The following is a 222493-nucleotide window of genomic DNA, read 5'->3' as shown; positions in this document are numbered from 1 at the left end:
GATCCCGGGATCGTGAGGGTTGAAATCAGTCCACGCTTCGGAGTGTGCCGAAACGAGCGTTTTGGCTCGGCTCACCAACTCCTCGTGGGTCACCTCATCGAGCTGTGGAACGTCGATACTCATCGCTCATCACCGACCTGAACGCTGATCTCGTGGGAACCAGTACAGACCAACCCGTCGACTGGTAGCTGCATCGAGGACAAACCCCGCCTCAGCTGAACCGTGTCGTCGCCGATCTGCACCGTTGTCGACAGCTCCGTGACTGTATCCACGCCCGGAACCGAGTTGAGAAGCGACGCCAGCGAATCAGCCGTCGGTGGCTCGCCGAACTCCCAGCCGGTACCCTCCGATCCACCCGTGATCGGATGGAGATGCGCCGCGAGTGTCGATTCGATCTCGGTTTTGAGTCCGGAGATGCTCGTGACGCCGGTCGACTGCACGGTTGCGTCGACCGAGACTGGCGTATAGCTCGGACCACGGACGGTGATCTGGGATCTCTCGCCGTCGGTCAGTCTCGCCGGAGCCGCCTCGCTGACCGCGTGCTGGACTCGCCCTTCGAGTTCGGTCGACGGTCTGGGCCGCTCGTGGTCCGTATCGGGGACGATCAGCAACGTGATCCCCGGCGAACGGTCTCCGTCGGAGCCTAGCTGCGGTTTGCATTCGACAGCAGCAAGCTTCCGGACGGCCGTGGCCGCGACCTGCTCGAAATCCGCAGCCGTAACTGCCTTCCCCCGCGTCCGAATCTCACCTGCCACCCGCGATGCGACCGCGTCCATCGACTCGCCACCAGCACCACCGTCGGCCGGAAACGGGTTGTCGACCGACTCGACCAGCGAGATTGGGGTTTTAAGATGTGTTACCGCGCCGGCCTCGACGTTGCCGCCCTCACCACCGCCGGTAGTGTACGTCACGCGAACCGGGTTCCCTCGCGGCGGGATCCGTCCACTGTTGCCGTCACCGAACCGAATCGTTCCCGCCGACCGGTCGCAACGATAGATCCGATTCTCGCCGCCAACACCGACAAACTCCGCAACGGGCGTCCATCTGACCCAAAAGGACTCGATATTGCCGTGGTCGTCGGTAACGATCTCGACGCGGTCGGTCGTCTTACGCAGGTCAGCCCGTTCGGCCGTCGACAGCGAGTCGGCCTCATCAACCCAAACCTCACAATCGAGCAGCGGGCCATGGGCACACGTGAATGCCTGATTGGCCGAGCCATCGCTTGTGCCGAGCGTTTCGTCCTCGACCGTACGAGCATTGTCAGCCCACTGCGTGTTCAGGTACAGCCCCTCGACGACCGGTGGCTGTGCGGTCGGCTCGGCCGGACTGTCGACCGCAGGCTGTGTCGGCTGTGAGTTGGTTCCCTCGTCGGCTACAAACGAATCCTCAGTTACGACCGCACGAAGCCAGTGACAGTGGGTCCCGAACCGTTCGTGTGAGGTCGTCGACTCGGGAAGCTGCAGCGAGACGATGCCGCGTTCGGTCACCCCACTGGTTCCGTCGTCGACCGGGAGCCGCGACCAGCTATCGGTTTCGGGATCAGTGCAGTACTCCCACTGCACGCCGGGGTCGAACCCCTGCGGATGGGTCGTCTCCGCAAGCGCGGCAAAGAGTGGAATCGGCCCGTTCCGCAACGTAGCATCGAAGCCGAGATACAGTGTCTGGTGTGCGTCCGGAAGCCGTTTGAACGGCCGATATCCGCCCGCCTCGGCCACTGGTTCACACATACCGTTGTTTTCGGTCACGACATGCGCAAACGGCGAGTCAGTGTGTTCGTACTGCAACGAGATGCTACCGTACTGCGGCGACGCCGGTAGTTGGGCTGTGTCAGTGTCGTGATCAGGTAGCCCAACCGCTGGCTGCCCGTAACTCCCACCGACGAGTCGACCGCGAATCCAGCGGGCTTCGTGACCCGACACCGCCGTCTCGGCGATATCGTCGGGAACCGTGAACTGTACGTCACCAGCCGCTTGGAGGTTGTTGGTGTCGTCGGATCGAACAGCCAACCCTGCCCAACCGGTGCCGTTCCAGTACTCCCACGAGACCTCGGGTGGACCACTGAGTGCGCCAAAATCGACATCTGTCGGGCTCTGCGTACCGGTGCTAGCATCGTCCGAACCGTCAGTAGTCGACGCCGACTCGCTGGCCGTGTCCGTCGATGGCTCGAACGTGAGCGTGACGAGACCACCGAGTTTAGTGAGGGCCTCGGACGCAGCGAGATACAGTGTCGACGAGGGCTGTGGCTGGCGTCCGAACGGTCGTATCTCTCCGTCTCCATCGAGATCAAGCGGAACGTCGTTTGCGAATGCTGCATCGGGAGTAAGCCGGTCGGTTTCGGTCGACTGGCCGACCGTCGCACGAACCGACTCGATCTCAGTCGTGAAACAAGCCGATGCTGGCTCGTCGAGCCGACACCGAATCCACCGGCTTTCGATCCCTCCAACCGTTGTTTCGACCAGTTCAGCCGGTAGCTGGAGCCGAACTGAATGCTCCTCGTCGGTCGACGGCGTGGGCGTCGACTGTTGGTCCACTGGGTAGCTGAGACCGTCATCGGTTCCGATTCCCGACCCGGCGTCGCCTGCCGGAACGCTGTGCCACCCCTCTGTCCCCTCGTCGTCACCACCGTAATACTCCCAGACACACCCCTTATCGAGTGCAGAGGCGTCGACCGATCCCTGAAACTCGATCTCGATTACCGAGCCAGGATCAACTCTGAGAAGCGAGCTATCGCCGAGATAGATCGCGTGCTGTTGGCGGTTCTCACCCGCAAACAGCTGTTGGGAGTCACCGTCAGTCAGCGGCTCGTGTGAGAGGAGTCGGTCGGTCGTGGGGTCGACCGCGTAGCTCTCGGTGAGCGAGGCGGGCGTCGCCTCGAACCCTCGGCCCTGTGGAATCTCGAAGGGTTCGGTCTCACCGTCGCTCGATTCGGCAACGACCTGCGTTCCACCCGGAACGGGCACGTTGCGGTCAAGGTCGGTCGAAACCGAAACGGACAGCGGAAGCCGGGCGGCCTGCGGCGGCTGTGACTCCGCGCCGAGAGTATCGAGAAACGCCGCACGCTGCTTTGTCGGGAGTCGGTTGAGCTGCCCGATGAGATCCGTTCCGAACTCCGAGCCGACCCGGAGCAACACGCTCGCCATATCCTCGGAACTCGATTCCCAGCCGTCGACGTACTGGTCGGCCCGCTCGGTGAATTCGGCCAACAGCTCTTCTTGACTCCGGTCGTCGAGCGTCGGAGGCTGGCTCATCCGTCACCCTCCGTCAGGTAGAACGGATACACCATATTCGAGAGGCTGTTGGTGGTTCTGACGTGGTAGTCAATCTCAATCAACACCTTGTTCGGCTGCTGATCGTCGGTCCGGGCGTCGACCGACTCGATATCGATTCGGGGTTCCCACCGGACCAACGCTTCTTGGACGCTGCGTTCGATCATGTTGAGCGTCGCGGGGTTGGCGGCCGAAAACAGGTGTTTGTGGATGTCACAGCCGAACTCCGGCCGCATCAGGCGCTCGCCTTTCGCGGTCCCGAGGATGATCCGAATCGATTCACGGATGTCGGTCTCAGCTGACGAGGCCGCGACATCGCCACGATGGTCGGTGTCGACCGGAAAGCTCCAGCCGGTTCCCAAAAACTCCTCACTCATCGAAATCACCCAATGTGGACCGACGGACAGCCCGAGGCAATCGTGTTCGGCGGGCCGTTTTCGATCACCTTGTCGCCGAGCCGGGTCGCGGGCAGCTTGTTGATAAACACCGAACTACTACCCTTCAGAACCGATCCGCCGACGTGCGGAACCACCCCACTCGTCAGCGGACAGGTGTGGTGATCCAACACCCGCCACGCTGGTTTCTTGCCGATCATCACGTTCGTGCTACACTTTCCAACGAGTGGTGTCCCGTGTGCAGTCGCATCGCCGAGTCGTGCTGCCGGATTCATGTTAGTTAAGAAAAATCATCTTCCCTTTGATATTTAAAATCGCGCCTGCCTCGATGGCCATCGCCATCGTACTGTTTATATCGAGTTTCCCGTTGCTCGACAGGCTCGCCTTCGACTTGCTGGAGAGATCCAGTGACTGTGTGGCCCCGATGTCGACGTTCTTGTCGCCACGAAGTTTGATCGTCTTCGCCGACAGTTCAAGCGTGTCTCCAGCCTCGATAGAGACGGTATCCGACGACGAATCAAGCCGGATACGATTCGTTCCGGATTTGTCGCGTATGTCGACCTTTTCTTTCCCGTCCGCATCGTCGAGCGTGATCGTGTGGCCAGCCTTTGTTTCGATCTTCAGGTGGCCGCCATCGTCGGAGTTGTCATCAAACTGGACGCGATGCCCTTGTCGGGAGACGATCTCACGGATATCGTTGTTCCCGTCGCTGTTTTTCTGTGGCGGTTTGCGGTTGCCGTTCCACAGCGACCCAATGACGAACGGCTGGTGGACGTCGCCGCCCGCGAAGGCGACCAGAACCTCGTCGTCGATCTCCGGCAGGAAGTACGAGCCGTACTGTTTGCCGCTCATTTGGGTCGCAATCCGGGCCCAGTAGCTTTCGTCGTCGGCCTCGCGCCACGGGAACCGAAGTTTCACGCGGCCCAGATCCTTGGGGTCCTCGTTGTCGGTGACGATGCCGATTCGGACTCCGTTGATCCCGTCTCGGTTCTTGGTCGACCGGTCGAAGATGTCGGCGTGATCCATCAGGCCACCTCCATTGCCTCGAAGGTCGTCCGATAGCCGGAGCCTCCCATCCGATGGGTCGCGTTGGTAACGTAGTAGTCGCCGGAAAATCGGCCACCCAACTCTTCGAGCGTGACGACCGCTCCGGCCCGAATTTGTGGGTTGCCGTCGGCTTCCCCGTGGCCATCGATTCGGCCGTCAGCGTGTCGACTGTGCTTCTTGTCCGCGATCTGTTTGGCTTCGTTTCGTGACATAACTGGCACTCTGAATACTTCGGTGTGGTCTGCGGATGTGCTGCCTGCGGTTGCGACGATCTCTTCGGCGGCTTCGGCGTCCCACGACCGAACCTCGACACGATGATTGGATTTGGTGTCGGTAATCTCGGCATAGAAGTCGTGCAACGCCTCGCCGTACCAGAGTTCGGCCACTGGTTTGCTGTCGCTGCCACGGCCCGTCTGTGGCCGAAACCGGACCGTGTCGCGCTCCGCAAAGAAGGCAAAGCCATAGTGGTCGGCCAGTGCCTCAAGAAATCGGTAGTCACTCTGATTGTCTTGGATCAGTTTGACGCGCTTGATATCCGCATCCTGCACGTCGACAGTCCCGAACGGGTACGACGAGAGAATATCTTTGACGGCCTTGCCGACGGTCGCCCCCTCCCACGACCGGGAGTTCGTGCCGTTCATCAACCCCTTGAGGAGACCGAACCCGCTGATAGTGACAACCGGCCCTTTCTCGACAGTGAACTCCGAGTGAATCGAGCGAATAGAGCCGGTCAGCAGCGATGTGAGCGTCCCATCGCCGCCGTACCCCATTGCGATCTCGACATCGGTACCGATCTCAAACGTGCTCCAGTCGAGCCCGCTGAACTCGCCCAACTCCTCGTCGAAGGGGTAGTTGAGCGTGAACGAAAACCGGTCGGCACCGGAGAGCGTGGTTTCGACGACCAGATCGGCGATCCGCCCGCCCGGCTCCTGAAACGTTGTCGAACCGATGTCGACGGTAAATCGCGGCGAGTATCTGGGTTGGAGGTTGGGGCTCATCGTTACAGTGGAGGCAATTCGAGCGTGTCACCGGCGCTGAGCTGCCGGGGGTTTTGTACGTCGTTTTTGTCGGCTATCGTCCGCCAGTGGCTCGAATCGCCGTACTCCTCGGCGGCGATCAGCCAGAGTGTATCGCCCTCGGCGACCGTCCACCGCTTGGTTTTGTCGGTCGACTCCGGCGAGACCTTGGATTTGTGGTAGTCCGCTGTCTTGTACTCGGTGAACTGCAACGAGACGCGTGCACGGATCGGGACGCCGCTCGGCAGGAACTTGGTGAACCGCTTTTCGGCGTGTTCGACCATGGCGGTGAAATCGATTCCCTCGCCCCAGACGAACCGACAGACCGGCGGCGCGTGGAGTTCGCCGTCGACCGCCAGCAGTGTGTCGATCATGTCGGTGTACTGTTTCCGAACGTCGACCGCCTGCTGGTTCGGATCGGAGCCGTCGAGTTCGTCGGTGGTGTCGAAAAACAGCTCCATAGATAATGTCTCAGCATTGCCGTCGACGAACTGCATAATTGAGGCCCCTGAGCCGGTGGCTTTCAGTTCGCCGTAGTTGACGCTCTTGCCGACGGTGTACTCCGAGGGGTTGAACTTGCAGTCGATTGTCTTGCCCTCCTTTTTGCCGTTGAGGATGAGTATCTGTGCCGTTTCGAGTTTGCCGCTGTGTGTGCCTGACATTTAGAATCCCGTCCGTTCGCGTTCGATCCGTAGTTTGCGTTCGAGCCGACGATACAACGTCTCGACTACGCGGTCGACGTCGGCATCGTAGGCCAGTGACTCCGCGCCGAGCGACCCGTCGAGACCGCTCCGGTCCGACTGCCGGTCAGTGTCCTGTCGATGGTGGTGGCGTCGATTCGGGGTCTGGTCCGTCTTCGATTTGGGCTGATGGTCGGGCCGGTCGACCGAATTGAATGGCTCCGACTCAGCCATCGTCTCATCGCGCCGCGTCGACGCTGGCTGTGGGTCAGCCCGACCAGCCACACCGCCACCAGCCGAGGACCGCTCGGGTCGCTGTCGGGGAGAGTCGACACGACGCTTGGCACTGTCGCCCGCGTCGGCGTCACCATCGTGAGCCGTCTGTCTCGATGACTGTTTGAACGTCATCTGGGGTCGACCATCGGTTGTGTTCGATTTTGCGCCTCTCGTGGCAGTCCCCGAGCGCGCTGGGACCATCTTCGGAGCCATCGAGTCGATTGCCGTTTCTGACTCCGTTTCGCCGGGTCGGGTCGCGGTGGCGGCCGTGGACTGCTGGGAGTGCTGGGAGTTTCGGCCACTGTGGGCCGTCCAGTCGACACCACCAGAAACGGTGGCTGTGGTCCCGCCAGCACGGTGTCGACGGTCGTCATCTTGGTCGGCGACTCTCGGGTGGCTGTCCATCGCAGCCACTGACAGCACAGTCGCATCATAGCTAGTCGACATCCGTGTCCGGTCGACGGACCGCTCGTGGATCGAACCGGCCGTGTCACCGCCGGACATCGCTCCCGCCGTCGATTGTCGATGGTGTCGGAGCCCGACAGTCGACTCCGGCTGGGCTTCACCACGGTGTGTCTCGACCGCAGCCGGCCCAGTAGCTGCGTTGGGTGTTGATTGCTGGTGTCGATCCAGTGAGACGGCGTCGGAACGGGGAGCCGTCGACAGCGTACTCGGTGGGTGTTGCCCTCGCAGTCGACCGGTGTCGGCGAGTCGATCCCACGATACGACGCCCTCGGCAGATCGCGAGGCGAGACCTGCTGGCAATGAAAGCTGGGGCAGTGGTCTGGGCTCAGTCGACTGCCGGGTGGCAGCGGCACCCTGTGAGGAGTCTGCTCGGGTGATCGCCGGTGACGCGGCTCCAATTCTGCGTGGCGTGCGATCCGAAGGTCGAAAACGTTCGGACTGTTCGCTGTGTGCCTTCGACGTATCGGCTTTCGATGGCCAGTACTCGCTCGGTGTCGCAATCGAGCCAGTCCGGACCGGAGCCATCGCCGACTCGACAACGACCGGTGTCGACTGAAGCGGAGTCAGTCGGTGGTGGGGTTCCCGATCCTTAGATGCTGATTCAGGCGAGCCAGACCCAACGGAACGAGATCTAACTCGCTTGAGTTCAGTGGACGACTGCCGTGGCCGCCGCTGGGTCGCGTGGTCGGTGGTGTCCCGTAGACGAGGGCCATTGGAAACTGTTCGACTTGGGAAGACAGTAGCAAGGGCTGGGTGAGACTGCCCACGACTGGCATCGTCGGCCGATCCGAGACTCGTCTCAATGGATCGGTACGTCCCGACGGCAGTCGACCGGATGGCACGTGGAGTCGTATTCGTGGGAGGGGTAATAGTCGCATACGCTGTCTGAGGTGCCGCGTGCGCGCTCGGAGATGATTCTAGAGAACCGGATGAGAATCCTGTAGAACCGGATATGAAGCTGCGTCGACCATCGGATGCCGACTGGCTCCGGTCGGTGGTCGCGATGGCCAATCCGACCGTCTCTGGCTGCTGGCGAGCGTCAGCCGCATTCGGAAGGTTTCGATCAGGCGTCGACACCGATGAGCGATGAGAGAGCGCCGAGGTGTGCCGGTCGACAGTTCGACCGGCGACCGAGGCAGTCGACAGCCGAGAGACGGCGGTCTGTCGTGGCTGTGTGAGTGACGCCCAGCCACCGACCGAATCGACAGCCGGGCGTCGACCGGTTGCTTCCGGTAACAGCGTCGGCGTTCGAGTTTGTCCCGTTCGTGACTGTCGACGGGAGACTGGGTGGCTGGCTGACTGGCCGCCATTCGTCGGGGCTAGCCGGCGGTCATTCCTCGGAGTCGCCCCACGGTCGACCGTCACAGCCATCGAGGTGCCGGGAGCAGCGCCGGATACCTGTGTCCGTGCTAATGCCGTCTCAGAAGTTGACCGCCGGTGGTCCTGCCGAGAGTGCTGTTCGGTCAACGTACCGCGGCCAGCCGAACCGGTCGACTGTGTGTTCCGAGCGCCAGCCATGCCTCGGGATCGATTCCCCGACTGGACTGGCATCGGCGACTGGGACTGCAGCCGTCGGTGGCCGACAACCGACCGTCGACGGCTCGTCGAGAACAACTCACGTACAGCGGTTTGATCGTTGGAGGTCGCAGCCCTCGCCGAAAGCCGTTGCCGTGGTTTGTGGCGGCTGGTGTGCTGTCGAGTCGGCGACCGGCTGGTCGTGGGTCCACCGGTGACGGTCGACGGCGGCTGAGAGCGTGCCTGATGACTAGCTTGAGTGGCTGACTGTGTCGGTTGCAGTCGACGCTCGGGACCCGAAACTGCGCTGCGAGCACTGGGTAGAGTCCGAAAGACGCGTGCGTTCGACTCGACAGCGTCGCTGGAGAGTCCGGACCCGGAAGGAGGCCTGTCGAACTGAGAGCGCTGAAGGGTCGATGGTGTCGACGCAACCGAACTGCCGGAATGAATGAACGGCCGCAGTATCGAGATGTCTGCAGTCGAAGGCTGTCGCTGGGACTGCCTCTGTTGACCAGGTGATTGGATCAGTCGACCCGATGATGGCCGCCGCCCGGACTGCTGTGCAGTGGTGAATGGGCGGTCGTAGTGTCCACGACCTGCTGTGGCGGTCGGTGTCGCCTCCTTCGGCTCTACATCAGTTGTCTCTCCAGCAACAGTCACGCCCACGCGCTCCGAACGGGGTTTCGGTCTCCGAGCCGACGGTACCGAGAACATTGCTCCACTACCACTCGGTGGTGTGGTACCGTCAAGTGGGTCGACAGCAGCCAGTCGGTGTCGGGAGGGTGCCCGGCTACGGTGGGTACTGTCGGGCTGTGTAGCCAGTGAATCAGTACTCCGTGGCCACGAGACACGTCTTGTCGTCGGAGTCTGCGAACGGTCGACTGCCGATAGCTGGTTGACCGACTGCGGGGGTGTCGTGTCGGGGGGTGTAGGCCGACCAGCCGCCGTCGACGTTCGCCGGGAGGGTAGCCGTCTCCGTGAGGGAGCCGACTGGGAGCTGTCGACAGATCGGTGGGTGTCGACAGATAGCCGTCCCGACGAGTCGACGGGGGACCGATCTGGTGTCGGAGTGTGCGGCTGCCAGACTGTCTCAGCCGTCGACAGTCCCGGAGGATCGGGCAGTGACACACGCCGAGACGGCTTGGCGTCATTGACAGACGCATGGATGGTCGGATCAGAAGCAGAGTAGCCATCTGATACCGTAGCCGACTCCACTGTCGACGCAGAGAGACGGCGCGAGCGGTCATGCTCGGCCGAATAAGACTGTAGTTCCGCCAGTGGCCGACGGGACCGAATCAACGGTCGGGGGACGTGTGAGTGTTCTGTGGGGCCGGCGTCCGCAGGAGTGGCCACCTGTCGACGCGAACCCGTAACCGACACCAGCGTTCGCGGATCATGACTGGCAGCGATGGGTGAGACAGAGTGCGCAGTTGTGTCGGCCGGTAATCGGTGGCGAAGATCAGTCGACGGACCGGACTGTGTGCTGCGAGTGGTCAGATTAGGATCACTGGCCATCGAGATCGGCGTCTCGTGGTCGACCGGCGACCCAGATATGTCGGGGGGAACTGGCGACCCAGCCGCCTGCAGTGAGCCATTCGTAGGATGAGGTCCATCTGCAGGACGTGGGACATCTACAGGACGTGGGACAGCTGCGGGATGATCGAGTGGCGAGTCCGGGTCGGTTGCGTCGACACCGAACGTATGGTCACGAAACGTGAGCCGTGCTGGGCTGTCGTAGCGAGCGATATTGAGGCCGAGCAGCCCGGCGAACAGGCCACCATTGCCGAGGCGTCCAGCAGTCGGCTCCATTCCGTCGACCGTTATCAACCCGAGATTCGAGTCAAAATCAATCCCAGTCGTGATGGTCTCGATACCGCCAGTCCCGCGATCAGACTCCCCGAGAGTGTCACTGACGGACTCGGTGACCGCAATCTCCCGAACTTGTGGTTCAAGGGCTCCGTCATCCCACCGGCTGCCGTTCATAGTCGACCACCGACAGAGATCGGACTAACAAGGGCTGGAGGCAATCCGAGGGCTGTCGACCGAGTGCCGGTCCAGTACATCGTCTTGGTAGCTTTGGCCGACATCTCACGTTTAAAATTTCGTATCGGTTGAGGTCGACTATCGCTCGGGCGTGCGGTCGACTGTCGTCTCGCGATCAGTGACCGGCGTTACCTCCTCACGCTGCCGGGAGTCAATGAGTACCGGGCCGACGTGGTAGACCGCCGATGGCTGGAAGGCGGCCTCGGGGACCGTCGACCAAAGCCCAGTGAGTTCGTCGACCGAGGTACTGACCAGCGAGATCTGCAGGTCGACGTCCGGATCGAGGGAGCCGGTGAGCTGATCGTCGCTCAGGACGGCGTTGTCGTGGAACGTCTGCATCGCCAGCCCCAACACGCGCTGCTGTTCGACTGTCGCGGCTGTCTCGTCGTCACTCCCACCACCGGGGTAGGCAGTCACCAGATAGTAGAGATCAAGCGCGAGCGGCGGCTCCTGGGAGACAGTTGGATCGCCTGCCGCGTGGGCCAAATCAGTATTTTTCATCGAGGCGTTCTCTTCGATCCGATACAGCGACACCGAAAGCCGTGTCTCGGATTCCTCGTCGACTGCGTCGGGCGCAACCAGCGAAACCGACTCACCGCCCATCGAAAACACGTCATCGCGGGCGGCAAACTGGTCACGAAGCAGTGCAACCAGTGTCTCGCTTACGTCCGCAATCGCGGTGTATGTGGCCATAAGTATCACCTACCGTGCGGACCCTGTTGGACAGTCGACTGGAAAGGACGATGCGACTCTCAGAGCCTGCCCATACCCAGTAATATGTGTACAGTTCACAGTGATTGAACGGAACTCTCGCAAATAAGACCTTTCATCGATACAGTATTTTAAATGTGATAACCAGTCCAGAACAGCACAAATGGTCGTCAAACGTGTTCGAAAGGCAGGCAAAAAGTACGCCGCACAGTACCTCCGGCTCACGGTTGTGTCGGTCGTTGTCGCAGCAGTTGTGACAGCTGTTGTCGGAGCGGTCGGGACCCCACGTCGACTCTCATTGCTGCCAGAACGGCTCGGTCCGCCGTTTGTGGGTGTTTTCCTCCAAACGTTCGTCGTCTGTTTCGTGGTTGGGTTGGTGGGACGCCTCCTCAACCAACACAGCAGTGACATCACACAGTTCTGTAGCGACCGCGTCGACCCGCTGGTCGAGCGATGGAACGGGCTTGCCCGACGCGCGCGAGCGATCATCACTGGTGTGCTGACCGCAGCTATCGTCGGTGGTATCACCGCAACCGTGGGCATCGTCTACGCAGTCCCAATATCGCTGATCGTAGGCGTCAGCCTCGCTACGTGGCCGGTCAGTACCTACTGGGTGTTGCGACAGCCGCACCCAACCGAAGTATCATCGACCGCCGAGGAGTCGATTGCCGTTCGAAGTGGGTATGCCGAACTCCGCCGGTTGGAGACACGGACGCTTGCCTCACTGGTCGGCTTCGTGATCGGTGCGGCCACCGGCGGTGGACTCTGGTTTCTGGGCGTCGACACGGCAGCGTTGGTGATCGTCGCCGGGCTGGTCTGGCTCGTCGGGACAGTCATCGTCTACAACCGATACGAGACGGGACTGACGCGGCGAACGGAGCTTGCTATCGTCGGGACCACAACCACGGACGACGAGATCGAATTGGCGATCAAAAACGGCGGGAGCGAGACCGTTGGGCTGACGAACGCAACGATCACCGACACAACACGGACGCGCTATCGGCTCGGACCCCACCTCACGCTACAGCCGGGCGCGACGACCACGGTAACCGTTCCGTCGACGTTCACGCTGTCGCCAACGACTGCCGAGCGAACGCTCCCGCTGGGCTACACACTCGACCGGAGCCAGGAGACGCCGATTATCTACGCCCGAACCGGCTCAGTATTCGAACTCCAACACGACGGAGTCGACGAGAACCCGGCATGGACTGGCGGTGAGAGCTACAGTTCACAGTCGACACCGATTTCGGAGGCCGCACATAGTCAGGATTAACAGCATATTCGGGTTGTTTCGGAGCAGAGCTTAGTAATCGTTATACGGCGGCTGTTCGTTTGCTGACTTATGCAACGACGCGCTGTGGCAGTGTATGTCGCGTTCTTTTTAGTGATCGCGGCAGCGTCATACACGCTTCTCGCGACGGCCGAAGAGCCAACGATAACACTCGAAGACCCCGAGTACGAGCTTGCGCAGGGTGAGACGTTCACCGTCGGGGGCCAACAGTACACCGTAACCACCATCGAGGAGAGTGATGGAGCCGGTTCGGGAACCATCGAATGGACCGAATCCGATGTCGAGATGACAGAGACATGGGCCAACGAGGATACCGTCGAAATCGATGGCACCGAGTGGCAGGTGCTGATCGAGGGTGAGAATGCGACCGCATTCACCTTCCAAGAGGTCCAAGACCGGCAGGCAATCCTCGAAAACGATCCAGATGCAGCGAATGAAACTCAAGAGATCGACGGACAAGAGTACGTCGTCATCCAATCCGGTGGCGGACAGGAACTCGTCCCGGCCGAAGAGTACTTCGCCGCGCCAGCAACACAGAGCTTCAGTGTCGGCGATCAGTTCGCCTATAACAATCAGACGGTGACTGTCGACGAGATCACGGCCGACGGTGTCACCGTTGGCTGGACCGAAGACCAGACCAACACGCAGGACCTCTCCAACGAAGGGACCGCTGAACTCGCAGACAGCACCGAGTATCTCGTCTTGTTCCCCGACAGCAGTACGGTGCAGCTGACGTCGGATATGACGAGCTACAATGCTCAAGTCGAAGCCCAAAACCAGTTCAGCGAGCGAACGTCTGGCTTCCGATGGGTGACGTTCACCTCGTTGCTGTTTGTCTTCTCGTTGATCGCCTTCGCCTTCCTGCCGTCACGGTACTAACGCCGTACCCGGCTGCGGTACCATTCGGCACGCTTTCTGTTACTCACAGCTCCGATACTGCACCGAGCGCCTCGCGCCAGTCGACGCCGACCGGCTCGTGGTCGACGGTGTAGCACATTGCATCTCGGTCGACGCCAGCAACTCTGAACAGTTGGATCGGTCTTTCCTGTTTCGTCATCACCGCAAAGTCGTAGTTGTCGGCCTCGTACTCGATTGATTTGCCCTCGGCTTGTCGCTCCGCAACAAAGGTTTCGTGGGCGGTGAGACGCTCAGCAACGAGGCGGTCAGTGAGGTCTCCAATAGCGTCGACGCGCTTTCGAAACTCGGTTTCGAAGCCCGGATCGAGTTCCTTGCCGACCGAGTTTCGCCCGGCGGCCATCGCAGCGAGTGTCGTCGTGCCGGTTCCCCAAAACGGATCAAAAACGGTGTCGCCGTACACCGAATACATGTTGATAAGTCGGTAGGGAATGGCTACTGGGTAGGCTGCCGACCGCTCGCGGTCTTCGGTCCCAGTAAGCTGTTGGTGTCGACCAGTAATATCAGTCCAGAGGTCGCTGAACCACTGATTGCGTTCCTCCCAGAAGTAGGCGGCCGTATACCGCCGGTCGGCTTTCGGTTCGAAATAGCGACTGTTGGGCCCGTTGCGGAACACGAGCACGTGTTCGTGTTCCAGCGTGGCGTAGGCGTTGGGCGGTAACATTCCCGAACCCATGAATTTGGCCGCGCTGTTGGTCGGCTTGCGCCAGAGGATCGATGGCAGTGGCTCGAAGCCGAGTTCGTCGAACGCCGAGACGATGCGGCCGTGGTTCTGATAGCGGCGAAACGAACCGTCGACGCTCCGTGTGGCGTCGCCGACGTTGATACAAGCGATACCGCCGTCGACGAGAACCTCACCGAGCACCTCCCAAACCGAATCCAGTGCCGTATGCATAGCTTCAAACGCTGCCCGATCACGGCCAGCGGCGAGATGGCCTTCGATATCGGAATCCAGCGAAATAAACAGATCGTCCCACATCTCGATCATCGGATACGGCGGTGAGGTGACCACGAGGTCGACCGAGTTCGAATCAAGCCGCTCGAGCGAGCGGGAATCACCGATATGGACGCGGTGGTCCGTCTCCATTGACAGTAGCTATCCTGCACCGAGTAAAACCCCTTGCCACTGTCTCTCACTCTATGATAATTAAAGATCCATACAAAACCAAACCGACACAAAACAGTATCGTTACGAGCCGAAGCCGCTGGCGTCTTTCTCTTCGAGCATTCGCTCGGCTTCGTCGACCGATTCGGCCTGCTCGCCGTTGTATCCCACATCCCGTGACCGGCGCTCAAAGGCGTTGACGACCACTTGGGTCGTGTCGTCGTCGACGCGGACTGTCCGATTTATTCCCATTTCTTTGAGTTTGGGATTCGAACCGGAGGAAGACGGTCGGCCTCGCTACGCTCGGCCGCTGCGACTTCCAAGGTTCGATCCCTGTTTCGTTGCTACTCACGTTGTTCGTAGACAACGGGCACGATGGGATTCGAACCCATGACCGTCGGATTAGAAGTCCGACGCTCTATCCAAGCTGAGCTACGTGCCCTCATCGAATGGTCGACCAATCGCGTACAAAGCCGTTTGGGTTCGGGGCCGGGCGGCGAACAGCACATGTAAGTCAGTCTGTCGACTATCGCGGTCTAATGAGAGTAGTTGGAACTGTCGGGCTGCCCGGAAGCGGGAAGGGGGAACTGGCGGCGGTTGCCCGCGAGGAGGGACTTTCGGTCGTAACGATGGGTGATGTCATCCGACAGGCCTGCCGTGACCGTGGCCGCGATCCGTCGACCGACCACGGCACGGTCGCCAAAGCACTCCGTGAGGAACACGGCCCGGCAGCGATAGCCGAACGCTCGCTCCCGCTGGTCCGAGATGCCGTCGAGGAGACTGACACCGACACCGTCCTCGTCGACGGGCTCCGGTCGATGGTCGAAGTCGACGCCTTTCGAGACGCATTCGGCGACGAGTTCCGGATCGTGAGCATCGAGGCCCCGTTCGACCTCCGTGCCGAGCGACTCGCCGAGCGAGGCCGAGATGGCTCCGACAGCGACCTAGAACAGCTCCGAGCCCGTGACCAGCGAGAACTCGACTTTGGGATGGGTGAGGTGATGGATGCCGCCGACTACCGCATCGACAACACCGACTCGCTCGATGCGTTCCGAACCACTGCGCGCGAACTCCTTGTCGAGTCGACGAGCGAGCCACCTGCTGACGCCGAGTCAACCCAATGATCTACAGTATCGACGTCCGAATCGAAGTGCCAGTAGAGCCAACCGAAGTCACTGATCGTGTCGAGGATGCGGTTAGCACCGTCTTTCCAAATGCCGAGTTCACACACGAACCGGGAAAACTCGTCGCCGAGACACACACGCTCGACCCGTTTTCGGATGTCCTCCACGAACAGGAGATCCTCGATACGGCCCGCCGAGAGTTCTTCAATCACGCCGATGAGGACGGGTTTTCGTTCGCCCTGAAAAAGCAGGCGGCGTTCCAAGGCGTCGTCAACTTCTCGGTCGGCAACCCCGACGAACTCGGCGATATCGAGGTCGACGTCCGGGTTCGCGAACCGGATGTCGAAGCGATTATCGACGCAATCGCCCCACCAACCGAAGACGGAACCCCCGTCGACCCCGAATCGCGCTGAAGGGTGTCACACAGGAGCCGAGTGCGCGCGAGACCAGTCGAGGGTCCGTCCAGTCGGGAAACCGACATCGACCAATCTAAGCGGCGGTAAACAGCAGCTACTAGCACAAGTCCAACCCAATTCTATAATGGCTTTAGAGAGCAGTATAAAATTTCTAACCATATCTAAAGACGTTGTAAAAGGTTAGAGTAGTACCCATTTTACCGATGAAGAGTGTAAATCGACGCCAATGCTCGACCTATTATATGAGCATCTGGCTGCATGATGTAATCAGACGGTGACCAACAGATGAAGAACCTCACACCAACCCATGGACAGAACACGAGCGTCGAAGCAGACTCGGTTACAGATGCCGCGCGACGGGGAACGCTTGCGCTCGAAGCATCGATCAGAGGGGTGAGCTTCTGGGCGGCGATCCTGCTGCCGCTGGTCTACCTGCCACTCCTGTCCGGTGGTCTCGAACCACAGACCGGCTACATCGTCATTGGCCTGCTCGCGCTGAATCTGATCGCACTGTTCGTTGGACACAGCCACACCCACAACTAACAATGAGTGTCACACCACAATCCGTTTCCGAAGCGTCGACCAGCGACTCCAAACCGAAAGACGAGCGACTTGCCGACTACCTTCGCGCACGCGTCGAAGATGGCGAGATGTACTTCAAAAGCAAGTTCATCGCCGACGACGTTGGCCTCTCGTCGAAGGAAATCGGCGCGTTGATCGTCAAACTCCAGGAGTCAGTCGACGACCTGTCGATTGAACGCTGGTCCTACACCGGTGCGACCACGTGGCGCGTCGAGCAGACCAACTAACGCGGCGTCACCGTCTATCACCACCACTCCTTTGACCCAACTGCTCAGAGCGCCAGCAGTGTGACGACTGTCAGTGAAATAAAAACGATCTTGAGCACCGTGTTGACGACGATTACTTTCGTCCCGAACTCCGCACCCCAGATCCCGTACTGAAACGGGATCGAACGTTTGAACGTCGACACCGCAAAGGAAACAATACCACCGAGCAGGAGCGTTGCCACCGCTTGCTTCGGTGTGAACACCTCACCGAGCAGCGGGGCAATCGTCGCAGCACCCGCCGTCGTATCGAACGTGTATATCGCGATGACGGGAACCGCAGCCGCTGGCAGCCCGACGAGTGTCGTCAGCGGATCGGCCGAGCCAGTGATCGACGTCAGATCATACTGGGTGACGATCAGCGTCACGATAGTGTAGACGACGAGCAGTCGAGGGACGAGACGACGAAGCGTCGGTCGGGTGCGATCCCACGCAGAACGCAGTCGGTGGCGAACAGTCTCCTCTTCGGTGTCGAGTTCGTCCGGATCGAGCTGGGCAGCAATGTCGACGTTCTCCTCGGAGAGTAGTAATGCACCGGCAATGATGCCGACGATACTGATTGCGAGTGCGATCAGTGCCCGTGAGGCGACATACAGGATGCCCACGTAGAGTCCTAAAATCGGAATAAGGACGGGAATATAGTAGGTAAAGACGTGCTGGGCGAAGCCAAAGAACGTGTTCATGACGACCGCGATCAGCGTCGCCCGGTCGTCTAGGAAGCCGGATTCCCGGAGATCAGCCAACATTGCGTACCCCGCGGTGGTCGACACAGTTGTGGTCAAAATTGCGGTCCCGACCTCGTCGGGGAGGTTTGCAGGACCAGTTAGAAACCGCGAGAGCCCGGCAATCTTCTGGACAAGCCCAAACGCAACCGCCACGTTGGCGATGTAGACAGCAACCGAAATCAACACTGAAATGCGAACAACTCGCGGCACCACCTCGATGAGTGATTCGCTGACCGACTGGAGAAGATACAGAGACTGCACACGCCCAGTCCGAACGGGATAATCAAAGGGCCGTCGGTCCGTCGACCAGCAAGCAACTCCGCAACACACCAGCTTTTCGAGCACCGGGAGAGTGGTCGACACATGACAGAACTCACCGTCGAAACGGACGCCAAAACGACGAGTGTAGATATCACAGACCGCGTGGCCGAGACCATACCAGCCGACGTCGACGGTGTGTGTACCGTCTTCGTCCGGCATACGACTGCTGGCGTGATCGTCAACGAAAACGAGCGTCGACTGCGTGAGGACCTCGCCAACGCTCTCGAAGCCCTCGTCCCCGACGAAGGATGGTCCCACGATGCTCTCGATGGCAATGCCGACAGCCACGTGAGGGCGATGCTACTCGGCGAGCACGTCACGGTCCCGGTCCAAAACGGCAAGCTTGGGTTGGGCCGATGGCAGTCGATCCTGTTCATGGAGTGTGACGGCCCGCGAACGCGAACCGTCGACGTCGTTGTCCACTGAGTAGCCACTGACTACCATCCGAAGACCGACGGATCAGGCGATAGTTTTTATTTGTCGACGGATATTCTCAGGGAGATGACTGTCCTGTTGACGAACGATGACGGAATCGAGAGCCCCGGGCTCGAAGCGCTTTATAAGGGACTGTCGACGGTGACCGATGTCGTTGTTGTTGCCCCCGAAACGGATCAGAGTGGGGTTGGACGCGCCCGGTCTGGGATGGGTGATGACCGGCCGAACAGTGTCGAGATTACCGACCACGAGTGGGGATACGTCGTCGACGGGACACCCGCCGACTGTACGGCGGTTGGGCTGCGTGGGATTCCGGAGGCCGAGTCGGTCGACCTCATCGTCTCGGGCTGCAATCACGGGCCGAACGTCGGCAGCTACCTGATGGGTCACTCCGGTACTATCGGCGCGGTCGTCGAGGGTGTGTTTCTCGGCGTCCCGGGCATCGCAGTGTCGGCCTACGATTCCGAGACGTACTACCCCGGTGACGATGGATTCGAACCTGCGGGCGAGGTGATGGCCACGGTCGTGGAGTCAGTGCTCAACAGTCAGCTGTTTGATGACGATACAGATCTGCTCAACGTCAATATACCCTCGCGGACGCCGAATCGAATGCGACTGACGACGCCGCTGGCTGATTACGAGACGGATATAAAACCAAACGGTAGCACCAACGAGTTCGACAGCAGCTACTGGGCCGCACGACCGATTGCGGGCGATGGATGGGAGCCAGCGTTGGTCGACTATCATGGGGTCTATCCCGAGGGCAGCGACCGCGCGGCCGTGGTCGACGGAGAAGTGAGCATCACGCCGTTTCAAGCCCCACAGACCGTCGTCGAGCCACACCCACAACTCAGCGAGTTAGCCGAGAAATACAACCGCACAGCAACAGAAGCCGAACCGTAGGAACCGGCTACCGTGCTGTAAAGAGCGTCTATCGTTACAGCGAGCCGCCGGGACCGCCAAGGCCACCGAGACCGCCGCCACCGCCGCCGCCGTCGCCCTGCTGCATCTTTTTCATCATCCGCTGCATGTCGCCGTCGCCCATCCCCTGGAACTGCTGGATGGTCTGGCGCATCATCTTGTGCTGTTCGAGGAGTTCCTGGACCGACTCCTCGTCGGTCCCCGAGCCGCGGGCGATCCGTTCGACCTGCGAGGCACCGATTGCGCGGGGCTCTTCGAGTTCGGCGTCGGTCATCGATTCCATGATGATATCGAACTTCCGCATCCGGTTTTGGGTGACATCCATCGCATCGTCGGGGAGCTGATCCATCATCCCGCCGCCCATCCCCGGAATCATGTCCATCACCTGATCGAGCGGGCCCATCTTGTTCATCGCGTCCATCTGTTTCTGCATATCGTTGAGGGTGAACTCCCCCTCAAGCATCTGTTCGGGGTCCCAGTCGTCGTCTTCGGCCTGAGTCTCCTCCATCGCCCGCTCGACGCGCTCGGCGAGCTGTTTGAGGTCGCCCATGCCAAGCAGCCGGGAGATGAAGCTGTTGGGCTCGAAGCGCTCGATATCCTGCACCGTTTCACCGGTCCCGAGGAACGCAATCGAGGAGTCCGTTTCGTTGACTGCGGTCAGTGCACCGCCACCTTTCGCCGTCCCGTCGAGTTTCGTGATGACGACGCCTTCGACGCCGACAGCCTCCTCGAACCGCTGGGCCTGCTCTTTGGCCCCTTGGCCGATTGCGGCATCGAGCACCAGTAGGCTTCGATCAGGGTCGGCCGTCGACTCAATCTCCTCGATTTCGTCGATCAGGTCGTCTTCGAGTGCGTGTCGACCCGCCGTGTCGACGATGTGAACCTCGGCGTCGCTGGTGGCTTCCATCCCCTCGCGGGCGATCTTGACGGGGTCTGACTCGTCGGGATCGCCGTAAAAGTCGACCTCGGCGTTCTCACACATCTGTTTGGCCTGATCGTACGCGCCGGGACGGAAGGTGTCAGTCTGGATGACCGCGGGACGGAGTCCCTTCTTCGAGAACCACCACGCCATCTTGGCGGCGGTGGTCGTTTTCCCCGACCCCTGAAGCCCGGCGAGCATGATCGTCTGTGATTCGAGTGGGAGTTCAGTGGAGTCGCCGACGAGTTCGACGAGCTCCTCGTAGACGATTTTGAGGACGTGGTCGCGGGCGCTTGTGCCACCCGGTGGCTCCTCGTTGAGAGCACGCGTTTTGATGCTGTCCGACAGCGCCATCACGAGGTCGACGTCGACGTCGGCCTGCAGCAGCGACCGCTGGATCTGCTTGACGACCGCCTGGACGTCGTCTTCGTCGAGACGTGACTTGCCGCGGAGGTCGTCGAGTGTTCCCCGAAGGGAACTCCCGAGATCATCGAGTACCATTTGACGGATGTAGGAACCCCAACCGGTAAAGCATTGTTCGTCCGCCGCGTGGCACAACCGGTTCGGATATACTTCCACGGCAGCCGCCCCGGCAAATATATGTCATATATTCTTAAATTATCGGAGGTATTACTATTCCCGGTCTTATCAGTACTGACAATGGAAAGTCGAGATCTGTCTCTGTTTATTGGGCAGACGGAGATGGGTTCTCAGATCGAGTCCGCCTTGGGCAACCATCGGCTCATTATAAAAGAGACGACGACAGCAGGTGTGGAATATCTCGTCGACGAGACGGAGCCAAACTGTGTGGTTACCGATCATAATCCACCCGCACAGGACTGTTTTGAGCTTCTCGACACAGTTGCTCCCGAGATGCCGGTCATCGTCGCGCCGACTGACGGCAGTAGTAGTCTGGCGACGCGGGCACTCAGAGCAGGAGCCAAGACGTATCTCGATCCGACGACGCTGGAAAACGGAGCGGCGGCTATCGCAGCCGAGATCGTGGGTGTTGAACATCCAGCCGAGACCAGCCATGACGAGGCCAAGGCGCGGATCGAAGAGTTTTCGAGTCTCGTGTCCCACGAACTCCGTAGCCCCATTCAGAAGGCCACCTCCGGGATCGACCTCGCCAAAACACAGTGTGAGAGTCGCTATCTCGACGAAGTCAGCGAGACACTTGACCGGATGGACGAGCTCATCGACAACCTCCTCGGCCTCATGGACACTGAGGGAAACACAATCGACATGGAGCCAGTCGACCTGTCGGCGGTTATCGAGGCGGCATGGCCTGACGACACGGCCGCAACACTGGACGTCGACACCGAACTCCCGAGCATCGAAGCCGAACGATCTCGGCTCCAACAGCTGTTCGAGAACCTCTTTCGCAATGCCGTCGAGCATGGTGGCGAGGCGATCACCGTTCGGGTCGGCGTGATCGAACCAGCCGATGGGTCTACCTCGTCGACCGAGTCGATTGGTCTCTACATCGACGACGATGGTCCCGGTATCGAGCCTGATCGCCGCGAAACCGTCTTCGAGTACGGCTACACCAACTCAGAGAACGGCACTGGTCTCGGATTGGCTATCGTCTCCGAAATCGTCGACACCTTCGGCTGGGAAATAACCGTCACTGAGAGTGCCCGCGGTGGGGCACGGTTCGAGATATACCAACTAAATATGATTTAAACAAAAGTATTTTTACTGGCGGTGAACAGTAGTAGTTATGATTGATACGAGCGAGAAGACCGTCCTCATCGTCGACGACGAGGAGATGGTCGCCGAGTCCTACGAGCTGTATTTACAAGATGACTACGAGACCATCGTCGAGCTGAGCGGCGGGGCAGCGCTGATGGAACTCGATCAGCGTGAAGTCGACCTCGTGTTGGTCGACCGCCGGATGCCGGGGATGTCGGGCGATGTCGTCATCGACCACATCGACCAGTGGGAGATGGATTTTCAGGTTATTATGGTGACCGCAGTCGACCCCGACATCGACATCATCGATATGCCCTGTGACGGCTATCTCACCAAGCCAGTTTCCGAAGACGAGCTGTTGGACGCCGTCAACCGGGCGTTCCAGATCGACTACTACGAGGACCTCATCGCGGAGTACAACCAGCTCTCCGAGAAATACGAAGTGCTCACCTCCCAGTTTTCATCGAGAAAACTGGCAAACAAGGACCGGTTTGCCGATCTCGAAGCACGGATGGAGGAGATGGAAACCGAAATCGCCGAGACGGCCGAAGGGTTTTCCGACAGTAAACTCAGCGACGCGTTCCGTCGACTCCACTAACGACGAACCCGCTCAGAATTGTTCTCGCACGTAGGTTTGAATACGCCGGACGCGGTCAGGATCGTACGTCCAGAGCCCCCGCCACACGTTCGGCCCCGTTTCCTCGGCGACAAGTGCGATATGATCCGCTGGTGAGTCGGCAGGTGGGACAAACACCACAAACCAGAGTCGACGAAGCTCCGCCGAATCATTGGCATGGACAGTGACGCCGAGTGTGTCGACGACAGTCGGATCGTCCCGGAGTCCGTACACGTGGGTCTCAACGTCGGAGTCGGCCAGCCACTCATAGACGCGCTTGGTTCCATACTCGTCGTCGAGACGGGACAACAGTTGAAAGGAGGCATCGAACTCCCCAGCACCCTCCGAGAGTGCCTGAAACTCGATGAACCGAGAGATAACGACCAACAGCAGTTTCTCCTTGTTGGAGTCCGGATAGCCGCGGACCGTGAATTCAATGTCGTTGAGTCCGGTCAACACATCCGGGAACGAGCCGGTCTCGATCTGCTTGGTCCCCGTTTTATATCGGTCGGTGTTGATCAACAGAAACGCACGTTTGAGTTCTGCCCACGACGATGTGGCAACGACCTCCCCATCGTCGACGAGACAGACGAGATTGTCCTCTCCATCCGGAAGCTGTCGTTCAGCGACGGTGACTGACTCTGCATCGAAGACACGGTCTAACAACGAAATCTGTGGCTTGGCTGCTGTATCAGTCAGGTTCATTAGTAATAACGTCTTCTCGGAGCCGTCGACCTCCTCGATCACGTCAGCTAACTCGTCCACCAGTACCCGTCCCCATTACCGACACGCAACTCATTCTATCTACTTAACCAACTGGTCGGCATGGAGGTGTCTGCTGTTGGCGGTAACATCTCGAACTCCGAGTCGCTACTCATTACGACAGCATCGAACGCGAGCCCGATAAGAGCCGGTCGATTTCGCGGGCGTCGTACCGTCCCGCGAGTTACTCCTCGCCGAGCAGCTGGTCGACGAGCTCCTCGGGCACGAAGGGTTCGATGTCGTCATACCCCTGACCGGTGCCGAGGAACAAGATCGGCTTGCCGGTCACATACGAGATCGAGATCGCCGCCCCACCTGAGGAGTCGGCATCGGCCTTCGTCAGCACCGTGCCGTCAACCGTCGCGGCGTCGTCGAACTCCTGGGCGCGCATCACGGCGTCCTGTCCGGCGACCGCCTCGTCGACGAACAGCGTCAGATCGGGATCGACGACGCGGTGGATCTTGGCCAACTGCGACATCAGGTCGTCGCTGGTGTGGAGTCGACCCGCGGTATCACCGAGCACGACATCGATATCGTGGGCCTCGGCGTACTCGACGCCGTCGTAAATGACGGCCGCGGGGTCACCACCCTGTTCGTGGGAGATGAGCTTGCGGTCGAGATTGTCGGCGTGTTTCTGGAGCTGTTCGTTCGCCCCGGCGCGGTAGGTGTCACCGTTGGCCAAAACGGACGAATAGCCCCGGTCGGCAAGATACTCCGAGAGTTTGGCAATCGACGTTGTCTTGCCGACACCGTTGACACCGGTGAAGACGATGGTAACGGGTTTGTCGGCCTCGGCGAGCCGCTTTTCGAAGTCGAACTGCCCGACGCTGATCACGTCGACCAAGGCGTCATGAAGTGCGAGTTCGACGAGTTCGGCGGTCGTGTCGACCTGTTTGCGGGTCTCGCCGATCATCTTCTCGCGGACGGTTTCGAGGATCTCCTCGGCGACACTCATTTCGACGTCGCTTTCGAGGAGTGCCATCTCGAGTTCCCAGAGCGGATCTTCGAGGTCTTCTTCCTCGATGATGATCTTCCCTGTCGCGAACGCCGCCGCGCGCTTGAGTCTGCCGGGACCTGACGATTCGTCTTCGTCGTCGGTCTCCTCAGCAGTCTCAGTCGACTCGGTACTGTCGGAAGCTCCGGAGTCGGTGGTGTCGACCTGTTCTGTCGTCTCCGCGGTGGCTGTACCGTCGGTTGACGATGTGTCTGTGGGCGATTCCTGCTCCGGTGTCGACTGAGTGTCGGGGGAGGCCGACTCGGCGTTCGAGGCAGCGGCCTCGCTGTCCGAGGCAGCGGCCTCGCTGTCGGTCTCTTCAACGTCTTCCGCCTCGGCCTTCTCCTCGGCGGTTTCTTCGACGTCGTTCCGGAACTTGCTCAGTTTGTCTTTGAGTCCATCGAACACGGCTGGAAAGAATTTCTAGGTCGGTCGGCGCGTTATTCGCCGTCTTCTTCGCCCTGCATCGCCTGCATCTGCTGCATCTGCTGTTGCTGCATGCGCTGCTGGATTGCCTGGGCCTGCTCTTCGAGTTCACCGCTTTCCTCTTCGAGATCGTCGATCTCGCTTTCGACGTCGTCGATCTGGTCGTCGAGGGCATCCTGTTTGAGTCGGAGCGAGTCGATTGCGGTGTCCTGGTCCTGCTCGGCCGCGTAGCCGCCGCCGAGGCTCACGATGACCTCGTCGATGTCTTGGACCTCTGCGCGCAGGTAGGCGTCGCCGCCGAGCGGCACCTGCACCATCGAGCCACTGTCGAGGGTTTCGAGGGCTTCGACTGCCTCGTCGATCTCTCCGCGTTCGGTGGTGAGCTCGTCGATCTCTTCGTTGAGTTCGGCGATCTCTGCATCGAGTGCTTCGAGCTGCTGTTGGAGCTGCTGGAGCTGCTGGCCGCCGCCGCCACTGCTTGCGCCGCCGCCCATCATGCTGCGACAACCTCCTCAATCGTGACCTGTGTGCGTTTGAGACCGTGCTCGCTCCCGAACTGGGAGAGAATGTGCTCGCGTGCGACGTTCTCGTTGACCGCTTCGATATCCTTTGAGAAAGATCTCGGGCCATCTCGGCCGTCGAACTGACCACTAATAGTGAACTGACTCATACCCAAAGGGTCGGGTAGCGACCCGGAAGTATCTTCCTACTCAGGGATGGCGTGAGAGCCATCCGCGCGATAACTGAATGACGGGACATAGGCCACAGAGAAAGCCTCGAAGCGGGAAATAGCCCAAAAGAACGTCGACCGGACGCTGACTCAGTCGAGGAAGCCGAGCGTGTCTTCGATCCGACCCAACTCCGGCCCGGTCGTGTCCTCGCCGACGAGATAGCTCTCGTCGTTGGCCACCAGTCCCGAACCGAGGAGGGGCGTTCCGTAGTTGATCGTCCCGAGATCCGCATACACGTCGAGATGGTCCTCCAGCGTTTCGAGTTCGTCCTCGCTGGCCTTGGGATGACAGAGCACGCCAGTGTTGTTGACAACCGCCGCGGTGCCGACCGTGTCGACACCGCCGAGATCGCCGCGTAGTACAGGCACATCAAGTGCCTCCTTGACCGCTGTGACGGCCTCGCGTGTGAGATCAGGGTGGACATACGCACCGTAATCGTTCGCGAGGACGACGTTCCCGGCGGCGTTGATTTTGCCGGGGAGTTCGACGACCGGTTTGTCGACGGCAGACTCGATGCGTTCGGTCTCTCGGTCAGTGATGTGACCCGAGACCAACATGCCGTTTTCGTTGCCGACCGCCAGCGAGCCAACCGTACCGGAGCCGCCGACCGTAGTTGGCACTGCTGCGACGCCAAGCTCGTCGGCCATCGATTCGGCTAGCTCGTCGTCGACGTCGTGGCGGACCAGTAGACAGTCCGGCGTTGCGCGGGCGAAAACACCGACGTACGAGGAGCCAGCGACTGAAGTGCGAAGCACGTGTTAGGCGACTTCGGCTTCGACGATGGCTTCGTCGTCTTCGACGAAGCGAGCTGCGCGCACACGGAGCTTCGACGGCGGGTTCTGTCGACCGTTTTCCCAGACCTTCTCGTTGATCGAGGGGTCGAGACGGACCTCGTCGCCCTCGACGTTGAAGTGCTGCGAAAGGTGGTCGCGGATGATTTTCATCGCTCGGTCGGCACGCTCTTGGACGGCGACCTTGCGGACGTCACGGAGCGGAATCGTTACGACGCGTTCTTCGAAATCACTCGTACTCATTGTTATTCGTCAGTGTTACTGCGCCGCCAGTTGCGTCGTTTCGGGTTTCGTGAGACCTGCATATCCGTCTTCATCATGACCCACATTGGGACACGCGTGTTCTGATTTTCGAGTTTCGCCAGCCGCTTTTTCTGTGCTTTCGATTTCTTACCCATAGTAGCATATTCTCCTGCCCCACCGCTTAAAATCCTGTCCATCCCGTACGGGAGTCAGCGGCTTAGAACTTCTCTAACAGTGATTCGTAAAACGTCGCGTCGGTCGCCTCCCCCGCGAGCTTCTCGACAATCAACTCCGGCGTCGACCGCGCCAGGTGATTCTTTACTGGCGACCGGTTGACCTGTAGCTTGCCGTCGACCAGTCCAGTCGCCTGAATCCCGTCGACCGCGACATCGACAGCCGACGCCTCCCGAATCTCGTCGGCAAGGTGAGAGACGAAGACGGCGGTCGCACCCTGTGTGTCCAGTGCTTCCAAAATCCCAGCAATGATCTTCGCGCTCGCGCCGGGTTCGGTAATCGACTCCAACTCGTCGACCAGAACGAGCCGCCCATCGGCCCCCGAAATCAGGTCACCGAACTCCTTGAGCGTGCTCTCGAAGGCCCCCGCATCCAGCGTGCCCTGCGATTTGGCGTAGTAGTGCAGTTCGGTAAACCGCTGGAGCCGGACCGATTCGGCGGGCACTGGCAGTCCCATGTGAGCCAAAATCACGATCAGCCCAACGAGATCCAGCAGTGACGTCTTTCCGCCGGAGTTGACACCAGAGAGGAGTGTAACGCCTTCGACTCCGTAGTCGACTGGGTCGACGTCTTCGAACTCGACATCCAACAGCGGCGACCGACCAGCCCTGATCTCGAAACCGGTCTCGGGGTCGTCGAACGCCGGCATCACGCAGTCGAAATCCCGCCCGAAGCGAGCAATAGCGAGTTCCACGTCGAGTTCGAGGGCGTTTCGAACCAGTTGGTCGACCGGCCCTCGAAGGTCGGCGAGATCAGCGGCCAACTCCGTTTTTAACGAGGTTGCCCGGCGGTCACGGGCGGCGGTGAGTTCATTTTTAAGCCGACCGACAGCGTCCTCGCGTCGATTGATCGGGAAGGTCGGATCGCCATCGAAAATTCGGTCGGCGAGTTCAGCTTCTTCGGGCGCAAGCGAGAGACTCTCGGTGAGATGAGTTCGGGACTTTTTAACTGCGGTTTCGAAATCCTCGTCGAGTTCGCGGGCCAGAAGCGAGTCGACGCGCGCGCCCTGTTCGACCAGCGAGAGGAAGTCTTGGCCCTCGATGGTGACGTTTCGCTCCTTGATCGCATCCCGGAGATAGTCGTTGGCGACCGATTCGGCGGTGCCGACCGCCGCATCTAGATCGTCGACAGCGACTTCGAGCCGCCGAAGTTCGTCGTCACCGACGATGGTACCGTCGTCGTCGACACGCGAGAGGCCGTCTTCGAGTGCGTCGAGATCACACGGCGGCTCCAGTCCGGCCAGTCGATGAACCTCGGCGGCAGCCATGATTCGGTCGCGATTCGTCGCAAACACCGACAGCAGGCGTTCGGGGACGACTGTCTCGGGTTTGTCGAGGGCGTCGGGCAGAATCCGAACGTCGCCGTCGATATCGATCCCGGCGAACGACTCGTCGAGGACGAAGACGGTGGCATACGAGCGGGCCAGTTCGTCGATGTCTCGGGCGTCGTCGACGACTTCGGCCGATAGCTCCGGCATCTTACTCTTGGCTTTGGCGTACTGTTCGGCGTCGGCGGTCGCCAAACAGCGGTCCCGAACGCGGAGTCCCGAGGGCGATTCGAGTGGTTCGACGCCGCCGAGAGCGTCGAGGACAGCTGTGTCTGGCTCGTGAGAGAGGGCGCGGTCGACCAACTCGCGGACCTCGTTGATACGGGACTGCCGGGGGCTGGGATACAGCGTTTCGAGTCGTTTTGTAGCGTACGTGGTTACGGCGCGTTCTTGGAGGAGCGAGAGGGCATCGTCGTACAGTGACTTGGAGCGATCAGTTGCCAGAAAGCCGCCGGGATCGTCGTGACGGCGCTGGATCGCGCCGCGAGCGATAGCCGCGGCCCGCCCGTCGGTGACGCCGGGAGCCGCCGCAATCGTCAGCACGTCACCCGTTTCGAGGGCGGTCTCGGGGTCGTCGAGCTCCGCGAGTGCGGCGGCTGTCTTCTGGCCAACACCCGGAATCGCTTCGAACTCCATCGCCTGCGGGTCTCTCGGGGAGTGACTAAAGGATGCGGGTCAGCGACAGAAAGGGGGGGGGAGTGACGCCCGCCCCACGGGCGTCGTAGACTGTTTGCTGTCCGACGTTGCCGTATTGACCGCCGCATATCGACGGTCTATCGGGAACCGTCTACAGCAGACCGTCTCTGCACTGAACACTGAGCCGGAGCAGGGTAGCAACGGCAGCGAGGGCCAATCCGGTGTCGACACTGCCGGAGGGAGCGTCGACACATGACACGACAGCATAGTGGTCCACAACGGGCCAGCAGTCGTGTTGCTGTGGTGTCACTACCCGAATCAAAAGACGGAACGTGATACTATGAGCATTGTGGCCGTCTGCTAACTAAACAGGCAGTGAACAACGGTCTTTTGACCGGGCAGGCCATTCGGTGGCCAATGACTCCAACGGAGAAAGCCGCGGCCCTGCGGGCAGACCTCGCCGACTGCGACGGCGTCCTCATCGCGTTTTCGGGTGGCGTCGACTCGGCGGTCGTCGCGGCGCTCGCCCACGAGGCCCTCGGCGAGCAGGCAGTCGCCTGTACGGCGAAAAGTGAAACGCTGCCCGCGGCCGAACTTGATGCCGCAACCAGTGTGGCCGAGGAAATCGGGATTCGCCACGAGTTGGTGGAGTTCTCAGAACTCGACAACCCCGATTTCGTCGACAACAGCGGCGACCGCTGTTACCACTGCCGGACGATGCGGCTCGGCAAGATGTACGACACCGCGCGTCGACTCGGGATCGAAACCGTCTGCGATGGGACCAACGCCTCCGACCCCGGCGAGGGCCACCGCCCCGGCCTGCAAGCGGTCGAAGAGCTTTCGGTTCGCTCGCCGCTGTTGGACCACGAGATTACGAAAGCCGAGGTCCGAGAGATTGCCGAAGACCGGGGGCTGTCAGTCGCCGACAAGCCGTCGATGGCCTGTCTCTCTTCGCGGATTCCGACCGGGTTGGAAGTCACCGAAGAGAAACTCACCAGAGTCGAAAAGGCCGAACGACTGCTGCGAACGTGGGGGTTCGACCAGTTCCGCGTCCGGGACCACGACGGGTTGGCCCGAATCGAAGTCGCTCCCGATGAACTCGATGCAGCGCTCGATCCCGAGTTCGCACAGGCGGCCAGAGATCACCTCTCGGATCTCGGGTTCGATCACGTAACACTGGATCTGCACGGCTACCAAACCGGCAGCGTCAGTCCCGCAAACAAGAGCGATGACACCGAGACAGAAGACGTGTTTTCCCAGCAGTATCCGTCGAGCTAATCACAGCGGTTCGGCGTCGAGATGGTCGGTGTCGTTTTCGACAACCACGTCGACCCCGGATTCCGAAACGACCAGTTCGTTGATCGCACAGTTGCCCTGTTCCTGATCGAGAATCGTCGCCTCGATATTGAGTCCACGCGCCCAGCCGAGAACCAAGTACAGCGGCCCGCCATGGGTGACGACGACAGCAGTTTCGTCAGGGCCAAGCTCCTCGCGGAGTGTCGCAAACGCCCCGAGGACGCGCTCGCGTTGGTCGACCAGACTCTCGCCGCCCTCGGGTCGGGCTTCGGCGGCCGTGTACCCCACCTCGCTGAGTGTGAACTCCGGGTGACCCAAAAACAGTTCGCCGTAGTCGAGTCCCTGTAGCACACCGAAATTCCGCTCCCGCCAGCGACGGTCCGGCGTGTGTTCACAGTCGACAGCCCGACCGATGGGACGAGCGGTTTCGAGGGTGCGTCGGAGATCCGAGCAGATGAGTCGGTCGACGTCGTAGCGCTTGGCGAGCGCCGCGGCCAGCCGCTCGGCCTGCTCGTGACCGTGGTCAGTGAGGGCGACCGGAGCCCACCCTTGGACCCGCCGGTCGCGGTTCCACTGCGTCTCGCCGTGTCGAACCAACACGATCCGCGCCATACGAACTCCTTTCGGGCGGCGGTCGTAACGCTTGCCTTCCCGGCCCACCGAGAGCCCACATGGCGATTCCAGTCGCGGTGAAGATCTATTCGCGGGCCGACTGCCATCTCTGCGAAGAGGCGAAGTCGACAATCGAACGGGTCGCAGAGGAAGTCGACACCCACGTCACAATCGAGGAGGTCGACGTCGACACCGACGAAACGCTCCGGGCGGAGTACGGCGACCGGGTTCCCTACGTCTTCGTCGATGGGTGGCCCGCGTTCAAATACGAGGTCGACGAGGCCGAACTCCGAACCCAACTCGAAAACGCCTAACAGAGCCGAGATATTACCAACTACGTTCAGTAGGTTGTTGTTACGAAACCAGTTTGCTACCGACCGGCGCGCAGTGCCACTGTTAGCGTGCGGAACCGTCTCTCCGAGAGCGATCCTCTCGAAGCAGTGAGTCGACTGTCGAAGCCTCGAAAGCAGGCGGTAACAAAGACACCTGCTATGCGATAGTGCATAAACGAGCATGGTAACGACACAACAACAGTCGGTTGGGGAGTATCAGGTTCGTCCCTACCGACCAACAGACCGAGACCGGTTTCTCTCCTTATACGAGACGGTTTGGGGTCGACGGAAATCCGTAGACTGGTTCAACTGGCGGTTCGAAGCCAACCCCTACCGGGACGGTGTCCAGATGACCGTTGTCGAATCCGATGGCGAACTCGTCGGAGCCGAGCCACTACTTCCGTATCGGCTTCGTATCGGCGAGACCGTCCACGACGTCTTCCAGCCCGTCGACTGGATCGTCCACCCTGACCACCGACGGCAGGGGCTATTCACCCGGATGACCAAAGCCACACTCGACCGCCACCTCACGGACGTCTCGCTGTTTTTCAATTTCCCGAACGAGCAACTGCGTCCCGGACTCGAACAGTTCGACTGGGAGACGGTCGGATCGGTTGCCTGTCGCTACCGGGTGCAAAATCCACGAGCGTTCGTCGACAGAACGAACGCCGACCACTCGGCAATCGTCGCGCTGGCCGCTCGGGTTGGCACACCGGTTTGCGGTGTCGGACTCAACGCACTCGACTGGCTCGCATCCGCTCCGGAGGAGATCACCATCGAGCGCTCGTCCGGCGTTCGGATCGATGCGATTCACGATCTCTATTCGTCGACGCGGCCGACCGGGACTCACGTCGTCCGTGATCGACCCTTCCTAAAGTGGCGGTTCGCCAACCCCAACTGGGAGACGACGAGCTACGTCGCTGTCGACGACGGCGAGACAGTCGGGAGCCTCATCGCCGCCACCGAACAGACCGATGAGGCGCGAATCTGCTATCTCTTCGATCTCCAGCCCATGCAGACGGCGGCTACACGACCGGCGGCCGTCGAGGCGCTCCTCGGGGCGCTGCTGGAGGACACCACCGACGTCGACCTCATACGAGCGCCGACAGACTACTATCCGGGGCTGTTCCGTCGGTATGGGTTCTGTCGTGACGATGCGTTTCCGGTGTCGACTGCCTCGACACGAACGACACACGCCATTCGAACGCCGGAGACGTCCGGGACGTCGACTGTACCGGCGGATCAGCAATCGCGGCTCTCAGCGGAGCGACTCACCGATCCGGACCATTGGCAACTCACGCTGGCGGATCTCGATATCGAGTAACGATTATAACTGGGACCGAAACGGTGCAAAGCGCTCAGTTCCCGGTCCAGCGACGGATTGCGAGCGTCCCCTCGAACAGCACCACCATCGTCAGCGTGACGATGATCGGAGCCATCCCGGTCGGATCGGGGCTGAAGATAAACGCAATCCCGAGGAACGATCCCCAGAAGATGAGTCGCTTGGCTTCGAGCCACTCGCGGGTGACGATCCCCATCATGATCGCCAGCATGATGAACAGCGGAATCTGGAAAATGAGCGCCATCCACCCCATCATGATCAATATGAGATTGAACGTTTCTTGCAGCCCGAAGGCGACGACTGCCGCATCCTCGGTGTACTCCGAAAAGTAGGCGAAGATGAACGGCAGGATAAGGAAGTGGGCGAACAGCACGCCGAAAATACCGAGGACGAGACTCGTCGGCACCGAGGAGAGATAGTAGCGACGCTCCTGTGGATACAGTCCGGGACGCATGAACCGATACGTCTGGTAGACGAACACCGGCAACCCAATCAGAATACCAGCAAGCCCGGCGACTTTCAGCTTCGTGAGGATGAACTCCAATGGGCCGTACAGTCGGGGGCGGTTGGTGGCGGCCTCCGGAATGTGGGAGGCCCACAGGAAGTTGATCGTCTCTCCAGCAAACGGATAGACGAGGATCGTGACGATCCCGGCGACCAGAAAAACGACGCCGAGTCGACGCATCATCTCCTCGATGTGGTCTGCAAGCGGCATCTCCTGATCCGACTGTGGACCGTCGCCGACCATCCCATCGTCGACGACCGACGTGTCGGGCTGGTCGAGTTCGTCGGCCGGGAGTCCGGATTGGGTCGTACCGCCATCGGTCGTCGTATCGTCGGCGGGGTCGGCGGGGTCGGCGGAGTCGGCAGTCGTGCTGTCGACCGAGTCGGTACTCGCGTCGACCGGAGCGTCGGACGCATCGCTGTCGACGGGCGGGTCGGCCACCGCGTCGCTCGCGGTCTCGTCGGTATCACCAGCGTCCGGTTGCTCGGCCATTCAGTTACATTACACCCCCGGGTCATTATAGGCCTTTTCTGATTCATCCCGGCTGGTCGACCACACATCGCATAGTGGGAGCAAAATCGGGTCGACGGCCCGTAGCCGAGAGAAAAAGTTGATAACAGCGAGTCGGCTTGTTACAGCCATGTCTAGCGCGCTCGATGCGGACACCAGGCAGGCGCTTGGTGAGACGACAGCCACCGCTCGTGCGATGCTACGGGCCGCCCAGAAAGACCTCCAGAAGGTCTTTATCGTCTTTCTGATCGGCTTCCTCGGCACGTTCTACGCTCTCCGGCTCTACATCTGGGACTTCCTTCGAAACGTCACCGAGTCCCGAATGCGTGCGGACGTCGGCGAGAGCTTCGAGATCATCGCACAGACGCCGTTCGACGTGATCCTCCTCCAAGCAAAAATCGGTCTTATTATCGGTATTCTCTTCGCAGTGCCGGCATTTCTCTATTTTGCACGCGATGCACTCAGACAGCGCGGCTGGTGGCTCCAAACGCCTGTCGCCCGATGGAAACTCGTCCTCATTGGGCTATTTGCAGCAGCCCTATTTACCGGCGGCGCAGCCTACGGCTACGCGGTCTTCTTCCCCGTCATGTTCGGCTTTCTGGCTGGCTTCGGCTTCGATGCCGGACTGAACCCAAGCTACTCAATCGTGCTGTGGACGGAGTTCATCGTCCTCCTGACGATTTCGTTCGGTCTGGCCGCCCAAATGCCGCTGGCGATCACCGGCCTCTCGTATGCCGAAATCATCCCCTACGAGACGTTCCGTGACAAGTGGCGGTACGCCGTCCTCGGGATGTTCGTCTTCGGTGCGGTCTTCTCGCCGCCGGACCCCTTCACCCAGATCATGTGGGCAGCGCCGCTGATCGTTCTCTATGGGTTGAGTCTCTATCTGGCGAAAATCGTCGTGACCGCTCGCCGCGGGAGCGAACAGATCGAAATCCGTGGGACGGCCAGTCGACACTGGAACGTGCTCGCCGGACTCCTACTCGGTGGCTTCGGCTTCGTGTACGCCTTCTACGAGTACGGTGGCGTCGACGCGGTCAACAGCCTGTTGAGTCTACAACTGGCCATCGGGCCATGGACAATTGCCAGTAGCTACCGACTCCAGCCAGCCGGTGCGGCTCTGGGTGTGACCCCAAACGTGGCACTCGGTCTCTACGGTGGAATTTTGGGCCTCGCGCTCGCGCTGCTGGGACTGGCCTACTTCGTCTACACCGAACTCGACCCCGACCAGATAGAGTCCAATATGGGCGATCCGACTGCAATCGATCTCTCGGCGCTGGATGCCGAGGGAATCCGTGCCGCACCGCCCGAAGCGTTCGTCGACCTCGACGAAGACGAAGCGATGGCGATGGCCAGCCAAGCACTGGAGGCCGATAATCCAGAGAAGGCACGGGCAATCGTCGACCGGTTCGACGACACCGAAGCCGAACGCGAGGCCGCCGAGGAGGCCGCACAAGCCCAGGAAGGTGACCTCGGCGACCGCGCCGAACGGGCTGGTGACTCCTTCCTCGACGAACTCACCGATGGCGAGCAGGATACCGACGATATCGGTGGCTACTACACCGATATCATGTTTATTCTCGACAGTCTCCGCTCGCGATCCTTCGGACTCGTACTGACGTTTCTGATCGCCATGGTCGGGACGTTCATGGCGTTCTACCTCGGTGGACTAGGTGTCATCCGGGAGAACTTCCTGAGTCGGATGCCGCCGCAGTTGGTCGACGAGGCCTCCCTCGAAATTATCACACTCCACCCGGTCGAGGCCGTGCTGTTCATCGTCAAGGTGTCTGTGCTGGTCGGTGTGCTGGCAGTGTTGCCGATGGTGGGCTACTACACGTGGCCCGCGCTCAAACAGCTCGGTGCTGTCAGAGGGAACCAGTGGGTCGTCTTCCTGTGGACTGGCTCGCTCAGCGCCGGACTGTTCGGTGGCCTCGCGCTGGGCTACTTCTACATCGCCCCGGCGGTGATCTCCTATCTCGTCGCCGACGCCACCGCCGCGAACATGCTGATCACCTACCGAGTCAACGACTTCTTTTGGCTCATCATCTTCACCACGGCCGGGATCGGACTGCTCGCCGATATCCCTATTTTGATGATCCTGCTCAACAAGGCGGGCGTCCCCTACGGGGCGATGCGGGGACGCTGGCGCGAGGTAACGGTCGCACTGCTGACGGTCGGCGCGCTGTTCACGCCCGCCGACATTATAACCATGTTCCTCGTCACGGTGCCGCTGATGGTCGCCTACGGTGTCGGACTGGCTGTGTTGTTCGTGATCACCGCAGGCGGTCGACGGGATCTCGCACCGCCAGCCGAGATCGTCTCGTGACTACTGAATCCATCTCCGCATCGAACGAGGCAGTTCACCTGAGCGTCGACAGACAGTATATATAACTAGTCGCCGTCGGAAACTCAGGCCAACCCGATGGTCACTGACTCGCTGCCGCTTGTCGGCGCTGGAATCGCGCTCCTGCTCTGTATAAGTGCCTTCTTTTCGGCCAGCGAGATTGCAGTCTTCTCGCTGGAACGACACCGAATTACGGCACTCCGGGATGGGGGCGACAAACGCGGAGCCATCCTTGCACGCCTCCGTGATGACCCCCACCGACTACTAGTAACGATCCTCGTCGGCAACAACGTCGTCAACATTTCGATGGCGAGCATTGCCACTGTCGCCGTCGTCTCAGTTTTCGGTGCAGGAATCGGTGTCACGATTGCCACAGTTGTCATGAGCATCCTCATTCTGCTCATCGGCGAGATCGCGCCCAAATCCTACGGCGTTGCCAACGCCGAACGCACCGCACTCAGATTCGCCCGACCGCTGTCGATGCTTCAGCGCCTCCTCTATCCAATTGTCGTCGTCTTCGAGTGGATCTCCACGCGGATCAACGTCCTCACCGGTTCGGAGACGGTCGACCGGCCGGAACTCACCCGCGCCGAACTGGAGCGACTCGTCGCAACCGGCGAACAGGTCGGTGCTATCGGCCCTTCGGAGCGAGAGATGGTCGAAGGCATCTTCGAACTCGAATCCACGACCGCACGCGAAGTGATGGTCCCCCGTCCGAACGTCACCGCCGTCGACCGAACGACTCCACTTACAGATATCGTCGGGCTCTGTGCCGAGGAACGACTGACTCGGGTGCCAGTCTACGAGGGAAGCCTCGACGACGTCGTCGGTATCGTCGACATCCGAGACGCCGAACGCGCGCTCCGAGAGGGACTCACGCTTGCTGACGTGATGTCACCAGCACTGATCGTCCCCGACACCCAGCGGATCGACACCCTCCTTGCGGAGATGCAGGCCCAACGGCAGCCGCTCGTGGTTGTCGTCGACGAGTACGGGGAGATGGAGGGTGTAGTCACTATCGAGGACATCCTCGAACAGATCGTCGGCGAAATCGTCGAGGTCGGCGAAGAACGAGTCATCCGCACGACAGCCGACGGCCTCGTCGTCAACGGCGAAGTCACTGTTGGCGAACTCAACGACCTCCTCGGCGTCGACCTCCCGCGTCACGGTGCCTACGAAACGGTCGCCGGACTCGTCAACACTCAGCTCGGTCGACTGGGCGAGACGGGCGATCTCGTCGAGTTCGATACAGTTGGGATCACGATCACTGTCGAAGCCGTCGAACGGAACCGAATTCGACGAGTTACCGTTCGGCGAGTCGACGAGGAGACGGTCGACGACACTCCATAACGAACAGAGACACTAGAATACAAAAAGAAGCCACGGGCCGGATTCGAACCTCGGTCGCAGCAAGCTGCTCCCTGCTTCAAATCCGTATGGCTTCCGCTCCTCACCTTCGTTCGTCGCAGGAAGCCAAGGGCCGGATTCGAACCGGCGGGGGTTCCGCTCTGCAGGCGGATGCGTTCGGCCAGACTCTGCCACCTTGGCGCGTCCGGAATTACTTCTGAGACGTGCTTAAGCCTAGCGGTCTCGGGCCATTCGTCGACCAGCAGCATTCAAGCAAGTCGACCCGAACCGTCTACTCCGTGACTGATCAGATATTCGAATCGAGGGTCCAGTCGAACGTCCTGCAGGTACGCTCGCCGACGACCGACTGGCTGTCGACTGGATTCGATGGCGGCCACCACCAGGCCGACGTCGCCTACAACATCACCGTCCCGGCAGGGTGGACGGAGACGGAAATCACAGAGTACGTCGACCGCCGAAAAGCCGACGCGGGGTTCGACACGGCAGGTCCGGCGCTATTGACAGGCGTCGACCAACGACACGCCCGGCGGGCCGTGCTTGATCCTGTCGAGGTGATCGTCACCGCTGGTGTCTCAAACCCTGCGACACTCCCACCTGGATCTGCCAGCGAGACAACCGCCGACACAGCCACTCCGTTCCAACCGGGAACGATCAACATCATCTCCGGGACAACGCGGGCACTCCCCGACGGCGCGCTCGCCAATCTCGTTGCGGTCGTCACTGAAGCCAAAACTGCGACGTTACTCCGCCTGACTGGCTTTTCGGGAACGACGAGCGATGCTGTGATCGTCGGGACGGATCAAACTGGAGAACAAGCACAGTTTTCGGGATCGTCGACGCCTGTGGGGCGTGCAGCTCGTGGTTGCGTTCGGGATGCACTTACGGCGGCGCTTGAGAGTCGGTATGAGACTGACGCGATGCCAAAATCGGTCGACGACGCCGACTACGGTTCTGCAACCACCGTGGAAGCAACGGTATCGAGACTCTAGGCAGGGAGGTCGACTACATACCAGCTCGATACTGCACAGCGCGGCTGCTCTGGGCTCCAATATGAATTGGAGAGCAACAGCGGAGATCGCTGTCGCTCTATAAATACAAAAAGCCCCGAGCAACAGCAGTGCTGTCGCTCGAAGGCTAATGAATGAGGGGTGATTCCGGCCGAATCACCGAATATGAATAGGGGCGGCGAACCACGACTCCCAGAGGGTCTCCCACTCCAGTACTGCGCGGAACGCAGACGAGCTTAACTTCCGTGTTCGGGATGGGTACGGGTGGAACCTCGTCGCTATGGCCGCCGTAAGGCTGATCAACGGAATCGAACCGTTGTAAATCCAAATCAGTCAGTACGGTATGTACTAATTCGTGTGTAGTGTGCAATCCAGTAAGCGCCTGGACCCAATACGATGGGTCAGTGCAGTATGATTATGGCTTGGTCTGTTAGTTTTCGTGGGCTCAACACCTCGTTGCCTCGGTGCGCACACCCCGAATCTATCGAACTCATCTTCTATGAGTGACCTCTGTGGTATTTCTTTTTCATGTGGGTTTCGAGCTTAGATGCGTTCAGCTCTTACCCCGTGGCACGTAGTTACTCGGCAACTGCCCTGACGGACAACCGATACACCAGTGGTGCCCAATCGTAGTTCCTCTCGTACTATACGATCGTTCACGTCAAATACCGTAACACCCCCAATAGATAGCAGCCGACCTGTCTCACGACGGTCTAAACCCAGCTCACGACCTCCTTTAATAGGCGAACAACCTCACCCTTGCCCGCTTCTGCACGGGCAGGATGGAGGGAACCGACATCGAGGTAGCAAGCCACTCGGTCGATATGTGCTCTTGCGAGTGACGACTCTGTTATCCCTAAGGTAGCTTTTCTGTCATCTACGGGCCCCATCAATGGGCCTCGTAGGTTCGCTAGACCACGCTTTCGCGTCAGCGACACTCGTTGGGAATGTCACTGTCAGACTTCCGTATGCTCTTGCGCTCTTCCTCGGGTCTCCGACCCGAGTGAGGAAATCTTGGGGCGCGCTCGATATCTTTTCGAGCGCGTACCGCCCCAGTCAAACTGCCCAGCTACCGGTGTCCTCCTCCCGGAGTGAGAGTCGCAGTCACCATCGGGTAGTATTTCAATGATGTCTCGGTGGCCCGCTGGCGCGGGTACCTGTGTAATGACTCCTACCTATGCTGCACAATGGCGACCACGTCTCAGCGACAGCTTGCAGTAAAGCTCTATAGGGTCTTCGCTTCCCCTTGGGGGTCTCCAGACTCCGCACTGGAACGTACAGTTCACCGGGTCCAGCGTTGGGACAGTGAAGCTCTCGTTGATCCATTCATGCAAGTCGCTACTGAAGCGACAAGGTACTACGCTACCTTAAGAGGGTCATAGTTACCCCCGCCGTTGACGGGTCCTTCGTCCTCTTGTACGAGGTGTTCAGATACCCGCACTGGGCAGGATTCAGTGACTGTACGAGTCCTTGCGGATTTGCAGTCACCTGTGTTGTTATTAGACAGTCGGAGCTTCCGAGATATTGCAACCTGCTCCATTCCGGAGCAGGCATCCCTTCTTGCGAACGTACGGGACTAACTTGCCGAATTCCCTAACGCCGGTTATCCCGACAGACCTTGGCTTTCGCTGCCAGAGCACCTGTGTCGGATCTTGGTACGGACATCACACTTGCCTTTTCACGGGCCCTAGGTACCAACGAATTTCTCTATCTCGAGATTCGTCCGCTTCGTGCCGTTACGGCTTCCACGGAGTTCCTCGATTCGACCGGGCGACTGCCCGGCTCGTTGTTTCCCAAGGCGTTGGCGTTGAATGGTGACGGTACTGGAATATTAACCAGTTTCCCTGTTGTCTATTTCGAATTACGGATAGACTTAGGACCGACTAACCCTCAGCTGATTGACAGTGCTGAGGAACCCTTGCTCATAAGGTCGTCGAGGTTCTCACCCGACTATAGCTGCTACTGTGACCAGAATTTTCGTTTCTGAACGGTCCACGCGAGCTCTCGCCCGAGCTTCCACCCGATCAGAACGCCGACCTACGTGGTCATCCCTAACGGGATGCTGCTGGGTCTCGGAAATGGATTTGAGCCCCGATCATTTTGGGCGCCTCGAACCTCGGCCGGTAAGCTGTTACGCTTTTCTTAGAGGGTTGCTGCTTCTAAGCTCACCTCCCGGCTGTTTAGGGCTCGAGACCACCTTCGATCGCACTTAATCCATATTTGGGGTCCTTAACCTAGCTCTGGGTTGTCTCCCTTACGGTGCACAAGATTACCCCGCACACCGGACTCCCAATGTCTACAACGTTCGTAAGTTCGGAGTTTGACAACAAAGCCGACTCCTCTCGGAGGCGGGATTTGTAATCGGTCGCTCTACCTCACGAACTATCTCGATTGAGGTCATGCTTCGACATGTTTCGGTCGGAACCAGCTGTTGCCGAGTTCGATGGGCCTTTCACCCCTATACGTAGGTCACGAGAGGGTATTGTAAGACACCAACTCTAACGGGCCTCCACGTGCCTTTCGGTACGCTTCACCCTGCCCACGCATAGATCACTCGGTTTCGGGTCGTATCCCTGCGACTCCCCGCCCTGAAGGACGGCGGCCCTGGCCTCAAAGAGGCTGCGGCCATGTCGCTTTCGCTACGTCTACTCTGATACACAGATTAGACTCGCCGGAGAGATACACTCTCTGGTTCGTTTTTCAAAACGTACGACGCAATATCGGCTTCTCTGTCGTCTTACTGTATCCTCGCGGATGGGTCATTAAGACAGAGACCTTGTATACCACGTCGTTCTATCGCCAACTGATTTCAGGCTCTATTGCACAATCCTTTGTGGAGTGCTTTTCAGCGTTCGCTCACGCTACTTTTTCGCTATCGGTCTCGAGGAGTGTTTAGTCTTCCCGGGGGATGCCCGGGGATTTTTCACGAGGGATATCCGACCCACGCTACTCTGGATCTGACGCACGACGTACTGATTTCTGATACGGGGTTGTCACCCTGTATCACGCTCCGTTCCAGAAGACTTCTCAGAAAGTTTCGGTCGATGAGTGTCAGTCCGTACACCACATGTCCCGTAAGGGATTCGGTTTGGACTGTGTCGTGTTTACTCGCCGTTACTAACGACATCGCAGTTGCGTTCTTTTCCTGTCGGTACTAAGATGTTTCAGTTCCCGACGTTCCCTATTGCGCAAGGCAATTGTTGAGAGGGATTCCCATTCGGAGATCCTACGTTCTTTGCTTCCATGCAGCTCCCGTAGGCTTATCGCAGCTTGGCACGTCCTTCGTCGGCTCTCGAGCCGAGCCATTCACCAGCTGGCACAGTAGCCAGTTGATTGAGACGAACTGAATCGTCTCATGGTTGAGACAATCTCCAAAGGAGATTGCCTCGTGATGAGACAGTCTAAGACTGTCTCGAAGATCGAGACACACGACGTGTCTCGAATGTATGTTCACTGTACCCGGTGAGACCACAATGGTCTCTAACGTACTGGGTCCAGTGGACGCCTGGATTGCACGTACACACGATATCATCACACACCGAGGTGGTACGCCGGTGTGTTCTACCCTTCCCATCCACGCTTACGCGGGACGGTGCATCGGTTTCTGCGTATTACACCCGAATGCCGTCACCCGTATAAGGGGCACGGTTCATGGATGCGCAACGATGGACTCAGTGGGATTCGAACCCACGGCATCCTCCTTGCAAAGGAGGCACTCTGCCGCTGAGCTATGAGCCCAACTCGGTCGGCAAAGCCGACCGAGTCGAGATGAAATGTTAGCCTTGGTAGTTCGAAGGTGCCCGATGGCACGGAAACGCCGAGTGGAATCGCGTTGACTCAGAGAGAGTCAACGTCGGACCGCAGATGAGTATGAACGGTGAGTCTGCCCGAAGTGGGCAGATCTCGATCTGTAGGAGGTGATCCAGCCGCAGATTCCCCTACGGCTACCTTGTTACGACTTAAGCCCCCTTGCGAAGCCCAGATTCGACCACGGGAACGTGGCCTCATCCGGACCTCACTCGGGTGCTTTGACGGGCGGTGTGTGCAAGGAGCAGGGACGTATTCACCGCGCTCTAATGAAACGCGATTACTACCGAATCCAGCTTCATGCGGACGAGTTTCAGTCCGCAATCCGAACTACGACCAGGTTTCTGAGATTACCGTCCTCTCTCGAGGTTGGAACCCATTGTCCTGACCATTGTAGCCCGCGTGTTGCCCAGCCCATTCGGGGCATACTGACCTACCGTTGCCCATTCCTTCCTCCGCTTTAGCAGCGGCAGTCTCCCTAATGTACCCACCCGGCCGGGGCCGGTGCTGGCAATTAAGGACGTGGGTCTCGCTCGTTGCCTGACTTAACAGGACGCCTCACGGTACGAGCTGACGGCGGCCATGCACCTCCTCTCATCGACTCGAGCAGATGTCGTCAACATGACTGTCATTATCGATGTCGGGGCTGGTGAGATGTCCGGCGTTGAGTCCAATTAAACCGCAGGCTCCTCCGGTTGTAGTGCTCCCCCGCCAATTCCTTTAAGTTTCATCCTTGCGGACGTACTTCCCAGGCGGCTCGTTTAGCGGCTTCCCTACGACACAGCACCCACTCGTAGTGGGTGCCACATCTAACGAGCATCGTTTACAGCTAGGACTACCCGGGTATCTAATCCGGTTCGAGACCCTAGCTTTCGTCCCTCACTGTCGAATCCGTCTTCTCAGAGTGCTTTCGCCATCGGTGGTCCGTCCGGGATTACAGGATTTCACTCCTACCCCGGACGTACCCTCTGAGCCTTCCGGTTCCAAGCCAGACAGTTTTCGCCGGACGCCCACCTGTTGGGCAGGTGGATTTCCCGACGAACTTGGCTGGCCAGCTACGGACGCTTTAGGCCCAATAATATTGGACATCACTCGAGCTGCCGGTATTACCGCGGCGGCTGGCACCGGTCTTGCCCAGCTCTTATTCGTTGACCTCCTTACAGTCAACAAAAGCGAAGGCTAGTATGCCTTCGCACTTGGGATTCCCCTATCGCACTTCCGTGCAGTGTAAAGGTTTCGCGCCTGCTGCGCCCCGTAGGGCCCGGAATCTTGTCTCAGATTCCGTCTCCGGGCTCTGACTCTCATCACCCGTACCAATTATTGGCACGGTGGGCCGTTACCCCACCGTCTACCTAATCGGCCGCAGCCGCATCCTTCAGCGTCTCAACGTTTGGAGTATGCTGCATTCCAGCGTGCATACCGTATCCATCATTAGCCTCAGTTTCCCGAGGTTATTATGGTCTGAAGGGTAGCTTGGCCACGTGTTACTGAGCTATTCGCCACGAATCTAAGTTCGTACGACTAGCATGGCTAAATCGAATCCCAATAGCAATGTCCTCCGGCAGGATCAACCGGAATGTGTCCAACTGTCTCGAAGAGACAGTTGGGGGTTGGCGGGAACAATTTCCTTGAAGGGAAATTGGTCACCAAAATGTGTCTCATTGCATGGTCCGAGTTCGGCATCCTCCGAGCAATCGGGTGACACCGAACTACCAAGGCTAACGTCGGATCCCATCTGTACGGCGTACCGCAGGGGCGGGATCCCCATTTCTTCGGATTAGATCGAAGGTGAGTCACGGGTATAAACCCGTCGAACTCGACCTAGGTTCGGGCGATCCGAACTAGCTTCGATCCGCTCCACGAGTGCCGGCCGAATTGAACGGCCTTGCAATCTCGTATGTTGTCTGTTGCATTCCATCCGAATGCCCTTATACACTTAAGGGCATTGTTTCGAGATGGCCGCCGTCGGGCGATTCCGACGCCGGGTGTCAGTCGGGGTGACCCGACCGACCTTCGCATTACAACGAATGCCGGTCGAATACTTAACCCCGTCGAACCAAAGTCGCCACGTCATGCGGTTTCATGCCGTGTGGATGCGATTGCGTACCATATCGGTCGACAACTAATCGATATCCGTCGACCAAACACGCAGTGCATTACTCACAGCTACACACGAAGTTCAGGACTGCAAAATGTAGCGCGGCAGGAGATCGAGCGGTCATCCCTTGCTTTTACAGCCGGTCCCGTCGGGTGAATAGCCGCGCACGTGAGACTCACCCCGAGGGAAACTAAACAGTATCGCTGTCGACACGCCCAAAAGAATCAGTCAGAACTGGCCGCAGTCACTCCTCGAGATGTTCGATCCCTTGTTTGGAGACGTTGGCCTCTGTGATCTCTTCGGGCATCCAGTCGGGCTTGTTGTCGGGTGCCTCCTCGTTCCATGCCCAGCCCTCATAGATGTGAACCTTGTCTGTACCTTTCTCGCGGAGCTCTAAGTCGACAGGGTCGGCTGCATCCTCCGATGGAGCCGGTTCAAGCCGCCGTGCGGCCTTCAGTGCAGCCTGTCGTGGTGTGTTTCCGGAAAACACACTTTCTTCGTCCCCGTCATCCTGTCGTAGTGCAAAATTGCGTTTACCATCTTCACGTACCATGGTTTTACTCACCATGCCAACCGAAGACATAGTTGAATATAAATATATCGGGGAAATGAGTACTCTTCGGCCAAACTTTTAAATACAATCATGCCGCCGCCGGTTGATTTTGGGTCGGTCCATGCTCGCTGATGGGGGTTTTCGCGGCTGATCGACGTACCGCGCGGTATCGAACCCTAAGAATCGGTAAACAACACTTATGTATTCGGTGTGGCGAAGTGGAGACAGACACCCGCGATGGTTCGCAAAAAAAAGCTTAGCCCGAGTGGCGCGAAAGACGAAGACGGCGAGTATCACAACGTCCACGTCAATCTCCACGAGGACGAACTCGCAGTCGCTGGGATGGATATTGGCGACGAGGTATTCGTCCGCGTGCGTGATGGGAAGATAATCATCCAGAAAGCGGATGCCGAGGACGTCGAACACGATTTCTAACGCTTCCATCGAACCGCGGCTTCGGGAGGTTAATTGCGGTGGACTTGTTGACACCATCTAATGCGTCCCTACAGTCTTGCAAAGCCAGTTTTGTTTTCCCTACCGCCGGAGACAGCCCACCGCACGGTCCACACCGGGCTCCGATCGGTCCAACAAACACCGATTGTCGACCTCCTGCGTCGACGGTATACAGTCACTAACCCCAGACTAGAGACCACTGTGTTCGGACTCGACTTTCCAAATCCAGTTGGTGTCGCGGCCGGCTTCGACAAGAACGCCGAGATCCCCCGAGTCCTAGAAGCCCTCGGCTTCGGCCACGTCGAAATCGGCGGCGTTACCGCTGAGCGCCAGCCGGGCAACCCCAGACCGCGGATGTTCCGCCTGCCAGAGGACGAGGCACTCATCAACCGGATGGGGTTCAACAACGAGGGTGCCGACCGAATCGGTCGACGGCTCGACAGCGAGCCACAGCCAGAGGTCCCGCTCGGTATCAACATCGGGAAATCGAAGTCGACTCCGTTGGAAGAGGCGGCCGACGACTATCTCTACACGTACGAGCGCGTGGCTGACGCGGGCGACTACTTCGCAGTCAACGTCTCGAGTCCCAACACCCCTGGTCTTCGATCGCTCCAGAACCGTGAGTCCTTGGAGGCGATTCTTGGGACACTGAAAGACGCCGGTGCCCAGCCACTTTTGGTGAAGCTATCGCCGGATCTCCCCGAGCCAGCCATCGAAGACGCACTTGCAGTCGTCGACGAACTGGAGTTGGATGGCGTGATTGCGACGAATACGACGACAAGTCGACCCGACTCCCTCAAGAATCCCAACAAAGCCGAGTCGGGTGGCCTCTCCGGCAAGCCGATTGAGGGCGAGGCAACCGAGTTAATCCGGTTTATCGCCGAACGGACCGATACCCCAATCATCGGTGTCGGTGGGGTCAGTGATGCAGAGGGAGCCTACGCCAAGATTCGGGCGGGCGCGAGTATCGTTCAGCTGTATACGGCTCTCGTCTTCGAGGGGCCATCCATCGCGCGGGATATTAATGAGGGCCTACTGGAGCTGTTGGACCGGGATGGGTTCGACTCGATTGATGAGGCAGTCGGTGTCGACGTAGAGTAGCAGGCATAGTAGACGTAGCAGGCGACTACTAAAAAGAAAGCCAGCGCGGTTCGCTATTCTTCGGAGACGATGACGATGGTATCGCCAGCTTCGAGCATCTCACCCTCACCGACGTACTGGCGTTCGCGGTGGACCTCGAAGAAGTCAGCGCCGAGTTCCTCGCCAGCAACGTGGAGTTCGTCGTTAGTGAGTTCGTAGTCGCCGGATTCGATTCCGTCTTCGAGATCAGGCACCTGCGAGCCGTACTCCGGCCCGACCTTCGAGTAGTCGAGTTTGATCTCGGTAATCACGGATTCGATCTCGGGTTCAGCGTCGAGTACAGTGAGATTGTCGACGTGCATCACACCGCGGATGTCGTCTTCGAACCCTTCGATTGGACCGTAGACGTCGACTGCTGCCAACTCGGCGTTGAGCGGGAGCTGACGGTCACTTTTGTACTTCCGGAGCGCGCTGACGACCGACATGGCGGCGTTGCCACCTTCGCGGTCGGCCTCGATGCCGAGCGGTTCTGGCCACGCCGAGAGATGGACGCTTCCGTCGTCGTACATATCCTGATATAGTTCCTCAGTAACGTGGGACAGCTGTGGGGCAAACAGTTTGAGGAACCGCTTGTGGGCGGTTCGGAGCGTGTAGGCCGCCGAGGGGTCCTCACCCTCGTCGAGTCGCTGTTTGGCGATTTCGAGGTAGTCATCACAGAAGGTTCCCCAGAAGAAGCTCCGCAGGCCGTCGCGGGCCTTCGAGAACTCACGGGAGTCGAGATAGTCGGCGGTTTGCTGGATTGTCGCATCGAGCTCGGCCAGCAGCCAGCGGTCGATCCCGGTAAGTTCGTCGGGTTGGTCGACCATCTCGGGCGCAAGCGATTCGACGAGCTTCGAGGCGTTCCAGAGCTTCCGGATCAGCTTCTCGCCCGCGCGGAGGCCCTTTTCCTGATACGGCAGGTCGTCACCAATCGCGCTTCCGGCGGCCCAGAATCGGGCAGCGTCGACCGGGTATTCGTCGAGAACAGCGTCGGGGTCGACGACGTTCCCCTTCGATTTGGACATCTTTTCGCGGTTCTCGTCGAGCACCATTCCGTTGATCATCGTCGAGTCGAACGGCACCTCGTCGGTGTGTTCGTAGCATTTGATCACGGTGTGGAACAGCCAGAAGGAGATGATGTCGTGGCCCTGTGGCCGGAGATCCATCGGGTAGATCTCAGGGCGTTCCATCGTGAACTCCTCGTTTGCTTCGTCCCAGTCCCACCCGGCGTTAATAAGCGGGGTGAGGGAGGAAGTCGCCCACGTGTCAAGGACGTCGTCTTCGGCGACGAAGTCACTGCTGCCACACTCGGGACAGGCGTCGACCGGTGGCTCGTCGGCCAGTGGGTCGACTGGGAGATCGGCCTTGTCGGCGAAGATTTCGTGATCGCAGTCCCCACAGTACCAGACGGGGAACGGAATCCCCGAGGATCGCTGCCGGGAGATACACCAGTCCCACTCTAGACCGTCGATCCAGTGTTTGTACCGCGTGAACATTTTGTCCGGGAACCACTCCATTTCTCGCCCGGCCTCAAGGTACTCCTCGCGTTTGTCGAGGACACTGACGTACCACTGCTCGGTGACGCGGTACTCAACAGGGACATCGTCGCGCTCGTGGACCTGTACGACGTGGTTGATGGCGCGTCGGTCGCGGAGTCGACCTGCCGCGTCGATATCCTCAACGATGGCCTCGCGGGCCTCGTGGGTGCTCATCCCTTCGTAGTCGCCTGCGAGGTCGGTCATCGTTCCCGACTCGTCGATGGCAACGCGGAGGTCCAGATCGTGGGCCTGATACCATTCGATGTCAGTCTGGTCGCCGAACGTACAGCACATCACGACGCCGGTTCCCTTCTCCATGTCGACCCGCTCGTCCTCGTAGATCGGGACCTCGTGGCCGAAGACGGGCACCTTCGCAGTGCCGCCGACGAGATGGGCGTTGCGGTCGTCGTCGGGGTGGACGAACATCGAGACACAGGCTGGGATCAGTTCCGGCCGCGTGGTCGAGATGACGATGTCGTCGCCCGGCTCGGTTGCGGTGTCGTACTCGTAGTCTTCGTCGTGGGCTTGGTCGCTAGGTTCGCCGCCGCTTTCGACGAGTTCGAAGGCGATGTCGTTGAAGTACGAATCCTCCTCGTGGTCTTCGGTTTCGACCTGTGAGATGGCGGTTTCACACTCCGGACACCAGATCGCGGGAGCCTTCTGACGGTATTCGCGGCCCTTCTCGTAGAGATCGAGGAACGAAAGCTGCGAGATACGCTGGACCTCCGGAGAGATCGTCTGGTAGGTGTTGTTCCAGTCGATGGAGATCCCCATCGCCTGCATCTTCTCGGTGAAACTGGCCTCGTACTCCGCACAGACGGCGCGACATTTCTGCTGGAACTCGTGGCGGTCGAACTCTTGGTGCCGAATGTCGAGTTCGGATTCGGTGAGTCGCTCGGAGGCGATCCCGTTGTCGTCGTAGCCGAAGGGGTAGTAGACGTCGTTGCCCTGCATGCGCTCGAAGCGGGCGACGATATCCTGCAGGATCGTCCCGTAGACGTGACCCCAGTGGAGGTTTCCGGAGACCGTCGGCGGCGGCGTGTCGACGGAGAACGTGGTGTTTGGATCGGTCGACTCTGCGGGATAGGCGTAGGTTTCGTTGTCGACCCACTGCTGTTGCCACTTGGGCTCGACAGCGTCTGGATCGTACTCTCCACTGGGCATTAGTCGGCGAAAGACGCTGGGGGGACTAATGTTAATCGGCTCGGAGCGACAACCGGAGCTTACAGCGAGACGGCACAATAAATATCAATTCTGAAAACCGGTCCAGATCACTTATTTAAAAGGAGCAATGTAAGAAACGTAGTGTTCGAAGCAGTCCCATGGCCGGCGATTGGATCGTTTTTTGCCGGACTCGTTTCGGTGTTGTTCCTCGGCTACCTGTGGCCATACCGCGAGGAGCGCGGAGCGACGTTTTTCATGGGCGTCATCGGCTCCGTGACGCTCTGGACGGTCTCCTACGGCGTGGCCTTACTGGTGTTCGATCCCACGCTACGATTTCTCTTCGAGATCCCGATCTGGCTGGGGACCAATTTCACCGCCGTGTTTTTCCTAGCGTTCGCCCTCGAATACACGGGTCGAACCCAGCTCGTCCGGTCGTGGATGATGGCCGGACTCGTTGCCATCCAGCTCCTGTCGACGGGATTGATAGCGACGAACCCACGCCACGGGCTGGTCTGGAGCGAGTACCGCGTCGAAGAGGTCGCGGGAGTCGCTGGGGTAGCGGTGACGAACGAGCCACTGCTGTATATCGTCCTGCTGGTGACAATGATGATGACGGCCGCCGGGATCGTCCTGTTGGCCGATGCGTTTGCGAGCTACGGCCCGCTGTATCGCTACCAAACGCTGGCAATTGGGCTGTCGCCGGTCCCCGTTATAGTCGGGAGCCTCCCGTGGATCCTCCAGATCGGTCCCGTGCCGCAGCTCAACTTTGCACCCCTGCTGTTTCCGCTCCACCTCGCCCTCGACATGTACGCCTTTTTCCGACGAAACATGTTCGAACTCACACCGGCTGCACGGCGGGCTGGCGATCAGACCGCCATCGACGACCTCGGGATCGGCGTACTGATCGTCGACGACGACAAGCATATTATCAATATAAATCAGAAGGCCGGAGACATACTCGGCCAAGAGCGGACCGCGATTCTCGGCAGCCCGCTCGACTCGGTGTGGGCCGAGATCGACCTCACGCGTGAGAGCCAGCGGATTCGACAGCCCGCTGACCGTCGACAGCGAGAGTATGCGGTGTCGGTGTCGACGATTTCTGACTCCGGCGGTACGGAGGTCGGCCATACGGTGACCCTTCAAGATATCACGGCGGAACGACAGCGCGAACAGCGGCTTGCGGTCCTCAACCGTGTCCTACGACACAACCTCAGAAACGACCTCAACGTCGCCAGCGGCTATCTCGATATCGTCAGCGAGCAGAGCAACGACGAGCAGGTGAAAGATATGTTGAGTGTCGCATCGAGAAACGTCGACGACGTCCTCGCCCTTGGCGAGAAAGCCAGAGCAGTCGAACGAACACTCGACTCGAAAGAGCTGGGAACCGAACCAGTGGCGGTCAAACCACTGCTCGACGAGATCACGGCCACACTCACCGACGAATACGGCGGAACAGTCGACAACCGAGTACCCGAGGAGCTTCGGATCGAGACCAACCCACAGCTGCTGAAAAGTCTGTTTACGAACCTCATCGAGAACGCACTCGAACACAGCACGAAAAACAAACCAGCAGTCACCATCGACGTGGTCGTCGACCGGGCTGTCGCGCGGTTCGATATCCGAGACAACGGACCAGGGATTCCGACCCATGAACTCGACGTAATCAGTCAGGGCAAAGAGACCGATCTTGAACACGGCAGTGGGATCGGCCTCTGGCTCGTCACATGGGCCAGTACGGCACTCGATGGATCGGTGTCCTTCGAGACCGGAGAGGATGGGACGACAGTGACGGTGACACTGCCGAACGTCGTCGATCAGTCAGCCAACGGCGAGGCGAAGGCGAGCGAGGAACAGCCACCCGCAGCGACCGACTAGCGGTTGGTTTCGAGACAGCTGTTGGTGTACAGAGCAGTCGTGTCGAGTTCTGCGGCTGGGATCAGGTTGCCGTCGACAGTGGTGAGTATCTCGTTTTCGGCAAGCCAGTCGACGAAGGCCAGCGTCTGTTCGTAGTCGTCTTCAGCCGGTGAGTGGATCGAAAGGTCGACGTCCCGATCCGCATAGTACCCCTTCGCTTGAGCGACGTAGAATCCCGTGTGGTTCGTGTTCGGTGTCCAGTCGAGAGCGAGGTCGATAGTCGACATTCAGTGGTGGTGTCAGTTGGAGGTCAAAAAACAGTACTGATCAGTCGACCGTTACTCGTCTCGGAGGGTGCCACCGATCACCAGCGCTGCGCCGATGATGACGAGGTTCTTGATAATGTACTGTCCCTCGACGGTGAGGCCATATGGGAACGTGGTGAAGACAACCTCGGGAAGCAGAACGATGGGGAGGAACGTCCCCGGCAGTTGGACGAAAAGCAGGACGATCCCGAGGCGGATCAGTGGGCGGTAGAGCAGACAGAGCCCGATCACAACCTCCCAGACGCCGAGGACAGGGACGAACAGCGCGGGGTCGACAACGTAGACGGTCGCCGCAACGAGTTCGCCCGCTGGGCTGATACCGAAGATCTTGAGCGCGCCGAACCAGATGAAGATGACCGCGATTGCCACCCGCAGGATGGGGACGCCCCAGCGTTCCATTTCGGCGGTGATCGCGTCGTCGACGGTTTCGAGCCGTGAGCGAACGGTTCGGGCCTCTTTGAGAATGGTCTGTGTGGACATTGAAACACCGAGACAGCGGGTCGACTGCCTCACCGAGTATAGGTGACGGCCGATGAAGTCTGTTCTCCTCGGTGACATGAAAACGTCGCTATCCGGTAGTGGCCCCGTAGACACTGGCTACGGACGAGTAGTCGACAACTACTGGTCGGATGGCCCGGCTTCAAGCAGGGCCTCGTAGACCGGCCACGAGGAGTCGCCGTCAGGTGGCTGTGTCGACTCCCCATCGCGGACGACACCGGAGCCAGCCTCGACCTGACCGATCACTGCGGCCGTCGTCCCTCGGTCTCGGAGCGTACGCAGGACCTCGGCTGAGGAATCAGGGTCGACGGCAATCAAAAGCGAGCCGGAACTCGTCGCAATCCATGGGTCCATCCCGAGTGTCTCACAAAGCGCGAGCACGTCGGGATCAGTCGGCACGCGGTCGGAGTCGACGCGTAACTCGACACCTGCGCCACTGGCCACCTCGTGGAGCGCACCGAGCAGCCCGCCCTCGGTCACGTCGTGCATCGCAGTCACGCCACCGGCGTCGGCCACAGCGAGGGCGTCACGGACGCCATCGAGATCATCAAGTCGGCTGGCAACGCGAGCCAGCAGTGCGTCGTCGCAGTCGATCTGGTCGGGAAACAGTGAGGCAAGCAGTGCGGTGGATTCGACCGCGGGGCCGGTCGTGAGAATCAGGTCGTCACCCGGAGTTGCACCGTCGGGGCGGATGATGTCGTCGTGGTCGCCGACAGCCAGCGCAGTTGCAGCGCCGACCCACGGGAACGAACAGCCGGCATATCGGGCGGTGTGGCCCGTAACGATGTCGACGCCGAGATCGGCACACTCGTCGTGGATGGCTCCCCAGAAGATCGCAAACTCCTCGTCGCTGAGTTCGGGTGGGAGCGTGAAGCCGATGGCGAGATGCGAGGGTGAGAGGCCCGAGACCGCGACATCTGCGAGGATAATCCGGATGGCGAACCGGCCAGCACGCTCGAAACCGAGTTCGGGCAGAATCGAGACCGGATCGGTAGCGATGGCGAGGGCGGTGCCATCGATGTCGATTACGCCGAAGTCGACGCCGTGTTTGGGGCCGACCGAGACATCCGACCGGTTGGCACCGAGCCGTGGGGCGATCTGTGAGCGGAAGAACTCTCGGCTTATTTTTCCCGTCGACGGCATATGTCGGTAACAGGAAAGCGGTTGGTTTGGATGCGTCGACAGCGTTGCAGACGGTCGAACCGTCGAACAGGATCAGTCGCCCGTGTCGGGTAGATCGAGTTCACTGAACAGACGCGCCGTCACGACACGGTCGACGATCTCCAGCAACTGCTTGTCGTCGGTGGTGTAGTCCGCAAAGATCCCCAGCGGGATCTCACCGCCCGCAACGTCGTTGTGTCCGCCGGCGCTTCCCACGTCGTCGAAGGCCTCCCTGAGCACGTTGCCGACGTGAACCCGTGGATCGGGCGACCGGGCACTGAGGTGGATCGAGTCGTGGATGATGCCGAAGACGATCACCGTTTCGACGCCCTCCAGCGTGGCGAGATAGTCAGCGGCCTGCGGGACCGCATCCCGTTCGGTCGTCCGGCCGACGTGAGAGACGAGCACCGCCGATTTCGTCGACCGGTTGCTGATCGCTGTCGCAATCGCATCGAGGGTCGCCCCTGAAACCGAAGGCGTCGACAGCGTCTGGAGCAGATCAGCGTCCGCGTAGTCGGTGAGATAGCCCGCCGCGTCGTACTCCGCACTGGTCGCCCCACGGAGGAAGTTGAGCGTCTCACGCCGGATCGCAAACAGCAGTGCAGTCCCAAGCATGGCGTCGGGTTCGATATCAAGGGTTCGAATGTACTGGGTGAGGATCGTCGCCGCCGCGCCGATCTCTTCGCGGTGGTCGACGAACCGAGCCTCAATGTTCTCGGCCGGATGATGGTCGATCACGATATCGATAGGCGTCCCTTCGGGAACGCGGTTGTTCGCACCGGGTATCGAGTGGTCGACGAACGCGACAAGCGAGTCCGGCTGGCGGTCGGTGAGCGTATTGGGATCGAACGGTTTGAGATCGATATCGAGCAGCGTGACGAACGCCCGGTTCTGTTGGTGGGAGATGTCGCCGCTGTAGAGGATCTCCCGCTCGTTGATCCCGGCATCGGCAGCAATCTGGCCCAACGCAAGCGCGCTTGCCAGACAGTCCGGATCGGGGTTGTTGTGACAGACGATGTGGAGTTCGCGGCCCTCGGCGAGGAGATCGTAGAGGTCGTGGGCAGCACTCATTACTCGATAGATGGTTGCCACGTACTTAGGCGTACGTCGCATTCAGTCGACAGAAACGCTGAGTCGCTACTCGGAGAGCGCGTCAAGTCGGAGTTCGAACGCCGCGACCGGCAGTTCGAGATCGTGGTCGACCAAGACTTGTGGGTGAATCTCGCCAATGACACCCACTGTCTCGCCGTCGATCACGACATCGGCAACGCGACCCGGGATGAAGCTCGGATGCTCGGTCGCCGGGGTTTCGAGGTCGACGTCGAAGTCCTCACAGAGCGCGGCAAGTCGCGCTTTGGCGTCCTCGTAGGTCGCGTCGTGGCGGGCCACGACCGCGCCAACCGAGCGCCATTCGGCGACATTGGTGTTTTCGGTCTCGTCGACTTCCGCGGCCAGCCCAATCTCGGCCAACTCCTGCGGATAGGCTCGATGCGTATTGTTTTCCAGCACCATCAGCAGCGACGGTAGCACCCAGCTTCGGAGCTGTGTGTAGTCCTCACTGTACGGACCAGTGATCTCGACTGGCTCACCTGCACCGACAATATCGGTGCCGGGTTCGATGTTGAGTCGGTCGTAGTTGGCTTCCCCGGAGATCATATGGAAGTTCAACAGGTCCTCGAAGCCCAGTCCAACGAGACTCGCGCGGGTGGCGTCTTCGAGGCGGGTGCGCTCGTGTCGACCACCCACGGTCCCGACGTCGGGATAGTGTGGCTCCAGTTCGTTGAAGCCGTAGGCCCGACCGAGGTCATCAATCAGATCCATCGGATGCAGTACATCCACCCTGTTGGGTGGGATTTCGACCTCGTATATCGTCTCCTTAGCGTCGACGGATTCGTCGACCGACGCCGAGAGTCCAGCGCGCTCGAAGAGATCCAAGACGGTCGACCGGTCGAGATCAATCCCGAGAACCGTCTCGATACGGTCGTGGCTGAGGCTCTTGGTCCGGACTTCGAAATCAGGTCGGACGAGGGTTTGGCCGTAGTTGTCATCAGCCGCAGCCGCGCTGGCGTACTCGATGTCGACTTCTTCGATGGTGCCACCACGCGCCGACAGCGCATAGCAGATGATGTTGCAGATGTGGTCGATGGTCCACTGATCGGTCCCGGTGAGTTCGATGAGGAGATCGCGGGATTCGGGTTCGACCTCGGTTCGTTTGCCGTTGATTACTGGCGGGAACGAAAACAGGCCGAGTTGGTCGTAGATGGCGGGATACTGCTCGAAGCCATCCAAGAGGTCGGCGTATTTTTTGCCGGTCTCGTGGGATGCGAGCACTTCGGTGGGCGTCATCTCGGCGTCGGATTCGAGCGGGACGAAGCTGTCGCCCTCGGGGTCAATGCCTTTGTATGTGATCGAGGGACCCCCCTCGTCGTCATCGTAGGACTGGCCCTTGACCATCGTCAAGTCGTGAATTCCGATTGCGGCCTTGGCTCGCTTGCGACCCATCGTCGCATGGAGTTTTTCCTGCAACTGGATCAGCGAGTCGAGGGCGTCTTCGGTCAGGTTCACGTCCCGGACGACCGCACCGGTGACGTACGGTCGACCATCGGGGACGCTCTCTTCGACGTGGAACGTCCAGTCGGGGTCGTTCGTGTTGGGGACATACAGGCCGCGGTCGTCGCCGTACTGGTAGCGAAGCGACCGGGCGACGCCTTCGACCGAGAGGCGATCGAGGCGGTCGGGCGCGAATTCGAGTTGCATGAATCCCTCCTCGGTCTCGCCTTCGTATTCGAGGCCGAGATTGAACAGGTCATCTTTGAGTTCTTCGTCGGATTTCTCGTCGTGGCCAGTCAACTTGCGGAGTTCGTCAGGGTCGACGTCGACTACAGGCATTAGTAAACCACCTCCGTCTCTCGCAGCAGTTCAAGATCACACAGCGTCCCGTGAACATCGCGGATGTCTTCGAAGCCATACATAAGCATCAAGAGTCGTTCGAGGGCGAGCCCCCACGCCATCACATCACACTCGATTCCGAGCGGTTCGAGCACTTCAGGGCGGAACATCCCGGAGTTGCCGATCTCGACGAGTTCGCCCGTGGTCGGGTGGGTGCCGAACAGTTCGAAGGATGGCTCCGTGTATGGATTGTAGTGGGGTTTGAACTGAATATCCGTAATCCCGAACTGCTTGTAAAACTCCTCGAAGGTGCCCATCAGGTCCCGAACAGAGAGATCCTCGGCCATCACCCAGCCCTCAATCTGGAAGAATTCGAGCAGGTGAGTCGGATCGAGCGTGTCGTTGCGGTAGACCTTCTCGACCGAGAAATACCGCTGCGGTGGGTCGATGTCCGCACCCGCAAAGCCGGAGAGATACCGCATTGATAAGGAGGTCGTGTGACCCCGGAGGGCAACAGCTTCAGCAAAGTCACGGCTCCAGGGTGAATGATAGCCCTCACCATCGTCGCCGACACCGTTGCGATGGGCCGACTCGACGCGGTCGACCAACTGGTCGGGGAGATCCTGAATCCCCGGCACGTCGAGGGCGAACCGATCCCAATGCGTGCGCGCGGGGTGATCTTGTGGCATGAATAGACAGTCGTTGATCCAGAAGTCGGCGTCAGCATGGGGACCGTCCATCTCTTTGAAGCCCATCCCAACCAGTACGTCCTTGACGCGGTCAGACGTCTGCCGGAGGATGTGCTTGCGACCACCCTCAACGCGTGGTGCGTCAGCTTCCACATTGTACTCGGTGAACTCGACATCTTCCCACTCGCCGCTGGTCAGCATTTCGGGGGTGAGTGCGTCGACCGTTTCGGCGACCTCGATGCCTGCTTCGAGAGCGGCTGTGCCCTCGTCGGTCGGCTGGATCGTGCGAACCGTACGCTCGCTCTGGACGATCAGTTCACGGCGTTCGAGTTGATCGAGGAGATCAGTATCGTCGACAGAGTCGCCTGCGGCCAGCGATTCGAGGGCAGCCTGTTCGGGGTCGACGTCGGGGTCGGCATCCGGGTCGGCGGTGACGTCGCCCGAATCAATCACGCCGTAGCCTTTGCGCGCGAAGTTCGACAGCGCGATGTCGACCTGCGGGCCGCCGAGGCCCGATGCGCCGATGAGTTGGCCCATCGACACCGGTTCGTCGTCGGCCCCGGCGTCGATTGCAGCACGGTAGAGCCGAATCTCAGGGAGGCCGTCATCGAGATACTCGTGAGCCTCGTCGGTGAGTTCGGCGTCGGTGTCGGTCGTCTCTTCGACAGAGACGAGTCCCTCGTCGCGGAGGTCGAAGGCCGCACCGGTGACGGAAGCAGACTTGAGTCCTGTTTCGTCGGCCAGCCGGTCGACGGTCGGTTCGTCGGTCGTGTTCGCGGCGTCCAACACCGCGAGTTGAGAGTCCGGGAGTCGCATCGCTTGTTGGAGGGAATGAGAAGGGTCGACAGTTAGCGTTTGCGAAGACGGGAGCAACTGACGAGACTCGAGATGCGTCAGTCGTTCGCGTCGACGTCTTTTATAATAGTCGCCGGATTGCCGCCAACGACAACGCCCTTAGGAACGTCTTCAGTGACGACCGTACCGGAGGCGATCACGGAGCCATCACCGACGGTCACGCCGGGATTGATCGTGGCGTTGCCACCGATCCAGACGTCATCACCGATGGAGACTGGCTTGCCGTACTCTAAGCCCCCGGCCCGCTCGTCGGGATCGAGTGGATGGGTCGCAGTGTAGATGTGGACGCTCGGCCCGAGTTTGCAGTTTCGGCCGATCTCGACGGGACAGACATCCAAGATGACACAGTCGAAATTGGCGTAGAACCCTTCGTCGACGTGGATATTGTCGCCGTAATCACAGCGAAACGGTGGCTCGACGGTACAACTCTCGCCGAGCGAGCCGAACAATGATTCGAGCAGGTCCTGTCGGCGTGACGCCTCATCAGTCGACGTTTGATTGTAGCGCCTCGTCAGGTCCCGAGCCGCCGTGCGGTCGGCCACGAGTTCGGGAGCAGTGGGATCGTACAGCGCCCCGCTGCGCATCGCTTGTTTTTCACTGGTCACAGCAGACACCATTCGCGATCCGTATTTATATATAGTCGACAGAGAGCGGACGCGAATACGGGAGCAGGTGGCCACCACTGAAAGTTGACCGATAGAGTTAATCAACTTGATTGATGCAGTACACATGTGGACTGTGATAACGAGACACATCCTACTGACAGTCCCCCGGATGAGACGATTCTCCACCTTCTCGAAGAGCACAAAGCCTTGCCAACCGACCGTATTGCCGCCGAGATCGAAGAAAGCATTGCGACCATTCGAGACCGCCTCAAGATGATGGCGGAAGTCGGCTTGATCGAGCGCCGCGAGACGGCCAACGGTGACGTGTGGCTGATCTGGTAGTCGACGCGAGCCTCAGGAACTCGGTGTGTCGAACACGCGATAGATCCATGGTGTGTACGCCATCCGCTTGTGCATGGGCCACTGGATGAGTGATCGAGGCATCACACTGAGTGGAAGCAGTATAAAAAGCCAGATCGATGGCAGTCCTCGTGTCAGCACCCACGTGAAAACAAAAAGGCCGGTTGCACACTCTGCGGCCGATAACACACAGTAGAGCGTCCACAGTCGACCGGCTTCGGACCGTTGTTCTGCAACGTAGATTCGGTAGCCAACCGGGATACTCAGTAACCCAGTCACTGAGAGCAGTGCCGAAAGCACGAGCGTGGCTGGTTCGTACATACCAATGGGTTAAATTACGCCAGTAAAAGTAAGTTCACTGTATTGAAATGAGGCAGTCTGTGAACTGCCAGCCAGAGACGCCGCAGTGGCGGTCGACGAGGATGGAGAACTGACCCTCAGTGCGAGCCGCCGGGACCCTTGCGGTCCGATTCGAGTTCGATATCGCACTCCGCGAGCAGTTCTTTGGCCTCCTCGCGTTTCTCCTGATGATCTGCGAGGAACTCCTTCATTAGCTCCGCAGCCTGTTCTTTGCAGTCACCGCAAAGTCGCTCGCCGCCGACACACTCGTCGTAGACCGTCTTCGCAAACTCGTCGTCGTCCTGGGCCAGCAGGTAGGCATACAGTTCGTACACCGGACAGTCGTCAGCCTCGCCGCCGAGTTCGCGCTGTTTTTCGGCAGTATCTCGACCACCCGTGGTCGCGGATTTGACCTTGTCGTAGCCGTCTTCAGGGTCATCAAGCAGGCTGATGTGGCTGGCCGGAATCGACGACGACATTTTGCCACCGGTGAGGCCGGTCATAAACCGATGGTATATCGAGGACGGCTGGATGAAGCCGTAGCCGCCTGCGTCGACTTCCACGTCCCGAGCCAGTGTTTCGGCCTCCTCGATGTCGAGATCAAAGCTGTCGATATGGCCCTCGTACACCCGTTTTTCGCCCTCGATGGCCTCGATCATCGCCTCGAAGGCCTCGTCGGGACCGTGGCGGTGGAAGAACCGAACCCGTGGCCGAACCGGCTCCATGCCTGCCTCGGAGAGTTTGTCAACGGCCGAGGTGCGGGCCGCGGTGAGTTCGGCGTCGACCTCGTGATTGTCGAGCCAGTCGGCGGCGTCCTCGCAGCGAACCATCTCGTCGTTGGCCAGCTTCTCGCTCAGCACATCGTAGGCTCGGCCAACCAACTCCCGTTCGGTAGCGTCGACCTCGAAACTGGCGTAGGCCTCGGTGACCTTGAAAAATCGCATCCGAACGGCCAGATCGCGGGCAAGCCGGACGTGGGGGTCTTGGTCAGGACCAACCGGAATAACGGTTGGTTTCGGACCGTCGACCAACTGCGGGTAGAGCATGTCGGCCATCTGGGTGACGACGCTCTGCATGTGTGAGATACTGGTTTCGCCGTCGAAACCGTAAATCGAACCGAATTCGGCGAACCGGGCATTCGAGCCGAGTTCGAACGCGAGGTCCTGAAGCTCGCGGTTCTGGGACTGTCGGTAGAGCGTTCCGTCCTCGGCGTCGAAGCCGAGGGCGATCAGGCTCAACAGATAGCTCTCGGCATGCTCATCTATTTCGTCCCAACTCATTCCACGGGCCGAGTGGGCTTCGAGATCAGCGATCAGGCCATAGGCGTCGGCTCCCTGCTGTTGATGCCAAATAATCTCGTCGAAGACGAGTTTGTGGCCGATGTGGGGGTCGCCGGTTGGCATGAACCCCGAGAGGACGGCGGCATCATCGCCGTTTTCGAGGGCCTCGGCAACCGGGCTGTAGTCACGGTGGCCGAAGATGACTCCCCGACGCATCAGATAGTGGGGGTTGGGGACGTCGCCGAGCAAAGAGTCAAACTCCTCGATACCGAATTCCTCGAACAGTTTGCGGTAGTCGGCAATTGTCGACGATCCCCACGGGTCGATGGTGGTTTCGTCGACGCCGCCGTCGGTCAGCGGCGCGGCTCGGCGCTCTGTGCCACCATCGTGGTCTGTCCCTCTGGGGGGTGTATCCTCGTCTGTCATGGCGTAAGTCGGCTCACGGTGAGCCAGTCTATCTCTCCTTTCGCTCCGGTCAGCGCAAAAACCATTCGTTTCCTGACCCCACCGGCGAGTCGTACATCCAGCGATAGCTCGCGGGGATCGAACGCGTGGTCTGGCTCAACGACCCGAACGAGATGTTCGGAGTGGGGCAACTCGTCGACCGACTCGACGGTGTTGTAGGTCCGGAAATCCGCACCGAACTTGTACCCTGTTTTGGGGACGACCTGCTGGCTACGGAGGGCGCGATAAACCGCCAGCCGGCGGTCGAATCGCTCGCCCTCGACAGCCCGGCCACGCTCGCGGATCGCCTCGGTTGCGGAGTCGTCGACGCTGTCGACGTCGGTGAGTTCGAGGTGGCCCTCAGCCGCAAGACCAGCAGCCTCGACCAGCGAGAGTTGGACTGCGGAGTCGACGATTGCCTCCCGTGCGGTCAACGGCTGGCCGTAGAACCCGTGGTCGTAGAACCCATCCGGAGCATCCCAGACGACGACTCGGTCGTCGATGAGCGAGCCAGTGAGTGAGTCGGGCAGCTGGTAGGTGGTTCCGCCGTCAAAGTCGGGGCTTTCAGTTTCGAGATAGGAGATTTCGCTTTCCTCGTCGACAATAGCGAATGTCACCCCACCCATATCGCTGGCGGGAATTGAAGCGCGCTCGCCGACGACCACGATTCGGTGGGCCGGTTCGCCGTCACCGGGTTTAGTACCACGAGGGTAGACCGTGAGATCGGTCCACTCGTTGCCGTCCTCGCCGGGCCACCCATCGCGGGCGGGCGAGAGATAGAAGCCTCGGTCACGGAGTTCGGCGTACACCAGAAATCGGAGCGCAAAGCGGTCGGCAGTCGACGCAGAGGCAACAAAGAACGCCTGAAAGTCGAGATGGTCGCCGCTGCCGTCGTGGTCGACAATACGGTCGAGGTCGCCGCGAAACAGCAGATGGGCGGCCTCAACACGGGAGACACGGATTTCATTGCCGCCGTTGGGAGTGCCGTAGCCGCGGGCGTCGTAGAACTGCTGGCGGGCGTTGCCGCCGATCTCGACGACGCCGTCGCGGAGCTGTCCGTTCATACTGCTATCGGCGGCTGGCTGGGCAAAAGGAACTGCGATTCGACTGTCGAGGCGACCTCACTCCGATTGAGCGAGATCCACCGTCTCAGTCCGCTCGGAGGGTGACAACGAACCCACAGTCTGGGTCGGTCGACGGTTGCTGGTAGTCCGTCGACGAACGAAGCCGACGATCAGGGCCCCCGAGAGGACGAGGCCACCCGCGGTTCCGAAGGCGACGAGGTAGCTCTCGGCGGCGAGCCAGCCGCCGAGGATGCTGCCGACACCGCCGGCCAGCGCACCGAGAGCGGCGTACATGCCGTGTGCCTCACCACGAATTGCGGTGGGCGAGAGTTGGGTAACGAGCGTCCCGGCAGTCACGGCAATGACGGCCCATGTCACCCCGATCAGCGCGAAGACGACCGCGGCGAGACCGGATCCGACCGCGGTGATGCCAAGTGCGAGACAGACAACTGCGACCAGCGGAAACGCAAGGCTACGAGCCGATAAGCCGACGATCTGGAGCAGTTCGGCATCCCATTTTCTCGCTAAGCTGCCGGTGACACCGAAACAAACGGCCGCAGCGATGCTACTGACCAGATAGAGGACGAAGATCCCGTCCGAGCCGAATCCGGTCTCAGTTAAAAAGGCAGGTAGCGGCGCGAAGAAGGCCGAAAACCCCGCAAAACAGAGGAAGATAGCGAGGAAGTAGAGTGCGAGCGTGGGCGTAAATCGGTCGACGAACTGACGGGGGTGGAGCCCACGGAAGTCGGCCCGCCCGACCGTAACCGGAAACGTGACCGTGCGAACGCTGAACCGGTCTGATCGCCGGAGCGCCCGCCGGAGTCGGTCCCCGGAGACCGTCGACCCAAGCCGCGTCGTCGGATCCGGAGGCAGGGTCCGACTCCCGAACAGCAACCCAACTGCGGCACAGGCCGCCAACGGAACGAATAGTGTCCGGATCACCAGATCTGCAGGGAGCAATCGCGCGCCGAGGGCGGTCCACAGCGCCCCAACCAGCAGGCCGATGGCCCAGCCGACGCCCTGATACTTGTTGAGGAGCGCAATCTGGTCGCTCCAGTCGGATTCAGGAACGTCAGCGACTGCCAGCAGGGTCACGACTGGCGTGGCCGCGGCGAACGCAAACCAGATCACGCCGTTTGCGATGATCACTGGTATGAGGCTCCCAAGGAATGGAATCACGGCGATGGCGGCGGTAATAAGGGCGAGCGCGGCGAGAACGAGCGTTCGGCGTTTGCCGGTTTTGTCGGCAATTCGGCCGAATACGAGCGCACCGGGGACGCCGACGAAGGCGGCGACTGCTGCAAGCAGGCCGAGCACAACAGGTCCGCCACCGAGGTCGACGAGATACAATGGAACGACAAGCGACGCGCCGCCGAGCGCAATCGAGCCGAGCCCCCAGCCATACAGCCAGCGTTCGGACATGATTCCCTTTGTAGACGGTTCGCTGATAGTATCTCCGATCAGTGACGCTTGGCGTTACGCGAAGTAGTCCCGAAGCACACAGCCAAGCCAACCGAGACCAAAATCAGCGCCAACAGCGCACCGAAGCCAGAGAAGAACGCCGACAGCGGTTCCTCGAAGACCTCGCCCATCGGGCAGATCCAGTAGCACTTTGCAACCAGGTAACGATACGAACCTATATACGAGTCGCGTCGTGTGAGTACGTATGGCTGAGCAGAACATGTCGACGAGAAATGAGGCCGACGACACACCGTGTTCGGTGATCGAATCACTCGAACAGATCGGCTCCCAGTGGCGGCTGGCGGTCCTCTACGACCTCCAAGACGGCGAAAAGCGATTTAACGAACTCAAACGGTCGACCGACGCCAACTCCCGAACGCTCTCGCGCGTGCTAGATGATCTCCAAGAGACGGGCTACGTCGCCCGCCGCTTCGAGGAGGACAAACCGATTGCAACCTACTACTCGCTGACCCAGAAAGGTGAATCGCTGTGTCCGGTGTTCGACGAAATCAAACAGTGGTCCGAAGAGTGGCTGTAACGCGAGACTAACTGCTCGGAAACACTATTCGTGTCTCGTACAGTTCAGAGAAAGTAGTATCACTTCCACGGGATCTCGACTGCAAAAAGGTGTTGTTCCGCTTATAAATAGCCGTACGTATGCGGTATTCTATATTATCGACACAGTTCGGTTAGAACCCCTGAAAACGGCGCACGGGAGGTGTTTCAGCCGAGCAGGAAGCGGAGTGTCGGGACCCGCTCGATTAGGGGTTGGCCGTCGACCTCGATCTGTTCGATGTAGGCGTCAGCCCCGAGGATTCGACCCGCGCCCAGCGCGGCGACCGTCAGGAAGACCGCGGCGTAGATGAGCGTCGAGTCGAACAGTGCCAGCAGGTCGCCGCTCCAGCCGCCGAGGTAGAACGCGATCATCTGCAGCGTGCCACCGAATGCGGCGAGGCGAACGAAGCCGCCGGCGATCAGCGCGACGCCGATGAGTACCTGCGTCGTCGGGACGACGACGTTGACGACCTCCATCAGCGCCGGGATCTCGGCCATCGCGGCGTAGATCCCGCTAACCGGGCTGGCGGCGTCGACGTTGGCGAGGTAGCCCGCCGCGTCGAACGGCCACTCGCTGAGCTTGCCGAGCCCCGCAAACAGGATCATTCCGCCGATCAGCACCCGCAGACCGACGACGAACAGCCCCGAGCGGTCGTGGGCCGCGTCGACCGTGAGTTCGCCGACGTTACCGTCAAATCGGGTGGTGGTTTCAGTTGTCATAGTGTGCTGCCTCCACCTGAATAGATGCGTGATACCCACATATACTCACAGCCGGATTCCCAGTTCATGGGAAACGTAGCCTCGCAGCGTCGGTGAGACAGCCGAGGGATGGGTTTTTGCACCGCGGGGTCGGCCATCCGGTATGCAAGCAGCGAGATTCCACGGTCCAGGAGATATTCGTGTCGAGTCGACGCCGAAACCCGAACTCGACTCCTCAAAGGGGGCGATCATCCGGGTCACACACACCGCCATCTGCGGCTCGGACCTCTGGTTTTATCGCGGCGAGAGCGACCGCGACGTGCCCTCTAATGTCGGCCACGAGCCGATGGGTATCGTCGAGGAAGTCGGCGAGGACGTCGTCTCGGTCGACCGCGGTGATCGTGTCTTTGCGCCCTTCTTCATCAGCTGTGGCCGGTGTGAGTACTGCCGAAAGGGACTCCACACCTCTTGTGTTAATAACGATAGCTGGAGCGGCCCAAACGGCGGCGCTCAGGGCGAGTACGTCCGGTGTCCGGAAGCCGACGGCACCCTCCTTCGCGTGCCCGACCGCCACGCCGACGACGAGGACACCCTGCGGTCGCTGCTGCCGCTAACTGACGTGATGGCAACCGGCCACCACGCCGCAGTCTCTGCTGGCGTCGACACAGGGTCAACCTGCGCGGTCGTCGGCGACGGTGCAGTTGGGCTCTGTGGCGTCCTTGCAGCCCAGCGACTCGGAGCCGAACGAATCATCGCTATCGGTCACCACGAGGACCGACTCGAAATCGCCGACGAGTTCGGCGCGACTGATCTCGTCAGCGAGCGCGGCGAGGCCGCAGTCCAGAGAGTCAACGAACTCACCAATGGCGGCGTCAACCACGTCTTGGAGTGTGTCGGCGCAACCTCCTCGATGGAAACCGCCCATCAGGTCTGTCGACCCGGCGGTACCGTGGGCTACGTCGGTGTGCCACATGGGATGGGCGACGGACTCGATCTATCGCCCTTCTTCCGCGGCAATATCACCCTCAACGGCGGCGTCGCACCGGTTCGAGCCTACGCCGAGGAGTTGATGGCCGACGTGCTGCAGGGAACGCTCGACCCCTCGCCAATCTTTACGAAAACCGTCGACCTCGACGGTGTGCCCGAGGGGTACGAAGCGATGGACTCTCGTGAGGCGGTCAAAGTGCTCGTCACACTCTGAGGCAAGCGGGAGACACCTGACAGCCCAACACCGTTTTCGATGCTGCCGGTTTAGCGTGTGTGGTAGTCACAGACAGCGGCAAGGGTGTATTCTTGCGGAATCGGTTAGCCGGTTGGGGCCCTATCCGAGACGATGACTGATTCAACTGACCACCACCACGAACAGGTCGACACGACAGTCGCCGAGCGGGACGACTGGGCGCGTCGACGGCGAAAGGGAATCCCAACCGGCGAAAACCTGCTTGTCATCGCCTGCATGGACGAACGGATTCCGGTCGAAGAGGTCCTCGGACTCGAACTCGGCGACGCCCAGATATTCCGGAACGCCGGTGGGAAAGTCACCGACGACGTGATCCGCTCGGCGGCGCTCACGACGAACTTCTTCGATACCGACGAGATCATCGTCATCAACCATACCGACTGTGGGATGATGAGCGCAGCCGACGAGGACATCCACGACGGGTTGGAAGCCCAAGTAGGCGATCTCGATTCGGTCGACCTCGATCCGTCGCTCCCGGAGTTGTCCATCGGCGATGCCGATCTCATGGACTGGGTGAAGATGACCGACGACATCGACGAGGCTTGTGCCGCTCAGATCGAGTACCTTCGTCAGTCGGAATTTATCCCGGACGACACAACGATCTCCGGCTACGTGTACGAGGTCGAGTCGGGGACCCTCCGACAGCCACACGGTCGAATCGCCGAGGAGATCAGCGAACGCCAAGCCTGAGGCTCAAGTAGCCCCTAGATCGGCTTCAGTATCCTCTCGTTTTTCAACCGATTTCGGACTGCTCGATAGTTACGGCGACGGTGATTCGGACTCCGGCATGGCCTCGCAGCCGCCATCTAGACATCGCTCGCCGGAGGCCGTGCGGAACCGTGGCAACCCGCACTCACAGTCGTCGACCACGAGCCCTGACGGGAACGAAAATGAGGTCTCACAGTTCGGATAGCCGTCACAACCGAGGAAGATCCGCCCATCCGGGCTGCGAACTTTGAGCGACGAGCCACAGTCGGGACAGTCCCACTCCTCGTCGAACCGCTCGTGGACCGCGGTCGACAGCGACTCGCAGCCGTAGTCGACACACAGCTCAAACGAGTCGCCGCGGTCGACGCGCATCTGCGGGAGGCCACAGTCAGCACACGATGAGTCCAGAACTGTCGCGCCGGTGGGAATCCCATAGCGGTCCTCGCAGTCGAGACACCGGATCTCTCCACGAGTTCGAACCAGCGGCCCCTCACAGTCCGGACAGGTGCCGACCGGAACGCCGGCCTCCGAAACCGCAACCGACTGGAGACCAGTCGCCGAGTTGGAGGTGACCAACAGCTCTTGACTATCGGCGTGAGCACGCAAACTGAATCCTTCACCGTCGTGTTCGATTGTGACATCATCCGGGCGAGTGAGCCACGCGACCGGTTGGTAGCCATCGGCGTCGTGAACGAGCACAGTTCGGTCGGGCTTGACCAGAATGACGACGTGGCCGCGCTGGATGCGGTCTCGGGTTCCTTCGAAGCGAACGGTACAGTCTCCGGCGAGTATCCGTGTCTTCTCGGACATACGCCGCGTAGCTGCCTTTTCAGTTCTAAATGTACGTGCGAGATTCTTTAGGCGAAGACACCGACCAAGGCGTATGGTCGACACCGAAGCCGATAGTGTGGTTACTGGCCCCGAGGAGCTACGCGAGGCGACCCTCTCGCGGGCCGGATAGCGGCTCAATCGAGCCGACCAGACGAACTCGCGACTCGGCTCGGCGTAGAATACGACGCCATATTCGTTGCAAACAGAAATTACTGATTCTCGAAGTAGTTGACCCCAAGCTAGTTTACTCACGGCGGTCGACGGGATGATATGGCAGACAGTACCGACAGCAGCCGGGCAGTCTTCTTCGACATGGACGGCGTCATCGTCGACTCCGAGCGTTACTGGCGGACCGAGCAGCCAGACCACATTTTTCCGGCGACACTCGACGGCGAGCATCCGGATCTCGACGAGACGACCGGGATGAACTACCGGGAGATCTACGACTATCTCGACGAACACTACGAGACGAAAATCAGCAAGGACGAATACATCGACATCTTCGATGCGACCGCTCGCGAGATCTACAGCGAGCGGGTCAGTCTCCTCGATGGCTTCCACGACCTCGTTTCGGACCTCCAAGAAGCGGGCGTCCCGGTCGCTATCGTTACCTCCGCGCCGCCGGCATGGCACGGGATCGTCACCGAGCAGTTCGATATCACGGTCGACGAAACACTCAGCGCCGAGGATATCGACGGCGATGGCAAGCCTGCGCCGGACATCTACGAGTACGCCGCCAGAATGGTCGACCGCGATCCGGGAGAGTGTCTCGTGATCGAGGACTCGAAAAACGGCGTCGAGGCCGGAAAGAACGCGGGCATGACGGTGATCGCCTACCGGAGCGGGCCGAACGACGACACCGACCTCTCGGCGGCCGATGTCATCGTCGAGAGCGCCGACGAACTGCGGGCGGAGATTCGCTCGTGGGTCGACGGCTGACCGAACGGACACTGAACACGAACGGACACATGACATCACGTCAGTAGTCGACGGATACGCCTGTTAGTCGACCACTACTGACCGACTTGCCCGGACTGGTGGCAGTGGGAGATCGGGGAACGTCACCTCAACAATGAATTCGAGATCCTCGGCGGCTCCGAAGACACCAACCGGGACCGCTGTCGAATCCGCTAGATAACACCGTTTTTGGTTCATTTCGACACCGTTGACCGTGACCCTGATTCCGGCAGTCGCACTTCCAGCAGTCGTGCGAATCGTCACCTCACACATCTCGTTTTCGCCGCGGGCGATTGAGTCGGGGAACTCGCCCCAGTCGACGGTGATCTGTGGAAGATTGCCAGCAGCCTCAACGATGCGCTCGGCGACCCCGGCGGTGATTCCCGCGCGAGTGAGTTCGTCGACACCGGCCTCGATGATCTTGCCGGGAGTGGTCAATTCACCCTGCGCGAGCGTTTCGGCACGGGTCGCGCCGACGCCGTCGATAGCGGTGAGCGCGACCGCCTCCCGGGAGACGCCGTGTTCGACGCGGGCCTCAATCCGGCAGATCAGATTCGCAGCCCGCGGACCAGCGAAGCGGTCGGCGAACTCATGGAGTGCCGCCAACAGTCGAAGTGCGTTCTGCCGAATGACCCATGCATCGCTCCGCAGTTCCGAGGGTGTCTTGCCGTCCATCGCCGCAGTGAGGATGGCAAACACCTTCCGGTGACCGTCTTCGAGATTCGTGTCGGTCCCCCGAAGCACTTGGTCGATAGCGTCGGTTTCGGCCTGTCGGGCCGAGACGCTGTCGAACTCGTCGGCGCTGGCGACGGCTTCGAGCACGCTGTCGACGGTGAGTCGCTCCCGGTCGGCAAGCGCCGCAAACCGGGCAGCGGTTCCGAGTCGGAGATAGTATTTCGAGGTCAACGTGCCAAGGCCGGTCGCCTCGACACCCAGCTCGTCGTCGGTCTCAACGAAGCCGCGGTCGACGAGCGTCTGAAGCGTCGACCGAACGCGCTCACGGAGCCCATCCAGTCCGTACTCGGCTGGCTTCGACTGGGCCCGCTGATAATAAAAGGTGGTTTCGAGCCACCCCATCACGTCGTCGAGATCTTTGATCGTCCCCATCGCGATCTCGGCGTTGAGATGCGAATCGAGATCCTCGGCCAGTCGGGACTCGATATCCTTGCCCTCGCGGAGCAGTCGACGGTACTTGTCGGCGTCAGCGTGGTCACAGACGACCCAGCCGTAGCCCACGTCGTCATATCCCGGCCGCCCGGCCCGGCCGAGCATCTGGAGGATGTCCAGCGGGCTGATGTCGACCTCGCCCTCCAGTGGATCGTGGTATTTCGTGTCCCGAATAACGACACAGCGAGCGGGAAGGTTGACACCCCACGCGAGCGTGGAGGTCGAAAACAGCAGTTGGATCTTGCCCTCTTTGAACCACTGTTCGACCCGGTTGCGGTCATCTTTGGCGAGCCCAGCGTGGTGGAACGCAACCCCATCGGGGACACCCTTGCGGAGATTGTCGTTGCTTAGTTCTGTGGCATCATTGTGGAAATCGTAGTCGCCGCGGGCACCCATTGGGATGTCGCGTTCGGCGATTTCGTCGCGGGCTTTGGCCGCCGCGCGCATGGCATCCTGTCGGGAGGAGACGAAGACAAGCGCCTGACCGTCCTCGCGGATGTGTGGCTCGGCAATGTCGAGAGCAGCGTAGAGGCGACGGTATTTGTCGGCGAAGGCGTTGTCGCCGTGGCTGTAGGTCCGAACGTCGGAGTGGAGGTCGACCGGTCGGTAGTCGTCACCGAACTCGAAGGTAGAGTCCGGCGGCGCATCGAGCCAGCCAGCCACGTCGTCGATGTTCGGCATCGTCGCAGACAGCGCGACGATGCGGGGGTCACAGAGTCGACGGAGTCGTGAGACGGTGGCTTCGAGGACGCCGCCACGACCATCCGAATCCAGCAGGTGGACCTCGTCGACGATGACGCAGTCGACGCCCGTAATGAAGGAGTAGCGCGGCGAATCGTGTTTTCGGGTCGCCGAATCGGTTTTTTCGGGCGTCATCACCAGAATATCGGCGCGTTCGGCGCGGCGGGGGTTGAGATCCCGCTCGCCGGTGACGACGTACACCGAGTAACCCAACTCTTCGAACCGGTCCCACTCGTCTTCTTTTTCGTTCGTGAGCGCGCGCATGGGCGCGATGAACAGTGCGGTGCCGCCATCCCGCAAGGTGCGGCAGATAGCGAGTTCGGCGAGGGCGGTTTTGCCGGAGGCGGTCGGCGCGCTGGCGACGACGTTGTCGGAGCCATCGAGGATAGCCGGGAGGGCCTCCCGCTGCATGCGGTTGAACTCCTCGAAACCGAACGCCTTGGCGAAATCGGGGACTGCATCGGCGACCTTCACGTCGACTCACCGGCAGTGGGCCTCATTGGTCTGTGAGGGGGGACGCGGAATCAAAGGCGTTTCCTTCCAGAACTGAACGACTGATCCGCACGCTTTTGCTGACGGGGACAGAAACAGAACTATGGCACGCAGTCGACGAAAGCCCGACTGGCTCAAGATGCGACCGCCGTCGGGCCAGCGGTTCGCCGACATCAAGTCGACGCTGCGGGACCGAAACCTCCACACGGTCTGCGAAGAGGCCAACTGCCCGAATCTCGGTGACTGTTGGTCGGGACGGGATGGCCCCGGCACAGCGACGTTCATGTTGATGGGCGACCGCTGTTCGCGCGGCTGTAACTTTTGTGACGTCGAAACCGGCGGCATGGAACCGCTCGACCCCGACGAACCGACCAACGTCGCCGAGGCCGTCGCCGAAATCGGCCTTGATTATGTCGTTCTTACCTCCGTCGACCGCGACGACCTGCCGGATCAGGGGGCCGGTCACTTCGCCCAAACTATCCGCGAGATCAAAGATCGGGACCCCTCGATTCTGGTCGAAGTGCTGATTCCGGATTTTCAGGGCGAACCCGATTTGGTTCGCAAGATCATCCACGCTGAGCCGGATGTGATCGCTCACAACATCGAGACCGTCGACCGCCTCCAGTGGCCCGTGCGTGACCGCCGGGCGAACTACGACCAGAGTTTGGACGTGCTTCGGCAGGTCGACCGTGAGTCCGATATTTATACCAAAACGAGTCTCATGCTCGGCGTCGGCGAGTACGACCACGAGATCTATCAGACGCTGTCGGATCTCCGCAACGTGAACGTCGACATCGTCACTCTCGGCCAGTACCTCCAACCCTCGCGATCCCATCTCGACGTGTTTGAGTATGTGCACCCTGACGCATTTGATACGTGGCAGACAGTGGCTGAAGACGAGTTAGGATTTCTCTACTGTGCCTCGGGCCCGATGGTTCGGTCGTCGTACAAGGCGGGTGAGCTGTTTGTGGACGCACTGTTGCGTGACGGCCAGAGCGTCGACGAGGCCAGAGCGACCGCAGCGGCCGCGGAATAGATACTGCAACTCGGGTGGGTTCATCGGGAGCCTGCTCGCGCCAAGCATCTTTGTCCACCGAGCCGAGTTGGTCATTGAAACGGACGGTCCGAGCGGTGACACAGTAAAATCAAGAGCCGCATGGCGATTTGTCAGAGCCACTAACTTCTATTGTTCTGCCGGCGTTGGGGATGGGGATTTGACTCTGTGATTGCGTCCCCGATTCGGGCACCAGCCTCGCCAATGAGGGCGGAGAGTGCAAATCCGAAGACACCGATGCAGAAGGCAATGAATACGGTCATGATCGTGCCGGCAGCGGTAAACCACGCAGGGCCGGATAGTCCGGAAGTGGCAGTGAGCATCTGCCCGAGTATCCAAACGACTGGCACCGATCCAATAAGCCCTGTCAAGGCTCCCGTTCCCTTACCGGAGCCGTACTGCCGTTTCGAGAGGAATCCCACGACGATTCCGATGAAGAATACTGCTCCGAGAGACAGACTCGGTTTGGAGTCTCCGTAGCTCAGTGCAACAAAGATTGCTGCTAAGACACCGCCAGGGAGACTATATTTCCAGTTTTCTGTAACAGATAATATGTCTCTTTTTTGTCTTTCCACACCCATATGTATGTATTCCGTCAATAATAAATCTTTTCAGGATGGTTAGACTTCTTCTGTCTCCCCTTATCGCCTCAAAACGGGGCTGTTTGAACAATCAAATCATATTCGGCTGCACTACGTTTGTCTACAGTCGTTCATATCAAAATAGCCTGATGAGTTTAAAATCGACAAGTAATGAAACTTCAATTAGGAGCCCACAGCAGGAACGAACTGGCCCGTTTCTCGGTAGATACCACCGACCAGCACGACCGCCGCGACCAGCGGGAGTGCGGCACAGACGAGGTAGATCGGAACGAATCCGACCGTATCGACCAGCGGTAGCGTCACGACCGGTCCCAGTCCACCACCGACATCCCCGAAGACGTTGTTCGTCCCCACGGCCCGACCCATCTGATCGGTTGGCGTTAGATCCGCCAGCAGTGCCATCAGTGGCCCGCTCGTCCCGCCCTGTCCGGCCCCGATGGCGAGGCAGGCGACTGCCAAGGAGAGCGTCGACTCCGCGAGCGCCAACAGCAGGAAGCCGACAGCAGTCGTCACCAGAAAGCCAAGGAGAATCGGCACCCGTGACCCTCGACGATCACTGACGTAGCCGCCGGTAAACATGAACAGCCCCGCCGACAGCACGGTGATCGCCATGAAGATGCCCGACGAGCCCTGCGCGCCGAGGCCGAACACGAAGACGTCGATGGCTGGCAGGAAGAGCACGAGTGTGGCGAACAGCGCGCCGATGTAGACGAACAGCACGACGAAGTTCGTCACGCCCACCGTGAGCGTCGGGAGCGCGGTGTGGATATCCCACGGCGAAACAGACGACCCCTCGACCGAGTCGACGTGGGTCTCGGGGATAATGAAATACGACAGCAGGGTCGCGCCGAAGGCAAACGCGGTCGCCAGCCCGAAGGCGGCCATCGTCCCGGCGAGTTCGCTGACGACACCGCCGAGGACCACGCCGGTCGGAAAGCCAAAGAGGACCCCACCCCGAACGAGTCCCATGTTTGCCCCGCGGGAGCCGCTGTCGCTGAGGTCGGCAGCGATGGTGTAGGCAGTCGCAAAGACGAGCGCGCTGCCGATTCCCCAGCCGATTCGGGCGACGAGGAACCACGCCGCGGGCAGCGGCGCGACCAAAGCGACGAGGTAGCCAACGGTGCCGACGCTCTGGATACCCATTCCGACAACGAACGGCGTTCGCGTCCCGATCCGGTCGACCAGACTCCCAGCGGGGGCGTTGGCGACCAGTCGGGAAAACCGGTTGGCGCTCAGGATTACCCCGACCACGAACGGCGAGATGCCGAGGAGCGCACCGAGGTTCGGCAGGATCGGGAACACCACCCCACCGCCGAAACCGATAAAGAAGGTGCTGGCGATCACCGCGAGGATGACCGGCGACTGAGCGGCGATTAATCGGCGGCAGCGGTCGACCGCCCGGCGAACGGTCTCACCCACCGATGACCACCCGGCGGCAGCGCCCGAACCGGTGGGGTACTGGACGACCGTCCCGCAAACGGGATCGAACCCGCCGTGCTGGAAACATATCAGCACAATGCAGGTGACGGATTTAGGGCTGTATATCCGCGACACCGGCTGAAGCGAACCTCCCACTCCGGATTCTATTGAGTGGCATATAGTTCACAATAACCGTATAAAAGCGGTAATAGCGGAACGGAGTCTATGCACCGCACTATATTTCTATTATAAATCGATTTAATAAAGTCTGCAGCAGATACAGTCGATGACGAGTGACGGAGAGCGTCTGTCCGAGATCGTAACGCGCCGCAAATTCATGGTCGCCTCGGGTGCTGCAGGGATCGCCGGCCTCGCGGGCTGTGCGGGTGGGGAGGGCTCCAACACCGCAGACGGCAGCGAAGGCGGCGACAGCGAGCCGCTGACCGCCGACGGCTCCTCGACGGTCTACCCGATTACGAGTCGGGCCGGATCGCTCTGGAACGGCAACGCCCCAGCCTCCGACGAGGAGTACTGGGGTCCAAGCCAGTATGGGATCGACACCGACCAGAACATGGCCGACTACTGGGCGGGTCTCTACGGCTTCGAACCCAGCGGCGAGGAGGGCACCCCGCCGTTCTTTACCTCAATCGGCCTCAACCACACCGGTGTCGGCCTCGAAAAGCTCGAAAACGGGCAGGTCGACATCGGCGACGCCAGCGCCCCGGTCAGCGCGGAGTTCCCCGACCGCAGCGAGGAGGAACTCTCATCGTTTACCGACCACGTCGTTGCGATTGACGCCCAGCCTGTCATCGTCAGCCAAGAGATCTATGAAGCCGGTGTCACCGAACTGACGCTCATGGATATCCAGGATATCTACCAAGGCCGAGTCACCAACTGGTCGGAGCTCGGCGGTCCCGACCGGGAGATTCAGGCCATCGGCCGCGCCGAAGGCTCCGGAACTGATACCTCCTTCCGCGCCAACGTGCTGGGCGACCCTGATGCCTCGATGAGCGGCGTCGACAGCCGTCGTGGCCAGAACCAGCAGGTCAAAACCGATATCGACAACGCCGACAACGCGATTGCCTACATCGCCCTGGCGTTCGTCGACGACTCGACGCCCGCCCTCAACCTCGAAATTGACGGCACGCTCTTCGAGTACCCCGACGACTTCGGGACGCTCGACTATCCGCTGTCGCGTGCGCTTCACACCTACACGTGGGACGGCACTTCGGACAAGGAGGCGGCGTTCATCCGGATGCTGCTGAGCGACTACGGCCAGCAGATGTTCGTCGAAACCGCCAACTACCTGCCGCTGGTCGACGAGCGACGCCAAGAAGAGATCGACAAACTCCCAGAGCCGTCGAACTGAGCGTTGCTGCTGCCTGCGGTTTCCCGAAGGTATTCATAATGGATTCAATACATGACTGAGCAATCACTGTTCGCTCCCGGACGGCAGTTGCAACGACTGCTCGCTGTCGACCGCGAGATCGGGTCGCTGGCCGCCGGTGGCGGTGGCTGTCTGGTCGCCACGTTCGTCCTGTTCGTCCTGAACTCGACGCTCGCGGTGGTCCCACTGGCCGGCTTTCTGGCCGTTACCGGCTACGGCTGGTATGCCCACCAAGCCGAGACCGCCCGCGCGCTGACGTTCCTCGCGACCGTCTCAACGATCCTCATCCTCGGACTGATCACCGTCTACGTGTTCATCGAAGCCCTGCCCGTCCTCCAGCGGATGGGCGTCCGGCTGTTCGGCTTCACCGAGCCAGTCGAAGTCGTCGGCGTGACGCTCATCCCGAGCGTCGACAGCTTCTGGAGCACGAGCCAACACACCTACTCGCTGATCCCAATGATCTGGGGGACGTTCGTGACGACACTGATCGCGACGGCTATCGCCGCGCCGCTGGGAATCGCCGCCGCGCTGTTTCTCGCCGAGATCGCCCCGCCGCTGGTCCGTGAGACGGTCAAACCCGGCGTCGAAATCCTCGCTGGCATCCCCTCCATCGTCTACGGCTACCTCGGCTTCGTCGTACTGAACACGTTCCTCTACGAGAACTTGGAGATGGCCAACCTCGGCAGCCTGTTTCTGGTCGGCCTCGTGATCGGCCTGATGGCACTGCCGACGGTCGTCTCGGTTGCCGACGACGCGCTCACCAGCGTCCCCGACAGCATGCGCGACGGTGCGGTGGCGATGGGACTCACCGAGTGGCAGACGATGAAGTCAATTACGCTGCCGGCGGCGCTGTCGGGTGTCTCGGCGGCAGTGCTGCTCGGAATCGGCCGCGCAGTCGGCGAGACGATGGCCGCGACGGTGATCCTCGGCCACAGTCAGGTGCTGCCCGATCCGCTGCAGGACGTCTTCGACAACACCGAGACGCTCACCAGCCTGATCGCCAGCCAGTACGGCAACGCCAACGGCCTGCATATGAACGCGCTGTTCACTGCGGGCGTCGTGCTGTTCGTGACCGTCCTTATCCTCAGCATTGCGGCCAGACGCATCGAGCTTCGGATGGACAGCAAACTCGGAGGCAGCCAATGAGCTATACAACGGACACAGAGCTGATCGTCGACGACACCTCTACCGCCGAGCGACTCGCTTCGGCGGTCGTCGGGCTAGGGCTGGTGACGTTCACGTTCTCGCTGGTGAGCCTCGCCCGCGTCATCACTGAGGAGACGACGATTCTCGGCATCGGTCTCTATGAGTTCCTCGCGGTCGGCCTGCTGCTGATGGGTATCGGCACCCTCACGCTCGGTGTCGGCTCACGGGTCGGGCTGTTTAGTACGAATCCGGATCAGACACCGGGGCTCGTCACCGCAGCTCTGTTCGGCATCGGTGGGTTCGCCATCGCCGGCTTCGTCGCATCCCAACTCCTCAGCTTCGACACGCTCGGCTGGCTCCCCATCGCCATCCTCACCGGTGGTGTGACGTTCACAGGCGTTGCCCTCGCACCCGAAGATATCGGGTCGACGCTCCCACCGGGAGTCGCGGCCATCGGCGTCGCTGCCCTCGTGTTGGGTGGGATTCTCACCCCGGAGTTCGCGTGGCAGCCGGAGGGGTTCTCGGCGACACTCACCGGCTCGATGGCGATCCCGTTGGTTCTCAGCGTGTCGACGCTGGTCACGATGTGGGCCGGAGCCAAAGCCTACGAAGGGTACGGCAGCAAGGGTCGACAGACCGCTGCGTATCTCCTCGTTGGAATCAATGCGGTCAGCATCATTGCGGTGTTGGTCGCCCTGCTGCTGTTTATCACCTCGAAAGGAATTGGACCGGCTTTTCAGGGATTCTCACTTGTTCCCTTTGAGTGGCCCTTTGTCACCAACGGCTACAGCTTCCGGCCGGAGGTCGTCAACGGCGTCTTCCCGGCGATCATGGGGACGATCTGGCTCGTCATCGGTGCGGTGATCACCGGCGTTCCGGTTGCGGTCGCGGCGGCGATCTTCCTCACCGAGTACGCCGAACAGGGCCGATTCGTCGGCGCGGTCGAAATCGCGACAAACGGGCTGTGGAGTACGCCCAGCGTCGTGTATGGTCTCTTCGGCTACGCCTTCCTTATCCCGCGGCTCGGCGGCACCACCTCACTGATCTCAGGAATGTTAGTCCTCGGGTTCATGCTGATGCCGCTGTGTCTGATCACTTCCCGAGAGGCGATCAAGGCCGTGCCCGACGAGTACCGCGATGCGAGTGCGGCCCTCGGCGTGAGTCGGTGGGAGACGATTCGAAGCGTCGTGCTTCCCGCCGCGATGCCGGGGATTCTCACCGGCGTCATTCTCGGTGTCGGTCGGATCGCCGGAGAGACTGCACCGATTCTGCTGGTGATGGCCGGCGGGCTCCGTGACGACGCGCCCAACGTCTTGGGCTCGTTCGAGTTTACGAGCGTCCCGCCGTTTGTCGCCAACGACGCGCTGCTCGAAAGCGCGCCAGCGCTGCCCTACCAACTGTATGCGACTATTACCGCAGGCGTTTCGGCCGAAAACGCCGCCGAGTTCGGCTGGGCGACCGCGTTCATCCTGCTGGTCGTCGTACTGTCGTTCTACGCGCTCGGCATCGCCTCGCGGATCTACTTCCGACGGAGGCTCAACGCATGACTGAAACAACATCACTCGGCACCGACGAGACAACCGACACGACAGTCGAACCGACTACCGACCACTCACAAACCGGCAAACGGAGCGAGGAGACGCCGGAGGCGTGGACTGAGTACGCCTTCGGGGGCGAGCCGAAGATGGCCGTCGACGGACTGGACGTCCACTACGGCGACGACCAGGCACTCGACGATATTTCGATCAAGATTCCAGAAAAGAGCGTGACCGCGCTGATCGGTCCCTCCGGCTGCGGCAAGTCGACGTTCCTCCGGTGTCTCAACCGAATGAACGACCGAATTCGGGCCGCGAGTGTCGACGGAACTGTCACCTTCGAAGGCCAAGACATCTATCAGGACGGACTCGATCTCGTCGAACTCCGCAAGCGGGTCGGCATGGTGTTTCAGGCTCCCAACCCGTTCCCGAAATCGATTCGCGACAACATCGCCTACGGCCCACGCAAACATGGGCGGGTCCAGACCGACCTGTTGGCGAAGCTCACCGGCCGCGACGACAGCGAGCAGGAAGCCGAAATCGTCGAACGGTCGCTGAAGCAGGCGGCGATCTGGGAGGAGGTCAACGACCGCCTCGACGACAACGCCCTGGGGCTGTCGGGCGGCCAACAGCAGCGACTCTGTATCGCCCGCTGTCTCGCGGTCGACCCCGAGGTCATTCTGATGGACGAACCAGCCTCGGCACTCGACCCGATTGCGACCGCCAAAATCGAGGACCTCATCGAGGAACTCGCCGAGGAGTACACGGTCGTCATCGTGACCCACAACATGCAGCAGGCCGCCCGGATCTCCGATCAGACTGCCGTCTTCCTTACCGGTGGCCGACTCGCGGAGTATGGCGAGACCAATCAGGTCTTCGAGAACCCGAAAAGCCAGCGCGTCGAGGACTACATCACCGGCAAGTTCGGGTGAGCATCGTGTCGACACGTTGGAGCAAACGATGACGGCTGTGGAGAGCAAGCCATGACCGACAGCCGAGACCAGTCCATGGAGACGCGCAAAATTCAGTCGGTCGGCGGCGGTACCTACACCGTCTCGCTACCGAAATCCTGGAGCGAGTCAGAGGGCGTCACACCGGGAGAAACCGTCAACGTCCACCAGCATCGCGACGGAATCCTGGCGATCCAAACACAGGAGACCGACTCGAACGGCCCCGTTCAGTCGACCGTTCGGGTTGCCCACGAGGAGACGGCTCGACTCGAACAGACGCTCCGGGCGGCCTACGCGGTCGGGATAAAGGAACTCAGACTCGTTGCAGCCACCGAGTTCAGTGCCGACCAGCGACGGATCGTCGACGCGGTTGCGAAGAAGCTAACCGGCGTCTCGGTCGTCGAAGCCTCAGAGACCGAAATCACCGTCCAAGTACTGTTGAACAGGGACGAAGTCTCGGTCAGCCAGTCGGTCCGCCAACTCAAATTCATCGCGCTGTCGATGCACGAAACCGCCATCGAATCGCTGACTACAGGCTCGAACGCGGCATACGTTGCGACACGCGATGATCAGGTCGACCGGCTGTATGCGATGATCGACCGGTCGTTCGCGCGAGCGCTTGCCCGACTCGATGAAGTCGACGCCCTTGGCTACAGCCGGCCCGCGCTGTTCGAACTCTGGGAGACGACACGCGAGTTGGAGCGTGTCGCCGACCATGCCGAGGGGATCGCCACGACGATCCCGGCGGTCGACGACTCGGTCCCCGACCCAGCCCTCGATGAGATCAGGTCGTTTGGACAGGCTGCACGCACGTTGGTCGACGACGCGGTTGCGGTCATCGTCGGCGATGCAGGTGCTGAGACGGCCCACGAGACGCTGCTTGCTCGTGACGAACTCTGCGAGCAGATCGAGAGATATACGCCCCGCGGGTCGACCACCGACGGCTCCCAACTGCGACCAGTGTTACACAGAGTGAGACGAACTGCTGAACACGGCGGGAATATCGCGGAACTCGGGCTCCAGAATGCCGTACGTCACGGGGAACTCACACCAACGCCGGACGACCGGGGCCAACAGCCGCAGTGAGCAATCACAGAAAAGCTCAGAGACCGAATCCGAATCGGAGATCCCTCGTCCCACAACGTCTTTGAGCGATGGGAGAAATACTGTCGTATGGTCGACTCAAAAACGCTCCTCAAGGGTGCCGGGTCGTACTCCTTGGATTCATCCTCATTTCGGTTCTGTGGACCCTCATTAGTATCCTCCTTAGCGCGGTAGCATGGGCACTCGTGATGGCAGTGAGATTGCTCGTCATTGCGGCGGTTTTGTACGGCGTCTACTGGGCCTACACAACGTTCGTCTCGGACTCCAACAATTCCGCCTACGAGCGCGAGAAAGTCTTCGAACGATAGTACCCCTACCCGGTCGACCACACGTGCTTCCCACGCGACAAAACCGACCGTTTGTCCGCTATCAAAGTGTATTGTTACCATGCACCACACCCATTAATCATAGAACACACCGTTTGTTTTTCAACCATCTATTTAAATAGAATATAAAACACATATGCGGAAATAGCTGGACGAATATTAGTCTAACACAGTACTTTCTGCGATGATATAAACACCCGTCGAAACCTCTATTACGCGAGCGAACGAATGTTTAGGGTATGAACAGGAGGAATTCGCCGTGAGCACGCTCCAGCGAGAGCCGGGCGAGCGCGTCCAGATACTCGACGAATCGGGTAGCGTCGTCGGCGACCTCCCCGAGATCAGCGACGAGCGAATCGTCGACATCTATGCGGATATGGTGTTGGCACGGCATCTCGACGGGCGGGCGGTCAGCCTCCAGCGGCAGGGCCGGATGGGAACCTATCCGCCGATGTCAGGTCAGGAGGCCGCCCAAGTCGGGAGTGCCTACGCCCTCGACGACCCGGATTGGATCTTCCCAAGCTATCGGGAACACGCGGCGTCGACGGTGCGTGGCATGCCACTCGAACGGACCATCCTTTACTGGATGGGCAACGCAAACGGGATGGACACGCCGGAAGATCTCAACATCTTCCCAATTGCGGTGCCGATTGCAACCCAGATCCTCCACGCCGTAGGGATGGCCTGGGCCTCTCGACTCACGGGCCACAGCGACGAGGCGTTCGTCGCCTACTTCGGCGACGGGGCGACCAGCGAGGGCGATTTCCACGAGGCGCTGAACTTCGCGGGCGTCTTCGACACCCCCACCGTCTTCTTTTGCAATAACAACCAGTGGGCGATTTCGGTGCCGCGAGAGCGACAGACGGCGAGCGAAACGCTGGCTCAGAAGGCAACCGCCTACGGGTTCGAGGGGGTGGAGGTCGACGGGATGGACCCACTGGCGGTGTACAGCGTCACCAAGCAGGCCGTCGAGAAGGCGAAAAATCCGGACGCCGACGAACTTCGACCAACCCTGATCGAGGCCGTCCAGTACCGGTTCGGTGCCCATACCACCGCCGACGATCCCAGCGTCTACCGGGACGACGCGGAGGTCGACGACTGGCGGGCAAAAGATCCCATTGCCCGGCTTGAGTCCTTCTGTCGGGACCGCGGACTGCTCGACGACGAGACGGTCACAGAAATCAACGAGGCCGTTCGCTCGCGGGTTACGGAGGCCATCGAGGCCGCCGAGTCGACCGCCCGTCCCGGTCCAGAGGAGCTGTTCGATCAGGCCTACGCGAGGCCGCCGCCGGAACTCGAACAGCAGTACGCCGCCCTCGAAGCGCTCCGCGAGCAGTACGGCGACGAGGTGTTTCTCCAATGAGTACCGAAGCCACCGATATCGACGATACCAGCGGTGAGACCCAGAGCCTCACGCTCGTCCAAGCCGTGCGGGACGGCTTATATACCGAGATGGCCCGCGACGACGACGTGATCCTGCTCGGCGAGGACATCGGCAAAAACGGCGGCGTCTTCCGCGCCACGCAGGGACTCTTCGAGGAGTTCGGCGACGACCGGGTGGTCGACACCCCCCTCGCAGAGTCCGGAATCATCGGCACTGCCGTTGGAATGGCCGCCTACGGCCTCAAACCAGTGCCCGAAATCCAGTTTTCGGGGTTCATTTATCCGGGCTTCGACCAGATCATCAGCCACGTCGCTCGGCTCCGGAGTCGAACGCGAGGGCGGCTCACCTGTCCGATGGTGATTCGTGCGCCCTACGGCGGCGGGATTCGGGCACCCGAACACCACTCCGAATCCAAGGAGGCGTTTTTCGCCCACGAGCCGGGCTTAAAAGTCGTAATGCCGTCGACCCCAGCCGACACGAAGGGACTGCTGATTTCGGCGATCCGTGACCCTGACCCGGTGGTGTTCTTAGAGCCAAAACTGATCTACCGGGCGTTCCGCGGTGACGTCCCCGAAGGCGACTACGAGATCCCGATTGGTGAGGCCGCCACCCGCCGCGAGGGATCGGACGTGGCGGTGTTTACCTACGGTGCGATGACTCGTCCAACGATGGCCGCCGCCGATTCGCTGGCTGAAGAGGGGATCGACTGTGAGGTGGTCGACCTCCGAACCGTCTCACCCCTCGACCGCGAGGGGATCGTCGAGGCGTTCAAAAAGTGCGGGCGAGCCGTCGTGGTCCACGAGGCACCGAAAACCGGCGGGCTGGCCGGAGAGATCACTGCCCTCATCCAAGAGGAGGCACTGCTGTATCAGGAAGCGCCAGTCAAACGAATCGCCGGGTTCGATGTGCCGTACCCGCTCTACTCGTTGGAGGACTACTACCTCCCCAACGAGCATCGAATCGCCGATGGTATACGGGAGGTCGTCGACTTCTAGCCATGGCGGTCAAAGCGTTCACACTTCCTGATGTCGGCGAAGGGGTCGCGGAAGGCGAACTCGTCACGTGGCTCGTCGAGCCCGGCGAGCGAGTCACCGAAGACCAGCCCGTCGCCGAAGTCGAGACGGACAAATCGCTCGTCGAAATCCCCTCACCGTACAACGGGACGGTCAAAGAACTGCTCGTCGACGAGGGGACCATCGTCCCCGTCGGCGACGAGATCATCTCTTTCGACGTCGACGAGGATGCAGTCGAAACCGACGCGGAAGCCGAGAGTGAGGCCGAACCGGACAGGGAGCGGGATACGACCGCGGCAGTTGAGGCGGACGAAGAAGTCACGACATCGGAAGGTCGTGTGTTCGCCCCGCCACGAGTCCGGCGGCTGGCCCGCGAACTCGGCGTCGACATCGCGACGGTCGACGGTTCGGGGCAGGCAGGCCGCATCAACGAGCAGGACGTTCGAGAAGCAGCCGAAAGCGGAGACGAGGATGAAACAGAAGGCGAGACATCCGGACCGAAACCGTTCACGCCCAGCGGGAAGTCAGCCGTCTCGAAGGGCGGCGAGTCGGTGAGTGGGGCCGGACTGGCTAGCGATGGCGAGACTGCGTCGACAGCCGCGAGCGAGTCACCACAACCGACCCCGGAAGCCGCGACCCGCGACCGAACGGCGGCCGCCCCGGCGACCCGCAAGCTGGCCGACGAGTTGGGCATCGACATCAACGCGGTGCCAACCGACGTCGAACGCGAGGGCCAACCGTTCGTTTCGCCGACCGATGTCAGATCGTATGCCGAGGCCCAACAGGATGCCCACGCCGCCGACGCCGCGGCAGTCAGTGAGGCGGCTGCCGAGCCAGCGGTCGACGGCGCGGAAACACGCATCCCCTACCGCGGGATTCGCCGGACAATCGGCGAGCAGATGGTGCGGTCGAAAGAGACGATCCCCCACGTCAGCCACCACGACACCGCAACCGTCTCGGATCTGGTCGACCTCCGGACAGAGCTCAAACCCGTCGCCGCAGAGTCCGGCGCACGGCTGACCTACCTCCCGTTCGTGATGAAAGCCGTCGTGCGCGCGCTGAAGCAGATGCCGGTTCTCAACTCGACGCTCGACGAAACCAACGAGGAGGTCGTTCTCAGAGACGACTACCATATCGGGGTCGCGGTGGCAACCGACGCTGGACTCTTGGTGCCGGTCGTGCGGAATGTCGACCAGAAAACGATCCTCGAACTGAGCGAGGAGGTCGTCGACCTCGCCGAGCGAGCCCGAGAGCGCAAATTGAGCCGCGAGGAGATGCAGGGCGGGACGTTCACGATTACGAACTACGGGGCGATTGGCGGCGAGTACGCCACCCCAATCATCAACCATCCAGAGACGGCCATTCTTGGCCTCGGTGCAATCGAAAAGCGGCCCGTTGTCGAGGAACACGAGGACGGCGACGAGGTCGTTGCCCGTGAGACACTCCCGCTGTCGCTGTCGATTGACCACCGCGTGATCGACGGCGCTGAGGGTGCAGAGTTCACCAACCGTGTGATCGACTATCTCGAACAGCCGAATCGACTCCTGCTTGAGTCGACGTAGTTGGAGCGTTTCTCAGTGGTCCCGGCGAAGGTTTGTAACATCCATCATCGTCGAGAGCTGATGGGTTTCGAAGTCAGCGTCTGCGACGACGAGTTCATCACCAGTCGACCGTGCGGTCGCTGCGATAAGCAGATCTCGAACCGCCATTCGGTCGCCATCATCCAGTAATTCGTCCTGCATTCGGGCGGCTTCCAGTGCAATCTGTTCGTTCAATTCCAATGACTGAACACCACCGAACTGCTGGCGGACGCCGACGACATCGGTTTCGCCAGAACCGAGTTTCCCATGGATGACCTCAAACACACAGAGCGAGGACGTAAGATAGGGTTGTCCACGTTGTTCGACGGCGGTAACGACGTCCGGAACGCCTGCTAGCATATCGATAATGACGGAGCTATCGAGGAACGTCACTACTCAAAGCTCTCCCGCGAGTGTTTCACTGCCTCACGTGCTCGATCAGCGTCTTCCTCACTCCACGCACCGATATCAATCGGCTGCTCACTCTGTGCGAGACGCTCCAGTAGTTCATCAAACGTCTCGTCGTCCCGTTTGAGGCTCTGCAGCATCTGTTTGGTGTCATCCGAGACCCGAATTGAGGTACTCATGTGTATACAGTCTGCATACACACTCAACTAAGTTACGCTGCTCATAAGCAAGGGTCGGGATTTTACCACGCCGTACTAAATACAGCGTATGGTCGTAGGAGACGTTACAACCGGAACTGATCTGTTGGTCATCGGCGCAGGCCCCGGCGGCTACGTGGCCGCCATCCGCGCTGCACAACGAGATCTTGATGTCACACTGGTCGAAAAGGACGCTTTCGGCGGCACCTGTTTAAATACGGGCTGTATCCCCTCAAAAGCCTATATTACGGCGACTGACCTCGCCCACGAAGTCGACAACGCCGAAATGATGGGCATCTCTGCGGATCCCGACGTCGACCTCCCCACCATGAACGAGTGGAAAGACGGAGTGGTCGACCAACTGACCGGCGGCGTCGAAAAGCTCTGCAAGGCAAACGGCGTCGAACTCATCGAAGGCACCGCGAGTTTCGTCGACGAAGACACCGCCCGAATCGCCCACAGCGGCGACGGCCAAGGCAGCGAGACCATCGAATTCAAACACGCGATTATCGCCACCGGCTCGCGGCCCATTCAAATTCCGGGCTTCGAGTACAGCGACGACCACGTCTGGAGTTCGACCGACGCGCTCGCTGCGACCGAGATCCCCAATCAGTTGGTCGTCGTCGGTGGCGGCTACATCGGGATGGAACTGTCGACTGTATTCGCCAAACTCGGCAGTGAAGTGACCGTGGTTGAGATGCTGGATGATATTCTGCCGACCTACGGCGAGGACGTCACCCAGATCATTCGCTCGAAAGCCGAAGACCTAGGCATCGAGTTCAACTTCGGCGAAGGAGCCAGTAGCTGGGCCGACGGCGAGGAGGGAGTCATGGTGATGACCGAAACTGAAGACGGCGAGGAGTCGACCTACGGAGCCGACAAGGTGCTGGTCGCCGTGGGTCGCGCGCCGGTCACCGACACGCTGGATCTCGACAACGCAGGCATCGAGACCACGGATCGGGGCGTGATTCCGACCGATGATCGGATGCGGACCAACGTCGACCATATCCACGCAATCGGCGACGTGGCTGGCGATCCAATGCTGGCCCACGCCGCCTCGAAGGAGGGAATCGTCGCCGCCGAAGTCGTTGCTGGCGAGCCAGCCGCGATGGATGTTCAAGCGATCCCGGCGGCGGTGTTCACCGATCCCGAAATCGCAACCGTCGGGCTGACCGAAACCGAGGCCGAGGAGGCTGGATTCACGCCAGTTGTCGGCGAAATGCCGTTCCGTGCCTCCGGCCGGGCGCTGACGACTGGCCACACCGATGGCTTCGTCAAGATCATCGCCGACGAGGAGAGTGGTTTCGTGCTGGGCGGCAAAATCGTCGGTCCCGAAGCCTCGGAGCTGATCGCCGAAATAACGCTGGCAATCGAACTCGGAGCCACGCTAGAGGATGTCGCGTCGACGGTCCACACCCATCCAACGCTTGCCGAGGCAGTGATGGAGGCCGCCGAAAACGCCGAGGGCCAAGCGATTCACACGCTCAATCGGTGAGCGAACGGAACCCCCTCCGTTTCGTATGGAGATCGTAGACTGTAAGCAAAAGACAAAATACCAGCGTGACGTGTTGGTAGTTCCGCCGAAATCACCAGTCGACCGAAGACAGCTCTCGTTCGAGGGGCGGGCGATTGAAGCGGAGGAATACGTATCATATGAGAACGCATGAAGCGACTGGTTCGGAAACGATATGAAGCAGCCGACTGACAGAGAGGTATGAAGGTATTCGGCTCCAGTGGCGCTCGGGGGGTTGCGGGGCGGGACCTCACCCCCGAGTTCGTCCTTCGGGTGGCGAAGGCTGCCGGGACGGTCTGGGAGGCCGACCGCGCAGCTATCGCCACCGACACCCGGACGACCGGACAGCTGTTTGCTGATGCCACCGCCGCCGGACTCGCAACTGTCGGTCTCGACGTCGACAGACTCGGCCAGACGCCGACCCCCGCGGTCGGCCACTACTGTGAACGCCACGGCATCCCCGCAGTCCTGCTGACCGCCTCGCACAACCCGCCGGAGTACAACGGCGTCAAACTCATCGGAGCCGACGGTGTCGAACTCTCGGTCGACATCCTCGAACGAATCGAAGACCACGTCCTCACCGAGGAGTTCGACACCGCAGCGTGGGACGCAGTCGGCGAAACGACCACCATCGAGACGGTCAACCGCGACTACGTCGACTCGCTCGTGAACTCGGTCGACCGCGAGGCAATCGCCGACGCAGATCTCACGGTCGCGCTCGATCCCGGCCACGGTGCGGGCACGTTCGCCAGCCCCGAGTTCTACCGGCGGTTGGGCTGTCGAGTCATCACAGTCAACGCCCAGCCCGACGGCCATTTCCCCGGTCGACTCCCCGAACCAGTCCCCGAAAACCTCGCAGATCTCGGCCACCTCGTCCGGTCGACTGATGCCGACGTCGGCATTGCCCACGACGGCGACGCCGACCGCTCGGTGTTTTTCGACGAAACCGGCCGCTTTATCGAGGGCGACGCCTCGCTGGCAGCGCTTGCCGAAAGTGAACTCGAAGCGGGCGATTCGACGGTCGCCGCGGTTAACGTCTCCCAGCGACTGGTCGACGTCTGTAACCGAGTCGGCGCGGAACTTGAGCTAACGCCGATTGGCGCGACCCACATCATCACTCGCGTCAAAGAGCTGTGGGCCGAGGGCCGGTCGGTGCCGATTGCGGGCGAGGGCAACGGGGGCATCTTTTTCCCGAACCATCGACTCGTGCGTGATGGCCCTTATATCGGCGCGAAGTTCCTCGAACGCGTCGCAGCCCAGCCAGCCAGTGAGGTCGTTGCGCCGTATCAAGAGTACCATAACAAACGCATCAACCTCAGCTACGAATCGGAGGCCGAACTCCAATCGCTGCTCGATGCCGCGACCGAATACGTCGAACACAGCGACGTTGAGGCCACCACCATCGACGGCTACCGGCTCGACTACGGCGACGCGTGGGTATTGGTCCGCCCCAGCGGCACCGAGCCGAAAGTCCGGATCTGCTCGGAGGCCACCACCGAACAGCGGGCGACCGAACTCGCCGACGAGATGGAAGCGGTACTCGAAGACGCCCGATAATCCCTTTTGTAGCCGCCCGGATGTCGACCCAATTCTAGACGGAGTTCGAACGAACCTTGAAAAACCCATTACCGGGTGGGAGTTGTGGACTCGGATATGCCATCTCTATCCAGCCCACCGCCGACTGCTGTCTCGGACCAACGAGACCGCACGCGAGGCCCACCAACCACCGTCGACCGAACAGAACAACATCGGATCGACCGGAGGGGAAGCTAATGGGCATCGTCGGTCGACTCACCTCGGGCGAACGGTTCTGGCGAGTCATCACCGCAGTGCTCGCCGGAGTCAGTGCTGTCGCCGGCTCCTACGCCTACACTGGCTTCAGCCAGTCGTTCGTCGTCGAGCCAGCCGCCGCCTTTCTCACCGAGAATACGCCCGCACTCCTCGTCAACACGGTCTTGGACTCCCTCGGGAGTCTCGCCCAACCGGCACGGCTCGCGACCGCCGCGGCGATTGTCGTCGCCGTCGTCGCCGTGGTGATCACGATACTGCTCGAAATCGAGGTCGCCACCGGTCGACAGTATCTCGCGGTGCCGCTGACTGGTGTGGCTGTCTGGGGGCTCGCAGCGGTCACCACCGGCGCAGTGTTCGCGGCGGCTGCGGCGGCCCTGCCGGCAGCACTGGTCGTCGGCATCATTTCGTTCCTCGGTGCGAACGATCCGCTGAGTGTCCGGACAGCCCGCAAAGTCGACGACCGCAAGCGAGCCACGCTGAAAACGGGGGTCGGCGTCGCCGGACTCGCCGGAGTGAGCTACATGCTCGGCCAGCGGCGAACCCCGGAGGGATCGGTGCAGTTCCTCGGCGGCGGCACGTCACCGCCCACCGAGGTCCAGCAGATGCTCGATTCGGCCGAACAGCAGGCGTTCGATCTCCCCGGTGCGCCCAGCCTCGTGAGCGAAATTGGCAACTTCTACACGGTCGACATCGCCACCGTCGCGCCGATGGTCGACGCCAAAACGTGGTCGCTGACGATCACCGGCGCGGTTGAAAACGAGGTCGAAATCAGCTACGACGAACTCCAAGAGATGGAGGCCGAACACTTCTACAGCACGCTCCGCTGTGTCGGCGAGGATCTCAACGCCCGGAAGATGGACAACGCGGTCTGGACCGGCGTGCCGCTGTCAACGCTGCTCGAAGAGGCTGGTCCGCAGGCTGAGGAGGCCATTTCGCGGGCCGACGACGACTACTTCGTCTCCACCAGCCGCGAGGAACTCGCCGAATCCTACGTCGTCTACGGGATGAACGGGCGGCTGCTCCCGCGGGAACACGGCCATCCGGTCAGGCTGATGGTCCCGGGCAACTGGGGCGAAGTGAACACGAAATGGGTCACCGAACTGGAGTTCACCGACGAGCCGGAGGGCTACTGGGAAAATCGTGGCTGGACGGGCACCGGTGAAGTCCGGCAGATCGCCAAAATCTGGTCGGTCGACCGGAGCAGCGAGGGCGTCACCGTCGGCGGCCACGCCTACGCCTGCTGTGCGGACATCGACCGTGTCGAGGTCTCAACCGACGGCGGCTCCTCGTGGACGAATGCAGAACTCACCGATCCACTGGGGCCGGTCGACAGCTGGCACCAGTGGCGCTACACGTTCTCGCCCGACGAGCCAACCGATGTCATCGCGCGGGCGGTCGACGCTGATGGCAACGTCCAACCCGAGATGGAGACCGATCAGTTCCCCGACGGGCCGAGCGGCTGGGTGTCACGAACCATCGAACCGTAGCGTCGGTCCCCTTTTTCAGTCAACAGTGTACTCCGCAAGTGCGGTGTCGATAGCATCGATACCCGCCTCGACAGCCGCCAGATCGTCCTCGATAGCGCCCGAAGCGAGTCGCTCGAACTCTTCGTCGTTCAACTCTGCGTCCGCAACCGCCACCTGCCGAAGGCGGTCGTAGTCGTCGGTCCGAGTCAGCCGCGCGAGTTGTCGACGGTGGTGCTCAATCGGCTCGCTGTCCCCCTCCGATTCATCCGACTCCGCCCCGCTTGACTCGGCCCTGTCAGTCGCCGCATCGAGTCGACGGACGAGCGGGGCGAGTTCCTGAAGCCGGGCGCGAACCACTCCGGCCTCGGCGGGCGGCCAGTCGATCAGCAGCGGTTCGGGACCCAGTCGCTTTAGATAGGTCTGGTGAACCGAGACATGGGTTCGGAGCGCGCCCGGATCGTCGACGTAGTGGTCGAGTTTCGATGGCGAGTACTCGGCGTACTCCCGGAGCGTCGACAGCGGTTCCTCGCCCGCCGGCGCAGAGTGGATGTAGTCTGCGAGATCACTGGGTGGGCGGTCGACGCCGACAAGCGGGCGCTCGGCGCCAGCAGCCAGCAGATCGAACAGTTCGCGGGCGCTCTCAGCGGTTCGGAACGTCTCGAAGGCCTCGCGGACGGCCGCGTTGTAGCTCTTGACTGGCTCGCGGAGGGGATCGAGCGAGGTATCGAGATCGGCCGTCCCGAGTTCTTGGACGTGATGGAGGTGGTCGACCTCGGATTCGAGTTCTTTGTTCCGTGCTTTGGCGTCGTGGCGCGCACTCCGGTAGTCGTCGTGGGCCTCCTCGCGGGCTTCGAGCAGGTCGATTGCCTCGGCGGCCTCGTTGACTTGCTCGCGGGCGTAGTCGAAATCCGCCGCGGTGAGTCGTCGCTTGTCCATTCGGTCGCTGGCCCGCTGGACGGCGTCGGCGGCCATCGCCGACTCCGGGAGGCTCTCGGCGAGCGCAATGAATTTGTTTTGGAATTCGAGGTAGGCACCGAAATCGCCGGTGCCGGTTGCGCTGGCCTCGTAGCTATCGAGCAGTCGCGTGGCGTTCCGGTAGGCGTCGGCGGCCGCCTCGACGTTCGCCTCACCGATCTCGTCGACCTCGGCTTCGATCTCCCGGATTCGGTCGTACGCGGCTTCGAGTTCCGCAACCACGTCGGCGGCCGGTGTCGAGGCGGCCGCAGTGGCGACGTCAGCCATGTTACTCGTATACAGCGTCGGGATCGAAGACGGTTTCGGCGACCTCTTCGCCGTCGATGGTCCGGTAGAAACAGTTCTCCCGGCCAGTGTGGCAGGCCCCACCCTCCTGATCAACTATATAAAGGAGGGTATCGGCATCGCAGTCGACACGGACCTCCTCGATTTCCTGAAGGTGGCCGCTACTTGCGCCTTTCTTCCAGAGTTCGTCGCGGCTCCGGGAGTAGTAGTGGGCAAACCCGGTTTCGATAGTCGCGTCCAGTGCCTCGGGAGAGACGTAGGCGAGCATCAGTACGTCCTTCGAGTCGGCATCCTGAGCGACGGCGGGAACCAGTCCGTCCTCACCGAAGTCGACCTCGATCTGGTCGGTCATTGGCACAAACGAGGAGTGGATGACCAATAGGGCTTTCCCGTTGGTAGCAGCCGACTACTTAAAAGAAGCCGAGCCAGCCGAACAGGCCGAACAGCAGGTCGCCGTAGCTGAAGGCGACAAGCAGGCCGACGAACATCGGGACCACAAACGGCAGACCGGGCGAAACCCACAGCGTCTCGCGGTCGGTAGTGGCCAGCAGTTCAAGCGCCGCTCGGAGCCCCTCGGGCGTCGAACCGTAGGCCGTCCCGTCTATCTCCTCGAAAAACCGCTCGGCGACCCACGGATCGTCGACCGATTCGGTGTCGGATTCGACTGCGGTCTGCTCGACGCCGCCGTCAGTCCGGGGACCGACGTGGGTACCACCATCCGTTGGTTCGTGGGTTTCGTCGACCGTCTCTGGAGCGCGGTGGGATTCAGGCTCGGCCTGAAGATTCGCCAGCGTCGTTCCGCGCCACCGAAGGTACATCCGCAGCGCGTCGAGATCCAGCCCACTGCGGGTGATGCCGTCGGGCGTCTCGAACAGTTTCCCGTGGCGATCCGGTATCGAGTCGACGCGCACGGGCCGGGCGAAAAACATCGCTTTCGGCTCGATGTAGCCACGAACGAGGTTCCCGACCCCCAGTAGGATTGGCGCAATCGCCGCGATCAACACGGTATTCGTGAGGATCGTCAGCGAGAAGACGCCGATAGACGTGTCAAGCCCGACCAGCGGAAGTTCAAGGCTACCGAGGGTATAAGAGGGGAACGTCGGCAGCAAGATCGCAAGGACGATCATCGCCTTGGCGTCCGCCCCACCGAAGGCACCGAACCACCAGAAGGCATAGCCTAACGGTGCAATAAAAAGGAGACTAATGCCGACCTGAACGACGAACAGTTGCCCCGGAGGCGTTCCGAAGGGAGCCAGTTGGATGGCCTCCCACCCAAGCAGGACGAGTCCAAGCGCCGCAAGCGGTGGCCACAGTCGGTTGGGCAGTCGACGGGTGTTGATATCTCGCCACGCCGCCCACGCGAAGATAGGCAACACGACGAGCCGAAGCAGATCAGGTCCCGAAGCGATCATTGTTCCATGTCGGAACGTCAGGGTAGATAGGTGTTTAGGTGTCGACTGAGGGTGCCGGGGAAACCGAGAACGCTGTCGCTCACCGGAGAGCACTCAAAAAAATGGTGGATCTCTGTGCTGCGTTTAGATAACGCGGTTCTGCAGGTAGTCGAGATGTTTGGCGTTGTAGACGATCTTGATCTCGTCTGCGGCCGGGCTTCCGATACAGGTGAGTCGAACGTTCTTGTCGTCGACTTCCTCATCGGAGAGGATCTGCTGCATGTCCATGTCGATCTCGCCCTCTTTGACGATGGCAGCACAGTTCGCACAGGCACCGGCGCGGCACGAGAAGGGCCAATCAAAGCCCTGTGCCTCGGCGGCTTCGAGGATGTACTCGCCTTCGTTGACGTCGAGCGAGCCAAAGTCCTCGTCATCGAGACCGGCATCTTCTGCGTTTGCGAAGAGATCGTCGTCGTCGATCTCCCATCCTTCGTCGTCGAGTACCTCGTAGTTTAGGTAAGTTACCGTGGGCATCAGTTCACGATTCGGTACCCATCCCATTAGAGTTTGCTGTTCCATCATTCGGTCGACCGAAAAATTACGAACATTGTGAGTTCTCTCGAACCACAGAACCCATCCAGCCGAAAAGGTATAAATAAAACTAGCGACTGTCGCGCGAAACAGTCAAGAGGACACAACATACAAGCAAACATAATGAGCGAGACAGCGGTAGCGGATTTCGTCGGCCGGTTCCACACTGCGGACGTGGAGTCGGCCGAGCCCGTTACTGGACGCATCCTGTTGAGCCACAAACGGCTCGTGCTTGCGACGGGCGATTTTAAAACCACGATCCCACTGTCGAACGTTATCGACATCAACCTCGGCACGGTCCCGCCAGCGCTCGCAGAGTTTTTCAGCGACACCGTCACCATTGCCTACGCCGACGGCGACAGCAAGCGAACCGCGATCATCGAAGGCAAAGGCGAGAACGTCGAGCGGTTCAAAACGGTATTTTTCAAGGTCCTGCTCAGCGGCCAGACCGTGATCGTCAAACATCCGGCAAAACGCGGTGGCCGCGTGACTGACGCCGGGGATCGAAAGATGAAGCTCAAGCTCAGCGAGGGCACCCTCCGGCTGGACGGCAACGGCGGCGATTTCGAGATCGATCTGGGCTCGGTGACCAGCTTCGGCCGCGAAAAGCGCAACTTGGGCGGGAAAACGCGTCCTGCACTGACAGTCGACCACGCCTCCGGGGGAACGACACTGTCGACGATCATTACGCTCCCCAACAATCGGAAGCTGAACCTCTTGGGTCGGTTCCTCAAGCTCGAATACAGCGAGCTGATGGAGGAGCTGGAAGATCTCACCTTTACCGAAGAACAGATCGAGGCGCTGGTCACGCTGTACAGTGCTGGCGGGCGGGCCAAACTGCAAGACCTCCTCACGGGCGATGTCAACGAGACACAGGTCATCCTCGATCAGCTGCGCGATAAAGAGCTGATCGAGGATATCGAAACTGGCATGAAACTCACTGCGAAAGGCCAAGCGGTCGTCTCCGATCACATCGAAGACGTCAATATGTAGCTGTCGGGTGCTGTACTGTCCTACTCGGGTTTCAGGCCGCCGTCTTCGACGCGCAAGATCGCCTCACCGTCGGCGAGATTCGGTGCGTCGACAAGCCGGAACACACGTTTCGTGGCTTTCGAGTTTTTGAGATACACCCGGATCGTCGAGGCGTGGCCGAGGATGTTGCCACCGACCGGCTTGGTCGGATCGCCGAAGTAGGAGTCGGGGTTACTCTGGACCTGATTCATCACGAGGATGGAAACGTTGTGGAGGCTGCCAATGCGCAGGAGGTCGTGAATATGCCGGTTGAGTTTCTGCTGTCGCTGAGCGAGTTCCCCCCGTCCGACGAACTCGGCGCGGAAGTGGGCAGTCAGCGAGTCGTAGACGACCAGTCGCACCGGGCGGTCGTCGTCAGCGTACTCAGCGGCCATATCGGCCGCAGTTTTCGCCAACAGCATTTGGTGGTCGGAGTTGAACGCGCGAGCGACGTGGATATACTTCAGGAAGTCGGTGACGAGTGCCGCCATCGTCTCCTCGTCGTCGATGCTCCCCTCGATCCCGCGGCGTTCGCGTTCGGCCTCCAGAATCTCCGGATCGAGTCCGCGAACCATGTCGTCGATCCGCTCGGGCCGGAAGGCGTCCTCGGTGTCGACCACAATCGCTCGCCCCGCAAGCCCGCCGTGTTCTTGATCGAGTTGGACGTTGACCGCTAGCTGGTGGCTAAACTGGGATTTGCCGACACCGAACCCGCCGTAGATCTCGGTCATCGACTGGGTTTCGACGCCGCCGCCGAGCAGCTCGTCGACTGCCGGAACACCGGTCGAGAGTTTGCCGATCTCGTTGCGGCGGTCGAGAACAGTCGAGCCGCTTTCGAACCCACCGACATCGGCGGCCTCGCGGGCCGCGGCGATGATGTCGGAGGCCGTTCCCTGCCCGACGTCGACGGCGTCGGATAGCTCGCGGGGACTCGACACAGCCAGCCCATTGTATGTATCGTAGCCCGCATCAGAGAGTTTGTCAGCAGTCGCCGGACCGACGCCCGGAAGCCCTTCGATATCAGATTGTGCGACCATTGTATCGACTACTCACTCCGAGGGGATAAACTATCGCTAACCGCGGACTGAAAGTGAACAGCGCTCCCGAAAGCATCCCAAACGGAACGCCTACATCCGGCGATCACCTACCTGAGACAGTACTGTGTCGACTAATCCAACACACGCGGGCGAGGGGGAGACGACCGACGAGACGACAAGCCCACGGTTCGGCTATGCAGCATTAAACCGGACGCTTCGCGAGGAGGACGTGCGGACGAACCGCGGGATGCAGAAGGCGACGTTCGAAGACCGTGGCCTCGACTATGCGGGTGAACTGGCCGAATCGAACTGTCGTGGCGTTCGTCGCGTTATCGAGTGGAATCTCGAAAACGACATCCAGTTCTACCGGATCTCGTCGGACCTCATCCCGTGGTATAGCCAGTACGACCTCGCTGACCTCCCGAACAGCGACACCGTCCTGCGGCTGCTTTCGGAAATCGGTGCCCTCGCCGAGACACACGACCTGCGGCTCACCTTTCACCCCGATCATTTCGTCAAACTCGCCAGTCCCACTGAATCGGTGGTCGACAACTCCATCGTCGACCTCGAATGCCACGGCGACCTGATGGACGCGATGGGCCTCTCACGAACACCGTACAACTCGATCAACATCCACATCGGAGCTCATTACAGCGACAAGGAAGCGACTGCCGAGCGGTTCTGTGAGGCAGTCGAACAGCTGTCACCCGCTGTTAGTGACCGCCTAACGGTCGAAAACGACGACAAGGAGTCGTTGTGGAGCGTACCTGAACTCGTGGAATCGGTCCATGACGAGATCGGGGTCCCGGTCGTCTACGACGCCCTTCATCACCAGTTCACCGACCGGGGACTCACTGGCCGCGAGGCCCTCGAACAGGCGGTCGACACATGGCCTGACAACAGCCGACCGATCATGCATTACAGCGAACCCCGTCGACTTCACGAAGCCGACCCCACAATTTCGCCACGGAACCATTCGGACTACGTCGCAGGACCGATCCAGACCCACGGAGAGACGGTCGACGTGATGATCGAAGCCAAAATGAAAGATCAGGCCGTCCTGCAGTATCGACAACAGCACCGAAGCGACTGAGCAAACGTCGCAGTGAGTCGACTGAACACGAAAACCGGAAGTCGACCGCCACGGACAGCCAGTCGACGGACTGTCAGTAGCTATCTCATAAATAGCCGTATAGAGACGGGAATATAGTACGAGTATAGACCAAATTGCTAACGGCAGTCGGTATTATCAGTGTTCGGCGCATTGGTGTGCCATGGTCTCACACATACTCGTTCCGATGGACGATTCGGAGATGGCTGAAACAGCCCTCCAGTTCGCCCTCGAAACGTTTCCCGACGCCGAGATTACCGTGCTCCACGTCGCCGGAAGCCCGACGTCGTACATGGGTGGGGCAATGAGCCTCGCGATATCGGACGATATCGACGACGCCGTCGCCGAGCGAGCCGAACCGGTCCTCACGCGGGCCCGCGAACTCGCCGCCGAGGCAGGCTGTAAAATCGAAACCGAGGTCGATCTCGGGATGCCCGCAAAGACGATTATCGAGCATGCCAGCGAGTACGATCAGGTCATTATCGGGAGCCACAGCAGCAGCAGCACCCTTGCCGAGCGGCTGCTGTTGGGCAACGTGGCCGAAACCGTCGCCCACGAGTCGCCGGTGCCGGTGACTATCGTCCACTGACCGGCGATCCTAACGACGCAACCCTTACCCGATATGGCTCCCAATTCCCCCTATGACAGACGAGCCAGAGCGGCGATCTCATGAGTTCTCCGAGGGCCAAGGGGTCGACAATGACCACGAGGAGTTCACCCTCGATCCCGAGACGTTGTCGGGCGATCACACCCAGATCGACCCGGTCGACGCCCACGCACTCGCTGATATTCTTGACAAGCGTAATATTTCCTCGGATCAGGTCGACGTCGAAGAACTGATCGACGTTGGACTCTCCTATATGGGGATCAACCGCTTCGAGGAGGCAAGCGAAACCTTCGAGCGCGCGGCCCGATTTGCCGACGAAGATTCGCTGGATGCACAGGAGGCGTGGGTCAACAAGGGCGCGGCCCACGGCCAACTCGAAGAGTACGGCGAGGCGATCAGTGCCTACAAGGAGGCGCTCCGGATCGACGACGACTCCGAACATGCCGCCAGCGCCGAAACGAACCTTGCGTACGCGCTGTGGGAGTACGGCCGAACCGAACAGGCACTCGAACACGCCGAGCGCGCCGTCGAGATCGACCCACGCTTCCCACAGGCGTGGTACAATCGGGGATTCTTCCTCTCGGAGCGCGGCCTCTACGAGGACGCCGTCAACGCCTTCGACAACGCGATCCGGCTCGGCATGCGAAACGTCGACATTCTCGAAGAGAAAGCACTGGCACACGAAGAACTCGGCGAGGAGGAAGCCGCCCAGGAAGCCATCGAGCAGGCCGACGAGATTCGGGCGGCCGAGGAAGAAGAGATCACCGAGGAGTTCTAAATGCTCCTCCGTGAGCGGGAGACACCGGAGGGATTGCTGGTCTCAATCTGTGACACCGACTGTCTCGGTGAGACATTCGTCGACGACCCAGTGAGCCTTGAGGTGACCGAGGAGTTCTACGGCGGCGAGGAGGCCGTCGAGGTCGACGACGCAGCGGTCGTTGACGGACTCACACGGGCAGACGTCGCCAATATTGTGGGCGAGCGAGCGGTGTCGGTCGCTATCGAAGCCGGGATCGTCGACGAGGAACGTGTCTTGGAAGTAGAGGGCACACTGCATGCCCAACTGCTCTGGATGTAGCGGTCGGACGTCCCTTTTGTCACTATTACTGAGAGAAGGCTGACTCTCAAAAACGAGTAGTCTGTGACTAACAGCCATCTCTGGATTCATCACAGCCTGATTGAAACCGAATACAGTTTCATCAATGCTTAGAGACCGAAGACATGTTACCCTCGGACCACCAAGACAACCGTAATGAGTACGCAGGATACGTATCCAATCGATGTCGAGCGGATTCGGGAGGATTTCCCCATCCTCGACCGAAAGGTCGGCGGTGATGTCTCCACCGCTGGAGAAGGTAGCGAGGACACCGAGCCGCTGGTCTACCTCGACAACGGCGCGACGAGCCAGACACCGAAACAGGTCGTCGACAGCATTGTCGACTACTACTACGGCTACAACGCCAACGTCCATCGTGGCATTCACCAACTGAGTCAGGAGGCGTCGGTCGCCTACGAGGAGGCCCACGACCGTGTCGCGGAGTTCATCAACGCAAACGGCCGCGAAGAGATCGTCTTCACCAAAAACACGACCGAGGCGATGAACCTCGTCGCCTACGCGTGGGGGCTGGCCGAACTCGGACCCGGAGACTCAGTGGTCACCACCCAAATGGAACACCACGCCTCGTTGGTGACGTGGCAACAGATCTGCAAACGCACCGGCGCGGAAATCCGGTTTATCGAAGTCGACGAGGAAGGTAGACTCGATATGGATCACGCCGCCGAGTTGATCGACGACTCGACGGAGATGGTCTCGCTGGTCCACGTCTCGAATACGCTCGGCACCGTAAATCCAGTCGCCGAGATTACCGAGATGGCCCACGAAGTTGGTGCCTACTCCTTCGTCGACGGGGCCCAAGCAGTGCCGACGAGGCCGGTCGACGTCGAAGCCATCGACGCGGACTTCTATGCCTTTTCGGGCCACAAGATGCTCGGCCCAACCGGGATCGGCGTGCTGTACGGAAAAGAAGAGATTCTCGAATCGATGCAGCCGTATCTCTATGGAGGAGATATGATTCGGAAGGTCACCTACGAGGAGTCGACGTGGGAGGACCTCCCGTGGAAGTTTGAGGCCGGAACGCCGAGTATCGCCCAAGCGATTGCCCTGCATGCGGCCATCGACTACCTTGAGGAGATCGGGATGGAAAACGTTCAGGCCCACGAAGAAATGCTCGCGGAGTACGCCTACGACCGGCTCACCGAGTACGACGACGTGACGATTTACGGTCCGCCGGGCGACGACCGCGGTGGACTGGTCGCGTTCAACGTCGACGGCGTTCACGCCCACGACCTCTCAAGTATTCTGAACGACTACGCGGTGGCGATCCGGGCCGGTGACCACTGTACCCAGCCGCTTCACGACACCCTCGGCACCGCGGCGTCGGCGCGGGCCTCCTTCTACATCTACAACACCCGCGAAGAGATCGACAAACTCGTCGACGCGGTCGACAGCGCCCGCGAACTGTTCGCCTAACGCTGGTAGGTGTCGCCTACTCGGCGGCTATGTCGTTGTGGAGTTCCCAGCTCGTGTTCTCGGCAGTGTAATCTCAATTGTAGTGCCAGCATCAGTGTCCGGGATGCGGAGTGAGCCATCGTGTCGACGGATGATCCAGTTGACCAGCCAGAGACCGAGTCCACTACTGTGTTGGAGCGGGGTAATCTCCTTCGAGCCGGTTATGACCGCGGCCTCGTCGGGGTGAATGCCCGGCCCGTCGTCGGCGATGCGAAGCGTGGCGCTGTCGGTGGTCGTCGTGAGCGAGATTCGTGCGACGGGATCGGTGCCGCTGTGTGAGGCGACGTTTTCGAGTAGCTCCCCGATGGCAAACGAGAGCGTCTCGCCACCCTGAACGCTTACTCGTTCCGGCGTATCAAGCGTCACCGTTAGCTCGGGGGAGTCCGCAGTCACCTGGTCGATCCGTTCGGTCAGCAGTGCCACGAGGTCGACTGACTGATCCTCGACGGCGGTCGGATCGATCAGTTGCTCAGTGAGTCGGACCCGGTCGGCCGTCGACAGCACGCTCGAAATGTTGGCTTCTATCGTCTCGGCGCGTCGACGCTCCGCGAGCGTCTCTGCCTCGCGTTTGATGTCGGCAGCGTAGCCGACCACGACGTTGAGTTCGTTGCGAAGGTTGTGTCTGAGAAACCGGTTGAGGACGAGCAACATCTGCTCGCGGCGAGCCAATGTCGTCGAGAGGCGGTCGAGCGCGCTGCCGATCCCCTGCCACTCGGTCGCGCCGCTGAACTTGATGTCATCGTCGTAGGTGCGGGCTTCGAGGTTCTCGATCCGGTCGTGGAGTCGCTCTGTATGCCTGATCTCCGACTGGTAGATCCAGATGCCGAACCCGGTGATCGTTCCGATGAGAAGCACCGACACAAGCAGATGAATCCCACCCAACCGACGGAGGTCCCCCCTGATTGCTGCCGCGTCGTAGTGACTAGTTACGACCCAGTTAGTCGTCGACAGTGATCGGGTTGCGGTCGCACTCTCGGCGAAGCCACCGGCGGTCGAATACAGGATCGTCCCGTTGCTGGAGACGGTGACACCGGTCTCGTTGCCGCTCGTCCCAAGCGGCCTAAAGAGGTCCGTATCGGTGAGGTCGTAGGCCGCAGTAAGCCCGCCGATAACCGCGCCGCTGTTGTTGCGGATCGGCGTACTGATGACGATGATGTGGTTGCCGGTGTCAGCCAGAAACGGATCACTAATGTAGCTTTCGCCGGCCAACGCACGCTGGACGTAGCGGCGATCAGTGAAATCCTCACCGAGAACCGCATCGCGGCTCTCGTTGTCGACGCCCGCAATCGAAACCATTCGTCCCTCGCGGTCGACGACAGAGGCCCCACTGAACGTCGACTCCTCGACGAACGCCGACAGCGTTGCTTGCTGCTGTGGGTCGCCGTGATCCCTGAGTAAGGGGTTGGTGGCGGCGAGTTCGACGCTCCGCTGTTGGTCGGCGAGTCGGCTGTCGAGCATCGCCACGGCCGTCTCGGCGTTCTGCTCGGTGGTCTCGCTGACGTCCGTCCGAATATCGCTCCGATAGCTCTCGAAGGCACCCACCAGAACGCCAGCAGAAACCACCGTCACCAGAACAAACACCAGCAGAAACCGATATTTGATCTTCATTTACAGAATATCCCAGGTAGAGAACCATTCACAATAACCAATAATAAAACAGATGGACAGCAGCAACCGCGACGAGCTATCGACACTGGCTCGAACAGCGATCCAATGACCGATAACGAGTCGTCGACACCCTCTTGATCATCAGGTCGCGTCGGTGTCCTTGGGAGTGGTCGTCGCTGCGGCTTCGCCGACTGAATCTATGTGTGGTTCGGTCCAGTCGAGCCGAACCCGCCGGACGCGTGTTTCGGTGGCATCCACCACGGTGATGACGACGTTGCCGAGTTCGACACGGTCGTCTTCCTGCGGGAGTCGACCCTTATGGTGAGTCACGAGTCCGGCCACGGTCTCGAAGGCACCCTCGGTTGGGAGTTCGATGCCAAGCGAGTCGTTGGTGTAGGCGACAGTTGCCCAGCCGTTGACCACAGCCGTATCGCTGTCGACAACACGAACCGGATCGGTTTCATCGTGACTGAAGATCTCGCCGACGACCTCCTCGACGACGTCTTCGAGCGTTGCGAGGCCGACAACTGTGCCGAACTCGTCGACGACAACGACCATCCGGTGGCCCTCGACCTGCATCTCGGTCAGCAGTTCGTCGACCGGTTTCGTGCTGGGGACGAACCGTGGCTCTGTCATACTCTCCGAGAGCGACCGTCCCTCCGCTCGGGCTCGAAGGAGTGACTGGAGGTCGACAACGCCCTGAATGTCGTCCCGTGTCTCACCGAACACCGGGAGCCGAGAGACACCCTTCTGCCAGCAGGTCTCGATTGTCGTCTCGAGGCTGGCCGTCGACGGGACGGCGACGATAGCCGTCCGGGGAACCATTACTGCACGGACGACTGTCTGTTCGAGATCGAGAACGCTTCGGATCATCGCCCCCTCACCGGTAGCAAGCACACCCGTCTGTTCACCGCTGAGGACGATCGTCTCGATCTCCTCCCGTGACAGATAGGATTCGATCCCGGACTCACCGCCGGTAAATCGGTTGACTGCAGCGGTTGCGACTTCGAACACGTAGAGGATCGGTCGAAGAAGCCGCTGGATGAGCTGGACTGGTCTGGCAACACGGAGTGCGTGGCGTTCGGCGTTGGCGACGGCGTAGGATTTCGGGGCAATCTCACCGAAGACGATTACGAAAAAGCTCGTGACGATAGTCGACCCAGTGGCTGCCTGTCCCGAGGACATGTACTGGATCAAGACGGCGGTCGCAACGCTTGCAGCAGCGATATTGGCGACGTTGTTGCTGACGAGTGCGGTCACAAGGAACCGGTGGGGGTTCTCCCGAAGCGCCGCAAGTGCCTCACTACCGGGCGTCTCCGACGCAACGAGACTGTCAATGCGGTGTTTGGCGACCGAAAAGACCGCGAGTTCGCTGCTCGAAAAGAACGCACTGATACCGGTCAACAGCACGATGGCGGCGATGCCAAGAAGCGTGACAGTAAGGGCCATACGTATGTATCGAAGACAGGGGTCAAAAGAACCCGGACAGCCACCGAACGCGGTCCCCGGTCGGTTAGTCGCGCTCTAACTGGTGGCCACAGGCACACTCCCCGATGCAGTAGGTCGTCTCTGCGGTCGACGCAAACACACCCATCTGAGCCAATTTCGCCAGCAGCGCATCGGTGTTGTCTGACTGGGGCCGAACCGTGGCCGCAGTCGCCCCGTAGGGGCTGTCACCGACTGCAATCGTGTCCGTGATCTTCCGGCTCGCGTGGTCGACCACAGCCACCTCGTTGGTCGTCTGAACTGGGACATACAGTGTTTCCCGCGCTGGGTCCCACGTGCCGACGAACGCCGAGCCACCGACGTCGAGTCGGTCGGTGACCTCGCCAGCTGTGAGGTCGACGACCGAGATATCGTTTGTGCCGGGCGTGAAGACGTAGCCCACCTCGGATTCGGGGCCGATTTCGCTGGTGAGTGGTCCCTCACCCAGTCCGTCGTCGACCGTGAGCCGGGTGATCTCTTCGGGATTGGCTGGGTCACTCGTATCCCAGATGCTTTCGCTACCGGCGTCACCTTCGTTGTGTTCAACGAGGAGTCGAGCACCGTCCCACGAGATCGTCCCCATCCACGGCTCGGCGGGAGCCTCGCCAACCGGGTCGACCTCAATCTGGGTTTCGATCTCGAAGGACGGGATGTCGACCACGGTCAGCGTGTCGCCATACAGATCCGGCACGTAGGCGTACTGGCCGTCGGGATGGATCGTCACGTCGCAGGGACCCGGTCCATCGTTGTCGCCGCGGCCACCCTCCGAGGTCCGGTCGATCACGCCGGTCTGCTCGCCAAATGAGTCAGAATCGGGGTCGGCATCCAGACGGTACAGCGTGTGGGCCGGCTCGCGGGCGCTGACGACAAGGTGTTGTCCGTCGGGCGTCTGTTCGAGCCAGTTGGCTCCCGAGCCGGTGTCAAAGCGTGCGGTTTCACTGAGCGAGCCAGCAGAGAGTCCACGGACGCCCCGGTCGACGTTGAGCCACAGGGTGTCGTCGGTGTCGGTCAGTTGGGGCGTGTACTGGTTCGACGGGAACGACGACGACAGCCCCAGATGGGTGGTGCCGACGACCTCGTTGGTTGCGGTGTCGATGAGGCTCACGGTGCCGTCACCGGTATTAAAAACGAACACCGTCGATCCCTCCCGGTTGGGTTCGTCTCCCCCGCCGAGACAGCCAGCAGTTGCGGCGGCTCCGGCAGCAGTCGACCCCGCAAGCACACGCCTGCGAGAGACGGCGTCGACTGGCTGATTGTCGCTCTCGGCGTTCGGATACAGAGTGGGATCGATGTCTGTCATGCTGTGTAATATATAAATCGAGGGTGGTGTCGGCTGTTGGTGGCGCTATTGATCATCGGTTCGGACCCACTCCTGAAGCGTAAATCGGTCGTACTCGGTCTCAGATTCCAGCGTCCACGCGTTGTCGTCCCACTCCGGATAGGAGGTATCGCCTTCGTACTCACCGTGAACGCGGCTGAGAACCATCCGGTCGACATGTGGCTGAAAGAGCCGGTAGATGGCCCCCCCACCGATCACGTAGGCCCGCTCGGCGTCGAACGAGGTGGCGATGTCGACTGCCTTCTCAACGCTTTCGGCGTGATGGGCAGTCTCGGTGTCGAACGACTGGCGGCTTCGACTCAGGACAATTTGGTGGCTCCCCGGGAGATCATCGCGCATCGACTCGTAGGTACGTCGACCGAGGATCACCGGGTCGGTGGCGATCCGCTCGCGGTACTGCTGTTTGTCGGCCGGAATGCTGGGCCACGGGAGTTCGCCGTCATCGCCAATGACGCCGTTGTCGGCGACTGCGGCCACAGAAACGAGTTCCATTGAACTGGTATTTGGGTCCTGTAATAAAACCGTTTGTCACACGGAGTGTTAGGCAGAGGCTGTCGTCTCAAACTGCCCGGGTTCTTCGTCGGTCGACAGCGAGTAGAGCCGTTTGCGGGCATCTTGGATGTAGAGTTCCTCGTCGACAACCCCCTCGTCTTGGAGCGTCGACAGCGCATACCGAACAGTTCGTGAGGGCAACAGCGATTGAGAAGCGATCTGGCCCTGTGTCAACGAGCCCTCGTATTCGAGTGTTTTGTAGACGAGTTTTGCACTCGGTGGCAACTCCTCGAGGGTCGTTCGGAGTGACTCTCTCATTGGGTTTAGTTCAACGGGTAGCATATAAACCCTTGCGCGGTTGTGCATCCCGTCGACAAACCTGCCCCGTCACTCCGTATTCGACCACAGCCACGCTATCCAGATTGTCACAAGACGTTTACTGTATTGGACCCAAGAAGTCTCATGAACCGCCGCCAGTTTCTCACTGCGGGGTCGACGGGCTGTCTGGCCGGTCTGGCGGGCTGTACGGCGCTCGATCTCCCCATTCCCGGCTCGGGCCATCCGTTCGCCGACTCGATGGTCGGCGTTCGGGTCGAGGATCGGGGAACGACGAGCCACGATGTCGACGCCAACGCTCGTGAGGTCTTGGATTTCTGGGCCACCGAGAGCAGCCAATACGTCGACTTCGACATCGGCTTCGACATCGTTGCTGAGCAGCCGGATATCGTGCTGGCCTACGTCGACAGCTCCGAGGACTGCAGCGGGGTCGAAAACTACAGCAGCGACGTGTTGGGCTGTGCGCCGCTAATCCGGCCGGAAAACCGGATCTCTCGGCCGGTGACCGCCTACGTCGTCGCCGCCGAGCGACCGTTCGGCTCGATCCGAACGACCGCCAAACACGAGATCGGTCACATTCTGGGGCTTGGCCACGACGACGAGCCGAAATCGATCATGTCGGACCAACCGGCAGATCGGATTCCGCTGTACGAGATCCGGGTCGACAGCTGGGAGACCGTGGTCGCAGGCTACGAACAGGCCGCCGCTGCGGCCCAGCGTCTCAACGCCGGGATCAACGCGTGGATCGGCGAGAGCTACGACACCGCCGTCACCGAGTTCGGTGCAGCGAAGACTGGCTTTGTCGCCGCCCGCAGCGAGTTCGAGACCGCACGTGAGCGAACAGGCGATCTGGAGGCCGAACCACCGCTTGAGACCGTCGACCTCCCGACGCTCCGAGAGGGGTTTGAGAGCCAGTACAATCGAATGACTGCAGCACGAGACGTGGCTGCCACCATGGCCGAAGCCAGCGAAGCCGCCGCCGATGACGATAGGTCGACCGCCCAGCGACTGGCATCGGAGGCCAACGAGCGCCTCGGAGAGTTCCACGCAATCACCGCCCCCGAGAGCCGGACGTTCGCCGTTGCTCTCGGCTTAGTTCAGGGTGTCGACCGGGAGGATACAGGGATGACTGTCGGAGACGGCGATATCTGAGAGAGCCGCAAAAACTGCGTGGCGATCAGCGCGTTCAGCTACGGTGCTTCGTTGGTTTCGAGCGTGAAGTCGGTGATGGGGTAGGCAACACAGGTCAACATGTAGCCCTCCTCCATTTCGGCATCGGTGAACGTTTCCTGCTCGTAGTGGGTCACGTGGTCTTCGGCCGGACCATCGGGGGTATGGGCCGCACAGGAGACACACTGGCCCTGTCGACAGGCATACGGGAGATCGAAGCCTTCGTCTTCGGCTTTGTCGAGGATCGTCTCGTTGCTGGCGACCTCGATGGTCTCGCCCTCCTTGGAGAGTTCGATATCGAAGTATTCGACCTCGTCTTCCGGCATATCGGCCGGGCTCTGAGCCTCTTCTTCGGCCTCTTCGAGTTCGGCACCCTCCTGGCCGCCCTCACCGACAGCGGCGACCGCGCCGCCACCGCCGCCGAGCGAGCGGTTCATTGGCTCGGGGAAGCTCGTCTCCGGCACGGTGGCCGCCCGCCGGTCGAGAATCTCTTGAGAGATGTCGGCGTTCGACTCCCAGCCGGTGCCGTTGATGAAATGCAGCACCGCGATTACGAGCACCACACTCGAGGCGATGCTGACCGCCACTATGTCAACCATGTGTGGGCGTACGGAATCGGGGTTTAATTACGTTACGAGAACCGAGCGAATCAGTCGTCCTGCCGAGCGACCTCGTGTCGACCGAATCCGTAGCGGAGCCGATTGGCCAGTCGACGAGAGAATCGGCCCTCGTTGCGGCTGTCGAACCGCTCGGCCAGCGCCTGATAAATAAGCGGGATCGGGACTTCCTGTTCGAGTGACTCTTGGACGGTCCAGGTGCCCGTCGAGCCGCCAGCAATGTAGTCCTCAACGTCGCCGAGATCCGATCCTTCCAGCTCGAAGGCTTCCTCACAGAGTTCGAGGAGCCACGAGCGAATCACCGCGCCGTTGTTCCACGTGCGGGCGACCGTTTCGAGATCCAGATCGTACCGACCGTCGGCCAGCAGTTCGAACCCCTCGCCGTAGGCCTGCATGAGAGCGTACTCGACGCCGTTGTGGACCATCTTCACATAGTGACCCGACCCTTCGGGGCCCATGCGGTCGTGGCCCGCGGGACCGGTGGCGACCGCATCGAAGACGGGCACGAGTTCGTCGTAGGCCCACTGTGGACCGCCGATCATCAGTGAAAATCCTTCCTCGGCGCTTGCGGGGCCACCGCTGGTCCCACAGTCGAGGTAGGCTGCCGAGCAGGCTTCGGCGCGCTCCAAGGATCGTTCGAAGTGGGAGTTCCCGCCGTCGACCACGACATCGTCGCTATCGAGATGCGGATCGAGATCATCGAGCGTGGCGTCGACCGCTTTCCCTGCGGGCACCATGAGCCACACGCGCTTGTCGTCGCCGAGTGTGGCAGCCAGATCGGCGACCGACTCGGCAGGCGTTGCGCCTGCGTCGGCCGCAGATTCGACGGCCTCGTCGTCGAGGTCGAAAGCGACCACGTCGTGGCCAGCCTCCAAAGATCGGTCGACAACAATCTGTCCCATCCGTCCAAGGCCGATAACGCCCAGTTGCATACTCGCCCCGAGACAGTACGGTGAGGTATGGGTTGTGGTTGCGACTGGTCCACAGCAAGTCACCAACCAGCGGCTGTACTAACCGAGCAGGCAGGCCATGAGGGCTGCGTCGACTTCGCATATAAATAGTCGGCCATTTCTCAACAGGTGGGAACAGCCAAGGTCAACTATATACCCGTCAGTAAGTGGGTGGCATATGGATCTCGACGCGATCATCGGGCGAACAGAGGCATCTCGACGGGCACTGATACGGGGGGCGGTCGTCGGAATCGCCGGACTAACCGGGGTGACGACCGCACGGACGGGCGGTGAGGAGGTAATAAGTTATCTCAAAGACGACCGCAACGACGACGAGGAGCAAACCATCCAATCCGCCGAGGTGAGTGGTAATCTGGATGAAGGCGGAGACGGCGGTGATGGAGAGGGAGATGACGGGTCACGAACGAAGGAGGTCGTCAGTCAGGTCGACCTCACCGAGCGCGACGGCCGAGTGACGCTCCGGCTTGGAGCCTACGAGCGTGTGGTCGCCGATTTGAACAAGGCAGATGGCAACTCGATCGGCCGGTCGGCCTGGCGCGTCGACGGCGCGCGAGCCGCACGCAGTGGCGTCTCCTTCCGGGCACGAGAAGGCGACACCGTGCAGATCACGCTCCAGAACCCGACGCCGATCCCGTACAGTCTCTCGATTCGTACCGACGACGGCGACGGCAACCGCGTCCGGGCCGACGGTCGTGGCATTACTGTCTACGGTGGCGGTGTCGAGACACTCGTCCTCGACGAACTCACACAGGGCGAGTACAGCTACGAAATCGAAACGCTCACCCGCCCCATCGAACCGCTCGCCGGGCGACTGTTGGTCGACAGCCCAACCGACGATAGCAAAGATGACAGCAACGCAGACACCAAAGCTGACGACAGCAAACCCGACACTAATCCAACCGACAACAACTCGACTGACGCCTAGCTACTTGCCGCGGCAGTCCAAGCGAACTGTATGAGCGAGGGCATTCCGGCGGCCGCCGTCGACCAACTTCGGACCGCAATCGAGGACGAACACGGCTATCTCTCGTGGCTCGGTACTACCGTCGACACGGTCGAAACAGGGCGAATCGTGCTATCGGTTCCCTACGACGAGAAGCTAACCAACACGACCGAACCGCCGACGGTCCACGGTGGTATCGCCGCAACGCTGGCCGACACCGCGGGCGCACTCGTCCAGCGAACTGTCTTTGAGGACCCCGAAACCGGCGGTATCGCCACGATCAATCTCAACATTAACTATCTCGCTCGGGTGACAAACGAGCTCACTGCCACCGCAGAGGTCGTCCGGGCGGGCGGTTCGGTTGGCGTCAGCGAGATGCACATCGAGAGCCCGACCGACGACGGTGGCACCGAAACCGTCGCGGTCGGCCAAGGCTCGTTTCGGCTCTACCGCGACGGTCGACCAAGCGAGTTTCACACGGGGGAGTAGGCGGTGACTACGCGAATTTAGGCTGTGCGTACGCCGGATTCGGGCCGAACCTGCTTTCGACGTGCTTTTTATTGCTCATCGAGAGAGATTACGTATGGCAGATTTCACAGTCGTCGTCGCCGACCCAAACGATGGGTCGACATATCAGCGTGATGTAGACGGACAGGACGCAAACCGCTTCCTCGGCCGCGATATCGGCGAGGAGGTCGACGGTGGGGCAGTCGGACTCGACGGCTACACCCTCGAGATCACCGGTGGCTCTGACGAGACCGGTCGACCAATGCGAGAGAACGTCCCTGGCTCGAAGATCAAACAGCTCCTGCTCGACGGTGGCGTCGGCTTCAAGCCGAGCCGCGAGGGCGAGCGCAAACGGATCACGGTTCGCGGTCGACAGGTTTCCGACGAGACCGCGCAGGTCAACGCCAAGGTCATCGACAGCGACGAGGGCGTCGCCGAGGCCCTCGGCGAGAGCGACGACGACGAGTAACGACGCGCAGTCTCCCCGCGTTCAATAACTACCTATGAGCAACCGCCTACCCAGCGACAGTGATACCGTCGACACCGACCGCGCCGAACTCGTCCGGCTCGGCAGTGCGCGTCGACAGGGCATCCGACTTCCCGACTCCGTGAGCGAGCAGCTTTCGGCTGGCGATTCGATCAGACTCGTCTTCGACGGGACCGAGAATCACGCCGAAGTTGCCGCGGATACGCGCGGACTACTGGTTCGCGGCGCGTACGACAACAAACGGCTGGCTCGGTCGACCGGCGAGGGCGACAACCGACTCGCGGAGTGGCTCCGCGAGTTGGGTCGTGAATCGGGCAACAGCGTCGAGTTCGATACCGTGGTAGAGGGCGAACAGTACGGCCTCCGCGCGCCCGGAGACAGGGAAGTGTATACCGTCAAACAAGGACCACGCTCTTCGCTATCTTCGATTGCCGACCAACTCGACGACGAGTAACGACACATCGCACAGCGTCGTCCGAAGTGAGAGTCCATATACGGATGGCGACCGGAGAGCGGGTATGGAGACACTGGATGAATTTCTCGCGGGCGAGCGGCTCGAAGACGTAGCGATCTACATCGACGATAGTCAACTCGGAGACGATCACAACCTCGGTGAGGCGGGCAAAACCGTCGACTCCGGAATTGTGCTGGTCATCCCCGGCGAGGCGGGTCGCAACGCGTTCCAACAGGCGACCGGCATCGGGGCGATGGAGTTCGCCAAGGAGGCGATGGGCCGTGACGGCGACATCGAGTCGACGCTCGCTGGCGGGGTCTGTCCCGACGACGAAGACGGCGAGACTCACAATATCGAGTTCGTCCTGTCGTTTGCGGAGGCTCAAAACGAGGAGGTAGGCGGTCTCTACGAGGAGGGAGACGTAATTCACGCCTACGCACACTGTTCCTGTGGCGTTAATTTCAGCCAGAAGTGGCTCGCTGGCAGTCGAGAGTAGACAGAGAATAGACAGTCGACAGTAGGCGCTCACTAACTCAGTCGTCGCTCGATTCAGGCGTCGACTGACGGGCTTTGACGGCCTCGGGATCGAACTCGTTTGCGTCCATGTTCGGCCGGAGGCCAGCCTGCTCGATGACTTCGATATCAGTTCCCGCCGACTGACCCTCTGTCGTGAGATAGTCGCCGGTCAGAATCCCGTCGGCACCCGCCTCAAAGGGGAGTTGTTGTTGATCTTCGGCGAGGTTGACCTCCCGACCGCCGGTGATCCGCACGCGAGCAGTGGGATGGAGCAGTCGGTACACCGCAATCGTCTTGATGAGATCGGTGGTCGAAATCGCGGCCGTCTCACGATGGCCGAGCGGGGTTCCGTCGACCGGGTTGAGGATGTTGATCGGGAGAGAGGAGACGCCGATCTTTCTGAGTTCGAGGGCGGCGTCGACGCGGTCGGCTGGCGTCTCGCCCATCCCGAGGATGACGCCCGCACAGAGATCCATCCCGGCGTTCTTGGCTCGGCGGAGCGTTTTGAGTCGGTCCTCAAAGGTGTGGGTAGAGACGATCTCCGAGAAGTAGCGCGGTGAGGTCTCGATGTTGTGGTTGTAGTGGTTGAGCCCCTCGTCCGCGAGAATCTCGGCTTCTTCCTCCGTGAGGAGGCCAAGACTGGCGTCGACCTCGACGCTCGTCTCGTCGCGGATGAGTCGGACCGCACGAAGTACGTTGGCCCACTCGTCGGGCCGTTTTTCCTTACTCACTCCTTTCTCGGCGACGACAATGCCGAACCGCTGGGCTCCGTCGCGTTCGGCGCGTTTAGCGGCGTCCAGGATCTTCTCAGGGTCCAGCAAGTCGTGCGTATCGATCCCGGTATCGAAATGGGCCGACTGGGCACAGAAGCCACAGTCCTCGGCGCAGTTGCCAGCTTTTGCGTTGACGATGCTACAAGCGTCGACGGTGTCGTCACCGAGCGTTGCCCGAACCGAATCGGCCGCCGCGGCGAGGTCGTCGACCGGCTGGGCTAAAAGTGCAATCGCGTCGGTTCGGTCGAGGTGGTCGCCGTCGAGAACCCGACACACAGCGTCGTCTATCGTCCGGTTTCCTGTCTCGTAAACCACATACACACATTATGTTTACGACACAATAAGTGTCAGGGAGACAGCGTCTGGTTGGTCGACAACGGCTACTACTACATGGTCGACGATCATCGACTGAACCAAGCTGACATGCTATACCATCTACAACCATACAGTACCGTCAAATGGTAAGTGACGGTAAATTTATACATTCGGCCGGCATTTAGTGTACTGACGAGAGCTGTACGATAACCAATCGACGTTCAACCAGATTCCCTCCAATGAGTACCTCAAACCCGCTTACAGCGATGTTTGGCTACCAGCGAACCGCCTTCGAACAGACGCAAACGGCTGTCTTCGAATCCATCAAACTCCAGCGAACTGCGGTCCAACAGTTCGCTGACGCGCTCGAAACTGGCAAACAGCTGCAGACACACGGCAACGAGCTGAAACGTACCACCCTCCATGCCTATGTCGATGCTATCGAGCAGGCCACTCCCGAGGCCGACCTCACAGGGTTCCACGAGATCGTCGACGAGGGTATCGACGCGCTCGAAGATGGGTATGAACAAAACTGGGATGCAGTCATCGAAGGTATCGAGGAACTCGAAGCGATGAGCGATAGCTACAGTGAGACTGTCGACGACTCCTTCGACAGCTTCCTCGACGCCCAAGCACAGATCGAGGACAACACAGCAACGATTGTCGACCAAGTCGAATCAGTGGTTCCCGACGAGCAAGTAGCCGCCGACTAACCGTCCTCCCTACTCCGCAGTCGGTTCGTCTTGTTCTGCTTCGTCTTCTGCTGCCACATCTTCGGCAACACGTCTGAACGCCGCCAAAATGACGCGTTTGGTCGTCTCGCCCTCAGTCGTCCAGTGGTAGGCGTAGTCCATCATATCGTCGTAGATGTCGGGTTTACAGCCCGCGGCTTTGGGGTGGCCACCGCCTTCGACCTGCCGGGCGACCAGATGGGCCTGCTCGAAGGTCTCGCTGCCACGGATACTCGCGCTGCCGGATGGTTTGACGATCACCGCGGCGTCGGCACCCGCCTCCTGAAGCCCGTCGGCAACCTCGTTTTGTGAACACCGACCGTAGGTGACGCCGACCGTCCACGGGCCAATCGATTTGTAGGCGGCTCGATCGACCGCCAACTCGATCAGTTGTTCCTTCTCGACCCGACGGTGAGCGATGTAATCTTCGACTGACTCCGGGAGGTCCGCCCCGTAGGCACCGACTACTGCGGCATACTCCTCGGCTGAGGTCCAGTAAGCGTAGTCCGCGAGGTCCTTGCTTCGCGGGTCCTCGTTGAGCCACAGATCGTGGTCTCGCGTTACCTCAGCGAGGTCGGTAAACCGCTCGTCGAACTCGTAGTCCAGCGAGCGCAGGGCGACGTCGGTGCTACACTCCTCGTCGGAGTCGCCGACCACGAGGTCGACGCCCGCCTCGCCGACCGACTCGGCGACTGCTTCGGGCCACTGGTGGTGGTCGTACCACGAGACGCGGTCGCTCCGCTTGCGGATGGTTTCGACCGACTCGGCAATCGGTTCGTACTCGTCGGGGGCAATATCACAGATGAAGACGTCGACGCCGGTTTCGGCGTAGTCGGCGACATATTCCAGCGATTCGGTCAGCGAATGTGGCCCCGCGGCCAGCAGTGCGACCGACGACTCCGGCTGGTCCTCGTCGTCTTCGTCCTCCTCGTCATCGGATTGGTCCGCTTCAGAGAGCCGATTCTCGATCTCTTCGAGGAAAGGGTCGACATCGAGAGCGGCATCGTACATCTCCCGAACCAGTGCGATACAGCCCAGTCCGTCAGCATCCGAATCGGTGACGACGACAGCTTCTGCACCCTCGATTGCTTCGCGTGCCCGTTCCTCGGAGCGGTCTTCGTCCAGCGAGTCGGGATAGAAGAATCCGGTTCCCGGAAGCAGTGATCGGCGTCGAAGCGGCAGGTTGCCGCTTTTGATGAGTTGTTCGTCCATACGGAGTCCAGAGAGCCGACCGGGAAAACTCTCGTGTGTTAGCCTCGGCCTACTCGGCTCACCCCAGTTCAGGGTTTCGGCGTCGGCGGCTCGGCCTAGGCGTCGACAGGCTCGGACTCGCTTGTCCCCTCTAACTGCCGGACGGTCAACACCGGCACCGGACAGGTCCGAACGACGCGTTCGGCAACACTACCGATGAGGAACCGGTTTTCACCGTGTCGACCGCGGGTGCCGGTCGCAACCATATCGGCGTCGATCTCGACGGCGTAGTCGCAGATTTCAGTGGCTGGACGGCCCTCACGGACAGCGGTTTCGACCGAGCGGTCGGTCGAGTCGGTAACCGTCGACAGCGCGTCGTCGGCCTGTTCGGCGAGGGCATCCTGTAGCTGATCGCTGACCGCCGCGGGCGAGGAGTCGACCTCGTCGGTGTCGACGACCGACAACGCGTGGACCGTCCCGTCGAAGCGGTCGGCGAGATCCAACGCTACCGCAACTGCCCGACTCACACTGTCGGAGCCGTCGGTCGCAATCAGGATCGTCTCGAACATATCGCGTCGTTTGGTCGCCCGTGATATAAAACGCGACATCTCGACCGAGGACAGAAGGGAGCGTTTTAGGTAGCCTCCGCATAACCCACTCGTATGGCGGAACTCGAAGTCGACCTCGTGGTCGTCCCGATTGACGGAAGCGAGGAGTCACGGACGGCCGTCGAGTACGCGGTAACAGTCGCCGACCAGTACGACGCGTCGGTCCACGCGCTGTATATCCTCGGAGAAACGACCGTCCGGGCAATCGACCGCGGCGCAGTCGCCGAAGAGGCTGTCGCCGACGACACTAAAGCCTTCAGCGAAGCCGTTACCGAACTCGCCGCAGAGGCCGATGTCGACCTCGCGACCTCTATTGCGGCTGGCTTTTCGACGGACGTCAAAACGCTCCATCCGGGCGGCGTCGTCCTCGATACGGCCGAGCAACTCGACGCGGATTTCGTCGTCATGCCGCGCGAACCCACAACGGATGCCTCAAGCGACGTGTTAGAAACGGCAGCCGAATACGTCCTGCAGTACGCGAGTCAACCGGTGCTGTCAGTCTGACTGGTCTGCGAGCTGGATCGCCATCTCAAGTTCGAAGCTCTCGGCACCGGTCGTCTCGAAGCCGACCTTTTTGTACAGTGCGACGGCCGCATGGTTCCAGCGCTCGACGGTGAGCCAAACCTTTGTTATGCCGTGACTAGCCCCGTAGCCGAGCAGCGATTCGATGAGGTGGGTACCGATGCCCGCCTCTTGATAGGGCTGCAAGACGAAAATCGCCAGTTCACAGTCCTCGTCACCGTCGGGAACCAGCGTCGAGTGGCCCGCGGCGGTGTCGCCGTCCCACGCGATCACGTTCAGGCAATCCTCCGAGAGGATGCTTTCGAGCCACGTCCGGATGCGCGACTCTCGGCCCGGTGGGATTCCCTGCGCGCGGTCGGAGGGATCGAAATCGGCGTACATCTCGACGAGCGCATCGAACTCCGCCTCGGAGCCGTCGTAGGGTTCAATTACGATCTCGCGGTCGTCGCGGTCGACGAAGTCGACGGGCGGTACTTCGAACGGTCCCGAAATGTCATCAGGGAAGCGACGATCAGCAGTCATCGGACAAGAGTCACCGTCACGTGTGAGTTCAGGAGGACGAACTCCGCGGTCTGATTGATCTTGATCTTCCCCATTGGGCTGGTCGTACTGCCACCCAGCACGATCTCGTCGAACCCTTCGGATTCGGCGATATCGACCAGCTTGCTTCCCGGCTCACCCTCCACGTGACGGATGTCGACCGAGAGCTCAGTGTCCGAAACGGCCGATTCCACGCGGCCTTCAAGTTCATCGCGGTCAGCGTCGGTCCCCTCGGAGTCGACGATAGCGATGGTGAGATCGTCGCCCGCAACGACCGCCCGGTCGACGGTGCGTTCGAGCGCACCGAACGAGCCATCGGTGCCGCCGATGCCCAGTAAAACCTTCATATACGGAACCGTTGGAGCGACTGCTGAAAAACGTTGTCTGTCGACTCACAGGAATTCCTGCCGAGGAGTGAGGCCACACAACCCTTTTGAGGTGGCCGTTCGCAGCATGCGTATGGATGACGATGCCGCGAGTTCGACCCACGAGACGGTCGACACAGACCGGGATGAGGTGGTCGACGATGCGGACAAGGCCGACAACGGGGCGACCAATGAGACCCCAGTCGACGACCGTCAGTCGGATGCAGCGACCGACAATCAGTCGGAGACGGTCGACGAGGCCGAGACAGCCGACAGCGTCGACAGCACCGAGAGTGCCAACGAGACGGTGCCCGCAGACGTCCGCAAATACGAGCGGTTTACCAAAATGGACGGCGCGCAGTACGACCGGGTCAACGAGTTCCTCCGGGACCGAACCTACATCACCGCCCGCGAGTGGGCTATCGCCCGACTCTGTGCGGATTTCCGCACCGAAACCGGCGTCGAGATGACCAAAATCGGTGAAAACCTCCCGCGGCTCATTCCCTTTATGACTGATACGTATACGCCGCAGGCGGTCAATCAGGCCCGCTCGTCGTTCGAGGGGAAGGTAACCAAGGCCGGCTCGACGTTCCTCTATGGGGCGATGAGTGGCTTCTTTACGGCCGAAGAGCTCGACGATTTGATGTACGAGGTTACCGAGATCGCAAAGTTCCTCTTGGAGGTCGAGGGCGTCGATCTCGCCGTTGAGGACGAACTCGACGCCGAAGAGCGCATCTCCTCGGTGATGCGAGAGGTCAGAGCCGAAAGCGCCGAACTCCGGGCCGAGGAGGTCGAGTGCCCCAACTGCGGCCACAGCCACTCGCCGGACGCGTCCTGACCAGCGACAGCGTGACTGACACGTTCGTTCCGTCGACTCTCATGGTAGCCCCCCAGAATTTTGATGAGGCGAGCAGCCGAACGTCAAGTGCATGGCATTACTAACATCCGAATCAGAGTCTGGTCCGGTCGCACAGGCCAGCGAGTCGACGACCGACACCGAGGCGAAACCCAAATCCCGTGGAGCCGATATCGCATTCATTGCATCGGCAGCCTCCGTGTTGTTGGCGTGGCACCAGTTCTATCTCAAGGGCAACAAAACACGAGGGCTGTTTATCGGCCTGTGGCCGCCGACCATCCTCGCGTTCTCCAGCTACCTCAACCAGAAGGCGATCCTCGACAAACTCGACCAGTCGCTTTTGAGCACGCCCGGCGGCTTCGAGTCGCTCCGCAAAATGATCGTCGAATAGGCCCACAACGCCGGGGGAGAGCCTGTTTAGATCGACACCGTGTGGCAGGCATGTCAACGTCATAGAAAGCGTTTTCCGCGGCGGCTGTGAGTTGCCAAATATGCGGTCCGTCGCCCTCTCAGTCGTCTTCATTGTGCTCCTCTCACTGGGCACCAGCCCGATTGTTGCCACGGGTATGGTCGGGCCCAGTGAGAGCCTCAGCACTAGTAGCGACACCTCAGCCGCCGAAGGAGTCCCGGCCATCGAGACCGGCGGGGCGACGACACAGCTGTCGGGCGAGCAGTCGACACCATCGACGACGTTTACGATCAACCTTCAGGCCGACCGGAGTGCCAACTGGGTTGTGACTGTCGAGTACCAACTCACCAATGAAACCGAACGCGAGGCGTTCCGAGAGATCGCCACCGAGTTCGAAGACGGTACCGCCACCGGCAGCCCGGATATTTCACTCTACGAGAATATCGCTGGCATCTCCAGCGAACAAACCGGGCGGGATATGGAGATTCGGTCGGTCGAGCGCTCCAGTAGCCTCCGTGGGGATGTCGGCACGCTCGAACTCTCCTTCCAGTGGACCGAGTTCCTCTATGAAGATGGCGAGAGGCTTGTTTTCAATGACACGCTCAGCACACCCGATGGCAACTCGTGGCTCACCTCGTTGAGTGAGAACCAAGAGCTTCGCATCACGACGCCCCGAGGGTATGCGATCACGAGTGCGAACGTCGGTTTTTCGGACAACACGGTCGTCATTGCCGGTCCCCATACGTTTGATTACGAGGATCACATTCAGATCATCTTAGAGCCGTCGTTTGGCCCATCGTGGGGGCTGCTCGGGGCTGCAGTCGTTATCGGCATGGGAATCATCGGTGGCGCGCTCCTGTTGCGCCGCCGGGAGGTCGACGAGAGCCCCGGGATGGATGCAAACGGCGGCGTCGACACCGCCTCCAACGAGCAACCGGCCACCGAGCCGGAGCCGGGCGAGCCAGAACCCACCGAAGACCTCTCGCTGCTGGCCGACGACGAGCGCGTGCTGAGGCTGCTCGAACGCAACGGCGGCCGAATGCGGCAGGCCGACATCGTCTCGGAGACCAAATGGTCGGATGCCAAAGTCTCACAACTGCTGTCGTCGATGTCTGACGACGGCCAGATCACGAAGCTCCGCATTGGCCGCGAGAACCTCATCTCGTTGCCGGGCGTCGACGCCCTCGATGGCTCAACCGTCGAGGACGACGACACCGAGCGGCGCTGACTCCCGGAGGTCGCTGTTCCGTCACCTACTTGCGCCGAGAGTTCGTATCCCGATTCGATGGAGTATCTGGAGCGTCGGGTCGGACTGGTCAACAGTCGACTCGAATCGGTGATCGACGCAACCGATCCCGACGAGCTGGCCGACCAACTCGACGGCGTCGTGCTCGCGGGTGGCAAACGTGTCCGCCCTGCGGTCACCCTGCTGGTTTGTGAGGCCCTCGGCGGCGACCCCGAACAGGCAGTCGACTTCGCGGCCGGGATCGAACTCGTCCACAACGCCTCGCTGGTGATCGACGACATCATCGACCGCTCGGAGGTCCGCCGCGGCACCCCCAGCGCGTGGTCAGCCTACGGCTACGGCCCCGCGATCATCGCCAGCGACGGCCTGCTCGGCGAAGCCTTCGGCCTCTTTTTGGGCAACGAGCGGGCGACCCGGATCGTCGCCGAATCGATGGTCGAACTCGGCGAGGGCGAAGCGACCGAACTGGTCGACCGACCAACCACCGAAGACGAGTACATGACACTCGCCCGCCGGAAAACCGGCGCGCTGTTCCGTGCGGCCGCCGAACTCGGCGCGGTCGCTGGCGGGGCCGACGCGTCGACGGTCGAAGCCTTCGGCGAGTACGCCGAACGCGTCGGGGTTGCCTTCCAGATCCGTGACGACGTGCTGGATGCCACCGCCGACGGCGAGGACCTCGGCAAGCCAGCCGGACAGGACGAAGTGATGGATCGCCCCTCGCTGGTACAGGTAACCGACCTCACCCCCGAGGAGGGCGACGCTCGTGCCCGCGAGCAGTCCGAACTCGCGCTTGCGGCCCTCGACAGTGCCGACGTAGACGATACCGATGCCAAAGCCTATCTCCGCGACCTCGCGGAGTTCGTCGTCGTCCGCGAGCGGTAGCTGGCGGAGCGTTCGCCAGCAGTAGCGACCACCTACTGGCAGTAGGAACCAGCTACGGAGTCTGAACGGCGATCTCCTGATCGGAGACAGCTACACACACGCCGGTCGACCATCTAACAGAGAGAAGTGTATATTAGCTGTCAGGAAAAGAGATGTTTATTCACGTAGATGCGTATATTGGCTCGTTTGAGTATCGACATATTCATACTTGCACAACAGTGAGTATCGGGGTATGAACAGATCAGAGAAGGCCGCCCTCCAACTGCAGGCCGTGGCGGTCCTCCGGATGCTCAAAGAGACCCGGACCTACGAGGAGCTCTCGGCGGTTACGGGGCTTCCGGCGGGCGATCTCAACCGGTATGTCAACGGTCACGTACTTCCCGGCACGGAACGCGCTCGGGAGGTCGTCGACGGGATTGGTCGGAAGGCACTGGCCGACGAACTCAAAGCCAGAGTGAGTTTCGACGACGAGGGGTACGTCGACAACTCCTCGGTCGTCTTCGACCAGTCGTTCCTCGACTTGGTCGCCCCAGTCGCCGCCAACAGCTTCGGCTTCCAGCGACCCGACGTGGTGCTGACGGCGGCCACTGACGGTATTACCATCGGCGCGGCGATGGCCTCCTACTTCGATGCCAAACTGGCCTACGCCAAGAAATCCAAGGAGACCGCCGTCGAGGAGTTCATCGAATCCCGACAGCGGCTCGCCTCCGGCATCGAGTTGACCTACTATCTGCCGGCCTGCGCGCTGTCGGCAGGCGAGTCGGTGCTGATTGTCGACGACCTCATTCGATCCGGCGAGACCCAAGAACTCCTCTTGGATATCGCCCGGCAGGCTGAGGCTCCCGTCGCGGGCGTCTTCGCGCTCATCGCGGTCGGCGATCAAGGGATGTCGCGAGCACGAGAGCTGACCGATGCCCCGGTTGGGGCGCTGTCGACGTTCGACTGAGCGGAGAGATGCCACGAGGGCGGTTGTGCGACCCGAAGGCACAGGATCACGGGTTTCTTTTATACAGCGACCCTACAATAGGTGATGTCAAATCTCATCCTCTACGAACTGCCCGGCTGTCCGTTCTGTGCGAAAGTCACAAGCAAACTCGATGAACTCGGCCTCGACTACGAGTCACGCAACGTCCCGAGTTCGCGAAGCGAGCGCACCGAAGTCCAAGAAGTAAGCGGCCAAGCTGGCGTTCCAGTCCTCATCGACGAAGACAACGGCGTCGACGGGATGCCCGAAAGCGACGACATCGTCGCGCATCTCGAACAACACTACGCTTAACTAGGCTTCCGGCTCGGCGGCCCGCTCGCGGATACGATCCGGATCATCAATCGACGCCAACTCTTCACAGGAGACGATAGCAGTGCCGTCGACCGACTCTCGTTTGACTGTATCAGTAGTGAAGTAGATCGACCGTGTCTCAGTGACACGGCCAATCGAACTCATCAGCCGCGCGCGTTTTTCGGCACTCGGGGTGAACGGCGAATGACCGGTCAGCACGGCTCGTTCGCGGCCACCGCTGTCCTCGCTGATCGCCTTAAACGGCGAGCGGTTGGTCGGGTGGACGTCGAAGCCGGCGTTGGTGAGCGTCGACAAAACCTGCTCGTCGTCGGGGTCGACCGCCGGCCCCTCCGGAATCGGGTCGGCATCCCGCACGTCTTCGGCCCCCTCGAACACCGAGACGGGGTTGGAAAATGGCTCGTTGAACAGCTCTTCGAGCTGAATGGCCACCTCGATGGAGGCGTTCATCCCGTCTTCATATTTTGAAACCGTCCGGCGGGAGACACCGAGTTCGGTCGCCAGTCGACCCAGACTCCATCCTCGCTCTTCGCGCTCGTCGGCCAGCAGGTCGCCGTCAATGCTGACATAGAGGCCGCCCGGCGCGGCGTAGATTAGCGGCGGGACCTCCTCAATGAACAGGTCGTAGGCGGTGTCGGGGTTGAAGACGGGGACGCCGTGGCGGAAGTAAACGACGCCAGGTTCGAGGTCTTCGTTGCGGGTCCGCAGGCCGATGACGATTGGAGTGGCCGAGAGATAGTCGCCCAGCCGCCGCATCTCGGCACCCGTTTCACCCGTCAGGGCGTCTATATTGCCGAGGATTTTCAAGAGTACGAGGTCCTCGCCGCGGCGGGCCGCAAGGTCGAAACTCTTGGGTCGGACCGAACACCGCTCGCTGACGAGGAACCCCGCATCCTCCAGCATCGCGGTGATGTTGCCGACCAGTGCTGTCCGTGACATACCGGGATATAGGTGAGTTCAGACATATATGTGTTACGTCGGCCCCATGTAGTCGACCGGGGCTGCGTCCCGTGATTCTGTCCTGTCGGTGAGCCACACACTTAAATATTCATTCCGACCCGAAACTGGTTTTCAGGGGAACCACCTACAGGAGGCGATGACAGTGATCGGTCTCGACGACACCGACTCCCGGAGCGAGGGGATGTGCACGACCTACCTCGCCACGCGACTTGCGGAGGCAATCGAGGCCACCGGCGGGACTGTTCAGCGTCGACTCCTCGTTCGCCTGAATCCCGCCGTAAAACACAAAACACGCGGGAACGCGGCACTCGCTCTCCATACTGATCTCGATGCCGAGACAGCCTTCGAGTTGGCCTGCGACCAACTCGAATCACTGGCTATCGACGTCGACAGCCGGACCAGCCCCGGCGTCGTCGTTGCCACCGGCAGTCCCGAGGCAGTTCCCGATTCAGTCAGCAACCACGCCCGGCGAGCGATTCGTCACCGAATCTCGCTCGATGACGCGATTGCTGTGAGCGACGATGCAGGCTACCACCATCGCGGCTGGGCGGGCGTTGGCTGTGACGTGCAGGGACGCGGCCGAATCGGCGCGCTGGCGGCGGTCGGTGCGTGGCAGGCGTTCGACGAGTGGACCTACGAGACGATTTCGTACCGTGAGTTCGACCGGTGTGGGACACCCCGTGAAGTCGACACCGAGGCAGTCTTTGCGGCCGCCGAGTCGGGGTATCCGACCGTCTGGGACACTGTCGACCGCGGCACGGGGGAGACAGTCTGTGTTCCGAACGCGCCGGGACCGATTCTGTATGGGATTCGGGGCGACGAGCCGGCGGCCGTCCGGGAGGTTGCCGCCGACATCGCGGCCGCAGACGGTACCGAACGCGTCGACAGAACAGCGACGTTTCTCACGAACCAAGGCACCGACAGCCATCTCGCCGACGGAGCGATTAGCTCGCTCCGCGAGGGCGCAGGCTATCGGGTCGACGGTGTGGTCGACAGCGAGCCGGAGACCCGACAGGGCGGTCATGTGTTCTTTCGGCTGGCCGATACTGATCAAGCGGAGCCAGCAACAGTCGACTGCGTGGCCTTCGAGCCGACAAAGCGATTCCGCGATTACGTCAGAAACCTGCGTGTCGGCGACCGACTGACCGTCTGTGGAGAGTACAGCGACGGGACGATCAAACTCGAAAAGATCGCTGTTCGAACGCTCAATCGCACCGAGCAGGTCACCCCGGAGTGTCCCGACTGCGGGCGGCGCATGAAATCAGCGGGCCGCAATCAGGGCTACCGGTGTCGGGACTGTGGTACCTCGGCTCCGGGCAAAGTAGCCCGCGAGGTCGACCGTGATCTCGATCTGGGCTGGTACGAGGTGCCGCCAGCGGCGCGTCGACATATCGCCACACCGCTGGTTCGCGGTGAGTTCGACGGGCCGACTCATCCGGAACGATAGCAGGACGGAGCGTCAGTAGCTGTCGACGTTGGTGCCGACCGAGCAGACGTACTCGCCGGCTGCGACCTGCGGGAGGCGGCGCGAGCGCCAGAAGATCCCGTTGTTGTCGGCGGTGACGCTGGCTTTTATCTGGCCGAAGGGATCGGTTACTTCGAAGAGGGTATCGCCCGAGGTGACCCGCGAGCCGAGTTCGGCCCGGTAGTCGACAATCCCTCCGGCGGGTGCGCCATACTGGTCGAAGCGTTTGGCCCGTGTCTGTCGACTGATGGCCACCTCACCATCCAGAAAGTCGTAGTAGCGCAGAACGTTGAACACGCCCTCGACACCACGCTGGATGCTCTCCTCGCTGAAACCGACCGAGCCACCGAGTTCGGGATCGATTGTCGGCACTCCCTCATCGGGGCCGATCCGAGCGAGTTGTCCCTCGGGACCTTTCTGGTCGAGGACGTGTCCGCAGCCGAAGACCTTGGCCAGACGGAGACACTCGCTGTGCAGCGAATGGCGTCGACCACACCGAACCCGAGCCTCGTCGATCATCCGACTGGTCGAGCCCTGATGGAGATCCAGAATAAAATCGGCCGTTTTGGCGGCATCGAAGACGGCCGCCGAAATACGTTCGCTGGAACTGCCGTTGGGGTCGCCGGGGAACGTCCGGTTCAGTTTGCGGTCGTCGATCGGGTTGCGGTGTTCGGCCACCTGAAAGCCGAAGTAGTTGACAATGCCAACGACGAGGATCGACCCCGAGAGCGTCGCCGGATCGATCTGGGGGACCACCCGGCGGATCACCCCCAGTCCGTTGAGTTCGTCACCGTCGCTGACTGCCTGAAGATACAGTCGATTACCGTCTTCGGCACCATTGATCACTGCCACCGGGAGTCCGACGCTGCTTCCGTCGCGGGTTTCGCCGACGTCGAGTCGACCCACGTCGAACTCGCCGGGAGCCGCGCTCGCAGTGCCGAGCGAGATCGTCATTGGCCACACTGACGACCCCATCGGACTTTAGAAGTTCGGTCCGGGCGAACAGATGGACGAACCGACCAATGACTCCGGAGTTGTTTTGGGAGAAGCGACAGAAATTCCGACAATGAGCGACCGTGAGGCCAGTCCACTGGCGGGGTATCGACAGTTTCTCTCACTCAGGGGCGACGTCCTGGTGCTTTCGGTGGCGATGTTCGCCTTCAGCCTCGGCTTCCAGATGACCACGCGATTCCTCCCGCGCTATCTGGAGGTCCTCGGCGCGAGCGCGTTCATCATCGGTCTGTTTGGCACCTTCGGTAACCTGATTAGCGCCGTCTACCCTTATCCCGGCGGCGTCGTCTCGGACCGCATCGGCTCCCGCTATGCGCTCACGGTGTTCGGTCTCGCCTCGACGCTCGGCTTTGGCCTCTGGTTCATCGCTCCTTCGTTCGGCACAGTCACCATTTGGGGACTCACGATCCAGCCGTGGATCTGGGTGTTTGTCGGCTTGGTCCTCGCCCAGGCGTGGAAATCATTCGGGCTGGGAGCGACCTACGCCATCGTCAAACAGAGCGTCGACCCCGACCGGCTGGCCCGAGGGTTCGCCAGCACCGAAACCTTCCGCCGGAGCGCGTTTCTGCTCGGTCCCGTGGTGGCGGCTGGCCTGCTCACGCTCCACCCCTCGTTCGAACTGAGTTTTCGCTACGTGCTGGCGGTCGCAGTTGTCTTCGGTGCGGTCGCAACGGTTGTCCAGCATTTCCTCTACAACGCCAGCGATGACACGTTCGGTGGCTCCTTTGCTGGCGTCGACCAGATCCGCGATGACCTGCGAACCATGCCGTCGACGCTCCGTCCCTTGCTGATCGGTGATACATTGGTGCGGTTCGCCAACGGGATGGTGTACGTCTTTTTCATCATCGTCGTCACCGATTTTCTCAGTGTGGGGGTCACGACCTCGCTGCCGGTCGTCGGGGGCATCGACCTCTCGCCGGAGGCGTTTTTCGGCGTCCTGCTCGGCATCGAGATGGCGGTTGCGCTGCTGGTGATGGCCCCCGCGGCGGCGATGGCCGAGCGAGTCGGACTGAAACCGGTTGTCGCGACTGGCTTCGCGGTGTATGCGATCTTTCCGATCCTGCTTATTAGTGCCCCAGCCAGCGCGAGCGTTCTGGTGGTGCTGTTTGCGATCTCCGGCCTCCGATTTGCGGGCCTTCCGGCTCACAAGGCACTCATCGTCGGTCCGGCGGAGGCCGGTGCTGGCGGCCGGATCACTGGTTCCTACTACCTGCTCCGAAACGTGATCGTGATTCCCAGCGGGGCCATCGGCGGGGCGATCTACGGTGGACTCGCGAACCCATTCGGCAGTGGACAGCTGCTCCCGGAGAGCCCACTGCTGGCGTTTGGACTTGCGACCGCTATCGGACTGGTAGGCACTGGCTACTTCCTCGTCTTCGGGGAGGAGTTCGAGGCTTACCAATAAAGTCGACCCTGACGGCAGTCGAAGTCGGTGTGAATATAGTTATTCAGCGGCTACGGGCAGGTGTGAGCGACGAATCCCCAGCAGACCAGCCGGAGACGTTGGTGGAAGCCCTCGCAGTGAAACGAAACGTGACCGTCGGGGTTGCTGTTGGCGTCGGTGTCGCAGCAGTCGCCTACGCGGTTCGGGTGTTCGAACTGTTCGGGCCAGTAGTCACGACCCGCGAGTATCCAGTGCTCGGTCCCGAAGGCTGGTTTTTCATGTTGGCGGTCGTCTTTGCGGTGTCGACCACACTACTCGTGACACTCGTGTTGACGGGTGTTCGAGCAGCCCAGCTCGCCACAGAAAACTGAGTCAGTCGGCGTTGGGGAGCTCGCTGTTTTCGAGTGCGTTGTCGGCTTCCGGAGTGAGTTCGTAGATGTTCTGTCGTGCGTCCGCAAAGTAGACATCCTCGTCGACCACGCCGATTGTTTCGAGGCGTTCGAGTGCATAGCGCACCGTCCGAGCCGAGAGCATCGACTCCTCGACGATCCCCTTCTGTGTGAGCGTCCCGTTGTATTCGAGTACCTTGAAAACCAGTTTGGCGCTCGGTGGCAGATCGTCGAGGCTCTCTTGGTCTGTTCCTGCCATTACCCCTACTGAAACAGCACACTGGCATAAAGTTTGATGACGGACAAACCCTGCCGGGAGGGTCGAAACCGAGCGGTGGCAAGCGAACTCCTTTTCATTACTGATGCCGAACTGCGCGTATGGCTACAGAATCGGCATCCGGTTTCTCCGACCACATGCGCGGAGTGACCGTCACGACGATTGCCTGTCTTGCGGGGATTCTCGCAGCAGTGGCCTCGGCGGTCGTCGTCGGCACGACACCCGAGGCGGCGGGCAACATTCAAGCGGTCCTCATCATGGGCATCGCGATCTTCGTTCAGTTCCCGATCCTCAAACTGATCGGCGTCGACATCAGCGAGTTCGGCATCAAGGACAACCTGTTTGTCTCCTTTATCACGTTCTGTCTCTGGTTCATCACGTACGCCGTCCTGCTGAGTGAGGCGGTGACGTTCTAATGGCCGATGACAGCATCGCGGTCGTCGACCTCGACCGCTGTCAGCCGGACCGCTGTAACTACGAGTGTGCCAACTTCTGTCCACCGAACCGAACGGGCAAAGAGTGCATCACCGTCCGCGGCGAGGACACTGAAGTCGGCGACCCCGACCAGATCCGCATCTCCGAAGAGATCTGTCTGGGCGAAACCTGTGGGATCTGTGTCGAGAAGTGTCCCTTCGACGCCATCGAGATCATCAACCTCCCGCAGGAACTCACCGAGGAGCCGACCCACCGCTACAATGAAAACGCATTCGCCCTCTATGGGCTGCCGGTTCCCGAACCCGGCAAGGTAACCGGTATTCTGGGACCGAACGGGATCGGGAAGTCGACCGCAGTCAACGGACTCGCGGGTGAAATGATCCCAAACCTCGGCGACTACGACGACGAGCCGAGTTGGGATGCGGTATTGGACCGCTACCGTGGCTCGGAACTCCAGCAGTTCATCAATCGGCTGATCGACGGCGAGATCGAAATCGCCCGTAAGCCGCAGTACGTCGACCAAATTCCCAAACAGTTCGACGGCAAGACTCGGGAACTGCTCGAAGCAACCGACGAGCGAGGCGAGTTGGACTATCTGGTCGACCGGCTCAGCATCCGTCCCGTGATGGACCAGCCCATCGACTCGATTTCGGGTGGCGAACTCCAGCGCGTGGCGATTGCGGCAACCCTCGCACGGGATGCGGATTTCTACTTCCTCGACGAGATCACACCCTACCTCGACGTTGGCCAGCGAATGGTCGCGGCACGGCTCATTCGAGAGTTGGCCGAGGACGAGGAGGCCGACCGCTCGATGCTCGTGGTCGAACACGACCTTGCGATCTTGGACCTCCTTGCGGACTCGATCCACGTCGGCTACGGTGAGCCCGGCGCGTTCGGTGTGATCACGCCGCCCAAGTCGGTCCGAAAGGGGATCAACGAGTATCTCGAAGGCTACCTTACCAACGAGAATATGCGGATCAGGCCAGAAAAGATCACCTTCGAGGAACACGCCCCACGGGCGACGACGAAGGGAATGCCCCTTGTCGAGTACCCCGACCTGAAGAAATCCTATGGTGAGGGCGAGTTCTCGCTCGACGTCGACAGTGGGACGATCTACGAGGGCGAAGTCCTCGGGATCGTCGGCCCGAACGGAATCGGGAAGTCGACGCTCGCAAAGATGTTTGCTGGCTCGGTCGAACCCGACGAGGGAAGTCTCGATTTCGAACTCGATATTTCGTACAAACCGCAGTACGTCGAGATCGACCAGCCAATGCGCGTCGACAGCTTCCTCTCGTCGATCACCGACAAGTTCGGGACCTCCTACTGGAACACCGAAGTCGCCCAGCCGCTCCAGTTGGAGCGGATCATGGAACAACAGCTAACCGATCTCTCGGGTGGCGAACGCCAGCGCGTGGCGATTGCGGCCTGTCTCTCCGACGAGTCGGATCTCTACGTGCTCGACGAGCCCTCGGCACACCTCGACGTCGAACAGCGAGTGCAGGCGACGACCGCGATCCGACGCTACGCCGAAAACCACGACGCGACCGTGCTCGTGATCGACCACGACATCTACATGATCGATCTGCTCGCGGATCGCTTGATGGTCTTCGACGGCGAACCCGCCCAACATGGTCACGCCAAGCTGCCACAGGAGATGCGCGCGGGGATGAACGATTTCCTCGCCGACTTGGATATCACCTTCCGGCGCGACGAGCGAACAGGTCGACCGCGGATCAACAAACCCGGCAGCCAGAAGGACTCGACTCAAAAGCGGCAGGGCGAGTACTACTACGCGCCGTAAGCGGTTCGATCAGAGCCTCGGTAGCGCGTGTACAGAAGCGATCTATTCTATATCAGTTGTCTGACTACTGCGAAGACTGGGTACGTCGTGGGGAACTGGCCTTCCCGATAGTCCGCAGAAACAAACTGCAAGACAGAACGTCTGTAGTAGGTTTTGAGAGACGACCGGATCCCATATGATTAGTCGGACAGTGACTGGCCGCTGTCGGGCCAACTGGCTTTCCAGACGTTCGCTCGGCTCCGAATGCGTGTCAGATCGAGTTGCACCAACTTGCCGGGATCGAGGCTCGCCAGCTCGTCGCGGAGACTGCTGTCTTCGTACTCGACGACCTGGAAGACACGGTTGGCCGACGGGGCTAACATGCTAATTGCGTTTTTCCCGTTCATCCCGTTTAAAACACGGTATTCTCTAGTTTTATCGACGGTATGCTTCATACCTAGATAGTGTGGTGGACTTTCGTGAAAAATCTTTGCATCACATTTGATGCAGCTGACCCACGTCGAGAACGAGGTGTGTTTGTTCTATTTGCGCATACTATCGCGTCCGACATCATGAATAGACACGGCTCAGCTATCGACATCTCGAAGCGAACCCGGTTCCGTGTGAATGGTTCTATCACGACCTCTCCATCGGCGGGTCGACCCGTAGGGCTTTAGCCGGAGACGGACTCACAGGAAGTATGTCACAGGGAATCGTCGAGGAGTTTCTCTCGATCAAAGCCGACAGCGACGCCGATCTGTTGGCGATGCAGTGTGGCGATTTCTACGAGTTTTTCGCGGATGATGCCGAAACCGTCAGCGACGAACTCGATCTTACCGTCTCGCAGAAATCCTCGCATGGCTCATCGTATCCGATGGCCGGAATCCCGCTCTCGGAGCTGACGCCGTATATGAAGGCGCTCGTCGAACGCGGCTACCGGGTTGCCGTGGCCGACCAGTTTCAGGACGACAACGGCGACCACTACCGCGAGATTACGCGGCTCATAACTCCGGGGACGCTCATCGAAACCACCGATGCCGAGGCCCAGTATCTCGCTGCGGTCGTCCGAGCAGACGGAAACGAAGGTCCCTATGGATTGGCGTTTGCCGACATCACCACGGGCCAGTTCCTCGTCACCGAAGTCGACACCGCGGCCGACGCCCACGCCGAACTGTATCGGTTCGATCCCGCTGAGGTGCTGCCCGGACCCGACGTGCGAACTGACGACGACTTTTCTCGACAACTCCGAGAGCGAAGCGACGCCTCACTGGCACTGTTCGATACCGACGCCTTCGCGCCCGGTCGGAGTGCCCACACGGTCAGAGACCAGTTCGGCAGCGAAACGGTCGACAGCATCGGTCTTGATTCCGAACTCGCGGTTCGTGCGGCGGGTGCAGTGCTCTCGTATGTTGAAGAGACCGGCGTCGGGGTTCGGCAGTCGATGAGTCGACTCCAACTGTACACGGCCGACGACCACCTCACGCTCGATGCCACCACACAGCGCAACCTCGAACTCGTCGAGACGATGCACGGGGACAAAGGTGGCTCGCTGCTCGACACCATCGACCATACCGAAACCAGCCCCGGCGGTCGACTGCTTAGAGAGTGGCTAACGCGCCCCCGACAGGACGCGAGTGAGCTCGGGCGTCGACTCGACTGTGTGGAAACCCTCACATCGGCCGCCCTGCCACGTGAGCGCCTCCGAGAGACGTTAGACGGAGCCTACGATCTCGAACGGCTGGCCAGTCAGGCCGCCAGCGGGAGCGCCGACGCCCGGGATCTGCTGGCAGTGCGGGACACCCTCGAACTACTGCCAACGCTGGCCGACGAGATCGCGGGTGGCCAACTGGCCGACTCGCCGCTGTCGACGGTGATCGACAAACCGGATCGGGCGGCCGCCGCCGAGCTCCGCGAGACGCTCGCGGAGGCACTCGCCGACGATCCACCGAAAACCGTCACTCAGGGCGGCCTATTTAAATACGGGTTCGATGACGAACTCGACGACCTCATCGAGCGCCACGAGGAGGCAAACGAGTGGCTCGATGGACTCGCCGACCGGATCAAACGCCAGTACGGCCTCTCGCATGTGACCGTCGACCGGAACAAGACGGATGGCTACTACATTCAAGTCGGCAAATCCCAAGCGGATTCGGTGCCCGACTCTTTCCAGCACATTAAGACACTCAAAAACTCCAAACGGTTCGTCACCGACGAACTCGCCGAGCGGGAGCGCGAAATCCTCCGGCTCGAAGAGTCCCGCGGGGAACTGGAGTACGAACGGTTCGCGGAGCTTCGGGATCAGGTCGCCGAGCAGTCGGCACTCCTGCAGGATGTCGGGCGGGCGCTGGCGGAGGTCGACGTGCTGTGTTCGCTGGCGAGCCACGCCGCGGCCAACAGCTGGTGTCGACCCGAACTAACGACAGCAGGAACGCTCGATATCGAAGCCGGACGCCACCCGGTCGTCGAACAGGCCACCGAGTTCGTACCAAATGATCTCACACTCGACGACAAGCGCGGGTTTCTGATCGTCACCGGGCCAAACATGAGCGGGAAGTCGACCTACATGCGGCAGTCCGCGCTGATCACGCTGCTGGCACAGGTCGGGAGTTTCGTCCCTGCCCGGTCGACGACCGTCGGCATCGTCGACGGAATTTACACGCGTGTGGGCGCACTGGACGAACTCGCGCAGGGTCGCTCTACGTTCATGGTCGAGATGCAGGAATTATCGAACATTCTCCATTCAGCGACCCAAGACTCGCTGGTGATTCTCGACGAGGTGGGTCGGGGGACCGCCACCTACGACGGGATCTCGATTGCGTGGGCGGCCACCGAATACATTCACAACCAGATCGGCTGTCACTGCCTGTTTGCGACCCACTACCACGAGTTGACGGCGCTGGCATCGCATCTGGATCGGGTTGGGAACGTCCACGTTGCGGCCGACGAGCGGGACGGCGAGATTACGTTTCTGCGAACGGTCCAAGAGGGGGCGACAGATAGATCATATGGGATTCACGTCGCCGATCTGGCCGGCGTGCCGATGCCGGTCGTCGACCGGGCGCGGAACGTGTTGACGAAACTCCGCGAGGAGAAAGCGATTGAGGCGAAAGGAGCCGCCAGCGGTGGCGAGGCCAAACAGGCAGTGTTCGATCTCAGTGCCGGAGAGTTCCAAACCTCCGAGACCAACGGCGCCGCCACTGCCAGCGGTGCGGCCACAGCCGAGACCGACCGGCGGGAGTCCGCAGAGACCACAGCCTCGACACGCGCGGCTACCCACTCGGAGTCAGCAGCCACCGAGCCGGAGTCGGTCGATCCTGCCGCACAGGAGGTGCTTGCAGCCATCGAGTCGACCGATATCAACGAAACGCCACCCGTCGAACTGATGACGAAAGTCCAACAGTGGCAAAAACAGTTGGATGAAACCTGATCGAGAACGGTATAAACAGCCGCACAAACACAGCAGATACTGTGACAGAGAAGTTATGTTTACATGCACTCTGCATAAAGTATAGTTACCATGTTATCCTAACTGGCAGTTCAGATATATTTTTTCAGACACCCAAAATTGGCTTTTGAGTGAGTTATCAAGCCAATTAAGGCACATTTACTGTCCGATATCTGTTGTATTATCTAAATTAGTCTACATCTTGTTAGAGTATCAGTTGACTATCGCTATAATTGAAAAAACATTAACATGTATGTGAGTACAAGCGTAGGTTGTTGCTATGAATGACTCACGACGCAGGAAATTTCTCAAGGTAGCTGGCGGTGTCGCGGTCGTTGGAAGCCTCGCGGGCTGTGCGGGTGAGGCCCAAGAAGACGACCAAGGCGGCAGTGAGACGGGAGACGAGCCTGCGAACGAATCAGGGCAAGAAGAGGAACCGACAGACGAACCACAGGAATCGGAGGACGAAGAACCGCAGGACGACGAAGCACAGTCGGGAACCGGTGAGGATCTGATACGGGTCGCCCACATGATCCCGGACTTTCCGGCAGTCGACGTCTACGTCGACGGCAGCGAAGAGCCGGTCATCGGCGATCTCGAGTATACGGAGGTCACGGGATACGTCCCGCTCGGTGCGGGAGATCACCAGATCCGTGTCACGCCCGCGGGCTCACAGGCGCTGACGATCTACGACGAACAGGTATCGGTTCCGTCCGGGAACATGACCGCAGTGGCTCTCCCAACGCCCGATGAGTCGGGCGGCGGCGGAAGCGGTGTTTCGACCACGACTGGTTTCCAACTCGAACTGTACGGGGATCAGAACACCCCGCCGGAGGAGTCGATCAACAACTCGCGGATTCGGGTCGTTCACGCCGCACCCGACGCACCGCCGGTCAACGTGATGGTCGGTCAGACGACGGTGTTCGAAAACGTCGCCTTCGGCGAGGCGGGCTACTACGATCTGCCCGCCGGAGACTACGAGTTCGATGTCGTTCCGGCAGACGCCATGGCCAACGGCGGTGGAACTGGAAACGAAACCGAAAACGAGTCCGACGGTGGGCTGTTTTCGAGCCTCGCGGCCGACGGTGGCGGTGGGATCAGCCTGCTCCAAGAGGAGGAAAACGAGTCAGCACCTGAAGACGAAGAGGCACCGCCCGAAGAGGACGAGGAAGAAGACGACACCGGTGTCGACTCGGTGTTGACCATCGATGCAACGACCGAACCGAACAGCGTGTACACGGTGTTTGTCACCGGCTACGTCGATCCCGAGGCAGCCAACTCCGAAGCCGAGCTTGAGGCCGTGGTGGTCCAAGACGTGGTCGACGGCGAGGTTGCCGAGGCCGAAGACGACGAGTAACGAATCCCGACGACGTTCGGGCTGGGCCTTCGACCAGCAGAACCCCCAGTCACCCCCTTTGCTCAACAGTGGATTGATAGGAGACAGCCACGTGTATACGATAATGAACGCGAAGCGGAGTATGTGGGCAGTGGCCGACTCCCAGCCCCAGGGTCCCACAAGAGATCAGCTGGCGTCGACAGCGACCGAGGAGCTCGACCGATGACCGAACAGCCGCTGATCGCGGAGGTCAGTCAGAAGGCAATCGTCGTCTCGCCGGACGACGACCTGCTGGTGATGCAGATGGATCCCGAGACGTGGGAGCTTCCCGGCGGTCGAATGGGGGCCTACGAGGAGCCACTCGTTGGACTCAAACGAGAAGTACGCGAGGAAACGGGGCTCTCGGTCGACGTCCACGAACCGGTCCACACCGCCGCATGGCGGAACGATGTCGGCAGGGGTCGGTACAGCGTTGTCTACTGGTGTGAGACCGACTCGACGGAGATTAGACTGAGCCACGAACACTGCGATTACGCGTGGGTTAGCCCACGGACCGCCAGAGACGAGTTTTTAACCGTCAGTATCCACCAGCGAGCAATCGACGAACTGCTGGACGCACAGCCGACCCTTGCGGGTCAGCCGATGGACGATGACTGACGCGGAGTCGAGCGAGGGACGAATCGAAACGCTAGACGAGTCGACCGTCCAACGGATCGCCGCCGGAGAGGTGGTCGAACGGCCCGCCTCGGTGGTCAAAGAGCTGGTCGAAAACAGCCTCGATGCGGGGGCGAGCCGCATCAAGGTGACAGTCGAAACCGGTGGCAAAGACGGCATTCGCGTCAGCGATGATGGCCGTGGCATCCCCGAAGCCGACCTGCCGCGCGCGGTCGAAGAACACGCGACCAGCAAGATACGGGATATCGACGATCTCGAAGCCGGGGTCGGGAGTCTTGGGTTTCGTGGCGAGGCGCTGTCGACTATCGGCGCGGTCTCTCGGTTGACGGTTCGCTCGCGGCCACAGGGCGGCACAACTGGAGCCGAACTCACGGTCGAGGGCGGCAACGTCGGCGAGATCCAGCCCGCTGGCTGTCCCGAGGGGACGACTGTCGAGGTCGCGGATCTGTTTTTCAATACACCGGCTCGAAAGAAGTTCCTGAAACGCGACAGCACCGAGTTCGACCATATCAACACGGTTGTCAGCCAGTATGCACTGGCTAACCCCGACGTGGCAGTCACGCTGTCCCACAACGACCGGGAGCTGTTCGGGACCGAGGGAAGCGGCTCGCTTCGGTCGGCGGTGCTATCGGTGTACGGCCGAGAGGTAGCCGAATCGATGATCGAGATCGAGTACTCGGCCGGAGAGGACGAGCCAGTCGACTCGATTACGGGACTGATCAGCCATCCCGAGACCACCCGGAGCACCCGTGCGTATCTGGCGACGTTCGTCAACGAACGGTACGTGACGGCATCAGCACTCCGGGGCGCAGTAGTCGACGGCTACGGCGGCCAACTCGCCGTCGACCGGTATCCGTTCGCGGTGCTGTTCGTCGAGGTGCCGCCGACCGCCGTCGATGTCAACGTCCACCCGCGGAAAACGGAGGTCCGGTTCGACCACGAGGATCGGGTGATGGAACTCATCGGCGAGGCCGTCGAACGGACGCTCGTCGACAGCGGGTTGATTCGGTCGTCGGCCCCCCGTGGTCGATCCGCACCCGAAGAAACTCAAATCACCCCCGAACGTACCGAGCAGGTCGACGAGGAGACAGACACCAGTCGCGAACAGGCCGACGGGACAACCACCAACGCGGCGAGCCAGCCGAACACAGGTACCACCGCTGATGAGACATCGGAGCCGGCTACGGACACGGAGACGACTCCCGATACAAACTGCGAGGGAGAAACACCCAACACCGAAGCTGTGGCGGCAGATCCAGTCGACCCAGCCGACGAGGACAGTTGGACGGTCGACGGGTTGGGTAGCGACACACAATCTGCGACAGTACGGTCAGAGGACGACAATCAAGGAACATCGGTCGGCGACGAAGCCTCGACAGCCGGCCCGAACAGTGGATCGACGACCGATTCGATCCCAGTGGCGTCCGACGAATCGAAGGAGTCGGACACGGTCGACACCGAGTCACTGGGCGAACAGTCGACCGACAGAACCGGCCGACGACAGCACACCGTAGCCGAGCCGACGACCCAACAGACGCTCAACGGTGGTGAGACAACCGACGGACGGAGCTACGAGAAGCTCCCAGCACTCCGAGTTCTCGGTCAGCTGTACGACACCTATCTGCTCGCCGAAACTGATTCGGGGCTGGTGTTGATCGACCAACACGCCGCCGACGAGCGGGTGAACTACGAACGGCTCCAAGTCGAACTGGCTGACTCACCGTCGACCCAACAGCTCGCCGAGCCGGTTAGCCTCGAACTAACCGCCCGCGAAGCCGCGCTGTTCGACGACCATAGCCACCAGCTCACAGCAGTTGGGTTTCAGGCCGAGCAAAAAGAACCGCGATCGGTCGACGTGACGGCCGTTCCGGCCGTATTCAGCACGACCCTCGATCCCGAACTCCTTCGGGAGGCGCTTTTGAGTTTCGTCGCCTCGACCGAGGAGGGAGCCGACAGCGTCGACGAGGCGGTCGACGAGCTACTGGCCGATCTCGCCTGTTATCCATCGATTACTGGCAACACCTCACTTACTGATGGCTCGGTCGTCGACCTGCTTGCGGCGCTCGACGACTGCGAGAACCCGTATGCCTGCCCCCACGGGCGGCCGGTCATTATCGAGATTAGTCGCGAGGAGATCACCGACCGCTTCGAGCGAGACTACCCCGGCCACGGTGGTCGACGCAACGAATAGGAGTTGGGCGGCTTTTGGATTTTTAAGAAAGCGGGAGGACCAATCCGTTTCCGGCGCGGCTGAACTCGGTGTCGAACGGCTCGGATCGCTCCTGCATAGTCTCTCGACACCATGCGGCTCCACGCTTGCTTGCGTGGTAGACCGCCCGCGACTCGATTTCGGTCGGATGAAGCACCAGTTCCAAGAGGCTGCCGTCGGCTCCGACGACGAGCTCGAACAGGAAGGTCCGGTCGTTTCGATGAGTCGGGTCGACCGCGTAATCGTCGACGAAATCACCCATATCGTAGCAGACGACCGTCGGTGACTCCCCGCGGTCGATCACCTCGATTCCCTGAAACAGGTGAGCACTGTGACCGTGGACGAAGTCGACGCCCCACTCGGCCAGCTTACGGGCGACCGCTTGGTGGGAGTCACGTGGCCGGGTCCGGTCGTTCGGCCCCCAGTGGAGCGACGCCACGAGTACGTCGGGATCGAACTGTTTGGCCTTGTCGACCGCCCCAGCGAGCACCGTCATTGCTTCCTCATTGTCCGGATCGAACTCGATATGGGCGGTTCCGGGCCGCTGGTCGGTCGCGGCGTAGTCGGGGACGTTGTCGGTGAACCCGATGACGGCGACCGTGAGTCCTCGGCAGTCGACTGCGGCCGGACGGTGAGCGACTTTGGGCGACCTGCCTGCACCGACGGTTTCGATATCGGCTGCCGACAATGCAGTGAGCGTCTCGCTGAGTGCCTCGGTGCCAAAATCCATCGCGTGATTGTTGGCGAGCGTACAGCAGTCGACGGTGGCCGCTCGGAGCGCATCGGTCGACCAATCGGGGTCGGCCCGGAAATGAAACCGGCGGCCGGGCCACGGTTCGCCCGGAGTCGAGAGACAGCATTCGAGATTGATGAACAGCCCATCGAGTTGCCGGAGATCCGACTGAAGGTTCCCCCAGAGAGCCGCCGGTGGCCGCTGACCGGCCCGGTAGGCATCGTTTACCTGCCGGCCGAGCATGACGTCACCGGTAAAACCGAGGTGATGTGGCGAGGACATAGGTTGATGTATGTCACCACAGCACAAATGGTTCGTCCATCGTTGCGACCGTCGGTAGCTTGGATTTACTGTCGATAGTCAGGAACTACTAAAGAAATCGCGAGGCCACCTCCGGAGGATTGGACTTAAGGTCCAATCGGCGGAACGCACTGTATGAACGGTGGTCGACACGATGGGTGAGCTGGTAACGTTCGGTGAGACGATGCTCCGACTCTCGCCGCCGCGAGGACAGCGACTCGAAACCGAGGGAGGGCTCGACGCCCGCGTCGGCGGGGCCGAAAGCAACGTCGCGGCGGCAGCCGCCAGTCTCGGCACGCAGGCCGTCTGGCTCTCGAAACTCCCCGAAAACGCCCTTGGTCGACGGGCCGTCCGGTCGCTCCGGAGCCACGGCGTGAGGCCCGAGGTCGCGTGGGACGACAGCGAGACCGCCCGGCTCGGTACCTACTATCTCGAATACGGAGCCGAGCCGCGCGGCACCGACGTGATCTACGACCGCGCCGGTGCCTCGGTCACGACTGTTCGGCCCGAAGAACTCGACTTCACGGTGTTCGAGACCGCCTCGGTGTTTCATACAACTGGGATCACGCCCGCGCTTTCGGAGGCGGCCGCCGAGACGACGCTGGAACTGCTGAGGGCGGCGGGCGAGGCAAACGTAACGCGGTCGTTCGATCTCAACTACCGCTCGAAGCTCTGGTCGACGAGCGAGGCCCGCGAGAGCTACGAGTCGGTATTAGAGCACGTCGACCTGCTTTTCGCCCCGATTCGGGACGTTCGGGCCGTCCTCGATCAGGAGGGCGACGCCGAATCGGTCGCCTATCGATTAGCCGACGACTACGATATCGAGACAGTCGTCGTCACTCGCGGGGAATCCGGTTCAGTGGCCTACACCGACGGTGAAATCTGCGAACAGGACGTAATCAACGCCGAGACAATAGACGCCATCGGCACCGGCGATGCCTTCGTCGGTGGCGTGTTGGCCGAACTGATCGCTGGCAGCGATATCGAAACCGCACTCAGCTACGGCGCGGCCGCAGCCTCACTGAAGCGAACAGTCGAAGGTGATGTCCTCGTGACCACGCGCGAGGAGGTCGAGGACGCACTCGACCAGTCGACCGGCGGGATCTCTCGCTGAGAGCCACTGTTTCTGCTCTGTTTTCGTTCCACAAAACACATAGAAAGCGGCTCAAAACGAGGAGCCGATGTAACGAACCATACTGCTGCTGATAGTGCTCCTCGTGACGGTCGGTGCGGCACCGACGACGGCTGCACACGGGGGATCACACAGCGGAGCGGCGTTTGCGGGCACCCACGTTCGATACGGAGGCGAACGCGATCAGCGGCTATGCGGTCGACGGGAACACGCTGTTCGAGAACGTGAGCGTCGGTAGCGCCAGTGACAGTGGGGTGGGGCTGGATACCGACGTGAGCGCGTCGGCGATTACGTCGACCAAGCGCGGCGGCGACCGAGAGGAGAGCCGCAAGCGTGACGTCGACGCGAATAACCGGGCAGTGGGGTGAGGTCGCAGACGTTCGTTTCGGCCCGTTCGTCAGCAGCTCTTTATAAATAATCGCTCGCTACTGTCCGGCACACAGCCACCATACGACTATGTGAGTCCGTCTCATTGGGTCCCTCATGCACGTCATGATCATCGGTGCCTACGGGAGTGCCGGGTCGGCGGTCGCAGAGGGACTCGTCGACCACGTCGGCGACACGGTCGACCGACTCACGCTGGTCGACGACGGCGAGCCGGGCGGCGGGCTCTGTATTCTCAACGGGTGTATGCCATCCAAGGAGGTACTGTCGGCGGCGGCCCACCGCTACGAGATGCGCGCAGATGACCGCCTCGACGGTGAGCCAGCGACGATCAACCTCCAACGGACTGTCGAGCGCAAAAACGAACACGTCGACAGTTTCGCGGCCCACCGCCGCGGGGCGATCCACGAGATGAGCGAGCGCGAAGGCGTTGAGTTCATCCACGACACTGCGCGATTCGTCGACGACCGAGTAGTCGAGATCGACAGCGAGCGCTACGAGCCCGACTACGTCGTGATCGCCACCGGCTCGTCGCCGAACATCCCCGATCTGCCGGGGATCGACGAGGTCGACTACTATACGAGTAAAGATGTGCTTGATGCAACCGAACTCCCCGACTCCGGCATCGTGATGGGCTTTGGCTACATCGGCGTCGAACTCGTGCCGTATCTCGCGGAGGCCGGTGTCGACTGCACCGTAATCGAACACGATGCCCGACCGATTGACGAAGCCGACTCGGAGTTCGGTGATGAACTGCTGGATCTCTACCGCGACGAGTTCGATATCGAAATTCTGACCAACACGTGGGAGAAGAAACTGGAGTCGACCGATGGTGGCGTTCGGCTTCACATCGAGCAGTCGAATACAGAGTCAACGGTCGACGCCGAGGAACTGTTTCTATTCACCGGGCGAACACCGACCCTCGACAGCGTCGGCATCGCAAACACCTCGCTCCGGCCACGACAGGGGTGGGTCGACGAAACGATGCGTGCAGTCGACGACGAACAGGTGTTTGTGGTGGGTGATGTCAACCAGAAGGAGCCGATTCTCCACGTTGCCAAAGAACAGGGGTATATCGCCGCCGACAACATTCTGGCCGACCACGCCGACGAGCAGCTACAGCCCTACAGCAACATCCACCACCACGTCATCTTCTCGGGGGCGAGCGTCTACCCCTTCGCTCGTGTCGGCCACACACCAGCGAGCGCCGAGGAGGCAGGCTACGACGTCGTCACCGCCACGCGGTGGGCCGCAGACGACGGGGTATTTAAAGTCAAAGCCGTTCCCCACGGGCTGGCGCGGCTGACCGTCGATGCCGATACTGGCACTGTGCTGGGCTATCAGGGGCTTCACGCCCACGCCGATACGATGGCCAAAACGCTACAGGTGATCGTCGAGATGGGACTTGATGTCCGGGAAATTCCGGATCGGGCCTACCATCCGACACTCCCCGAAGTTCTCGATGGGCTGTTCCGGGAGACGGCGACAGAGGTCGGCGCCTGACAGCCGAAGTCGGGTGGCTTATTCGAGTCGACGCCCTCGGTTGACTATGGAACCGACGACGACCGGCCGGTTTCGGGTGTTAGACATCCGGCCCGACGGCCGGATTCTGTTGGTCGACCTCGATGCAGCCGTCGCGGCCGTCGAGGGCGAGAACCCGGAAACCGATCTCCAGCCGCTCGCCGCCGTCCCACCCGCGTCTGACGGGGAACTTGCCGAGACCGTCAGAGAGCTGAAACCGGGGTTCGTGGTGACTGCGAGCCTTGCGTGGGACGACAGCGAGGCGGAATTCGTCGACTGCGAGATCGAAGACCGAAGCTGGATTCAGTACGCCGACGGCGTCAGTGGCCTCTTCGAGGTCGCCCAAGAGACGTGGTACGACGCCCAGATGGCCGGTGATGCGATGAACTCTCGGCCCACCTACAGCACCGACAACGAAGCCAACGGCGTCGTCTACACCTTCGCCAAGCAGGAACCACCACGAGACCTTTTTAAGGAGTTTCGAACTGGTGCGACACCAATCGAGCCGCTTATCCAGCGCGTCGAGGCCGAACGCGAGGACGACAGCGACCGCGCAGTGTTCGTCATGAACCCGGTCGACGAGGAGTTCGTCCTGATCTATATCGTGTTCCGCAAAGAGGGGATGCTCGCCCAGACAGTGCGGGATACCTACGGACTGCCGTCAGTCTGACCGCCGACTGCAACTGGGTGGCGCTACGCGAGCGACATCGTCACATCGGTCGACGAGACGATCCCGACGTAGTCGTTGTCGTCGTCGACCACCGGCAGATGCTTGATATCGAAGTTGATCATCATGGCCGCAGCTTCCCCGAGCGGTAGCGACCGTGGGACGCGTTCGACCGGCGAGGTCATGATATCAGCAACCGTCAACTCGGCCGTGTCGCCTGTCTCGGCGACCGCGGCGACGATATCGGAACTGGTGACAATGCCTGCTTCAGCACCCGGAACGAACAGCGCGTTGATTTCATGGTCCTGCATCGTCCGGGCTGCGTCTCTGACAGTGATCTCCGAGGAAACGGTGATGATCGGTTCCGACATCAGCTCTTCGACCGTATGCGTGACTTCTGTTGGCATACATCACACATTACAGGCCGACGGCTTTGCTGTTTCGGCGGTTCGATTATAAAAGACGGCGATGAAACGACTGTACTGCGGAATGAGATGGTAAGCCGCATACCGACTGGTCTGAGAGTGCAAGCCCCCCAGCCCGGAACTCTCGTTGAATACAGTCGACGCATCTCATAGGGACAGGCTCCCCCATGCCCAGTCAGTGTCCCCGGCTCGACTGGCAAGCCCTAGTACTCTGTGTCAGTATAAAAACACATCTGTGAAAATATTTTCCTGAGATTATATACGCGGTTCGAAATCCGCAGCAGTCGACCACCGATTAGACGTAATATAGCGGTCGGAATTAGTGTCTTCTGTGATCGAGTCCGCAAACCACGGCTACTGTCCGCAGATTTATAAGATATATTTTAGTTTCATATTGGAATAGAAGCTATACACGGCGCTGTCCGAGGGTGTATATGGGTTGCTCGCTCGATGCAGTCGACCAACAGATCCTCTATCAGCTCCAGCAGGATTCGAGAACACCGGTGACAGCGATTGCGGACGAACTGAACGTGTCGGATAACACCGTCCGCAACCGAATCGCGAAACTCGAAGAACGCGGCGTCATCGAAGGCTACTCGATACAGATAAACTACGACCACGCTGACATTCCACACCACTATCTCTTCATCTGTTCCGCACGTATCAATGAGCGAGAGCGGCTTGCGACGAAAGCCGAGGATGTCCCGGGCGTCCTCGAAGTTATGACCGTAATGACCGGGGCGGGAAACGTCCATATCAGAGCCGCCGCAGCCGGAAAGGCAGAGATTACTCATATCGCACAGCAGTTGGATGAGATCGGTCTCGCAGTTGAAAAAGAACATCTCATCTGGACCTGTTCGACTCAACCCTTTATTCTGTTCAGCATGGACGCTCCCGAACAGAGTTCGAAATCTCAGTAGTCACCCAATCTCGACTGGCCGTCGCCGGAGCCCTCACCATCACCGAGCCCAGCGATGTCGACCGCCCGAGCAATCGTCTCAAAAAATCCCTCGCGTTGGCTCCGGTCGTACAGCGTGGCGGCGGGATGGACAGACAACAACACACGCTGTGGGCGGTCACCGAGCCGCGGCTCGACGATATCGCCCGCCTCGTTTGTGATGCCGACCGAGCGCTCCAAGAGGTGTTCGCTCGGGACTTTGCCGAGGGTGATGACGACGGTTGGGTCGACGGCTTCGATTTCGGCTTCGAGATAGCCGCGGCAGTTGGCGAGTTCTTCCGTGGTTGGATCGCGGTTCTCCGGCGGTCGACAGCGCACACAGTTGGTTATTCGGACCTCCTCGCGCAGCACGCCAGCCTCGCTCAGTGCGTCATCGAGGACGCTCCCGGAGCGACCGACGAACGGTTCGCCCTGCTCGTCCTCATTTTTGCCCGGTCCCTCACCGACAAACAGCAGGTCGGCATCGTCCGGCCCGACACCGTTGACGATCCGGCTGCGGGAGTCGACGAGATCGGGACAGCGCGTGCAGTCGTGTACGCAGAGACCATCCAGCTGCTCCATACGAAACCGCCGGGCGGCAGGTGCTTAATGCTCCGTTTTTTCGTTTTCAGTGAGGAACTGCTGACGGCCCGCGCGGGCGATGAGTCGGGCGACCCGGAGCGGTTCGGGTCGACCACTCCCGTCCGGCGTGAACGCAGTCACGACTTCAGCAGCCTCATCGTCGGCGATCCCGACGGCCCGAACGAACACGTCATCGTCACCAACTGACACCCGTTTGCGGCCAGGGAGTCGACGGTAGCGTTCGAGCCTGCGGGCCAACTCCTCGCCGTCGAACTGCTCGCGGAGCGGCGTTTCGAGACCATCGCTGTCCTCAAAGGAGACCGCGATCACCGGGCGGTCGGCGTGGTCGGCGAGCGCAGCAAGGTCGACGATGTTGAACCACGCGGGCGCGACACCAGCAACCAAAATCCACTGCACGTCGGGCCGGTCCAAGGAGTCAAGAAGGGTACAGCAGGCGGCGGTCGCGTCGCTCCCGCCGGTTGTACACGTCGCAAAAACGACCTCGTCGACGACACGGTCGGCGCGAACCACCGCCCCACAGAGCTGACTGCGCTCGGTGGCGTCGGAGGCCGCGATGCCGACCGCACGACTGCCTGATTTCGGTGCCATTCGTCGGCAACTGGCCGACTACTCGTCTGCCTCGTCGGCGTCGTCGGGATCTTTCATCTCCTGGAGCCTGTCCAGCAGTTCGTCGTTCGACGCCCCGATATCGAAGTCGACGGACCCGGAGTGGTCGTTTTCCTCCGTATCGTGGCCGTCCTCGTCCTCGAAGTCGGTGTCGAAATTCTGGTTCTCCTGTTCAGACTCATCGTAGCTTCCGAAACCCATACAAGAGTATATACTGGTGGCACGTACAAAAATCCACGTACGGTCAGTCCGACGAACCAACGCCGGTCCAGAGACGAAATAAAACAGCGGTACCAGCCTTCAACCGGTCGCTGATGAGGAGTACCATCCCAGTGAAATCAGTCTTACAAACAGGATAAAATTACAATCGTCCACCGGTAACAGTCACTCTCGAAATAAGGGACGGGACGAACGGCACTACTCGTCGCGGTGCTCGCTCAACTGCTCCCAAATCTCGACGCAGCCAGCGCCGTCTTCGAGGTCTGCAAGATGCTCACGGTCTTTGTCTGTTGGTTTGTGGGCCATCGATATCAGTTATACCACTATTGTCAGATGCTATAATAACCATTTCGTCCCATGACGTAGCCCCCTGACATAATGTGTGCATAGCTCACACAGAAGTCGAATTAGCAGTAGAGAGTGGCGGTGACGACACAGGTTTTTGATGATCGACGCCCTCGCTCCGGTATGGAGCCACTCAACGTCACCGAAGACGCGGAGGTCTTTACGTGCAATGCGTATCTCGTCGACGGCGAGACACCGACCCTCGTCGACGCCGGAACCATGCCGGGGGTCGAAGACGTCATTGCCGACCACGTCGACACGCTGGATCGGGTCGTCCTGACCCACCAGCACGGCGATCACGTCGCCGAACTCGACGCCGTGCTGTCGGCGTTCGACGCCGACGTCTACGCATACGACGACCATCCACACCGAACCCACAGCATCGACGACGGCGATTCGATCACGATTGGCGACGACTCCTTCGAGGCCGTCTACACGCCGGGCCACGCCGCCGATCATCTGTCGTTCATCGGGGAGTCGACGCTGTTCAGCGGTGACGTCGTCGTCTATAATGACGGCGCGTTCGACGACGGGAGTTTCGGCCGCACCGACCGCCCGGGCCAATCTCGCGAGCGACTGATCGAGAGTTTGGAGACGATTCTCGACCGGCTGCCGGATTCAGTTACAGGGATGTATCCGGGACACGGCCGGGCGTTCCACGACGAGCAACGCGGCGATAGCGTTCGAACGGTGATCGAGCGCGCGCTCGAACGGGCCGAGCGTCGACAGCCGAAATACCCCGAGTAAGACAAACGGGTGATGCGTCTCTGTGGGAGATTGTGTAAAAGGAAGAAACTGCCTGCTTAGGCCGCGCGGCGCTCTTTGGCCTTCGGTCGGAGTCGGTCGTAGCCGCATTTCCGGCAGCTCTTGGCGCGCGGCGAGTTCCGGGCGTTACAGCGCATACAGATCTGTTTGTTGAGGGTTCGCTTGGTCGCGTTCTCGTTGCTAGGCATACGGCTTCATCGTTGGCGTCGCTGTTTAAGAGTTCCGAGAGTCGACCGCCCGCCGAGCAAAATGACCGTCTCAGCTACGCGCCGGCCTCGTCGAGGGCGGCTTCGAGGTCCTCGCGCTGGGTGACGCCGACAAAGCGGTCGACGATCCCGTCGTCGTTTTCGATCACCAGCGTCGGCAGCGACCGAACCTGATACTGATTGGCGACGTCTTGTTCTTCGTCGACGTCGACCTTCGCAAACTCGACGTCCTCGTAGTCGGCTTCGAGTTCGTCGAGGATCGGGTCCTGCGTCTTACACGGGCCACACCAGTCTGCGTAGAAATCTGTGATTCGAACCGTCATTGTCCCAGTTTCGGTTTGCCGAGGTGAGCGGATAAGCGTTTCCAACGCCGAACGAAAGCCGAAACGCTTAGGGTGGCGACGTGCCGAACTTCGGCTATGAGCTCAGGTGGCAACTCCGGCGGGCTAATGTCCAGTGCCGGACTCGTGCGGTATTTCGACTCCGAGGATCGCAACGCGATCCGTATCAATCCGAAAACAGTCATCGCCTTCTGTCTGCTGTTCGGCATCCTCGTGCAGATCCTCTCGCTGACTATCGCCTGATCGGTCGAACGCGGTAATTCGGCGAACGCGGTCTTTTTCCCCGCGCCGTGCGGCTATACCGATATGAAAGCTGGCGTTATCGCAGTTCAGGGCGACGTGAGCGAACACGCCGCGGCGATCCGACGGGCCGCTGCCGCCCACGACGTCGACTGCGAGGTCGAAGCGATCCGAACCAGTGGCGTCGTCGGCGACTGTGACGTGCTCCTCATGCCGGGTGGCGAGTCGACGACCATCTCCCGACTCCTCGCAGACGAAGGCATCGACACCGAGATTCAGGCCCACGTTGCGGCAAGCAAACCGATCCTCGCCACCTGTGCGGGGCTGATCGTCGCCGCGAGCGATGCCAAGGACGACCGCGTCCAAACGCTCGACCTGCTCGATGTTACCGTCGACCGCAACGCCTTCGGTCGACAGAAAGACAGCTTCGAGGCCCCGCTCGATATTACTGGCCTCGACGAGCCGTTTCCGGCGGTCTTCATCCGCGCACCCCTGATCGACGCGGTCGACGAGGACGTCGACGTGATCGCCGACTGGGAGGACAACCCGGTTGCTGTCCGGCAGGGACCGATTGTCGCCACCTCGTTCCATCCAGAACTCACCGCCGACACGCGACTCCACCAGCTCGCGTTTTTCAGAGACAAGCAGGCAGTCACCCCCGCGGAGGCAGACCAATGAGTGATACCGAACCAGCCGACGAGACAGCAGACGTCCTCGACGAACTGTTTGCGACGATCAAACAGCGCCAAGAAGAGCTGCCCGAGGACTCCTATACAGCCTCGCTGTTCACCCACGAGAAGGGCGAAAACGAAGTGCTCGAAAAGCTCGGCGAGGAGTCGACCGAACTCATTCTGGCCGCGAAGGACGACGATCTGGAGGAACTACAGTACGAGTCGGCCGATTTCGTCTATCATCTGCTCGTGTTGTTTGCAATGAAAGGGTTGGATGTCGACGATCTGCGCGAGGAACTCGAATCCCGCTTTTGAACTGTACAGCGGTCTGTCGCTGCCGACGCCCTTTTCAAACCAGTTGACCAAAAGCGGCCAATGGATGCCGTTACGCTCGGTCCTGCCGGGACCTACTCACACCGTGCCGCCAGCGCCGTCGCTGACGATGTCTCGTTCCGCGAGTCGGTGACTGCCATCATCGAAGCCGTCGCCGATGGCAGTTTCGAACGCGGTGTCGTCCCCATCGAAAACAGCATCGAGGGCAGCGTCACCGAGACGCTCGACGCGCTCGCAGACCGTGACGTCGCGGTCGTTAGCGAGATTATTACGCCGATTAGGCACGCCCTACTCGCCCAGAGCGAGGAGTTTGAGACCGTGGCCAGCCACTCACAGGCCCTCGCCCAGTGTCGAACCTACTTGGAAACGAACTACCCCGAAGCCAAACAGGAAGCCGTCGCCAGCACCGCCCGTGGGGTTCAGCGGGCCCGCGAGGATTCATCTATTGCGGCCATTGGACACCCCTCGAACGCGACCAACGGTAGTGAACTGCAGGTGCTGGCCGAAGACATTCAGGATCAAGACTCCAACGCGACACGGTTCTTTCTCCTAGCCCCTGCCTCGGAACAATCCGATGCCGGCGGGAAGACCTCGCTGATCGTCTATCCGAACGTCAACTATCCCGGGTTGTTGCTCGAACTGTTGGAAACGTTCGCCGACCGCAATATCAACCTCTCGCGGGTCGAATCCCGCCCCAGCGGCAACCGGCTCGGTGACTATCTGTTCCACTTCGACATCGAGGCCGGCGTCTACGAGAGCCGGGTTCAGGAAGCACTCGACGAAATCGAGGGGATCGTCGACGAGGGGTGGGTCCGAAACCTCGGCTCCTACGACACGAAACACGTGCTGTACTGACTGTTCTGCTGAACGTGGTTCCTGTCGGTCTCACGTCGACAATATTCATGTCGCTGAAAGACGAACTTGGAGCCATGGATGGACGATCAAACCCGTTCCGAGAACTCGACGAACTGATCCAACGAATGAACCAGCAGTTCGGCGAATTCAGTGGGAGTTTCGAGACCGAAAGCATGCTGGCGACCGATGTAAGCGCGGATGTGGCCGATCAGGGCGACCAACTGGTCGTCACTGTCGACCTCCCGGGGTATTCACAGGACGACATCGACCTCACAGTCGACAGAGAGATGCTGACGATCAGCGCGGAGTACGAGGAAAGCGAGGCCGAAGAAACTGCCCAGTACCACCGCCAAGAGCGACGGCGTGAGTCGGTGCGTCGACAGATTCCGCTTCCCGAGGAAATCAAGGCCCAAGAGGCATCGGCCAGCTACAACAACGGCGTGCTAACGGTCACACTGCCGAAACTCGAACCCGAGGAAAGCGGCGGTTACCAGATCGACGTCGAATAGCGATACTCCTCTTTTTTCCGACTCGGTAGCTGACGTCGACGTGATACCACAAGTCCAGTTGTGCGTGCGTTATGGCTCCTGTCGGTAGCGAATCGTCCGCGAGCCTCGGAACATCGGTCCCGTACCGGCAGTTTTGAAGCCAGCGGCCTCGACAGCCGCTTTCTTTTCAGTCGCCTCAGTTTCGACCAGTACTTCGACACCCATGTTCTCGCGGGCGGCGAACCGCACCGGCTCGGCCAGCAGTCGTTCGCAGGCGGCTTCGGTGCCACCGAACTGCGTGATATGAACCGTGCGGTCGTGGGCGTCGAAACTGACAAACCCCAGCAGGTCGGTGTCGTCGGCTTCGGTGTCGACGTTGGGATCGCGGTTCCCCTGTTGTTGTTCGGCGACCCGAACGCTCCGGTCGTGAACGAGATTCCGGACGACATCGGCCGGTGCGTCAGCCAACGCCGCAATCGCCTCGGCGTCGTCTTCGACCGCATCCCGAACGTGCATACTGAAACGTACCGTAGCGGCCCGCATAAAGTCACGGGGCGCCGTCGCTGTGAGGCCGTCCGATACTGAAGGCTTTATTTACGAGCCACCGAACCGTAACGTATGAGCAACGCTACCAAGATCGTCGCGGGTACAGTCGGTGTCTCGGCACTCCTCTCGGTGGGGATCATTCTCTCCTTTGTCCTCGCCTGATGTTTAGCGAACGGTCGCTGTCTCCGGCGGTGGCGGCTGTCCGAGACCAGTACGCACCCGACACAACAGTCCTCGATGTCGACCAAGATTTCGAGACGCTTCCACCAGCGGTCGCTGAAGACCTCGGCTTGCTGGCTGACAGCTTGGACCCCGCCAGCTACCCCGTCGACTGGCTCCCAGAGCACACGCCGACCGTGCTTGAACAGTACGCTGGCCCGGCGTTTACCATCGGGATGCCGGATGACGGCACCGTCGTCTGGACGCGACAGACCGAGCCGCCGACGGTGCTGCTCAAACAGCGCGCCGAAGGAACGCCGAACGGGTTTCTCGACTTTCTGATCGCAGAGGCACTGGTCCAGATCGGCTGTGGGATCCCCGAACAGTTCCTGCCGTTTTTCGGCCCACAGTACGCTGAACTGGCCGAGGTAACTGGGCTGGGTCCTGCTGATGTCTATCAGATGGCCGCCGCGCTGTTCGAGGGATGGGTTGGCCTCCAGACCCGCGAGGAGTTCACCTCGTGGGACGACCAACCGGAGTTCGAACCGCTATACGAGACGTGGGTCGACGCAGGCGACCGACTCGAAGGTCGACTGAATGACCTGTCTCGCTCGGTCGCCCACGGCGAGATGACGTTCCCTGAAGCGACCGAGTACGCCTGTTCGGCGATTAAACACGGCCTAGAGCTTCCAACACCGTTTAGCGCGCTCGATACCGACGCCTTCCGGGAGCACGAAGCAGCCTACGCCGTCCAGTGGGCCGAGAAAACGGTGTCGTCGCTCAGTGAGTCGACCGAGTAGTCGCTAACTAATTTAAAAGAGGCGGGAGGACTGCGTTAGAAATCGACGGTTACGCTGCCGTCATCGCCGAGGTCCAGCACGCCATCGAACAGCTCGTGGAACCGGTCGAGAGTGTCCTGGTCGTGGACTTCCTTCGACAGATGGAAGATACCGACCGCGTCGTGGTCGTCGAGGAGTTGGAGGATCTGTTTGGTTGCCTCGTAGACGCCCTCTTCGTCGGCGTAGTAGATCATTTCCGTGAGCGAGTCGACGCTGATTCGAACTTTGCCATCGTGGTTTGCGAGGAAGTTTTCGGTCTGTGTGACGATGCCGTCGAGATCGTCGGGCGAGGAGACGTAGTGGACGTCCTCGGTGCCGCGGCGAGAGTAGCCGCGTTCGACCGACAGCGTGTCGAGGATGACTGCGTCGGACTCGTCGACGTCGTAATGTTCGAGTTTCTGTTCGACTTCGCGGGCAGTGGTTCGTGTCGAGATGACGAGGAAATGTTCGGTATCAGTCTTCAGAAAGTCGGTGTCGATTCGGTCGGTTTCGCCGATACTGGGATGGAGCAGCAGGAGCCCTGTCCCGGCAGGGATGGTTTCGGGTGCGTTCTCAATAGCTAACGTATAGTCCATAGAGGAGTCAGCAACTCGGTGACCTTAATGATACGGCCTTTTGATAGCCTATCGTATCTGTTAATTATCACGTTAGTACATACCAACAGATCGATAACAGATCAGTTTGGTCGACAGCGTCACGGAGTCGAGAGTGGTGGCCGGGGCGCGCAAGCCACTTTTTTATCCGTTCCATGCCCACGTGGAGACAGATGTACCAAGATACGGCCAAGGACGTCTACCGGGACGCCTTGCCCGTCATCGTCGTCAGCCTCGTTGCGGGGCTGTTTGCGGGGACGATCCTCGGCAGCGAAACCATGCGAAACGGGATCGAAAGCGTTCCCGGACTTCTGTTGCTTCTCCCGGCGTTTCTGGCGACCCGCGGCGGCGTCTACGGCTCCCTTGGTGCCCGAATCTCCAGCGGCCTCCATCAGGGGATTATCGAACCCCGGTTCGAACTCGACGAACGGCTCTCGAATGCGATCATCGCCTCCTTTATAAATGGAATGTCCGTCTCGGTGTTTATCGCCATCGTCACGTTCCTCGTACTGACGCTTACCGGCCAGTCGGGCAGCCTCGGTCAGCTTGTCGGCATCATGCTCGTTGCAGGGTTTCTGAGTGCCATCCTCATGCTTTCAGTGCTCGTTTCGGTGATCATCCTCGGCTATCGTCGCGGGCTCGACCCCGACAACATCATTGGCCCGGTTGTGACGACTCTCGGTGACGTGTTTGGCGTGCTATTCTTGCTGGTCGGCGTCTACGTCGTGGGGTTGGTGGTATGAGTTCGGGCGATCTCACCGGCGACGGAGGGGACTCCGAGTGGTCGATTCGCCGGATGGTGATGACGATGGTGCCGCTATTGGCCGCGCTGTCGCTGCTCCAGATGGCCTCCGGCTCCGTGTTGGAGTTCTTCGAAGGGACGCTGCTCACACAGCCCTCACTGTTGGTTCTCGTGCCAGTCCAGATCGGAACGGCGGGAAATCTCGCCTCGATTATGTGTTCGCGGCTGTCGACCCAACTCCATCTCGGGACGTTCGAACTCTCGCCGTCGAACCCAGCAATTAGGGCCAACACCGGTGCAGTGTTTGCGCTTGCGGCGACCGTGTTCAGCCTCGTTGGGTTCGCTGCATGGGGGATCGGGACCGTCCTCGGTGGCACGCTCACGCTGCTCGAAGTGTTCACGATTTCGATGGTCAGCGGGATGCTGTTGGCACTGCTGGTCGTCGTGTTGTCCGTCGCCTCGGTGACTGCCTCCTACCGACTCGGCTACAACCCCGACGATACGACGATCCCGGTCGTCACCAATCTCTGTGATATTACCGGTGTTCTCATCCTCTTCGCAGTGGTCGTAGTCGTTGTCTAATGGTCGTAGGCGGTGGCTACCGATGGCGTGTGCGTCGACCGCACATATCCACCCAATCATTTGGCTGTTCGCCACCATACTGCCTGTATGGCAACGTCAGCACCACAGCTCAAACTGTACAATCTACAGGGCTGTCCCTACTGCAAGAAGGTCCGACGAGCACTTGATGATCTGAATCTGGAGTACGAAACCCACTCGGTGCCCCACTCACGGGACCAGCGAGCCGAGGTCTACGAGGTAAGTGGCCAGTACGGGGTGCCGGTTCTCGTCGACCGTACTAATGGAATCGAAGGGATGCCGGAAAGTGACGATATCGTCGCGTATCTCTACGAGGAGTACGGCGATGGCCAACAGCCGCCCGGCGGATTCGTGAGTCGACTGCTGTCGCGGCTGTTCTAACGCCGGATCAGAGGATGCTGTCGGCGGTTGCCGCACCGACGACGCTGAACACCGAGCCGACGCTGATGGCTTTAAATGTCGTTTGGGCGAGTACAAGCTGTGAAAGCCCATTGTCCCCGAGGAACGTGGCAGGAGCATCGAACACGAGCGCGAGGATGGTGACCGAGCCGAAGGAGACGAGCATCAAGGATATAAATCGAATCGGAATCCCGGCGACCTGCAGTTCGCTATCCGGATCACGCTTCGTGTCGGCCTGATACAGCGCGGCGTAACCGATCAGGCCGACGATACAGACCGTCAAAACAGCCTGCAGATTACTCATACTGCCCGCCAGCACCCAGACCTCCTCGGTCACGACAAACGGCCCGGCCAGCAGAAAGCCGCCGACGATCTGCTGGGCGGAGTCAGCCAGTCTGAATTTCGGCCGCCGTATTTTAACTCCCGGTCGGAGCCGCGGTCGTGATGACATATACTGCCCGACAGTCACCAGCCCCTAATAAATGCTTGAGACGGAGCAACTGAGAGAGCAACCGATTTAGTTGGGCGTCGACCAGTCACGTCCATGAGCGTTCGCGAGGAGTTCGACAGTTGGGCCGAAAGCGGCCGGGACAAGGGGATGGAAGACCGCCACTGGCATACCGCCAAACACGCACTGGCTCGAATGCCGGTCGAAAAAGGCGATACCGTCCTCGATCTGGGTACTGGCAGCGGCTACGCACTGCGGGCCTTGCGGGAGACCGCCGACATCGGCCACGGCTGTGGGCTCGACGGTGCGCCAGAGATGGTTCGGAATGCGGCTGGCTACACTGACGACGAGGCAATCGACTATCTCGTCGGTGACTTCGACGCGCTCCCATTCGCCGACAACAGCGTCGACCACGTGTTCTCGATGGAAGCGTTTTATTATGCGCCCGACCCCGCCCACACCCTTGCGGAACTGCGGCGAATCATCCGGCCCGGTGGCACCTTCTACTGTGCGGTGAACTACTACGAGGAAAACGAGGCGAGCCACAAGTGGCAGGACAACATCTCGATTGAGATGACTCGCTGGAACCGCCAGCAGTATCGCGAGGCGTTTCGAGACGCTGGGTTCCACGTCGCCGAGCAGGACACAATCGCTGATCAGGACATCGAGATTCCGCCCGCCGAGGCGTTTCCGACTGACAACTGGGAGACCAGAGAGGCGATGGTCGACCGGTATCGGACGTGGGGGACGCTGCTGACGGTCGGCGTCGTGCCCTGAAACTCTCGGCGGTCAACTGAGGCGCTGGACGCTGTCGGTTAGGAGTCTCCGGCAGTCAGTCGTTGTTGAGTTGTGGTCGACAGCAGTTCGTCGAAGACCTGTTTTTGGGCCTTGCGCATATGCTGGTGGAACGTCGCCGGTGCGACCCCCAACGTCGCAGCAATGTCTTCTGCGCAACTATCACGCGGCCATCCAAAGTAGCCCGCGTGGTAGGCCATCTCAAGGACGGTCGACTGGCGGTCGGTGAGCGTCTCAGTGAGTCGACGCTGAATACGACTGGAACCTTCATTTGGCTTGGAGATCTGTTGACGGCGAAGCATCTCGACCTGCGGATAGGTGTCTCTCACGAGGTCAGCGACCCGACTCATATCTGCGGTCGGTGCGAGATGGATCGTCATACAGTAGTCGCCGTCTTCGATAACCCCACTGTCGATGTAGCCGCCGTGAGAGGCGATCTCGGAGAGAACCGGTGGATCACTCATCCGGAGTTCGAAGCGAACGGGATCGGTCTCCGAATAGAACTCCACCGCCGTCCAGTGGGGCAGGACGTCGACTAGACCAGTGACGGTCTCGATGGCGGCGTCCGTTACAGTGCCGTAGACGAGGAACTCGGTGTTGGAGATCGGAACCACGTGATCGAGTGTTGTCGTGCCGTTGATGTCGACCGGCGCATCGAAGACGGTCCCAATATCTCGAATCCGGTATTCGAGTTCGACCAGTTCGGTACTCAGCAACGCCTGCTTGCGCTCGGTTGCGGCAATAGCGTGACCGATGATCTCTCCCAACTGATCGATAACGGCTCGCTCCTGCTGTGCGAAGGCGTTGGGACGGTCCGCATAGATGTTCAACACGCCGTAGACTGTTTTCTCGTGAACGATTGGAATGGTGGCCGACGACCGAAGGCCGTAGGCTTCGACCTGCTTTCGCCACGGGTCGTGGCCGGAGTCGGTTGGAATATCGTTCACGACCTGAATCTCGCCCGTCCGGAGTGCGGTCCCGGTTGGGCCGGTGGCCAACGGATCGTCGCCATCGACCGAAATCGTGATTCCGTCGGTGTATCCCATCGCCCCGGCTTCGGTTCGCACATCGACTGTATTCGAGGCGGTGTCGACCTCGCCAACCCAGGCCAGCGAGTAGGAGTCGGTTGCGGCGAGTCGCTCACAGACGGTGGCTTCGATCTCTTCACGCGTCGACTGTTCGATTACCGCGGTAGTGATCTCCCTGATGACTGCGTTGAGATTGTTCAGCGCGTCGACGCGCTCGCGCTGGGCGACCAACCGCTGTTCGTACTGGTGGCGGGTGATCGCCGTCGCCAGACTGTTTGTGACCGACTGGACGAAGTTGGCGTCGTGCTCGGAGAATGCCTTCGGCTCGGTATCGTGGGTACCGAGGATGCCCCACGGGTTCTCAAGAGAGCCAATGATCACGCTGATCCCGCTTCGGATGTCGTGGTCGGTCAGGAGTGCAGGACCACTGAACCGCGGTTCTGTCGTGAGATCGGAGACGACAACTGGTTCCTCGGTCTGGAGCGTGTACGATGCCTGTGACTCGGCTTCGACAGCCGAGACCGTTGCCGAGCCGACGATTCCCTCGTTCCATCCCGTACCCTGTCGAAGTAGTAGTTCGTCGCTTTGTGTCTCGAGATCCAGAACCTTGCAGTAGTCGTTGTCCAACGTGTCGGCGACGAGGTCGGCGGCCTCGGCCATCAGTTCGTCGAGGTCACGGTCTTCGAGCGCGCGTTTGCCGAGTTCGGTCACGACCTCCTGCTGTCGAACGCGATCATGAAGCTCCTGTTCCCGTTGCAGTTGCTCGGAGACGTCGCGGGTGACCCCACAGCGGCCGTGACCGGCACCGAACGGGGCCAGTCGAGTTTCACACGGGACAGTCTCACCGTCGGCAGTGTGGATGTCGAGTTCGATGCTCGCCGTCTCACGGTCGCCGGCGCTGATCTCTGCGGACAGTGTCTCGGCTTTCGGCGTGATCTCATCGGCGGCGACCAGCGTCGCGTGCGACCCGATGAGTTCCTCGCGCTCGTAGCCCGTTAGCTCACAAAACCCCTCGTTGACCATGACGAACGTCGCATCTTCGTCGACGGCATAAATCCCATCAGAAACCGTCTCGACGATGGTTTCGTACTGTTCGAGTTTCCGCTGGCGTTCGGTTCGGTCGGTGATATCCCGGCTGATCGCCAGAAATCGGTCTTCACCCGCCAAACGCAGGCGAATGAGGTTGACCTCGACGGGAAACGTCGACCCATCGGACCGGCAGTATTGGGCCTCAAACGTTTGTGACTCGTCGACAGAGAGCTCCGACAGCAGGCTCTCGACCCCATCGGCGTCGAGTGACTGGTCGTACTCCCAAATGCCCTTGCCGACGAGTTCGGCGCTGGTGTAGCCGAGTTCCGAGCAGAGTCGCTGGTTCACCGACACCAGCCGCCCCTCGGCGTCCAGAACATCGATCATATCCGGGGAGTTCTCGAACAGCGCCTCGAACCGTGCGGTCGCCGCCTGTCGAGTCTCGGTGTCACTGGAGGGCTGGGTGACATACCGCGTCGACTCCGGTGGGCGATAGTCCACCGCATCGTCGGCGGGACGCCACCAGACACGCCCGTTGGCCCCGACCTTCTTCGTCTCAAGTCGGTCGTGGTCGACGAGTCGCTCTAATCGTTCGTAGCAACTCCGTCGACCGATTGGAAGCTGGGCTGCCACTTCGTTTGTTGTCAGTGGCGTTCCGGAGCCATCGAACAGCCCAAGCGTCTCTTGGAGCACTGTGGTGAGCGATTCTGCAGCCATTGCCCAGTGTACAGCAGGATCTGATATCAACCCTCCGCCGATGGAGGTACCAGTTACCACGACTAGTCGACTCAGATCGTGGCACGTGACACGAGACAGAGTCAGCAAGTCCTGCGGCTGCCAGAGATGTATTCGAAGGGGTGGGGCAGAATCCCCGTCAGAAGGGATCTGCAGTAATGCGAGCCACGTGGTGGAGGGGTGGGGGCCAGCGGGGGGAACAGTACAGTACTCACCGGGTAGGGGCCGTACCCGATGATTCCAGCACCCACCGGATGGGGGCCGTATCCGATGGTGTGTGCCCGCATCTTGTAGTGGGAGACAAAGATGGAAAACCTCTGAACCTAATTATATTGGGTATTCCGTCGATCTCGACACAATCGAGCCCCCGCGACCGATACCAATCGTCCGTCGAGGCTCTGTCACAGCCTCCAAGCGTCGACTGGGGCTGTCGGCTACAAGCAACAATAGTCCTAAACGACATCAGAAGCGCCAAATCGGCCGTAATTCGGTTTAATTGGACCTAACTCGGGATGAGAAACTCACGGTATTAGTACTGTACAGGACTCAGGCAGAAACGCAATGACCGACCATTCGCCGAAAGATCGGGCACCGAGAGGCGCACACACAGTCGACCGTCGACACCTCCTTGGAATTGGCGCTGGCGTTGGCGTCACTCTACTGGCTGGTTGTACGGGCCAAAGCGATAGCGGCACCGGCGGCGATGATGGCACGACCAGCGACAGCACGACCGACAGTGAGACGACCGGGTCGTTCCGACTGCTCATCAGCGATCAGCCGGTCGCAATCGGTGACTTCGACTCGCTGAACGTGTCGTTCGACAGAGCCCGAATCTTCAAACAGGGCGACGAAGAAGATGACCAAGCAGCAAACGAAACCGAGACCGAGGACGATCAAGAAGTCGAGACTGAAAACGGAACCAACGAATCCGAGACCGAGGACGACCAAGAGGTCGAAAACGAAACGAACGAGAGCGAGATGACCGACGACGAGCCTCGTGACGAGGACCAAGAGGTAGATGATGACGAAGCAAACAGCCGAGAGGGCGGCTTTTCGATCATTGATCTCGACGGTGCGACCGTCGACCTCACCGAAGTCGTCGGCGACAAAGCAATCGGCGTGTTCGACGGCGAACTGGAGGCAGGCAGCTACTCGAAGATCGAACTGTACGCCAGCAACGTCGACGGCGTCGTCGACGGGAACTCGGTCGACGTCACAATCCCCAGCGGGAAGCTCCAGATCACCAAACCGTTCGAGATCACCGCCGACGAGCCGCTGAGCTTTGTCTTCGATATCAACGTCGTCAAGAAGGGCAACAAGGCAGCATACAACCTCCTGCCCGTGATTTCGGAAAGCGGCGTGGCAGGCAAGGACGTCGACGTCGAAGAGGTCGACAAGGGACAAGACAACGACAACGAGAACGGAGCCGACGAGCAAGACGCTGACGGAGACGAAACCAACAGCACTGCTGACGGAGACGAAACCAACAGCACAGACCAGAACGGCACCGAAACAGTCGACGACGAATAAGACGGAGGTCGCCGAGGAGCATCGGTCCGACACACTGACCCGTCGGATGCCGAACTGTTTTGTGGACCCGTTGCAGTGACAGAGTATGGACCGTCGACCCTACGTGCTCGGAGGCGTGTTGGCTGCGATTGCCACCGTTGCGGCCGTCATCCTCTTCGAGGTGCTGGGAACGGTGTTTCTCGCGATCTCGGTCGCCTATCTGTTGGTTCCGCTCCGGCAGTGGCTTCGTCGACGTGGGCTTTCGCGGCTCGCTGCAACGGTGGCGGTGACCGGAATCGCCGTCGGCGGCGTTGTCGCGCTGTTCGGTCCCCTCGTCTATCTCCTTATTATTCGGTTTACGGAAGTGACCGCGCTCATCCGTGGACTCCCCGAATCGATCCCGCTCGGCGTCGGCGGATTTACCTACGAACTGGTCGTCGCCGACGCGATTTCGCTCGTCACACGGGAACTGACAGCGTTCGCGCGGGCGGTGGCGGCTGCGCTGCCGGTGTTGCTGGTCAAACTGACGCTGTTCGTGCTGTTGGTGTTCTCGCTGGTCCACAATCAAAGCGACATTCGAACCGCAACTATCGCCGTTGTTCCGCCGAACTACCGTGACATCGTCGAGGCGCTCCACACGCGGGCCCACAAGACGCTGTTCGCGCTCTACGTGCTGCAGGTGACGACTGCCCTCGGCACGTTCCTGATCGCCCTGCCCGTCTTCGTGCTGTTCGGCTACGAGGAACCCATCATTCTGGCCACCACCGCGGGGGTACTCCAGTTCATCCCGATTGCGGGTCCGAGTCTGCTCATCGCCGTGCTCGCCGGTGGCCACCTGCTTGCTGGTGATCTGATCGGCGGGCTGCTGGTCGCAGTCATCGGCGGCACACTCATCGCGTGGCTCCCGGATCTCCTGATCCGCCCCCGGATCGCCAGCCGCACGGCGGATCTCGACGGCAGTCTCTACTTCATCGGCTTCGTCGGTGGCCTGCTGAGCCTCGGCGCAATCGGCATCATCATCGGCCCGCTCGTCGTCGCCCTGCTGGTGGAGTCGGCCGGGCTCGTCTCCCAAGAGTTCGAGACAGAAATCGAGACGCTCACAACCGAGGAGTCGACCGAGAGCGGCCAGTCGATGACGGAACCGACAGATGACGACTGAGGGGCAAAAAGAGAGTTACTGAAGAACCAGTTCCGCAATCGCGGGCGTCAGAAACGCCTCGATGAACGACGCGATTACGAGAACAACTGCCAGCCCCAACAGCACACGGTAGGCGAGTCGGAGCACGTCGGCCAGTTCGGTCGACGTGCGCGTGCCCCGAAAGACGCCAGCCACAGTCACGGCGAGATGGAACCCCAACCCCCCAGCGATGATGATCGCCGGGAGTTCGATCACACCATGCGGGGCGACAAGTGCAGCAAACGTCAGTGGCTCAACCACGCCGTACACCGCACCGACGATGAAGCCGTTGAGCAGCATGTCGACGGCGGTCGGCACGCCGAGAGCGATCCCGCCGTAGATGGCGGTCGCCGAGACGAGCCAGTTGTTGGCGGCGAGCATCACGAACACCGCCAGCGGGAACGTCCCGAAGATCTCGCCGACATCGCCACCCGGTGGGAGATCCAAGGCGTACTGGGCGGTGAGCTGCCAGCCACCGACTGCGGCCAGCCCGAACACCGCTGCGGCAGCCAAGATCGGCACAGGATGACCGCGGACAAAACCACCGAGGGCGGCCAGTCCGTCCCGAAACGCGCCGACGAATCGCTGGCGATACGGCGGCTTGTCTGCGGCCGGGGACTGGTCGTCGACCGCGGTTTCCTCATGGTCTGCCGCGGTTTCGTCGTCTGTCGCGGTCTGCATGTCGTCGACAGTTCGTTGGTCGCCGCCATCGGTCACCTGTGTCTCGGTGGGCGACGACTGGTGTTGGTCGACCGCCCGGGGCGAGAAGGGACGGTCCGCGTACAGGGCAGTTTTGAACGCATCCACGAACGGGATGGCGACAAGCGGGCTGAGAATCCCCGTGAGTTGTGAGACACCGAGGGCGCCGAACAGCCCACCGAGAACGCTGAGTGCGCCGAAGACGCCGAGAGTGACCAGAATGTAGGCGACAAACGGGATCGGCTGTCGGAACGGGAAGCCGGCACTCCGGCGGAGCGCGCCCCCGAAACCGACGCCGTCGACGACGACCGCTTGGCCAGCAAACGCGAGTAACAGCAGGCCAACAATGATGATAGCTACCGAGAGCAGTCCGCCGACGAGGGTGGCCGCGGTGCCGGCAACCGGCGACACCGAAAACAGGCCCGCGCCGATTGCGAGCGGGACCGCGCCGAGAAGGAGAATCCCGACCTGTGCAAGCGCGATGCCGACAAACGGCTTCCAGTCGCGACCAACACCGTCGACGGCGTCTCGGACCCCATCTGTGCCGTACAGGCAGCCGTAGATACCGTTGATCGCCGCGGCGTTACCGAAACCGTTGGCGAGGATGCTAACGACAATCGCTGTACCCACTGCTCCAACGAACAGGGCGACGATCTCCGGCGAAAAAAGATCGAGAACGGCGGCTTCGAGTGCCGGGGACAGTGCCTCGGGCCCGAGTTCTGACTGTGGGGTTTCGCTCAACTGTTCGAGATCAGCCGCCTGAAGCTCCGTAAAAAGGGTATCTAACCGACCATCGGCAGCGAGGAGCCCGATGATGGCTGCCAGTCCGACGAGTACCGGCACCCGTGTCACGGCGGAGATCCCAACGACGAGCAGGTAGACGGGCAACACGCTCGCTGGGCGCTCGGTGAGCACACGAACACCGGATCTGATGGAGGTTCCTACGTTCACAGTCGACCGGTCGTGTTGCTGGATAGTAATTTCCGGGGTTTGTCTCTCAGCACCCCCCACCGGGCCCGTAAAGTACGCGCATCTCTAAGCACTGCCAATGAGCGATACGCAGTCTGGACCCCTCCAGCCGGACCGTCCGGGCGACGACCAGCCGTTTGCGGTCGACGCGCCGTTCGATCCGGCGGGCGATCAGCCGGAGGCTATCGAACAGTTAGTCTCGGGCTACCAGTCCGGGATGGACGAACAGACACTGCTTGGCGTCACCGGCTCCGGAAAGACGAACACGGTCTCGTGGGTCGTCGAAGGACTCGACACGCCGACGCTCGTGTTAGCCCACAACAAGACGCTGGCGGCCCAACTCTACGAAGAATTCAAAAATCTGTTCCCGAACAACGCTGTCGAATACTTCGTTTCGTACTACGACTACTACCAGCCCGAGGCCTACGTCGAACAGACCGATACCTACATCGACAAGGATATGTCGATTAACGAGGAGATCGAGCGACTCCGCCACTCAGCCACGCGGTCGCTGCTGACACGGGACGACGTGATCGTCGTCGCCTCGGTATCTGCAATTTATGGGCTGGGTGATCCGGCCACATACCGTGATCTCTCGCTCGAACTGAGCGTCGACCAGCAGATGGACCGTGACGACCTCCTTGCTCGATTGGTCGACCTCAACTACGAGCGCAACGACGTCGACTTCTCACAGGGGACATTTCGGGTCCGCGGCGACACCGTCGAAATCTTCCCGATGTACGGTCGGTATGCGGTACGGGTCGAGTTCTGGGGCGACGAAATCGACCGCCTGCTCAAAGTCGACCCACTCGCTGGCGAAGTCGTCTCTACCGAACCCGCTGTTCTCATTCACCCCGCGGAACACTACTCGATCCCCGACAACACCCTCGAAGAGGCCATCGCCGAGATCGAGGGCCTGATGGAAGAGCGAGTAAACTACTTCGAGCGACAGGGCGACCTCGTGGCCGCCCAGCGAATCGAGGAGCGCACAACCTTCGACATCGAAATGTTGCAGGAAACCGGCCACTGCTCCGGAATCGAGAACTACTCGGTCCATCTGTCGGATCGGGATTCGGGTGAGGCTCCCTACACCCTGCTGGACTACTTCCCCGACGATTTCCTCTGTGTCGTCGACGAATCTCACGTCACTCTTCCCCAGATCAAGGGTCAGTTCGCAGGCGACAAATCCCGGAAGGATTCGCTGGTCGAAAACGGGTTTCGGCTGCCGACGGCCTACGACAACCGCCCGCTGACGTTCGAGGAGTTCGAGGAAAAAACCGAGCGACTGCTCTATGTGAGTGCGACCCCCGGCGACTACGAGTTGGACAACTCCGAGCAGGTGGTCGAACAGATCGTTCGACCGACCCATTTGGTCGACCCGAAGGTCGAAACCGTCCCCGCGACCGGACAGGTCGAGGATCTGCTCGACCGAATCCACCGCCGGATCGACCGCGACGAGCGAACCCTCGTAACGACGCTCACAAAGCGAATGGCCGAGGACCTGACCGAGTACTTCGACGAGGCGGGTGTCGACGTCGCTTACATGCACGACGAAACCGACACACTCGAACGCCACGAACTCATTCGGAGTCTCCGGCTTGGCGAAATCGACGTACTCGTCGGGATCAACCTGCTCCGAGAGGGGCTGGATATTCCGGAAGTTTCGCTCGTGGCGATTCTCGATGCCGACCAGCAGGGGTTCCTCCGCTCCGAGACCACGCTGGTCCAGACGATGGGTCGCGCAGCCCGCAACGTCAACGGCGAAGTGATCCTGTATGCCGACGAGACGACCGACGCGATGGCTGCCGCGATTGACGAAACACAGCGTCGACGCGAGATCCAACAGGAGTTCAACGCCGAGCACGGGAATGATCCGACGACAATTGACAAGCCAGTCAGCGAGACCAACCTTCCGGGGTCGAAAACCGACACAAGTGGGCTGTCGACCGACGCTCCCGGGACTGATGACGAGGCCCTCGATCAGATCGAGCAGCTCGAAGACCGAATGCAGGAAGCTGCGAACAATCTAGAGTTCGAGTTGGCTGCCGACATCCGCGACCGAATCAGGGAACTCCGCCAGTCGTTCGACCTTGACGAGGATTTGGGCGTCGAACCCGAGGCCGAACCGGAGTTCTGATACGGTTCGTTGTTGGGACGGTACCATCTTCAGTAGACAGTATGAGCCGACTCTCAGTAACCAAAAAAAGCGGAAACGCCTTTGAGGGAGTACCGCATGGGGGTAGATATGACCGCTGCTGACTCGGACAGTCAGTCGGAGTTCGCCACCGCCCCCTCGGAGGTCGACGACTGGCTCGACCTGATCGACTATCTCACCAGCGAGGCCGCCGAGCGGAATCAGGCCCTCGAATGCGAGTTCGAGGACGTCTCTGTCGACGTGCCGATGAGCATGCGGCAGGACGCAGAAACTGCCAACTGGCGGTTCGATGGCGGCCTTACAATGAGCGTCGGCGAGGTCCGGGTTCCGCTCCGGGACTGGATGCAGTACTGGGAACGCAGCTCCGACTAACAGCCGTTAGTCGTTGGTTTCGACTTCGGTTTCCAGCGTCTTGCCATCGCCGCCGATTTCGGCGAGGTCGTCGACATCCAGATTCGTCAGTAGTTCTTCGATGTTGTCCAATCCAAGCATCTCGCGGGTTTCGTCGTCGAAGTCGCGGCTTTCGAGTTCCTGACCGTCTTTCTGCACATCGCTGCCGGTGAGGTGGTTGCCGTAGCGACCCACAAGCGAGGTGAGTTCCTGCGGCAGGATGAACGTTGAGGAGTCGCCTTGCCCGATGCGTTCGAGACTCTCCATCCCGCGTTCGATGATGGCACGTTCGCCCATCGATTCGGCGGATTTGGCGCGCAGGACGGTCGAAATCGCATCACCCTGTGCTTCGAGGATCTGGCTCTGTTTCGACCCCTGTGCGCGAACGATGTCGGCCTGCTTGTCTCCCTGAGCCTTTTCGACCGCAGAACGGCGCGAGCCCTGTGCTTCGAGGATCATCGCCCGTCGACGGCGCTCGGCGGAGGTCTGGTCCTCCATCGCGCTTTTGACCTCCGGCGATGGGCTGACTTCGCGGACCTCGACGGCCTCGACGCGAATACCCCACTCGTCGGTCGGTTCGTCGAGTTCCCGACGAATGCGGTCGTTGATCTGATCGCGCCGCGAGAGCGTGTCGTCGAGTTCCAGATCACCGATCACCGCGCGCAGGGTGGTCTGGGCGAGGTTCGAAATCGCGTTTTCGTAGTCGTCGACCTCCAGAAACGCCTTTTTGGCGTCCATAACTCGGTAGTAGACGACGGCGTCGGCTCGCACTGGAGAGTTGTCTTGGGTAATTGCCTCTTGGGGGTCGACGTCGATCATTCGGGTTCGCATGTCGAACGTGTAAGTCCGAGAGACGAACGGAGGAACGAGGTTCAGTCCCGGCTCTAGGAGTTTCCGGTACTCGCCGAAGACGGTGAGCGCCCGTTTCTCGTAGGCTTCGACGATTTCGACCGCACTGGCGAGCGCCACACCAGCGACGACGATCAACAGGAGTCCAACCGCGACTGTGGGGCTGAGTCCTGCAAACAGCAGCACACCGATAATCCCGGCCGCGAAGACGGCAAGTGTCGTCCAGACGATGTCCGGAATCCGCCCGGCAGAGCCACCGCCGATACTGAGTACCGTGTTCATAGCTGTCATTGGGTCCGGCCACACTTACCACTATCCCTTGACACGATCTGCGGCCGTTGCCGCGCGGCTCGGCGGCCGATCCGCGTGTTTTTGCCCACCGGGTACCCACACCCCCTGTGTTCAGTCTCAACGTCCCCGTCCCCGGAGCAGTCGCCCAACTGGCGGCTGACCTCCACCCCCGGCTCGTCGACTTCGACCAGATACGGGACCACCGAACCCTCGTCGCCAAACGATTCGACGAGTCGACGCTGCCGGCCAGCCAACCCGAGCTACAGCTAGCGCGACTCCAACAGCGAGTGCCACAGGTGCTGACGGGGACGCCAGCATTCGAGGCTGAGACCCGAGCAATCGACTTCTTCGCCGAGCCAGTCCGCGGCGCGGGACCGGTCGTCTATCTGACCGTCGACAGTCCCGGACTCCGAGGGCTTCACGACCGGTTCACCGACGAGTTCGGCACCATCCCGGAACTGGAAGGCGACGACTACACCCCACATATCACCCTTGCCCGCGGGGGATCGGTGGCCGATGCCGAACGCCTCGCTGGGGAGATCGACCCGATTTCGTGGACCGTCTCGCAGCTCCAAATCTGGGATTCCCGCTACCGTGAGGCAGTCTCGCGGTACTCGCTGCCTGCCTGAGCGAATGTGAGCCTGTTCAGGCCCCAGCTAAAACAAGTAGGCACTGCCTACGGTACTGATAGAAAGCGTATACTGTTATATTTCGTCGTCGGGATCGTGTTTCGACTGCATCTTTTGGGCTTCGGCCGCGAACTGTGCTTGGTTGGTCTCGTCGACTGCGCTGAGTTCCTCGTCGTCGACCTCAATGGCGGCGGTGGTCGGCCCCCGTTGGCGGAGCAGGGCCATCGACAGCTGTTTGCGAAGCTGGTGGGTGCCGTCGACGGTTGCATAAGTGAACGAAACGAGGTCCCGGTCGTCGTAACTGCGCTCGACGAGCCACAGGCGTGTCATGGGTTGGCTTTGGCGTCCATTCGGTAGTGGCTATCGGTTGCGACAATGCGACACAGGCCACGAGTGTGGGTGCCTCCCGTCTGCCCGTCTGTAGCCTGTCGGTTGCTGTCGCCACGCTATCGGCGGATGGGTATCATCGATGGCCACACCATCAGTCACCGCAGTCGACGGCCCCTCCCACAGCAATCCCAAGAGCCGCCGCACGGATAGCCAACCCATATCAGCTTTCTGTCCATTGTGGTTGTTTAATCTATCGTGCCAAGAATCAGTTCTGATAACATATGACGGCCGGGTGGGGACAAGCTACTTCCCCTTCACAGAGAAATAGCTGTGTACCACATTGCATAATCATCTCTCACCCGCCTAACTCATGCCTTCCAGAGTAGCCCTCCCCACAGTTCTGGTCGGACTGCTGATCTGTGTCGCGATGTTTAGTGGCATCGCCGCTGGCTCAAATCACTCCGACCTCGCAGTCGAACAGCACGGCGACGGTATCGCCCTCGAAGACGAGTCGTCGACATATCTCTGGCAGTATAGCCCATACTCAGTGACGGTTTCGTTTGCAGCACCGACTGACAGTATGCATACGGTCTGTCTCTCGGAGTACAACAACGGCAATACGGACAATCAGGAACCGGCCGACGAGCCACTGGCCTGTGAGTTGACCGCCGTCGACAGCAGCGAGTCGACCAGCGTCACGCTCACGCAGTCGGAGTGGCCCGACAATTTTTCGGGCGAAACGACGCTGGCCGTCGAAATCTATGACGGACGCGGCAGTAGCGGTGAGCCACGCGAGCAGGTGCTGTTGCCGGTCCACATTATCGAGAAAGACGGCGATCTCGATGGAAACGGACTGACAAACGAGCGCGAGATCGGGCTTGGCACCCATCCCGCGGTCGCCGACTCCGACGATGACGGGCTGACCGATGGCGTCGAAGTGATGCTTGGCACCGATCCCCGGGACGGATCGACCCCCTATCGGATCGCCATCATCACCGTCGGCTCGCTGACAGCGGGCGCGTTCGGCTTCCTGTTGGTCGCCGGGCGGTTCATGACCGGGCTCCGGAAATTCGGCGTTTCGACCGGCAACGAGTCGACTGCCGAGACTGAAACTGAGACGACCTCTGAACCGGCCGCCGAGCAGGCGTTCGATCCCCCGGTCCGTGACGAGGAACAAGTCCGACAGCTCCTGTCGACCCACGATGGCCGACTCAAACAGTCACAGATCGTCGAAGCCACCGACTGGTCGAAATCCAAAGTGAGTCGACTGCTGTCGTCGATGGAAGACGACGAGGATATCACCCGCATCCGACTTGGCCGCGAAAATCTGGTCTGCCTCCGCGGCCACGAACCGGCGGATATCACGCCCTCGTGGGAAGACAAAGACGGCTCGTCAACTTAAAAATCGTCGCGCCCCTACAGTCGACGAATGCAGCGCTCGACGCTCGCCGAGCAGGCCCGGTCGGCCCCCAGCGAGCCGGGGGTCTACCAGTTCCACGACGGCGAGACGGTGCTCTACGTCGGCAAGGCGGTCGACATCCGCTCGCGGGTGCGATCCTACACCGACCCACGGTCCAATCGCATCCGCCGAATGGTCCGACAGGCAGACCGCATCGAGTTCGCCGTCACTGACACAGAGACGCAAGCGCTCCTGCTCGAAGCGAACCTGATCAAACGCCACCAGCCGCGGTACAACGTCCGGCTGAAGGACGACAAATCCTATCCGCTGGTCCAGCTCACAAATCATCCGATTCCGCGGATCGAAATCACCCGAGATCCCAGCGACGCTGCAACCGTCTTTGGCCCCTTTACTGACAAGGGCCGCGTCGAAACAGTCGTCAAGGCGATCCGCGAAACCTACGGGCTTCGGGGCTGTTCGGACCACAAATATAGTGGTCGGGATCGGCCCTGTCTGGACTACGAGATGGGACTCTGTACCGCGCCCTGTACCGGCGAGATCGATCCCGAGAGCTACCGGGAGGACGTCCAAGCCGCAGTCCGATTCTTCGAGGGCGAAACTGGCGTGCTTGCCGATCCGCTCCGACGAGAGATGGAGACCGCCGCCGAAGGGCAGGCTTTCGAGCGGGCCGCGAACCTCCGGGATCGGCTCAAAACCGTCGAGAACTTTCACGGTGGTGGCGAGTCGGCCGTCTCGGGCCACAGCCGGGAGCGAGCCGTCGACGTCCTCGGCGTCTCCGTCGAGGGCGATCAGGCGACGGTTGCTCGGCTCCACAGCGAGGACGGCCAACTGGTCGACCGGTCGCGGCACACACTCGATGCGCCGGACGATGACGCTCGAATCCCGGCGCTGCTTTCGGCGTTTATCCCACAGTATTACGCCGAGCGGGAGTTCCCCGACGCCCTCCTGCTGTCGGAGCGACCGAGCGATTCGGAGGTCACAGAGTGGCTCGAAGCCGAGGGAGTCGCCGTCCGCGTGCCGGGAGCCGGACGCGAGGCGACGCTGGTCGACTTAGCCCTGAAAAATGCCCGGCAGGGACCGGTCGCTGGCGATCCCCTCGGCACACTCGGCGACGAACTCGGAATCGGTCGACCGACCCGCATCGAAGGCTTCGATGTAAGCCACTCACAGGGGAAGGCGGTCGTCGGGAGCAACGTCTGTTTCGTCGACGGCAGCGCCGCAAAAAGCGACTACCGACGGAAGAAGCTGACCGACCGAAACGACGACTACGCGAATATGTACGACCTCATCGAGTGGCGAGCCAGCCGGGCGGTCGAGGGCCGCGATGACCGACCCGATCCGGACCTTCTGCTCATTGACGGCGGCGAGGGACAGCTCGGCGCGGCGCTCGACGCCCTCGAAGCGACCGGCTGGGACGTGCCAGCAGTCGCGTTGGCCAAGGAGCGAGAACTCATCGTCACCCCCGACCGGGTTTTCGACTGGCCGAACGACGCCGACCACCTCCACGTCTGCCAGCGCGTCCGCGACGAGGCCCATCGGTTCGCCGTCCAGTACCATCAGACGCTCCGCGACGAGGTTGCGACGGCCCTCGACGGGATTTCGGGCGTCGGTCCCGAGACGCGGCGTCGACTGCTCGGGCGGTTCGGGAGCGTCGAAAACGTCCGCAACGCGTCGGAGGAGGATTTGAAAGATGTCGACGGCGTTGGCACGAAGACGGCGGCAGCGATCAGCCAGCGGCTATAGTCGACTCAGGCGATTTTGCCATACTGCTCAGTGAGTTTCTCGGCGGCCTCGGCCAGCAGCTCGGTTTCGTACTCGTCGAGTTCCCAGTCGACGATTTCTTCGACCCCATCGCTGCCGAGTTTGGCCGGGACGCCCAACGCCGTCTCATCGTGATCGAACTCGCCGTCGAGGGCGACCGAACAGGGAAGTACCTCACCGGAATCGGTGAGAATCGCCTCGATAGTGTGGGCGACACCGGTTGCTGGACCCCACTGGGTCGCACCTTTCTTTTCGATCACGTCCATCGCCGACTGTTGGAGGTCGCCGAGGATCTCCTCTTTCTCGTCCGCGTCGAACGCAGGATCACGGCCGTCGACCCGAACTTTCGAGAACACCGGCACCTGCGCGTCGCCGTGTTCGCCGAGAATCGTTGCTTCGACGTTGTTGACGGGGGTGTCGAACCGCTGGCTCAGCACGTAGCGGAAGCGCGCCGAATCGAGTCGACCGCCGAAGCCGATCACGTGTTCGCGGGGGCGGTCGCCGGTTTCGTACAGGTGGCGATTCAGCAGGTCGACCGGATTCGAGGTGGTGACGGTGATGAACTCGTCGTTGTATTCGGCGAGCGAAGAGCTAATGTCTTCCATGATCGGGGCGTTGTCCTCGGCGAGATCAAGTCGGGTCTGGCCCGGCGACCGGGGGATGCCCGCGGTGATGACGACGACATCAGAGCCAGCGGTTGCGGCGTAGTCGCCCTGTCGGACGACCGTGTTGGAGTCGTAGGCGATGCCGTGGTTGGTGTCGGCGGCCTGGCCGACCGTCTCGTCTTCCATCTTCGGAATGTCGACGAAGACCAGTTCGTCGACGATATCTCGAAGCGCGAGATTGTAGCCCGTGGCTGCACCGACTGTTCCTGCCGCACCGACGATACTCACTTTTGCCATGCTAAAGTGACACGTGGGGATGTTCCCTGTAGCTTTCGGTGGCTGAAGCTGGACAGTCACTGAGCCGCGGTATTTTTCCACAGCAGTCACGTTACACCGGTTATGAGTGAGTTCGATAAGGAAGCCGAACGCGAGAAGTTGCGGGAGAAGTACGCCGACGACGACCAAAAGCGCGCCGAGACCCGTCGGATGAGCGAACTGCTGTTGAAGGGTGCGACGATGACGAACAAACACTGCGGCCGCTGTTCGGACCCGCTGTTCCGCTACGACGGCCAGACGTTCTGTCCGTCCTGTCAGGCCGAGGGTGAAGCGGTACAAGCCGAGGCCGATGCGGCGCAAGCCGATGCCGACGGGGCCGAACCCCGGACCGAGACGGCTCCCGAAGGCCAGCCGTCGACGCCGGCGGGATCACAGGTCGACCCGTCGCAAGCCGAGCCAGCAACACAGGTCGACCCGCAAGCCACCGCCGGTGGGGCAGGTCCGGGCGAGGCCAGTCGGTCGACACAGCCGCAGTCCGGCCGCCCAACGCAGCCACAGGAGCGAGTCTCACCAGTCACCGAGCGACAACAAAAAACGAATGCGACGAGTGGGGTCGACGGCCACACAGGGTCGTCGACCGGCGACCTCACGGCGGCCCGCGAGTCACTGACACGGACGGTAACGCGGTTCGCTCAGGAAGCTGAGCGGACCGACGATCCACGCCGTGCGCGTGAACTGCTGACCGCGGCCCGTGAGGCCGCAGCCACGCTTGCCGAACTGGAGTAGCTACTGTCCGAGAACAGCGCGTTCGCGTGGCCGCTCGTCAGTTGATTTTGGTTCCGGTTCCGATTCAGTCTCCGGCTCTCCGAACGGCTCCATCGAGTTGATGCTAAACGATCGGCGAGCGATCGAGATGAGCCAGTCGGGGTCTTCGACGTGCTGTTCGTGTTGTGGTGGCCCGTAAAACGTGTCAGTAGAGCTGACAGCGGTTTCGTGTTGGGGCTCGCCGTATCGAGCCATGCCGACACCAACAACATCGAAGGGGGAAGTGGGGGGTTGTGTTCGCATAGTGGTGTCACACGGGCGACGCAGTTTTGGCACGTTGTGCACGTGCTGCGCCAACCCGCATAGTGCAAACTATCAGAGGGCACTCAGAGAACTTATACTGAATTTTTTTCCAACTAACTATCCTCAAATATTACGATATGGCGACTGACTCACCTCAAGAATAGTCACTTCCAACGATTTCACGGATCGTATCCGCGGTCACCTCGCCAACTCCCGTTACGTCACGTAAATCCTCCTTGCGGGCCGTCATGACCGCTTCGACGGTTCCGAAGTAGTCCAACAGGGCACGGGCAGTCACGGGGCCGATATCCGCAATCGAGCTGACGACATACTCCTGCTGTTCGGCCCGCGTTTTGGCCTGCTTCTCGCCGTGGACCGACACCGCCCGCTCGCGGGTCTGCTGTTCGCGCTTTGCGAGCGTTTCCAGCAGATCGGCCGTCTCGGATTCGTCTTCGGTTCGCAGGACACTCGCATTGAAGTCGACGGCCAGACTGGCCACGGCCCCTCGAATCGCGTTCGGGTGGACGTTCCGCGAGCCGTAGAGATCGGTGCCCTCGATAATGACGATTGGTCGACTGTAGTTCCGCGTGAGGTCGCCGACCTGCTCGAACATCGACCGGTCACCGCCGGTAAGCGTATCGAGGAAATCGGAGACGGATTTGCGCTCGACGGCCACCCGATCCGACAGCACGTAGTCGCCGACCGCCAGCGTCTCCAAGCGCGTGTGGATGCCATCCCGCGTCGACAGATCCCGCGCAACTGTCGAATCGAGTTCCCGCTGGTCAGCGACGATCTCAACCGAATCTTCGTCGTCGCTTTTCGCGGTAGCGACGATGCCCTCGTCTTCTGTGCTCTCTGTGTCGTCATCGCTGACGTCGCCGGAGTCGACAGGTTCGGTGGCTTCCTCGTCGTCTTCGGCGGTGCCATAATCAGTCAGTCCGGGCTGGTCGCCGCCCGTCGACTGGGTGGCCTCAGCTGTGGCCTGCTCGACGCCCCCGTTCGTTGCCTTGGTCGACTCTGCAGCCTCACCGTCGAACTGATCGAGTGCCGACTGCGGGGCTTCGAGTTCCTCTTCGACCTCCTCGGCAACACCCTTCAGCTTCCGGAGTTCCGACTCCATTTCCTTTTCGCGGCGGCGGGAGATCCAGAAGTACGCCTCGTCGCGGGTATCGTTGGCCAGCAGCACCACGACGCGGCCTTTGTCCTGTCGACCAGTTCGGCCTTTGCGCTGAATCGACCGAATCGCTGTCGGGACTGGTTCATAAAATAAGACGAGGTCGACCTCGGGGACATCGAGCCCTTCCTCGGCAACGGAGGTCGACACGAGCACCTCGAACTCGCCGGCCCGGAAGGCATCGAGGGTCTCTTTCTGTTCGGTCTGGGTCATCCCGTCGGAACCCTCCTTGTCGCCTTGGCCGACGAATCGGCGGACGTGGAAGTTCTGACTCAGGAAATCGGTCAGGGCTTCGGCCGTATCCCGCGACTCGGTGAAGACGATCACGCGGTCGCCGTCGTTGATCCCGAGCGTCTCCGCAAGGAGAATCCGAGTCTGTGAAAATTTGGGGTGGAGGTCGTCGTAGGCTTCGGCCGCCCGCATCGCCTCTTGGACTTTGGGCTCGGCGATGAGGCGCTGGCTGGCCTTCGAGGCCCCCGAACTCCGAGCGGCGTTTTTTTGCCGCTCGAAGTATCGGCGGACGGATTCGACGCTCTGGGTTTCGACGAGTGTCACCGCCCGGCGGAGTTTCATGATCTCGGCGTGCATCGACATCCCCTTGTACCCCTCAGACTGGTCGTTGTCCATCAGTTTGCGGAGTTCCGCACCGATCTTGTTGAGCTGTTTTTGGGAAATATCGGGACTCGTCGCCTTCGTGACACCCAGTTCTCTGAGCTTTTCCAGCCGGTCTTCGATCACCTCGTTGATTCCATCCCGCATATCGAGAATCTCTTGGGGGAGGTCGATCCGCTTCCACTCGATGTCGGTCTCGTAAGTGTACTCGTCGACGTCGGCGTCGTCTTCGGTCATCACCTCGACGGTGTCGAGACCAAGATTCTCACAGATGATCTGGATGTCCTCCTTGGTGCCGCCGGGGGAGGCGCTCATCGCCGTCACGAGCGGCTGCTGGGCGTCGGCGTGGTAGCGCCCGGCGATGTAGACGTAGGCGTAGTCGCCGGTGCCGCGGTGGCACTCGTCGAAGGTGAGGTGGGTCACATCGGCCAGCGAGATGCGGTTGCCGACCAGATCGTTTTCGACGACCTGTGGCGTGGCGATAATGATCGTCGCATCGTCCCACAGCGCGGCGCGGTCATCGGGCCGGACCTCGCCGGTGAAGACGACGATCTCGTCGTCGGGGATCGTCAGTGCGTCGCGGTAGAACTCGGCCTGTTGTTCGACCAGCGGTTTCGTCGGCGCGAGGAACAGCGATTTGCCGCCGATCTCGTGGAGTCGTTCGGCGGTGACCAGCAGGCTGACGGTCGTCTTGCCGAGGCCGGTCGGCAAACAGACCAGCGTGTGGCCGTTGCGGGCGGTGCCCGCCAACTGGATCTGGTAGAGTCGACGCTCGATGAACTCGGGGGTGAGCAAGGGGTGGTCGACGTAGGCGTCGGACTCGGCCATTTGGCGATTGTTGGCTGTAGCGGGGTTTAAGAGTTGCCGGAGTAGGTGGTAGGCGCCTCCGGCGGAGTCGACTGTCATCAGTAGTCAGCGAAATCACTTAGTGTCGTATTTGTTGGTCGAAATCACGGTATGATTGGCGCGAGCGAAGTCGTTTCTAGCTTTACGAAGCCTTGCACGTCCGTGTTGTTCTGCACCTGTGATTTTAACAGCAACCGCGGATATCTGTTTGTATGATATACATTCCTGGATTTCTTATTGGGTGGGCAACCTTTCCCGGGGTAATCATACATGAATTCGCTCACAAGAAGGCCTGTGAATGGCGAAATATTCCTGTTACCGATGTTAACTATTTTGACTTCAGCGGCGGAGGCCACGTCCAACACCACCAGCCACGTGACTACCACGACACGCTTCTGATCAGTACGGCTCCGCTGCTGTTTAATAGTGTCCTCGCCGTGGTTCTTTGGGCATTTGCAGGGTTAGCGCTCGCTACTCTGCTTCCGATTCCACTCTCGACGCACCAGCAAGGGCTCGCCGGTCTCACATTCTCTTGGGTCGCTCTCTCAACTGGGTGGCATGCAATCCCGAGCTTCGTCGACACCGGACACGTATGGGGTGTGGTCAAGAGGTATTGGCGGCGATCGATGCTGGCAGCGTTACTGATCCCAGTCGTTGTGCTGCTCTATATCGCTAACCTGCTCAAGTTCGTCTGGTTCGACGCAATCTACTCCGTCAGCTTGGGACTGATCGGGTTGTTCCTTCTTTATCAGGCACTCGGAGTGGATCCGTTCGGGATCTTCCCGCTGGGGGTGATATGATGGCAAAACAGTGTCGTGTCTGTGAGAAGATCATAGACATGCCGCGTAAGTGCCGATTCTGTGGCGAACGGTTGTGCGAGGAACATATGCTACCTGAGAATCACGACTGTCTTGGGTTGAGCGTAGATGTGGAAAACAGTGAGTCGTGGTTCGTTGAGAAATTCGGCGGTCGTGATGATGAACCACGTGAGGGATCAAGTGTTAGTCTGTCCCGACATGGGCCGGATTCGCCGCCCCTGTCGAGTGATGATGAACCGGTGGAGGAGAGCACTAGTGAGGAATCCGAGAGCAGCGACAACGCGTCCGTCAAGCAGACCGAAGAAGTCGAACAAGACGGTGAGAGAAGGGAATCCGAAAATAATAGAGACGAGTCGACGGAACAAGAAAAACAGGCAAAACAAGACGAGGAGAACGATCAGTCACGTCCAATCACATCACGTGTATCAAGCTCTCAGAGTTCCTCTAAGTCGAAGCGAAAAGCCAAGACATCGTCTGCAACATCTCATTCGGGTATGAACTGGAGTAAGCCCGGACAGCGGTCAACGTCCGGTAGCAGAGGTATCCATCGGTGGCTCCGATTTGGGTAGCGACGACTCAAGACATATATTATCGTCACCTTGCGACTGGGTGGCGTCGCATCGTTCTACCTCGGGCTCGTCGGGGTCGTGTGGCTTCAAGTAAGTGCTGGGACAGCATCCGAGACAATACTCTCCCTCGGTGTGAGTGCCCTCGGGATCGCTCTGCTCTACCTGACGCAGTAGTGATCAGATATTTTGAGGATCGCGAAATGGTGACCCATTGAACATTATCTAGTTCCTACCAGTCGACCTTACTGATTGTACGGACATGTTAGAATTCGGTCAGCAATCCACATGAAGCCAAACATTGACACACAGTGGTCGACTTCGACTGCAAAACCCACCCCATCCCCACCAATCCAACAACAACCCCGAAATCCCGTAGACCACCCCAAACACCACTAAACCCGCTTCTCACGAACTACTCAGAAAAAGCGAATGGATCGCGCAGACGAAACAGAGGGGTTCGGATTAGTCGTCGACCGCAGCCGCCAGCACGCCACGGCTCTCCAACAAAGTCCCGAGATCGGCCATCGTCGAGACGACCTCGTCACACGACGGCTCGACGGCGGGCTTCGGCTCGAAGCCAACCGCCAGCCCCGCGACCTCCAGCATCGGCAGGTCGTTTGCGCCGTCGCCGACCGCGATGGTGTCGGTCATGTCGACGCCGAGCTCGCCCGCGAGTTCTTCGAGTTGGTCGTCTTTGGTGCCCTCGATGAGTGGGCCTTCGACCTCGCCGGTGAGTTCGCCGTCGACGATTGGGAGGCTGTTGGAGACAATCATGTCGACCTCGGTATCGTCGGCCTCAAGGGCGCGCTGGACGCCGCGCTCAAATCCACCAGTAAAGATGGCGACCGTGTGGCCCGCCTCGCGCAGGCGGTCGATCAGGGTCGCGGCGTCGGGTCGGAGTTCCACGCTGCTGTAGGCGTCCTCGGCGTCGGCCTCCGAAAGCCCAGCGAGGAGTTCCGCCCGGCTCCGTAGGCTCTCGGCGTAGCTGATCTCGTTGTTCATCGCCCGCTCGGTGATCTCGGCCATCTCGTCGGCCACACCGAGTTTCTCGCCGAGCAGGACAGTCATCTCCGAGTTCGACAGCGTGCCGTCGAAATCGAACGCAATGAGGCTCATTGGAGGCTCTTTTTCGGCAGGGAATGAAAAACACCCGTTTTGTTAGTCGACGGCTACCGCGAGTATCTGGAGCGGGTCGCCAACAATGATGGAATCATGATAAATGCGAGATAATGTATACACTTCGGGACCAGCCACGAGTTTACAGGTGTGGTAATGCATACCGATGAATAGTCGGTCGACGTGGAAACGCTTAACCAATCGCCGAGAAATCCTACACGCATGAAGGTACTCGTCACGGATCCGATCGACGATGCGGGGCTCGATCAGTTACGTGAAGCAGGCTATGAAGTCGAGACGAACTACGAGGCAGACGGCGAGGAACTCCTTGCTGCGGTCGCCGATGCCAACGCACTGATCGTCCGTTCGGGCACGGATGTCAACGAGGCAGTGTTCGAGGCCGCCGAGGATCTCGTCATCGTCGGCCGGGCCGGAATCGGCGTCGACAACATCGACATCGAGGCCGCCACCGACCACGGTGTGATCGTCGCAAATGCGCCAGAAGGCAACGTCCGGGCGGCGGCCGAGCACACCGTCGCAATGGCCTTCGCGGGCGCTCGCTGGATCCCGCAGGCTCACACTCGCCTGAAAGACGGCGAGTGGGCCAAGTCGGACTACCTCGGCTACGAGGTCAACAACAAGACGCTGGGTATCATCGGTCTGGGTCGCGTCGGTCAGGAAGTCGCCAAACGGCTCGACAGTCTCGGGATGGATCTGGTCGTCTTCGATCCCTACATCTCCGAGGAGCGGGCCGCCCAGTTCGGCGCAGAGCTGATCGACGACCTCGATGAGTGTCTGGCCGCCTCGGACTTCGTGACGATCCACACCCCACTGCTCCCCGAGACCGAGAACATGATCGGAAGCGAGGAGCTCGAACTGCTTGATGACGGCTTCCTCATCAACTGTGCCCGTGGTGGCATCGTCGACGAGGCCGCCCTCGCCGAGGCGGTCGACAACGGCCCAATGGCCGGAGCCGCACTCGACGTGTTCGCCGAGGAACCACTCGCCGACGACTCGCCGCTGCTGGATGTCGACGAGATCGTCGTCACACCGCACCTTGGGGCATCGACTGAAGCCGCACAGGAAAACGTCGCCGTCGACACCGCCGATCAGGTGATCGCGGCACTCAACGACCAGCCGGTTCTCAACGCGCTCAACGCGCCCTCGGTCGACGAGACCGCTTTCCCACGAATCGAGCCCTACCTCGGGCTCGCAGAAACCTCAGGCAAGATCGCCGCCCAGCTACTGGGCGAGCGCATCGAGTCCATCGAGGTCCATTATGAGGGTGACATCGCCAACGAGGACGTCGACCTCGTCACCGCCAGTGCGCTCAAAGGCGTGTTCAAACCGCTCGAATGGCAGGTCAACGCGGTCAACGCCCCGCGACTCGCCGAGGAGCGAGGCATCGAAGTCACCGAATCAAAGACACGGCAGACCGACGACTTCCAGAGCCTCGTCACCGTCACAGTCAACGACGGCGACGAGTCGCTGACGGTCTCGGGGACCCTCTTTGCGGGTGACGATCCACGCATCGTCCGCATCGATGGCTACCGCGTCGACGCCATCCCGAGCGGCCACATGCTGGTTGCGCGGAACTACGACAAACCCGGCGTCATCGGCCTTATCGGCTCGGTGCTCGGCGACAACGACATCAACATCGCAGGCATGTTTAACGCCCGCGAAACCATCGGTGGCGAGGCACTGACCGTCTACAGCCTCGACGTCGACGTTCCGGACGAGGTACTCGAACAGCTGCTCGGTGACGACCGGATCATCGAACTCAAAACGATCACACTCGACGACCAATAATAGTCGTCGAGTGAGTGTTCGAGTAGAGAGTGTATCAAACAGAGATGTACGTGGGTACTCTGTGAGTGTTCAGTTTGTTTAACGTATAAGACCCTCCGCCCCAAACTATCGGTGAATGTCTACGTGGAAACGCGACATCGCCAGTGGGCTCGTAGTCCTCCTCCCGCTTGGGATTCTCCTCTTTGTCGTCAACTGGCTCTATGTCCGGATTATTGGGCTCCCGCTGATCAGTAACCTCAACTTTGCACAGCTCGGTGTCCCCGAAGGGCTCGTTCCGATCACGCGAATCCTCGTCGCCCTCGCACTCATTATCACCCTCATCCTCGCAGTCGGCTATCTGATGCGGACCACTGCGGGCCGGGTGTTCGAGGCAATGCTCGACGACACGATCAACCGCGTCCCGGGGCTGCGTGTCGTCTACAACGCCTCGAAACTCGCGGTCGAAACCGCGCTCTCCGGTACCGATGACCTCCAACAACCCGTAAAACTCGAAGTGTGGGACGGGGTTCGAATGACCGCTTTTAAAACCGGAAAACGGACCGACGACGGCAAAATCGTGCTCTTTCTGCCAACCGCTCCGAACATCACCACCGGCTACGTGATGGAAGTCGACGCCGACCGCGTCGAAGAAACCGGCGAGAAGGTCGAAGAAGCACTCACCCGCGTGCTGAGCGCCGGGTTCGCCGAGTCGGCCCACCAGATCCCTGTCGAGGAGGAAAACCCGGCCCGAACCGATGACGAGACGCGGACAACGGTCAAAACAAACTCGACAGAGCAGTCGGGGACTGACTAACCCGCTCGGTGAGTGTGATCTGTTCGAGGCGCTCGAACTACGGCTGTTTGCCACCACCGTCGCGGAGATCACGACCGGTCGAGCAGTTCATACAGCCGTACACCGAACCATCGTTTGCGCCGAACACACGGACGAACTGTTTGGTAACGTACTCGCCACAGTTCTCACAGGTTCGTTCGTGGGAATGCTGTCCAGCAGCGCCTTTCTGGATATGGAGTGAGTCCATACAGGCCGCGGGAAGTATATTGACTTTGTTATGATTTTCATAAGAATTTCAAAATCGGTTAGTTATATACTACTCGTCGGAGCAGTCGACGGCTTCGATAGCTCTGGAAGCCGCTAAACCGCCTAATCAGAGAGTTAGGCACACCCTACTGTCGGGAAATCAGCGATTGTGGGCCCAACGATGCCACTGGATGCTGTACGGAACAACATCTATCAATCCATGTGAAATGAGGGTTCATACTCGCTGCGGTCTTCATGAGAGATATGAGTGGCTGGATAGCTGAGACAGTGCCAGTCTCAACGGCAAGACAGTTCTGGGAGTTCTATCGGCAGTACACACACACCGCGATCCACGCCGCGTCAGCTGCCGCACTCACAATTTTTGGGTCGTGTCGCAAAGTCCTCTAGAGTTCAGTAGTAACTGACTCCCGTGAAGGCGGGGTTGCCTCTGGTGTCCAAACCGAGGTACCCCATGCACGCCACAATCGACGTGCGGTTCGAACTGAGTATCGACGACGACAAAACGCTACCGCTCGCCACGCTTGCCGAGGCCGTCACTGACCAGAACCTCGAAGCAGTCCTTCTCGAATCGCTGGTCGAGAGCCTCGACGCCGCCAGCGTCGAGGCGCTCTGTGGTGAGAAACACGCACATGGCAACGGTGACCAGCGCTTCCAACGCGCCGGCACCGACACCCGCACAGCTGTCACAACTGCCGGAGAACACGAGTTCTCTCTCCACTACGTCGAAGATACAGCCGCTTCCCCAGACGAATCCAGCTACTTCCGGCCCGTCGAAGACGTTCTCGACTTCGACGGGCAGAACCGCTATCAGCAGGACATCGCCGCCAAAAGCGTCGATCTCGCTACCTCGCTCAGCTATCGAGACGCTGCCAATCACGGCGACAGCTTCGTCTCGATGCCGTCGCCGACCACCATCAACCGCCGTGCCAAGAAATACGGCCACAAGCTCAAACAGTTCCTTCCAGACTGTGTCGCTGGCACAGACGCTGACGCCGTCATTCCTGACGGGACAAAGTGCCACAGCCAAGACGACGACCGCTCGTCCCACTCCGTCCAAGCAACGCTCGGCGAAGACACCGCCGAAGAGTCACGCTCCCTGCTGGATCTGTCGGTCAACGCTGACTGGGACGAAACTGCCGCCGAACTCGATGATATCGGCGCAGTCACTGACGACGCGACGGTCGTCAGTGACGCTGATAGCGGCATCGTCACAGCCTTTACCGACGAAAACCGTGACCACCAGCTCGATCTCGTCCACGTCGGCCGAACGCTGGGTTACACCCTCTGGGACGATGGCGTCTTCTCCTTGGACCGTCGGAAGGAGATCGTTTCGGAGGTGATCGACGAGGTGTTCCATCTGAAGAACTCTGTGGCGAAGCATCGTCCAGCGGAGGAGTTCGCGGCGATCCGCTCGCGGATCGCGCGAACGAGAGAGCGATTAGAGAAGACAGCGTGGCAACTGGAGCAGTTCGGGTCAGCAAAGGCTGCAGGGTATCTTCGGCGGTGGCTGCCGTCGATTGTGACGTTCGCCGAGCACGCTGTCGAGGGGTTCGAGGTTCCGTGGACCTCGAACCCCGTCGAACGACTGATGGGCGAGGTCAGCAAGCGGTGCAAGAACCAGTGGATGCGCTGGACAGCAGAGGGATTGGAAGCGATACTCCAACTTCGGTTGGTGAAGTACGCCGACCCCGAGTACTACCAAGCGTTCCTCGACGAACTGCTCCAACGTTCGACCAAAACAGCAATCAACTGTGACCTCTCAATTGAGAGTACCAGCGGCAAAGTCTAGACCGCTTTGCAACACGACCAAAATATTGAGAAGATGTACATTACCAATGAAAAGTGAACGGTGTGGTCAACTGCTTCTACTTTGGATTTAAGTGCCAGAGAGCCACCACATCGAGGAGAAGTGGACGGTGAACCAAGCGGAGACTAACCCTATCACGCCAATCCAAGAAACACGTCGACACCCGTATCGAGACAATCGATGACAGTACAGATGAGGTCGCCGTCGAGACGTTCATTCTACCCTTTATGAAGCAAGGTAGACTCACGATGTTTGATAAGCGGTTAAATATCGTTTCAATCATGAATAAAATCAATTTTGTAGAATTTCAATAGTAGATGTATTTGTAGTAACAAGTAGAGCCGCGATTTTCAAATTTGAACCTGGTGATACCGTCTGCCTCTTGGGGTCATAGATGACAATGCCAGCGTCGACAAGTGCTGGCAGATGAGTCTGGGTAAGTGCATTGTAGGCATTGCGATATGGTTCACCTGTTGCCTGAGACCGTGGTACACTGTGTTCAGTGGCAGCAATTTTACGAGCGAGAGATCGAACAGTCACGATTTCGTCATCGGATCTTGTAAGAATCCTAATCACCAGTCGACGTCGTCGTGTACGGAGAGCATGATACAAGAGAGAAAGGAACTCATCGGCTTTCTCATCACTCATAGATTAACTCACCTTGTGTGAAATTTTGTCAAGCACCATACAAGAATGTTTTCGCGCAGCGTTTTAACTCCTTTGTAGGAGCAAATACGTAACAGATGTGACATCAGGAGAGTGAATTAATGCATGATGGACCCGGCCGACCCCCGGAAGTAACAGACGAGGAGATTCTTGATACTTTTAAAGATAGTAACGATCCTATTCTAACCGCATCTGAAGTAGCGAATCAACTCACAGTTGGTCGTCGCGGGATACTAACGAGGCTCGAAAATCTTGAACAGCGAGGATATCTCAGATCAAAGAAGGTTGGGGGGCGAAGTACTGCTTGGTGGTATCCAGGATATACTTCGACGCAACCGGTTGACCCGAACGAGTAAGCCAAAGAATCTTGCCATAGAGATTCTGTCGGGATCTTGGAGTACTCTTGTTAAATCTTAACCGGCCAGCAGTTGAGACCTTCTTTCGGCAATAATTGACGAGTGCCGAACAACAATCGGCCATAGACTATCTCTGTGCGCGCAAATTGTCCATCGATGAAATCCCGGGATGAGAGTACAGCCACAGAAAACACTGAAAGAGAGAGATCATGTGTTGATGCCGCACTGCAATCGATTAACAAAGAGGCGTTTGATGACTGGTACCGTGCCAGAGAGTTCCGACAGAACATCCGAGACGGTAAGCCGTATTTTAATGGTGCAGGCACTGTTCCCCATGCAAGTCGACATAGTCCGAGCTCGTTACTCCAGTGCCATCGGAAGATCGTCTATCAACAAGAGAATACGCCAGAAGAGCGACGAAATGCTCGAGGCATACTCTGGACGGGACGGGAGATCGAGGAGAAAGTTGTCGTCCCATTTTTACAAGATGTTATTGCCACTGATAAAATCTTCATTCGTAACTCAGTGTGGGTCGATTTCGCGGTGGAAACAAAACAGGGAGATCTCCAAATCAAGGGAGTAACGGACCCCGTTTTGGTTGATGAAGAGAGTAGACCACTTCTACCAACCGAGATCAAGACGACCTCGTCACTAGACTATCTCAACGGTCCAAAACCCCATCACCTCGCACAACTTCACGCTTACCAAGTCGGCCTTTCACGCAAGTACGATCTAGAAGTTACTGAGGGCGTACTCGTCTACGTTTCGCGTGAGAACTTAGAATTGGAAGCATTCCATGTGGAATTCAATGCAGAGTTCTGGGAGAAGACAGTCATCGAGTGGGCTATCACACATTCCGATTATCGTCTCAACAATAAACTGCCGCCAGATGAACCAGAACAGGGCTGGGAATGCAAATTCTGTTCGTATAGAGAGCGGTGTGGTAAGGGGACTGTGAAGTACGCAGATGTCGGAGTCACAGGGTTTGTACCGCAATATACAGAGTATCCCCGGGAAAAAGTAGTCGAGTATCTTGAGTCACGGGATGATGCACAGCTAACACCCGCTCTTGCCAATACATATCCAGAACTAGCGGAAGAATACGACGTAGTAGCCTGGGAATGTCCTCGATGTTGTGCGGCCTATACGATCGGGGACACACGGTTTCAGGAGACTGTAGAGCAGCCTCTCTGTCCCGATTGTGCCGCTAACGATTCAATAGTCGAACTGCGTCCGCCAGTAACAATTGGACAAAAGTAATAACATGAGTACCTACCGAACAGAGCAGTCACTAACTGTTCCAGCACGGACCGGCGTGGAAGAGCAGGAGACACAAACAGGCTTGCGAGCGGCCATCTATGCACGAACATCGTCGAACAGCCAGCGATTTGGGTATTCGATAGACGAACAGATTCATCGGTGCTGGGATACTTGTAAGAAGGCTAATTGGGAGGTTATGTTTGTATTTTCGGACGAGGCAGAGTCCGGCCGTAATACGGAGAGACCTGAGTTTCAGTCGATGCTCGACCGAGCACGAGATAGACTCTTCGACGTCGTCGTCTTCTGGAAATTAGATCGATTCTGCCGTTCGCTAGTTGATCTCGTCAAGACCGAGGAAGAGCTTGATGAACTGGACGTCGGACTCCACAGTGTGACAGAATTTCTCGATACGACGAATCCTGTCGGCAGATTCAATTTCCGAAATTTAGCCTCAGCTGCCGAGTTAGAATCCGATCTGACAAGCCAGCGTGTGAAACTCGGAATGTATGGTCTCGCCCGTGAACGAAAATGGCCCAACAAACAGCCACCTTTGGGGTATGAGAAGGTCGACGATGGGACACTACGTATTGATACTGCGGAAGCAAAGTTAGTTCACGAGATCTTTGAGATGTACATCCAAGAGCGATCAATGCCGCAGGTCGCGTTCCTGCTAAACGAGCAGGGCAAGAGTACGAAACAGAGTGATGCTTGGTGCCGACAGTCTGTGGGGAAAGTCCTTCGAAACGAACTGTATATCGGGCACTATCAAATCGCGGGCTTCGAAGCGGATGTCGAGGAATACCGGATCCTGCCCGACGACTTATTTGATAAAGCGACCGCGACCCGTCATCGGTTCAAGCACGCACAGACCCAGATGGATAAATCACGAAAAGGCTCAAAGGCAAAACGGATTATCGACGAGTACCGAGCGTATCAGAACGGAGACTCCCGATGACAGTCTCCGATACAGAATTCAGCTGCCCACTATGCGATAGCACTGACACCGAAAAAATCAACCAAGATAAGCTGCGCTGCTCGGATTGCAATTTAATTATTGCCGCAGATACGCCCTCAACCGAGTTTGAGATAGCCGCCGAAAGTCTCAGTCAGGATCGGGACGTAGTCGAAACCAGGCAGTGGCAAGATACAGTTACGGTTCGAGACTCTTCGGACGAAATGCTAGTCAGCTTGATCGGAGATACTGAAGATCGTATTAGGGAACTCGACGGTACCACTGAAGACTGCGTGAAAGCAGCAGAGACTGTTGCCGAAGCGTGGGAACAGCAATACTTTCGCGGTCGCAGTATTTCAACTGGGATAGCAGCGGTCGTCTACGCTAGTTTTCGAAAACAGGAGTCGCCTCGTCCACTCGGTATCGTAGCCGAGACGTGTGGCGTATCGGACCAGGAAATACGAACTGCCTATCGATCCCTCAAATCCGACTGCGATATGCATAATAAAATCACGCCTGTGGACACGTATATTCCGTACCTGAGAACCCGGCTCGGATTGGATGAAGTAACAGAACAGCGAGCAAGAGAGATTCTAGAGACATCAATCGGTGTAACTGGAAGCCCGACAAGCATCGCTTCCGCGTGTCTGTATCTGGCGACGGAAGGTCAAGACAAATCGATTACGTTAGCAGAAGCCGGGGCTGTTTCTGGAGTCGCAAAGGAAACCGTATGGAAGAAAACACAGGACCTCAAGGCCTAATCGTCAACTGTCAGAAGAAGACGTAGGATCAGTATCAGTGGTCCACATCGTCGTTCTAAAATGAACATCTCTTCTCCGGCGGTACGCTCACGTCGCCATCTATACCAGAAACGGGACGACTACTCCCCGTCAGACAGGATGGTAATATCCCAAATAAACGCAGTCTCTTCGGCAGTACAACTCTTATCATCATCGTCAGGTCCGGCACTGGAGTTTGTATTCCAACGGTAGGCGACATCAGGCTGTTCGAACGCCCTTTTGTACTTGTTCGGTGGTACATTGACAGCAAACTGATTGCCACAGTGTTTGCAGGTGTAGAGGTACTCTAATGCTGACGAAGTATCCTTCTCGCCGGTTACAGCATCTACAGAGATGCAAAACGGGCACCCCAGTGGGAGAGTGGAGTCAAGCTTGTTAATTTCTCGCTCACTAAACAGTGGCCCCCTGAAGTCACAGTCCTCGCAGTCGTATTCAATAAGACGAGTATCTCGAACTAGGGTTGTGGAACCTGTCTCCGTCAACTCGCCCTCACACTCCTTACACACAGCTGTGAATTTATCGAATAGCTGGCCGACGAATTCAGGTCCGAATCGCATCGTAGCCTGTTCGATTGAGCCCGGGATAGATTCTGCATCGGGCATATCAGGTCTGCGCTCTTCGATGATCTCTTGTGCTTCGTTGTACGTTTGCTTCGGAACACACTGAAGCGTAGGGACAGTCTTCACAACCCGATCTCTCAATGTTAGCTGTCCAATACAAAGTGGACTTTCTAGGATTGTTTTTATTTTACTGTCAGTGATTTTTTCATCATTCGCCAGTTCACGATCGATTCTACGTTTGGTCTCAGCCCTGTTTTCTGACTCGACATAGTGTTCGAAGATAGCGGGAATAATCTGCTGGCCACGCTCGGTCAAATTCAGGTGGTCCTCGTCATCCTTCTCATATCCGAAGTGAGGCTTGCCGAACGGGTACTTTCCTTGCCTGAGACGTTTTAATTGACCGTCTTCTGCGTTTTCCTTGATACGCGAGTACCATTCACGAGCGAAGAGGAGCTCTCGAACGAGAATCTCGAAGTCCCTTCGATCTTCCCAGTCGAAGAAACCGTGGCTGTCTGAATAGAGGACAACACCGTTGTCACGGAGTCGAGAAAGATACCTGATACTTTCCCAGGGATCAGACCGCGTAAGCCGATCGAGTTTCCAGACAGCAAGAACATCGAACTCATCGTCATCCGCCATCTCGAGGATCTTCTCAAGGGACTTCCGGTCCATTTCTGCACCAGATTCAGCGCGTGCGCTCTCACGGACAATCTCTCCCTCTAGGTCCTCGAGGCGTTTGTTCAAACTGGACAGTTGCTTATCGAGACTTGTGTTGTCAAGTTGGTCGGTAGTACTCACGCGTGCAAACACCACCCAACGGCTCTCTTTGAAACGGGCTGGCGGAAGGAGTGACAGAGTTAATACACCTGTCTCGCTTCCGAGGTCTCCGGAGACTATGAGGACCAAACAGACTACGATCGCGATTGAACTCACCAGAGGTCCCATATATGCAGTTGATAAAGACCGCCTGGACCAGTCACCTATACCTGGAGGGCAAATCTACCAAACTGCGTTAGCTGATAATCACCGACATACTCTTTTACGTAACCATCATCTTTGAGAAGACGAATATCTCGATCAACCGAAGACCGAGATTTATCGGCTTTATTTGCAATTTCACGGCTGTCAGAGTGTCCTTCTTCTAGACTCTTCAGGACATCTCCTCTGTGTGCAAGGTGATTTAACAGCTCCGCTACTCGGGGACCGGACATAACCGGAAGTTTATATTGAAACTGGATAAATCTCTCCCCTCTTCGAATCGAATTTTGTATTATCCAATAGAGTGGTTGGATATAATTACCGGATGCGTATTAGCAATATTGTAGCGCTTATGAACAAATTCGCCTCCACTCATCGTTTTGGTTTGGATAAATAGTTAGCGAAATAATGTCTCCATACTTTCTATTTGGTGGGTGTTAACCCATGACAGAAGACCAATCTCGGCTCGGATCAGTCCGAGCAAACAGGGGAATAGACCGGCGAAAGTTCATGAAATCACTCGGAGCCATCGGCATCTCTGGAGCAGGGCTCAACACGGCCATCGGGAAAGCTCGAGCCACTCCTAGCAGGGATCGTGTTCGAATCGTCACTCATCGGTCGAAGGGAGAACCTGTTCGGACTAAACAGGTTCCAAAAGAATGGTTTGAACAGAAAGAGCGAGCACGTCGAGGACAGCAGTTACTCTTCAACCGCCTAGAAGAGTCATCCGGAGTCCTGGGAGTAGGTTACGGTCCGAGCAACGCAGCTGTCGACAATTATCGATTTTTCGAAGTCAGAGTTCATGTCGACCGTTCTGAGGGAACTAATGCGGACATTCCAGAGGAGGTCGATGGAGTGCCAGTTGCCATTACACGCCGGGAAGAATACCAAGACACCTACTACAACGGAAACTACGATCCGGTTCCAGGAGGCGTTGAACAGAATAGTTCGACGGGTACTGCCACCTCGACTGCGAGAGTGGACTACGGTGGCAATCTCTATCTAATGGGCGCGCGTCACCTGTGGGTCGATGATCCGAATGTACAGGATAGCTGCTCTACCCAAGATCCAACAGGTGAAAACGCCTATCAAAGTGACGACTACTACGGACACGTAAAACACCACTTCCAGGACTACGACGCCGCTCTCACAAATATTGAGGCTGATGATCAGGAAGGACAACCGCAGCGCGATGGTTTTACTGACACGATTGTCGACGAAAACGGCTATATCGAGGGATATGTGGATAGTAACGGTATTGACGATATGATGGCGAATAATCTCGAAGTCCGTAAGCGCGGCATCACTACCGGTCCAACCACGGGCGTAATCGAAGAATACTTGGACAATTACTGCAGCACGAGCGTCACGAGACGCAGTCTTCTGCATGTATCCAACGAGCAACAATCCGGAGATTCTGGTGGGCCAGTGTACGACCGTGACTACTTTGAAGGAAATTACTACCTCTTCATGGTTTCTCTCGCCACCCAAGCAACGGGAGCCTCAGAGGCTGTCGGCTCAACAGCCCATTCAATGGCAAACAACCTTGGGATTCAGTGGAGGACTCGGTAGTTAATCCGGAAGGGTGGTTAAGTACCACCCTCCAAGAGTGAGTAATATGACAAAGATCCCGCCAAGCAGGAATGCGATCTCGGGGAGTGCGAGAAACTGAACAAGATTTTTCATAACCAAGACAGGATTTGAGGGATCCGTATCCGTATCAACGATTGTTTCTGGCCTAAGGTTACTAAGTACCCAACCAAAGAGGAAACTCGCAATACCAAGGATGCCAGTGATTCCAAGTGATTGTTTGAGAATCTTGCGCAGAGACCGCTTCTCGTTCGAATTGCCGGCAAATAATATAATCGAACTACTAGTCGGTGCGTACACATTCATTTCACGCCCTCTATCTGAATACCAGATATCAATAATTTCTATGAGTCCAGCCTCCTCAAGCTTATCAAGGTGATACTTTGCGTTTTGGACCGACATATCGAGTGATTTTGCGATATCGCTCGCGGTCTGCGGTTCCTCATAGAGCAAATCAAACATTGAACGAGCCGATTCAGAAGATAACGATTTGAATATTTTTTCGGCAGAATCGTCATTAATTTCGACTAGTTTCGGATTTTGGTCGTCTACCCGTGTCGAAGGCCGATAAGGAAATACACCTGGCATATTGTGCTCAACACTCCTTATTTGAGATCCACGATACGAACTAAAATCAGTGTTGGCCAAGCTAAAGCGGTTGTTTGAACCTGGACGAGTCATAAGTATGTGACGCTCGTATCGGTACCTATGCGCCGCAGAACAGTTCTCACTGCACTCGGAGCCACGACACTCGGTGGCTGTCTCAGCCAAGCGGAACAGTTAGCAAATCAGAAAACGAAGACCATGACCCAACAGACACCCCCAGAATGTGATAGTGACTTGGCGCTGCTTACTACCGATCTGGATCAAAAATATACAATCAAGAAAGGAACGACCGAAAAGTTCTCATTGGAAATAGAGCCTGCATCAGTCAATCTTGGTCAGGATATCTCGATCCATTTGAAAAATATATCCTCCGAGTCGCAGAGGACTGGATCTCGTGATCATTACGCAATTCAAAAGAAAGATAATGGTGAGTGGGATCACATTTTTTCGACCAAAGGTAATGTGCTTCTAGATGCCCAAGCAGTCGATCACGACCCAAGTGATGGATTCACTTGGGAGTTCACTGTGTCTCCAATCGGTTTTTCAATCGGCCCATATTATGTCTGCAAAGAATTAAAATCCGGCAAGTACCGATTTGTCTACTTCGGGCTACCCAATGATGCAGCACTTGAAAGTGCCTTTGAGATCTCGTCTGATTAGTATCACTTGTCTGAACACACTTCACGAGTCGATTATGTTGGGATTTGCTTCGGTGACTCGAATGGCTTGAAACAATAAAGTGGCATATGTCCTGAGTAGCAAATTCTTACTGTAGACAGCGATCTGATTTGAGGATCTCTCTTACTGCCGGTGTCAGCACCTCAACCCTGCGTTGAGTTTATTGTCCCCTCAATGGGTGAGGGGCTCACTGTACTGGCGAGTTCCCGAAACACGGTGAGAACGATGGCAACTAGAGACATCTACGAGACGACGTTCGACGAAGACGTCCAGACCGACACGAGGTCGAATCAGTGTCCCGAGTGCGACGGCCGAGTCACCACTAATACAGTCGAAACCGTCTGCGAGGAGTGTGGGCTCGTCGTCGACGAGCAGCGGATCGACCACGGACCAGAGTGGCGAGGGTTCGACGAAGACGAGCGTGAACGGACTGGCGCTCCGTTGACGGCAGCGCGGCACGATCGGGGGTTGTCGACGGAGATCGGGCGCGGGACCGATACGAACGGGAATGAACTCTCCGGAAAGAAGCGACGCCGGCTCGCCCGGATGCGGCGTGAACAGACGCGCGGGCGGTTTCAGTCGAAAGCTGAACGCAACCTCGCATACGGGCTGGGCGAGGTTCGCCGTCTGGCGAGTACCCTCGAGCTCTCCGATTCGATCCGCGACCAGGCGTGTCAGCTCTTCCGGAGTGCCCAGAACGAGGACCTGCTTCGGGGCAGATCCATCGAGGCCATCGCCACGGCTAGCGTGTACGGGGCCTGCCGCTGTAACGATCGACCAGTGATACTCGACGAGGTCGCTGATTCAGCACGCGTCGAACTGTCTCGAGTGAGAAACGCGTACAAAACGCTGAATACAGAATTAGGACTCCCTACCCCACCGAGAAGGCCGCAGTCGTTCATTCCGCGCTTCGCGTCAGAATTGGACGTCGCTGACACGGTCCGACAGCGGGCGTTTGAACTCGCAAAGGGCGCTGAAGCGACGATTATCTCGAACGGATGCCAACCGACAGGTGTCGCAGCGGCCTGCCTCTATAAGGCTGCTCGGGAGCAGGGACAATTTTTCACGCAAACAGATCTCGCAGAGGTGGCGGAGACAACGCCGGTAACGATACGCACACGATGGAACGAACTAGAGGAGGTCGACGATTCGAAGTCAGCCCCCGCGTAGCGCGGAGGCTCTGAAACCTTGGTTAATCGTCGAAGGCTTTCACCAAATACTGACCGTTCTGGGTAAGTCGATAGATCTTCTTCCCGTCGCGTTCCTCCGCTACTTCGATCATCCCTGCCTCCTGTAGTTCGCCGAGATGTGTGTAGATATACCCATGGCTCAGGTTCAGTTCAGCGGCAAGCCCATAGCCGTGAAGTGGTTCAGAACGTAGCTGTCGGAGGATATCCAATTTGGTATCGCTGATGAGACCGCCCATTACCACAGGGTATTCTGACCGGTCTGGGGAAACTCATAGAATAGAAATCTCTGACCGGTCAGAAAAAGCAAACAAGTCAAAAGACCTATTGAACCGGGAGAATTGGAATCTATGTACTACCCCAAATTACGTTTCCGGTCCACCGAACAGGCCCCGGCGGGAGAATCGTACTCAACGGTGTAACTATCAATGGGACCAAACAACGAGACCAACCCCCCATCCTTCAATTACGGAGATCGTCCGAGTACAGGAGTGATTCGAGCAGTGGCATGGTTCAAAGGTGTTGAACCGACCGCACTCACGCCATTACAAGGCGTAATCGATGTAGACGCATTGAACGCCCTGTTCGACAAGCCAGAGGAGACAGATCTCTCGGTGTCGTTCGAATACGATGAGTGTGTAGTGGAAGTTACTAACGATGGCACGATAACGATTCGAGGAGCATCGGACGCTGGGTCAAGAGAACTTGACCAAGAGACAAACGTGCTGTTTCTCGCGCCAAGCAGCAGTCACCCCGAAGATGAAGGATGCAACGACTTGTTGTCCGCCGTCCCGTCCAGTCGCGCAAACTTGCTCGGGGTAACGTACGAGTCTCCAGGCACGAACCGCCTCAACATATGGGAATTCGAGGAAGAGACCCCTGCACACATCTCACTCATCAATGTTGGAGACTTTGCACGATCATCTGCCTCACAGCCATCCAAGAGGGCGCTTCCACCTGAACGGCTAGAGGTTGACGCCGTTCTCGACCCCGCGGATCTGACGACACTCGGAATACGAATTAGTGAACAACTTTCGGAGTGGGGAAGTACCGATGAGCAACCCGTTGTCTGCTTCCATTCACTCACAGAACTTCTCGAAGCCACAGACCTTAATCGGGCCTTCAGATTCCTCCATCTCCTTACGAGGCGTCTCTCGTTGGCAGGAGCGATAGCGCACTTCCATCTAGATCCCGAAACGTGTGACGAGAAGACGATTGAGACCCTCCGACCGTTATTCGATGCCGTTCTCGAAGTTGACGAAGACGGAACGTGGTCGATGTGCGTGCAATAGAGGACTACCACCAATTTTCCCCAATTGCCGTGCGAGGGGCTAGTTACCTTCAGCGGAAGTGACATCCCTGAATACAACACCGGTCAAGGAGGATTGCCACCCCTCAGGTTGAAGTACCATTACGGACGAATCTATGAGCCAATCGATGAACGACTACTACACTGACTTCGAAGAACTCCGACCAATCGGCGAAGCATCGCATATTCCGGATGAGAAACTTAGCGAATGCGGTGACAGTGCAGCCCATCGGCAGCGCGTTGCCACAACCGAGAAAGGGTATCCGAACGACGCGACTGAATCAAACACGGAGTGTCGGTCCTGTGGGGCGTCAGTCCCAGACGGGCAGACGAAATGCCGGTTCTGTCTCACTAACCATCTCGAGAGTGACGCCGCTAGTACGAACGAGTCAGCGTCGACGACGTTCCTCGGCATCATCCACCTAATCGTCGAGTCGACTACGTTCTACGGCGCCGTGGCGAAGGGCGGCGCCGCGGCGAACCTCCTCTCTGCCAACCAGGCGGAGCCCGCCGTCGACGACTACACGCTCATCTACGACCTCGACGAGGCGCCGGCGCGCCAGCTGGCCGAGCAATGGCCCTCACTTCCCGACGCGGTACAGGTGTCGTCAGCGGAGGGAGAGGGGCTTCTCAGTGCCGCCCGTGACCGGACTGGGTGGCACGGGCAGGAAGCGTCGGAGCGTCAGGAGCAGGCCCCAACGCGGCTCTACGACCAACGTGGGGACGGCATCCGCGACGCGTCGCGTCTTGACGCGATCCTCGACGACGCCGACGACGCGGTGTGGCTGGTTCCAGCGATGGCGCTGACCGAATCTACTGGCGAGGCTGCGGCTGATCGACAGGATTCGTCGGTACCGACGACGCAGGAACTCGACTGTCAAAACTGTGGACGGGCGACCGACCATCGGTTCAAGACCCACGAGTCGGTCCCGGATGCGGCGTGGACGGGACAACCGATCTGGGAGTGCCGGGTGTGTGGCTCGGCTCGCTACGGCCCCAGTCTCGCGTAGGGCCAGTGCTGGCCGTCGATTAACCAACACCCTGCGAGTAGCGTCGAGATTCGTTGGTTAATACCGTGATCTCCTGCAAGCCCGACGGCAGTCCCGATGGGAAGTCGTTCCGCGCCGGCGAGCGGTGAGGCGCTTCCGATGGAGCAAGAGTTCAAACAAGGGTACCGGATGCATCGTATACTCAGCAATCTCAACCGACTCGACGTCGACCGATTGGACGCCGCGGATCGAGAGCGAGTCGAGACCGCGAGAGACCTCCTAGAGGAGGTGAGCCTTCTCACGAGGCCGGGCGACGGAGCCGGGGCGGGCGCCCAGGCAGACTCCTAACTGGAGGCGCCGGCCACGCCTCAGGAGGCACCTCTCGCGTCTGTTTTTCGCCCCCGACAGGGGTGCGGGGGCGACCCCGTGAAGTCCAGATATGGCGACACTGCAAGCTGCGACGACGTCGACCGGCGCGATCGTATCGGATCCGCAGGCAGTCCGCGAGCTCTGTGAGAGCTACTGCTTCGGGACGCTCGATTGGGAGGTTACCGAAGAGGGAGAGCTCACCATCTGGGGGTACGATGACTTCGAGGTGTACGAGGCGCGGGAGAACGGCCTCCCGGACTACGAGGGCGGTATCGTGACCCACGAGTTCTTGCGAGAACTCGCCGACCACCTCGAAGCTGACGAAGAGTTCGACATCCAAACGACCGGGTATACGAAGTGTCGATTCCCGGTCCTCGCAAAGCGGTACGTCGTTCGCGACGGCGAAGTCCTCCACGCTGACCTCAGTTCCCCCGAGCCGATCGACGAGTAGCGTTGTTCATCCCCCGGGAGGGGTGCGGGGCGATCCAGTCGTGGGTCGTCCTACGAGGTGATTGTTCAATGGGCCACCGCGCACTTGTTGCGTACGAACGTACAGACGGACAGTACACGCTCCACTACAGCCAGTGGGGCGCAGCGAACCTGAAGCTCAAGCACCGAATCTCTGCTGAGTCGCCGTTCGGTGGCGACGACACCGACTCCAAGTGGGCGAAACAGCTGCTGGCTGAACTAGCCGATGGCCTTGAGGCAGACGCCGTCGACGGCTACCTCGCCGACGAGGATCGACCGTCGACGGTCGTCGAGCCGAAGCCCCGTGCCACCGGGCTTACCCTCGACGAGATCGTCGCTGACCACCTCGACTACCTCCACCACGAGGCGTTCTTCGTGGTGTCGACGACGTTCGAGGTGACCGCCTACCGGACGCTGTGGTTCGGCCTACAGTACGAATCGGAGACAGTCAAACAGGGGGAGACGGTCGGGAATGGCGCGCTCGCGACGGTGCGCTGGTACGACGGCGAGCCGGTCGGCGACGGCCACCTGCAGGGGCAGTTCGCGGCCTTCAAAGATGTCGTCGGAGACATGCTCGACAAAGGCGTCTTCACACCGTCGACGGCGAGACAGTATCTGAAGCGGAAGCTCGCCGAGCGGGTCGGAGACCGACAGGAGCTGCGCATTCCGACCGGGGAATCACCCTTCGAGAAGGCGAGTCTGAACCGTTCATAGATCAGGACTGCGTCGACCAGTTGCTGTTTTTCAGGGGCGGAGAGAACCGAGCCCCTCTGTAGGCTCGTGATTTGATGTCCGAGAAACCAGACGACGATCCATTCGACGATTGCGAGTTAGACCCCGACGCGATCCTCGGGACACACATCTTCAAAGACGTCCTGTTTACCGACGGCACGGAAACACCGGTAAACGTGTTGACCGGCGAGACACCGGCACATTCGCAAGCGACCGTCGAGGAAGCGAAGGAGTTCGCTGCGAGTATTGACACGGACACGCCACAGATCGCACTTCCGGCGTCAGTCGAAACGCAAGTCGAGACGCAGAGCAAGCCCTACACGGCGGCTGCGTTCTTCCACTTCAAGGCGACCGGCTCGCTCAAACGTCACCGCGCCTACCACGCCGCGTACGACTCGGATGCGTTCACCATCGACTTCGAAGCTGACTACGAGTCCGGAAACCTGACCATCACAGTCGACCGAGCGAACGTGTCCTAAGAATCGACCGCTAGATTAGGGTTTTTCGAGCGCCGGCGATGGGTGCCGGCGCAGCAGGAGCGAGCGAGCAACGACTCCCGGTGCGTCGGCGCTTCGAGGTGTTCGAGATGCACATGGTCATTTACAGTCTGGTAGAAGCATCGACAGAAGACGAAGCACTATCCACCGGAAAGACGGTGTTCGACCGCCTGGTCGGCGCGGACCCACACGCTGGCGCCGTCTTCGACTACCACGTGACGTTCGACGAGGAGGATACGTCCGTTGCGGGGAAGGCGCGATGGGGTGAGTTGCCGACTGCAGCCCCCGTCAACTCCGATGACGGCCAAGACCTGCTTGAGCGTGGCTGGAAGGCGACGAAAGAGGAGTTCGAGCGAAATCTCGACCGGGTGAAGGAAGCCATCGACGAGCTCTCCGACGAGGAGATCATGCGCGACGAGGACCTCGCGCGGCACGCCTTCCACCAGGTCGGCGCGTACGACGGCCCGGCGATCTTTCTGTACACCGAACACGGAACCGGCATTCGCCACCGTGGACAGCTGGACCGACTCCTTGAAGAGAGTGAAGAGCTCTGGATCGTGCCCGCCGACGTCCACTTCTAACAGATGCCCCGGATCACCAACTGGCGACGTGAGAGCCGCACGCCCACACTCGCATACCGGAATACCGAGACCGGCGCTCGGGCGGTCTTACACCGAGCACCGGATTCGTACCGCTACAAGTGGCGTGGCGTAATCCTCGTCGACGGCTACCCAGTGTGGTCGCGGGGGTACGAGACGAAGGACGCGAAATCGTTCCGTGATGAGCTCCGGAAACGGCCAGCGCCCGAACTGAGTTGTCCCGAGTGTCCGAACAGCGACGTGGCAATCGGGGGGAAAACGGCTGACGGTGCGAAGATTCAGCGCTGGTTCGAGTGCCGGAACTGTGGGTACGAAGCATCCTCGAGAATCGTGTACGGCGCCGAGCGCTGATTGATGGGAGCGTATCTGCGGTGACGTTTATTTTGGGCCGGAATGGATGGCCCGTCTCAATCGGGCCAGATCCACAGATGAGTCTGGAAGTCATCGACCGCCACAGCGAAGCACTGTTTGAGTTCCTCTGGTGTCCGGTCTGCGGGCACGAGATATTCAGTCACATCCCCTTCGAGGGGATGTTCTGCAAGAACTGCAATACGCAGGTTAAACTGCGAGAGTCACGGGAGACACGCGGCTACGAGGAGGCCGTCCTCGCCTGCTTCGACACCGATTCGACGTGGAACCTCCACGTCGACGAGAAACTCCGTCGTGATCTTCCGGATGGGTCGGCGCGGGTGAAGGTCCTCGGTGCCCCAGGCGACTATGAAGTCGACTGGTGGAGTCCGAAGCCAGATGAGGACTGGGAGCCGGTCGAACGTGGTGAGTTCGACGACGTCGAGGAACCTTCGGAGGTCTCTCGTTTGGCTTAGCGAAGCACTGCTACAAATCTAAAATTGAGTCACAGAGAATAATCGCATCGATTAAGTACTCGGTCCTGCCATCTGTCTATGAAGTTAATGTTTACTCGAGATGATCTCCCTCGTAATGACCGTCTTTCTAATCCGATCACAGTCCTCGTTCGAGAGGTCTCGCCCTCCAGCAGTAACAAACTCGATTTTGAAGTTACAGTCGAGGATGCAGACGGACATACAATCTCTCTTAAAATCTGGTCGACGCATTCTCTCTCCCTTTCGCTTACCGAAGGTCACCGGTACGAACTGGAAGACGTCCGAGGAAGGTACTGGTCACAGGGTGGAAGTCGACACTACCAGCTCGACAGTACGAAGGATCTGACAGTAACTGAACTCGGTCCGGCCGATGACACCGCGACGCGACTCTTGATTGTCGGCGACACTCACGTCGGTTATCGGCATCGTCGCCGTGATAAGAAAGCAAAAGGTGCTAAAGATCTCGACGCTCGTGATCGCTTCCAAGCGGTAATGGATCAGGCCAACACCCTAGACGCTGATGCCATTGTCCACGCCGGGGACATTTTCGATCACGTTGCCATCGGGGCAGACCGGTCCTTTGTGATAGACGCTCTCAACTCAGAGCTCAATATTCCGTTCTACTACATCTACGGGAACCACGATGAGCCTGCTAGCCGTCGAACAGTTGATGGAGCAACTAATGATACGTCAGAGATTGAGCGTCTCTTGAAGAATGGAGAATCAGTAGGGGAAACAGACGTTACGCTATTCGGAATCGACTACAGTCACGATAGCTTCCCGGGCGAACCGCTCGAAGCCTCGGTTCAATCAGTACTTTCAAACGCGAATGTATTGGTCGTCCACGATACTCCATACCCCGTCCGGAATGAAAACGGGTACCACATACATCAAAAGAGGGGAGCAGATTTTCGGAAGGCTATTGAACAAACCTCCGTTGAAATTGATCTCATCGTCTCCGGACACATGCACGTCGGTCAACAGGGCACGCTTGATGAGTTCCAAACGCCCGTCCTTGTTACCGGAGCACCAGCACCAATCAATAGTGGGAAAGAAGACAACAACCCGTCAACGTGGCTCCTCCGTGTGACTGAGAGCGGCGTTGACGGCATCACACGACACCCTCTCTGAGGACTGGTTGTTGTTGCGCCGGCGGTATTTGATGTCGACACGAAGTCAACTCAGATTCGTCCAACGAGGCGACCAGGATGACGAACCAAACGATTCGGACCGGGTCGCACAGGTATACCGACGCTCGGACGGCTACCCGACGAGCGTCCTGCAGGATCTCATCCGGCTGAAGGAACTGCTCGATGCGACCCACGCCGAGAGAGAACCGGCCTACACGGCAGCAGCGTTCGTGTTCCTCGACAAGCTCTCGAGGCCCCACCGACGAGGCCTTCGAGCGAGCCACTTGGCAGTTCCACAGCCCTAGAGCACGCGCTCGAAGAGCTGGTCGCTAAGCCGGCGTGAGAACGCGACCGGTCTAAATGATGCCGCCGATGACGAGCAGGCCGACGACGAGCAGCAGCGTCGCGACCACGCTCCCTCCAGCGAGTAACTTGTTCTCCATCGCCTTCTCGTGGAGTGGCATTGCGGCGTATTCCTCGCGGAACGCCTCGAGGTTGTCCTCGTCGTAGAAGTACTTCATCTTCAGCGCGAACCGTTCGGTGACCGCACAACCAGTACAAACCGGCTCGCCTTCCAACCGTTCCGTTTTGGTGTGGCTGTTGCAGGCGATGGCCCCGCAGTTCGGACAGTAGGTGTACGTCTCATCGACGCCGCTCGTGTCACAGTGGACGCACCGATGGATGCCGTCCTCGTCTGTTACTCTGGACGGCCCTGCCGCGTAGTACTCGTAGGGGTAGGTGTACTCCTGGAGTTCCGTCGTCTGTCGAACCTCAGGAAGGTACACCGGTTCGATCGACTGGACCGAGATATCCGAGCGGTTCGGCTCGCAGGTCTTGTTGTAGGTGACGTTGTTGTCGCCGGTGTAGGTGACCGTCGTCGTGTGGTGCTGCTGGAGCCGCTCGACGGCCCACTCTTTGTACTCGGTCTGCGTCTGGCCGAACCGGTTCTCCTCGACGTCGTCGAACACCTCCGCGAACTGCTCGGTATCGAGTTCGACCGTCGCGTGGAGGTTCTCGGTGACCAGTGTCGTGACGTCCTCGTTGACGACCTGCGGCTGCCCGCGTTCGGCGTGGGCAACGAATCGAGTCCGGTCGTTGATCCGGTGGATGACGCCCACCGACGTCTCGAAGACAGCGTTCGTGTCGGCGGTGACCGCAACCACCGGGCGGAACGTCACCGACGAATGCGGTTTTGGAAGGTCGGCGGCCTCGATGTTCTCGATGTCGCGGAACGCCTCCGTGACTGGCGCGTCGACGTCGGCGGCCGGGTCGTACGGGCGGAGCGTCTCGTCGCAGAGAATCTCGATGCGCCCGTTGTAGAGGTCGAGGCCGATCTCGTCGGCGATCCTCCGGAGGTCCTCGCCGTCCAGCAACTCGATTGGGTGGGGGTCGTCGTTCTGCTGGAGGCGGTTTGCGTACTCCTGAGCAGGGTTCGTAAACCGGCCGGTCGTGACGACCATTCCGCGTTTGGGACCGTCGAAGTCGAACGTCGCGATCGCCGAGTGGAGCTTCTGGACGACCGGCCGCCCGACAGTCCCCGTGTGCTTGCACTCGACGATGATCGCACGCCGCGTGCCGTCGACGACCTCCTCCATGATGACGTCGCGACCCTCGTCAGCCGTGCGGTCGGCCTGGCGGACGTTCTCGTAGCCGAGGTTGCGGAAGACGTCCTCTACCACGTCCTCGAACTCGAACCCTGAGAGATCGTTCAGTACAGCCATCCCGATATATCTGGACAGTACGTTGCAACTGTCAAATACGTTGCCGAACGCTACGCCGTCCTGTTTGTTGAACCCCTGAGAGGGGTGCGGGGTCACCGAACCGCCCGCGAGCAACGATGAACGGGAATGTACCTATGGCCAGTGCGGAATCGGTTCCAGTCGCATCGCCCGCACATTCTCACCGAGACGCAGTCGAGTACGTCGGCTTCCGCGTTGACGGCCAAGCCGTTGTGCTGAACCTCTCGGAACATCGGCGACTCTCCCTCAATCGCAGTCTGGACCTCGTCAACCACAGTCCGAGCGGGTTCGAGTGGGGATACAGTGGTAGCGGGCCCGCCCAGCTCGCGTGCGCACTCCTGCTCGACTACTACGACGATGAGCAGTTCGCCCGTGAGCACTACATCGCGTTCCGGAATCAGGTGGTCTCACAGCTGGAGTGCGACGGTGCAGCGGCGTGCTGGCACCTCACCGGCGAGAAGATCGACGCTGCGATGGCGACCCTTACCGACGACGTCGTCGCGCTCTCCGACGGTGGACGGCCGTCACCGACGCTCCCCGGGAACTGGCGAACCGTCTCTTGCCCGGACCGGCGGGTCTTCCAGCGCGCTGATCGCGACCACTACATCGTACTCGGGGATGGAAGCGACGAGTGGCTGGTCGTTCTCTGCAGCCAGGGCGACCGTGCATATCCTGCCCCGCTCGCACATCGGACGGTTGCCGAGGAGGCTGACCCAGAACGGGTAATCCGGGAACTCGCCGAAGCGAGCAACGACCTCATCGAACCCACAGAGGGGGAGCACTGATGGAGACGCTTCGGCTGGCGCGAGCCACCCACCATCTCCTCGAACGTGGTGTCGAGGCGCTCGAGAAAATAGGGCGCGAATTGGAGCGGTACAACGACGGACAGGAGCGCACTGACGGAAACAACTGAGGATGTGAGTACACACTCCAGGTCGAACGGTAGTTCGTGAGATGTTGTTTTTGCGCCCGGGAGAGGGGCGCAGGGCGCGAGACGATGCAGTCGCACGTCAACGAGGATTCCTGAAGTGAGGTGACTGAGATGAAAGATCCAGAGTCCAGAACCATCTTTGCTGGCGTCGATGGACGTACAGACACCGAGCTACCCGAGTGGTACCGAGAGCGTCACGGGAATGCAGACCCCGTGACCTTCGCCGAGGCGGTCCGTGATCTTCCGCAGGCTATCGAGACGACCGTGGCGTACCAAAACCCGTACACAGACGAGTGGGTCGAGACAGAGCGGTTCAACACGCTCGTCGAGCCGAGTCGAGCTCGGGAGCAGGCCCGAGATGAGGACGCAGAGACGGACCCGTTGTTCCACGTTCCGACAGACAGTTACGCGATCATCAACCCAGTCGACGTCTACGGCCCGCTGGAGGAGGTCCTCCGCGAGGAAACCATCGACGGGACGCCGCTGGGCGAGGTGATGTTCGGCGAGATTCGGCGCTACCGGGGCGGCGGCGAGGTCCACATGGACATCATGTTCGATGGCCTCGAGGTGCGCCTTCCTGGCCGGTCGGACCCGATCACGATGGGCGTCACGTCGGGCTACGACTTCTTCGGCGAGCACGCCGTCTACGTGGAGGGGTTCGCTCAGGATGGCTATTGCTCGAATACGATGCGCTCGCTCACCGACAAAGAGGTCATCAAACACGTCGGCGACGTGCGGAACTTCCGGACCTGGTGGGAGGAGCTCCTCGCACAGGTCGAACTCGTCGCCGACGACCTCTTCGAGTTCATCCGGGACGCGCAGGACATCGACCTCGACTTCTCGGAGCTCCCGTTCACCGTCACGGAGTTCTATACCCTGTTGGGCTTCCCGGACTACCTAGCCGAGCGTGCCGCCGGCGATGCAGAAGCCAATGCGGCGTCTCCCTTCGAAATCGACATGTGGACGCTACATTCCGGTGCGACGTACGCGCTCACCCACTTCTTCCAGGGGAAAGAGGGGGCGTCCCTCGATCAGTACGTCCGCATTGCCAACGACATCCTATTCAACCCGGAAGGCACCATCGAGCGCGTCGAGCAGGCGTACGAGCAGGAGTTAGAGGCGGACGGGGACGACGGGTCGCAGGCGTCGCTGGCCGGCGAACGAGCGCTGGCGAGCATCGAGCGCGTCAGCGACGACCTGCAGGAGAAAGTCGAGCAGTTCGAAGAACGCGAGGACGCGCTGCGCGAGCGGTTCCAAGAAGCGATGGCCTGACGCTGCATAGGTGACGTAGTCGTCTGTTCTGTTTTTCTCGCCCTGGAGGGGTGGAGGGCTACCGAGATGGAACAGTCCACGATTAGCGACGGGAGTGACGACGAATTCCCACCTGAGAAGCGTCTTGAAGCACCGAATTACCGATTGATCAAGGCCGGTATCGCGACGATCCCGGATATGGAGACCCTCCAAGAGTGTGTTGCCTACGAGAACGCCCACCAGAATCGGACGCAGATCCTGCGCCGGCTCAAGTGGAAGGCCGAAGAGCTACGTGAGGACGAAGAGTAAGCCCTGTTCTTAACCAACACACTCCGCGTGAGTTCCCCGTATTGTTGGTTAACAGACTATGCCTCGGTTTTTCGGGCCCCTGAAAGGGTGCAGGGCAGCCAGCAGCGGCCTCGCGAGCCTAATCATGTCCCTCGAGCTGAGCTCCAGCGCCAGCACCGCCCGCGAAATCGCCGCCGCCAGACAAGCTGACTACGTGGCGTTTCTGCATCGAGCGCCCTTTGTCGTCGACGCTGTCGAACTCGGCTTCCTTCCCGGCTTTCGCGAGGACTGCGGGTACCAAGAGACGCAGTATCAGGACCTCAACCTTCCCGTAGGGATGCTCGACAATGATTTCCGGAATCCCGATCTGAAGCGGTTCGTCGACCGCTTTTTCGAGTACGAACCAGAGGTCGGGGTCATCGGGGACGTCGATGAAATCGACGATGTCGACGCCCACGTCGCTGCTGCTCGTGAGATCCAAGCGAGCTATCCCGAGGCCGAGCTCATCGTCGTCCCGAAGTCACAGGCGGTGATCGACGCGATCCCTGAGACCCTCGTCCTCGGGTATTCACGGGGATACGCCGACCGCCTGGCCCACGAGTTCTCCGACCCAGCCGATTGGAGAGGGCGGCGCGTCCACATCCTCGGTGGGAGTCCGCCAAAGCAGCTCGACGCCATTCGACAGTTGACCAGACCGACACTCACCGACGAGCCACCGGCCGACATCGTCGGCGTCGACTGGAACGGGCTGCATCGCGGCGCGCAGTTCGGTGAGTTCTGGACGGCCGACGGCTGGGACGACAGCGGTCGCGACGCCGACCACGTCACCGTGCGAAAGACGGTGCGTCACAGCCTCGCCCGCGTCCGTGAGTTTTGGAGGGCCCACGGAATCTGGCCCGAAACGACACCGCAAGACCAGGGGCTCAACGTCGAGTACGAGGGCCCGAGTCCTGCCGATCTTGAGGACGCCGCCTGTTCCGAGTGCGGGACGAACGTCTGGCGAACCCGCCGCGGCCCGTACGTCGCCGAGTACGATACCGGCGCCATCTGTGGATACTGCAGCTACGAGTGCTACTTCAGCCACCGTCACCGGAACAACCTGGAGGAGATCGCCGGCGAGCAGAGCGTCTACCGCCCGCCGACGTGACTTCGCGACCTGTTTTTCGTGCCCCCAGAGAGGGCGAGGGCTCCTTCGAAAGCTCTCAGAGGTGACTTCCAGTGAGTCAACAACAGAGTCCCGACACCGTCTCGATCGACGAGATCCCGGTCGATATCGACAACACGCAATCAGCGGAGGTCGATCCCGCCGACGTCCCCGACGAAATCGAATCCATCACCCGTGGGCTCGCCGGTGAGCAGCCGCCGACGAATCCGCTGGTCGTGCTGAAAGCGGCCCGGTGGTGGTACATTCACGGCAAGGGCGGCACGGATCCCGCCTTTCGATGGGCTATCGAGTGGGCGCGGCACCTCGCGACCGACACGCCCAGCGACGTTGAGCGCTTCGACGAGTTCCTCGAGTACCTCGTCACGGTCGGCTTCGCTGACGAACCCCACGAACTCCGGTAACCGCGAGAGCGGTTTTTTGTGCGCCCCAGAGGGGGTGCGGCGCGTCCTGAACAGACGCAGTCGCCGTGAACTTGATTCGGTGAACACAATGGCTACGACTAGTACCTCGTCGGTCTCCTTCGAGGAGACCGACACGCGAGACGACGAGATGAACAGTACGATCGAACAGTGGATCGACGAGCTCGTCGCCGGCGTCGACGACGCGCAGGCCAGCGAAGAGTTCCAGGAGTGGCTCGACGTCCAGAGTCGCTTCCACGACTACTCCTACCGGAATACGCTCCTCATCAAGCGCCAGTATCCAGAAGCGAGCCGGGTGGCGGGCTACCGGACGTGGCAGGAGGAGTTCGACCGCCACGTCACGGAGGGCGAGTCGGCCATCTGGATCTGGGCACCGATCATCACGAAACAGTGCCCGGAGTGCGAGAACTCGCCGAGCTACCACGAGAACAGTGACTGTGACTACGACGAGACACCGCCTGAAGAGTGGTCGAAGGGACTCGTTGGATTCAGACCCGCATCGGTGTTTGACATCTCCCAGACCGACGGTGAGCCGCTCCCCGACCTCGACACAGAGGCGACCGGGGACGCCGGCGACCTTGTTAGCCAATTGACCGACGCTGCTGACGAGATCGGCGTGACGGTGCGGATCGTTCCAGCCGAGGAGTGGACGCACGGGGAGGCGAAGGGTATCTGCGAGCAGCTGAGCCTCGTCGACGTCCAGCCGCTCGTCGAGGTGCGCGATCGGGAGAACGAGGCCGACCTCGCGCGGACGCTGATCCACGAGTACGCCCACGCCTTGCTCCACTTCGACGTCGACGACGACACCGAGCGGTCGAAACGCGAAGTCGAGGCCGAAGCCGTCGCGTACGTCGTCGGGCGCTACTGCGGACTCGACACCAGTGGGTCGGCATTCTACCTCGCAGCCTGGGAGTCGGACGATCCCGAGGTCGTTCGCGAGCGGCTTGGACGGATCAGTCGGACGGCAGAGGAACTCATCGACGTGCTCGAAGAGCCACCTGCTCGCTAAACTGGTTAACCAACAGATTGCTGGGATCTCCCTCTTTCGTTGGTTAAGTTTTCTGCGCCCGCAGAGGGGCGAAGGCGCATTCTCACCTCCGTCGAGAGCGTCTTAATTTCTGTCAAGGGCGTATTCCACGGGGCGCAGAAAACTACAGACAGCGGTGAGGACAGCCTAGGTACCGACACATCGTCGTTAGTGACCACAGCTGCGTGATGGCCACTCACGACTCACAGTCAGGCACCCGCCTCGGAGAAGTACTTCCACTCTGCTTGCCCGAACTATAAGCCACAGAGTCTCTAATTTTGAAGAGAGGGAGCAAAGCTGGGTCAGTCTCACCGACCGGACCAGCTCTAAAGCAGTGTCACACGCTCCCTCTCTCCCTCGAAGTAGCCCGTGAACTCGTGAGAATGACACCTGATGACCCAGAGACAGTCCGTGGCGACTGCTCGTTCTGCGGCGAGACAGTCACGGGTAGGCACGCAATCATCCACTATGAGACTGCTGGCGGTGACCCGTGCGTGTGGGCCGAATGTCCAAGCTGTGGCGAGATCGTTGACCCCACCAATGCTCAGTAAACAGTTCATTCAACAGATCGTCAGGCTTGACTCGTCATCGACAGCGCACCACGAGTGCCGTCACTGTGGATACAGCGTGGAGAAGGACGTCGCTGAATGTCCACAGTGTGGCTCTCACGAGATTGCGGCCTACGACCTGGAGTAATTGCTGAAGGGCTCACAGTTGGTGGAAGGAGTCCAATACCTTATGTAGCATCTGAGGGCTAAAGTGGCTCCAATTGTTACATAAGGCATGGAGCAGCCGTCACCACCCACCTCGCTCCCGAAGTATCTCGCGGAAGGGCTCCCAAAGCAGGATACAGAGACACTCTACGAGATACAGAGCTACGTTGAGTCACTCATCGAGTATCGCGACCAGTCAGTTGACGCCGACGAACTGCCCGAGGCTGCCGAGCCCGTCGACGAGCCCGATAGCGGGGACAACGGAACCGTCGTCAAAGAGAAAGTCACCTGTGGCGACGACAGTTGCAAGTGCACCAGCGGAGATCCCGCGGATATACACGGCCCGTATCTCTATCGCTATTATCGTGAAAATGGGACGATGAAATCGGAGTACATCGGGAAACCAAGAAGTGAGTAGCGGTGAGTCGGTCGACGTAACGAGGAGAACACGCCACGGTCGACGTCGACTAACGAGCATCTCGGGGAGAGATACGCTTTTCACTGTACGCACACCTAGATAACGGTATACGATGAACTGGGACAGTGAGCGAGAGATGGCGAAAGACGTCGAGGAGAACGAGGAACTGTACGAGGCGCTCGCAGACAACGACACCGACGACGACGAGTAATCAGCGATACTCTTCAGGAAGGACCTCGCCGAAGAACTGAAGCCAGACGCGATACAGTTCGTCTTTTTCATACAACCCGTCGAGATGGATGGGAGGTATCTCTCTTCGAACGTCGTGTGACTCAGCCCGTACCCGTTTGACCCGCTCCGTCGACCATTCTCCCGGTTCCATCCCGTTGTCACGGAGCAGCTTTCGCAATGTAACGATCGCAGTACGGTGGTTCGCATCCGGGAAGAAGTGTTTCCCTACGAGCGCGTGTATCCAGAGCGCGCACTGTTCGGGAAGCGGCCGATCAGTTGGGAACTCCTCGAGAACCCGTTCGAGATCGCCGTTTCTCACTCGCCAGATCTCCTTTCGCTGTTCAAGGAACGACTCGTCGTGTGGATTGTCGTAGTGATGGCCGTCTGCTCTCAGAAATTGCGTATTCCGGAATTTGAAGTTCTCCGGCTCGATCGACGAAAGATCCGTGATACGAGGGGCTGGATCCGTCGAGTCTGTCATTCGTTACACACCCCAACTCATTCGATCTACATTACTTGTGGGGGGGACATGCGTATCCGGTTCCTCATCAGCTATCTAGCCTCGCAGAAAACTGCGTTCAATAGTCGGAGATATCCGACTGAAGCAGATTGTTATCGTCGGCTGTCGACTGGATGATGTTCGCGAGCTCTTCAAAACGTGTCGTTTCGACGGGACATCAAGCTCGTATTCGTGATACCGACCAGCTGAGAGCCCCTCGTTCCGTTCATAGAGGTTGATCAGTCCGAGCATATTCATATCCGAGAGGTGGTCACGGACACGACGTTCACTCACGCTATCAGCGTCGAGACGGCCGCAGATCTTCACGTATCGCTCGTAGAGATCACGGGATAGAACAGGATCTCGTACACACCCCCAATTGTAAGTGTTCTACCGAGCGCCGACCCCCATATTGTAAGAGTTCACGGTCGCTACACACCCCCAATTGTAAGTGTTTGACTGGTGGTCCGCTCTCCAGATTGTAAGTGTATCTGGTGCTTACAGACCGAGCTTTGTCTGAATATCGCTACGTGTGTCAACCTCATACGTGTCTAGGAACTCCTCGGCGCTGTCACCGAAGAGATTTTCGAAGCGGTCCATATTGTAGAGCGTCTCGATGACAACTCGTGGCTCATCCACAATCGAATAAATATACGACCGCCCGCCACGACGACCGAGATTCACTTCTTCCGTTTCGAGAAGCCCAAACATATCAAGCGTGTCTAGATGATCCCGCACACGGGATTCAGAAAGCACATCGATATCGAGGCGATCGCAGAGATCCTTATAGAACGAATAGATGGTTTTGACTTTGGCGTCCGTACTCTGGTCGACATCAAGAAACGTCGTTGCAACCAACACAGTTTGCATTTGGACAGTCAGGCGATTGGTAACGATCCGCTCAGTATTCGCCCGGTCTACTTGCGAGCGGGCGATCCGAACGTGTTCTTCAACAACATGGTCAGCGTCCTCGTGACGAGCTATGTCGCCAGCAGTTTCCAAAAGATCAAGTCCCATTCGTGCATCACCCGTGTCTTGGGCGGTGAAAGCTGCGCACAAGGGAACAACGTCGTCACTAAGCACGTTCTCGTAGAAAACTAAATCTGCGTAGTAGTTCAAGATCGTTCGGAGTTCATTTGCGTCATACGGCGAGAACTGAATCTCTCGTTCGGTTAGTGTGGATTTGACCCGGGGCGAAAGGCTCTCACGGAATTTGAAATTATTACTAATGCCGATAATGCCTACCTTTGCGTGCTCAAGTTCGCCCATCGCATTCGCTCGAGGGAATTCATAGAGGAGCTCCTCATCTTCGCCGAGCTTGTCGATCTCGTCGAGGACAACAAGAATACTCCCCCCAAGTTCGTCGAGCGCGGTATAGATACGATCCCAGAGTGTATCTGGGTGATGACCTTGCTTGAACGTCTTTTCTGAGTAGAGTTCGTTGGCGAGGTGGGTGATGACTTTGTAGGTCGTATCTCGCTTATTACAGTTGATGCTAAAGACAGTAAGGTTCACCCCGGCCTCTATGGCGTCAGCCTCAAGATACTCAGTTACCTTATGAGTCGTTGCAGTTTTCCCGACGCCTGTCTGGCCGTAAATAAACACGTTAGGCGGCCCAAAGCCATCAAGTACGTCTTGTAAAGCCGCAGCAAACGTCTTGATCTCCTCGTCCCGTTCAAGGATCTCTTCAGGATGATATGCCTCTTCAAAGGGCTCCTTCGTCTGAAAGATATCGTTTGCACCCTTGAATGGCGAGTCCATATCACGTCGTGTTAGGCAACGTACTTGAAACCCCACCTTGTAAGTGTTGTAAGTGTTGTATCTGTTCCTATCTGTCTTCAACACCCCCACCCCGGATTGTAAGTGTTCCATGAGTCAAAACGGTAGGACCGGTTCTGCACGAATGTCAACCCACTGTCTTGTTGTCGGAACTACTTCTATCTGTATTATATTATATATGGTTATGGGTAGAGGTAGTATAGCAGGGTATAGTTAAAGCTAGAAATTTCACATAACTCGGCTCTTAAGCGTGTGTTTACACTTACAATTAGGGGTGTGTATATGGAGCTATTCACCCGGCTTTTATATAATACATCTCTGGGCAGTATGTCCCCCAGGGACCCTAACAGTCGTGAGAACACTTACAATCCGGGGTGGGTGGGGTCACACTTCGAGAGTAGTGTGAAGCAGACAAACCGTTGTAGGTGTGCGACCATTCGTGTCTAGTGTGTAGCTCCACAGAGAATGTTAATGCGGCACGGGATATCATTTCTCGTGGTCTGGTCGTCAACCCCATCGCTTGCGTTCCAAGAGTGTACGCATTGTAAGCGGTCAAATGTAAAGGGCTAATGGCGTGAAACCAGCTGATAGAGCTACTCATTTTTATGTATCCTGTATGATACTAGGTAGTCAGCGTTCGATACTCCCGATCCAATAGCGTACGCTATGGAAATTCGTAGCCACAGTTCGGACAGAAGGTTTCGTCGCCATCCAGCAGAGAGAGACACTCAACGCAGAGACGGTTGCTTGGATCGGTGGCAATATCCTCTAGGAAGTCCATCGCAGTCTGTGACGCAGCCCCTGGCCGATAGCCGTCAGCGTAGCCCGGCAGTGTTGAGGCCCATTGGACAGTTCCCTCATCATCGACTACCGCAACGTTTCCAGCGATATCGAGTTTCCTGTAGCGTTTGAACGCCTCTGACGGTGTCTGGTCGATAGTTTGGTTCAGAGCACGGTTGCGTTTAAGATCGCGCTCGTAGACCTCTTCGGGCGTCGAGTATCGTATTTCGCCTGGGAAGTCCGTGATCGGCCCGTGCTGCTCGTCGATCCGGTCGATCTCGACAGCGATGCCGTGCGTATCATACAGCGTTCGGAAGAGCCGTAGCGTATGGTCGTGCCATTCTCGGACGTCCGAATCAGCGTAGTAGCGGAGAATCATGTGTCCTGCTCAGTGTTTTCTGCGGCTGCGATGCGGTCCGAGAGGCTTTGGGCGAGCCACTCGTTGGCGAGTTCGCTCGCATAATCAACCATCTGTTGATGGCTCATCCCCTCGGTTTCGAATGATTTGTAAACGTGCCATTGTTCCGCGCCTGGATCAAAGACAATCACATGTGTCTTCGCTTCCATATCCAGCAGGAACGCTTCGATCGTGCCAGGGGATGATCCCGGAAAACCCATAGCTCCGCGAATTTTTGGGTTGTCGTTTTCGCCAATCTGCTTCACGATGTCGTCGGTAATGGGTTGGCTCGGAAGCGACGAGAGAAACGAAGGTGAGGTTTTTGGACCATCGATCATATGCGACGATTCGTGGAGAAATATCTTGAATCCGTGGACTCAATCGTATCTTCGTGTCTTATCTCCGTCGTCGAAACCGAGAAGTGACTTTCACCCTCTGATGACGAATTGATCGATAATCTCTGTGAGCAACCTCAGACATTTAGCATCCGACTGTCTCAGTACGAATATGTCGTTTCGGGTCAGCTGGCACAATCTCCTTGAGCGGTTGGATGAGCTCCCGGAAGGAGCCACGTTCCGAACCCCACTCTCGAACGACCGGTTTCAGATCACTGGCGTCCAGGAACACCGTGTCATCATCAGGTTCACAGACAGCGGTGAGTCGCGACCTCTTCTAAAAGATCAGTTCGAGACGCTATATCGGCGGGTCTCTGACTCTCACGACGGATTTGACCTCGACCGACTCCCACCCGATGCGGATCCATACCCGACGGTGTTGAGTCTCCATCCACGATTCGAGGTGAACGACGACCGAGGTGTGATTATCGAGACCGAAGAGCCAACCACCTCACTGTTACTTGATGAGGACCCTTCCTCTGTGCCTGATCCTGCTCTCGACGAACGAGCGGTGCCAGATCTCGACGTCTACGCGGATGCGCTCTTGCTTGTCGACGCGCTTGAACGCCACGAGGTGGAGGCGCTCGAAGATGTCGAGACAGGGACGCTCATCGACCTGTATACCTTGCTCTCGGATGTCCAACGGGATGCCGACGATCTCCGCAAGGAAATTGCTGACACGCTCTTAGACCGACTCCATCACGACCGCCCTGTCTCGGGATCATACGGCTCGGTCCAGCGGACTGCTCGGACGAATCGCTCGCTCAAAGATGACGACGAAGTGCTGGACACGCTCCAATCAGCTGGGATCGACCGTGACCGGGTGGTGAGCGTTGACCGCGGGAAAGTTGACGATGCCCTCGAGGTGACTGATGTTGCTGAAAGCGATGTCTACGAGACTGAAGAAACCGAGTACGTTCGGAAAGCCGAGGTGGACGAAGATCGAAAGGAGACACGGCTCCAGGGCCTCAAAGACCAGCTCGCGGCGAGCGATTCCGACGGCGTCGACCAGCTTCGCGATGAAGTCGAAGAGCTCGAATTGCGGATCGAGGAACTGACTGAGTTCAAGTCTGGACAGTCGTATCACACGCCATCGAGATCGGACCGGTGAGCTGGTCCAGTGACGTGACGATGGGGGACACGTTACGGTTGACGTCGGCCCTGACGTGGGTGTTCCCGCTACCGACCAAGAGTATCAACCCAGTTGGACGACCAGTTTTCTCACGTACTGCTCACAATCGTCTGCTGAACTCTACTTGATATCACAGTGAACGGATTCGAGTCTGAAAGAAAGATCTAAGCCATATACAGAATGGAAAATGGGATATGGCGCAGTTGTCTGCGTATTCCAAGGATCTGTACGAGCTGGTCGCCGCGCTCGACGACCGTGGAGTCCTCCGACCCGGTGAACGCGAAGCATGGGAGGAAGGAATCGACGATGCCGACGAGATAAGCGAGCTGAGAACAATCGAGGAAGCGCTCCACAAAGCGATGCTTGATCGCGAGGGTGTCAACGAGGTCGTCAGCAAGCACACAGCAGAGCGGACGCAGGCGTTTGTCTAACGGTCAACGCGAGTACCTCGAGGCTCTCCAGCACAGATGGTTTATCCGTCTGATGTGAGAATCGATGGTATGGGTGACCCGGATTCTCCAACCGTCTCGGTATCTCTCTCTGGTCCCACGGATATTCCAGCAGTTCTGAATCGGGCTAGCATCGATTACGTTAGTGTCCATGATCGCCGAGTCCTTGCTATCTATCAGACGGCGATTTTCAATGTGACAACAGATCCGGCTCAGATATCGAACGCACAAACACTCACGATCGAATGCTGGGAGACGCCGATACAATCCCACGCTGATGACCGGTCGAAACAAGAGCTTGTTCAAGACTTCACTGACGTATTTGACTCTGTTGAGGGCAATTGAGAGCATCACCTCGATAGCTCGACCCGATTAGCGCAATAATCCGGAGCATAGAAGACTACTAGCCAAGAGCAATAGAGTTGATGTCGACACGCCTCAATTGCGTCCGACAGTGGATCACTCGATCAAGCTAGCCGACTACCCAGACCACTCATTACCTCTAGCGATTGTTGACTACTATTCGCTTTTAGTTGGGTTCAGATCAATATAGTGGACGTCCGTTATATTATAAACCTGCAAAACGTGGGTGAATGTAATGACATATGAAAATCTTGATGGCGAACTGGTGAACGCTCTGCTCGGAGACGGTCGCGCCAGTCTCCGAAGTCTGGGGGAGGAACTCGACGTTTCTGTAACGACTGTCTCTAATCATCTTCGTGATCTCGAGGACGAAGGCGCAGTGCGAGGATACACACCAATCGTCGATTACAACAAGTTGGGTTATGACGTAACGGCCGTCCTTCAGCTCAAAGTCGAGGGGCACGCACTCCCGGAGGTTACTGAGAAACTTCGGCAAAAAGACCAGATAGTGAGCGTGTATGAAGTCACCGGCGATGCTGACATCATCGCAGTCGGGAAATTCACCGACACCGATGATATGAACGATCAGATCAAATCCATCCTCACTGACGCGGACATACGGGAGTCGAACACGAATGTCGTACTAAATGCGGTCACTGAAAACGAACAGTTCGAACTCGACGTCGAAGAGTAACGGGCCATCCGCCTTTGGCTACAGGTGAATGATCTCCCTGTGCGACCGACTGGTCACCATGTCGACTTTGGGGGCTTCTATCTGAGGAAACTCAGCCTGTAGCGGTGGCCGTCGCTGTGTCGGTGCCGAAGCTGATGCGGGATGGACATCGGGATTCTGCTAGGACACGACACGCTGTACAGAGGCGGTTACAGTCCTAGTCCAAGCCGTTCACAAAGCCTTGGGACCACTCAAGAACCGGGCGATGTTAGCTCCTTCCGGGCCAGAATATGCCCTCACCGACGATCTTCAGCCGTTACGTGACTTCGCTCAGGCGGTCGTCACACACGAACACCGAACCAGGGTTCGAACAATCGCTCCAAGTGCCACGATAGAGTGGTGCGACCCAACCCGCGCACTCGTCCGGGTGCAAACCGCAGACGACACTGACGCACTCCAGCGCGCTCCCGAGTGGGACATGACCGGGTTAGCAGCATTCCACACGTATGACCTGCAATTCTTCCTTGCAGGGGAGCCGGCATTCTGGTACGCGCCAGATGACCAACTCACTCCTGCAGATATCGTCTGTCACACACTCGTTCTTGAGGCGGGGTCACGGCGAGTGAGTTACGCGATGCTTCTCATCGAACAGGAACAGATCAGCGAAGCCGAGTTGATCGAGACCGCAATGTGGTACGGCATCGAGGAGGAAATTGAACGAATGTACCGGTTCATCAAAGGGAACTTCGACGCCACAGACGACGGGGAACCAAGTATTCCGAACAGTCGGGAATACGCCGCGTTGAAAGACCAGTACGGGGTCGCCTGACATGACCGTATTTACTGGCGGCGAAGCGATCACGGAGTTTCTCGCTGAGTTTGACGGATGGCTTTCAGAACCAGTTGCCGTGTACCTATTGGGTGGGTCTGCGATGACGGTCCACGGACTCAAAGACCAGACCGAAGACATCGACCTCGCGCTCGCCGTCACTACCGAATTCGAGCACGTTCAGCAGACGCTTCAACAGCACGGCTTCGAGGTGATTGACGAACCAACCGAATCATTCGACGGAGTCGGGAAAACAATCGAACTACGTCACCCGGATCGAGGCCTCCGGGTTGACCTGTTCGAACGGCAAGTCGTCGGAAAGGTGTGGATCACGACACGAATGCGTGACCGAGCAGATGAATTCTGGACCGGTGAGCACGTGACCGCGTACGTACTTGCTGACGAAGACATGTTCTTGCTGAAAGCAGTGTCCGGTGGTGACTTGGGAAGTGGAAGACAGCGAGATATCGAAGACATGCGAATGTACGCGCAACGCGGCCTGACGTACGAAGCAATCATCGAAGAGATAGAGGAACAACGCCCGTTCAATACGAGTTCGACTGAGGCACGCCACATCCGCGACCGATCCCACCCGTTGTTCGCTATCGAAACCGCAGTCCAATCGCTCTCTGGTCTCCCAACATCGTTCACAACGCGTATCAGTTCGCTCGCAACCGAATTTGAGACTGAGTACTTCGTACTGGGCGCGATTGACGATGGCCTACACGATGACGCGTCTATTCGAGAGTCTGTGCTCTCGAACGTGCGGGCGCTTTCAGATGATGATCAGCAAGCTGTCTCAGAGGCAATTGACCGGCTCATCGAGAAACAAATCCTTGAACGAGGCAGTGACAGTGACTCTCCCCGTCTGAAACTCGCGGAGTAGGGTGGCAGTCACTCGCCGGGTTTCGTTGACAGCTTCCTGGATAAACGGGGCGGCCCCCGGATACTTGTCGGCGAGTGTCTCAGTCATTGGGGGTTGTGTGCTGCTGGGCTTTTTGATTCCGTGAGACACACTGATCATCATTGTAGGAGGGTGTCATAGAAAGCGTCACACACGAAGACGCAGGATGTTGGAACTGTGTCTACGAGCGCCAGCATCCTGCAAGAGGAGACTTCTATCGACGAGTTCTTCAATGTAATGGCGACCGAGACGCTCGCGTTGTTCGAGCATCTTGAGTTCGACTTTCTCGAAGAATTCGATGTGTTCGCCCCCGCTCGCCGGGGGCGAACACGAGATCATCACCCACCAGCACTCTTCCGAGCGTTCCTGCACTGCTACTACAAGAACGTCTACGGCATCCGTCCAGTCACGCGAGAACTCCAGAACACGGTCGTCTGGCTCAGCTGTGGCTTCGATCGACCGCCGTCGAGAGACGCGGTCGATCGCTTCCTCACCGACCTCGAACACGTCGTCGACGAGGTCTTCGACCGCCTCGTCGAGCAGGCCGCCTGCCGCGGCCTGCTCGACTTGACCTACTCCATCGATTCCACCGACGTGAGGACGATGCCCGCCGACCAAGACGCGTCGAAAGGCTACGATCCAACCGCCGAAGAGTACTACCACGGCTACGGCTGTACGATCGTCTCGACCGGGCAAAAGATCCCGATTGCCGCGGAGTTCACCGAGAGCAAGCAAGCGCCAGAGGAGACGGCGATGCGCGTCACGTGTGACGCGCTCGCCGTCGAGAAACCGATCTGGATGCTTGGAGACAGCGCCTACGACACGCTCGGCTGGCACGACCACCTGCTGGCCGCAGGGGTCGTGCCAGTCGCTCCGTACAACGCACGAAACACCGACGATCCGAAAGACATCGAGTACAGGGTCGAAGCCCGCATCGACGAACACAGCGAGGACGTTCAGCTGAAGCAATCGACGCTAGACGAGACGTACAACCGCCGGAGTGGAGTCGAACGAACCAACGACGCCGTCAAGGACTGCGGCCTCGGGCACGTTCGCGCCCGAGGCCGCGTCCACGCACGAGCACAAGTGTTCCTCGCGCTGTGCCTTCGTCTCGTTATTGCGATCACCAACGACGAACGCGGAGACAATCCAGGAAGCACCGTCATCACGCTATGAGAACTATTCTATGACACCCTCATACTAGATAAATATTGATGAGTACTCATGTTTGAGGGATCATATCTTAGCGATTTCTTGTGAAAATAGGTCGTGAACATTCTGTGTCATTCGCAACTTAACACGTCTGGTTAGTGCCAGCGATTGCACTTCAGCGTTCCGTCGACGACGACCAGTCCGAGAATCGTCAACCCAACGCTCCCTCGAAAACACGTCTTGAATGTCGCAAGTGCGGTCGAACGACTGAACATCAGTTCCAGGAGTTCGAGCCGCTCCCAGATGACGAATGGTCTGGCCAGCCAATGTGGGAGTGCCGGGTGTGTCAGTCACCTCGTCACGGACCAGACCCCGAGTAGGATAATCGGTTGAACAACACCTTAACCAACACAGGATGCCTACACGAAGTCTGTTGGTTAAGGCTGGTGCAGGGCTTCAGCGGGAGACATCAGCGTACCTGCTTCGTTTTTCTGCGCCAGAAGTCGGCGGAGGCGTACATGATGGACCCGCGAGACACACCAGGATACCGACTGCATCGCGCACTCAGCAACCTCAACAGCATCGATATCGAGCAACTGGACTCTCCCGACCGAGAGCGAGTCGTTGAGGCCACGACGCTTCTGGAACAAGTAGGACTGCTCACTCGGCCAGGTACTTCGGAGAAAGCAAACACCAAGGCCGAATCCTGAGGAAAGGCTCGGTCGAACAGCACCGATTTAGCCTCTCTCTCAATCGGTTCTGTTGGAATCCTCTGACTTTGTCGACAGCATTATTTTCTCGGCTACAGCAGTAGTGACAGTGACCCTCCATACGAGACGCCGACTACTCGCGACCATCGGGGCCGCCAGTAGCGCCGCCCTCGCCGGCTGCTCAACCGAGCGGTTCGGCGGAGGCTGGCCCCGAACTACTGAGACGACAACTGACCCGATTCCCGGTGAGGAACGCGGCTGGGCGCAGTTCGGTCGCACACCCGGTCATGCGGGGTTCGCCCCCGAGGTCCGGGTTGATGATCCCGACCCGGTCTGGTCGGTCAACTTCGAGGGTGGCCTGACCTCCCCGGCCGTGGTCGAGGATCGAGTGTTCGTTCACGCCGGGCCAGCCCCGGAGTCGGGCGAAGCTGGCACAGTGCTCGCCCTCGACGGGGGCGGCGAAGAACGCTGGCGGCGGACGCTGCCGGGTGGAGGCGGCGGGTCATCTGGGTGTCCCCCGGTCGTCCACCGCGGCTCTGTGTACGTCGGCGGCCTAGATGGGGTGTACGCGCTCGACGCCCGCGACGGGAGTCCGCGGTGGAGTCGGGAAACTTCCGGATCGGTGAACGAGGCAGTCCTCGGCCGCGATGATCGGGTATTCGCCTCTACTGGTGAGACGCTGCTGGCGCTCGACACGCGCGGCCAAGAAGGCTGGACCTACACCACCGGCGACGACCGATTCTCGACGGCCGCCCCCGCGGCTGGCAGCGGCTACGTCCTCTACACGACACGGGTGCTTGGGAGCGTCGTCGCCATCCAGCCCGGCACTGTTGGGGACCCGCTGACGGAGTGGCGGTACGCACCCGGAGAGACCGACTTCGACACCCCAACCGTGGTCGATGGCGACGCATACATCCCTGGCGACCGGCTCCACGCGCTGTCGGCCGCGACCGGGGAGGTTCGCTGGACGGCCCCCGTACGATCGACAGCCGGCGTCTCGACCGACGGGGACCGGCTCTACCTCCCGATCGATGACGGGGCGCTGGTGGCGCTCGACACCGCGGATGGCACCGAGCGCTGGCGTGTCTCCCTTGCCTCCGAGGAGGGCGTCTTCCTCCGGACTCGCCCGCTCGTGACCGAACGGTCTGTCATCGTCACTACTGAGAAGCCGGGACTTGATGAGCCGGCGAACACGTTCGCCGTCGACCGCCGGAACGGGGAGGTCCGCTGGCAACGCGAACAACCCGGTAACATCGGCTACGACGCGGTCGCAGCGGGCGGACGGCTCTACGTTCCGGTCCTTTGGGACTTCACCCTCGACAGAGAGAGCGGCGGGACACTAGTGGCACTGGCCAACTGAGCCGGGTCTCGCAACAGCGAGTCCGTCAGCATCGCACACGAGCTTTGTCTGGATCGAAACGTCAGGAGAAATGGTGAGTCCGACGCGTTCACGGGATGGACGTGCCACGTTCGCTTCGCTGCTCTTCGACAGCAACGAGGAAAGCAAAGAGCTAGAGAGCGCTCGCAGTGCTGGAAGGAGTACAATATGTGGAAAGTACAAGTGTGACATTCCCGATACGAGCGCTCTATTCAGCACCGTCTCAACGGATTGTCATGGAAGGTCTATTTCAACAGAGCTTCGCAGTCGATTTTATTCCCCCCGAAGGGGTGCGGGGGTAGGAAAGTGCCCTCGAGGACTAACAATGGCAACACTCCAAGCAGCGACGGCGTCGACCGGCGCGACCGTAACCGATGCACAGGCAGTCCGCCAGCTCTGCGAAGCACATTGCTTCGGGACCCTGAATTGGGAAGTAGACGAAGAAGGAGAGCTCATCATCTGGGGCTACGACGCCTTCGAGATCTACGAAACTCGTGAGGATGGACTTCCAGACTACGAAGGTGGTCTCGTCACTCACGAATTCCTCCGAAAGCTGGCCAACTATCTCGAATCCGGTGAAGAACTCGACATCCAGACCGCGGGGTACACGAAGTGTCGGTTCCCGGTTCTGGCGAAGCGATACGTGGTTCGCGACGGCGAGGTCCTCTACGCGGACCTCAGCACCCTCAAAACGATAGAGGAGTAGCCGAAAATCAGTCTCCCCGCGAGATGCGAAGGTCCTGTTTTTCGAGGGCTGAATGACTGAGCCCTCAGGGCTTCGTGATTTAATGTCTGAACAACCATCGAACGATCCGTTTGAGGAGTGTGAGCTGAGCCCAGACGCGATTCTTGGCACTCACACCTTCGAAGACGTACTATTCACAGACGAGACGGAAACACCCGTGAATGTGTTGAACGGTGAGACGCCAGCACATTCGCAAGCAAGCGTCGACGAAGCTCGAGTCTTCGCCGCCGGAATCGACAGTGACACGCCGCACATCGCACTCCCGGCATCAGTCGAAGCGCAAATCGAAACAGCAAGCAAACCCTACACAGCTGCTGCCTTCTTCCACTTCAAGGCGACCGGGTCGCTCAAGCGACATCGTGCATACCACGCCGCCTATAACTCGGATACGTTCTCAGTTGAGTTCGAGGCCGACTACGAGAGCGGAGACCTGACGATCAGCGTCGAGGAGGAGGACTGCCAGTCGGAGATCGAGAACGTCTAGCCAGCATCGTCAGTACTATTTTTTGAGCGCCGGCGATGGGTGCCGGCGCATCACGTAGCGAGGCAGTGTGCAGTCGCGTGCGTCGGCAGACGAAGGTGAAAACCGATGCACATGGTCATTTACGCACTGGTAGAGGCATCGACACAGAACGACGCGTTGGCCACTGGGAAGACGGTGTTCGACCGACTAGTGGGAGCGGATCCACATTCATCCGCCGTGTTCGACTACTATGTGTCCTTCGACGAGGAGAACACGACGGTTGCGGGCAAGGCTCGATGGGGCGATTTACCGGCCGCATCCCCCGTTGACTCGGACGATGGACAGGACCTACTCGACCAAGGGTGGGAAGCGACGAAAGAAGAGTTCGAGCGCAATCTCGAACGGGTGAAGGAAGCCATCGACGAACTCTCCGACGAGGAAATCATGCGCGATGAGAACCTCTCTCGGCACGCGTTCCACCAGGTCGGTGCGTACGACGGGCCATCGGTGTTCCTGTACGATCAGCACGCGACCGGCATCCGCCATCGTGGACAGCTGGATCGACTCCTCGAAGAGAGTGAAGACCTCTGGATCGTCCCCGCCGACGTCCACTTCTAACCGATGCCCCGAATCACAAACTGGACACGGGAGAGTCGAACGCCGTCGCTCGCGTATCGAAACACCGAGACTGGAGCCCGAGCCGTTCTCCACCGTGGACCGGACTCCTACCGGTACAAGTGGCGAGCAGCAATCCTCGTCGACGGCTATCCGGTCTGGTCACGTGGCTTCGAGACGAAGCAGGCGACAGTCTTTCGGGACACTCTTCGAGACAGACCAACCCCCAAGTTGAGCTGCCCTGAGTGCCCGAATGACGACGTTCTCGTCGGTGAGAAGGCAGCTGACGGGGCGAACGTACAGCGCTGGTTCGACTGCCCCGGCTGTGGCTACGAAGCTCGTTCGAAGATCGTCTACGCTGCAGAACGCTGAAGCCACAAGACGTCCAGCGGTCGCGTTTTTCTGGGGCAGGAAGGGTGGCCCGAATCACACGGGCCAGATCCACAAATGAGCCTGGACGTCATCGACCGCCACAGCGAAGCACTGTTCGAGTTCCTCTGGTGTCCGGTCTGCGGGCACGAGGTGTTCAGCCACATCCCCTTCGAGGGCGTGTTCTGCAAGCACTGCAACACACAGGTGGAACTCCAAGAACCGCAAGAGGACCGTGGCTACGAGGAAGCTGTCCTCGCCTGCTTCGATACCGACACGACCTGGAATCTCCACGTCGACGAAAAACTTCGACGCGACCTGCCTGACGGATCGGCGAGGGTGAAGATTCTCGGCGCACCGGGTGACTACGAGATCGACTGGTGGAGTCCCGAACCCAGCGAGGACTGGGAACCGGTCAAGCACGGTGAGTTCGACGACATCGACGAGCCAGACGAGGTGTCACATCTGGCTTAGGGATGTTCGCTCCAGCATTCAGATAGTGAATCAACAGATCATTAGAGACTGCGGTCGCAGATCGCATTGACGAATCGTTGTTGAATCGAGTTTCGTCAACCTAAATCACGAAGCGTATTTATAGGTATGGCACTTACAGTAGACATAGATGCTCACTAAGGCCGGACTCGCCGTCATCGGCGCGTTGAGCACCGGCCGGGAAGCAACAGCAGCTGATCTCGCGATGGAAACCGAGTATTCGCAGACTCATCTCTACGACGTACTCGACGAGCTACTCGAATCGGGGTTGCTCGCCGAACACCGTGGGGCAAACAACCAGCGGGAGGTCTCCCTCACAGACCACCCAGTCGTCGAAGCGTACCGGGCCCTTCGATCCGAACTCGGACACGTTGAATGGCCCGACCTTCTCTCGCCGGCTACACTCCGGGTATGCTGGTATCTCGACGAGCCCCGACGTGTGTCTGAGATTGCCGAGCGACTCAAGATTACTCGGCAAGGCGTCCACAAGGCGCTGTCACCGCTCAAGCATCGCGCGATGCTATCCCCCTCCGGCCCAGAGTACGCGTTGAGTGAGGACCTCTCGCCGCTTCTGACGTTCGCTCGTGCAGTCGTCCGGCACGAGCACCGCTCGCGCGTCCGAGGACTTGCACCGAGTGCGACCGTCGAATGGTGTGATCCGAAGCGAGCACTCGTCCGCGTGCAGACAGCCGAGGATACAGAGGCACTCGAGGCCGCCACCGACTGGCAACTGACCGGGCTTGCTCGGTTTGCAGAGTACGGCCTGCAATTCTTCCTCGCCGGCGAACCCGCGTTCTGGTATGCGCCCGACGAGGAACTCACACCGGGCGAAGTGGTGTGTCACACGCTCGCCCTCGATAGCGGCTCCCGCCGGGTTAGCTATGCAATGTTGTTGATCGAGGCGTTAGATATCGACCAGGAAACGCTCACAGACACGGCAACGTGGTACGATCTGGAAACCACGGTCGCTGCGATGTACCAGGCACTTCAGGAAGGGGTCGAAGACTCGGACGAGATCCCTGTCGTCCTTCCAAGTGAATCAGAATTTATGGCGCTCAAAGAGCAGTACGGTGTAGTATGACGGTATTCAAAGGTGGCGAGGCGATCAAAGAATTCCTCGAGGAGTTCGATAGCTGGCTGTCGGAGTCCGTGACGGTCTATCTCCTCGGCGGATCTGCGATGACGGTCCGGGGATTGAAAGACCAAACCGAAGATATCGATCTTGCGGTAGGTGTTGTTTCTGAGTTCGAACACGTCTATCAGACGCTCACGTCACAGGGATTCACGGTTGTCGATGAACCAACAGAGTCGTTCGAGGGCGTCGGAAAAACCGTCGAACTGCATCACGACAAGCGCGGGTTTCGAATCGATATCTTCGAACAGCAAATCGTCGGGAAAGTCTGGATCACAGACCGGATGCGCGACCGGGCCGAAGAGTTCTGGACCGGGAGTTTCGTAACAGCGTTCATCCTCTCGGATGAGGATATGTTCCTGCTGAAAGCGGTTTCCGGCGGTGATCTAGCGAGTGGCCGTCGACGCGACATCGAAGATATGCGGAAATACGCCCAGCGTGGGCTGGACTATGAGTTGATTCTCACTGAGATCGACGAACAGCGACCGTTCAATACCGGCACGACTGAAGCACGGCAGATTCGTGATCGTTCGCATCCCCTATTCACTATCGAGATGGCAGTAAACTCACTGTCGGGGCTCCCAAACAAGTTCACCGCTCGTATCGCAGAGTTCGCGACGGAGTTCGAGGTCGAATATACCGTTCTGGGTGCTGTTGACGATGGGATCGACAACGTCGAAGTACTTCGAGATAGAGTTCTCGCGAATGTGCGAGCACTTTCGGACGACCAGGAAGACACCGTCGATGAAGCGATTGATCGACTAGTCGCAAAGCAGATTCTCGAGCGCGACGGAGATACAGTTCGACGCCGCTGAGCAGGTACTACATGTTTGAGTACAGACTTAGATGATGCCGCCACCCGCGAGCAGGACAATAACCGCCAGAAGCGCCACGACCACACTCCCTCCGGCCAGTAGCCTGTTCTCCATCGCTTTCTCGTGGAGGGGCATCGCCGCGTACTCCTCGCGGAACGCCTTGAGGTTCTGTTCGTCGTAGAAGTACTTCGTCTTCAACGCAAATCGCTCGGTGACCGCACACCCCGTACACACCGGCTCCTGCTCAAGCCGTTCGGTCTTGCTATGACTGTCGCAGGAGATTGCCCCGCAGTTCGGACAATACGTGTACGGCTCGTCGACGCCGCTCGTGTCACAGTGGACGCACCGATGGATCCCGTCCTCGGCGGTCACTCTGGACGGACCCGCTGCGTAGTACTCATAGGGGTAGGTGTACTCCTGAAGGTCAGTGGTGTGCCGAACCTCGGGGAGATACACCGGCTCGATCGTCTGGACGGAGATGTCCGAGCGGTTCGGCTCGCAGGTCTTGTTGTATGTGACGTTGTTGTCGCCGGTGTAGGTCACCGTCGTCGTGTGGTGCTGCTGGAGCCGCTCGACGGCCCACTCCTTGTACTCGGTTTGGGTCTGCCCGAACCGGTTCTCCTCGACGTCGTCGAACACTGCTCCGAACTGCTCGGCGTCGAGATCGACCGTCGCATGGAGGTTCTCGGTGACCAGCGTCCCGACGTCTTCGTCGACGACCTGCGGCTGCCCGCGTTCGGCGTGGACGACGAACCGCGTCCGGTCGTTGATCCGGTGGATGACACCCACCGACGTCTCGAAGACGGCGTTCGTGTCCGCGGTGACCGCGACCACTGGGCGGAACGTCACCGCCGAATGTGGTTCCGGGAGGTCGGCGCTCTCGATGTTCTCGATGTCGCGAAATGCCACCTCGACGGCCGCGTCGACGTCGGCGGCCGGATCGTAGGGACGTAGCGTCTCGTCGCAGAGAATCTCGATGCGGCCGTTGTAGAGGTCGAGGCCGATCTCGTCGGCGATCTCCCGGAGGTCCTCGCCATCGAGCAGTTCGATTGCGTGTGGGTCGTCGTTTTGCTGGAGGCGGTTTGCGTACTCCTGAGCAGGGTTCGTAAACCGGCCGGTCGTGACGACCATCCCGCGTTTGGGGCCGTCGAAGTCGAAGGTCGCTATGGCGGAGTGGAGCTTCTGGACGACGGGGCGTCCGACCGTCCCCGTGTGCTTACACTCGACGATGATCGCACGCCGCGTTCCGTCGACGACCTCCTCGATAAGGACATCGCGACCCTCGTCAGCCGTGCGGTCGGCCTGGCGGACGTTCTCGTAGCCGAGGTTACGGAACACGTCCTCGATCACATCCTCGAACTCGAACCCCGAGAGATCGTCCAGTACAGCCATTCCGAATTATGTGGACAGTACGTTGCAACTGTCAAATACGTTGCCGAACGCAGCCTCGTGTTGTTTTTGAACCCCCGAGAGGGGTGCGGGGGTGATCGAACGAACCTCCCGCGAACCAACCTATGAGTGGAATCAGCGACCCACGCTCACACGTACAGTCACGGACCTCGGCTGATCCCGACGTCATCTACGTCGGTTACCGTCGTCGAGGCCATGCCATCGTCGAGAAGCAATCGGAGCAAGAACAGCTCACGCCAGAGCGGAGTCTCGAGCTGGCGGATCACAGTCCCTCGGGCTTCGAATGGGGATATGGTGGCAGCGGGCCGGCCCAACTCGCACTCGCCCTCCTCCTCGACTACACGGATGACGAAGCGTTCGCCCTCGATCACTACCAGGAATTCAAAACCGAGGTCGTGAGCCAGCTGGACTGCGCTGGGTCCAGTGAACGCTGGCGACTCACCGGGCGCGAGATCGACGCAGCCCTTCACGAAACATCCAGAGAGCCGGTCGCACCGTCAATCTGAATCCTAATCACCGAGAGTAACTCATGTCAGAACACACCCCACCATCTCGTGCAGATGACGAATCGACCAAAGCCAGTGAACAGTCGACACGAACGGAGTACGTCGAACGCAGTGACGTCGGCGTCTCCCTCACCGTGAAGCTTACTCGCGGGACTGGCACCCGCGATCAGGACAAAATCGTGGCCAAAGCGAAAGGCAAGACTATGGAAGACGCTCGCGAGGACATGGAGATTCTTCGGGAGTACATCCATGATCTCGCAGAGGACGCTCGTCAGATCCAACCCAAGGAAGAAGACGGGTAACGGAGAGGGCTGTTTTTTGTCGCCTCAGTAGTGGCGGAGGCGATCACCAGTGAGCAATCCAGATATTCAATCGGCTGACGCAAGCGAGCTTTCACCAGAACAACGGCTCGAGCCCCCGAATACGCGACTCATCAACGCAGGTATCGTGACGATCAACGATATGGAGACCCTTCAGGAGTGTGTTGCCTACGAGAACGCCCACCAGAATCGGCCACAGATTCTGCGACGCCTCAAGTCGAAAGCCGACGAGCTGCGTGAGGATGAGGAGTGAGCTCCGCTCTTAACCAACATTCCACGAGTTGAAGCGCACAGTGTTGGTTAATAGAGGGTATCCCGGTTTATTGAGCCCCTGAAGGGGCGCGGGGCGGCCAGCAGCGGCCTCGCGAGTTCATTCATGTCCCTCGATTTGAGTACAGACTCCAGCACGGCTAGCGACATCGCTGCCGCCAGACAAGCAGACCAGATAGCGTTCCTTCATCGAGTGCCGTTCACCCTGGATGCCTATAAGCTCGGTTTCCTTCCGGGCTTTCGGGAGGACTGTGGATATCAAGAGACGCAGTATCAGAACCTCAGCATCCCCGTTGGAATGCTCGACAACGACTTCCGGAATCCCGATCTGGAGCGGTTCGTCGACCGCTTCTTCGAGTACGAACCAGAGGTCGGGGTCATCGGCGACGTCGACGAAATCGACGACGTCGACGCCCACGTCGCTGCTGCTCGTGAGATCCAAGCGAGCTATCCCGAGGCCGAGCTCATCGTCGTTCCGAAGTCGCGGGCGGTGATCGACGCGATACCCGAGACCCTCGTCCTCGGGTATTCACGGGGATACGCCGACCGCCTGGCCCACGAGTTCTCCGACCCTGCCGATTGGAGAGGGCGGCGCGTCCACATCCTCGGCGGGAGTCCGCCCAAGCAGCTCGACGCCATTCGACAGTTAACCAGACCGACACTCACCGACGAGCCACCAGCCGACATCGTGGGCGTCGACTGGAACGGGTTGCATCGTGGCGCACAGTTCGGTGAATTCTGGACGGCCGACGGCTGGGACGACAGCGGTCGCGACGCCGACCACGTCACCGTACGAAAGACGGTGCGCCACAGCCTTGCCCGCGTCCGTGAGTTTTGGAGGACCCACGGAATCTGGCCCGAATCGACACCGCAAGACGAGGGGCTCAACGTCGAGTACGAGGGACCGAGTCCTGCCGATCTCGAGGGCGCCGCCTGTTCC

The 222493-nt window shown here is 59.8% G+C and carries 235 protein-coding genes, 3 tRNA genes, 3 rRNA genes and 5 pseudogenes (2 of these 246 only partly in view); 145 read left to right on the top strand and 101 right to left on the bottom strand.

Annotated elements, in window-relative coordinates; genetic code table 11:
* The 8 genes in view from HALTADL_RS10865 to HALTADL_RS10830 are tightly spaced (at most 5 nt apart) and all read right to left on the bottom strand, a layout consistent with a single transcriptional unit that may run on beyond the window.
* A protein-coding gene (locus HALTADL_RS10865) for a putative baseplate assembly protein (RefSeq protein WP_089672929.1) crosses the window boundary here: on the bottom strand, positions 1-123 show its 5' portion. The gene continues 1860 nt to the left of window position 1, outside the view; only the first 123 of its 1983 coding nucleotides appear in the window; it begins with the start codon at positions 121-123; the stop codon falls past the left edge of the window.
* Positions 120-3248: a baseplate J/gp47 family protein gene (locus HALTADL_RS10860; protein ID WP_089672928.1), complete on the bottom strand. Its 3129-nt coding sequence runs from the start codon at positions 3246-3248 to the stop codon at positions 120-122. The genes HALTADL_RS10865 and HALTADL_RS10860 overlap by 4 nt, the downstream gene beginning before the upstream one ends.
* Positions 3245-3643 (bottom strand): GPW/gp25 family protein, encoded by a 399-nt coding sequence (locus tag HALTADL_RS10855; protein WP_089672954.1) that lies wholly within the window; start codon positions 3641-3643, stop codon positions 3245-3247. The genes HALTADL_RS10860 and HALTADL_RS10855 overlap by 4 nt, the downstream gene beginning before the upstream one ends.
* A gap of 5 nt (positions 3644-3648) precedes the next feature.
* A complete protein-coding gene (locus HALTADL_RS10850) occupies positions 3649-3936 on the bottom strand; it encodes a PAAR domain-containing protein (RefSeq protein WP_089672927.1) in 288 nt (95 codons plus the stop codon).
* A gap of 1 nt (position 3937) precedes the next feature.
* Entirely contained in the window at positions 3938-4687 is a 750-nt protein-coding gene (locus HALTADL_RS10845; RefSeq protein ID WP_089672926.1) for a phage baseplate assembly protein V, read from the bottom strand.
* Positions 4687-5706 carry a phage late control D family protein gene (locus HALTADL_RS10840; RefSeq protein WP_089672925.1) on the bottom strand — a complete coding sequence of 340 codons (1020 nt, stop codon included), beginning with the start codon at positions 5704-5706 and terminating at the stop codon, positions 4687-4689. Before HALTADL_RS10840 ends, HALTADL_RS10845 begins: the two co-directional genes overlap by 1 nt.
* A gap of 2 nt (positions 5707-5708) precedes the next feature.
* Positions 5709-6386, bottom strand: a complete 678-nt coding sequence (locus HALTADL_RS10835; RefSeq protein WP_089672924.1) for a CIS tube protein — start codon at positions 6384-6386, stop codon at positions 5709-5711.
* Positions 6387-7670, bottom strand: a complete 1284-nt coding sequence (locus HALTADL_RS10830) for a hypothetical protein (RefSeq protein ID WP_143054153.1) — start codon at positions 7668-7670, stop codon at positions 6387-6389. It lies immediately after the preceding gene.
* 577 nt (positions 7671-8247) lie between these two features.
* Here HALTADL_RS10830 and HALTADL_RS17375 point away from each other — a divergent pair.
* Both HALTADL_RS17375 and HALTADL_RS10810 read left to right on the top strand, forming a co-directional pair.
* The gene (locus HALTADL_RS17375; protein WP_143054152.1) at positions 8248-8778 is read left to right on the top strand and encodes a hypothetical protein; all 531 of its coding nucleotides are present in this window, start codon (positions 8248-8250) and stop codon (positions 8776-8778) included.
* Between the two features lie 1583 nt (positions 8779-10361).
* Positions 10362-10775 (top strand): hypothetical protein, encoded by a 414-nt coding sequence (locus HALTADL_RS10810; protein ID WP_143054151.1) that lies wholly within the window; start codon positions 10362-10364, stop codon positions 10773-10775.
* Positions 10776-10781: 6 nt separating this feature from the next.
* Here HALTADL_RS10810 and HALTADL_RS10805 read toward each other — a convergent pair whose 3' ends face one another.
* Positions 10782-11396, bottom strand: a complete 615-nt coding sequence (locus tag HALTADL_RS10805; protein WP_089672918.1) for a DUF4255 domain-containing protein — start codon at positions 11394-11396, stop codon at positions 10782-10784.
* A 181-nt stretch (positions 11397-11577) separates the two neighbouring features.
* On the opposite strand from HALTADL_RS10805, the gene HALTADL_RS10800 reads away from it, so the two are divergent.
* Positions 11578-12687 (top strand): hypothetical protein, encoded by a 1110-nt coding sequence (locus tag HALTADL_RS10800; protein ID WP_089672917.1) that lies wholly within the window; start codon positions 11578-11580, stop codon positions 12685-12687.
* Positions 12688-12756: 69 nt separating this feature from the next.
* Positions 12757-13584, top strand: coding sequence for a hypothetical protein (locus tag HALTADL_RS10795; protein ID WP_089672916.1), 828 nt, complete (start codon positions 12757-12759; stop codon positions 13582-13584).
* 43 nt (positions 13585-13627) lie between these two features.
* Here HALTADL_RS10795 and HALTADL_RS10790 read toward each other — a convergent pair whose 3' ends face one another.
* From HALTADL_RS10790 to HALTADL_RS10785, 3 genes are all read right to left on the bottom strand, one after another.
* Positions 13628-14707 (bottom strand): DNA-methyltransferase, encoded by a 1080-nt coding sequence (locus HALTADL_RS10790; protein ID WP_089672915.1) that lies wholly within the window; start codon positions 14705-14707, stop codon positions 13628-13630.
* Between the two features lie 102 nt (positions 14708-14809).
* Entirely contained in the window at positions 14810-14977 is a 168-nt protein-coding gene (locus HALTADL_RS17370) for a response regulator (protein ID WP_162551715.1), read from the bottom strand.
* 115 nt (positions 14978-15092) lie between these two features.
* Positions 15093-15167, bottom strand: a tRNA-Arg gene (locus tag HALTADL_RS10785).
* Between the two features lie 97 nt (positions 15168-15264).
* On the opposite strand from HALTADL_RS10785, the gene HALTADL_RS10780 reads away from it, so the two are divergent.
* From HALTADL_RS10780 to HALTADL_RS10765, 4 genes are all read left to right on the top strand, one after another.
* Entirely contained in the window at positions 15265-15849 is a 585-nt protein-coding gene (locus HALTADL_RS10780; protein WP_089672914.1) for an AAA family ATPase, read from the top strand.
* Entirely contained in the window at positions 15846-16262 is a 417-nt protein-coding gene (locus tag HALTADL_RS10775) for an RNA-binding domain-containing protein (RefSeq protein WP_089672913.1), read from the top strand. Before HALTADL_RS10780 ends, HALTADL_RS10775 begins: the two co-directional genes overlap by 4 nt.
* 288 nt (positions 16263-16550) lie before the next feature.
* Positions 16551-16808: a hypothetical protein gene (locus HALTADL_RS10770; RefSeq protein ID WP_089672912.1), complete on the top strand. Its 258-nt coding sequence runs from the start codon at positions 16551-16553 to the stop codon at positions 16806-16808.
* Between the two features lie 2 nt (positions 16809-16810).
* The gene (locus HALTADL_RS10765) at positions 16811-17074 is read left to right on the top strand and encodes a DUF7123 family protein (RefSeq protein ID WP_089672911.1); all 264 of its coding nucleotides are present in this window, start codon (positions 16811-16813) and stop codon (positions 17072-17074) included.
* Between the two features lie 44 nt (positions 17075-17118).
* Here the strand turns inward: HALTADL_RS10765 and HALTADL_RS10760 are convergent, their stop codons facing one another.
* Complete coding sequence (locus HALTADL_RS10760; protein WP_245708423.1) at positions 17119-18096, bottom strand: nucleoside recognition protein; 978 nt, start codon at positions 18094-18096, stop codon at positions 17119-17121.
* A gap of 102 nt (positions 18097-18198) precedes the next feature.
* Here HALTADL_RS10760 and HALTADL_RS10755 point away from each other — a divergent pair, with 102 nt between their 5' ends.
* Complete coding sequence (locus HALTADL_RS10755; protein WP_089672910.1) at positions 18199-18582, top strand: secondary thiamine-phosphate synthase enzyme YjbQ; 384 nt, start codon at positions 18199-18201, stop codon at positions 18580-18582.
* A 75-nt stretch (positions 18583-18657) separates the two neighbouring features.
* A complete protein-coding gene (surE, locus tag HALTADL_RS10750) occupies positions 18658-19494 on the top strand; it encodes a 5'/3'-nucleotidase SurE (RefSeq protein ID WP_089672909.1) in 837 nt (278 codons plus the stop codon).
* 34 nt (positions 19495-19528) lie between these two features.
* Here the strand turns inward: surE and HALTADL_RS10745 are convergent, their stop codons facing one another.
* Positions 19529-20932, bottom strand: a complete 1404-nt coding sequence (locus HALTADL_RS10745; RefSeq protein WP_089672908.1) for a signal recognition particle protein Srp54 — start codon at positions 20930-20932, stop codon at positions 19529-19531.
* 159 nt (positions 20933-21091) lie between these two features.
* On the opposite strand from HALTADL_RS10745, the gene HALTADL_RS10740 reads away from it, so the two are divergent.
* Together HALTADL_RS10740 and HALTADL_RS10735 are read left to right on the top strand one after the other, a co-directional pair.
* On the top strand, positions 21092-22117 hold the full coding sequence (locus HALTADL_RS10740; protein WP_162551714.1) for a sensor histidine kinase: 1026 nt from the start codon (positions 21092-21094) through the stop codon (positions 22115-22117).
* A gap of 37 nt (positions 22118-22154) precedes the next feature.
* Entirely contained in the window at positions 22155-22724 is a 570-nt protein-coding gene (locus HALTADL_RS10735) for a response regulator (RefSeq protein ID WP_089672906.1), read from the top strand.
* A 12-nt stretch (positions 22725-22736) separates the two neighbouring features.
* Here HALTADL_RS10735 and HALTADL_RS10730 read toward each other — a convergent pair whose 3' ends face one another.
* The 8 genes from HALTADL_RS10730 to HALTADL_RS10695 form a co-directional block, all read right to left on the bottom strand.
* Complete coding sequence (locus tag HALTADL_RS10730) at positions 22737-23507, bottom strand: histidine kinase (RefSeq protein WP_245708422.1); 771 nt, start codon at positions 23505-23507, stop codon at positions 22737-22739.
* A gap of 181 nt (positions 23508-23688) precedes the next feature.
* Positions 23689-24906, bottom strand: a complete 1218-nt coding sequence (gene ftsY / locus HALTADL_RS10725) for a signal recognition particle-docking protein FtsY (RefSeq protein ID WP_089672904.1) — start codon at positions 24904-24906, stop codon at positions 23689-23691.
* A gap of 32 nt (positions 24907-24938) precedes the next feature.
* Positions 24939-25421: a prefoldin subunit alpha gene (gene pfdA / locus HALTADL_RS10720; RefSeq protein WP_089672903.1), complete on the bottom strand. Its 483-nt coding sequence runs from the start codon at positions 25419-25421 to the stop codon at positions 24939-24941.
* Positions 25418-25594, bottom strand: coding sequence for a 50S ribosomal protein L18Ae (gene rpl18a, locus HALTADL_RS10715; protein WP_089672902.1), 177 nt, complete (start codon positions 25592-25594; stop codon positions 25418-25420). The genes pfdA and rpl18a overlap by 4 nt, the downstream gene beginning before the upstream one ends.
* Before the next feature lie 150 nt (positions 25595-25744).
* A complete protein-coding gene (locus tag HALTADL_RS10710) occupies positions 25745-26410 on the bottom strand; it encodes a translation initiation factor IF-6 (RefSeq protein ID WP_089672901.1) in 666 nt (221 codons plus the stop codon).
* A gap of 3 nt (positions 26411-26413) precedes the next feature.
* Complete coding sequence (locus HALTADL_RS10705) at positions 26414-26689, bottom strand: 50S ribosomal protein L31e (RefSeq protein WP_089672900.1); 276 nt, start codon at positions 26687-26689, stop codon at positions 26414-26416.
* A 2-nt stretch (positions 26690-26691) separates the two neighbouring features.
* Entirely contained in the window at positions 26692-26844 is a 153-nt protein-coding gene (locus HALTADL_RS10700) for a 50S ribosomal protein L39e (protein ID WP_089672899.1), read from the bottom strand.
* Positions 26845-26906: 62 nt separating this feature from the next.
* Positions 26907-28886 carry a MutS-related protein gene (locus HALTADL_RS10695; protein ID WP_089672898.1) on the bottom strand — a complete coding sequence of 660 codons (1980 nt, stop codon included), beginning with the start codon at positions 28884-28886 and terminating at the stop codon, positions 26907-26909.
* A gap of 417 nt (positions 28887-29303) precedes the next feature.
* Between HALTADL_RS10695 and larE the strand changes: the two genes are divergently transcribed.
* The gene (larE, locus tag HALTADL_RS10690) at positions 29304-30164 is read left to right on the top strand and encodes an ATP-dependent sacrificial sulfur transferase LarE (protein WP_089672897.1); all 861 of its coding nucleotides are present in this window, start codon (positions 29304-29306) and stop codon (positions 30162-30164) included.
* Here the strand turns inward: larE and HALTADL_RS10685 are convergent, their stop codons facing one another.
* The gene (locus HALTADL_RS10685; RefSeq protein ID WP_089672896.1) at positions 30165-30794 is read right to left on the bottom strand and encodes a histidine phosphatase family protein; all 630 of its coding nucleotides are present in this window, start codon (positions 30792-30794) and stop codon (positions 30165-30167) included.
* Positions 30795-30853: 59 nt separating this feature from the next.
* Between HALTADL_RS10685 and HALTADL_RS10680 the strand changes: the two genes are divergently transcribed.
* Both HALTADL_RS10680 and HALTADL_RS10675 read left to right on the top strand, forming a co-directional pair.
* A complete protein-coding gene (locus tag HALTADL_RS10680) occupies positions 30854-31108 on the top strand; it encodes a glutaredoxin family protein (protein WP_089672895.1) in 255 nt (84 codons plus the stop codon).
* A gap of 199 nt (positions 31109-31307) precedes the next feature.
* Positions 31308-32450, top strand: a complete 1143-nt coding sequence (locus HALTADL_RS10675) for a GNAT family N-acetyltransferase (RefSeq protein WP_089672894.1) — start codon at positions 31308-31310, stop codon at positions 32448-32450.
* A gap of 34 nt (positions 32451-32484) precedes the next feature.
* Here the strand turns inward: HALTADL_RS10675 and tatC (HALTADL_RS10670) are convergent, their stop codons facing one another.
* Positions 32485-33465, bottom strand: a complete 981-nt coding sequence (tatC, locus tag HALTADL_RS10670) for a twin-arginine translocase subunit TatC (protein ID WP_089672893.1) — start codon at positions 33463-33465, stop codon at positions 32485-32487.
* Positions 33466-33613: 148 nt separating this feature from the next.
* Between tatC (HALTADL_RS10670) and tatC (HALTADL_RS10665) the strand changes: the two genes are divergently transcribed.
* Together tatC (HALTADL_RS10665) and HALTADL_RS10660 are read left to right on the top strand one after the other, a co-directional pair.
* Complete coding sequence (gene tatC, locus HALTADL_RS10665; protein ID WP_089672892.1) at positions 33614-35809, top strand: twin-arginine translocase subunit TatC; 2196 nt, start codon at positions 33614-33616, stop codon at positions 35807-35809.
* Positions 35810-35905: 96 nt separating this feature from the next.
* Positions 35906-37177, top strand: a complete 1272-nt coding sequence (locus tag HALTADL_RS10660) for a hemolysin family protein (RefSeq protein WP_089672891.1) — start codon at positions 35906-35908, stop codon at positions 37175-37177.
* Positions 37178-37298: 121 nt separating this feature from the next.
* On the opposite strand, the gene HALTADL_RS10655 is transcribed toward HALTADL_RS10660, so the two are convergent.
* A tRNA-Cys gene (locus HALTADL_RS10655) sits at positions 37299-37375 on the bottom strand.
* 98 nt (positions 37376-37473) lie between these two features.
* Here HALTADL_RS10655 and HALTADL_RS10650 point away from each other — a divergent pair.
* Positions 37474-38184: an adenosylcobinamide amidohydrolase gene (locus tag HALTADL_RS10650; protein ID WP_089672890.1), complete on the top strand. Its 711-nt coding sequence runs from the start codon at positions 37474-37476 to the stop codon at positions 38182-38184.
* A 188-nt stretch (positions 38185-38372) separates the two neighbouring features.
* On the opposite strand, the gene rrf is transcribed toward HALTADL_RS10650, so the two are convergent.
* From rrf to HALTADL_RS10625, 5 genes are all read right to left on the bottom strand, one after another.
* A 5S ribosomal RNA gene (rrf, locus tag HALTADL_RS10645) occupies positions 38373-38494 on the bottom strand.
* 120 nt (positions 38495-38614) lie between these two features.
* A 23S ribosomal RNA gene (locus HALTADL_RS10640) occupies positions 38615-41536 on the bottom strand.
* A 332-nt stretch (positions 41537-41868) separates the two neighbouring features.
* Positions 41869-41940: transfer RNA gene (locus HALTADL_RS10635), tRNA-Ala, on the bottom strand.
* A gap of 174 nt (positions 41941-42114) precedes the next feature.
* Positions 42115-43587, bottom strand: a 16S ribosomal RNA gene (locus HALTADL_RS10630).
* Together the 16S, 23S and 5S rRNA genes with 1 tRNA gene alongside form the textbook arrangement of a ribosomal RNA operon.
* A gap of 764 nt (positions 43588-44351) precedes the next feature.
* Positions 44352-44660: a non-histone chromosomal MC1 family protein gene (locus tag HALTADL_RS10625; RefSeq protein WP_089672016.1), complete on the bottom strand. Its 309-nt coding sequence runs from the start codon at positions 44658-44660 to the stop codon at positions 44352-44354.
* A gap of 237 nt (positions 44661-44897) precedes the next feature.
* Between HALTADL_RS10625 and HALTADL_RS10620 the strand changes: the two genes are divergently transcribed.
* Both HALTADL_RS10620 and HALTADL_RS10615 read left to right on the top strand, forming a co-directional pair.
* Complete coding sequence (locus tag HALTADL_RS10620; protein WP_089672013.1) at positions 44898-45095, top strand: hypothetical protein; 198 nt, start codon at positions 44898-44900, stop codon at positions 45093-45095.
* A gap of 60 nt (positions 45096-45155) precedes the next feature.
* Positions 45156-46214, top strand: a complete 1059-nt coding sequence (locus HALTADL_RS10615; RefSeq protein ID WP_089672011.1) for a quinone-dependent dihydroorotate dehydrogenase — start codon at positions 45156-45158, stop codon at positions 46212-46214.
* 53 nt (positions 46215-46267) lie between these two features.
* On the opposite strand, the gene HALTADL_RS10610 is transcribed toward HALTADL_RS10615, so the two are convergent.
* Positions 46268-48934, bottom strand: coding sequence for a valine--tRNA ligase (locus HALTADL_RS10610; RefSeq protein WP_089672009.1), 2667 nt, complete (start codon positions 48932-48934; stop codon positions 46268-46270).
* Between the two features lie 141 nt (positions 48935-49075).
* Here HALTADL_RS10610 and HALTADL_RS10605 point away from each other — a divergent pair, with 141 nt between their 5' ends.
* Positions 49076-50809, top strand: coding sequence for a sensor histidine kinase (locus HALTADL_RS10605; protein ID WP_089672007.1), 1734 nt, complete (start codon positions 49076-49078; stop codon positions 50807-50809).
* Here HALTADL_RS10605 and HALTADL_RS10600 read toward each other — a convergent pair.
* The 7 genes from HALTADL_RS10600 to HALTADL_RS10570 all read right to left on the bottom strand — a co-directional run bounded on the left by HALTADL_RS10600 (position 50806) and on the right by HALTADL_RS10570 (position 57811).
* Positions 50806-51075 carry an ABC transporter substrate-binding protein gene (locus tag HALTADL_RS10600; protein ID WP_089672005.1) on the bottom strand — a complete coding sequence of 90 codons (270 nt, stop codon included), beginning with the start codon at positions 51073-51075 and terminating at the stop codon, positions 50806-50808. The genes HALTADL_RS10605 and HALTADL_RS10600 overlap by 4 nt on opposite strands.
* A gap of 51 nt (positions 51076-51126) precedes the next feature.
* Positions 51127-51594, bottom strand: coding sequence for a hypothetical protein (locus HALTADL_RS10595; protein ID WP_089672003.1), 468 nt, complete (start codon positions 51592-51594; stop codon positions 51127-51129).
* A 138-nt stretch (positions 51595-51732) separates the two neighbouring features.
* Positions 51733-52755 (bottom strand): AIR synthase family protein, encoded by a 1023-nt coding sequence (locus HALTADL_RS10590; RefSeq protein ID WP_089672001.1) that lies wholly within the window; start codon positions 52753-52755, stop codon positions 51733-51735.
* A gap of 72 nt (positions 52756-52827) precedes the next feature.
* Positions 52828-53844 carry a DHH family phosphoesterase gene (locus HALTADL_RS10585; protein ID WP_089671999.1) on the bottom strand — a complete coding sequence of 339 codons (1017 nt, stop codon included), beginning with the start codon at positions 53842-53844 and terminating at the stop codon, positions 52828-52830.
* 66 nt (positions 53845-53910) lie between these two features.
* A complete protein-coding gene (gene pheT / locus HALTADL_RS10580; RefSeq protein WP_089671998.1) occupies positions 53911-55662 on the bottom strand; it encodes a phenylalanine--tRNA ligase subunit beta in 1752 nt (583 codons plus the stop codon).
* On the bottom strand, positions 55662-57167 hold the full coding sequence (gene pheS / locus HALTADL_RS10575; protein WP_089671995.1) for a phenylalanine--tRNA ligase subunit alpha: 1506 nt from the start codon (positions 57165-57167) through the stop codon (positions 55662-55664). Before pheS ends, pheT begins: the two co-directional genes overlap by 1 nt.
* Positions 57168-57244: 77 nt before the next feature.
* Complete coding sequence (locus HALTADL_RS10570; protein ID WP_089672033.1) at positions 57245-57811, bottom strand: sugar O-acetyltransferase; 567 nt, start codon at positions 57809-57811, stop codon at positions 57245-57247.
* 126 nt (positions 57812-57937) lie between these two features.
* Between HALTADL_RS10570 and HALTADL_RS10565 the strand changes: the two genes are divergently transcribed.
* A complete protein-coding gene (locus HALTADL_RS10565; RefSeq protein WP_089671992.1) occupies positions 57938-58153 on the top strand; it encodes a winged-helix domain-containing protein in 216 nt (71 codons plus the stop codon).
* A 12-nt stretch (positions 58154-58165) separates the two neighbouring features.
* Here the strand turns inward: HALTADL_RS10565 and HALTADL_RS10560 are convergent, their stop codons facing one another.
* The 4 genes from HALTADL_RS10560 to HALTADL_RS10545 form a co-directional block, all read right to left on the bottom strand.
* A complete protein-coding gene (locus HALTADL_RS10560; RefSeq protein WP_089671990.1) occupies positions 58166-58492 on the bottom strand; it encodes a hypothetical protein in 327 nt (108 codons plus the stop codon).
* Between the two features lie 116 nt (positions 58493-58608).
* The gene (locus HALTADL_RS10555) at positions 58609-60216 is read right to left on the bottom strand and encodes a tryptophan--tRNA ligase (RefSeq protein WP_089671988.1); all 1608 of its coding nucleotides are present in this window, start codon (positions 60214-60216) and stop codon (positions 58609-58611) included.
* On the bottom strand, positions 60213-61298 hold the full coding sequence (gene endA, locus HALTADL_RS10550) for a tRNA-intron lyase (protein ID WP_089671986.1): 1086 nt from the start codon (positions 61296-61298) through the stop codon (positions 60213-60215). Before endA ends, HALTADL_RS10555 begins: the two co-directional genes overlap by 4 nt.
* 57 nt (positions 61299-61355) lie before the next feature.
* On the bottom strand, positions 61356-62720 hold the full coding sequence (locus tag HALTADL_RS10545; RefSeq protein WP_089671983.1) for an MFS transporter: 1365 nt from the start codon (positions 62718-62720) through the stop codon (positions 61356-61358).
* A 259-nt stretch (positions 62721-62979) separates the two neighbouring features.
* Here HALTADL_RS10545 and HALTADL_RS10540 point away from each other — a divergent pair, with 259 nt between their 5' ends.
* Positions 62980-63297, top strand: a complete 318-nt coding sequence (locus HALTADL_RS10540) for a winged helix-turn-helix transcriptional regulator (protein ID WP_089672031.1) — start codon at positions 62980-62982, stop codon at positions 63295-63297.
* Positions 63298-63482: 185 nt separating this feature from the next.
* Here HALTADL_RS10540 and HALTADL_RS10535 read toward each other — a convergent pair whose 3' ends face one another.
* Positions 63483-64034 (bottom strand): DoxX family protein, encoded by a 552-nt coding sequence (locus HALTADL_RS10535; protein WP_089671981.1) that lies wholly within the window; start codon positions 64032-64034, stop codon positions 63483-63485.
* 142 nt (positions 64035-64176) lie between these two features.
* On the opposite strand from HALTADL_RS10535, the gene HALTADL_RS10530 reads away from it, so the two are divergent.
* Complete coding sequence (locus tag HALTADL_RS10530; RefSeq protein ID WP_089671980.1) at positions 64177-65214, top strand: zinc-dependent alcohol dehydrogenase family protein; 1038 nt, start codon at positions 64177-64179, stop codon at positions 65212-65214.
* A 132-nt stretch (positions 65215-65346) separates the two neighbouring features.
* On the top strand, positions 65347-65943 hold the full coding sequence (locus HALTADL_RS10525; protein ID WP_089671978.1) for a beta-class carbonic anhydrase: 597 nt from the start codon (positions 65347-65349) through the stop codon (positions 65941-65943).
* Between the two features lie 69 nt (positions 65944-66012).
* On the opposite strand, the gene HALTADL_RS10520 is transcribed toward HALTADL_RS10525, so the two are convergent.
* Positions 66013-66771: a topoisomerase DNA-binding C4 zinc finger domain-containing protein gene (locus tag HALTADL_RS10520; protein ID WP_089671976.1), complete on the bottom strand. Its 759-nt coding sequence runs from the start codon at positions 66769-66771 to the stop codon at positions 66013-66015.
* Between the two features lie 291 nt (positions 66772-67062).
* Between HALTADL_RS10520 and HALTADL_RS10515 the strand changes: the two genes are divergently transcribed.
* Positions 67063-67731 carry an HAD family hydrolase gene (locus HALTADL_RS10515; RefSeq protein WP_089671974.1) on the top strand — a complete coding sequence of 223 codons (669 nt, stop codon included), beginning with the start codon at positions 67063-67065 and terminating at the stop codon, positions 67729-67731.
* Between the two features lie 63 nt (positions 67732-67794).
* On the opposite strand, the gene HALTADL_RS10510 is transcribed toward HALTADL_RS10515, so the two are convergent.
* Entirely contained in the window at positions 67795-70131 is a 2337-nt protein-coding gene (locus HALTADL_RS10510; protein ID WP_089671972.1) for a DEAD/DEAH box helicase, read from the bottom strand.
* 115 nt (positions 70132-70246) lie between these two features.
* Here HALTADL_RS10510 and lipA point away from each other — a divergent pair.
* A pseudogene (gene lipA, locus HALTADL_RS10505) lies at positions 70247-71185 on the top strand (lipoyl synthase); the annotation flags it as partial.
* A 140-nt stretch (positions 71186-71325) separates the two neighbouring features.
* On the opposite strand, the gene HALTADL_RS10500 reads toward lipA, so the two are convergent.
* Together HALTADL_RS10500 and HALTADL_RS10495 are read right to left on the bottom strand one after the other, a co-directional pair.
* Complete coding sequence (locus HALTADL_RS10500; protein ID WP_245708399.1) at positions 71326-71778, bottom strand: DUF5518 domain-containing protein; 453 nt, start codon at positions 71776-71778, stop codon at positions 71326-71328.
* 189 nt (positions 71779-71967) lie between these two features.
* Entirely contained in the window at positions 71968-73179 is a 1212-nt protein-coding gene (locus HALTADL_RS10495; protein WP_218143659.1) for an MFS transporter, read from the bottom strand.
* 331 nt (positions 73180-73510) lie between these two features.
* Here HALTADL_RS10495 and HALTADL_RS10490 point away from each other — a divergent pair, with 331 nt between their 5' ends.
* The 9 genes from HALTADL_RS10490 to HALTADL_RS10450 all read left to right on the top strand — a co-directional run bounded on the left by HALTADL_RS10490 (position 73511) and on the right by HALTADL_RS10450 (position 83631).
* Positions 73511-74593, top strand: coding sequence for a PstS family phosphate ABC transporter substrate-binding protein (locus tag HALTADL_RS10490; protein WP_089671965.1), 1083 nt, complete (start codon positions 73511-73513; stop codon positions 74591-74593).
* 51 nt (positions 74594-74644) lie between these two features.
* A complete protein-coding gene (gene pstC, locus HALTADL_RS10485) occupies positions 74645-75757 on the top strand; it encodes a phosphate ABC transporter permease subunit PstC (protein WP_089671963.1) in 1113 nt (370 codons plus the stop codon).
* Positions 75754-77304: a phosphate ABC transporter permease PstA gene (gene pstA, locus HALTADL_RS10480; RefSeq protein ID WP_089671961.1), complete on the top strand. Its 1551-nt coding sequence runs from the start codon at positions 75754-75756 to the stop codon at positions 77302-77304. The genes pstC and pstA overlap by 4 nt, the downstream gene beginning before the upstream one ends.
* Positions 77301-78224, top strand: coding sequence for a phosphate ABC transporter ATP-binding protein PstB (gene pstB / locus HALTADL_RS10475; protein WP_089671958.1), 924 nt, complete (start codon positions 77301-77303; stop codon positions 78222-78224). The genes pstA and pstB overlap by 4 nt, the downstream gene beginning before the upstream one ends.
* Positions 78225-78299: 75 nt before the next feature.
* The gene (locus HALTADL_RS10470; RefSeq protein ID WP_162551713.1) at positions 78300-79328 is read left to right on the top strand and encodes a phosphate signaling complex PhoU family protein; all 1029 of its coding nucleotides are present in this window, start codon (positions 78300-78302) and stop codon (positions 79326-79328) included.
* A gap of 68 nt (positions 79329-79396) precedes the next feature.
* Positions 79397-79654 (top strand): hypothetical protein, encoded by a 258-nt coding sequence (locus HALTADL_RS10465; RefSeq protein ID WP_089671954.1) that lies wholly within the window; start codon positions 79397-79399, stop codon positions 79652-79654.
* Positions 79655-79931: 277 nt separating this feature from the next.
* Positions 79932-81035 (top strand): pyruvate dehydrogenase (acetyl-transferring) E1 component subunit alpha, encoded by a 1104-nt coding sequence (gene pdhA, locus HALTADL_RS10460; RefSeq protein WP_089671952.1) that lies wholly within the window; start codon positions 79932-79934, stop codon positions 81033-81035.
* Positions 81032-82051 (top strand): alpha-ketoacid dehydrogenase subunit beta, encoded by a 1020-nt coding sequence (locus tag HALTADL_RS10455; protein ID WP_089671950.1) that lies wholly within the window; start codon positions 81032-81034, stop codon positions 82049-82051. The genes pdhA and HALTADL_RS10455 overlap by 4 nt, the downstream gene beginning before the upstream one ends.
* 2 nt (positions 82052-82053) lie before the next feature.
* On the top strand, positions 82054-83631 hold the full coding sequence (locus HALTADL_RS10450) for a dihydrolipoamide acetyltransferase family protein (protein ID WP_089671948.1): 1578 nt from the start codon (positions 82054-82056) through the stop codon (positions 83629-83631).
* A 12-nt stretch (positions 83632-83643) separates the two neighbouring features.
* Here HALTADL_RS10450 and HALTADL_RS10445 read toward each other — a convergent pair whose 3' ends face one another.
* A complete protein-coding gene (locus HALTADL_RS10445) occupies positions 83644-84042 on the bottom strand; it encodes a PIN domain-containing protein (RefSeq protein WP_089671946.1) in 399 nt (132 codons plus the stop codon).
* A complete protein-coding gene (locus tag HALTADL_RS10440; protein WP_089671944.1) occupies positions 84042-84236 on the bottom strand; it encodes an antitoxin VapB family protein in 195 nt (64 codons plus the stop codon). Before HALTADL_RS10440 ends, HALTADL_RS10445 begins: the two co-directional genes overlap by 1 nt.
* An 88-nt stretch (positions 84237-84324) precedes the next feature.
* Here HALTADL_RS10440 and lpdA point away from each other — a divergent pair, with 88 nt between their 5' ends.
* From lpdA to HALTADL_RS10425, 4 genes are all read left to right on the top strand, one after another.
* Positions 84325-85749, top strand: a complete 1425-nt coding sequence (lpdA, locus tag HALTADL_RS10435) for a dihydrolipoyl dehydrogenase (RefSeq protein ID WP_089671942.1) — start codon at positions 84325-84327, stop codon at positions 85747-85749.
* 25 nt (positions 85750-85774) lie between these two features.
* The gene (locus tag HALTADL_RS17365) at positions 85775-85921 is read left to right on the top strand and encodes a hypothetical protein (protein WP_162551712.1); all 147 of its coding nucleotides are present in this window, start codon (positions 85775-85777) and stop codon (positions 85919-85921) included.
* Positions 85922-85968: 47 nt separating this feature from the next.
* Positions 85969-87324 carry a phosphoglucosamine mutase gene (gene glmM, locus HALTADL_RS10430; RefSeq protein WP_089671941.1) on the top strand — a complete coding sequence of 452 codons (1356 nt, stop codon included), beginning with the start codon at positions 85969-85971 and terminating at the stop codon, positions 87322-87324.
* A gap of 215 nt (positions 87325-87539) precedes the next feature.
* Positions 87540-89045: a molybdopterin-dependent oxidoreductase gene (locus HALTADL_RS10425; RefSeq protein WP_089671939.1), complete on the top strand. Its 1506-nt coding sequence runs from the start codon at positions 87540-87542 to the stop codon at positions 89043-89045.
* A gap of 15 nt (positions 89046-89060) precedes the next feature.
* On the opposite strand, the gene HALTADL_RS10420 is transcribed toward HALTADL_RS10425, so the two are convergent.
* The 4 genes from HALTADL_RS10420 to fer form a co-directional block, all read right to left on the bottom strand.
* Positions 89061-90266, bottom strand: a complete 1206-nt coding sequence (locus HALTADL_RS10420) for a DUF7118 family protein (RefSeq protein WP_089671937.1) — start codon at positions 90264-90266, stop codon at positions 89061-89063.
* 1 nt (position 90267) lies between these two features.
* Complete coding sequence (gene hisI / locus HALTADL_RS10415) at positions 90268-90636, bottom strand: phosphoribosyl-AMP cyclohydrolase (RefSeq protein ID WP_089671935.1); 369 nt, start codon at positions 90634-90636, stop codon at positions 90268-90270.
* A gap of 58 nt (positions 90637-90694) precedes the next feature.
* On the bottom strand, positions 90695-91696 hold the full coding sequence (locus tag HALTADL_RS10410) for an A24 family peptidase (protein ID WP_089671933.1): 1002 nt from the start codon (positions 91694-91696) through the stop codon (positions 90695-90697).
* Positions 91697-91819: 123 nt separating this feature from the next.
* Positions 91820-92209, bottom strand: coding sequence for a ferredoxin Fer (gene fer / locus HALTADL_RS10405; RefSeq protein ID WP_089671930.1), 390 nt, complete (start codon positions 92207-92209; stop codon positions 91820-91822).
* A gap of 180 nt (positions 92210-92389) precedes the next feature.
* Between fer and HALTADL_RS10400 the strand changes: the two genes are divergently transcribed.
* Positions 92390-93259, top strand: a complete 870-nt coding sequence (locus HALTADL_RS10400) for a CheF family chemotaxis protein (RefSeq protein ID WP_089671928.1) — start codon at positions 92390-92392, stop codon at positions 93257-93259.
* A gap of 20 nt (positions 93260-93279) precedes the next feature.
* Here HALTADL_RS10400 and radA read toward each other — a convergent pair whose 3' ends face one another.
* Complete coding sequence (gene radA / locus HALTADL_RS10395) at positions 93280-94314, bottom strand: DNA repair and recombination protein RadA (protein ID WP_089671925.1); 1035 nt, start codon at positions 94312-94314, stop codon at positions 93280-93282.
* A 124-nt stretch (positions 94315-94438) separates the two neighbouring features.
* On the opposite strand from radA, the gene uvsE reads away from it, so the two are divergent.
* From uvsE to HALTADL_RS10370, 5 genes are all read left to right on the top strand, one after another.
* Entirely contained in the window at positions 94439-95407 is a 969-nt protein-coding gene (uvsE, locus tag HALTADL_RS10390; RefSeq protein ID WP_089671923.1) for a UV DNA damage repair endonuclease UvsE, read from the top strand.
* Between the two features lie 181 nt (positions 95408-95588).
* Positions 95589-96014, top strand: coding sequence for a universal stress protein (locus HALTADL_RS10385; RefSeq protein WP_089671921.1), 426 nt, complete (start codon positions 95589-95591; stop codon positions 96012-96014).
* A gap of 52 nt (positions 96015-96066) precedes the next feature.
* A complete protein-coding gene (locus tag HALTADL_RS10380) occupies positions 96067-96810 on the top strand; it encodes a tetratricopeptide repeat protein (protein WP_089671919.1) in 744 nt (247 codons plus the stop codon).
* A complete protein-coding gene (locus HALTADL_RS10375; RefSeq protein ID WP_089671916.1) occupies positions 96811-97110 on the top strand; it encodes a DUF424 domain-containing protein in 300 nt (99 codons plus the stop codon). It abuts the gene before it with no gap.
* A 174-nt stretch (positions 97111-97284) separates the two neighbouring features.
* Positions 97285-98562 carry an aminotransferase class V-fold PLP-dependent enzyme gene (locus HALTADL_RS10370; protein WP_089671914.1) on the top strand — a complete coding sequence of 426 codons (1278 nt, stop codon included), beginning with the start codon at positions 97285-97287 and terminating at the stop codon, positions 98560-98562.
* A 27-nt stretch (positions 98563-98589) separates the two neighbouring features.
* Here the strand turns inward: HALTADL_RS10370 and HALTADL_RS10365 are convergent, their stop codons facing one another.
* The 5 genes from HALTADL_RS10365 to HALTADL_RS10345 form a co-directional block, all read right to left on the bottom strand.
* A complete protein-coding gene (locus tag HALTADL_RS10365) occupies positions 98590-100209 on the bottom strand; it encodes a sensor histidine kinase (RefSeq protein WP_089671912.1) in 1620 nt (539 codons plus the stop codon).
* A 141-nt stretch (positions 100210-100350) separates the two neighbouring features.
* Positions 100351-101658: a hemolysin family protein gene (locus tag HALTADL_RS10360; protein WP_089671910.1), complete on the bottom strand. Its 1308-nt coding sequence runs from the start codon at positions 101656-101658 to the stop codon at positions 100351-100353.
* Between the two features lie 64 nt (positions 101659-101722).
* Positions 101723-102994 carry a beta-propeller fold lactonase family protein gene (locus HALTADL_RS10355; RefSeq protein ID WP_089671909.1) on the bottom strand — a complete coding sequence of 424 codons (1272 nt, stop codon included), beginning with the start codon at positions 102992-102994 and terminating at the stop codon, positions 101723-101725.
* A gap of 45 nt (positions 102995-103039) precedes the next feature.
* Positions 103040-103525: a dihydrofolate reductase gene (locus HALTADL_RS10350; RefSeq protein WP_089671907.1), complete on the bottom strand. Its 486-nt coding sequence runs from the start codon at positions 103523-103525 to the stop codon at positions 103040-103042.
* Between the two features lie 48 nt (positions 103526-103573).
* Positions 103574-103843, bottom strand: coding sequence for a winged helix-turn-helix transcriptional regulator (locus HALTADL_RS10345; RefSeq protein ID WP_089671904.1), 270 nt, complete (start codon positions 103841-103843; stop codon positions 103574-103576).
* Between the two features lie 144 nt (positions 103844-103987).
* On the opposite strand from HALTADL_RS10345, the gene HALTADL_RS10340 reads away from it, so the two are divergent.
* Positions 103988-105013, top strand: a complete 1026-nt coding sequence (locus HALTADL_RS10340) for a matrixin family metalloprotease (protein ID WP_089671902.1) — start codon at positions 103988-103990, stop codon at positions 105011-105013.
* 38 nt (positions 105014-105051) lie between these two features.
* Here HALTADL_RS10340 and HALTADL_RS10335 read toward each other — a convergent pair whose 3' ends face one another.
* Positions 105052-105630, bottom strand: coding sequence for a 2Fe-2S iron-sulfur cluster-binding protein (locus HALTADL_RS10335; RefSeq protein WP_089671901.1), 579 nt, complete (start codon positions 105628-105630; stop codon positions 105052-105054).
* Between the two features lie 50 nt (positions 105631-105680).
* Positions 105681-106580 carry a phosphogluconate dehydrogenase (NAD(+)-dependent, decarboxylating) gene (gnd, locus tag HALTADL_RS10330; protein ID WP_089671899.1) on the bottom strand — a complete coding sequence of 300 codons (900 nt, stop codon included), beginning with the start codon at positions 106578-106580 and terminating at the stop codon, positions 105681-105683.
* A gap of 196 nt (positions 106581-106776) precedes the next feature.
* Here gnd and HALTADL_RS10325 point away from each other — a divergent pair, with 196 nt between their 5' ends.
* From HALTADL_RS10325 to HALTADL_RS10305, 5 genes are all read left to right on the top strand, one after another.
* Complete coding sequence (locus HALTADL_RS10325; protein ID WP_089671897.1) at positions 106777-107544, top strand: hypothetical protein; 768 nt, start codon at positions 106777-106779, stop codon at positions 107542-107544.
* A gap of 30 nt (positions 107545-107574) precedes the next feature.
* On the top strand, positions 107575-108051 hold the full coding sequence (locus tag HALTADL_RS10320) for a PaaI family thioesterase (RefSeq protein ID WP_089671895.1): 477 nt from the start codon (positions 107575-107577) through the stop codon (positions 108049-108051).
* Positions 108052-108145: 94 nt separating this feature from the next.
* Complete coding sequence (locus tag HALTADL_RS10315) at positions 108146-108538, top strand: 30S ribosomal protein S6e (RefSeq protein WP_089671894.1); 393 nt, start codon at positions 108146-108148, stop codon at positions 108536-108538.
* A gap of 34 nt (positions 108539-108572) precedes the next feature.
* Positions 108573-109010, top strand: coding sequence for a DUF7112 family protein (locus HALTADL_RS10310; RefSeq protein ID WP_089671892.1), 438 nt, complete (start codon positions 108573-108575; stop codon positions 109008-109010).
* Between the two features lie 64 nt (positions 109011-109074).
* Positions 109075-109506, top strand: a complete 432-nt coding sequence (locus HALTADL_RS10305; RefSeq protein WP_089671890.1) for a DUF5807 family protein — start codon at positions 109075-109077, stop codon at positions 109504-109506.
* A gap of 37 nt (positions 109507-109543) precedes the next feature.
* Here HALTADL_RS10305 and bioB read toward each other — a convergent pair whose 3' ends face one another.
* Positions 109544-110614 carry a biotin synthase BioB gene (bioB, locus tag HALTADL_RS10300; RefSeq protein ID WP_089671889.1) on the bottom strand — a complete coding sequence of 357 codons (1071 nt, stop codon included), beginning with the start codon at positions 110612-110614 and terminating at the stop codon, positions 109544-109546.
* Between the two features lie 239 nt (positions 110615-110853).
* Between bioB and HALTADL_RS10295 the strand changes: the two genes are divergently transcribed.
* On the top strand, positions 110854-111327 hold the full coding sequence (locus tag HALTADL_RS10295; RefSeq protein WP_143054131.1) for a hypothetical protein: 474 nt from the start codon (positions 110854-110856) through the stop codon (positions 111325-111327).
* Between the two features lie 9 nt (positions 111328-111336).
* Here the strand turns inward: HALTADL_RS10295 and HALTADL_RS10290 are convergent, their stop codons facing one another.
* Together HALTADL_RS10290 and HALTADL_RS10285 are read right to left on the bottom strand one after the other, a co-directional pair.
* Positions 111337-112557, bottom strand: a complete 1221-nt coding sequence (locus HALTADL_RS10290; protein ID WP_089671885.1) for a DHH family phosphoesterase — start codon at positions 112555-112557, stop codon at positions 111337-111339.
* 95 nt (positions 112558-112652) lie between these two features.
* Positions 112653-113105, bottom strand: coding sequence for a universal stress protein (locus tag HALTADL_RS10285; RefSeq protein WP_089671883.1), 453 nt, complete (start codon positions 113103-113105; stop codon positions 112653-112655).
* Between the two features lie 93 nt (positions 113106-113198).
* On the opposite strand from HALTADL_RS10285, the gene HALTADL_RS10280 reads away from it, so the two are divergent.
* Positions 113199-113648 carry a universal stress protein gene (locus tag HALTADL_RS10280; RefSeq protein WP_089671881.1) on the top strand — a complete coding sequence of 150 codons (450 nt, stop codon included), beginning with the start codon at positions 113199-113201 and terminating at the stop codon, positions 113646-113648.
* Here HALTADL_RS10280 and HALTADL_RS10275 read toward each other — a convergent pair.
* Together HALTADL_RS10275 and HALTADL_RS10270 are read right to left on the bottom strand one after the other, a co-directional pair.
* The gene (locus HALTADL_RS10275) at positions 113640-114188 is read right to left on the bottom strand and encodes a GNAT family N-acetyltransferase (protein ID WP_089671880.1); all 549 of its coding nucleotides are present in this window, start codon (positions 114186-114188) and stop codon (positions 113640-113642) included. The genes HALTADL_RS10280 and HALTADL_RS10275 overlap by 9 nt on opposite strands.
* Entirely contained in the window at positions 114185-114553 is a 369-nt protein-coding gene (locus HALTADL_RS10270) for a universal stress protein (RefSeq protein ID WP_089671879.1), read from the bottom strand. The genes HALTADL_RS10275 and HALTADL_RS10270 overlap by 4 nt, the downstream gene beginning before the upstream one ends.
* A 112-nt stretch (positions 114554-114665) precedes the next feature.
* Here HALTADL_RS10270 and HALTADL_RS10265 point away from each other — a divergent pair, with 112 nt between their 5' ends.
* From HALTADL_RS10265 to HALTADL_RS10240, 6 genes are all read left to right on the top strand, one after another.
* On the top strand, positions 114666-115409 hold the full coding sequence (locus HALTADL_RS10265; protein WP_245708398.1) for a DUF5806 family protein: 744 nt from the start codon (positions 114666-114668) through the stop codon (positions 115407-115409).
* 91 nt (positions 115410-115500) lie between these two features.
* Positions 115501-115818 (top strand): hypothetical protein, encoded by a 318-nt coding sequence (locus HALTADL_RS10260; RefSeq protein ID WP_218143658.1) that lies wholly within the window; start codon positions 115501-115503, stop codon positions 115816-115818.
* 100 nt (positions 115819-115918) lie between these two features.
* On the top strand, positions 115919-117064 hold the full coding sequence (locus tag HALTADL_RS10255) for a helix-turn-helix transcriptional regulator (RefSeq protein ID WP_089671878.1): 1146 nt from the start codon (positions 115919-115921) through the stop codon (positions 117062-117064).
* A gap of 57 nt (positions 117065-117121) precedes the next feature.
* Complete coding sequence (locus HALTADL_RS10250) at positions 117122-117964, top strand: polyprenyl synthetase family protein (protein WP_089671877.1); 843 nt, start codon at positions 117122-117124, stop codon at positions 117962-117964.
* A gap of 232 nt (positions 117965-118196) precedes the next feature.
* A complete protein-coding gene (locus HALTADL_RS10245; RefSeq protein ID WP_089671876.1) occupies positions 118197-118910 on the top strand; it encodes a phosphoribosyltransferase family protein in 714 nt (237 codons plus the stop codon).
* An 84-nt stretch (positions 118911-118994) separates the two neighbouring features.
* Positions 118995-119240 carry a glutathione S-transferase N-terminal domain-containing protein gene (locus HALTADL_RS10240; RefSeq protein ID WP_089671874.1) on the top strand — a complete coding sequence of 82 codons (246 nt, stop codon included), beginning with the start codon at positions 118995-118997 and terminating at the stop codon, positions 119238-119240.
* On the opposite strand, the gene HALTADL_RS10235 is transcribed toward HALTADL_RS10240, so the two are convergent.
* Positions 119241-120197, bottom strand: a complete 957-nt coding sequence (locus HALTADL_RS10235; RefSeq protein ID WP_100190885.1) for a transcriptional regulator — start codon at positions 120195-120197, stop codon at positions 119241-119243. It abuts the gene before it with no gap.
* A 157-nt stretch (positions 120198-120354) separates the two neighbouring features.
* Between HALTADL_RS10235 and HALTADL_RS10230 the strand changes: the two genes are divergently transcribed.
* Entirely contained in the window at positions 120355-121665 is a 1311-nt protein-coding gene (locus HALTADL_RS10230; RefSeq protein WP_089671870.1) for a tRNA(Ile)(2)-agmatinylcytidine synthase, read from the top strand.
* Positions 121666-121677: 12 nt separating this feature from the next.
* On the opposite strand, the gene HALTADL_RS10225 is transcribed toward HALTADL_RS10230, so the two are convergent.
* Positions 121678-122637 (bottom strand): succinylglutamate desuccinylase/aspartoacylase family protein, encoded by a 960-nt coding sequence (locus tag HALTADL_RS10225; protein WP_089671868.1) that lies wholly within the window; start codon positions 122635-122637, stop codon positions 121678-121680.
* Between the two features lie 112 nt (positions 122638-122749).
* Between HALTADL_RS10225 and HALTADL_RS10220 the strand changes: the two genes are divergently transcribed.
* Together HALTADL_RS10220 and HALTADL_RS10215 are read left to right on the top strand one after the other, a co-directional pair.
* Entirely contained in the window at positions 122750-124099 is a 1350-nt protein-coding gene (locus HALTADL_RS10220; RefSeq protein ID WP_089672022.1) for an MFS transporter, read from the top strand.
* Between the two features lie 35 nt (positions 124100-124134).
* On the top strand, positions 124135-124449 hold the full coding sequence (locus tag HALTADL_RS10215) for a DUF7536 family protein (protein WP_394327352.1): 315 nt from the start codon (positions 124135-124137) through the stop codon (positions 124447-124449).
* A 1-nt stretch (position 124450) separates the two neighbouring features.
* On the opposite strand, the gene HALTADL_RS10210 is transcribed toward HALTADL_RS10215, so the two are convergent.
* A complete protein-coding gene (locus HALTADL_RS10210) occupies positions 124451-124726 on the bottom strand; it encodes a MarR family transcriptional regulator (protein ID WP_089671863.1) in 276 nt (91 codons plus the stop codon).
* Positions 124727-124845: 119 nt separating this feature from the next.
* Between HALTADL_RS10210 and HALTADL_RS10205 the strand changes: the two genes are divergently transcribed.
* A complete protein-coding gene (locus HALTADL_RS10205; RefSeq protein ID WP_089671861.1) occupies positions 124846-125160 on the top strand; it encodes an EMC6-like membrane protein in 315 nt (104 codons plus the stop codon).
* Positions 125160-126980, top strand: a complete 1821-nt coding sequence (locus tag HALTADL_RS10200) for a ribosome biogenesis/translation initiation ATPase RLI (RefSeq protein WP_089671859.1) — start codon at positions 125160-125162, stop codon at positions 126978-126980. The genes HALTADL_RS10205 and HALTADL_RS10200 overlap by 1 nt, the downstream gene beginning before the upstream one ends.
* Positions 126981-127159: 179 nt before the next feature.
* Here the strand turns inward: HALTADL_RS10200 and HALTADL_RS10195 are convergent, their stop codons facing one another.
* Positions 127160-127342 carry a hypothetical protein gene (locus HALTADL_RS10195; RefSeq protein ID WP_162551711.1) on the bottom strand — a complete coding sequence of 61 codons (183 nt, stop codon included), beginning with the start codon at positions 127340-127342 and terminating at the stop codon, positions 127160-127162.
* Between the two features lie 317 nt (positions 127343-127659).
* Here HALTADL_RS10195 and mutS point away from each other — a divergent pair, with 317 nt between their 5' ends.
* The 4 genes from mutS to mutL all read left to right on the top strand — a co-directional run bounded on the left by mutS (position 127660) and on the right by mutL (position 134606).
* Positions 127660-130386, top strand: a complete 2727-nt coding sequence (mutS, locus tag HALTADL_RS10190) for a DNA mismatch repair protein MutS (RefSeq protein ID WP_089671855.1) — start codon at positions 127660-127662, stop codon at positions 130384-130386.
* A 298-nt stretch (positions 130387-130684) separates the two neighbouring features.
* The gene (locus tag HALTADL_RS10185) at positions 130685-131761 is read left to right on the top strand and encodes a DUF4397 domain-containing protein (protein WP_089671853.1); all 1077 of its coding nucleotides are present in this window, start codon (positions 130685-130687) and stop codon (positions 131759-131761) included.
* 201 nt (positions 131762-131962) lie between these two features.
* Positions 131963-132397: an NUDIX hydrolase gene (locus tag HALTADL_RS10180; protein ID WP_089671851.1), complete on the top strand. Its 435-nt coding sequence runs from the start codon at positions 131963-131965 to the stop codon at positions 132395-132397.
* Positions 132390-134606 (top strand): DNA mismatch repair endonuclease MutL, encoded by a 2217-nt coding sequence (mutL, locus tag HALTADL_RS10175; protein WP_089671849.1) that lies wholly within the window; start codon positions 132390-132392, stop codon positions 134604-134606. Before HALTADL_RS10180 ends, mutL begins: the two co-directional genes overlap by 8 nt.
* Before the next feature lie 22 nt (positions 134607-134628).
* Here the strand turns inward: mutL and HALTADL_RS10170 are convergent, their stop codons facing one another.
* Complete coding sequence (locus HALTADL_RS10170; RefSeq protein ID WP_089671847.1) at positions 134629-135639, bottom strand: CapA family protein; 1011 nt, start codon at positions 135637-135639, stop codon at positions 134629-134631.
* Positions 135640-135811: 172 nt separating this feature from the next.
* Here HALTADL_RS10170 and kdgK1 point away from each other — a divergent pair, with 172 nt between their 5' ends.
* The 4 genes from kdgK1 (at position 135812) to HALTADL_RS10150 (ending at position 139364) form a co-directional block, all read left to right on the top strand.
* Positions 135812-136771, top strand: a complete 960-nt coding sequence (kdgK1, locus tag HALTADL_RS10165) for a bifunctional 2-dehydro-3-deoxygluconokinase/2-dehydro-3-deoxygalactonokinase (protein WP_089671845.1) — start codon at positions 135812-135814, stop codon at positions 136769-136771.
* A gap of 164 nt (positions 136772-136935) precedes the next feature.
* Positions 136936-137157: a hypothetical protein gene (locus HALTADL_RS10160; RefSeq protein WP_089671843.1), complete on the top strand. Its 222-nt coding sequence runs from the start codon at positions 136936-136938 to the stop codon at positions 137155-137157.
* A 115-nt stretch (positions 137158-137272) separates the two neighbouring features.
* Positions 137273-138676: a dihydrolipoyl dehydrogenase family protein gene (locus HALTADL_RS10155; protein ID WP_089671840.1), complete on the top strand. Its 1404-nt coding sequence runs from the start codon at positions 137273-137275 to the stop codon at positions 138674-138676.
* A 46-nt stretch (positions 138677-138722) separates the two neighbouring features.
* Complete coding sequence (locus tag HALTADL_RS10150; RefSeq protein WP_089671838.1) at positions 138723-139364, top strand: DUF6663 family protein; 642 nt, start codon at positions 138723-138725, stop codon at positions 139362-139364.
* Positions 139365-139387: 23 nt separating this feature from the next.
* Here the strand turns inward: HALTADL_RS10150 and HALTADL_RS10145 are convergent, their stop codons facing one another.
* Positions 139388-139768 (bottom strand): CBS domain-containing protein, encoded by a 381-nt coding sequence (locus HALTADL_RS10145; protein ID WP_089671836.1) that lies wholly within the window; start codon positions 139766-139768, stop codon positions 139388-139390.
* Between the two features lie 452 nt (positions 139769-140220).
* On the opposite strand from HALTADL_RS10145, the gene HALTADL_RS10140 reads away from it, so the two are divergent.
* Positions 140221-140706: an Lrp/AsnC family transcriptional regulator gene (locus HALTADL_RS10140; RefSeq protein ID WP_089671835.1), complete on the top strand. Its 486-nt coding sequence runs from the start codon at positions 140221-140223 to the stop codon at positions 140704-140706.
* On the opposite strand, the gene HALTADL_RS10135 is transcribed toward HALTADL_RS10140, so the two are convergent.
* The 3 genes from HALTADL_RS10135 to HALTADL_RS10125 are packed head-to-tail and all read right to left on the bottom strand — an operon-like array spanning position 140700 to position 142133.
* Complete coding sequence (locus tag HALTADL_RS10135; RefSeq protein ID WP_089671834.1) at positions 140700-141305, bottom strand: uracil-DNA glycosylase; 606 nt, start codon at positions 141303-141305, stop codon at positions 140700-140702. The two genes, HALTADL_RS10140 and HALTADL_RS10135, sit on opposite strands and share 7 nt — an antisense overlap.
* 24 nt (positions 141306-141329) lie before the next feature.
* Complete coding sequence (locus tag HALTADL_RS10130) at positions 141330-141914, bottom strand: endonuclease dU (RefSeq protein ID WP_089671833.1); 585 nt, start codon at positions 141912-141914, stop codon at positions 141330-141332.
* Positions 141915-141932: 18 nt separating this feature from the next.
* On the bottom strand, positions 141933-142133 hold the full coding sequence (locus HALTADL_RS10125; protein WP_089671832.1) for a DUF5786 family protein: 201 nt from the start codon (positions 142131-142133) through the stop codon (positions 141933-141935).
* 486 nt (positions 142134-142619) lie between these two features.
* Between HALTADL_RS10125 and HALTADL_RS10120 the strand changes: the two genes are divergently transcribed.
* Positions 142620-143243 (top strand): MBL fold metallo-hydrolase, encoded by a 624-nt coding sequence (locus HALTADL_RS10120; RefSeq protein ID WP_089671830.1) that lies wholly within the window; start codon positions 142620-142622, stop codon positions 143241-143243.
* Positions 143244-143299: 56 nt separating this feature from the next.
* Here the strand turns inward: HALTADL_RS10120 and HALTADL_RS10115 are convergent, their stop codons facing one another.
* Positions 143300-143449, bottom strand: coding sequence for a 50S ribosomal protein L40e (locus HALTADL_RS10115; protein WP_089671827.1), 150 nt, complete (start codon positions 143447-143449; stop codon positions 143300-143302).
* 74 nt (positions 143450-143523) lie between these two features.
* Positions 143524-143790 carry a thioredoxin gene (gene trxA, locus HALTADL_RS10110; protein WP_089671825.1) on the bottom strand — a complete coding sequence of 89 codons (267 nt, stop codon included), beginning with the start codon at positions 143788-143790 and terminating at the stop codon, positions 143524-143526.
* A 96-nt stretch (positions 143791-143886) separates the two neighbouring features.
* On the opposite strand from trxA, the gene HALTADL_RS10105 reads away from it, so the two are divergent.
* From HALTADL_RS10105 to HALTADL_RS10085, 5 genes are all read left to right on the top strand, one after another.
* Positions 143887-144051, top strand: coding sequence for a preprotein translocase subunit Sec61beta (locus tag HALTADL_RS10105; protein WP_089671823.1), 165 nt, complete (start codon positions 143887-143889; stop codon positions 144049-144051).
* A gap of 63 nt (positions 144052-144114) precedes the next feature.
* The gene (gene pdxT / locus HALTADL_RS10100; RefSeq protein WP_089671821.1) at positions 144115-144726 is read left to right on the top strand and encodes a pyridoxal 5'-phosphate synthase glutaminase subunit PdxT; all 612 of its coding nucleotides are present in this window, start codon (positions 144115-144117) and stop codon (positions 144724-144726) included.
* On the top strand, positions 144723-145034 hold the full coding sequence (hisE, locus tag HALTADL_RS10095) for a phosphoribosyl-ATP diphosphatase (RefSeq protein WP_089671819.1): 312 nt from the start codon (positions 144723-144725) through the stop codon (positions 145032-145034). The genes pdxT and hisE overlap by 4 nt, the downstream gene beginning before the upstream one ends.
* Before the next feature lie 60 nt (positions 145035-145094).
* A complete protein-coding gene (gene pheA, locus HALTADL_RS10090) occupies positions 145095-145907 on the top strand; it encodes a prephenate dehydratase (RefSeq protein WP_089671817.1) in 813 nt (270 codons plus the stop codon).
* A 74-nt stretch (positions 145908-145981) separates the two neighbouring features.
* Entirely contained in the window at positions 145982-146416 is a 435-nt protein-coding gene (locus tag HALTADL_RS10085; RefSeq protein ID WP_089672019.1) for an Hsp20/alpha crystallin family protein, read from the top strand.
* Positions 146417-146485: 69 nt separating this feature from the next.
* On the opposite strand, the gene HALTADL_RS10080 is transcribed toward HALTADL_RS10085, so the two are convergent.
* Positions 146486-146911: a hypothetical protein gene (locus HALTADL_RS10080; RefSeq protein WP_089671815.1), complete on the bottom strand. Its 426-nt coding sequence runs from the start codon at positions 146909-146911 to the stop codon at positions 146486-146488.
* A 102-nt stretch (positions 146912-147013) separates the two neighbouring features.
* Here HALTADL_RS10080 and HALTADL_RS18110 point away from each other — a divergent pair, with 102 nt between their 5' ends.
* Together HALTADL_RS18110 and HALTADL_RS10075 are read left to right on the top strand one after the other, a co-directional pair.
* The gene (locus HALTADL_RS18110) at positions 147014-147103 is read left to right on the top strand and encodes a hypothetical protein (RefSeq protein WP_449271729.1); all 90 of its coding nucleotides are present in this window, start codon (positions 147014-147016) and stop codon (positions 147101-147103) included.
* Positions 147103-147900 carry a DUF7089 family protein gene (locus HALTADL_RS10075; protein WP_089671813.1) on the top strand — a complete coding sequence of 266 codons (798 nt, stop codon included), beginning with the start codon at positions 147103-147105 and terminating at the stop codon, positions 147898-147900. Before HALTADL_RS18110 ends, HALTADL_RS10075 begins: the two co-directional genes overlap by 1 nt.
* A 35-nt stretch (positions 147901-147935) precedes the next feature.
* On the opposite strand, the gene HALTADL_RS10070 is transcribed toward HALTADL_RS10075, so the two are convergent.
* Positions 147936-148514: a DUF7090 family protein gene (locus HALTADL_RS10070; RefSeq protein ID WP_089671812.1), complete on the bottom strand. Its 579-nt coding sequence runs from the start codon at positions 148512-148514 to the stop codon at positions 147936-147938.
* Positions 148515-148705: 191 nt separating this feature from the next.
* Between HALTADL_RS10070 and HALTADL_RS10065 the strand changes: the two genes are divergently transcribed.
* From HALTADL_RS10065 to HALTADL_RS10055, 3 genes are all read left to right on the top strand, one after another.
* Positions 148706-149275, top strand: a complete 570-nt coding sequence (locus HALTADL_RS10065) for a magnesium transporter (protein WP_089671811.1) — start codon at positions 148706-148708, stop codon at positions 149273-149275.
* A complete protein-coding gene (locus tag HALTADL_RS10060) occupies positions 149272-149856 on the top strand; it encodes a magnesium transporter (protein WP_089671810.1) in 585 nt (194 codons plus the stop codon). Before HALTADL_RS10065 ends, HALTADL_RS10060 begins: the two co-directional genes overlap by 4 nt.
* Positions 149857-149943: 87 nt before the next feature.
* A complete protein-coding gene (locus tag HALTADL_RS10055; RefSeq protein ID WP_089671809.1) occupies positions 149944-150255 on the top strand; it encodes a glutathione S-transferase N-terminal domain-containing protein in 312 nt (103 codons plus the stop codon).
* Between the two features lie 7 nt (positions 150256-150262).
* Here HALTADL_RS10055 and HALTADL_RS10050 read toward each other — a convergent pair whose 3' ends face one another.
* Positions 150263-150724, bottom strand: coding sequence for a DUF2391 domain-containing protein (locus HALTADL_RS10050; RefSeq protein WP_089671807.1), 462 nt, complete (start codon positions 150722-150724; stop codon positions 150263-150265).
* 93 nt (positions 150725-150817) lie between these two features.
* Between HALTADL_RS10050 and HALTADL_RS10045 the strand changes: the two genes are divergently transcribed.
* The gene (locus HALTADL_RS10045) at positions 150818-151498 is read left to right on the top strand and encodes a class I SAM-dependent methyltransferase (protein ID WP_089671805.1); all 681 of its coding nucleotides are present in this window, start codon (positions 150818-150820) and stop codon (positions 151496-151498) included.
* Between the two features lie 38 nt (positions 151499-151536).
* On the opposite strand, the gene HALTADL_RS10040 is transcribed toward HALTADL_RS10045, so the two are convergent.
* A complete protein-coding gene (locus HALTADL_RS10040; RefSeq protein ID WP_089671803.1) occupies positions 151537-154290 on the bottom strand; it encodes a PAS domain S-box protein in 2754 nt (917 codons plus the stop codon).
* 579 nt (positions 154291-154869) lie between these two features.
* Here HALTADL_RS10040 and HALTADL_RS10035 point away from each other — a divergent pair.
* Both HALTADL_RS10035 and HALTADL_RS10030 read left to right on the top strand, forming a co-directional pair.
* A complete protein-coding gene (locus HALTADL_RS10035; RefSeq protein ID WP_089671800.1) occupies positions 154870-155838 on the top strand; it encodes a DUF4382 domain-containing protein in 969 nt (322 codons plus the stop codon).
* A gap of 85 nt (positions 155839-155923) precedes the next feature.
* Positions 155924-156976 (top strand): AI-2E family transporter, encoded by a 1053-nt coding sequence (locus HALTADL_RS10030; RefSeq protein ID WP_089671799.1) that lies wholly within the window; start codon positions 155924-155926, stop codon positions 156974-156976.
* Positions 156977-156991: 15 nt separating this feature from the next.
* Here the strand turns inward: HALTADL_RS10030 and HALTADL_RS10025 are convergent, their stop codons facing one another.
* Positions 156992-158608: a stage II sporulation protein M gene (locus tag HALTADL_RS10025; RefSeq protein ID WP_089671796.1), complete on the bottom strand. Its 1617-nt coding sequence runs from the start codon at positions 158606-158608 to the stop codon at positions 156992-156994.
* A gap of 133 nt (positions 158609-158741) precedes the next feature.
* On the opposite strand from HALTADL_RS10025, the gene uvrB reads away from it, so the two are divergent.
* Entirely contained in the window at positions 158742-160799 is a 2058-nt protein-coding gene (gene uvrB / locus HALTADL_RS10020; RefSeq protein ID WP_089671794.1) for an excinuclease ABC subunit UvrB, read from the top strand.
* Positions 160800-160907: 108 nt separating this feature from the next.
* Positions 160908-161189 (top strand): hypothetical protein, encoded by a 282-nt coding sequence (locus HALTADL_RS10015; protein WP_143054129.1) that lies wholly within the window; start codon positions 160908-160910, stop codon positions 161187-161189.
* A 6-nt stretch (positions 161190-161195) separates the two neighbouring features.
* Here HALTADL_RS10015 and HALTADL_RS10010 read toward each other — a convergent pair whose 3' ends face one another.
* Positions 161196-162338 (bottom strand): SPFH domain-containing protein, encoded by a 1143-nt coding sequence (locus HALTADL_RS10010; RefSeq protein ID WP_089671791.1) that lies wholly within the window; start codon positions 162336-162338, stop codon positions 161196-161198.
* 116 nt (positions 162339-162454) lie between these two features.
* Between HALTADL_RS10010 and HALTADL_RS10005 the strand changes: the two genes are divergently transcribed.
* Complete coding sequence (locus HALTADL_RS10005) at positions 162455-162976, top strand: 2'-5' RNA ligase family protein (protein ID WP_089671789.1); 522 nt, start codon at positions 162455-162457, stop codon at positions 162974-162976.
* Between the two features lie 75 nt (positions 162977-163051).
* Here the strand turns inward: HALTADL_RS10005 and HALTADL_RS10000 are convergent, their stop codons facing one another.
* Positions 163052-163306: a hypothetical protein gene (locus HALTADL_RS10000; RefSeq protein WP_089671787.1), complete on the bottom strand. Its 255-nt coding sequence runs from the start codon at positions 163304-163306 to the stop codon at positions 163052-163054.
* 370 nt (positions 163307-163676) lie between these two features.
* Here HALTADL_RS10000 and HALTADL_RS09995 point away from each other — a divergent pair, with 370 nt between their 5' ends.
* Positions 163677-164708 (top strand): DUF7343 domain-containing protein, encoded by a 1032-nt coding sequence (locus tag HALTADL_RS09995; protein ID WP_089671786.1) that lies wholly within the window; start codon positions 163677-163679, stop codon positions 164706-164708.
* A 27-nt stretch (positions 164709-164735) separates the two neighbouring features.
* Positions 164736-166469, top strand: coding sequence for an excinuclease ABC subunit C (locus HALTADL_RS09990; protein ID WP_089671784.1), 1734 nt, complete (start codon positions 164736-164738; stop codon positions 166467-166469).
* A 5-nt stretch (positions 166470-166474) separates the two neighbouring features.
* Here the strand turns inward: HALTADL_RS09990 and mdh are convergent, their stop codons facing one another.
* Positions 166475-167389, bottom strand: a complete 915-nt coding sequence (gene mdh / locus HALTADL_RS09985) for a malate dehydrogenase (RefSeq protein WP_089671782.1) — start codon at positions 167387-167389, stop codon at positions 166475-166477.
* A gap of 102 nt (positions 167390-167491) precedes the next feature.
* Between mdh and HALTADL_RS09980 the strand changes: the two genes are divergently transcribed.
* Positions 167492-168154, top strand: a complete 663-nt coding sequence (locus HALTADL_RS09980) for an Sjogren's syndrome/scleroderma autoantigen 1 family protein (RefSeq protein WP_089671780.1) — start codon at positions 167492-167494, stop codon at positions 168152-168154.
* Here HALTADL_RS09980 and HALTADL_RS09975 read toward each other — a convergent pair whose 3' ends face one another.
* Together HALTADL_RS09975 and HALTADL_RS09970 are read right to left on the bottom strand one after the other, a co-directional pair.
* Entirely contained in the window at positions 168155-168436 is a 282-nt protein-coding gene (locus HALTADL_RS09975) for a hypothetical protein (protein ID WP_143054128.1), read from the bottom strand. It abuts the gene before it with no gap.
* Between the two features lie 154 nt (positions 168437-168590).
* Positions 168591-171050, bottom strand: a complete 2460-nt coding sequence (locus HALTADL_RS09970) for a DEAD/DEAH box helicase (protein WP_089671776.1) — start codon at positions 171048-171050, stop codon at positions 168591-168593.
* 230 nt (positions 171051-171280) lie between these two features.
* On the opposite strand from HALTADL_RS09970, the gene HALTADL_RS09965 reads away from it, so the two are divergent.
* Both HALTADL_RS09965 and HALTADL_RS18045 read left to right on the top strand, forming a co-directional pair.
* Positions 171281-171868 (top strand): hypothetical protein, encoded by a 588-nt coding sequence (locus tag HALTADL_RS09965; protein WP_089671774.1) that lies wholly within the window; start codon positions 171281-171283, stop codon positions 171866-171868.
* Positions 171865-172455, top strand: a complete 591-nt coding sequence (locus tag HALTADL_RS18045) for an AN1-type zinc finger domain-containing protein (RefSeq protein WP_218143657.1) — start codon at positions 171865-171867, stop codon at positions 172453-172455. The genes HALTADL_RS09965 and HALTADL_RS18045 overlap by 4 nt, the downstream gene beginning before the upstream one ends.
* 462 nt (positions 172456-172917) lie before the next feature.
* On the opposite strand, the gene serB is transcribed toward HALTADL_RS18045, so the two are convergent.
* Positions 172918-173571, bottom strand: coding sequence for a phosphoserine phosphatase SerB (gene serB / locus HALTADL_RS09955; protein ID WP_089671769.1), 654 nt, complete (start codon positions 173569-173571; stop codon positions 172918-172920).
* Between the two features lie 222 nt (positions 173572-173793).
* On the opposite strand from serB, the gene serA reads away from it, so the two are divergent.
* Together serA and HALTADL_RS09945 are read left to right on the top strand one after the other, a co-directional pair.
* On the top strand, positions 173794-175380 hold the full coding sequence (gene serA, locus HALTADL_RS09950) for a phosphoglycerate dehydrogenase (protein WP_089671768.1): 1587 nt from the start codon (positions 173794-173796) through the stop codon (positions 175378-175380).
* Between the two features lie 115 nt (positions 175381-175495).
* Entirely contained in the window at positions 175496-176173 is a 678-nt protein-coding gene (locus tag HALTADL_RS09945; protein ID WP_177171916.1) for a DUF502 domain-containing protein, read from the top strand.
* Positions 176174-176210: 37 nt separating this feature from the next.
* Here the strand turns inward: HALTADL_RS09945 and HALTADL_RS09940 are convergent, their stop codons facing one another.
* Entirely contained in the window at positions 176211-176399 is a 189-nt protein-coding gene (locus HALTADL_RS09940) for a DUF7563 family protein (protein ID WP_089671766.1), read from the bottom strand.
* 471 nt (positions 176400-176870) lie between these two features.
* Here HALTADL_RS09940 and HALTADL_RS09935 point away from each other — a divergent pair, with 471 nt between their 5' ends.
* Positions 176871-178208 (top strand): ISH6-like element ISHla10 family transposase, encoded by a 1338-nt coding sequence (locus tag HALTADL_RS09935; RefSeq protein ID WP_012659191.1) that lies wholly within the window; start codon positions 176871-176873, stop codon positions 178206-178208.
* Between the two features lie 309 nt (positions 178209-178517).
* Here the strand turns inward: HALTADL_RS09935 and HALTADL_RS18105 are convergent, their stop codons facing one another.
* Positions 178518-178874, bottom strand: coding sequence for a DUF7344 domain-containing protein (locus HALTADL_RS18105; protein ID WP_089673412.1), 357 nt, complete (start codon positions 178872-178874; stop codon positions 178518-178520).
* A gap of 530 nt (positions 178875-179404) precedes the next feature.
* On the opposite strand from HALTADL_RS18105, the gene HALTADL_RS09920 reads away from it, so the two are divergent.
* The 3 genes from HALTADL_RS09920 to HALTADL_RS09910 are packed head-to-tail and all read left to right on the top strand — an operon-like array spanning position 179405 to position 182221.
* Complete coding sequence (locus HALTADL_RS09920; protein WP_089673410.1) at positions 179405-180508, top strand: CRISPR-associated protein Cas4; 1104 nt, start codon at positions 179405-179407, stop codon at positions 180506-180508.
* Between the two features lie 4 nt (positions 180509-180512).
* Positions 180513-181463: a recombinase family protein gene (locus tag HALTADL_RS09915; RefSeq protein WP_089673409.1), complete on the top strand. Its 951-nt coding sequence runs from the start codon at positions 180513-180515 to the stop codon at positions 181461-181463.
* Positions 181460-182221 carry a transcription initiation factor IIB family protein gene (locus HALTADL_RS09910; RefSeq protein ID WP_089673408.1) on the top strand — a complete coding sequence of 254 codons (762 nt, stop codon included), beginning with the start codon at positions 181460-181462 and terminating at the stop codon, positions 182219-182221. The genes HALTADL_RS09915 and HALTADL_RS09910 overlap by 4 nt, the downstream gene beginning before the upstream one ends.
* A 119-nt stretch (positions 182222-182340) precedes the next feature.
* Here the strand turns inward: HALTADL_RS09910 and HALTADL_RS09905 are convergent, their stop codons facing one another.
* Both HALTADL_RS09905 and HALTADL_RS09900 read right to left on the bottom strand, forming a co-directional pair.
* Complete coding sequence (locus HALTADL_RS09905; protein WP_089673407.1) at positions 182341-183765, bottom strand: recombinase family protein; 1425 nt, start codon at positions 183763-183765, stop codon at positions 182341-182343.
* Between the two features lie 35 nt (positions 183766-183800).
* Positions 183801-184031, bottom strand: a complete 231-nt coding sequence (locus HALTADL_RS09900) for an ArsR family transcriptional regulator (protein WP_245708485.1) — start codon at positions 184029-184031, stop codon at positions 183801-183803.
* Positions 184032-184308: 277 nt separating this feature from the next.
* On the opposite strand from HALTADL_RS09900, the gene HALTADL_RS09895 reads away from it, so the two are divergent.
* Entirely contained in the window at positions 184309-185370 is a 1062-nt protein-coding gene (locus HALTADL_RS09895) for a hypothetical protein (protein ID WP_245708483.1), read from the top strand.
* Here the strand turns inward: HALTADL_RS09895 and HALTADL_RS09890 are convergent, their stop codons facing one another.
* Positions 185371-185976 (bottom strand): ArsR/SmtB family transcription factor, encoded by a 606-nt coding sequence (locus tag HALTADL_RS09890; protein WP_100190884.1) that lies wholly within the window; start codon positions 185974-185976, stop codon positions 185371-185373.
* Positions 185977-186096: 120 nt separating this feature from the next.
* On the opposite strand from HALTADL_RS09890, the gene HALTADL_RS09885 reads away from it, so the two are divergent.
* Both HALTADL_RS09885 and HALTADL_RS09880 read left to right on the top strand, forming a co-directional pair.
* Entirely contained in the window at positions 186097-186654 is a 558-nt protein-coding gene (locus tag HALTADL_RS09885; RefSeq protein WP_009488095.1) for a hypothetical protein, read from the top strand.
* A gap of 192 nt (positions 186655-186846) precedes the next feature.
* On the top strand, positions 186847-187842 hold the full coding sequence (locus HALTADL_RS09880; protein ID WP_009488096.1) for a transcription initiation factor IIB: 996 nt from the start codon (positions 186847-186849) through the stop codon (positions 187840-187842).
* A gap of 22 nt (positions 187843-187864) precedes the next feature.
* Here HALTADL_RS09880 and HALTADL_RS09875 read toward each other — a convergent pair whose 3' ends face one another.
* Positions 187865-188098: a PadR family transcriptional regulator gene (locus HALTADL_RS09875; RefSeq protein WP_009488097.1), complete on the bottom strand. Its 234-nt coding sequence runs from the start codon at positions 188096-188098 to the stop codon at positions 187865-187867.
* 189 nt (positions 188099-188287) lie between these two features.
* On the opposite strand from HALTADL_RS09875, the gene HALTADL_RS09870 reads away from it, so the two are divergent.
* The 11 genes and pseudogenes from HALTADL_RS09870 to HALTADL_RS09820 all read left to right on the top strand — a co-directional run.
* Positions 188288-189151 carry a DUF7504 family protein gene (locus HALTADL_RS09870; protein WP_009488098.1) on the top strand — a complete coding sequence of 288 codons (864 nt, stop codon included), beginning with the start codon at positions 188288-188290 and terminating at the stop codon, positions 189149-189151.
* Between the two features lie 145 nt (positions 189152-189296).
* On the top strand, positions 189297-190178 hold the full coding sequence (locus tag HALTADL_RS09865) for a biosurfactant protein 1 (protein ID WP_009488099.1): 882 nt from the start codon (positions 189297-189299) through the stop codon (positions 190176-190178).
* A 138-nt stretch (positions 190179-190316) separates the two neighbouring features.
* A complete protein-coding gene (locus HALTADL_RS09860) occupies positions 190317-190505 on the top strand; it encodes a hypothetical protein (protein ID WP_015911564.1) in 189 nt (62 codons plus the stop codon).
* A gap of 91 nt (positions 190506-190596) precedes the next feature.
* Entirely contained in the window at positions 190597-190977 is a 381-nt protein-coding gene (locus HALTADL_RS09855; protein ID WP_009762197.1) for a hypothetical protein, read from the top strand.
* Between the two features lie 68 nt (positions 190978-191045).
* Positions 191046-191708 (top strand): DUF6735 family protein, encoded by a 663-nt coding sequence (locus tag HALTADL_RS09850; RefSeq protein WP_009762198.1) that lies wholly within the window; start codon positions 191046-191048, stop codon positions 191706-191708.
* A 74-nt stretch (positions 191709-191782) separates the two neighbouring features.
* Complete coding sequence (locus HALTADL_RS09845) at positions 191783-192205, top strand: hypothetical protein (RefSeq protein ID WP_009762199.1); 423 nt, start codon at positions 191783-191785, stop codon at positions 192203-192205.
* A gap of 107 nt (positions 192206-192312) precedes the next feature.
* Positions 192313-192804 (top strand): hypothetical protein, encoded by a 492-nt coding sequence (locus tag HALTADL_RS09840; RefSeq protein ID WP_015911563.1) that lies wholly within the window; start codon positions 192313-192315, stop codon positions 192802-192804.
* Positions 192805-192807: 3 nt separating this feature from the next.
* Positions 192808-193173: a DUF7568 family protein gene (locus HALTADL_RS09835; RefSeq protein WP_009762201.1), complete on the top strand. Its 366-nt coding sequence runs from the start codon at positions 192808-192810 to the stop codon at positions 193171-193173.
* Between the two features lie 77 nt (positions 193174-193250).
* Positions 193251-193646 carry a DUF7567 family protein gene (locus HALTADL_RS09830; RefSeq protein ID WP_015911562.1) on the top strand — a complete coding sequence of 132 codons (396 nt, stop codon included), beginning with the start codon at positions 193251-193253 and terminating at the stop codon, positions 193644-193646.
* A 78-nt stretch (positions 193647-193724) separates the two neighbouring features.
* On the top strand, positions 193725-194795 hold the full coding sequence (locus tag HALTADL_RS09825; protein WP_009762203.1) for a metallophosphoesterase family protein: 1071 nt from the start codon (positions 193725-193727) through the stop codon (positions 194793-194795).
* Between the two features lie 31 nt (positions 194796-194826).
* Positions 194827-195045, top strand: a pseudogene (locus HALTADL_RS09820) (hypothetical protein); the annotation flags it as partial.
* A 105-nt stretch (positions 195046-195150) separates the two neighbouring features.
* On the opposite strand, the gene HALTADL_RS09815 reads toward HALTADL_RS09820, so the two are convergent.
* Positions 195151-196515 carry a restriction endonuclease gene (locus tag HALTADL_RS09815; protein WP_009762204.1) on the bottom strand — a complete coding sequence of 455 codons (1365 nt, stop codon included), beginning with the start codon at positions 196513-196515 and terminating at the stop codon, positions 195151-195153.
* Between the two features lie 134 nt (positions 196516-196649).
* On the opposite strand from HALTADL_RS09815, the gene HALTADL_RS09810 reads away from it, so the two are divergent.
* The 9 genes from HALTADL_RS09810 to HALTADL_RS09780 all read left to right on the top strand — a co-directional run bounded on the left by HALTADL_RS09810 (position 196650) and on the right by HALTADL_RS09780 (position 202745).
* On the top strand, positions 196650-197318 hold the full coding sequence (locus HALTADL_RS09810) for a DUF6166 domain-containing protein (protein WP_394327363.1): 669 nt from the start codon (positions 196650-196652) through the stop codon (positions 197316-197318).
* Positions 197318-197446: a hypothetical protein gene (locus tag HALTADL_RS17775; RefSeq protein ID WP_265472927.1), complete on the top strand. Its 129-nt coding sequence runs from the start codon at positions 197318-197320 to the stop codon at positions 197444-197446. The genes HALTADL_RS09810 and HALTADL_RS17775 overlap by 1 nt, the downstream gene beginning before the upstream one ends.
* Positions 197447-197575: 129 nt before the next feature.
* On the top strand, positions 197576-198736 hold the full coding sequence (locus HALTADL_RS09805; protein WP_089673405.1) for a hypothetical protein: 1161 nt from the start codon (positions 197576-197578) through the stop codon (positions 198734-198736).
* Between the two features lie 66 nt (positions 198737-198802).
* The gene (locus HALTADL_RS09800) at positions 198803-199024 is read left to right on the top strand and encodes a hypothetical protein (protein ID WP_058984724.1); all 222 of its coding nucleotides are present in this window, start codon (positions 198803-198805) and stop codon (positions 199022-199024) included.
* 124 nt (positions 199025-199148) lie between these two features.
* Positions 199149-200150 (top strand): DUF6610 family protein, encoded by a 1002-nt coding sequence (locus tag HALTADL_RS09795; protein WP_089673404.1) that lies wholly within the window; start codon positions 199149-199151, stop codon positions 200148-200150.
* A gap of 71 nt (positions 200151-200221) precedes the next feature.
* Positions 200222-200569, top strand: coding sequence for a hypothetical protein (locus HALTADL_RS09790; protein ID WP_089673403.1), 348 nt, complete (start codon positions 200222-200224; stop codon positions 200567-200569).
* A gap of 88 nt (positions 200570-200657) precedes the next feature.
* Positions 200658-201596, top strand: a complete 939-nt coding sequence (locus HALTADL_RS09785) for a M78 family metallopeptidase domain-containing protein (RefSeq protein ID WP_009488247.1) — start codon at positions 200658-200660, stop codon at positions 201594-201596.
* A gap of 401 nt (positions 201597-201997) precedes the next feature.
* Complete coding sequence (locus HALTADL_RS18100; protein ID WP_449271728.1) at positions 201998-202165, top strand: DUF7837 family putative zinc-binding protein; 168 nt, start codon at positions 201998-202000, stop codon at positions 202163-202165.
* Between the two features lie 232 nt (positions 202166-202397).
* Positions 202398-202745, top strand: a complete 348-nt coding sequence (locus HALTADL_RS09780) for a DUF6788 family protein (protein WP_009488246.1) — start codon at positions 202398-202400, stop codon at positions 202743-202745.
* A 211-nt stretch (positions 202746-202956) separates the two neighbouring features.
* Here the strand turns inward: HALTADL_RS09780 and HALTADL_RS09775 are convergent, their stop codons facing one another.
* From HALTADL_RS09775 to HALTADL_RS09755, 5 genes and pseudogenes are all read right to left on the bottom strand, one after another.
* Entirely contained in the window at positions 202957-203457 is a 501-nt protein-coding gene (locus HALTADL_RS09775) for a hypothetical protein (RefSeq protein WP_009488244.1), read from the bottom strand.
* A gap of 97 nt (positions 203458-203554) precedes the next feature.
* Positions 203555-203835: pseudogene (locus tag HALTADL_RS09770) on the bottom strand (cell division control protein Cdc6); the annotation flags it as partial.
* 138 nt (positions 203836-203973) lie between these two features.
* Positions 203974-205236 carry a Cdc6/Cdc18 family protein gene (locus tag HALTADL_RS09765; protein WP_089673413.1) on the bottom strand — a complete coding sequence of 421 codons (1263 nt, stop codon included), beginning with the start codon at positions 205234-205236 and terminating at the stop codon, positions 203974-203976.
* 682 nt (positions 205237-205918) lie between these two features.
* Positions 205919-206413 (bottom strand): zinc ribbon domain-containing protein, encoded by a 495-nt coding sequence (locus tag HALTADL_RS09760; protein ID WP_009488240.1) that lies wholly within the window; start codon positions 206411-206413, stop codon positions 205919-205921.
* Entirely contained in the window at positions 206410-206769 is a 360-nt protein-coding gene (locus tag HALTADL_RS09755; RefSeq protein WP_009488239.1) for a hypothetical protein, read from the bottom strand. Before HALTADL_RS09755 ends, HALTADL_RS09760 begins: the two co-directional genes overlap by 4 nt.
* A 169-nt stretch (positions 206770-206938) precedes the next feature.
* Between HALTADL_RS09755 and HALTADL_RS09750 the strand changes: the two genes are divergently transcribed.
* The 16 genes and pseudogenes from HALTADL_RS09750 (at position 206939) to HALTADL_RS09670 (ending at position 219047) form a co-directional block, all read left to right on the top strand.
* Positions 206939-207937 (top strand): hypothetical protein, encoded by a 999-nt coding sequence (locus tag HALTADL_RS09750; RefSeq protein ID WP_009488238.1) that lies wholly within the window; start codon positions 206939-206941, stop codon positions 207935-207937.
* 215 nt (positions 207938-208152) lie between these two features.
* Complete coding sequence (locus HALTADL_RS09745; RefSeq protein WP_009488237.1) at positions 208153-208389, top strand: hypothetical protein; 237 nt, start codon at positions 208153-208155, stop codon at positions 208387-208389.
* Between the two features lie 616 nt (positions 208390-209005).
* The gene (gene lrp / locus HALTADL_RS09735) at positions 209006-209464 is read left to right on the top strand and encodes an HTH-type transcriptional regulator Lrp (protein WP_089673401.1); all 459 of its coding nucleotides are present in this window, start codon (positions 209006-209008) and stop codon (positions 209462-209464) included.
* A 202-nt stretch (positions 209465-209666) separates the two neighbouring features.
* A pseudogene (locus HALTADL_RS09730) lies at positions 209667-210272 on the top strand (MarR family transcriptional regulator); the annotation flags it as partial.
* Between the two features lies 1 nt (position 210273).
* On the top strand, positions 210274-211158 hold the full coding sequence (locus HALTADL_RS09725; protein WP_089673399.1) for a hypothetical protein: 885 nt from the start codon (positions 210274-210276) through the stop codon (positions 211156-211158).
* A 255-nt stretch (positions 211159-211413) separates the two neighbouring features.
* Positions 211414-212352: a transposase gene (locus HALTADL_RS09720; RefSeq protein ID WP_015911568.1), complete on the top strand. Its 939-nt coding sequence runs from the start codon at positions 211414-211416 to the stop codon at positions 212350-212352.
* 125 nt (positions 212353-212477) lie between these two features.
* Positions 212478-212708 (top strand): annotated as a pseudogene (locus HALTADL_RS18040) (hypothetical protein); the annotation flags it as partial.
* Positions 212709-212849: 141 nt separating this feature from the next.
* Positions 212850-213038, top strand: a complete 189-nt coding sequence (locus HALTADL_RS09710) for a hypothetical protein (protein ID WP_049933883.1) — start codon at positions 212850-212852, stop codon at positions 213036-213038.
* 109 nt (positions 213039-213147) lie between these two features.
* Positions 213148-214398 (top strand): outer membrane protein assembly factor BamB family protein, encoded by a 1251-nt coding sequence (locus HALTADL_RS09705; protein ID WP_009488260.1) that lies wholly within the window; start codon positions 213148-213150, stop codon positions 214396-214398.
* Between the two features lie 343 nt (positions 214399-214741).
* Positions 214742-215122 carry a hypothetical protein gene (locus HALTADL_RS09700; RefSeq protein ID WP_009488259.1) on the top strand — a complete coding sequence of 127 codons (381 nt, stop codon included), beginning with the start codon at positions 214742-214744 and terminating at the stop codon, positions 215120-215122.
* Between the two features lie 82 nt (positions 215123-215204).
* Entirely contained in the window at positions 215205-215645 is a 441-nt protein-coding gene (locus HALTADL_RS09695) for a hypothetical protein (RefSeq protein WP_009488258.1), read from the top strand.
* 105 nt (positions 215646-215750) lie between these two features.
* A complete protein-coding gene (locus tag HALTADL_RS09690) occupies positions 215751-216242 on the top strand; it encodes a hypothetical protein (RefSeq protein WP_009488257.1) in 492 nt (163 codons plus the stop codon).
* A gap of 3 nt (positions 216243-216245) precedes the next feature.
* Positions 216246-216611, top strand: a complete 366-nt coding sequence (locus HALTADL_RS09685) for a DUF7568 family protein (RefSeq protein WP_015911525.1) — start codon at positions 216246-216248, stop codon at positions 216609-216611.
* A gap of 75 nt (positions 216612-216686) precedes the next feature.
* The gene (locus HALTADL_RS09680; RefSeq protein ID WP_009488256.1) at positions 216687-217082 is read left to right on the top strand and encodes a DUF7567 family protein; all 396 of its coding nucleotides are present in this window, start codon (positions 216687-216689) and stop codon (positions 217080-217082) included.
* A gap of 148 nt (positions 217083-217230) precedes the next feature.
* Complete coding sequence (locus tag HALTADL_RS09675; protein WP_009488255.1) at positions 217231-218181, top strand: helix-turn-helix domain-containing protein; 951 nt, start codon at positions 217231-217233, stop codon at positions 218179-218181.
* On the top strand, positions 218178-219047 hold the full coding sequence (locus HALTADL_RS09670; protein ID WP_009488254.1) for a hypothetical protein: 870 nt from the start codon (positions 218178-218180) through the stop codon (positions 219045-219047). Before HALTADL_RS09675 ends, HALTADL_RS09670 begins: the two co-directional genes overlap by 4 nt.
* Positions 219048-219074: 27 nt before the next feature.
* On the opposite strand, the gene HALTADL_RS09665 is transcribed toward HALTADL_RS09670, so the two are convergent.
* Positions 219075-220439, bottom strand: coding sequence for a restriction endonuclease (locus tag HALTADL_RS09665; protein WP_089673705.1), 1365 nt, complete (start codon positions 220437-220439; stop codon positions 219075-219077).
* A 122-nt stretch (positions 220440-220561) separates the two neighbouring features.
* Here HALTADL_RS09665 and HALTADL_RS09660 point away from each other — a divergent pair, with 122 nt between their 5' ends.
* The 4 genes from HALTADL_RS09660 to HALTADL_RS09645 form a co-directional block, all read left to right on the top strand.
* The gene (locus HALTADL_RS09660; RefSeq protein WP_015911524.1) at positions 220562-220963 is read left to right on the top strand and encodes a DUF6166 domain-containing protein; all 402 of its coding nucleotides are present in this window, start codon (positions 220562-220564) and stop codon (positions 220961-220963) included.
* A 23-nt stretch (positions 220964-220986) separates the two neighbouring features.
* Positions 220987-221265 carry a DUF7389 domain-containing protein gene (locus HALTADL_RS09655; protein WP_015911523.1) on the top strand — a complete coding sequence of 93 codons (279 nt, stop codon included), beginning with the start codon at positions 220987-220989 and terminating at the stop codon, positions 221263-221265.
* Between the two features lie 49 nt (positions 221266-221314).
* Entirely contained in the window at positions 221315-221536 is a 222-nt protein-coding gene (locus tag HALTADL_RS09650) for a hypothetical protein (protein WP_015911522.1), read from the top strand.
* Between the two features lie 123 nt (positions 221537-221659).
* Positions 221660-222493 carry the 5' portion of a DUF6610 family protein gene (locus HALTADL_RS09645; protein WP_088901887.1) on the top strand. The gene runs 168 nt beyond the window's last position, so 834 of the gene's 1002 nt are visible here — the first part of the coding sequence; the start codon lies at positions 221660-221662; the stop codon falls past the right edge of the window.

Origin of the sequence: Halohasta litchfieldiae (assembly GCF_002788215.1) — an archaeon.
GTDB lineage: Archaea > Halobacteriota > Halobacteria > Halobacteriales > Haloferacaceae > Halohasta > Halohasta litchfieldiae.
This window is presented reverse-complemented; position numbering and strand designations above follow the sequence as displayed.

What these genes read in the sequence shown, in the direction of transcription:
- HALTADL_RS09865 (WP_009488099.1), top strand. Translation starts at nt 189,297, where the DNA reads ATGAACGACTACTACACTGACTTCGAAGAACTCCGACCAATCGGCGAA.
- HALTADL_RS10450 (WP_089671948.1), top strand. Translation starts at nt 82,054, where the DNA reads ATGGCGGTCAAAGCGTTCACACTTCCTGATGTCGGCGAAGGGGTCGCG.
- HALTADL_RS10325 (WP_089671897.1), top strand. Translation starts at nt 106,777, where the DNA reads ATGGATCTCGACGCGATCATCGGGCGAACAGAGGCATCTCGACGGGCA.
- HALTADL_RS10125 (WP_089671832.1), bottom strand. Translation starts at nt 142,133, where the DNA reads ATGGGTTTCGGAAGCTACGATGAGTCTGAACAGGAGAACCAGAATTTC.
- HALTADL_RS10535 (WP_089671981.1), bottom strand. Translation starts at nt 64,034, where the DNA reads ATGACAACTGAAACCACCACCCGATTTGACGGTAACGTCGGCGAACTC.
- pstB (WP_089671958.1), top strand. Translation starts at nt 77,301, where the DNA reads ATGACTGAAACAACATCACTCGGCACCGACGAGACAACCGACACGACA.
- HALTADL_RS09885 (WP_009488095.1), top strand. Translation starts at nt 186,097, where the DNA reads ATGCGCCGCAGAACAGTTCTCACTGCACTCGGAGCCACGACACTCGGT.
- hisE (WP_089671819.1), top strand. Translation starts at nt 144,723, where the DNA reads ATGAGTGATACCGAACCAGCCGACGAGACAGCAGACGTCCTCGACGAA.
- HALTADL_RS10610 (WP_089672009.1), bottom strand. Translation starts at nt 48,934, where the DNA reads ATGCCCAGTGGAGAGTACGATCCAGACGCTGTCGAGCCCAAGTGGCAA.
- HALTADL_RS10465 (WP_089671954.1), top strand. Translation starts at nt 79,397, where the DNA reads ATGGGAGAAATACTGTCGTATGGTCGACTCAAAAACGCTCCTCAAGGG.
- HALTADL_RS10590 (WP_089672001.1), bottom strand. Translation starts at nt 52,755, where the DNA reads ATGCCGTCGACGGGAAAAATAAGCCGAGAGTTCTTCCGCTCACAGATC.
- HALTADL_RS09980 (WP_089671780.1), top strand. Translation starts at nt 167,492, where the DNA reads ATGAGTGAGTTCGATAAGGAAGCCGAACGCGAGAAGTTGCGGGAGAAG.
- HALTADL_RS10700 (WP_089672899.1), bottom strand. Translation starts at nt 26,844, where the DNA reads ATGGGTAAGAAATCGAAAGCACAGAAAAAGCGGCTGGCGAAACTCGAA.
- HALTADL_RS10080 (WP_089671815.1), bottom strand. Translation starts at nt 146,911, where the DNA reads ATGCACGTTCGGGATGCGGTCGAAGACGACGCCGAGGCGATTGCGGCG.
- HALTADL_RS10250 (WP_089671877.1), top strand. Translation starts at nt 117,122, where the DNA reads ATGGAGTATCTGGAGCGTCGGGTCGGACTGGTCAACAGTCGACTCGAA.
- HALTADL_RS10770 (WP_089672912.1), top strand. Translation starts at nt 16,551, where the DNA reads ATGAAGAACCTCACACCAACCCATGGACAGAACACGAGCGTCGAAGCA.
- HALTADL_RS10270 (WP_089671879.1), bottom strand. Translation starts at nt 114,553, where the DNA reads ATGAAGGTTTTACTGGGCATCGGCGGCACCGATGGCTCGTTCGGTGCG.
- HALTADL_RS10105 (WP_089671823.1), top strand. Translation starts at nt 143,887, where the DNA reads ATGAGCTCAGGTGGCAACTCCGGCGGGCTAATGTCCAGTGCCGGACTC.
- mdh (WP_089671782.1), bottom strand. Translation starts at nt 167,389, where the DNA reads ATGGCAAAAGTGAGTATCGTCGGTGCGGCAGGAACAGTCGGTGCAGCC.
- HALTADL_RS09710 (WP_049933883.1), top strand. Translation starts at nt 212,850, where the DNA reads ATGGACCCGCGAGACACACCAGGATACCGACTGCATCGCGCACTCAGC.
- HALTADL_RS10420 (WP_089671937.1), bottom strand. Translation starts at nt 90,266, where the DNA reads ATGGCTGACGTCGCCACTGCGGCCGCCTCGACACCGGCCGCCGACGTG.
- fer (WP_089671930.1), bottom strand. Translation starts at nt 92,209, where the DNA reads ATGCCCACGGTAACTTACCTAAACTACGAGGTACTCGACGACGAAGGA.
- HALTADL_RS10850 (WP_089672927.1), bottom strand. Translation starts at nt 3,936, where the DNA reads ATGAATCCGGCAGCACGACTCGGCGATGCGACTGCACACGGGACACCA.
- HALTADL_RS09755 (WP_009488239.1), bottom strand. Translation starts at nt 206,769, where the DNA reads ATGATCGATGGTCCAAAAACCTCACCTTCGTTTCTCTCGTCGCTTCCG.
- HALTADL_RS09920 (WP_089673410.1), top strand. Translation starts at nt 179,405, where the DNA reads ATGAAATCCCGGGATGAGAGTACAGCCACAGAAAACACTGAAAGAGAG.
- HALTADL_RS10765 (WP_089672911.1), top strand. Translation starts at nt 16,811, where the DNA reads ATGAGTGTCACACCACAATCCGTTTCCGAAGCGTCGACCAGCGACTCC.
- HALTADL_RS10000 (WP_089671787.1), bottom strand. Translation starts at nt 163,306, where the DNA reads ATGACACGCCTGTGGCTCGTCGAGCGCAGTTACGACGACCGGGACCTC.
- HALTADL_RS10235 (WP_100190885.1), bottom strand. Translation starts at nt 120,197, where the DNA reads ATGTCACGGACAGCACTGGTCGGCAACATCACCGCGATGCTGGAGGAT.
- HALTADL_RS10780 (WP_089672914.1), top strand. Translation starts at nt 15,265, where the DNA reads ATGAGAGTAGTTGGAACTGTCGGGCTGCCCGGAAGCGGGAAGGGGGAA.
- HALTADL_RS10060 (WP_089671810.1), top strand. Translation starts at nt 149,272, where the DNA reads ATGAGTTCGGGCGATCTCACCGGCGACGGAGGGGACTCCGAGTGGTCG.
- HALTADL_RS10210 (WP_089671863.1), bottom strand. Translation starts at nt 124,726, where the DNA reads ATGGCAGGAACAGACCAAGAGAGCCTCGACGATCTGCCACCGAGCGCC.
- HALTADL_RS10595 (WP_089672003.1), bottom strand. Translation starts at nt 51,594, where the DNA reads ATGTCCACACAGACCATTCTCAAAGAGGCCCGAACCGTTCGCTCACGG.
- HALTADL_RS10035 (WP_089671800.1), top strand. Translation starts at nt 154,870, where the DNA reads ATGACCGACCATTCGCCGAAAGATCGGGCACCGAGAGGCGCACACACA.
- HALTADL_RS09945 (WP_177171916.1), top strand. Translation starts at nt 175,496, where the DNA reads ATGTCTACGTGGAAACGCGACATCGCCAGTGGGCTCGTAGTCCTCCTC.
- HALTADL_RS10075 (WP_089671813.1), top strand. Translation starts at nt 147,103, where the DNA reads ATGTTTAGCGAACGGTCGCTGTCTCCGGCGGTGGCGGCTGTCCGAGAC.
- HALTADL_RS10545 (WP_089671983.1), bottom strand. Translation starts at nt 62,720, where the DNA reads ATGTCCGAACGCTGGCTGTATGGCTGGGGGCTCGGCTCGATTGCGCTC.
- endA (WP_089671986.1), bottom strand. Translation starts at nt 61,298, where the DNA reads ATGAACGGACAGCTCCGCGACGGCGTCGTCGAGATCGGCGGCAACGCC.
- HALTADL_RS09905 (WP_089673407.1), bottom strand. Translation starts at nt 183,765, where the DNA reads ATGGGACCTCTGGTGAGTTCAATCGCGATCGTAGTCTGTTTGGTCCTC.
- HALTADL_RS18110 (WP_449271729.1), top strand. Translation starts at nt 147,014, where the DNA reads ATGAGCAACGCTACCAAGATCGTCGCGGGTACAGTCGGTGTCTCGGCA.
- HALTADL_RS10335 (WP_089671901.1), bottom strand. Translation starts at nt 105,630, where the DNA reads ATGGTTGACATAGTGGCGGTCAGCATCGCCTCGAGTGTGGTGCTCGTA.
- HALTADL_RS10845 (WP_089672926.1), bottom strand. Translation starts at nt 4,687, where the DNA reads ATGGATCACGCCGACATCTTCGACCGGTCGACCAAGAACCGAGACGGG.
- HALTADL_RS10840 (WP_089672925.1), bottom strand. Translation starts at nt 5,706, where the DNA reads ATGAGCCCCAACCTCCAACCCAGATACTCGCCGCGATTTACCGTCGAC.
- HALTADL_RS09890 (WP_100190884.1), bottom strand. Translation starts at nt 185,976, where the DNA reads ATGCCAGGTGTATTTCCTTATCGGCCTTCGACACGGGTAGACGACCAA.
- HALTADL_RS10425 (WP_089671939.1), top strand. Translation starts at nt 87,540, where the DNA reads ATGGGCATCGTCGGTCGACTCACCTCGGGCGAACGGTTCTGGCGAGTC.
- HALTADL_RS10440 (WP_089671944.1), bottom strand. Translation starts at nt 84,236, where the DNA reads ATGAGTACCTCAATTCGGGTCTCGGATGACACCAAACAGATGCTGCAG.
- HALTADL_RS10490 (WP_089671965.1), top strand. Translation starts at nt 73,511, where the DNA reads ATGACGAGTGACGGAGAGCGTCTGTCCGAGATCGTAACGCGCCGCAAA.
- HALTADL_RS10050 (WP_089671807.1), bottom strand. Translation starts at nt 150,724, where the DNA reads ATGTCATCACGACCGCGGCTCCGACCGGGAGTTAAAATACGGCGGCCG.
- HALTADL_RS10040 (WP_089671803.1), bottom strand. Translation starts at nt 154,290, where the DNA reads ATGGCTGCAGAATCGCTCACCACAGTGCTCCAAGAGACGCTTGGGCTG.
- HALTADL_RS09900 (WP_245708485.1), bottom strand. Translation starts at nt 184,031, where the DNA reads ATGTCCGGTCCCCGAGTAGCGGAGCTGTTAAATCACCTTGCACACAGA.
- uvrB (WP_089671794.1), top strand. Translation starts at nt 158,742, where the DNA reads ATGAGCGATACGCAGTCTGGACCCCTCCAGCCGGACCGTCCGGGCGAC.
- HALTADL_RS10150 (WP_089671838.1), top strand. Translation starts at nt 138,723, where the DNA reads ATGGAACCGACGACGACCGGCCGGTTTCGGGTGTTAGACATCCGGCCC.
- serB (WP_089671769.1), bottom strand. Translation starts at nt 173,571, where the DNA reads ATGAGCCTCATTGCGTTCGATTTCGACGGCACGCTGTCGAACTCGGAG.
- HALTADL_RS10280 (WP_089671881.1), top strand. Translation starts at nt 113,199, where the DNA reads ATGGCGGAACTCGAAGTCGACCTCGTGGTCGTCCCGATTGACGGAAGC.
- HALTADL_RS10195 (WP_162551711.1), bottom strand. Translation starts at nt 127,342, where the DNA reads ATGTTAGCCCCGTCGGCCAACCGTGTCTTCCAGGTCGTCGAGTACGAA.
- HALTADL_RS09660 (WP_015911524.1), top strand. Translation starts at nt 220,562, where the DNA reads ATGAGTGGAATCAGCGACCCACGCTCACACGTACAGTCACGGACCTCG.
- HALTADL_RS10585 (WP_089671999.1), bottom strand. Translation starts at nt 53,844, where the DNA reads ATGAGTGCTGCCCACGACCTCTACGATCTCCTCGCCGAGGGCCGCGAA.
- pheT (WP_089671998.1), bottom strand. Translation starts at nt 55,662, where the DNA reads ATGCCTGTAGTCGACGTCGACCCTGACGAACTCCGCAAGTTGACTGGC.
- HALTADL_RS10380 (WP_089671919.1), top strand. Translation starts at nt 96,067, where the DNA reads ATGACAGACGAGCCAGAGCGGCGATCTCATGAGTTCTCCGAGGGCCAA.
- hisI (WP_089671935.1), bottom strand. Translation starts at nt 90,636, where the DNA reads ATGACCGACCAGATCGAGGTCGACTTCGGTGAGGACGGACTGGTTCCC.
- HALTADL_RS10015 (WP_143054129.1), top strand. Translation starts at nt 160,908, where the DNA reads ATGACCGCTGCTGACTCGGACAGTCAGTCGGAGTTCGCCACCGCCCCC.
- HALTADL_RS09870 (WP_009488098.1), top strand. Translation starts at nt 188,288, where the DNA reads ATGGGACCAAACAACGAGACCAACCCCCCATCCTTCAATTACGGAGAT.
- HALTADL_RS09880 (WP_009488096.1), top strand. Translation starts at nt 186,847, where the DNA reads ATGGGTGAGGGGCTCACTGTACTGGCGAGTTCCCGAAACACGGTGAGA.
- HALTADL_RS10310 (WP_089671892.1), top strand. Translation starts at nt 108,573, where the DNA reads ATGAGCAACCGCCTACCCAGCGACAGTGATACCGTCGACACCGACCGC.
- HALTADL_RS09795 (WP_089673404.1), top strand. Translation starts at nt 199,149, where the DNA reads ATGTCCCTCGAGCTGAGCTCCAGCGCCAGCACCGCCCGCGAAATCGCC.
- HALTADL_RS10745 (WP_089672908.1), bottom strand. Translation starts at nt 20,932, where the DNA reads ATGGTACTCGATGATCTCGGGAGTTCCCTTCGGGGAACACTCGACGAC.
- HALTADL_RS10705 (WP_089672900.1), bottom strand. Translation starts at nt 26,689, where the DNA reads ATGAGTACGAGTGATTTCGAAGAACGCGTCGTAACGATTCCGCTCCGT.
- HALTADL_RS10370 (WP_089671914.1), top strand. Translation starts at nt 97,285, where the DNA reads ATGAGTACGCAGGATACGTATCCAATCGATGTCGAGCGGATTCGGGAG.
- HALTADL_RS10155 (WP_089671840.1), top strand. Translation starts at nt 137,273, where the DNA reads ATGCACGTCATGATCATCGGTGCCTACGGGAGTGCCGGGTCGGCGGTC.
- HALTADL_RS10540 (WP_089672031.1), top strand. Translation starts at nt 62,980, where the DNA reads ATGTCGACGAGAAATGAGGCCGACGACACACCGTGTTCGGTGATCGAA.
- HALTADL_RS10115 (WP_089671827.1), bottom strand. Translation starts at nt 143,449, where the DNA reads ATGCCTAGCAACGAGAACGCGACCAAGCGAACCCTCAACAAACAGATC.
- serA (WP_089671768.1), top strand. Translation starts at nt 173,794, where the DNA reads ATGAAGGTACTCGTCACGGATCCGATCGACGATGCGGGGCTCGATCAG.
- pheA (WP_089671817.1), top strand. Translation starts at nt 145,095, where the DNA reads ATGGATGCCGTTACGCTCGGTCCTGCCGGGACCTACTCACACCGTGCC.
- HALTADL_RS10295 (WP_143054131.1), top strand. Translation starts at nt 110,854, where the DNA reads ATGAGTACCTCAAACCCGCTTACAGCGATGTTTGGCTACCAGCGAACC.
- HALTADL_RS18105 (WP_089673412.1), bottom strand. Translation starts at nt 178,874, where the DNA reads ATGAGTGATGAGAAAGCCGATGAGTTCCTTTCTCTCTTGTATCATGCT.
- HALTADL_RS09745 (WP_009488237.1), top strand. Translation starts at nt 208,153, where the DNA reads ATGGCGCAGTTGTCTGCGTATTCCAAGGATCTGTACGAGCTGGTCGCC.
- HALTADL_RS10245 (WP_089671876.1), top strand. Translation starts at nt 118,197, where the DNA reads ATGAACAGATCAGAGAAGGCCGCCCTCCAACTGCAGGCCGTGGCGGTC.
- HALTADL_RS09825 (WP_009762203.1), top strand. Translation starts at nt 193,725, where the DNA reads ATGAAGTTAATGTTTACTCGAGATGATCTCCCTCGTAATGACCGTCTT.
- HALTADL_RS09910 (WP_089673408.1), top strand. Translation starts at nt 181,460, where the DNA reads ATGACAGTCTCCGATACAGAATTCAGCTGCCCACTATGCGATAGCACT.
- HALTADL_RS10240 (WP_089671874.1), top strand. Translation starts at nt 118,995, where the DNA reads ATGTCAAATCTCATCCTCTACGAACTGCCCGGCTGTCCGTTCTGTGCG.
- HALTADL_RS10855 (WP_089672954.1), bottom strand. Translation starts at nt 3,643, where the DNA reads ATGAGTGAGGAGTTTTTGGGAACCGGCTGGAGCTTTCCGGTCGACACC.
- HALTADL_RS09830 (WP_015911562.1), top strand. Translation starts at nt 193,251, where the DNA reads ATGAGTCTGGAAGTCATCGACCGCCACAGCGAAGCACTGTTTGAGTTC.
- HALTADL_RS10055 (WP_089671809.1), top strand. Translation starts at nt 149,944, where the DNA reads ATGGCAACGTCAGCACCACAGCTCAAACTGTACAATCTACAGGGCTGT.
- HALTADL_RS10810 (WP_143054151.1), top strand. Translation starts at nt 10,362, where the DNA reads ATGGTCACGAAACGTGAGCCGTGCTGGGCTGTCGTAGCGAGCGATATT.
- HALTADL_RS09765 (WP_089673413.1), bottom strand. Translation starts at nt 205,236, where the DNA reads ATGGACTCGCCATTCAAGGGTGCAAACGATATCTTTCAGACGAAGGAG.
- pheS (WP_089671995.1), bottom strand. Translation starts at nt 57,167, where the DNA reads ATGCGACTCCCGGACTCTCAACTCGCGGTGTTGGACGCCGCGAACACG.
- lrp (WP_089673401.1), top strand. Translation starts at nt 209,006, where the DNA reads ATGACATATGAAAATCTTGATGGCGAACTGGTGAACGCTCTGCTCGGA.
- HALTADL_RS09970 (WP_089671776.1), bottom strand. Translation starts at nt 171,050, where the DNA reads ATGGCCGAGTCCGACGCCTACGTCGACCACCCCTTGCTCACCCCCGAG.
- HALTADL_RS10205 (WP_089671861.1), top strand. Translation starts at nt 124,846, where the DNA reads ATGGCTACAGAATCGGCATCCGGTTTCTCCGACCACATGCGCGGAGTG.
- lpdA (WP_089671942.1), top strand. Translation starts at nt 84,325, where the DNA reads ATGGTCGTAGGAGACGTTACAACCGGAACTGATCTGTTGGTCATCGGC.
- radA (WP_089671925.1), bottom strand. Translation starts at nt 94,314, where the DNA reads ATGGTCGCACAATCTGATATCGAAGGGCTTCCGGGCGTCGGTCCGGCG.
- HALTADL_RS09835 (WP_009762201.1), top strand. Translation starts at nt 192,808, where the DNA reads ATGCCCCGGATCACCAACTGGCGACGTGAGAGCCGCACGCCCACACTC.
- HALTADL_RS10620 (WP_089672013.1), top strand. Translation starts at nt 44,898, where the DNA reads ATGGTTCGCAAAAAAAAGCTTAGCCCGAGTGGCGCGAAAGACGAAGAC.
- mutL (WP_089671849.1), top strand. Translation starts at nt 132,390, where the DNA reads ATGACTGACGCGGAGTCGAGCGAGGGACGAATCGAAACGCTAGACGAG.
- HALTADL_RS10140 (WP_089671835.1), top strand. Translation starts at nt 140,221, where the DNA reads ATGGGTTGCTCGCTCGATGCAGTCGACCAACAGATCCTCTATCAGCTC.
- HALTADL_RS09690 (WP_009488257.1), top strand. Translation starts at nt 215,751, where the DNA reads ATGCACATGGTCATTTACGCACTGGTAGAGGCATCGACACAGAACGAC.
- HALTADL_RS09995 (WP_089671786.1), top strand. Translation starts at nt 163,677, where the DNA reads ATGCCTTCCAGAGTAGCCCTCCCCACAGTTCTGGTCGGACTGCTGATC.
- HALTADL_RS09670 (WP_009488254.1), top strand. Translation starts at nt 218,178, where the DNA reads ATGACGGTATTCAAAGGTGGCGAGGCGATCAAAGAATTCCTCGAGGAG.
- HALTADL_RS10135 (WP_089671834.1), bottom strand. Translation starts at nt 141,305, where the DNA reads ATGGAGCAGCTGGATGGTCTCTGCGTACACGACTGCACGCGCTGTCCC.
- HALTADL_RS09845 (WP_009762199.1), top strand. Translation starts at nt 191,783, where the DNA reads ATGTCCGAGAAACCAGACGACGATCCATTCGACGATTGCGAGTTAGAC.
- pfdA (WP_089672903.1), bottom strand. Translation starts at nt 25,421, where the DNA reads ATGATGGGCGGCGGCGCAAGCAGTGGCGGCGGCGGCCAGCAGCTCCAG.
- HALTADL_RS09915 (WP_089673409.1), top strand. Translation starts at nt 180,513, where the DNA reads ATGAGTACCTACCGAACAGAGCAGTCACTAACTGTTCCAGCACGGACC.
- rpl18a (WP_089672902.1), bottom strand. Translation starts at nt 25,594, where the DNA reads ATGAGTCAGTTCACTATTAGTGGTCAGTTCGACGGCCGAGATGGCCCG.
- HALTADL_RS09855 (WP_009762197.1), top strand. Translation starts at nt 190,597, where the DNA reads ATGGCGACACTGCAAGCTGCGACGACGTCGACCGGCGCGATCGTATCG.
- HALTADL_RS10740 (WP_162551714.1), top strand. Translation starts at nt 21,092, where the DNA reads ATGGAAAGTCGAGATCTGTCTCTGTTTATTGGGCAGACGGAGATGGGT.
- HALTADL_RS09840 (WP_015911563.1), top strand. Translation starts at nt 192,313, where the DNA reads ATGCACATGGTCATTTACAGTCTGGTAGAAGCATCGACAGAAGACGAA.
- HALTADL_RS10030 (WP_089671799.1), top strand. Translation starts at nt 155,924, where the DNA reads ATGGACCGTCGACCCTACGTGCTCGGAGGCGTGTTGGCTGCGATTGCC.
- HALTADL_RS10675 (WP_089672894.1), top strand. Translation starts at nt 31,308, where the DNA reads ATGGTAACGACACAACAACAGTCGGTTGGGGAGTATCAGGTTCGTCCC.
- HALTADL_RS10200 (WP_089671859.1), top strand. Translation starts at nt 125,160, where the DNA reads ATGGCCGATGACAGCATCGCGGTCGTCGACCTCGACCGCTGTCAGCCG.
- HALTADL_RS10680 (WP_089672895.1), top strand. Translation starts at nt 30,854, where the DNA reads ATGGCGATTCCAGTCGCGGTGAAGATCTATTCGCGGGCCGACTGCCAT.
- HALTADL_RS09725 (WP_089673399.1), top strand. Translation starts at nt 210,274, where the DNA reads ATGACCGTATTTACTGGCGGCGAAGCGATCACGGAGTTTCTCGCTGAG.
- HALTADL_RS17370 (WP_162551715.1), bottom strand. Translation starts at nt 14,977, where the DNA reads ATGGGAATAAATCGGACAGTCCGCGTCGACGACGACACGACCCAAGTG.
- HALTADL_RS10755 (WP_089672910.1), top strand. Translation starts at nt 18,199, where the DNA reads ATGACAGAACTCACCGTCGAAACGGACGCCAAAACGACGAGTGTAGAT.
- HALTADL_RS10410 (WP_089671933.1), bottom strand. Translation starts at nt 91,696, where the DNA reads ATGATCGCTTCGGGACCTGATCTGCTTCGGCTCGTCGTGTTGCCTATC.
- HALTADL_RS10735 (WP_089672906.1), top strand. Translation starts at nt 22,155, where the DNA reads ATGATTGATACGAGCGAGAAGACCGTCCTCATCGTCGACGACGAGGAG.
- HALTADL_RS17365 (WP_162551712.1), top strand. Translation starts at nt 85,775, where the DNA reads ATGGAGATCGTAGACTGTAAGCAAAAGACAAAATACCAGCGTGACGTG.
- HALTADL_RS10065 (WP_089671811.1), top strand. Translation starts at nt 148,706, where the DNA reads ATGTACCAAGATACGGCCAAGGACGTCTACCGGGACGCCTTGCCCGTC.
- HALTADL_RS09875 (WP_009488097.1), bottom strand. Translation starts at nt 188,098, where the DNA reads ATGGGCGGTCTCATCAGCGATACCAAATTGGATATCCTCCGACAGCTA.
- HALTADL_RS10355 (WP_089671909.1), bottom strand. Translation starts at nt 102,994, where the DNA reads ATGACAGACATCGATCCCACTCTGTATCCGAACGCCGAGAGCGACAAT.
- HALTADL_RS09780 (WP_009488246.1), top strand. Translation starts at nt 202,398, where the DNA reads ATGGAGCAGCCGTCACCACCCACCTCGCTCCCGAAGTATCTCGCGGAA.
- kdgK1 (WP_089671845.1), top strand. Translation starts at nt 135,812, where the DNA reads ATGGGTGAGCTGGTAACGTTCGGTGAGACGATGCTCCGACTCTCGCCG.
- HALTADL_RS10120 (WP_089671830.1), top strand. Translation starts at nt 142,620, where the DNA reads ATGGAGCCACTCAACGTCACCGAAGACGCGGAGGTCTTTACGTGCAAT.
- HALTADL_RS09935 (WP_012659191.1), top strand. Translation starts at nt 176,871, where the DNA reads ATGCACGCCACAATCGACGTGCGGTTCGAACTGAGTATCGACGACGAC.
- HALTADL_RS10805 (WP_089672918.1), bottom strand. Translation starts at nt 11,396, where the DNA reads ATGGCCACATACACCGCGATTGCGGACGTAAGCGAGACACTGGTTGCA.
- HALTADL_RS10070 (WP_089671812.1), bottom strand. Translation starts at nt 148,514, where the DNA reads ATGGACTATACGTTAGCTATTGAGAACGCACCCGAAACCATCCCTGCC.
- HALTADL_RS09810 (WP_394327363.1), top strand. Translation starts at nt 196,650, where the DNA reads ATGGCCAGTGCGGAATCGGTTCCAGTCGCATCGCCCGCACATTCTCAC.
- HALTADL_RS10275 (WP_089671880.1), bottom strand. Translation starts at nt 114,188, where the DNA reads ATGACTGCTGATCGTCGCTTCCCTGATGACATTTCGGGACCGTTCGAA.
- HALTADL_RS10515 (WP_089671974.1), top strand. Translation starts at nt 67,063, where the DNA reads ATGGCAGACAGTACCGACAGCAGCCGGGCAGTCTTCTTCGACATGGAC.
- HALTADL_RS10615 (WP_089672011.1), top strand. Translation starts at nt 45,156, where the DNA reads ATGCGTCCCTACAGTCTTGCAAAGCCAGTTTTGTTTTCCCTACCGCCG.
- HALTADL_RS09775 (WP_009488244.1), bottom strand. Translation starts at nt 203,457, where the DNA reads ATGACAGACTCGACGGATCCAGCCCCTCGTATCACGGATCTTTCGTCG.
- HALTADL_RS10350 (WP_089671907.1), bottom strand. Translation starts at nt 103,525, where the DNA reads ATGGAACTCGTTTCTGTGGCCGCAGTCGCCGACAACGGCGTCATTGGC.
- HALTADL_RS10315 (WP_089671894.1), top strand. Translation starts at nt 108,146, where the DNA reads ATGGCAGATTTCACAGTCGTCGTCGCCGACCCAAACGATGGGTCGACA.
- HALTADL_RS10285 (WP_089671883.1), bottom strand. Translation starts at nt 113,105, where the DNA reads ATGTTCGAGACGATCCTGATTGCGACCGACGGCTCCGACAGTGTGAGT.
- HALTADL_RS09940 (WP_089671766.1), bottom strand. Translation starts at nt 176,399, where the DNA reads ATGGACTCACTCCATATCCAGAAAGGCGCTGCTGGACAGCATTCCCAC.
- HALTADL_RS10255 (WP_089671878.1), top strand. Translation starts at nt 115,919, where the DNA reads ATGCGGTCCGTCGCCCTCTCAGTCGTCTTCATTGTGCTCCTCTCACTG.
- HALTADL_RS09685 (WP_015911525.1), top strand. Translation starts at nt 216,246, where the DNA reads ATGCCCCGAATCACAAACTGGACACGGGAGAGTCGAACGCCGTCGCTC.
- HALTADL_RS10260 (WP_218143658.1), top strand. Translation starts at nt 115,501, where the DNA reads ATGGCATTACTAACATCCGAATCAGAGTCTGGTCCGGTCGCACAGGCC.
- HALTADL_RS09665 (WP_089673705.1), bottom strand. Translation starts at nt 220,439, where the DNA reads ATGGCTGTACTGGACGATCTCTCGGGGTTCGAGTTCGAGGATGTGATC.
- HALTADL_RS09700 (WP_009488259.1), top strand. Translation starts at nt 214,742, where the DNA reads ATGGCAACACTCCAAGCAGCGACGGCGTCGACCGGCGCGACCGTAACC.
- HALTADL_RS10365 (WP_089671912.1), bottom strand. Translation starts at nt 100,209, where the DNA reads ATGAAGATCAAATATCGGTTTCTGCTGGTGTTTGTTCTGGTGACGGTG.
- glmM (WP_089671941.1), top strand. Translation starts at nt 85,969, where the DNA reads ATGAAGGTATTCGGCTCCAGTGGCGCTCGGGGGGTTGCGGGGCGGGAC.
- HALTADL_RS10045 (WP_089671805.1), top strand. Translation starts at nt 150,818, where the DNA reads ATGAGCGTTCGCGAGGAGTTCGACAGTTGGGCCGAAAGCGGCCGGGAC.
- pstC (WP_089671963.1), top strand. Translation starts at nt 74,645, where the DNA reads ATGACTGAGCAATCACTGTTCGCTCCCGGACGGCAGTTGCAACGACTG.
- HALTADL_RS10220 (WP_089672022.1), top strand. Translation starts at nt 122,750, where the DNA reads ATGAGCGACCGTGAGGCCAGTCCACTGGCGGGGTATCGACAGTTTCTC.
- HALTADL_RS10560 (WP_089671990.1), bottom strand. Translation starts at nt 58,492, where the DNA reads ATGTACGAACCAGCCACGCTCGTGCTTTCGGCACTGCTCTCAGTGACT.
- HALTADL_RS10345 (WP_089671904.1), bottom strand. Translation starts at nt 103,843, where the DNA reads ATGAGAGAGTCACTCCGAACGACCCTCGAGGAGTTGCCACCGAGTGCA.
- HALTADL_RS17775 (WP_265472927.1), top strand. Translation starts at nt 197,318, where the DNA reads ATGGAGACGCTTCGGCTGGCGCGAGCCACCCACCATCTCCTCGAACGT.
- HALTADL_RS10225 (WP_089671868.1), bottom strand. Translation starts at nt 122,637, where the DNA reads ATGACGATCTCGCTCGGCACTGCGAGCGCGGCTCCCGGCGAGTTCGAC.
- HALTADL_RS09655 (WP_015911523.1), top strand. Translation starts at nt 220,987, where the DNA reads ATGTCAGAACACACCCCACCATCTCGTGCAGATGACGAATCGACCAAA.
- HALTADL_RS10230 (WP_089671870.1), top strand. Translation starts at nt 120,355, where the DNA reads ATGACAGTGATCGGTCTCGACGACACCGACTCCCGGAGCGAGGGGATG.
- HALTADL_RS10130 (WP_089671833.1), bottom strand. Translation starts at nt 141,914, where the DNA reads ATGGCACCGAAATCAGGCAGTCGTGCGGTCGGCATCGCGGCCTCCGAC.
- HALTADL_RS10520 (WP_089671976.1), bottom strand. Translation starts at nt 66,771, where the DNA reads ATGTCCGAGAAGACACGGATACTCGCCGGAGACTGTACCGTTCGCTTC.
- HALTADL_RS10360 (WP_089671910.1), bottom strand. Translation starts at nt 101,658, where the DNA reads ATGGCCCTTACTGTCACGCTTCTTGGCATCGCCGCCATCGTGCTGTTG.
- HALTADL_RS10470 (WP_162551713.1), top strand. Translation starts at nt 78,300, where the DNA reads ATGGAGACGCGCAAAATTCAGTCGGTCGGCGGCGGTACCTACACCGTC.
- tatC (WP_089672893.1), bottom strand. Translation starts at nt 33,465, where the DNA reads ATGGCCGAGCAACCGGACGCTGGTGATACCGACGAGACCGCGAGCGAC.
- tatC (WP_089672892.1), top strand. Translation starts at nt 33,614, where the DNA reads ATGTCTAGCGCGCTCGATGCGGACACCAGGCAGGCGCTTGGTGAGACG.
- HALTADL_RS09785 (WP_009488247.1), top strand. Translation starts at nt 200,658, where the DNA reads ATGGCTACGACTAGTACCTCGTCGGTCTCCTTCGAGGAGACCGACACG.
- HALTADL_RS09760 (WP_009488240.1), bottom strand. Translation starts at nt 206,413, where the DNA reads ATGATTCTCCGCTACTACGCTGATTCGGACGTCCGAGAATGGCACGAC.
- HALTADL_RS10795 (WP_089672916.1), top strand. Translation starts at nt 12,757, where the DNA reads ATGCAACGACGCGCTGTGGCAGTGTATGTCGCGTTCTTTTTAGTGATC.
- HALTADL_RS10455 (WP_089671950.1), top strand. Translation starts at nt 81,032, where the DNA reads ATGAGTACCGAAGCCACCGATATCGACGATACCAGCGGTGAGACCCAG.
- HALTADL_RS10800 (WP_089672917.1), top strand. Translation starts at nt 11,578, where the DNA reads ATGGTCGTCAAACGTGTTCGAAAGGCAGGCAAAAAGTACGCCGCACAG.
- HALTADL_RS10145 (WP_089671836.1), bottom strand. Translation starts at nt 139,768, where the DNA reads ATGCCAACAGAAGTCACGCATACGGTCGAAGAGCTGATGTCGGAACCG.
- HALTADL_RS10860 (WP_089672928.1), bottom strand. Translation starts at nt 3,248, where the DNA reads ATGAGCCAGCCTCCGACGCTCGACGACCGGAGTCAAGAAGAGCTGTTG.
- surE (WP_089672909.1), top strand. Translation starts at nt 18,658, where the DNA reads ATGACTGTCCTGTTGACGAACGATGACGGAATCGAGAGCCCCGGGCTC.
- gnd (WP_089671899.1), bottom strand. Translation starts at nt 106,580, where the DNA reads ATGCAACTGGGCGTTATCGGCCTTGGACGGATGGGACAGATTGTTGTC.
- HALTADL_RS10685 (WP_089672896.1), bottom strand. Translation starts at nt 30,794, where the DNA reads ATGGCGCGGATCGTGTTGGTTCGACACGGCGAGACGCAGTGGAACCGC.
- HALTADL_RS10660 (WP_089672891.1), top strand. Translation starts at nt 35,906, where the DNA reads ATGGTCACTGACTCGCTGCCGCTTGTCGGCGCTGGAATCGCGCTCCTG.
- HALTADL_RS10340 (WP_089671902.1), top strand. Translation starts at nt 103,988, where the DNA reads ATGAACCGCCGCCAGTTTCTCACTGCGGGGTCGACGGGCTGTCTGGCC.
- HALTADL_RS10525 (WP_089671978.1), top strand. Translation starts at nt 65,347, where the DNA reads ATGACTGATTCAACTGACCACCACCACGAACAGGTCGACACGACAGTC.
- pstA (WP_089671961.1), top strand. Translation starts at nt 75,754, where the DNA reads ATGAGCTATACAACGGACACAGAGCTGATCGTCGACGACACCTCTACC.
- HALTADL_RS10265 (WP_245708398.1), top strand. Translation starts at nt 114,666, where the DNA reads ATGGATGACGATGCCGCGAGTTCGACCCACGAGACGGTCGACACAGAC.
- HALTADL_RS10305 (WP_089671890.1), top strand. Translation starts at nt 109,075, where the DNA reads ATGGAGACACTGGATGAATTTCTCGCGGGCGAGCGGCTCGAAGACGTA.
- HALTADL_RS09720 (WP_015911568.1), top strand. Translation starts at nt 211,414, where the DNA reads ATGGCGACCGAGACGCTCGCGTTGTTCGAGCATCTTGAGTTCGACTTT.
- HALTADL_RS10375 (WP_089671916.1), top strand. Translation starts at nt 96,811, where the DNA reads ATGCTCCTCCGTGAGCGGGAGACACCGGAGGGATTGCTGGTCTCAATC.
- HALTADL_RS09860 (WP_015911564.1), top strand. Translation starts at nt 190,317, where the DNA reads ATGGAGCAAGAGTTCAAACAAGGGTACCGGATGCATCGTATACTCAGC.
- HALTADL_RS10555 (WP_089671988.1), bottom strand. Translation starts at nt 60,216, where the DNA reads ATGACAGACGAGGATACACCCCCCAGAGGGACAGACCACGATGGTGGC.
- HALTADL_RS10400 (WP_089671928.1), top strand. Translation starts at nt 92,390, where the DNA reads ATGAGCGAGACAGCGGTAGCGGATTTCGTCGGCCGGTTCCACACTGCG.
- HALTADL_RS10695 (WP_089672898.1), bottom strand. Translation starts at nt 28,886, where the DNA reads ATGGAGTTCGAAGCGATTCCGGGTGTTGGCCAGAAGACAGCCGCCGCA.
- pdxT (WP_089671821.1), top strand. Translation starts at nt 144,115, where the DNA reads ATGAAAGCTGGCGTTATCGCAGTTCAGGGCGACGTGAGCGAACACGCC.
- HALTADL_RS09675 (WP_009488255.1), top strand. Translation starts at nt 217,231, where the DNA reads ATGCTCACTAAGGCCGGACTCGCCGTCATCGGCGCGTTGAGCACCGGC.
- HALTADL_RS10530 (WP_089671980.1), top strand. Translation starts at nt 64,177, where the DNA reads ATGCAAGCAGCGAGATTCCACGGTCCAGGAGATATTCGTGTCGAGTCG.
- HALTADL_RS10085 (WP_089672019.1), top strand. Translation starts at nt 145,982, where the DNA reads ATGGATGGACGATCAAACCCGTTCCGAGAACTCGACGAACTGATCCAA.
- HALTADL_RS10775 (WP_089672913.1), top strand. Translation starts at nt 15,846, where the DNA reads ATGATCTACAGTATCGACGTCCGAATCGAAGTGCCAGTAGAGCCAACC.
- HALTADL_RS10170 (WP_089671847.1), bottom strand. Translation starts at nt 135,639, where the DNA reads ATGTCCTCGCCACATCACCTCGGTTTTACCGGTGACGTCATGCTCGGC.
- HALTADL_RS10185 (WP_089671853.1), top strand. Translation starts at nt 130,685, where the DNA reads ATGAATGACTCACGACGCAGGAAATTTCTCAAGGTAGCTGGCGGTGTC.
- HALTADL_RS09750 (WP_009488238.1), top strand. Translation starts at nt 206,939, where the DNA reads ATGTCGTTTCGGGTCAGCTGGCACAATCTCCTTGAGCGGTTGGATGAG.
- trxA (WP_089671825.1), bottom strand. Translation starts at nt 143,790, where the DNA reads ATGACGGTTCGAATCACAGATTTCTACGCAGACTGGTGTGGCCCGTGT.
- HALTADL_RS10180 (WP_089671851.1), top strand. Translation starts at nt 131,963, where the DNA reads ATGACCGAACAGCCGCTGATCGCGGAGGTCAGTCAGAAGGCAATCGTC.
- HALTADL_RS10835 (WP_089672924.1), bottom strand. Translation starts at nt 6,386, where the DNA reads ATGTCAGGCACACACAGCGGCAAACTCGAAACGGCACAGATACTCATC.
- HALTADL_RS09805 (WP_089673405.1), top strand. Translation starts at nt 197,576, where the DNA reads ATGAAAGATCCAGAGTCCAGAACCATCTTTGCTGGCGTCGATGGACGT.
- HALTADL_RS09800 (WP_058984724.1), top strand. Translation starts at nt 198,803, where the DNA reads ATGGAACAGTCCACGATTAGCGACGGGAGTGACGACGAATTCCCACCT.
- HALTADL_RS09895 (WP_245708483.1), top strand. Translation starts at nt 184,309, where the DNA reads ATGAAATCACTCGGAGCCATCGGCATCTCTGGAGCAGGGCTCAACACG.
- HALTADL_RS10790 (WP_089672915.1), bottom strand. Translation starts at nt 14,707, where the DNA reads ATGGAGACGGACCACCGCGTCCATATCGGTGATTCCCGCTCGCTCGAG.
- HALTADL_RS10600 (WP_089672005.1), bottom strand. Translation starts at nt 51,075, where the DNA reads ATGTCGACTATCGACCTCGCTCTCGACTGGACACCGAACACGAACCAC.
- HALTADL_RS09680 (WP_009488256.1), top strand. Translation starts at nt 216,687, where the DNA reads ATGAGCCTGGACGTCATCGACCGCCACAGCGAAGCACTGTTCGAGTTC.
- HALTADL_RS10625 (WP_089672016.1), bottom strand. Translation starts at nt 44,660, where the DNA reads ATGGTACGTGAAGATGGTAAACGCAATTTTGCACTACGACAGGATGAC.
- HALTADL_RS09815 (WP_009762204.1), bottom strand. Translation starts at nt 196,515, where the DNA reads ATGGCTGTACTGAACGATCTCTCAGGGTTCGAGTTCGAGGACGTGGTA.
- HALTADL_RS10385 (WP_089671921.1), top strand. Translation starts at nt 95,589, where the DNA reads ATGGTCTCACACATACTCGTTCCGATGGACGATTCGGAGATGGCTGAA.
- HALTADL_RS09975 (WP_143054128.1), bottom strand. Translation starts at nt 168,436, where the DNA reads ATGCGAACACAACCCCCCACTTCCCCCTTCGATGTTGTTGGTGTCGGC.
- HALTADL_RS09990 (WP_089671784.1), top strand. Translation starts at nt 164,736, where the DNA reads ATGCAGCGCTCGACGCTCGCCGAGCAGGCCCGGTCGGCCCCCAGCGAG.
- HALTADL_RS10320 (WP_089671895.1), top strand. Translation starts at nt 107,575, where the DNA reads ATGAGCGAGGGCATTCCGGCGGCCGCCGTCGACCAACTTCGGACCGCA.
- HALTADL_RS09965 (WP_089671774.1), top strand. Translation starts at nt 171,281, where the DNA reads ATGATATACATTCCTGGATTTCTTATTGGGTGGGCAACCTTTCCCGGG.
- HALTADL_RS09695 (WP_009488258.1), top strand. Translation starts at nt 215,205, where the DNA reads ATGTCTGAACAACCATCGAACGATCCGTTTGAGGAGTGTGAGCTGAGC.
- HALTADL_RS10010 (WP_089671791.1), bottom strand. Translation starts at nt 162,338, where the DNA reads ATGAACACGGTACTCAGTATCGGCGGTGGCTCTGCCGGGCGGATTCCG.
- HALTADL_RS18045 (WP_218143657.1), top strand. Translation starts at nt 171,865, where the DNA reads ATGATGGCAAAACAGTGTCGTGTCTGTGAGAAGATCATAGACATGCCG.
- larE (WP_089672897.1), top strand. Translation starts at nt 29,304, where the DNA reads ATGACTCCAACGGAGAAAGCCGCGGCCCTGCGGGCAGACCTCGCCGAC.
- HALTADL_RS10830 (WP_143054153.1), bottom strand. Translation starts at nt 7,670, where the DNA reads ATGGCTCCGGTCCGGACTGGCTCGATTGCGACACCGAGCGAGTACTGG.
- HALTADL_RS09850 (WP_009762198.1), top strand. Translation starts at nt 191,046, where the DNA reads ATGGGCCACCGCGCACTTGTTGCGTACGAACGTACAGACGGACAGTAC.
- HALTADL_RS10290 (WP_089671885.1), bottom strand. Translation starts at nt 112,557, where the DNA reads ATGGACGAACAACTCATCAAAAGCGGCAACCTGCCGCTTCGACGCCGA.
- mutS (WP_089671855.1), top strand. Translation starts at nt 127,660, where the DNA reads ATGTCACAGGGAATCGTCGAGGAGTTTCTCTCGATCAAAGCCGACAGC.
- HALTADL_RS18100 (WP_449271728.1), top strand. Translation starts at nt 201,998, where the DNA reads ATGACACCTGATGACCCAGAGACAGTCCGTGGCGACTGCTCGTTCTGC.